Annotated in this window: 214 protein-coding genes and 1 riboswitch (2 of these 215 cut by a window edge); of the genes, 130 read left to right on the top strand and 84 right to left on the bottom strand. The window is 71.8% G+C overall.

Annotation, left to right across the window (positions count from 1 at the left end; genetic code table 11):
- From C7S10_RS06720 to C7S10_RS06740, 5 genes are all read left to right on the top strand, one after another.
- On the top strand, window positions 1-668 hold the 3' portion of the coding sequence (locus tag C7S10_RS06720; RefSeq protein ID WP_108343636.1) for a GNAT family N-acetyltransferase. The gene continues 223 nt to the left of window position 1, outside the view; only the last 668 of its 891 coding nucleotides appear in the window; the start codon falls outside the window, past its left edge; the stop codon is at window positions 666-668.
- Between the two features lie 21 nt (window positions 669-689).
- Window positions 690-2,192, top strand: a complete 1,503-nt coding sequence (gene guaB / locus C7S10_RS06725) for an IMP dehydrogenase (RefSeq protein ID WP_108343637.1) — start codon at window positions 690-692, stop codon at window positions 2,190-2,192.
- Between the two features lie 142 nt (window positions 2,193-2,334).
- A complete protein-coding gene (locus C7S10_RS06730; RefSeq protein WP_133176452.1) occupies window positions 2,335-4,314 on the top strand; it encodes a pre-peptidase C-terminal domain-containing protein in 1,980 nt (659 codons plus the stop codon).
- 45 nt (window positions 4,315-4,359) lie between these two features.
- Window positions 4,360-5,466, top strand: a complete 1,107-nt coding sequence (locus C7S10_RS06735; protein ID WP_108343639.1) for a GuaB3 family IMP dehydrogenase-related protein — start codon at window positions 4,360-4,362, stop codon at window positions 5,464-5,466.
- Window positions 5,467-5,660: 194 nt separating this feature from the next.
- Window positions 5,661-6,077, top strand: coding sequence for a GNAT family N-acetyltransferase (locus C7S10_RS06740; RefSeq protein WP_207769262.1), 417 nt, complete (start codon window positions 5,661-5,663; stop codon window positions 6,075-6,077).
- Window positions 6,078-6,080: 3 nt separating this feature from the next.
- On the opposite strand, the gene C7S10_RS06745 is transcribed toward C7S10_RS06740, so the two are convergent.
- Complete coding sequence (locus C7S10_RS06745) at window positions 6,081-6,905, bottom strand: pseudouridine synthase (protein ID WP_423802708.1); 825 nt, start codon at window positions 6,903-6,905, stop codon at window positions 6,081-6,083.
- Between the two features lie 234 nt (window positions 6,906-7,139).
- On the opposite strand from C7S10_RS06745, the gene C7S10_RS06750 reads away from it, so the two are divergent.
- The 3 genes from C7S10_RS06750 to guaA all read left to right on the top strand — a co-directional run bounded on the left by C7S10_RS06750 (window position 7,140) and on the right by guaA (window position 12,367).
- Window positions 7,140-8,756, top strand: a complete 1,617-nt coding sequence (locus C7S10_RS06750; protein ID WP_108343642.1) for a succinic semialdehyde dehydrogenase — start codon at window positions 7,140-7,142, stop codon at window positions 8,754-8,756.
- A complete protein-coding gene (locus C7S10_RS06755) occupies window positions 8,753-10,531 on the top strand; it encodes a GMC oxidoreductase (RefSeq protein ID WP_108343643.1) in 1,779 nt (592 codons plus the stop codon). Before C7S10_RS06750 ends, C7S10_RS06755 begins: the two co-directional genes overlap by 4 nt.
- 252 nt (window positions 10,532-10,783) lie before the next feature.
- Window positions 10,784-12,367, top strand: coding sequence for a glutamine-hydrolyzing GMP synthase (gene guaA, locus C7S10_RS06760; protein ID WP_108343644.1), 1,584 nt, complete (start codon window positions 10,784-10,786; stop codon window positions 12,365-12,367).
- Between the two features lie 84 nt (window positions 12,368-12,451).
- Here the strand turns inward: guaA and C7S10_RS06765 are convergent, their stop codons facing one another.
- Genes C7S10_RS06765 through C7S10_RS06775 form a run of 3 tightly spaced genes read right to left on the bottom strand, consistent with a single transcriptional unit; the run spans window position 12,452 to window position 14,391 of the window.
- The gene (locus C7S10_RS06765) at window positions 12,452-13,093 is read right to left on the bottom strand and encodes a fasciclin domain-containing protein (protein ID WP_108343645.1); all 642 of its coding nucleotides are present in this window, start codon (window positions 13,091-13,093) and stop codon (window positions 12,452-12,454) included.
- 27 nt (window positions 13,094-13,120) lie between these two features.
- Window positions 13,121-13,858: an anti-sigma factor gene (locus tag C7S10_RS06770; RefSeq protein WP_108343646.1), complete on the bottom strand. Its 738-nt coding sequence runs from the start codon at window positions 13,856-13,858 to the stop codon at window positions 13,121-13,123.
- On the bottom strand, window positions 13,855-14,391 hold the full coding sequence (locus C7S10_RS06775) for an RNA polymerase sigma factor (RefSeq protein ID WP_207769263.1): 537 nt from the start codon (window positions 14,389-14,391) through the stop codon (window positions 13,855-13,857). The genes C7S10_RS06770 and C7S10_RS06775 overlap by 4 nt, the downstream gene beginning before the upstream one ends.
- 139 nt (window positions 14,392-14,530) lie before the next feature.
- On the opposite strand from C7S10_RS06775, the gene C7S10_RS06780 reads away from it, so the two are divergent.
- From C7S10_RS06780 to C7S10_RS06855, 16 genes are all read left to right on the top strand, one after another.
- On the top strand, window positions 14,531-16,246 hold the full coding sequence (locus tag C7S10_RS06780) for a sodium:solute symporter family protein (protein WP_108343648.1): 1,716 nt from the start codon (window positions 14,531-14,533) through the stop codon (window positions 16,244-16,246).
- A gap of 11 nt (window positions 16,247-16,257) precedes the next feature.
- Entirely contained in the window at window positions 16,258-16,560 is a 303-nt protein-coding gene (locus C7S10_RS06785; protein ID WP_108343649.1) for a hypothetical protein, read from the top strand.
- 9 nt (window positions 16,561-16,569) lie between these two features.
- Window positions 16,570-17,844, top strand: a complete 1,275-nt coding sequence (locus C7S10_RS06790; protein ID WP_108343650.1) for a DUF6986 family protein — start codon at window positions 16,570-16,572, stop codon at window positions 17,842-17,844.
- 3 nt (window positions 17,845-17,847) lie between these two features.
- Complete coding sequence (gene pucL, locus C7S10_RS06795) at window positions 17,848-18,702, top strand: factor-independent urate hydroxylase (RefSeq protein ID WP_108343651.1); 855 nt, start codon at window positions 17,848-17,850, stop codon at window positions 18,700-18,702.
- Window positions 18,702-19,166, top strand: a complete 465-nt coding sequence (uraD, locus tag C7S10_RS06800; protein WP_108343652.1) for a 2-oxo-4-hydroxy-4-carboxy-5-ureidoimidazoline decarboxylase — start codon at window positions 18,702-18,704, stop codon at window positions 19,164-19,166. The genes pucL and uraD overlap by 1 nt, the downstream gene beginning before the upstream one ends.
- Window positions 19,166-19,468 carry a hydroxyisourate hydrolase gene (gene uraH, locus C7S10_RS06805; protein WP_108343653.1) on the top strand — a complete coding sequence of 101 codons (303 nt, stop codon included), beginning with the start codon at window positions 19,166-19,168 and terminating at the stop codon, window positions 19,466-19,468. The genes uraD and uraH overlap by 1 nt, the downstream gene beginning before the upstream one ends.
- Window positions 19,458-20,792: an allantoinase AllB gene (gene allB / locus C7S10_RS06810; RefSeq protein ID WP_108343654.1), complete on the top strand. Its 1,335-nt coding sequence runs from the start codon at window positions 19,458-19,460 to the stop codon at window positions 20,790-20,792. Before uraH ends, allB begins: the two co-directional genes overlap by 11 nt.
- Window positions 20,789-21,613 (top strand): bifunctional allantoicase/(S)-ureidoglycine aminohydrolase, encoded by an 825-nt coding sequence (locus C7S10_RS06815; RefSeq protein WP_108343655.1) that lies wholly within the window; start codon window positions 20,789-20,791, stop codon window positions 21,611-21,613. Before allB ends, C7S10_RS06815 begins: the two co-directional genes overlap by 4 nt.
- Before the next feature lie 110 nt (window positions 21,614-21,723).
- A complete protein-coding gene (locus tag C7S10_RS06820; protein WP_108343656.1) occupies window positions 21,724-23,082 on the top strand; it encodes a xanthine dehydrogenase small subunit in 1,359 nt (452 codons plus the stop codon).
- Window positions 23,079-25,424: a xanthine dehydrogenase molybdopterin binding subunit gene (locus tag C7S10_RS06825; protein WP_108343657.1), complete on the top strand. Its 2,346-nt coding sequence runs from the start codon at window positions 23,079-23,081 to the stop codon at window positions 25,422-25,424. The genes C7S10_RS06820 and C7S10_RS06825 overlap by 4 nt, the downstream gene beginning before the upstream one ends.
- A 1-nt stretch (window position 25,425) precedes the next feature.
- Window positions 25,426-26,223 carry a xanthine dehydrogenase accessory protein XdhC gene (xdhC, locus tag C7S10_RS06830; protein WP_108343658.1) on the top strand — a complete coding sequence of 266 codons (798 nt, stop codon included), beginning with the start codon at window positions 25,426-25,428 and terminating at the stop codon, window positions 26,221-26,223.
- On the top strand, window positions 26,220-27,563 hold the full coding sequence (locus C7S10_RS06835) for a guanine deaminase (RefSeq protein WP_108343659.1): 1,344 nt from the start codon (window positions 26,220-26,222) through the stop codon (window positions 27,561-27,563). The genes xdhC and C7S10_RS06835 overlap by 4 nt, the downstream gene beginning before the upstream one ends.
- Window positions 27,564-27,726: 163 nt before the next feature.
- Window positions 27,727-28,827 (top strand): sugar ABC transporter substrate-binding protein, encoded by a 1,101-nt coding sequence (locus tag C7S10_RS06840; protein ID WP_108343660.1) that lies wholly within the window; start codon window positions 27,727-27,729, stop codon window positions 28,825-28,827.
- A gap of 96 nt (window positions 28,828-28,923) precedes the next feature.
- Window positions 28,924-29,697 carry an ATP-binding cassette domain-containing protein gene (locus C7S10_RS06845; RefSeq protein ID WP_108343661.1) on the top strand — a complete coding sequence of 258 codons (774 nt, stop codon included), beginning with the start codon at window positions 28,924-28,926 and terminating at the stop codon, window positions 29,695-29,697.
- A gap of 19 nt (window positions 29,698-29,716) precedes the next feature.
- Window positions 29,717-30,997, top strand: a complete 1,281-nt coding sequence (locus C7S10_RS06850; protein WP_108343662.1) for a sugar ABC transporter permease — start codon at window positions 29,717-29,719, stop codon at window positions 30,995-30,997.
- A 9-nt stretch (window positions 30,998-31,006) separates the two neighbouring features.
- The gene (locus C7S10_RS06855) at window positions 31,007-32,236 is read left to right on the top strand and encodes an ROK family transcriptional regulator (RefSeq protein ID WP_108343663.1); all 1,230 of its coding nucleotides are present in this window, start codon (window positions 31,007-31,009) and stop codon (window positions 32,234-32,236) included.
- A 13-nt stretch (window positions 32,237-32,249) separates the two neighbouring features.
- On the opposite strand, the gene C7S10_RS06860 is transcribed toward C7S10_RS06855, so the two are convergent.
- From C7S10_RS06860 to xylB, 3 genes are read right to left on the bottom strand one after another with little or no spacing between them, the layout of a single operon-like run.
- A complete protein-coding gene (locus C7S10_RS06860) occupies window positions 32,250-33,428 on the bottom strand; it encodes an ROK family transcriptional regulator (protein WP_165807072.1) in 1,179 nt (392 codons plus the stop codon).
- A gap of 2 nt (window positions 33,429-33,430) precedes the next feature.
- Window positions 33,431-34,597: a xylose isomerase gene (xylA, locus tag C7S10_RS06865; protein WP_108343665.1), complete on the bottom strand. Its 1,167-nt coding sequence runs from the start codon at window positions 34,595-34,597 to the stop codon at window positions 33,431-33,433.
- Between the two features lie 18 nt (window positions 34,598-34,615).
- Entirely contained in the window at window positions 34,616-36,004 is a 1,389-nt protein-coding gene (gene xylB / locus C7S10_RS06870; RefSeq protein ID WP_108343666.1) for a xylulokinase, read from the bottom strand.
- Between the two features lie 85 nt (window positions 36,005-36,089).
- Here xylB and C7S10_RS06875 point away from each other — a divergent pair, with 85 nt between their 5' ends.
- On the top strand, window positions 36,090-36,800 hold the full coding sequence (locus tag C7S10_RS06875; protein ID WP_108343667.1) for a type 1 periplasmic-binding domain-containing protein: 711 nt from the start codon (window positions 36,090-36,092) through the stop codon (window positions 36,798-36,800).
- A gap of 42 nt (window positions 36,801-36,842) precedes the next feature.
- On the opposite strand, the gene C7S10_RS06880 is transcribed toward C7S10_RS06875, so the two are convergent.
- The 4 genes from C7S10_RS06880 to C7S10_RS06895 form a co-directional block, all read right to left on the bottom strand.
- A complete protein-coding gene (locus C7S10_RS06880; protein WP_108343668.1) occupies window positions 36,843-39,338 on the bottom strand; it encodes a bifunctional FO biosynthesis protein CofGH in 2,496 nt (831 codons plus the stop codon).
- Between the two features lie 74 nt (window positions 39,339-39,412).
- Window positions 39,413-41,560 (bottom strand): MMPL family transporter, encoded by a 2,148-nt coding sequence (locus C7S10_RS06885; protein WP_108343669.1) that lies wholly within the window; start codon window positions 41,558-41,560, stop codon window positions 39,413-39,415.
- A gap of 101 nt (window positions 41,561-41,661) precedes the next feature.
- The gene (locus C7S10_RS06890) at window positions 41,662-42,708 is read right to left on the bottom strand and encodes a hypothetical protein (protein WP_108343670.1); all 1,047 of its coding nucleotides are present in this window, start codon (window positions 42,706-42,708) and stop codon (window positions 41,662-41,664) included.
- A 37-nt stretch (window positions 42,709-42,745) separates the two neighbouring features.
- Window positions 42,746-44,053, bottom strand: a complete 1,308-nt coding sequence (locus C7S10_RS06895; RefSeq protein WP_108343671.1) for a glycoside hydrolase domain-containing protein — start codon at window positions 44,051-44,053, stop codon at window positions 42,746-42,748.
- 152 nt (window positions 44,054-44,205) lie between these two features.
- On the opposite strand from C7S10_RS06895, the gene C7S10_RS06900 reads away from it, so the two are divergent.
- Window positions 44,206-44,553 carry a YciI family protein gene (locus C7S10_RS06900; RefSeq protein WP_243395246.1) on the top strand — a complete coding sequence of 116 codons (348 nt, stop codon included), beginning with the start codon at window positions 44,206-44,208 and terminating at the stop codon, window positions 44,551-44,553.
- A gap of 23 nt (window positions 44,554-44,576) precedes the next feature.
- A complete protein-coding gene (locus tag C7S10_RS06905) occupies window positions 44,577-45,857 on the top strand; it encodes an RNA polymerase sigma factor (RefSeq protein WP_108343673.1) in 1,281 nt (426 codons plus the stop codon).
- 1 nt (window position 45,858) lies between these two features.
- On the opposite strand, the gene C7S10_RS06910 is transcribed toward C7S10_RS06905, so the two are convergent.
- The 3 genes from C7S10_RS06910 to C7S10_RS22130 form a co-directional block, all read right to left on the bottom strand.
- On the bottom strand, window positions 45,859-46,725 hold the full coding sequence (locus C7S10_RS06910) for a glycerophosphodiester phosphodiesterase family protein (protein WP_165807073.1): 867 nt from the start codon (window positions 46,723-46,725) through the stop codon (window positions 45,859-45,861).
- Window positions 46,722-48,566, bottom strand: a complete 1,845-nt coding sequence (locus C7S10_RS06915) for an AMP-dependent synthetase/ligase (protein WP_108344018.1) — start codon at window positions 48,564-48,566, stop codon at window positions 46,722-46,724. Before C7S10_RS06915 ends, C7S10_RS06910 begins: the two co-directional genes overlap by 4 nt.
- A gap of 99 nt (window positions 48,567-48,665) precedes the next feature.
- The gene (locus tag C7S10_RS22130) at window positions 48,666-48,818 is read right to left on the bottom strand and encodes a hypothetical protein (protein WP_165807074.1); all 153 of its coding nucleotides are present in this window, start codon (window positions 48,816-48,818) and stop codon (window positions 48,666-48,668) included.
- 63 nt (window positions 48,819-48,881) lie between these two features.
- Here C7S10_RS22130 and C7S10_RS06920 point away from each other — a divergent pair, with 63 nt between their 5' ends.
- Window positions 48,882-49,739, top strand: coding sequence for a helix-turn-helix transcriptional regulator (locus C7S10_RS06920; protein WP_243395247.1), 858 nt, complete (start codon window positions 48,882-48,884; stop codon window positions 49,737-49,739).
- Here C7S10_RS06920 and C7S10_RS06925 read toward each other — a convergent pair whose 3' ends face one another.
- On the bottom strand, window positions 49,740-50,633 hold the full coding sequence (locus C7S10_RS06925; RefSeq protein ID WP_108343675.1) for an aldo/keto reductase: 894 nt from the start codon (window positions 50,631-50,633) through the stop codon (window positions 49,740-49,742). It lies immediately after the preceding gene.
- A gap of 100 nt (window positions 50,634-50,733) precedes the next feature.
- Between C7S10_RS06925 and C7S10_RS06930 the strand changes: the two genes are divergently transcribed.
- The 10 genes from C7S10_RS06930 (at window position 50,734) to C7S10_RS22740 (ending at window position 58,035) form a co-directional block, all read left to right on the top strand.
- Window positions 50,734-51,051, top strand: coding sequence for a hypothetical protein (locus tag C7S10_RS06930; RefSeq protein ID WP_108344020.1), 318 nt, complete (start codon window positions 50,734-50,736; stop codon window positions 51,049-51,051).
- The gene (locus tag C7S10_RS06935; RefSeq protein ID WP_108343676.1) at window positions 51,048-51,389 is read left to right on the top strand and encodes a DUF2200 domain-containing protein; all 342 of its coding nucleotides are present in this window, start codon (window positions 51,048-51,050) and stop codon (window positions 51,387-51,389) included. Before C7S10_RS06930 ends, C7S10_RS06935 begins: the two co-directional genes overlap by 4 nt.
- Before the next feature lie 78 nt (window positions 51,390-51,467).
- Window positions 51,468-52,520 (top strand): M4 family metallopeptidase, encoded by a 1,053-nt coding sequence (locus tag C7S10_RS06940; protein WP_108343677.1) that lies wholly within the window; start codon window positions 51,468-51,470, stop codon window positions 52,518-52,520.
- A 22-nt stretch (window positions 52,521-52,542) separates the two neighbouring features.
- A complete protein-coding gene (locus C7S10_RS06945) occupies window positions 52,543-52,782 on the top strand; it encodes a DUF3099 domain-containing protein (RefSeq protein WP_108343678.1) in 240 nt (79 codons plus the stop codon).
- A gap of 52 nt (window positions 52,783-52,834) precedes the next feature.
- Entirely contained in the window at window positions 52,835-53,296 is a 462-nt protein-coding gene (locus C7S10_RS06950; RefSeq protein WP_108344021.1) for a hypothetical protein, read from the top strand.
- A gap of 26 nt (window positions 53,297-53,322) precedes the next feature.
- Window positions 53,323-54,279, top strand: a complete 957-nt coding sequence (locus C7S10_RS06955) for a proline iminopeptidase-family hydrolase (RefSeq protein WP_108343679.1) — start codon at window positions 53,323-53,325, stop codon at window positions 54,277-54,279.
- Window positions 54,280-54,320: 41 nt separating this feature from the next.
- Window positions 54,321-55,556 (top strand): NAD(P)/FAD-dependent oxidoreductase, encoded by a 1,236-nt coding sequence (locus tag C7S10_RS06960; protein ID WP_108343680.1) that lies wholly within the window; start codon window positions 54,321-54,323, stop codon window positions 55,554-55,556.
- Window positions 55,553-55,966, top strand: coding sequence for a hypothetical protein (locus tag C7S10_RS06965; RefSeq protein ID WP_108343681.1), 414 nt, complete (start codon window positions 55,553-55,555; stop codon window positions 55,964-55,966). The genes C7S10_RS06960 and C7S10_RS06965 overlap by 4 nt, the downstream gene beginning before the upstream one ends.
- A gap of 7 nt (window positions 55,967-55,973) precedes the next feature.
- The gene (locus tag C7S10_RS06970) at window positions 55,974-56,951 is read left to right on the top strand and encodes an NAD(P)/FAD-dependent oxidoreductase (RefSeq protein WP_243395248.1); all 978 of its coding nucleotides are present in this window, start codon (window positions 55,974-55,976) and stop codon (window positions 56,949-56,951) included.
- A gap of 256 nt (window positions 56,952-57,207) precedes the next feature.
- The gene (locus C7S10_RS22740; RefSeq protein WP_114327786.1) at window positions 57,208-58,035 is read left to right on the top strand and encodes a resuscitation-promoting factor; all 828 of its coding nucleotides are present in this window, start codon (window positions 57,208-57,210) and stop codon (window positions 58,033-58,035) included.
- A gap of 180 nt (window positions 58,036-58,215) precedes the next feature.
- Here C7S10_RS22740 and C7S10_RS06980 read toward each other — a convergent pair whose 3' ends face one another.
- Entirely contained in the window at window positions 58,216-59,097 is an 882-nt protein-coding gene (locus tag C7S10_RS06980) for a GNAT family N-acetyltransferase (RefSeq protein ID WP_108343683.1), read from the bottom strand.
- A 216-nt stretch (window positions 59,098-59,313) separates the two neighbouring features.
- On the opposite strand from C7S10_RS06980, the gene C7S10_RS06985 reads away from it, so the two are divergent.
- On the top strand, window positions 59,314-60,072 hold the full coding sequence (locus C7S10_RS06985) for an SDR family NAD(P)-dependent oxidoreductase (protein WP_108343684.1): 759 nt from the start codon (window positions 59,314-59,316) through the stop codon (window positions 60,070-60,072).
- Window positions 60,073-60,098: 26 nt separating this feature from the next.
- On the opposite strand, the gene C7S10_RS06990 is transcribed toward C7S10_RS06985, so the two are convergent.
- Both C7S10_RS06990 and C7S10_RS07000 read right to left on the bottom strand, forming a co-directional pair.
- Entirely contained in the window at window positions 60,099-60,380 is a 282-nt protein-coding gene (locus tag C7S10_RS06990; protein WP_108343685.1) for a DUF4287 domain-containing protein, read from the bottom strand.
- A gap of 525 nt (window positions 60,381-60,905) precedes the next feature.
- The gene (locus C7S10_RS07000; RefSeq protein WP_108343687.1) at window positions 60,906-61,172 is read right to left on the bottom strand and encodes a hypothetical protein; all 267 of its coding nucleotides are present in this window, start codon (window positions 61,170-61,172) and stop codon (window positions 60,906-60,908) included.
- Between the two features lie 185 nt (window positions 61,173-61,357).
- Here C7S10_RS07000 and C7S10_RS07005 point away from each other — a divergent pair, with 185 nt between their 5' ends.
- On the top strand, window positions 61,358-62,719 hold the full coding sequence (locus C7S10_RS07005; protein WP_108343688.1) for a DUF222 domain-containing protein: 1,362 nt from the start codon (window positions 61,358-61,360) through the stop codon (window positions 62,717-62,719).
- An 11-nt stretch (window positions 62,720-62,730) separates the two neighbouring features.
- On the opposite strand, the gene C7S10_RS07010 is transcribed toward C7S10_RS07005, so the two are convergent.
- Window positions 62,731-62,946 (bottom strand): amphi-Trp domain-containing protein, encoded by a 216-nt coding sequence (locus tag C7S10_RS07010; RefSeq protein ID WP_108343689.1) that lies wholly within the window; start codon window positions 62,944-62,946, stop codon window positions 62,731-62,733.
- A 39-nt stretch (window positions 62,947-62,985) separates the two neighbouring features.
- Between C7S10_RS07010 and C7S10_RS07015 the strand changes: the two genes are divergently transcribed.
- On the top strand, window positions 62,986-63,864 hold the full coding sequence (locus tag C7S10_RS07015; protein ID WP_108343690.1) for an alpha/beta fold hydrolase: 879 nt from the start codon (window positions 62,986-62,988) through the stop codon (window positions 63,862-63,864).
- A 2-nt stretch (window positions 63,865-63,866) separates the two neighbouring features.
- Here C7S10_RS07015 and C7S10_RS07020 read toward each other — a convergent pair whose 3' ends face one another.
- From C7S10_RS07020 to C7S10_RS07055, 8 genes are all read right to left on the bottom strand, one after another.
- Window positions 63,867-65,015, bottom strand: coding sequence for an acyl-CoA dehydrogenase family protein (locus C7S10_RS07020; protein WP_243395249.1), 1,149 nt, complete (start codon window positions 65,013-65,015; stop codon window positions 63,867-63,869).
- A complete protein-coding gene (locus tag C7S10_RS07025; protein ID WP_108343692.1) occupies window positions 65,008-65,928 on the bottom strand; it encodes an oxygenase MpaB family protein in 921 nt (306 codons plus the stop codon). Before C7S10_RS07025 ends, C7S10_RS07020 begins: the two co-directional genes overlap by 8 nt.
- Window positions 65,916-66,956 carry an LLM class F420-dependent oxidoreductase gene (locus tag C7S10_RS07030; protein ID WP_108343693.1) on the bottom strand — a complete coding sequence of 347 codons (1,041 nt, stop codon included), beginning with the start codon at window positions 66,954-66,956 and terminating at the stop codon, window positions 65,916-65,918. The genes C7S10_RS07025 and C7S10_RS07030 overlap by 13 nt, the downstream gene beginning before the upstream one ends.
- 25 nt (window positions 66,957-66,981) lie before the next feature.
- Entirely contained in the window at window positions 66,982-67,758 is a 777-nt protein-coding gene (locus C7S10_RS07035; protein ID WP_423802709.1) for a YqjF family protein, read from the bottom strand.
- Window positions 67,731-69,479, bottom strand: coding sequence for an ABC transporter ATP-binding protein (locus C7S10_RS07040; protein WP_243395251.1), 1,749 nt, complete (start codon window positions 69,477-69,479; stop codon window positions 67,731-67,733). Before C7S10_RS07040 ends, C7S10_RS07035 begins: the two co-directional genes overlap by 28 nt.
- Before the next feature lie 76 nt (window positions 69,480-69,555).
- Window positions 69,556-71,268, bottom strand: a complete 1,713-nt coding sequence (locus tag C7S10_RS07045) for an ABC transporter ATP-binding protein (RefSeq protein ID WP_207769265.1) — start codon at window positions 71,266-71,268, stop codon at window positions 69,556-69,558.
- Window positions 71,269-71,320: 52 nt separating this feature from the next.
- A complete protein-coding gene (locus tag C7S10_RS07050; RefSeq protein WP_108343694.1) occupies window positions 71,321-71,992 on the bottom strand; it encodes an alpha/beta hydrolase in 672 nt (223 codons plus the stop codon).
- Window positions 71,992-72,534: a YbaK/EbsC family protein gene (locus C7S10_RS07055; RefSeq protein ID WP_243395252.1), complete on the bottom strand. Its 543-nt coding sequence runs from the start codon at window positions 72,532-72,534 to the stop codon at window positions 71,992-71,994. Before C7S10_RS07055 ends, C7S10_RS07050 begins: the two co-directional genes overlap by 1 nt.
- Before the next feature lie 66 nt (window positions 72,535-72,600).
- On the opposite strand from C7S10_RS07055, the gene C7S10_RS07060 reads away from it, so the two are divergent.
- From C7S10_RS07060 to C7S10_RS07070, 3 genes are all read left to right on the top strand, one after another.
- A complete protein-coding gene (locus C7S10_RS07060; RefSeq protein ID WP_108343696.1) occupies window positions 72,601-73,617 on the top strand; it encodes a glycerophosphodiester phosphodiesterase family protein in 1,017 nt (338 codons plus the stop codon).
- A gap of 70 nt (window positions 73,618-73,687) precedes the next feature.
- A complete protein-coding gene (locus C7S10_RS07065) occupies window positions 73,688-74,422 on the top strand; it encodes a response regulator (RefSeq protein ID WP_108343697.1) in 735 nt (244 codons plus the stop codon).
- Window positions 74,419-75,720 (top strand): GAF domain-containing sensor histidine kinase, encoded by a 1,302-nt coding sequence (locus C7S10_RS07070; protein WP_207769266.1) that lies wholly within the window; start codon window positions 74,419-74,421, stop codon window positions 75,718-75,720. Before C7S10_RS07065 ends, C7S10_RS07070 begins: the two co-directional genes overlap by 4 nt.
- A 6-nt stretch (window positions 75,721-75,726) precedes the next feature.
- Here C7S10_RS07070 and C7S10_RS07075 read toward each other — a convergent pair whose 3' ends face one another.
- On the bottom strand, window positions 75,727-76,155 hold the full coding sequence (locus C7S10_RS07075) for a PNPOx family protein (protein WP_108343698.1): 429 nt from the start codon (window positions 76,153-76,155) through the stop codon (window positions 75,727-75,729).
- A gap of 102 nt (window positions 76,156-76,257) precedes the next feature.
- Here C7S10_RS07075 and C7S10_RS07080 point away from each other — a divergent pair, with 102 nt between their 5' ends.
- Window positions 76,258-77,799, top strand: coding sequence for an AMP-binding protein (locus C7S10_RS07080; protein WP_108343699.1), 1,542 nt, complete (start codon window positions 76,258-76,260; stop codon window positions 77,797-77,799).
- Between the two features lie 133 nt (window positions 77,800-77,932).
- On the top strand, window positions 77,933-78,919 hold the full coding sequence (locus C7S10_RS07085; RefSeq protein WP_108343700.1) for an LLM class flavin-dependent oxidoreductase: 987 nt from the start codon (window positions 77,933-77,935) through the stop codon (window positions 78,917-78,919).
- On the opposite strand, the gene C7S10_RS07090 is transcribed toward C7S10_RS07085, so the two are convergent.
- Window positions 78,916-79,287 carry a hypothetical protein gene (locus C7S10_RS07090; protein WP_108343701.1) on the bottom strand — a complete coding sequence of 124 codons (372 nt, stop codon included), beginning with the start codon at window positions 79,285-79,287 and terminating at the stop codon, window positions 78,916-78,918. The genes C7S10_RS07085 and C7S10_RS07090 overlap by 4 nt on opposite strands.
- Before the next feature lie 8 nt (window positions 79,288-79,295).
- Complete coding sequence (locus C7S10_RS07095) at window positions 79,296-80,603, bottom strand: PspC domain-containing protein (protein ID WP_108343702.1); 1,308 nt, start codon at window positions 80,601-80,603, stop codon at window positions 79,296-79,298.
- 144 nt (window positions 80,604-80,747) lie between these two features.
- On the opposite strand from C7S10_RS07095, the gene C7S10_RS07100 reads away from it, so the two are divergent.
- The 6 genes from C7S10_RS07100 to pcrA all read left to right on the top strand — a co-directional run bounded on the left by C7S10_RS07100 (window position 80,748) and on the right by pcrA (window position 87,604).
- Window positions 80,748-82,037 (top strand): ATP-binding protein, encoded by a 1,290-nt coding sequence (locus C7S10_RS07100; protein WP_108343703.1) that lies wholly within the window; start codon window positions 80,748-80,750, stop codon window positions 82,035-82,037.
- The gene (locus C7S10_RS07105; protein ID WP_108343704.1) at window positions 82,037-82,714 is read left to right on the top strand and encodes a LuxR C-terminal-related transcriptional regulator; all 678 of its coding nucleotides are present in this window, start codon (window positions 82,037-82,039) and stop codon (window positions 82,712-82,714) included. Before C7S10_RS07100 ends, C7S10_RS07105 begins: the two co-directional genes overlap by 1 nt.
- 78 nt (window positions 82,715-82,792) lie before the next feature.
- Window positions 82,793-84,265, top strand: a complete 1,473-nt coding sequence (locus C7S10_RS07110) for an APC family permease (RefSeq protein WP_108343705.1) — start codon at window positions 82,793-82,795, stop codon at window positions 84,263-84,265.
- Entirely contained in the window at window positions 84,262-84,720 is a 459-nt protein-coding gene (locus tag C7S10_RS07115; protein WP_207769267.1) for a universal stress protein, read from the top strand. The genes C7S10_RS07110 and C7S10_RS07115 overlap by 4 nt, the downstream gene beginning before the upstream one ends.
- 36 nt (window positions 84,721-84,756) lie before the next feature.
- Entirely contained in the window at window positions 84,757-85,116 is a 360-nt protein-coding gene (locus tag C7S10_RS07120) for a hypothetical protein (RefSeq protein ID WP_108343707.1), read from the top strand.
- A 55-nt stretch (window positions 85,117-85,171) separates the two neighbouring features.
- The gene (pcrA, locus tag C7S10_RS07125) at window positions 85,172-87,604 is read left to right on the top strand and encodes a DNA helicase PcrA (RefSeq protein ID WP_108343708.1); all 2,433 of its coding nucleotides are present in this window, start codon (window positions 85,172-85,174) and stop codon (window positions 87,602-87,604) included.
- Between the two features lie 103 nt (window positions 87,605-87,707).
- Here pcrA and C7S10_RS07130 read toward each other — a convergent pair whose 3' ends face one another.
- Both C7S10_RS07130 and C7S10_RS07135 read right to left on the bottom strand, forming a co-directional pair.
- On the bottom strand, window positions 87,708-88,541 hold the full coding sequence (locus C7S10_RS07130; protein ID WP_108343709.1) for a M23 family metallopeptidase: 834 nt from the start codon (window positions 88,539-88,541) through the stop codon (window positions 87,708-87,710).
- Window positions 88,542-88,690: 149 nt separating this feature from the next.
- Window positions 88,691-90,022 carry a cryptochrome/photolyase family protein gene (locus C7S10_RS07135; RefSeq protein ID WP_108344027.1) on the bottom strand — a complete coding sequence of 444 codons (1,332 nt, stop codon included), beginning with the start codon at window positions 90,020-90,022 and terminating at the stop codon, window positions 88,691-88,693.
- Window positions 90,023-90,148: 126 nt separating this feature from the next.
- Between C7S10_RS07135 and sucC the strand changes: the two genes are divergently transcribed.
- Together sucC and sucD are read left to right on the top strand one after the other, a co-directional pair.
- A complete protein-coding gene (gene sucC, locus C7S10_RS07140) occupies window positions 90,149-91,312 on the top strand; it encodes an ADP-forming succinate--CoA ligase subunit beta (protein WP_108343710.1) in 1,164 nt (387 codons plus the stop codon).
- Window positions 91,313-91,328: 16 nt separating this feature from the next.
- Window positions 91,329-92,210, top strand: coding sequence for a succinate--CoA ligase subunit alpha (gene sucD, locus C7S10_RS07145; protein WP_108343711.1), 882 nt, complete (start codon window positions 91,329-91,331; stop codon window positions 92,208-92,210).
- Between the two features lie 110 nt (window positions 92,211-92,320).
- Here the strand turns inward: sucD and C7S10_RS07150 are convergent, their stop codons facing one another.
- The 3 genes from C7S10_RS07150 to C7S10_RS21910 all read right to left on the bottom strand — a co-directional run bounded on the left by C7S10_RS07150 (window position 92,321) and on the right by C7S10_RS21910 (window position 95,582).
- Window positions 92,321-92,938 carry a hypothetical protein gene (locus C7S10_RS07150; RefSeq protein ID WP_133176454.1) on the bottom strand — a complete coding sequence of 206 codons (618 nt, stop codon included), beginning with the start codon at window positions 92,936-92,938 and terminating at the stop codon, window positions 92,321-92,323.
- 19 nt (window positions 92,939-92,957) lie between these two features.
- Complete coding sequence (locus tag C7S10_RS07155; RefSeq protein ID WP_108343713.1) at window positions 92,958-93,620, bottom strand: hypothetical protein; 663 nt, start codon at window positions 93,618-93,620, stop codon at window positions 92,958-92,960.
- Window positions 93,621-93,692: 72 nt separating this feature from the next.
- On the bottom strand, window positions 93,693-95,582 hold the full coding sequence (locus C7S10_RS21910; RefSeq protein WP_114327787.1) for a SigE family RNA polymerase sigma factor: 1,890 nt from the start codon (window positions 95,580-95,582) through the stop codon (window positions 93,693-93,695).
- A gap of 74 nt (window positions 95,583-95,656) precedes the next feature.
- On the opposite strand from C7S10_RS21910, the gene C7S10_RS07180 reads away from it, so the two are divergent.
- The 6 genes from C7S10_RS07180 to C7S10_RS07205 all read left to right on the top strand — a co-directional run bounded on the left by C7S10_RS07180 (window position 95,657) and on the right by C7S10_RS07205 (window position 101,760).
- Window positions 95,657-96,901, top strand: coding sequence for a cell division protein PerM (locus C7S10_RS07180; protein WP_108343717.1), 1,245 nt, complete (start codon window positions 95,657-95,659; stop codon window positions 96,899-96,901).
- A gap of 10 nt (window positions 96,902-96,911) precedes the next feature.
- On the top strand, window positions 96,912-97,511 hold the full coding sequence (gene purN / locus C7S10_RS07185; RefSeq protein ID WP_108343718.1) for a phosphoribosylglycinamide formyltransferase: 600 nt from the start codon (window positions 96,912-96,914) through the stop codon (window positions 97,509-97,511).
- A riboswitch (ZMP/ZTP riboswitch) is annotated at window positions 97,508-97,585 on the top strand. Its footprint overlaps the gene before it by 4 nt.
- A gap of 26 nt (window positions 97,586-97,611) precedes the next feature.
- Window positions 97,612-99,189: a bifunctional phosphoribosylaminoimidazolecarboxamide formyltransferase/IMP cyclohydrolase gene (gene purH / locus C7S10_RS07190; RefSeq protein WP_108343719.1), complete on the top strand. Its 1,578-nt coding sequence runs from the start codon at window positions 97,612-97,614 to the stop codon at window positions 99,187-99,189.
- Entirely contained in the window at window positions 99,189-100,463 is a 1,275-nt protein-coding gene (locus tag C7S10_RS07195) for an MFS transporter (RefSeq protein ID WP_207769268.1), read from the top strand. The genes purH and C7S10_RS07195 overlap by 1 nt, the downstream gene beginning before the upstream one ends.
- Window positions 100,460-101,308: a bifunctional methylenetetrahydrofolate dehydrogenase/methenyltetrahydrofolate cyclohydrolase gene (locus C7S10_RS07200; protein WP_108343720.1), complete on the top strand. Its 849-nt coding sequence runs from the start codon at window positions 100,460-100,462 to the stop codon at window positions 101,306-101,308. Before C7S10_RS07195 ends, C7S10_RS07200 begins: the two co-directional genes overlap by 4 nt.
- Window positions 101,309-101,319: 11 nt before the next feature.
- Entirely contained in the window at window positions 101,320-101,760 is a 441-nt protein-coding gene (locus tag C7S10_RS07205; RefSeq protein WP_114327788.1) for a DUF3017 domain-containing protein, read from the top strand.
- Between the two features lie 91 nt (window positions 101,761-101,851).
- On the opposite strand, the gene C7S10_RS07210 is transcribed toward C7S10_RS07205, so the two are convergent.
- Window positions 101,852-102,838: a malate dehydrogenase gene (locus C7S10_RS07210; protein WP_108343722.1), complete on the bottom strand. Its 987-nt coding sequence runs from the start codon at window positions 102,836-102,838 to the stop codon at window positions 101,852-101,854.
- A gap of 100 nt (window positions 102,839-102,938) precedes the next feature.
- Between C7S10_RS07210 and C7S10_RS07215 the strand changes: the two genes are divergently transcribed.
- Window positions 102,939-103,631, top strand: a complete 693-nt coding sequence (locus tag C7S10_RS07215; RefSeq protein WP_108343723.1) for a hypothetical protein — start codon at window positions 102,939-102,941, stop codon at window positions 103,629-103,631.
- Between the two features lie 3 nt (window positions 103,632-103,634).
- Here C7S10_RS07215 and C7S10_RS22495 read toward each other — a convergent pair whose 3' ends face one another.
- Entirely contained in the window at window positions 103,635-104,744 is a 1,110-nt protein-coding gene (locus C7S10_RS22495; protein ID WP_207769269.1) for an aquaporin, read from the bottom strand.
- Window positions 104,745-104,908: 164 nt separating this feature from the next.
- On the opposite strand from C7S10_RS22495, the gene C7S10_RS07225 reads away from it, so the two are divergent.
- The 5 genes from C7S10_RS07225 to C7S10_RS22135 all read left to right on the top strand — a co-directional run bounded on the left by C7S10_RS07225 (window position 104,909) and on the right by C7S10_RS22135 (window position 109,729).
- Window positions 104,909-107,119, top strand: a complete 2,211-nt coding sequence (locus C7S10_RS07225; RefSeq protein ID WP_108343724.1) for an NADP-dependent isocitrate dehydrogenase — start codon at window positions 104,909-104,911, stop codon at window positions 107,117-107,119.
- Window positions 107,116-107,511, top strand: a complete 396-nt coding sequence (locus C7S10_RS07230; protein ID WP_108343725.1) for a hypothetical protein — start codon at window positions 107,116-107,118, stop codon at window positions 107,509-107,511. The genes C7S10_RS07225 and C7S10_RS07230 overlap by 4 nt, the downstream gene beginning before the upstream one ends.
- Window positions 107,511-108,194, top strand: coding sequence for a hypothetical protein (locus C7S10_RS07235; RefSeq protein ID WP_108343726.1), 684 nt, complete (start codon window positions 107,511-107,513; stop codon window positions 108,192-108,194). The genes C7S10_RS07230 and C7S10_RS07235 overlap by 1 nt, the downstream gene beginning before the upstream one ends.
- A 62-nt stretch (window positions 108,195-108,256) precedes the next feature.
- Window positions 108,257-109,513, top strand: coding sequence for an MFS transporter (locus C7S10_RS07240; protein WP_108343727.1), 1,257 nt, complete (start codon window positions 108,257-108,259; stop codon window positions 109,511-109,513).
- Window positions 109,514-109,558: 45 nt separating this feature from the next.
- On the top strand, window positions 109,559-109,729 hold the full coding sequence (locus tag C7S10_RS22135) for a hypothetical protein (protein ID WP_165807075.1): 171 nt from the start codon (window positions 109,559-109,561) through the stop codon (window positions 109,727-109,729).
- A 27-nt stretch (window positions 109,730-109,756) separates the two neighbouring features.
- Here the strand turns inward: C7S10_RS22135 and C7S10_RS07245 are convergent, their stop codons facing one another.
- Entirely contained in the window at window positions 109,757-110,983 is a 1,227-nt protein-coding gene (locus tag C7S10_RS07245; RefSeq protein ID WP_108343728.1) for a lipase family protein, read from the bottom strand.
- 191 nt (window positions 110,984-111,174) lie between these two features.
- Between C7S10_RS07245 and trpS the strand changes: the two genes are divergently transcribed.
- The 5 genes from trpS to C7S10_RS07270 all read left to right on the top strand — a co-directional run bounded on the left by trpS (window position 111,175) and on the right by C7S10_RS07270 (window position 115,188).
- Entirely contained in the window at window positions 111,175-112,194 is a 1,020-nt protein-coding gene (gene trpS, locus C7S10_RS07250; protein WP_108343729.1) for a tryptophan--tRNA ligase, read from the top strand.
- A 9-nt stretch (window positions 112,195-112,203) separates the two neighbouring features.
- Window positions 112,204-112,725, top strand: coding sequence for a 2'-5' RNA ligase family protein (locus tag C7S10_RS07255; protein WP_108343730.1), 522 nt, complete (start codon window positions 112,204-112,206; stop codon window positions 112,723-112,725).
- 18 nt (window positions 112,726-112,743) lie between these two features.
- Window positions 112,744-113,814 (top strand): YihY/virulence factor BrkB family protein, encoded by a 1,071-nt coding sequence (locus C7S10_RS07260; RefSeq protein ID WP_108343731.1) that lies wholly within the window; start codon window positions 112,744-112,746, stop codon window positions 113,812-113,814.
- 1 nt (window position 113,815) lies between these two features.
- On the top strand, window positions 113,816-114,037 hold the full coding sequence (locus C7S10_RS07265; RefSeq protein ID WP_108343732.1) for an SCO4848 family membrane protein: 222 nt from the start codon (window positions 113,816-113,818) through the stop codon (window positions 114,035-114,037).
- A gap of 179 nt (window positions 114,038-114,216) precedes the next feature.
- Window positions 114,217-115,188, top strand: coding sequence for a hypothetical protein (locus C7S10_RS07270; protein ID WP_108343733.1), 972 nt, complete (start codon window positions 114,217-114,219; stop codon window positions 115,186-115,188).
- Between the two features lie 302 nt (window positions 115,189-115,490).
- Here C7S10_RS07270 and C7S10_RS07275 read toward each other — a convergent pair whose 3' ends face one another.
- From C7S10_RS07275 to C7S10_RS07285, 3 genes are read right to left on the bottom strand one after another with little or no spacing between them, the layout of a single operon-like run.
- The gene (locus C7S10_RS07275) at window positions 115,491-116,234 is read right to left on the bottom strand and encodes a succinate dehydrogenase/fumarate reductase iron-sulfur subunit (protein WP_108344029.1); all 744 of its coding nucleotides are present in this window, start codon (window positions 116,232-116,234) and stop codon (window positions 115,491-115,493) included.
- Between the two features lie 14 nt (window positions 116,235-116,248).
- Window positions 116,249-118,267 (bottom strand): fumarate reductase/succinate dehydrogenase flavoprotein subunit, encoded by a 2,019-nt coding sequence (locus C7S10_RS07280; protein ID WP_108343734.1) that lies wholly within the window; start codon window positions 118,265-118,267, stop codon window positions 116,249-116,251.
- A gap of 21 nt (window positions 118,268-118,288) precedes the next feature.
- The gene (locus tag C7S10_RS07285; protein WP_108344030.1) at window positions 118,289-118,990 is read right to left on the bottom strand and encodes a succinate dehydrogenase cytochrome b subunit; all 702 of its coding nucleotides are present in this window, start codon (window positions 118,988-118,990) and stop codon (window positions 118,289-118,291) included.
- A gap of 168 nt (window positions 118,991-119,158) precedes the next feature.
- Here C7S10_RS07285 and C7S10_RS07290 point away from each other — a divergent pair, with 168 nt between their 5' ends.
- From C7S10_RS07290 to C7S10_RS07300, 3 genes are read left to right on the top strand one after another with little or no spacing between them, the layout of a single operon-like run.
- Window positions 119,159-119,953, top strand: coding sequence for a hypothetical protein (locus C7S10_RS07290; RefSeq protein ID WP_207769270.1), 795 nt, complete (start codon window positions 119,159-119,161; stop codon window positions 119,951-119,953).
- On the top strand, window positions 119,953-121,797 hold the full coding sequence (locus C7S10_RS07295; protein WP_207769271.1) for a fumarate reductase/succinate dehydrogenase flavoprotein subunit: 1,845 nt from the start codon (window positions 119,953-119,955) through the stop codon (window positions 121,795-121,797). The genes C7S10_RS07290 and C7S10_RS07295 overlap by 1 nt, the downstream gene beginning before the upstream one ends.
- Window positions 121,794-122,573, top strand: a complete 780-nt coding sequence (locus C7S10_RS07300; protein WP_108343735.1) for a succinate dehydrogenase/fumarate reductase iron-sulfur subunit — start codon at window positions 121,794-121,796, stop codon at window positions 122,571-122,573. The genes C7S10_RS07295 and C7S10_RS07300 overlap by 4 nt, the downstream gene beginning before the upstream one ends.
- On the opposite strand, the gene C7S10_RS07305 is transcribed toward C7S10_RS07300, so the two are convergent.
- The gene (locus C7S10_RS07305; RefSeq protein ID WP_108343736.1) at window positions 122,549-122,734 is read right to left on the bottom strand and encodes a hypothetical protein; all 186 of its coding nucleotides are present in this window, start codon (window positions 122,732-122,734) and stop codon (window positions 122,549-122,551) included. The genes C7S10_RS07300 and C7S10_RS07305 overlap by 25 nt on opposite strands.
- 36 nt (window positions 122,735-122,770) lie before the next feature.
- Here C7S10_RS07305 and C7S10_RS07310 point away from each other — a divergent pair, with 36 nt between their 5' ends.
- The gene (locus C7S10_RS07310) at window positions 122,771-123,259 is read left to right on the top strand and encodes an AMIN-like domain-containing (lipo)protein (protein ID WP_108343737.1); all 489 of its coding nucleotides are present in this window, start codon (window positions 122,771-122,773) and stop codon (window positions 123,257-123,259) included.
- Here C7S10_RS07310 and C7S10_RS07315 read toward each other — a convergent pair.
- On the bottom strand, window positions 123,237-124,283 hold the full coding sequence (locus C7S10_RS07315; RefSeq protein ID WP_108343738.1) for a glycosyltransferase: 1,047 nt from the start codon (window positions 124,281-124,283) through the stop codon (window positions 123,237-123,239). The two genes, C7S10_RS07310 and C7S10_RS07315, sit on opposite strands and share 23 nt — an antisense overlap.
- Before the next feature lie 111 nt (window positions 124,284-124,394).
- On the opposite strand from C7S10_RS07315, the gene C7S10_RS07320 reads away from it, so the two are divergent.
- The 14 genes from C7S10_RS07320 (at window position 124,395) to C7S10_RS07385 (ending at window position 142,743) form a co-directional block, all read left to right on the top strand.
- Complete coding sequence (locus C7S10_RS07320; protein WP_108343739.1) at window positions 124,395-124,778, top strand: VOC family protein; 384 nt, start codon at window positions 124,395-124,397, stop codon at window positions 124,776-124,778.
- Between the two features lie 59 nt (window positions 124,779-124,837).
- Window positions 124,838-126,601: a methylmalonyl-CoA mutase family protein gene (locus C7S10_RS07325; protein ID WP_108344034.1), complete on the top strand. Its 1,764-nt coding sequence runs from the start codon at window positions 124,838-124,840 to the stop codon at window positions 126,599-126,601.
- Window positions 126,598-128,769, top strand: a complete 2,172-nt coding sequence (gene scpA, locus C7S10_RS07330; RefSeq protein WP_207769272.1) for a methylmalonyl-CoA mutase — start codon at window positions 126,598-126,600, stop codon at window positions 128,767-128,769. Before C7S10_RS07325 ends, scpA begins: the two co-directional genes overlap by 4 nt.
- Window positions 128,759-129,742, top strand: a complete 984-nt coding sequence (gene meaB / locus C7S10_RS07335) for a methylmalonyl Co-A mutase-associated GTPase MeaB (protein WP_108343740.1) — start codon at window positions 128,759-128,761, stop codon at window positions 129,740-129,742. Before scpA ends, meaB begins: the two co-directional genes overlap by 11 nt.
- A gap of 518 nt (window positions 129,743-130,260) precedes the next feature.
- Window positions 130,261-131,451 (top strand): amidohydrolase, encoded by a 1,191-nt coding sequence (locus C7S10_RS07340; RefSeq protein ID WP_108343741.1) that lies wholly within the window; start codon window positions 130,261-130,263, stop codon window positions 131,449-131,451.
- A 153-nt stretch (window positions 131,452-131,604) separates the two neighbouring features.
- Window positions 131,605-132,708, top strand: a complete 1,104-nt coding sequence (locus tag C7S10_RS07345) for a BMP family lipoprotein (RefSeq protein ID WP_243395253.1) — start codon at window positions 131,605-131,607, stop codon at window positions 132,706-132,708.
- A 135-nt stretch (window positions 132,709-132,843) separates the two neighbouring features.
- The gene (locus tag C7S10_RS07350) at window positions 132,844-134,427 is read left to right on the top strand and encodes an ABC transporter ATP-binding protein (protein WP_108343743.1); all 1,584 of its coding nucleotides are present in this window, start codon (window positions 132,844-132,846) and stop codon (window positions 134,425-134,427) included.
- A complete protein-coding gene (locus tag C7S10_RS07355) occupies window positions 134,424-135,527 on the top strand; it encodes an ABC transporter permease (protein ID WP_108343744.1) in 1,104 nt (367 codons plus the stop codon). The genes C7S10_RS07350 and C7S10_RS07355 overlap by 4 nt, the downstream gene beginning before the upstream one ends.
- Complete coding sequence (locus C7S10_RS22500) at window positions 135,524-136,804, top strand: ABC transporter permease (RefSeq protein WP_108343745.1); 1,281 nt, start codon at window positions 135,524-135,526, stop codon at window positions 136,802-136,804. Before C7S10_RS07355 ends, C7S10_RS22500 begins: the two co-directional genes overlap by 4 nt.
- Window positions 136,801-137,214, top strand: a complete 414-nt coding sequence (locus C7S10_RS07365) for a cytidine deaminase (protein WP_207769273.1) — start codon at window positions 136,801-136,803, stop codon at window positions 137,212-137,214. The genes C7S10_RS22500 and C7S10_RS07365 overlap by 4 nt, the downstream gene beginning before the upstream one ends.
- A complete protein-coding gene (locus C7S10_RS07370; RefSeq protein WP_108343747.1) occupies window positions 137,186-138,337 on the top strand; it encodes a cytochrome P450 in 1,152 nt (383 codons plus the stop codon). Before C7S10_RS07365 ends, C7S10_RS07370 begins: the two co-directional genes overlap by 29 nt.
- 3 nt (window positions 138,338-138,340) lie before the next feature.
- On the top strand, window positions 138,341-139,618 hold the full coding sequence (locus C7S10_RS07375) for a thymidine phosphorylase (RefSeq protein WP_108343748.1): 1,278 nt from the start codon (window positions 138,341-138,343) through the stop codon (window positions 139,616-139,618).
- On the top strand, window positions 139,618-141,024 hold the full coding sequence (locus C7S10_RS07380; RefSeq protein WP_243395254.1) for an acyl-CoA synthetase: 1,407 nt from the start codon (window positions 139,618-139,620) through the stop codon (window positions 141,022-141,024). The genes C7S10_RS07375 and C7S10_RS07380 overlap by 1 nt, the downstream gene beginning before the upstream one ends.
- Before the next feature lie 102 nt (window positions 141,025-141,126).
- Window positions 141,127-142,743, top strand: a complete 1,617-nt coding sequence (locus C7S10_RS07385) for a substrate-binding domain-containing protein (RefSeq protein WP_108343749.1) — start codon at window positions 141,127-141,129, stop codon at window positions 142,741-142,743.
- A gap of 6 nt (window positions 142,744-142,749) precedes the next feature.
- On the opposite strand, the gene C7S10_RS07390 is transcribed toward C7S10_RS07385, so the two are convergent.
- Window positions 142,750-143,205: a MaoC family dehydratase gene (locus tag C7S10_RS07390; RefSeq protein ID WP_108343750.1), complete on the bottom strand. Its 456-nt coding sequence runs from the start codon at window positions 143,203-143,205 to the stop codon at window positions 142,750-142,752.
- A gap of 18 nt (window positions 143,206-143,223) precedes the next feature.
- Between C7S10_RS07390 and C7S10_RS07395 the strand changes: the two genes are divergently transcribed.
- Window positions 143,224-144,306: an adenosine deaminase gene (locus C7S10_RS07395; RefSeq protein ID WP_108343751.1), complete on the top strand. Its 1,083-nt coding sequence runs from the start codon at window positions 143,224-143,226 to the stop codon at window positions 144,304-144,306.
- Here the strand turns inward: C7S10_RS07395 and C7S10_RS07400 are convergent.
- Both C7S10_RS07400 and C7S10_RS07405 read right to left on the bottom strand, forming a co-directional pair.
- Window positions 144,290-144,862 (bottom strand): hypothetical protein, encoded by a 573-nt coding sequence (locus C7S10_RS07400; RefSeq protein ID WP_108343752.1) that lies wholly within the window; start codon window positions 144,860-144,862, stop codon window positions 144,290-144,292. The genes C7S10_RS07395 and C7S10_RS07400 overlap by 17 nt on opposite strands.
- Entirely contained in the window at window positions 144,859-145,461 is a 603-nt protein-coding gene (locus C7S10_RS07405) for an ATP-binding protein (protein ID WP_108344036.1), read from the bottom strand. The genes C7S10_RS07400 and C7S10_RS07405 overlap by 4 nt, the downstream gene beginning before the upstream one ends.
- A gap of 191 nt (window positions 145,462-145,652) precedes the next feature.
- Here C7S10_RS07405 and C7S10_RS07410 point away from each other — a divergent pair, with 191 nt between their 5' ends.
- Window positions 145,653-147,344: a VWA domain-containing protein gene (locus C7S10_RS07410; protein WP_108343753.1), complete on the top strand. Its 1,692-nt coding sequence runs from the start codon at window positions 145,653-145,655 to the stop codon at window positions 147,342-147,344.
- A gap of 89 nt (window positions 147,345-147,433) precedes the next feature.
- On the opposite strand, the gene C7S10_RS07415 is transcribed toward C7S10_RS07410, so the two are convergent.
- Genes C7S10_RS07415 through deoC form a run of 3 tightly spaced genes read right to left on the bottom strand, consistent with a single transcriptional unit; the run spans window position 147,434 to window position 150,737 of the window.
- A complete protein-coding gene (locus C7S10_RS07415) occupies window positions 147,434-148,297 on the bottom strand; it encodes an aldehyde dehydrogenase family protein (RefSeq protein WP_108343754.1) in 864 nt (287 codons plus the stop codon).
- Window positions 148,297-149,760, bottom strand: coding sequence for an aldehyde dehydrogenase family protein (locus C7S10_RS07420; RefSeq protein ID WP_108343755.1), 1,464 nt, complete (start codon window positions 149,758-149,760; stop codon window positions 148,297-148,299). Before C7S10_RS07420 ends, C7S10_RS07415 begins: the two co-directional genes overlap by 1 nt.
- An 11-nt stretch (window positions 149,761-149,771) precedes the next feature.
- Window positions 149,772-150,737: a deoxyribose-phosphate aldolase gene (gene deoC, locus C7S10_RS07425; RefSeq protein ID WP_108343756.1), complete on the bottom strand. Its 966-nt coding sequence runs from the start codon at window positions 150,735-150,737 to the stop codon at window positions 149,772-149,774.
- Between the two features lie 50 nt (window positions 150,738-150,787).
- Here deoC and C7S10_RS07430 point away from each other — a divergent pair, with 50 nt between their 5' ends.
- The gene (locus tag C7S10_RS07430) at window positions 150,788-151,387 is read left to right on the top strand and encodes a hypothetical protein (RefSeq protein WP_108343757.1); all 600 of its coding nucleotides are present in this window, start codon (window positions 150,788-150,790) and stop codon (window positions 151,385-151,387) included.
- Window positions 151,388-151,393: 6 nt separating this feature from the next.
- On the opposite strand, the gene C7S10_RS07435 is transcribed toward C7S10_RS07430, so the two are convergent.
- Complete coding sequence (locus C7S10_RS07435) at window positions 151,394-153,076, bottom strand: phospho-sugar mutase (RefSeq protein ID WP_207769274.1); 1,683 nt, start codon at window positions 153,074-153,076, stop codon at window positions 151,394-151,396.
- A 41-nt stretch (window positions 153,077-153,117) separates the two neighbouring features.
- Here C7S10_RS07435 and C7S10_RS07440 point away from each other — a divergent pair, with 41 nt between their 5' ends.
- The gene (locus C7S10_RS07440) at window positions 153,118-154,437 is read left to right on the top strand and encodes a DUF2252 domain-containing protein (RefSeq protein ID WP_108343758.1); all 1,320 of its coding nucleotides are present in this window, start codon (window positions 153,118-153,120) and stop codon (window positions 154,435-154,437) included.
- Window positions 154,438-154,477: 40 nt separating this feature from the next.
- On the opposite strand, the gene C7S10_RS07445 is transcribed toward C7S10_RS07440, so the two are convergent.
- The 10 genes from C7S10_RS07445 to C7S10_RS07485 form a co-directional block, all read right to left on the bottom strand.
- Window positions 154,478-155,461 (bottom strand): aldo/keto reductase, encoded by a 984-nt coding sequence (locus C7S10_RS07445; protein ID WP_207769275.1) that lies wholly within the window; start codon window positions 155,459-155,461, stop codon window positions 154,478-154,480.
- A gap of 33 nt (window positions 155,462-155,494) precedes the next feature.
- Window positions 155,495-155,863 (bottom strand): MerR family transcriptional regulator, encoded by a 369-nt coding sequence (locus tag C7S10_RS22505; RefSeq protein WP_207769276.1) that lies wholly within the window; start codon window positions 155,861-155,863, stop codon window positions 155,495-155,497.
- 84 nt (window positions 155,864-155,947) lie between these two features.
- Window positions 155,948-157,321, bottom strand: coding sequence for an MFS transporter (locus C7S10_RS07450; protein ID WP_108343759.1), 1,374 nt, complete (start codon window positions 157,319-157,321; stop codon window positions 155,948-155,950).
- 44 nt (window positions 157,322-157,365) lie between these two features.
- Window positions 157,366-158,142: a 3-hydroxybutyrate dehydrogenase gene (locus tag C7S10_RS07455; RefSeq protein ID WP_108343760.1), complete on the bottom strand. Its 777-nt coding sequence runs from the start codon at window positions 158,140-158,142 to the stop codon at window positions 157,366-157,368.
- Between the two features lie 79 nt (window positions 158,143-158,221).
- Window positions 158,222-160,027, bottom strand: coding sequence for a helix-turn-helix domain-containing protein (locus C7S10_RS07460; protein WP_108343761.1), 1,806 nt, complete (start codon window positions 160,025-160,027; stop codon window positions 158,222-158,224).
- Between the two features lie 4 nt (window positions 160,028-160,031).
- Window positions 160,032-160,838 (bottom strand): carbohydrate ABC transporter permease, encoded by an 807-nt coding sequence (locus C7S10_RS07465; protein WP_108343762.1) that lies wholly within the window; start codon window positions 160,836-160,838, stop codon window positions 160,032-160,034.
- A complete protein-coding gene (locus C7S10_RS07470; protein WP_207769277.1) occupies window positions 160,838-161,773 on the bottom strand; it encodes a carbohydrate ABC transporter permease in 936 nt (311 codons plus the stop codon). Before C7S10_RS07470 ends, C7S10_RS07465 begins: the two co-directional genes overlap by 1 nt.
- Window positions 161,770-163,110, bottom strand: coding sequence for an ABC transporter substrate-binding protein (locus C7S10_RS07475; protein ID WP_108343763.1), 1,341 nt, complete (start codon window positions 163,108-163,110; stop codon window positions 161,770-161,772). Before C7S10_RS07475 ends, C7S10_RS07470 begins: the two co-directional genes overlap by 4 nt.
- 69 nt (window positions 163,111-163,179) lie before the next feature.
- Window positions 163,180-163,974, bottom strand: coding sequence for an NAD-dependent epimerase/dehydratase family protein (locus tag C7S10_RS07480; RefSeq protein ID WP_108343764.1), 795 nt, complete (start codon window positions 163,972-163,974; stop codon window positions 163,180-163,182).
- Between the two features lie 14 nt (window positions 163,975-163,988).
- Entirely contained in the window at window positions 163,989-164,819 is an 831-nt protein-coding gene (locus tag C7S10_RS07485) for a purine-nucleoside phosphorylase (protein ID WP_243395255.1), read from the bottom strand.
- Window positions 164,820-164,858: 39 nt separating this feature from the next.
- Here C7S10_RS07485 and C7S10_RS07490 point away from each other — a divergent pair, with 39 nt between their 5' ends.
- Complete coding sequence (locus C7S10_RS07490; RefSeq protein ID WP_108343766.1) at window positions 164,859-165,308, top strand: NUDIX hydrolase; 450 nt, start codon at window positions 164,859-164,861, stop codon at window positions 165,306-165,308.
- On the opposite strand, the gene C7S10_RS07495 is transcribed toward C7S10_RS07490, so the two are convergent.
- Window positions 165,305-165,757: a gamma-glutamylcyclotransferase gene (locus C7S10_RS07495; RefSeq protein ID WP_207769278.1), complete on the bottom strand. Its 453-nt coding sequence runs from the start codon at window positions 165,755-165,757 to the stop codon at window positions 165,305-165,307. The genes C7S10_RS07490 and C7S10_RS07495 overlap by 4 nt on opposite strands.
- Before the next feature lie 45 nt (window positions 165,758-165,802).
- Between C7S10_RS07495 and lpdA the strand changes: the two genes are divergently transcribed.
- Window positions 165,803-167,206: a dihydrolipoyl dehydrogenase gene (gene lpdA, locus C7S10_RS07500; RefSeq protein WP_108343768.1), complete on the top strand. Its 1,404-nt coding sequence runs from the start codon at window positions 165,803-165,805 to the stop codon at window positions 167,204-167,206.
- Window positions 167,207-167,215: 9 nt separating this feature from the next.
- On the opposite strand, the gene C7S10_RS07505 is transcribed toward lpdA, so the two are convergent.
- Genes C7S10_RS07505 through C7S10_RS22020 form a run of 3 tightly spaced genes read right to left on the bottom strand, consistent with a single transcriptional unit; the run spans window position 167,216 to window position 169,088 of the window.
- Window positions 167,216-167,479: a hypothetical protein gene (locus C7S10_RS07505; protein WP_133176456.1), complete on the bottom strand. Its 264-nt coding sequence runs from the start codon at window positions 167,477-167,479 to the stop codon at window positions 167,216-167,218.
- On the bottom strand, window positions 167,476-168,225 hold the full coding sequence (locus C7S10_RS07510) for a hypothetical protein (RefSeq protein WP_108343770.1): 750 nt from the start codon (window positions 168,223-168,225) through the stop codon (window positions 167,476-167,478). Before C7S10_RS07510 ends, C7S10_RS07505 begins: the two co-directional genes overlap by 4 nt.
- Window positions 168,222-169,088 carry a WXG100 family type VII secretion target gene (locus tag C7S10_RS22020; protein ID WP_165807076.1) on the bottom strand — a complete coding sequence of 289 codons (867 nt, stop codon included), beginning with the start codon at window positions 169,086-169,088 and terminating at the stop codon, window positions 168,222-168,224. The genes C7S10_RS07510 and C7S10_RS22020 overlap by 4 nt, the downstream gene beginning before the upstream one ends.
- Window positions 169,089-169,164: 76 nt before the next feature.
- On the opposite strand from C7S10_RS22020, the gene C7S10_RS07525 reads away from it, so the two are divergent.
- Window positions 169,165-170,541: an NAD(P)H-quinone dehydrogenase gene (locus C7S10_RS07525; protein ID WP_243395256.1), complete on the top strand. Its 1,377-nt coding sequence runs from the start codon at window positions 169,165-169,167 to the stop codon at window positions 170,539-170,541.
- Between the two features lie 4 nt (window positions 170,542-170,545).
- Here C7S10_RS07525 and C7S10_RS07530 read toward each other — a convergent pair whose 3' ends face one another.
- The 3 genes from C7S10_RS07530 to C7S10_RS07540 form a co-directional block, all read right to left on the bottom strand.
- Window positions 170,546-171,076 (bottom strand): P-loop nucleotide/nucleoside kinase family protein, encoded by a 531-nt coding sequence (locus C7S10_RS07530; protein WP_108343772.1) that lies wholly within the window; start codon window positions 171,074-171,076, stop codon window positions 170,546-170,548.
- A 44-nt stretch (window positions 171,077-171,120) separates the two neighbouring features.
- Window positions 171,121-172,374, bottom strand: coding sequence for an HNH endonuclease signature motif containing protein (locus C7S10_RS07535; protein ID WP_108343773.1), 1,254 nt, complete (start codon window positions 172,372-172,374; stop codon window positions 171,121-171,123).
- A 101-nt stretch (window positions 172,375-172,475) separates the two neighbouring features.
- The gene (locus tag C7S10_RS07540) at window positions 172,476-172,772 is read right to left on the bottom strand and encodes an antibiotic biosynthesis monooxygenase family protein (RefSeq protein WP_108343774.1); all 297 of its coding nucleotides are present in this window, start codon (window positions 172,770-172,772) and stop codon (window positions 172,476-172,478) included.
- A gap of 148 nt (window positions 172,773-172,920) precedes the next feature.
- Between C7S10_RS07540 and C7S10_RS07545 the strand changes: the two genes are divergently transcribed.
- The gene (locus C7S10_RS07545; RefSeq protein WP_165807077.1) at window positions 172,921-174,129 is read left to right on the top strand and encodes a SpoIID/LytB domain-containing protein; all 1,209 of its coding nucleotides are present in this window, start codon (window positions 172,921-172,923) and stop codon (window positions 174,127-174,129) included.
- The gene (locus C7S10_RS07550) at window positions 174,122-174,736 is read left to right on the top strand and encodes a GNAT family N-acetyltransferase (protein WP_108343776.1); all 615 of its coding nucleotides are present in this window, start codon (window positions 174,122-174,124) and stop codon (window positions 174,734-174,736) included. Before C7S10_RS07545 ends, C7S10_RS07550 begins: the two co-directional genes overlap by 8 nt.
- Here the strand turns inward: C7S10_RS07550 and C7S10_RS07555 are convergent.
- Window positions 174,721-175,437, bottom strand: a complete 717-nt coding sequence (locus C7S10_RS07555; protein ID WP_108343777.1) for a DinB family protein — start codon at window positions 175,435-175,437, stop codon at window positions 174,721-174,723. The genes C7S10_RS07550 and C7S10_RS07555 overlap by 16 nt on opposite strands.
- A 112-nt stretch (window positions 175,438-175,549) precedes the next feature.
- Here C7S10_RS07555 and C7S10_RS07560 point away from each other — a divergent pair, with 112 nt between their 5' ends.
- Window positions 175,550-175,930, top strand: coding sequence for a RidA family protein (locus C7S10_RS07560; protein ID WP_108343778.1), 381 nt, complete (start codon window positions 175,550-175,552; stop codon window positions 175,928-175,930).
- A 19-nt stretch (window positions 175,931-175,949) separates the two neighbouring features.
- On the opposite strand, the gene C7S10_RS07565 is transcribed toward C7S10_RS07560, so the two are convergent.
- Together C7S10_RS07565 and C7S10_RS07570 are read right to left on the bottom strand one after the other, a co-directional pair.
- The gene (locus C7S10_RS07565; protein ID WP_108343779.1) at window positions 175,950-178,271 is read right to left on the bottom strand and encodes a sulfatase-like hydrolase/transferase; all 2,322 of its coding nucleotides are present in this window, start codon (window positions 178,269-178,271) and stop codon (window positions 175,950-175,952) included.
- A gap of 49 nt (window positions 178,272-178,320) precedes the next feature.
- Entirely contained in the window at window positions 178,321-179,136 is an 816-nt protein-coding gene (locus C7S10_RS07570) for an IclR family transcriptional regulator (RefSeq protein WP_108343780.1), read from the bottom strand.
- Window positions 179,137-179,267: 131 nt separating this feature from the next.
- On the opposite strand from C7S10_RS07570, the gene C7S10_RS07575 reads away from it, so the two are divergent.
- From C7S10_RS07575 to C7S10_RS07610, 8 genes are read left to right on the top strand one after another with little or no spacing between them, the layout of a single operon-like run.
- Window positions 179,268-180,827: an ABC transporter substrate-binding protein gene (locus C7S10_RS07575; protein WP_207769279.1), complete on the top strand. Its 1,560-nt coding sequence runs from the start codon at window positions 179,268-179,270 to the stop codon at window positions 180,825-180,827.
- Window position 180,828: 1 nt separating this feature from the next.
- On the top strand, window positions 180,829-181,863 hold the full coding sequence (locus C7S10_RS07580) for an ABC transporter permease (protein ID WP_108343782.1): 1,035 nt from the start codon (window positions 180,829-180,831) through the stop codon (window positions 181,861-181,863).
- Entirely contained in the window at window positions 181,860-182,726 is an 867-nt protein-coding gene (locus C7S10_RS07585) for an ABC transporter permease (RefSeq protein WP_108343783.1), read from the top strand. Before C7S10_RS07580 ends, C7S10_RS07585 begins: the two co-directional genes overlap by 4 nt.
- Before the next feature lies 1 nt (window position 182,727).
- Entirely contained in the window at window positions 182,728-184,533 is a 1,806-nt protein-coding gene (locus C7S10_RS07590) for an ABC transporter ATP-binding protein (protein ID WP_108343784.1), read from the top strand.
- A gap of 6 nt (window positions 184,534-184,539) precedes the next feature.
- Complete coding sequence (locus tag C7S10_RS07595) at window positions 184,540-185,700, top strand: serine hydrolase domain-containing protein (RefSeq protein ID WP_108343785.1); 1,161 nt, start codon at window positions 184,540-184,542, stop codon at window positions 185,698-185,700.
- On the top strand, window positions 185,697-186,581 hold the full coding sequence (locus tag C7S10_RS07600; RefSeq protein WP_207769280.1) for a beta-keto acid cleavage family enzyme: 885 nt from the start codon (window positions 185,697-185,699) through the stop codon (window positions 186,579-186,581). Before C7S10_RS07595 ends, C7S10_RS07600 begins: the two co-directional genes overlap by 4 nt.
- The gene (locus C7S10_RS07605; protein ID WP_108343786.1) at window positions 186,578-187,522 is read left to right on the top strand and encodes a 3-hydroxyacyl-CoA dehydrogenase NAD-binding domain-containing protein; all 945 of its coding nucleotides are present in this window, start codon (window positions 186,578-186,580) and stop codon (window positions 187,520-187,522) included. The genes C7S10_RS07600 and C7S10_RS07605 overlap by 4 nt, the downstream gene beginning before the upstream one ends.
- The gene (locus tag C7S10_RS07610) at window positions 187,519-187,971 is read left to right on the top strand and encodes a thioesterase family protein (RefSeq protein WP_108343787.1); all 453 of its coding nucleotides are present in this window, start codon (window positions 187,519-187,521) and stop codon (window positions 187,969-187,971) included. Before C7S10_RS07605 ends, C7S10_RS07610 begins: the two co-directional genes overlap by 4 nt.
- Here the strand turns inward: C7S10_RS07610 and C7S10_RS07615 are convergent.
- Complete coding sequence (locus tag C7S10_RS07615; RefSeq protein ID WP_108343788.1) at window positions 187,968-191,345, bottom strand: pyruvate carboxylase; 3,378 nt, start codon at window positions 191,343-191,345, stop codon at window positions 187,968-187,970. The genes C7S10_RS07610 and C7S10_RS07615 overlap by 4 nt on opposite strands.
- A 120-nt stretch (window positions 191,346-191,465) precedes the next feature.
- On the opposite strand from C7S10_RS07615, the gene C7S10_RS07620 reads away from it, so the two are divergent.
- Window positions 191,466-191,909 (top strand): hypothetical protein, encoded by a 444-nt coding sequence (locus C7S10_RS07620; RefSeq protein WP_108343789.1) that lies wholly within the window; start codon window positions 191,466-191,468, stop codon window positions 191,907-191,909.
- 22 nt (window positions 191,910-191,931) lie between these two features.
- Here the strand turns inward: C7S10_RS07620 and C7S10_RS07625 are convergent, their stop codons facing one another.
- Both C7S10_RS07625 and C7S10_RS07630 read right to left on the bottom strand, forming a co-directional pair.
- Window positions 191,932-193,587, bottom strand: coding sequence for an FAD-binding dehydrogenase (locus C7S10_RS07625; protein WP_108343790.1), 1,656 nt, complete (start codon window positions 193,585-193,587; stop codon window positions 191,932-191,934).
- The gene (locus C7S10_RS07630; RefSeq protein WP_108343791.1) at window positions 193,584-194,207 is read right to left on the bottom strand and encodes a TetR/AcrR family transcriptional regulator; all 624 of its coding nucleotides are present in this window, start codon (window positions 194,205-194,207) and stop codon (window positions 193,584-193,586) included. The genes C7S10_RS07625 and C7S10_RS07630 overlap by 4 nt, the downstream gene beginning before the upstream one ends.
- Window positions 194,208-194,282: 75 nt before the next feature.
- Here C7S10_RS07630 and C7S10_RS07635 point away from each other — a divergent pair, with 75 nt between their 5' ends.
- The 5 genes from C7S10_RS07635 (at window position 194,283) to C7S10_RS07655 (ending at window position 198,572) form a co-directional block, all read left to right on the top strand.
- Window positions 194,283-195,206 carry an SGNH/GDSL hydrolase family protein gene (locus C7S10_RS07635; protein WP_108343792.1) on the top strand — a complete coding sequence of 308 codons (924 nt, stop codon included), beginning with the start codon at window positions 194,283-194,285 and terminating at the stop codon, window positions 195,204-195,206.
- 64 nt (window positions 195,207-195,270) lie between these two features.
- Window positions 195,271-195,744, top strand: a complete 474-nt coding sequence (locus C7S10_RS07640) for a DUF2231 domain-containing protein (protein WP_108343793.1) — start codon at window positions 195,271-195,273, stop codon at window positions 195,742-195,744.
- 16 nt (window positions 195,745-195,760) lie between these two features.
- Entirely contained in the window at window positions 195,761-196,420 is a 660-nt protein-coding gene (locus C7S10_RS07645) for a response regulator transcription factor (RefSeq protein WP_108343794.1), read from the top strand.
- A complete protein-coding gene (locus tag C7S10_RS07650) occupies window positions 196,410-197,723 on the top strand; it encodes a sensor histidine kinase (protein WP_165807078.1) in 1,314 nt (437 codons plus the stop codon). Before C7S10_RS07645 ends, C7S10_RS07650 begins: the two co-directional genes overlap by 11 nt.
- 54 nt (window positions 197,724-197,777) lie before the next feature.
- Window positions 197,778-198,572, top strand: coding sequence for a COG4705 family protein (locus tag C7S10_RS07655; protein WP_108343796.1), 795 nt, complete (start codon window positions 197,778-197,780; stop codon window positions 198,570-198,572).
- Here C7S10_RS07655 and C7S10_RS07660 read toward each other — a convergent pair.
- Window positions 198,569-199,507 (bottom strand): NAD-dependent epimerase/dehydratase family protein, encoded by a 939-nt coding sequence (locus tag C7S10_RS07660; RefSeq protein ID WP_108343797.1) that lies wholly within the window; start codon window positions 199,505-199,507, stop codon window positions 198,569-198,571. The two genes, C7S10_RS07655 and C7S10_RS07660, sit on opposite strands and share 4 nt — an antisense overlap.
- A 126-nt stretch (window positions 199,508-199,633) precedes the next feature.
- Between C7S10_RS07660 and C7S10_RS07665 the strand changes: the two genes are divergently transcribed.
- The gene (locus C7S10_RS07665; protein ID WP_108343798.1) at window positions 199,634-200,335 is read left to right on the top strand and encodes a TetR/AcrR family transcriptional regulator; all 702 of its coding nucleotides are present in this window, start codon (window positions 199,634-199,636) and stop codon (window positions 200,333-200,335) included.
- On the opposite strand, the gene C7S10_RS07670 is transcribed toward C7S10_RS07665, so the two are convergent.
- Entirely contained in the window at window positions 200,332-202,155 is a 1,824-nt protein-coding gene (locus C7S10_RS07670) for an acetyl/propionyl/methylcrotonyl-CoA carboxylase subunit alpha (protein WP_165807079.1), read from the bottom strand. The genes C7S10_RS07665 and C7S10_RS07670 overlap by 4 nt on opposite strands.
- Before the next feature lie 161 nt (window positions 202,156-202,316).
- Window positions 202,317-204,071 (bottom strand): alkaline phosphatase, encoded by a 1,755-nt coding sequence (locus tag C7S10_RS07675; protein WP_207769281.1) that lies wholly within the window; start codon window positions 204,069-204,071, stop codon window positions 202,317-202,319.
- 159 nt (window positions 204,072-204,230) lie between these two features.
- On the opposite strand from C7S10_RS07675, the gene C7S10_RS07680 reads away from it, so the two are divergent.
- The 6 genes from C7S10_RS07680 (at window position 204,231) to C7S10_RS07705 (ending at window position 209,434) form a co-directional block, all read left to right on the top strand.
- Window positions 204,231-205,439 (top strand): acyl-CoA dehydrogenase family protein, encoded by a 1,209-nt coding sequence (locus C7S10_RS07680; protein WP_108343799.1) that lies wholly within the window; start codon window positions 204,231-204,233, stop codon window positions 205,437-205,439.
- A gap of 81 nt (window positions 205,440-205,520) precedes the next feature.
- The gene (locus tag C7S10_RS07685; RefSeq protein ID WP_133176458.1) at window positions 205,521-205,988 is read left to right on the top strand and encodes a GtrA family protein; all 468 of its coding nucleotides are present in this window, start codon (window positions 205,521-205,523) and stop codon (window positions 205,986-205,988) included.
- 21 nt (window positions 205,989-206,009) lie between these two features.
- Complete coding sequence (locus C7S10_RS07690) at window positions 206,010-207,002, top strand: Bug family tripartite tricarboxylate transporter substrate binding protein (RefSeq protein ID WP_108343801.1); 993 nt, start codon at window positions 206,010-206,012, stop codon at window positions 207,000-207,002.
- Window positions 206,999-207,505, top strand: a complete 507-nt coding sequence (locus C7S10_RS07695; RefSeq protein WP_108343802.1) for a tripartite tricarboxylate transporter TctB family protein — start codon at window positions 206,999-207,001, stop codon at window positions 207,503-207,505. Before C7S10_RS07690 ends, C7S10_RS07695 begins: the two co-directional genes overlap by 4 nt.
- 7 nt (window positions 207,506-207,512) lie before the next feature.
- On the top strand, window positions 207,513-209,048 hold the full coding sequence (locus C7S10_RS07700) for a tripartite tricarboxylate transporter permease (protein WP_108343803.1): 1,536 nt from the start codon (window positions 207,513-207,515) through the stop codon (window positions 209,046-209,048).
- Complete coding sequence (locus C7S10_RS07705; protein ID WP_108343804.1) at window positions 209,048-209,434, top strand: universal stress protein; 387 nt, start codon at window positions 209,048-209,050, stop codon at window positions 209,432-209,434. The genes C7S10_RS07700 and C7S10_RS07705 overlap by 1 nt, the downstream gene beginning before the upstream one ends.
- On the opposite strand, the gene C7S10_RS07710 is transcribed toward C7S10_RS07705, so the two are convergent.
- The 3 genes from C7S10_RS07710 to C7S10_RS07720 form a co-directional block, all read right to left on the bottom strand.
- Window positions 209,424-210,029: a Maf family protein gene (locus C7S10_RS07710; RefSeq protein WP_108343805.1), complete on the bottom strand. Its 606-nt coding sequence runs from the start codon at window positions 210,027-210,029 to the stop codon at window positions 209,424-209,426. The genes C7S10_RS07705 and C7S10_RS07710 overlap by 11 nt on opposite strands.
- A 64-nt stretch (window positions 210,030-210,093) precedes the next feature.
- Window positions 210,094-211,089 (bottom strand): hypothetical protein, encoded by a 996-nt coding sequence (locus C7S10_RS07715; protein WP_108343806.1) that lies wholly within the window; start codon window positions 211,087-211,089, stop codon window positions 210,094-210,096.
- A gap of 112 nt (window positions 211,090-211,201) precedes the next feature.
- Window positions 211,202-212,881, bottom strand: a complete 1,680-nt coding sequence (locus C7S10_RS07720) for a DUF885 domain-containing protein (RefSeq protein WP_108344043.1) — start codon at window positions 212,879-212,881, stop codon at window positions 211,202-211,204.
- 38 nt (window positions 212,882-212,919) lie between these two features.
- Between C7S10_RS07720 and C7S10_RS07725 the strand changes: the two genes are divergently transcribed.
- Entirely contained in the window at window positions 212,920-213,543 is a 624-nt protein-coding gene (locus tag C7S10_RS07725) for a hypothetical protein (protein WP_133176459.1), read from the top strand.
- Here C7S10_RS07725 and C7S10_RS07730 read toward each other — a convergent pair.
- Window positions 213,540-213,773, bottom strand: coding sequence for an acyl-CoA carboxylase subunit epsilon (locus tag C7S10_RS07730; RefSeq protein ID WP_243395257.1), 234 nt, complete (start codon window positions 213,771-213,773; stop codon window positions 213,540-213,542). The genes C7S10_RS07725 and C7S10_RS07730 overlap by 4 nt on opposite strands.
- Window positions 213,773-215,395 carry an acyl-CoA carboxylase subunit beta gene (locus C7S10_RS07735; protein ID WP_108343808.1) on the bottom strand — a complete coding sequence of 541 codons (1,623 nt, stop codon included), beginning with the start codon at window positions 215,393-215,395 and terminating at the stop codon, window positions 213,773-213,775. The genes C7S10_RS07730 and C7S10_RS07735 overlap by 1 nt, the downstream gene beginning before the upstream one ends.
- Before the next feature lie 41 nt (window positions 215,396-215,436).
- Between C7S10_RS07735 and C7S10_RS07740 the strand changes: the two genes are divergently transcribed.
- The 7 genes from C7S10_RS07740 to C7S10_RS07770 all read left to right on the top strand — a co-directional run bounded on the left by C7S10_RS07740 (window position 215,437) and on the right by C7S10_RS07770 (window position 220,891).
- Window positions 215,437-216,234 (top strand): biotin--[acetyl-CoA-carboxylase] ligase, encoded by a 798-nt coding sequence (locus tag C7S10_RS07740; protein ID WP_108343809.1) that lies wholly within the window; start codon window positions 215,437-215,439, stop codon window positions 216,232-216,234.
- 12 nt (window positions 216,235-216,246) lie between these two features.
- On the top strand, window positions 216,247-216,750 hold the full coding sequence (locus C7S10_RS07745; protein WP_108343810.1) for a PH domain-containing protein: 504 nt from the start codon (window positions 216,247-216,249) through the stop codon (window positions 216,748-216,750).
- A complete protein-coding gene (locus C7S10_RS07750) occupies window positions 216,740-217,765 on the top strand; it encodes an adenylate/guanylate cyclase domain-containing protein (protein ID WP_108343811.1) in 1,026 nt (341 codons plus the stop codon). The genes C7S10_RS07745 and C7S10_RS07750 overlap by 11 nt, the downstream gene beginning before the upstream one ends.
- Before the next feature lie 124 nt (window positions 217,766-217,889).
- Entirely contained in the window at window positions 217,890-218,213 is a 324-nt protein-coding gene (locus C7S10_RS07755) for a winged helix-turn-helix domain-containing protein (protein WP_108343812.1), read from the top strand.
- Window positions 218,214-218,249: 36 nt separating this feature from the next.
- Window positions 218,250-219,407 (top strand): 5-(carboxyamino)imidazole ribonucleotide synthase, encoded by a 1,158-nt coding sequence (locus C7S10_RS07760; RefSeq protein ID WP_108344045.1) that lies wholly within the window; start codon window positions 218,250-218,252, stop codon window positions 219,405-219,407.
- Window positions 219,400-219,921 (top strand): 5-(carboxyamino)imidazole ribonucleotide mutase, encoded by a 522-nt coding sequence (purE, locus tag C7S10_RS07765; RefSeq protein WP_279303160.1) that lies wholly within the window; start codon window positions 219,400-219,402, stop codon window positions 219,919-219,921. The genes C7S10_RS07760 and purE overlap by 8 nt, the downstream gene beginning before the upstream one ends.
- Window positions 219,922-219,934: 13 nt before the next feature.
- Complete coding sequence (locus tag C7S10_RS07770; protein WP_108343814.1) at window positions 219,935-220,891, top strand: Gfo/Idh/MocA family protein; 957 nt, start codon at window positions 219,935-219,937, stop codon at window positions 220,889-220,891.
- Here the strand turns inward: C7S10_RS07770 and arfB are convergent.
- Window positions 220,881-221,315: an alternative ribosome rescue aminoacyl-tRNA hydrolase ArfB gene (gene arfB, locus C7S10_RS07775; RefSeq protein WP_243395258.1), complete on the bottom strand. Its 435-nt coding sequence runs from the start codon at window positions 221,313-221,315 to the stop codon at window positions 220,881-220,883. The genes C7S10_RS07770 and arfB overlap by 11 nt on opposite strands.
- On the bottom strand, window positions 221,312-221,728 hold the full coding sequence (locus tag C7S10_RS07780; protein WP_108343816.1) for a CoA-binding protein: 417 nt from the start codon (window positions 221,726-221,728) through the stop codon (window positions 221,312-221,314). Before C7S10_RS07780 ends, arfB begins: the two co-directional genes overlap by 4 nt.
- A 93-nt stretch (window positions 221,729-221,821) precedes the next feature.
- Here C7S10_RS07780 and C7S10_RS07785 point away from each other — a divergent pair, with 93 nt between their 5' ends.
- Window positions 221,822-222,685 (top strand): Ig-like domain repeat protein, encoded by an 864-nt coding sequence (locus C7S10_RS07785; RefSeq protein ID WP_108343817.1) that lies wholly within the window; start codon window positions 221,822-221,824, stop codon window positions 222,683-222,685.
- An 89-nt stretch (window positions 222,686-222,774) separates the two neighbouring features.
- On the opposite strand, the gene C7S10_RS07790 is transcribed toward C7S10_RS07785, so the two are convergent.
- Entirely contained in the window at window positions 222,775-223,383 is a 609-nt protein-coding gene (locus C7S10_RS07790) for a flavodoxin family protein (protein ID WP_108343818.1), read from the bottom strand.
- Window positions 223,384-223,472: 89 nt separating this feature from the next.
- Between C7S10_RS07790 and C7S10_RS07795 the strand changes: the two genes are divergently transcribed.
- Window positions 223,473-223,902: the 5' portion of a hypothetical protein gene (locus tag C7S10_RS07795; RefSeq protein ID WP_108343819.1), read on the top strand. It continues 74 nt past the right edge of the window; only the first 430 of its 504 coding nucleotides appear in the window; it begins with the start codon at window positions 223,473-223,475; its stop codon lies beyond the right edge, outside the window.

Here is a 223,902-nt window from a genome sequence, read left to right on the forward strand (position 1 = left end):
CGTGCACGCCCGACGCCCTCGTCGACCAGCCGCTGCGCTACGTGCAGGCGGCGCGCTCGATCCTGGCGCAGCCCGCCCGCTTCCCCGAGGTGGTGGCGGCGCTCTTCGACGCCGACCCCGAGCCGGCCGACGACAGCGTCGCGCAGGACGCCATGGAGATGACGGTCGGCGACGTCGCCGTGCAGATCCACCGGGCGGCGCCCTTCACCGCGACCGAGCACGCCCGCGGCGCGAGCATGGCGGCCCTGGTCAGCGACGTGCTCCAGCGCGGCCGCGAGGCGATGGCCTCCCCGACGCCCGGACGACGGCTGGGGACCGGGCGCACTCCCGAGTTCGTCACCTCGACGCACGAGGTGGTCGCGGAGGTGGAGGGCACGCCGGTGGGCCGGGCCCTCCTCGCCGAGCAGGTCTCTCCCGGCAGCCGCCGCCTGGCCCTCGAGGTGGACCCGGCGTGGCGGCGCCAGGGCATCGGCTCCCGACTGCTGCTGGAGGGGGCGCGGGCCGCGGCACGACTCGGCGACGACGAGCTGGTGCTGGTCACCGGGGCCGACAACCAAGCCGTGCTGCCGATGGTGCTCGGCTCGGGGCTGCGCGGGCGGATCCGGATGTCGGGCGAGGTGTTGAGCGTGCGGGTCCCGCTGCGCGACCTGGAGGCCACGCGGCTGTGAGCGAGCGTTAGACTCCGGGGGGTGGAGATCCCCGAGAAGTTTGCCGCGCTGGGCCTCACCTACGACGACGTCCTGCTGCTGCCGGGTGAGTCCGACCTCGCGCCCCAGGACATCGACACGACATCGCGGCTGACACGCGAGATCTCGCTCAAGGTGCCGCTCATCAGCGCAGCGATGGACACCGTCACCGAGTCGCGGATGGCGATCGCCATGGCCCGCGAGGGCGGCATCGGCGTGCTCCACCGCAACCTCTCCATCGAGGACCAGGCCTATCAGGTCGACCTCGTGAAGCGGACCCAGACGGGCATCATCTCCAACCCGGTCACCATCGGTCCCGACGCGACGCTCGAGGAGCTCGACCGGATCTGTGGGGAGTACCGCGTGTCCGGGCTCCCGGTCGTCGACCTCGACAACCGGCTGCTGGGCATCATCACCAACCGCGACCTCCGCTTCACGCCCGTCGCGGAGTGGGCCACCACCAAGGTCAACGAGGTGATGACGGCCGAGGGCCTGATCACCGGCCCGGTCGGGGTCTCCCGCGACGAGGCGACGGCACTGCTCCGCGCGCACAAGCGCGAGCGCCTGCCCCTGATCGACGCCGACGGCCGCCTCGGCGGCCTCATCACCGTCAAGGACTTCGTGAAGTCCGAGCAGTTCCCGCACGCGTCCAACGACGCCGACGGCCGCCTGCTCGTCGGTGCCGCGATCGGCTACTTCGGTGACGCCTGGGAGCGGGCCACGACCCTCGTCGAGGCGGGCGTCGACGTGCTCGTCGCCGACACCGCACACGGCCACGTCCACCTCCTGCTCGACATGGTCCGACGCCTCAAGAGCGACCCCGCGACCAGGCACGTGCAGGTGATCGGCGGCAACGTCGCCACCCGAGAGGGCGCGCAGTCGTTCGTCGACGCGGGTGCCGACGCGGTGAAGGTGGGCGTGGGACCCGGCTCGATCTGCACGACCCGGGTCGTCACCGGCGTGGGCGTCCCGCAGGTCACCGCGATCTACGAGGCGTCGCTGGCGTGCAAGCCCGCCGGCGTCCCGGTCATCGCCGACGGCGGCATGAAGCACTCCGGCGAGATCGCCAAGGCGCTGGTCGCCGGCGCCGACTCGGTGATGCTCGGCTCGCTGCTCGCCGGCTGCGAGGAGTCCCCGGGCGACCTCGTGTTCGTCAACGGCAAGCAGTTCAAGTCCTACCGCGGGATGGGCTCGCTCGGCGCGATGAGCAGCCGTGGCAAGAAGTCCTACTCCAAGGACCGCTACTTCCAGGCCGAGGTCACCAGTGACGACAAGATCGTCCCCGAGGGCATCGAGGGCCAGGTCGCCTACCGCGGGCCGCTCGGTGCCGTCGCCCACCAGCTCATCGGCGGCCTCAACCAGTCGATGTTCTACACCGGGGCTCGCACGGTGCCCGAGCTCCAGGAGCGCGGTCGGTTTGTCCGGATCACGTCCGCCTCGCTCAAGGAGAGCCACCCCCACGGCGTACAGATGACGGTCGAGGCGCCCAACTACTCCGGCAGCTGATCGGATCACTTCGATCTCGCTCTGGCGCGCCGCCCACTCCTGCACCTAGGTTGCAGGAGTCAGGGAACGGGGCCCTGGGACCACGCACCACAGATCGGCCGCATCGGCTTCGTTCCGGGTTTCTCTCGGGAGGAGCGCACCTGTGCGCAGATCAATCATGGCCGCGACCGGCATTGCCGGCGTCCTCGGCCTGACCATGCCGGCGATGGCGGTGGGGGCAGCGGAGGGCGACGCCCTCACCCCGACGCAGCAGTCGGCCCTCGACCTGGGCCTCCAGGTCGCACCCAAGGGTGGTGGGGGAGCGGCGAGCCTGTCGCCCGCCGTCAACCCCAACCCCTACCTCGCCAACCTGCCGGACATCTCCAGCGCCGACTACTGGTCGTGGAACAAGAAGATGGACGCCGCCGCGGCCAAGCGTGCCGACTCGGCCAAGCTCGCCGCCAACCGGCAGGCCGCGCTCGCGGCGCCGAGCGTGCCGCCGTTCGTCTACGACGAGCAGGAGCCCGCCGGTGTGGTGGGCACCAACGACTCGCACCCCGACGCCGAGCCGATCGACGGCTTCGGTACGGCGGCCACGCGCAACCAGCGCGTGCGGATCCTCGGTGAGCTGGCCGCCACCGCGGCCCCGGCCACACGCGCGATCACGACGACGGAGGACCAGGGCTCCATCCCGCTGGCCACCGACGCCGCGATCCCGGCCACGGGTGGCCGCGTGACCACCACGTCCGTGCTCGGCGACGGTCCGCACGGCAGCGCCGGCACGGGCAGCAACGACTTCGACTTCTACGAGGTGGAGCTCGGAGCCGGCCGCACCCTGACCGCGTCCACCATCGGCAGCCCGTCGACGACCGACACGATCCTCGTCGTCTTCGACGCCGCCGGCGAGCCGGTCGCGGCCAACGACGACGCGTCCTTCGGCGTGCTGGCCAGCCAGCTGTCCTACAAGCCGCCGGCGCCGGGCACCTTCTACGTGATGGTCGGCGGCTACTCCTCCGACCCGCTCCCGGCCGACCCCAACGACTCCGGCAGCGGGTCCGGTGGCGCCGACGAGGGCAACTACAACCTCGCCGTCGCGTCGCAGCAGCTCGACGCCGACTTCTACTCCGTGCGCCTGCGGCCCGGCGACACCATCGGCGCGACCAGCGGCGGCGGGGCGACCGGGCTGACCGTGCGCACGCCGGCCGGCGAGCAGCGCGTGGGCGGCATCGAGACGGACGCCTCGTCGCTCTACCCGCCGACCTCGCCGCTGCCGGGTGGTGGCAACACGACCATCGCGTACGTCGCGGAGGAGGCCGGGTGGTACTCCGTCGAGGTCAGCGGCCTCGTCGGCGACTACGAGGTGACGGTCGAGGGCTACCGCCCCGGCACGCAGGGTGACCGCGGCCGGACGCAGACGGTGCTCCTCGACTTCGCGCCGGGCCGGGTCAACACCGGCACGTGGGGCGGTCCGGGCGTGCGCAGCGTCTCGCCGTTCGCGTCGTTCGTCCCGCTCTGGGGCATCCCGCGCGCGTCGGCCCGCCAGGTCGAGAACAAGGTCCTGGCCGGGGTGAAGGCCAACCTCGACGCCGAGCTCGAGGCCGGCGGCCTCAACCCCAACGTCAACGTGGAGGTGCTCAACGCCCGGACCAACCCCGAGCTGATCGGGCAGGAGAACGTGTCCCACATCTACGTCGCGGGCACGATCGCCGAGTCGGGCATCAGCACGATCGGGATCGCGCAGTACATCGATCCGGGCAACTACGGCCACCAGGACGAGGCCATCGTGCTGCTCGACGTCCTCAGCGCCCCGGCCGGGCCGGCGTCCTCGCTCAACACGTTCATGACCGCGGCGAGCGACCGGGTGAAGTTCGTGTCGGCAGCCGTGTCCAACGTGGTGGCCCACGAGGTCGGTCACACGATCGGCAACTACCACACCGACAACGCCGACGAGGTCGGGAACATGATGGACAGCGGTGGCGCCAACTTCGCCACCAACCTCTACGGCGTGGGCCCCGACGGCATCGGCGGCACCGCCGACGACGCCAACGTCGCCTTCGTCACCGACACCTATGCGCCGGTGGAGGGCTTCACCGGCCTGGAGAACACGTTGAACGTCAGCGCCTGGGCCTACTCCGGACGCTGACCTGCTCGGCACGCGGGGCAGTCCTGCACCGATAGGCTGCCCCGCGTGACTGAGATCGAGATCGGCCGAGCCAAGCGCGCCCGCCGCGCCTACTCCTTCGACGACATCGCGATCGTGCCCTCGCGGCGCACCCGCGACCCCGAGGAGGTCAGCACCGCCTGGCAGATCGACGCCTACCGCTTCGAGCTCCCCGTCCTGGCCGCGCCGATGGACTCGGTGATGTCACCCGAGACGGCCATCGCCTTCGGCAAGCTCGGTGGGCTCGGCGTCCTCAACCTCGAGGGCCTCTGGACGCGGTACGACGACCCGTCGGGACTCCTCGAGGAGGTGGCCGGCCTCCGCGGCAGCGACGCCACCCGCCGCATGCAGGAGATCTACACCGAGCCGATCAAGGCCGAGCTGATCACCGCCCGCCTCCAGCAGATGCGCCAGGCCGGGGTCACCGTGGCGGGCTCGCTCTCACCGCAGCGCACCAAGGAGTTCGCCAAGGCCGTCGTCGACGCCGGCGTCGACATGTTCGTCATCCGCGGCACCACCGTCAGCGCCGAGCACGTGTCCTCGCAGGCCGAGCCGCTGAACCTCAAGGAGTTCATCTACGAGCTCGACGTGCCGGTCATCGTCGGCGGGTGCGCGACCTACCAGGCCTCGCTGCACCTCATGCGCACCGGCGCGGCCGGGGTGCTCGTCGGGTTCGGCGGGGGAGCGGCCCACACGACGAGGACGGTGCTCGGCGTCGCCGTACCCATGGCCTCGGCGGTCGCCGACGTCGCCGCCGCCCGGCGCGACTACCTCGACGAGTCCGGCGGTCGCTACGTCCACGTCATCGCCGACGGCTCCATCGGCCGCTCGGGCGACGTCGCCAAGGCCATCGCCTGCGGCGCCGACGCGGTGATGGTCGGTTCGCCCCTCGCCCGCGCGACCGACGCTCCGGGCCACGGCTTCCACTGGGGCGGCGAGGCCCACCACCCCGACCTGCCGCGCGGCGAGCGCGTCGAGTTCGGTCGGGTCGGCACGATGGAGGAGATCCTCTTCGGGCCCTCCCGCGTCGCCGACGGCACCATGAACCTGATCGGCGCGCTGCGCCGCTCGATGGCCACCACGGGCTACCTCGAGCTCAAGGAGTTCCAGCGCGTCGAGGTCGTCATCGGCTGATGACCACGGCCGTTCCCAGCACCGTCGAGGCGGTGTCGACCCCTCCTTGGTTCCACCAAGGCCTCGTCGAACGGCTCGGGCAGCGCGTCCGCGCATGAGGACCCAGCGCTACCGGACGGTCGGGTGGTCGTGGCGCGCCCCGGGCAGCCGTACGGTCCGGTAGCGCCGAGGCGAGACGTGCCACCATGCGGATCGTGACCCCACGGATCGTGACCAGTGCCGCCGACCCGGCCCTCGACCAGCGGCTCTCCCACGAGCTCGACCGCTTCAACGCGGCGGCTGTGCCCGGCCCGTCCGCGGTCGAGCTGACGGTGCAGGCGCTCGACGGTGACGAGCTGCTCGGCGGGGTCAGCGGCTGGACCTGGCAGGAGGCGGCCGGGATCGGCATGACCTGGGTCCGTGAGGACCAGCGCGGGACCGGGGTCGGAGCGCGGCTGCTCACGGCCTTCGAGGACGAGGCGCGCACCCGTGGCGCGCGCCGGGTCTTCGTCACGTCCTTCACGTTCCAGGCGCCGGGCTTCTACGAGAAGCACGGCTACCGCGAGATCTTCCGCTGGGACGGGATGCCGGTCGACGGCCAGGCCGACGTGCACTTCCGCAAGGACCTCTGAGGGCTAGGGCGGCGCCAGCGGCAGGACCCGCGAGCTGACGAAGCGGCGCGGCGAGCCGTCGACCGGGTCGGTGAAGGCCAGCTCGGCGGCGAGCAGCTGGAGCGGGGTCGAGAAGTCGTCGACCTCGGTCTCGCGCACGACGGGGTAGAGCGGGTCGCCGACGATCGGGATGCCCAAGCCGGCCAGGTGCAGGCGGAGCTGGTGCGTCCGCCCCGTCCGTGGGGTGAGGCGGTAGACCGCGAGGTCGTCCCCGATCCGCGACTCGAGCTCGACGAGGGTCTCGGCGTTGACCGGCTCGTCCGGCACCACCTCCGCCTGCCAGGAGCCGCGGACCTTGCGGATGTGGTCGCGGACGGTCGTGGGGAGCTCGAGGTCGGGACGGTAGGGCGCGACGGCGCGGTAGGTCTTGCGGACCGTCCCGTGCTCGAACATCACCTGATAGGGCCCACGCCACTCGCGCGAGACCGCGAGCAGCAGCAGCCCCGACGTGATGCGGTCGAGGCGGTGCAGGGTCGAGAGCTCCGGCAGCCCGAGCTCGTGGCGCAGCCGCACCACCACGCTCTGCAGGACGTGCTGGCCGCGCGGGATGGTCGAGAGGAACGGCGGCTTGTCGACCACGAGGATCCGCTCGTCGCGGTGGACCACCTCGAGCAGGCCCGGCACCTCGACCTCGTCGCGCAGGTCGCGGTGGAACCAGACGAAGGTGTGCGGGCGGTAGGGGTCGCTCGCGGCGACCGGCCCTCCGTCGTCGTACACGAACCGGTCGGTCGCGAGGAACCCGTCGACGTCGACGTGCGACGGCAGCTTGTGCCGCAGCCAGTCCGCCATCGTCTCCCACCGGTCGGCTGGTGCGAGGTGCCGGTCGGGCGTGCGCACCCAGGCCGCGCTCAGCCCGTGGCGGGCGGGCAGCGGTGAACGAGGGGGCACGCCACCACCCTGACAGGGCGCGGGTCGGGCCCACCAACCGAGACGGTCGTTTGACAAATGGGTGGCAGGTGTCAAATGGCGGGACGGGGTGACTGGCGGGTAGCAACGGTGCGGCCCGCGGCCTACGCTCGCTGCATGAGCGAGCAGACCCCCGCCTCCGGCCACCTCGTCGACGGTCCCTCGGACCCCGAGCACGACCCGGCGGCGTCCTACGCCCTCGAGCCCGACTACGTCGCCAACCTGACCCGGCGCGTGGTCAGCACGTCCGGGCAGACCGCGCCGGTCCACTCGCCGCTCAACGGGCAGCCGATCGCCCACATCCCCCAGTCGAGCACCGACGACGTGGCCGAGGCCTACGCCCGGGCCCGGCGCGCGCAGGCCGCGTGGGCGCGCACCCCGATCGACGACCGCGCCGCGATGCTGCTGCGCCTGCACGACCTGGTGCTCGACCGCCAGGACGAGATCATCGACCTGATCGTGCTCGAGTCGGGCAAGGCCCGCAAGCACGCCTTCGACGAGCCGATGCACGTCGCGCTCACCGCTCGCTACTACGGGCGTACGGCGCACGCCCACCTCGACACTCAGCGCAAGCTCGGCGTCGTGCCGGGCCTGACGCGGGTCGAGGTCAACAGCGTGCCCAAGGGCGTCGTCGGCATCATCTCGCCGTGGAACTACCCCTTCACCATGGCGCTGTGCGACGGCCTGCCCGCCCTGCTCGCCGGCAACGCCGTGGTCGCCAAGCCCGACGCGCAGACCATGCTCTCGGCGCTGCTCGGCGCCCAGCTCCTCGAGGAGGCCGGCTTCCCCGAGGGCGTGTGGAACGTCGTCGCCGGCGTGGGGCGCGAGATCGGCACGCCGATGATCGAGCGCTCCGACTACATCTGCTTCACCGGCTCCACCGCCACCGGCAGGCTGATCGCGACGCAGTGCGCCGAGCGCCTGATCGGGTCCTCGCTCGAGCTCGGCGGCAAGAACCCGATCCTGGTGCTGCGCGACGCGCACATCGAGAAGGCGGCCGAGGGCGCCGTACGCGCGTCCTTCTCCAACGCCGGCCAGCTCTGCGTCTCGACCGAGCGGATGTTCGTCGCCGACCAGGTCTACGACCGCTTCGTCGAGCGGTTCGTCGCCCGCACCGAGGCGATGTCGCTGGGCGCCTCCATGGACTGGGGCGTCGACATGGGCACGCTCATCTCGCAGGCGCAGCTCGAGACCGTGCAGGCGCACGTCGACGACGCCGTCGCCAAGGGTGCGCGGGTGCTCGCCGGCGGCAAGGCGCGTCCCGACCTCGGGCCGTTCTTCTTCGAGCCGACCATCCTCGAGGGCGTCACCCCCGACATGACCTGCTTCGGCCAGGAGACCTTCGGCCCAGTCGTCTCGGTCTACCGCTTCCACGACGAGTCCGACGCCGTCGCCCGCGCCAACGCGGGGGAGTACGGCCTGAACGCCTCGATCTACACCCAGGACGGTGACCGGGGCCGCGCGATCGCCCGCGAGATCAGGTGCGGCACGGTCAACATCAACGAGGCCTTCGGTGCCACGTTCGCCAGCATCGACTCGCCGATGGGCGGCATGCGCGAGTCGGGGATGGGCCGCCGCCAGGGCGCGGAGGGCATCCACCGCTACACCGAGTCGCAGGCCGTCGCGACCCAACGCGGCCTGCGCTTCGCGCCGATGTTCGGGATGTCCGACGAGGCCTACGCCAAGGTGATGACCGCCAACCTGCGGGTGATGAAGAAGCTGGGCCGGGCATGAGATCCCCACGGCGTTCTTCGCCTCCCCCGCTTCGCTCCTCCGCCGAACAACGCCGCGAGGACCCCGGGCGGACCCACTACGACGTCCTGGTCATCGGGTCCGGCTTCGGCGGCTCGGTCACCGCGCTGCGACTGACCGAGAAGGGCTACACCGTCGGCGTGCTCGAGGCCGGCGCCCGCTTCGAGGACGATGACTTCCCGGAGAACGGCGGCGACGCGAAGAAGTTCATCTTCCGCCCCGAGCTCGGGATGTACGGCATCCAGCGCATCGACATCGTCAACGACTGCTTCATCCTCGCCGGCGCCGGGGTGGGTGGCGGGTCGCTGGTCTACGCCAACACGCTCTACGAGCCCCTCGAGAAGTTCTACCAGGACCCGCAGTGGGCCCACATCACCGACTGGAAGGGCGAGCTCGCGCCCTACTACGACCAGGCCAAGCGGATGCTCGGCGTCGCGGAGTACGCCCGCACCACCCCGGCCGACGTCGCCATGAAGAAGGTCGCCGACGAGATGGGCGTGGGCGACACGTTCCACCCGACGCCGGTCGGCGTCTTCCTCGGCGAGCCGGGCCAGCAGGAGGGCGAGCGGGTCGCCGACCCCTACTTCGGGGGCGTCGGGCCCGACCGCAACACCTGCACCAACTGCGGCTCCTGCATGACCGGCTGTCGCCACAACGCCAAGAACACGCTGGTCAAGAACTACCTCCACCTCGCCGAGCAGGCGGGTGCGGTCGTCCACCCCCTCACCACGGTCACCGACGTGCGCCCGCGGCCCGACGGCGGCTACGAGGTCACGGCCCGCTGGACCAAGGCGAAGCTGTCGCGCAAGGACGCCGTGAAGACCTTCACGGCCGACCAGGTCGTCTTCTCCGCGGCGGCGCTCGGCACCCAGAAGCTGCTGCACCGGCTCAAGGCCCAGGGCTCGCTGCCGGCCGTCTCCGACCGTCTCGGCGTGCTGACCCGCACCAACTCCGAGGCCATCTTGTGGGCGACCGCCAACGACGACGAGGTCGACTGGAGCGACGGGGTGGCGATCACGTCGTCGTTCCACCCCGACGAGCACACCCACGTCGAGCCGGTCCGCTACGGCCCCGGCCGCAACATCATGCCGCTGATGGCGACCGTCCTCGTCGACGAGATGGAAGGCGAGCCGCGCTGGCGCACCTGGGCCAAGGAGATGTGGCGCCAGCGCAACGGGCTCAGGGACCTCTACTCCCTGAACACCTGGTCGCGCCGCACGGTGGTCGCCCTGGTCATGCAGACCCTCGACAACTCCATCACCACGGTGTGGCGCCAGCGCGGCCGCGTCGGCTACATGTCGTCGGTGCAGGGCCACGGCGCGCCCAACCCGACCTACATACCCGCCGCCTACGAGGCCGTACGCCGCCTGGCGCGCGTGATGAGGGCCAGGCAGGCGTACGGCGCGGTCGGTGAGCCGCTCGGCATGCCGCTGACGGCCCACTTCATCGGTGGCTGCGCGATCGGCGACTCGCCCGAGACCGGCGTCGTCGACCCCTACCAGCGGATGTACGGCCATCCCGGCCTGCACGTCGTCGACGGGTCGGCGATCTCGGCCAACCTCGGGGTCAACCCGTCGCTGACCATCACCGCGCAGGCCGAGCGGGCCATGGCCTACTGGCCCAACAAGGACGAGCGCGACACGAGGCCCGAGCTCGGTGCGGCGTACCAGCAGCTCGTGCCGGTCGAGCCGAAGAACCCGGTGGTCCCGGTGGACGCACCGGCCGCCCTGCGCCTGCCCATCGTCGGCGTCAGCTGAGCTCCTCGGAAGTCGTTCCCATCCGAGCCGGCGTCGGTTCCGAACTTTGTCCGTCCGTGCCGTAACCCCCTCCACGAGGGGTCGTTGGCACGGGTGAGAGACCCGGCGGAATCGCTCCCTCCCAGTGGTCGGGACTCTCTGCCCCAGCTCTGTCTTCAGCAGCTCGGGACTTCCAGGGCCCGACTTCCTCCCTCCCCGTCGGGCCCTGGTGCCATTTGAGCCGCGACGCGCTGCGCTCGGTACCCTTCGGGGGTGACCGCGACCCCTGACCACGACCTCGTCCTCGTCGTCGACTTCGGTGCCCAGTACGCCCAGCTGATCGCCCGCCGGGTCCGCGAGGCGCGGGTCTACTCCGAGATCGTGCCGCACACGCTCCCGGTCGCCGAGATGCTGGCGCGCAACCCCAAGGCGATCATCCTCAGCGGCGGCCCCTCGTCGGTGTACGCCGACGGCGCCCCCGGCATCGACACCGCGATCTTCACCTCGGGCACCCCGGTCTTCGGCATGTGCTACGGCTTCCAGCTGATGGCCTCCGGGCTCGGCGGCGAGGTCGCCCACACCGGTGCTCGGGAGTACGGCCGCACGCCCGTCGCCGTCACCACCCCCGGCACGCTGCTCGCCGGCATCCCCGAGGCGCACAACGTGTGGATGTCCCACGGCGACTCGGTGGCAAGCGCGCCGGCCGGCTTCACCGTGCTCGCCTCGACCGACGTCACGCCGGTCGCGGCGTTCGAGGACGTCGATCGCGGCCTCGCCGGCGTGCAGTGGCACCCGGAGGTGCTGCACTCCGAGCACGGTCAGCAGGTGCTCGAGCACTTCCTGCACGAGATCGCCGGCTGCCGCCAGACCTGGACCATGGTCAACATCGTCGAGGAGCAGGTCGAGCGCATCCGCTCCCAGATCGGCGAGACCGGGCGCGCCATCTGCGCGCTGTCCGGCGGCGTCGACTCCGCCGTCGCGGCCGCGATCGTGCAGCGCGCCATCGGCGACCGGCTGACCTGCGTCTACGTCGACCACGGGATGATGCGCAAGGGAGAGACCGAGCAGGTCAGGCGCGACTTCGAGGAGGTCTTCGCCGCCCTCGACGTGGTCGACGCCTCCGACCAGTTCCTCGACGCCCTCGCGGGGGTCCACGACCCCGAGGAGAAGCGCAAGATCATCGGCCGCGAGTTCATCCGCACCTTCGAGGCGGCCGAGGTCCGCGTCTTCGGCGGCCTGGCCGCGGGCTCTGCCGACGACCGGGCCACCGCCTGGCTGGTCCAGGGCACCCTCTACCCCGACGTCGTCGAGTCCGGCGGCGGCGCCGGCACCTCGACCATCAAGTCCCACCACAACGTGGGCGGGCTGCCCGACGACCTGCAGTTCGAGCTCGTCGAGCCGCTGCGGACGCTGTTCAAGGACGAGGTCCGCGCCGTCGGCGAGCAGCTCGGCCTGCCCTCGACCATGGTGTGGCGCCAGCCCTTCCCGGGTCCCGGCCTGGGCATCCGCATCATCGGCGAGGTGACCCGCGAGCGGCTCGACCTGCTCCGCGACGCCGACGCCATCGCCCGCGAGGAGCTGACGCGGGCGGGGCTCGACCGCGACATCTGGCAGATGCCGGTCGTGCTGCTGGCGGACGTCCGCTCGGTCGGCGTACAAGGCGACGGCCGCACCTACGGCCACCCGGTCGTCCTGCGCCCCGTGACCTCGGAGGACGCGATGACCGCCGACTGGGCCCGGCTGCCCTACGACGTGATGGAGCGGATCTCGACCCGCATCACCAACGAGGTCGCCGACATCAACCGCGTCACCGTCGACATCACCTCGAAGCCGCCCGGCACCATCGAGTGGGAGTGAGTCGCCCGACCTGAGGGCCCCGGCACAGCGCCAGGCCCCCGGGTGGGGCGTCCCGGGGGCCTGGCTGAGGGTGCTGCGGTGAACTCAGAGGTCCAGCGGACGCAGCACGCGGTCGATGCCGTGCGCGATCTGGCGGTTGCCCTTGTTGATGTCCAGCGCGATGACCTTCGGGTCCTTGGAGTCGGGGTCCTGGTCGACCAGCGTCACCGACGTGTTCTTGCCGGAGCCGGACACCTTGACGGTCACGGTGCCACCCTGCGCGGTCTTGATCGCGGCGCCGTCGGCGGCCACGACCTTGGAGGAGTCGAGCGTCTTGCCCGCCACCACGTGGTAGAGCAGCACGGTCTCGATGGTGTCGATGCCGGCGTTCTTGGCCAGCCAGGTGGTGACCTTCTTCTCGCTGCTGAACTTCTTCCCGCTCAGGTCCTGCGCGAGGAGCTTGAACGCCTTGTCCGTGGGCGCGAAGGCGGTGAGCTTCGTCTTCCCGTCGGCGAGCACGGCCACCGGCGACTTCTTGTCGTTGGCCAGCACCGCGGTCACGGCGGCCTCGAGGATGTCGAAGTCCTTCCAGTTCTTGTCGAACTTGCTCCCGTCGGAGGCGAGCACCTCGGCGAGGCTGGTCGTCCCGGCTCGCTCGGCCTGCTGGGAGGCCTGTGCGGGCGCCGCGGCCAGGGTCGTCGCCGACACGGCCAGGGCGGCCACGGAGCTGATGAGTGCCTTCTTCATGGGTGTTCCTTTCCTAGGGGGTGGGTTTCATGCGTAGACAGCGCGGAGGACGGAGCGGGGCGAGTGGCCCGGGTCGCCGTCGTCGGACTCGAGGCTCACGTCGACGGCCGAGTAGGCCGCGAGCAGGGCGGGAGTGACCTCGAAGGAGGCGGTGCCGCCGGGACCGACCTGGCCGAGCGGCAGCATCTTGTTGGTCTCGGGGTCGAGCAGCCAGGCGTAGTAGAACTCGCCGCGGCGGGCCGGGCGCAGGTGGTCGGTCTCGATCGTCATCTCGGCCGTGTCGCCGTGCTCGGTCATGCGCACAGTGCCCCCCGCAGTGCCCTCCACCGGCGTCAGGACCGCCGAGACGGTGGTCCCGGTCGGCGTCGGCGCGGGGGTGTCGCTGGTCGGGGGGACGGCGACCGGCGGCCGCTCGCCCGGACGGTCGGCCACGACGTAGCCGCCCGTCCAGGCGGCGGCCACGACCGCTGCCGCAGCCAGTCCGGCAGCGATCCGGTTCCGCGTGCGCGCCATCGGCGGCATCTCGCGCAGCGGGGGCAGTGCCGGCAGGGCGCGATCCTGCTCGACCGGCACGGGCCTGGGGGACTCGGGGGCGAGCGTGCGCGCGCTGCTGGTGATGAGCGCGTGCCCGGTGATGGTCGGGGTCAGCTCGCGGCGACACTCCTCGCACTCGTCGAGGTGGTCGGACGCCTCGAGGATCTCGCGGTTGGTGAGCTCGCCGCGCAGCAGCGCGAGCAGGTCCGGGTGGTCGGTCGGCGCCGTCATCGGACACCTCCTGTCTCTCGCATGGCACCCGCCAGGTGCTTGGTGCCGCGCGCGGCGCGGGCCTTGACCGTCCCGATCGGGACGGCCAGACGCTCGGCGATCTCGCGCTGGGTCAGTCCGTCGTAGTAGGCGAGCAGGAGGACCTCGCGCTCGTGCTCAGGCAGCTCGCGCAGGGCCGCCTGGACGTCCGCGGCGTCGGCCAGCTGCGAGACCGTGTCACGACCGTCCTCCCCGACGAGGTCGCGCAGCGACGCGACGTCGACGACCGGGTGGCGACGCGCCCGCAGCGTGTCCACGGCCCGCCGGTGGGCAATGGTGAAGAGCCAGGTGGAGAAGCGCTGCGTGCTGTCATAGCGGGCCGCGTGGCGCCACACGTCGAAGAAGGTCCGTTGCAGGACGTCCTCCGCCTCGTCGGGGCCGACGTGGCGCTGGAGGAAGGACAGCACGCTCGGGCCGTAGAGGGCGTAGACGTCCTCCAGAGCTGCCTCGTCGTGCTGGGCCAGTCGTGCGCCCAGTGCCTCTCCGTGGTCCACATCAGTAATTCGTACAGAGGGCCGCCAGCGGTTGCACGAACTTTCAACTTTTCCCGGATCGTCCGACGGGGGGTGCCGGAGGTGAGGAGGCAGGTCTAGGTTGGCCGGTGGCCCAACCCCAGTCTCGGAAGGCAGACACATGTCGTCGGACACCCTCATCGACGCCTCTTGGCTCGACTACCTGCTCGTCGCCATCTACTTCGGCTTCGTGCTCGGCATCGGGGTCATGGCCCGACGGTCGGTGTCGGACTCGATCGACTTCTTCCTCTCGGGCCGCTCGCTGCCGGCTTGGGTGACGGGCCTGGCGTTCATCTCGGCCAACCTCGGCGCGGTCGAGATCATGGGGATGTCGGCCAACGGGGCGGAGATCGGGCTGCCGACCGTGCACTACTTCTGGGTCGGCGCGGTGCCGGCGATGCTGTTCCTCGGTGTCGTGATGATGCCGTTCTACTACGGCTCGAAGGTGCGCTCCGTGCCGGAGTTCATGTTCCGCCGCTTCGGCACCGGTGCCCACCTGGTCAACGCCATCAGCTTCGCCGTCGCCCAGCTGCTGATCGCGGGCGTCAACCTCGCGCTGCTGGCCGGCATCGTGCACGCGCTGCTCGGCTGGCCGATCTGGGTCGCGCTGATCGTGGCCGGCGCGATCGTGCTCTCCTACATCACCCTCGGCGGGCTCAGCGCGGCGATCTACAACGAGGTCCTGCAGTTCTTCGTGATCGTGGCGTCGCTGCTCCCGCTCACCCTGATCGGCCTGCACCGGGTCGGTGGTTGGGGCGGGCTGACCGACAAGATCACCGCCGCCGCCGAGCAGGCGCCGGCCGACGGGGGCGTGGCACCCGCCGCCCAGCAGCTCAACTCGTGGCCCGGGCAGGCGCTGGCCGGCTTCGACTCCTCGTTGCTGTCGGTCATCGGCATCGTCTTCGGGCTCGGCTTCGTGCTGTCCTTCGGCTACTGGACGACCAACTTCGTCGAGGTGCAGCGCGCGATGGCCTCCGACTCGATCTCGGCGGCGCGCAAGACGCCGATCATCGGCGCGTTCCCGAAGATGTTCATCCCCTTCATCGTGATCGTGCCCGGCATGATCTCGGCCGTCCTCGTCACCGAGATGGTGGACCTGAAGAACGGCGGCTCGCCGGCCGGCGGTGCGTCGGGCGACGGGGTCGCCTACAACGACGCGCTGCTCCTGCTGATGCGCGACGTGCTGCCCAACGGGTTGCTGGGGCTGGCGATCGCCGGCCTCCTCGCCGCCTTCATGGCCGGCATGGCGGCCAACATCTCGGCCTTCAACACGGTCTTCTCCTACGACCTGTGGCAGCGCTACATCCGCAAGGACCACACCGACGACTACTACCTGCGGATCGGCCGCCTCGCGACCGTCGCCGCGACCGTCATCGCGATCTTCACCGCCCAGATCGCCATGGGCTACGACAACGTCATGAACTACCTCCAGACGTTGTTCGGGTTCTTCAACGCGCCCCTGTTCGCGACGTTCATCCTCGGCATGTTCTGGAAGCGGATGACGCCGACCGCAGGCTGGGTCGGCCTGGTGGCCGGCACGCTGTCCGCGATCGCCGTCGACCGGCTCGCCGCCGCCGGGGTGATCGACCTGCCCGGGCAGGGCGCGGCGTTCCTGGCCGCGTCGACGGCCTTCGTCGTCGACATCGTGCTCAGCGTGGCGGTCTCCCTGGTCACGAAGCCCAAGCCGGCCTCCGAGCTCAAGGGTCTCGTCTACTCCGAGACACCCCGTGAGGACCGCACCGATCCCGACGAGGCCTCGCTGCCGTGGTGGCGCAGGACGGTGCCGCTCGCCGGCATCGCCCTCGCGATGGTCATCGTCCTCAACTTCGCCTTCTGAGAGGAGCCACCATGTCATCGACCAGCTCCGACAAGCACGCCGCCGGTGTCTTCGACATCCGCAACATCATCGGTGCCCTGATGGGGGTGTACGGCGTCATCCTGGCGCTCGCCGGCCTGTTCGGCGAGCACGAGCCGGAGAAGACGGGCGGGGTGAACGCCAACCTGTGGACCGGGCTGGCGCTGATCGTCGTCGCCGTCGTCTTCATCGGGTGGGCGCGCCTCAAGCCGATCGTCGTCCCCGAGCACGTCGAGGCGCCCGACGACGACCCGACGCGTCCCGGGCCGCAGCGGAAGCGACCGCCGGCGCACTAGTGTCCTGACATGGACAGCCCCGAGCGCCTCGACGACCTGGTCGGCGAGGTGGCTGCGGAGCTCGACCGACGGCTGGTCGAGGTCGACGCCGCGCTCGCCGCGCACTACCCGGGCGAGCGGCCCGGACGTCAGCCCGTACACACGGTCTACGTCCCCGCCGACCGCTTCCACGCCGGCCTGGTCCGCGAGCACGGTGCCGCTGCGCTCCAGTCCGTCACGGACCACGAGGACGTCCTGCTCGACCTGCTCGACGGCGACCGGGCGCTGCTGGACCGGGTGCGCGACAAGCTCGCCCGCGAGCCCGTCGAGGACCTCCGGATCGACTTCGAGGACGGCTACGGCCACCGCGGCGACGACGAGGAGGACCGCGACGCGCGACAGGCGGCGGCCCAGCTGCGGGCCGCGGTCGGCGACGGCGTCCACCCGCCCGGCTCAGGGATCAGGTTCAAGGGCTTCGAGGCACCGACCCGGGCCCGCGGGCTCCGCACGCTGGCGCTGTTCCTGGCCGCGCTCGTCGAGGACGGGCCGCTGCCGACCGGGTTCGTCGTCACGCTGCCCAAGGTGACGGCGGTCGAGCAGGTCGAGGCGCTCGTGCACGCGGCCGACCGGCTCGAGCAGGGCCTGGGCCTCGAGGGCGGTGCGCTGCGCTTCGAGATCCAGGTCGAGACGCCGCAGTCGATCCTCGGTCCCGACGGCACCGCGCTGGTCGCGCGAATGGTGCACGCGTCCGCCGGTCGCTGCACCGGTCTGCACTACGGCACCTACGACTACTCCGCCTTCTGCGGCATCGCCGCCTCCGAGCAGAGCCTCGAGCACCCGGTGGCCGACCACGCGAAGGCGATCATGCAGGCCGCGGCCGCCGGCACCGGCGTGCGGCTCTCGGACGGCTCCACCAACGTGCTGCCCGTCGGCTCGGCGGACGAGGTACGGGCCGCGTGGGCCAACCACCTCCGCCTCGTGCGCCGCTCGCTCGCCCGCGGCTACTACCAGGGCTGGGACCTGCACCCGGCACAGCTGCCGACCCGCTTCGCGGCGACGTTCGGGTTCTACCGCGACGGACTTCCCGCCGCCGCGGCCCGCCTGCGGACCTACGTCGAGCGGCGGGAGTCGGGCGTCCTCGACGAGCCGGCGACCGCTCGGGCACTGGCCGACCACCTGCTGCGCGGCCTCGACTGCGGCGCCTTGTCGCCCGCGGAGGTCGTCGAGGGCACCGGACTCGACGTGGCGCGCCTCGCCGGGCTGGCGCACCGCGGCGCCGACATCGTCACGAGAGAGGGAGGCTGAGGCATGGGCATCGTGCTGGGACCCAACCGCTACGGCAAGGCCGAGTCGAGGGTGGTGCGGATCGTGCGCGACTCGCCGCGCCACGAGATCCGCGACCTCAACGTGTCGTCCGCGCTGCGCGGGGACTTCGCCGCTGCGCACACCGACGGCGACCAGTCGCAGGTGCTGCCGACCGACACCCAGAAGAACACCGCCTTCGCCTTCGCCAAGCGACACGGGGTGTCGTCGCCCGAGGACTACGCCCTCGCGCTGGGACGCCGCCTCCTCGAGGCGACCCCCGCCGCCACCGGAGCGGCGGTCACCGTCGAGGAGTTCGCCTGGGACCGCATCCCGGTCGACGGCGCCGGGCACGACCACGCGTTCGTACGCCGCGGTGGCGAGGTCCGCACCACCAGCGTCGACGTCACCCCGCAGGGCGCGGTCGTCGAGTCCGGCCTCCACGACCTGGTCGTGCTGAAGTCCACCGGCTCGGAGTTCAAGGGCTTCCTCCGCGACGACTACACGACCCTGCCCGACGCCGACGACCGCATCCTGGCGACGGCGCTGCGCGCGGGGTGGCGCTACGCGAGCACGGACGGGATCGACTGGAACGCGACGTACGACGCGGTGCGGTCGCTGCTGCTGGCGACGTTCGCGACGACGTACAGCCGCGCGCTCCAGGAGACGCTCTACGCGATGGGCCGGGCCGTCCTCGAGGCGCACGCCGAGGTCGCGGAGATCTCGTTCGCCGCCCCCAACAAGCACCACTTCCTCGTCGACCTCGCACCCTTCGGGCTGGACAACCCCGGTGAGGTGTTCATCGCGGCCGACCGCCCCTACGGCCTGATCGAGGCGACCGTGACGCGCGAGGACGACTGATGGACCCGACCCGTGAGCAGCTGCTGGTCGCCCTGGACGTGCCGCGCTGGGCCGACGAGGTGGCGGCGGGCGGACCGTACGCCGACCTCGGCGCCATGGAGGCGGCGATGGTCGCCGCCTCCGCGTCGATCACCGACGACGAGCTCGAGCGGGCGCTGGCCCGGCACCCGCGGATCGGCGAGCGGGCCGACGCCGCCCAGCACGACGCGGCGCACTCCAGCCGGGAGCAGGCGGGCGTGGACGCCGCCGACGCCGACCTGGCCCGCCTGCTGGCGGAGGGCAATCGCGCCTACGAGGAGCGCTTCGGGCGCGTGTTCATCGTCCGGGCCGCCGGTCGCAGCGGCGAGGACGTCCTCGAGCACCTCGCGCGCCGGCTGGAGAACACCGACGAGCAGGAGCGGGCCGCGACCGTCGACCAGCTGACCCAGATCGCCGTCCTGCGCATGAGGGAGGCGCTGTCCTGATGGCCACGCTGAGCACCCACGTCCTCGACACCGCCGCCGGCCGCCCGGCCGCCGGCGTCGACGTCGTCCTCGAGTCCGCCGACGGCGCGGTCCTCGCCTCCGGCACCACCGACGCCGACGGACGCGTCGGTGCCCTCGGGGAGGACCTGGCGCCCGGCGTGCACCGGCTCCGATTCACGACCGCGGCGCACTCGCCGTTCTACCCCGAGGTGGTCGTGGCCTTCGTCGTCGGCGACGACGACCACTACCACGTGCCGCTGCTGCTCAGCCCCTTCGGCTACTCCACCTACCGTGGCAGCTGAGGTCCTGCTCCGTGCCGGTCGCGCGGTCGTGGCGGGGGTGGAGCGTCCGGCGTCCGTCCGGGTCCGCGACGGGGTGGTCGTCGAGATCGGCCCGGTCGACGCGCAGGCCGACGGCGCCGCCGAGGTGGTGCTGGCCGACGACGAGGTGCTGCTCCCCGGCCTGGTGGACACCCACGTCCACGTCAACGAGCCGGGTCGCACCGAGTGGGAGGGGTTCGCGAGCGCGACGCGCGCGGCGGCCGCCGGCGGCGTGACCACGATCGTCGACATGCCGCTCAACAGCATCCCGCCGACCACCACGGTCGCCGCGCTGGAGGAGAAGCGGACCGTGGCGCGGGACCAGGCGTGGGTCGACGTCGGCTTCTGGGGTGGCGCGGTCCCGGGCAACACCTCCGACCTCGCCGGCCTGCACGACGCCGGCGTGTTCGGGTTCAAGTGCTTCCTGCTCGACTCGGGCGTCGAGGAGTTCCCCCACCTGACCGCCCCCGACTTCGCGACCGCCATGGCCGAGACCGCGCGGCTGGATGCGCTGATGATCGTCCACGCCGAGGACGGCGCCGAGATCGCGGAGTGCGTGCACGGTGCGGCGTACGACGGTTTCCTCGCCAGCCGTCCGGACGTCGCGGAGCAGCGCGCCATCGACCTGGTCCTCGACACGGCCCGCGCGACGGGCGGCCGCGCCCACGTCGTCCACCTCAGCGCCGCCGCCGCCGTGCCCGCGCTGCGCGCCGCCCGCCGCGACGGCGTCGACGTGTCGGTCGAGACCTGCCCGCACTACCTGACCTTCGAGGCGGACGGGATCCCGGACGGTGCCACCGAGCTGAAGTGCTGCCCGCCGATCCGGGGCGGCGCCAACCGCGACGCGCTGTGGCGCGCGCTGACCGACGGCGACATCGACCTCGTGGTCACCGACCACTCCCCGTGCACGGCCGACCTCAAGCGCGCCGACACCGGTGACTTCGCCGACGCGTGGGGCGGGATCGCCTCGCTCCAGCTCGGGCTGCCCGCCGTGTGGACGGGCGCGCGCGAGCGCGGGATCCCGCTGACCGACGTCGTGCGGTGGATGGCCGAGGCCCCGGCGCGCCGCGTCGGTGCGGTCGGCAAGGGCCGGATCGAGGTCGGGGCGGCCGCCGACCTGTGCGTGTTCGCGCCCGACGAGACCTGGGTCGTCGACCCGGCCCGGCTGCACCACAAGAACCCGGTCTCGGCCTACGCCGGGCGTACGCTCACCGGCACCGTGCGGTCCACGTGGCTGCGCGGACGACCGGTCGACCTGTCGGCCGAGCCGCGCGGACGACTGCTGCGAAGGGGAGACATCTCGTGACGTACTGGGTCCCTCCCGGCGGGCTGCCGCCGCAGACCGACCTGACCACCGGGCAGTCCGGGCGCGCGGTCTTCACCGAGGCCTACGCCGTGCTGCCCCGCGGCACCATGAGCGACATCGTCACCAGTCGGCTGCCGCACTGGACCGACACCCGGCTGTGGGTGATCGCCCGGCCGCTGTCCGGCTTCGCCGAGACCTTCTCGTGGTACGTCGCGGAGGTCGCGCCCGGAGGAGGGTCGCAGCGACCCGACGACGACCCGGACGCCGAGGCCGTGCTCCTGGTCGTGGGCGGTGCCGCGACGCTGGCCGTCGACGGCACCGAGCGCGCACTCCGGCCCGGGAGCTATGCCTTCGTCCCGCCCGGGACGCCGTGGACGCTGCGCAACGACGGCGACGAGGCGGCGACCTTCCACTGGATCCGCAAGGCCTACGAGCGGGTCGACGGCGTCGAGGTCCCCGCCGCCTTCGTCGTCCACGAGGACGACGTGGCGATCGAGCCGATGCCCGACACCGACGGTGCCTGGGGGACGCAGCGCTTCGTCGACCCCCTCGACGTCCGCCACGACATGCACGTCAACATCGTCACGTTCGAGCCGGGCGGGGCGATCCCGTTCCCGGAGACGCACGTGATGGAGCACGGGCTCTACGTCCTCGAGGGGAAGGCGGTCTACCTGCTCAACCAGGACTGGGTCGAGGTGCAGGAGGGCGACTTCATGTGGCTGCGCGCCTTCTGCCCGCAGGCCTGCTACGCCGGCGGGCCGGGCCGCTTCCGCTACCTGCTCTACAAGGACGTCAACCGTCATCCGCGCCTGACGATGTGAGCCCCGTCACGTAGGATGGGCGACGGCAGGTCGTCGTTCGGCATGGACAACCGGCGACCCGTGACTCCCACAACCATGCGATCACGACCGTGCGATCGAGGGGGAGGACCGTGCCCGAGCACCAGATCACCGTCAACGGGCAGCCGCGTGCGCTGTCCGGGGTGCCCGCCCACACCAATGCGCTCGACTTCCTGCGCGGGATCGAGCTGACCGGCGCGAAAGAGGGCTGCGCCGAGGGGGAGTGCGGCGCCTGCGCCGTCCTGGTCTGCCGCCCCGCCGGCGACGGCAGCCGCTGGACCGCCGTCAACTCCTGCCTGGTCCCGGCCGAGGCGCTGGCGGGCCAGGAGGTGGTGACGTCCGAGGGACTCGGCACCCCCGACCACCTGCACCCCGTGCAGGCCGAGATGGCCCGGGCCGGCGGGTCGCAGTGCGGCTACTGCACCCCCGGCTTCGTGTGCTCGATGGCCGCGGAGTTCTACCGCCCCGACCGGCCCGACCGGCCCGACGGGTTCGACGTGGAGGCCGTGAGCGGCAACCTGTGCCGCTGCACCGGCTACCGACCGATCCGCGACGCGGCGCTCGCCCTCGGCTCGCCCGCCGCCGGTGACGCGCTGGCCGAGCGGCAGCAGCGTTCCGCACCGTCCGCGGTCGGTCGCCCGGCCGACCTCGCGGAGGCGCTCACGCTGCTGCGCGAGCATCCCGACGCCACGGTCGTCGCCGGGTCCACCGACCTCGGCGTCGAGGTCAACCTGCGCGGGCGGCGATCGCCGTACGCCGTGTACGTCGATCGCGTGCCCGAGCTCCGCACGCTGAGCACCGGCGAGGTGATCGAGATCGGCGCGGGACTGGCGCTGAGCGAGGTCGAGGAGGGACTCGGCGGGGCCGTCCCGCTGCTCGACCTCGTGTGGCCGCTCTTCGCGTCGCCGCTGATCCGCAACGGCGCCACCATCGGCGGCAACCTCGGCACCGCATCGCCCATCGGCGACCTGCCGCCGGCCCTGCTCGCCCTGGAGGCCAGCGTCGTCGCCGCGTCCCCGGACGGCGAGCGCGAGGTGGCGCTGGCGGACTGGTTCAGCGGCTACCGCGAGACCGAGCTGCGTCCCGGCGAGCTGATCCGGGCGGTGCGGATCCCGCGCCCGCTCGCGGGCCTGACTGCCTTCCACAAGATCGCCAAGCGCCGCGCCGACGACATCTCGAGCGTCGCGATCGGCTTCGCCCTCGACGTCGAGGACGGGGTGGTGACCCGGGCGCGCATCGGGCTCGGCGGGGTGGCCGCGACGCCGATCCGCGCGCTCGCCACGGAGGCGGCGCTGGAGGGTCGCCCCTGGACCTCGGAGACGATCGAGGCCGCAGCGCTCGTGATGCGCGACGAGGGCAGCCCGCTCGACGACCACCGGGCGAGCGCGGCCTACCGGTCGGCGATGCTGGGCAACGCGCTGCGCCGGCTCTGGGCGGAGATGGGCGCATGAGCGTCGGCGAGGCACTGCCCCACGAGAGCGCAGCCCTGCACGTCACCGGGCAGGCGCTCTACACCGACGACCTCGTGCACCGCACCCGCCGCGTGCTGCACGCCCACCCCGTCTGCTCGCCGCACGCGCACGCCCGGGTGCTGCGGCTCGACCCCGCGGCCGCGCTCGAGGTGCCCGGCGTGGTGCGGGTGCTCACCGCGGACGACGTCCCCGGCACCAACGACGCCGGGGTCAAGCACGACGAGCCGCTGTTCCCCGAGATCGTCATGTTCGTCGGGCACGCGGTGTGCTGGGTGCTCGGCGAGACCCTCGAGGCCGCCCGGCTCGGCGCTGCCGCCGTGGAGGTCGACTACGAGCCGTTGCCCTCGATCGTCGCGCTGACCGAGGCGATCGAGGCCGAGAGCTTCCAGGGTGGACAGCCCGTGGTCACGCGCGGCGATGTCGAGCTGGGCCTCGCGGGAGCGACCCACGTCTTCAGCGGCACGACCGAGATGGCCGGTCAGGAGCACTTCTACCTCGAGACCCACGCGTCGCTCGCGCTGGTCGACGAGGGCGGCCAGGTGTTCGTGCACAGCAGCACCCAACACCCCACCGAGACGCAGGAGATCGTGGCGCACGTGCTCGGGCGGCAGTCCCACGAGGTCACCGTGCAGTGCCTGCGGATGGGCGGCGGCTTCGGCGGCAAGGAGATGCAGCCGCACGGCTTCGCCGCGGTCGCCGCCCTGGGCGCCACGCTGACCGGTCGCCCCGTGCGGCTGCGGCTCGACCGCACCCACGACATGACGATGACCGGCAAACGCCACGGATTCCACGCCCAGTGGCGCGTCGGCTTCGACGACGACGGCAAGCTCACCGCGCTCGAAGCGACGCTCACCTCCGACGGCGGCTGGAGCCTCGACCTCAGCGAGCCGGTGCTGGCCCGCGCGCTGTGCCACGTCGACAACGCCTACTGGATCCCGCACGTCCGCGTCGCCGGACGGGTCGCACACACGCACAAGACCTCGCAGACCGCGTTCCGTGGGTTCGGTGGGCCACAAGGGATGCTGGTGATCGAGGACGTCCTCGGCCGCTGCGCCCCGCTCCTCGGCCTCGACCCGGTCGAGCTGCGTCGCCGCAACTTCTACGTCGACGGGCAGGCGACTCCGTACGGCCAGGTCGTCCGCCATCCCGAGCGCGTGGTCGCCGCGTGGGAGCAGGTGCTCGAGACCGGTGACGTCGCGCGCCGTCGTCGCGAGGTGGCGGACTTCAACGCCGCCCACGAGCACGCGAAGCGCGCACTTGCGGTGACGCCGCTGAAGTTCGGGATCTCGTTCAACTTCACCGCGTTCAACCAGGCCGGTGCGCTGGTGCACGTCTACAAGGACGGCTCCGTGCTGATCAACCACGGCGGCACCGAGATGGGCCAGGGGTTGCACACGAAGATGCTCCAGGTGGCGGCGACCGGCCTCGGCGTCCCGATGGAGCGAGTGCGCCTCGCGCCGACCCGGACGGACAAGGTGCCCAACACGTCCGCGACGGCAGCCAGCTCGAGCGCCGACCTCAACGGTGGTGCGGTCAAGGACGCGTGCGACCAGATCCTGGCGCGGCTGCGCGAGGTCGACGCCGGGCGCGGCCTTCCGTGGGACGAGCTCGTGCGCGAGGCGTACTTCGGCCGGGTGCAGCTGTGGGCGGCCGGCTTCTACCGCACGGAGGGCATCCACTGGGACTCGGCGATGATGCAGGGCCACCCGTTCAAGTACTTCGCCTACGGCGTCGCCGCCGCGGAGGTCGAGGTCGACGGGTTCACCGGCACCTACACCACCCGCCGGGTCGACATCGTGCAGGACGCCGGAGACAGCCTGTCGCCGTTGGTCGACCTCGGGCAGGTCGAGGGCGGGTTCGTGCAGGGCATGGGGTGGCTGACGCTGGAGGACCTGCGCTGGGACGAGTCCGACGGGAAGGGCCGCGGACGGCTGACGACCCAGTCCGCCAGCACCTACAAGCTGCCCAGCCTCAGCGAGCTGCCGGACGAGCTCAACGTCGCGCTGCTCGAGCACGCCCACGAGGACGGGGTGGTCCACGGCTCCAAGGCCGTCGGCGAACCGCCCCTGATGCTGGCCTTCTCGGTGCGTGAAGCTCTCCGCGAGGCAGCCGCGGCCTTCGGTCCTCCGGGCATCAGCGTCGACCTGCCCTCGCCCGCCACCCCTGAGGCCGTGTTCTGGGCCGTGGAGCGGGCGCGCACCTCCGGCGAGCACCACCTCGCGGTCGGCCTGCCGGGTGTCGTGCCCGACCGCAAGGACCCCGACGCACCGTCCCTGCACCCGGCGTCCGAGCAGCCGGCCACCGCCCCCACGGGAGCCTGACGTGCACTGGATCTCTGCCGTGGAGCGGCTCCGGCGCGACAGGGTCGCCGGCGTCCTGGTCACCGTCGTCGAGGTCCGTGGCCACGCGCCGCGCGACGCGGGCGCCAAGATGGTCGTCTCGGCGACCGACGTGTGGGGGAGCGTCGGCGGCGGCAACCTCGAGGAGACGGCGATCGACCGGGCCCGTGGCCTGTTGGCGTCGGCCGCCTCGGGGCCGAAGCAGCTGACGCTCGGACTCACCGACAAGGCCCGCACCGAGCACGGCCGCCAGTGCTGCGGCGGCGAGGTGACCGTGCTGCTCGAGCCGCTGCCCGTCGTGCCCGCCGTGGCGATCTTCGGGGTCGGCCACGTCGGGCTCGAGCTGGCCCGCATCCTGGCCCGCCACGACCTCGACCTGCACCTCGTCGACTCGCGGTCGTCCCAGCTCACGGCCGAGCGGCTGGCGTGCCTCGACGACGCGCTCGGCGGCGTACGCGTGCACCGGTCGCCGGTGCCCGAGCTGGCCCTGGGCGCCGTCCCGCGCGGGACGCACGTGCTGGTGATGACGCACGACCACGCCGAGGACTTCGCGATCTGCGACGCCGCGCTGCGCTGCCACCACCTCGGCAGCATCGGCCTGATCGGCTCCGCGGCCAAGTGGGCGCGGTTCCGCACCGGGCTGCGGGTCGAGGGCCACGACGAGGAGGCGATCGGCCGGATCCGCAGCCCCATCGGCGACCTGGCCGTCGTGGGCAAGGAGCCCGCGGTGATCGCGCTGTCGGTGGCTGCCGACCTGCTCCGCACCCGCGTGACCGCATGAGCACCTCCCTGCTCTACCGCGCCCGCGCCTACGACACCCCCCACGATCCGTTCACCGAGGCGGCGACCGAGCCCGGCTTCCGCTACGACGACGACCTCGGCCTGGTCGTCTCCGACGACGGCGTGATCACCGCACGCGGCCCGTTCTCCGCCGTGGCGCCGGCTCACCCCGACGCGGCGGTGATCGACCTGCGGGCCGGCATCCTGCTGCCCGGGCTGGTCGACACGCACGTCCACTTCCCGCAGGTGCGGGTGATCGGCGCGCTGGGCATGCCGCTGCTGGAATGGCTGGAGAAGTGCGCCCTGCCCGAGGAGCAGCACCTCGCCTCGCGCGCCTACGCCGAGACGATCGCGAACGAGTTCGTGGCCGGCCTGATCGCCGCGGGTACGACGACGTCGCTGGTCTTCGGCTCCCACTACGCCTCGGCCGTCGACGCACTCTTCGCCGAGGCCGCGCGCTTCGGTCTGCGGGTGACCAGCGGTCTGGTCGTCAGCGACCGGATGCTGCCCGAGCCGCTCCTGACCACGCCCGAGCGAGCGCACGCGGAGGCGATGGAGCTGGCGTCGCGCTGGCACGGCACCGGCCGCGCGCGCTACGCCGTGACGCCCCGCTTCTCGCTCTCGGCGTCCGACCCGGTGCTGGCCGCCTGCGCCGCCGTGATGGCCGACCTCGACGGCGCGTTCTTCACCTCGCACGTCAACGAGAACCCCGCCGAGGTCACCACCGTCGCCGGGCAGTTCCCCGACCGCTCCGACTACTGCGACACCTACGACCACCACGGCCTCCTCGACGCCCGGGCCGTGCTGGCGCACAACGTCCACCCGACGGGCGCCGAGCTGGAGGTGCTCGCTGCGCGGCGTACGGCGATCGCGCACTGCCCCAGCAGCAACTCGGCGCTCGGCTCCGGGCTCTTCCCGCTCCGGGAGCACGTGGCGGCCGGGGTGCCCGTGGCGCTGGGGTGCGACGTCGGGGCCGGGACCGGCTTCTCGCTGTTCAAGGAGGGGCTCCAGGCCTACTTCGTGCAGCGGCTCCTGGGGCCGGTCGGGCTCCCGCTCGCGCCGGCGCACCTGCTCCACCTGAGCACGTCGGCCGGAGCCGCAGCCCTCGGGCTCTCGGACGTGATCGGCGACTTCGAGGTGGGCAAGGACTTCGACGCGATCTGCCTGCGGCCGCCCGCCGGCACCGCCCTCGACATCGGGCTCCGGCACGCGGGCTCGCCCGACGAGGCGCTGGGCAAGGTCTTCGCCCTGGCCGGCGACGCAGACGTCGCCGACGTGTGGGTCGGCGGCGTGCAGATCGCCTCGGGCGGGTTCGTCCGCGCCCTGCGTCCCGGTCGCTGACCGGTCCGGACCGGTTCCCCGATCTGGTAACGAACCGGCAACATTGGCGAGGCGCGTCTGGACGTGACGGGTGTCACTCCATATGTTGTCTCGAACAACATATGCGCGCTGACCCGACGTCCAGACGAGCGGTGCGTGATGAGATCGCTAGGAGGCGGTTCGCGTGAAGCGGAAGCACAGTTTGGTCCTGTTCCCCCTGCTCGGCCTGTCCATGGCACTCACCGCGTGCGGGAGTGACGACGGTGGGTCGGACGACTCGAGCAGCGGCAGCGACAGCGGGAGCAGCGAGGCTGCCGGCAAGATCGGCGTCATCCTGCCCGACACCGAGTCCTCGGTGCGCTGGGAGAGCGCGGACCGCCCGGCCCTCGAGGCGGCCTTCAAGGAGGCCGGTGTCGAGTACGACATCCAGAACGCCGAGGGCGACGCGGAGAAGATGACGCAGATCGCCGACACGATGATCGGCAACGGCGTCACCGTCCTCGCGATCGTCAACCTCGACTCCGAGTCGGGTGCCGCGATCCAGGAGAAGGCCAAGTCGCAGGGCGTGGCCACCATCGACTACGACCGCCTCACCCTCGGTGGCTCGGCGGAGTACTACGTGTCCTTCGACAACACCGTCGTCGGCGAGCTGCAGGGCCAGGGCCTCGCGGACTGCCTCGGCGACAAGGACGCCAACATCGTCTACCTCAATGGCTCGCCCACCGACAACAACGCCACGCTCTTCGCCGAGGGGGCGCACAGCGTCCTCGACGAGATGAGCAACTACAAGGTCGTCGGCGAGCAGGCCGTCCCGGACTGGGACAACGAGGAGGCCGCCACGATCTTCCAGCAGCTCTACACCGCTGCTGACGGCAAGGTCGACGGCGTGCTCGCGGCCAACGACGGTCTCGGCGGCGCGGCCATCAGCATCCTCGAGGGTGCGGGCCAGGACGGGAAGGTCCCGGTCACCGGTCAGGACGCCACCGTCGAGGGCCTGCAGAACGTCCTCGCGGGCACGCAGTGCATGACGGTCTACAAGTCCGCCACGCAGGAGGCCGGCGCGCTGGCCGACACCGCCATCGCGCTCGTCAACGGCGAGGACGCCGAGACCACCGGCACCACGGTCGACTCCTCGGACGACAGCGAGGTCCCCTCGATCCTGCTCGAGCCGCAGGCCATCACCAAGGACAACGTCGGTGACGTGATCGACGACGGTGGCCAGAAGGCCGCCGACGTGTGCGTCGACAAGTTCGCCGACCTGTGCGCCGAGGCCGGCATCTCCTGATCGATCGCACCATCGTGGACGACGCCCGGGCTGCACCTCGGCCCGGGCGTCGTTCCGTCCTATCGCACAACAAATTCTGCTGATCGGAGTAGACCCATGGAACCGCTGCTCGAGCTGCGCGGCGTCAACAAGAGCTTCGGTGTCGTCCACGTCCTGCACGACGTCGACTTCGCCGTCTATCCCGGACAGGTCACCGCCCTCGTCGGCGACAACGGTGCCGGGAAGTCCACGCTGGTGAAGATCATCGCCGGCATCTACGGCCGCGACAGCGGCGACTACTACTTCGACGGGCAGCAGGTCGAGGTCCACGGCCCGCGCGACGTCGCCGGTCTCGGCGTCGAGGTCGTCTACCAGGACCTCGCGCTGTGCGACAACCTCGACATCGTCGAGAACATGTTCCTCGGTCGCGAGGAGACCTCCCGCTTCGGCCTCGACGAGGTCACCATGGAGACGCGCGCCCGCGAGACCCTGTCCTCGCTCTCGGTGCGCACCGTGAAGTCCGTGCGCCAGAGCGTGGCCAGCCTGTCCGGCGGCCAGCGCCAGACCGTGGCGATCGCCAAGGCCGTCCTGTGGAACTCCAAGGTCGTGCTGCTCGACGAGCCCACCGCCGCGCTCGGTGTGGCGCAGACCCGGCAGGTGCTCGACCTCGTCCGGCGGCTCGCCGACCGCGGCCTCGGCGTCGTGCTGATCTCCCACAACATGGGCGACGTCTTCGAGGTCGCCGACCGGATCACCGCCCTCTACCTCGGCCGGGTGGCCGCCGACGTCCCCACCAAGGAAGTCACGCACGGCCAGGTCGTCGAGCTCATCACCGCCGGACGCTCCGGGAACCTCGGCATCGCCGAGAACCCCGCGACCGCGACCGTCTGAGAAGGACCGGAGACACCTCATGAGCACTGACTCAGCCACCCAGCCCTCGGCGGCCCCCGCCTCGAGCGGCTTCGACAACGACAACCAGCAGGCCGCCACCATCGGCGACTCTGCCCGCGACTACCTCAACCGGCTGCGGGGCGGGGACATGGGCTCGCTGCCCGCCATCCTCGGCCTCGTCTTCCTGGTCGTGGTCTTCGCCTCGCTCAACGACCGCTTCCTGACGACCTACAACATGGCCAACCTGGTCGTCCAGGCCGGCTCGATCATCGTCCTGGCCATGGGCATCGTCTTCGTCCTGCTGCTCGGCGAGATCGACCTGTCGGCGGGCGTCGCGGGCGGTGCCTCGGCCACGATCATCGCGCTGATGCTGATCGACTACGACTGGAACTGGGTGCTGGCGACGCTCGCCGGCATCGCCACCGGTGCGGTGATCGGGCTCGCGATAGGCGCCCTGGTGTCGTTCCTGGGCATCCCGTCGTTCGTCGTGACCCTGGCGTTCTTCCTGGCCCTGCAGGCGGTCCCGCTCAAGCTGATCGGCTCCGGCGGGTCGCTGCGCTTCAACGACCCGGTGCTGCGCGGGCTCTCGATCAAGAACGTCCCGATCAGCGTCGGCTGGATCGCCGCGATCCTCATCGTGGTCGGCTTCGCCGGGCTCTCGCTGTGGCGCTACCGCTCGCTGTCGTCGCGCGGCCTGGTCCACCAGCCCATCGGGCTGGTCGTGATCCGCATCGGCGTGCTCGCCGTGATCGTCCTCGGCCTGACCTTCCTGCTCAGCGCCAACCGTGCACCCAACCCCAACCTGTTCAACATCAGCGGCATCCCGTGGGTGCTGCCGGTCGTGGTCGCCCTGTTGTTCTTCTGGACCTTCGTGCTCACCAAGACCCGCTTCGGACGCCACCTCTACGCCGTCGGCGGCAACGCCGAGGCGGCTCGTCGTGCCGGCATCAACGTGCGCCGCATCCGCATCATGGCCTTCGTGATCTGCTCGTCGATGGCCGCGATCAGCGGGCTGCTGGCCGCGTCGTACACGGGCAAGGTGTCGCCGGGCTCCGGTGGCGGCAACGAGCTGCTCTACGCCGTGGGAGCCGCGGTCATCGGCGGCACCAGCCTCTTCGGTGGCCGGGGCCGGGCGATCGACGCCGTCATCGGCGGCGCGGTGATCGCCACGATCCCCAATGGCCTCGGCCTTCTCAACCAGGCGAGCTACATCAACCTGCTCGTCACCGGTGGAGTGCTGCTCCTCGCCGCCAGCGTCGACGCGATCTCGCGCCGTCGTCGCTCGTCGGCCGGTGTCTAGGTCGACCGCATGAGCCCTCAACGGCGCTCGGGCCTGGGCACCAACCAGGAAGCCATCCGGCGCCACAACCTCGGGACCCTGCTGCGGCACGTCCACGGCGCCGGGCAGATCTCCCGCGCCGAGCTCACCACCTTGATGGGACTCAACCGGAGCACGATCGCCGGTCTCGTCGGAGAGCTCGAGTCGCTGGGGATCTCCGAGCGGGCCACCGCGCCCGAGGGCGCCCGGCAGGGAGCCGGGCGCCCCTCGGCCGGGGTCCGGATCGCGCAGGACGGCCCCTACGTCATCGCCGTCGACCTGGGCGTGGACCGCGCGGTCGTCGCCCGGGTCGGCCTCGGCGGGCAGGTGCTGCAGCGGGCGCAGGCGCCCGTGAGCAGCGACGGCGAGGCCTGGCAGGTCGGGGCCGCGGTCGCCGCATTGATCCGGGCCGTCGTCGAGGACGTGCCCGGGTCGTCGTCGCTGGTCGGGATCGGCATCAGCGTCCCCGGCCTGGTGCGCCGCAGCGACGGCCTGGTGCGGCTCGCGCCCAACCTCGAGTGGCACGACGTGTCGTTCGGCGGCATCGTGCTGGCCGCGCTCGGCCTCGACATCCCGGTCTCGATCGCCAACGACGCCGACCTCGGCGCCCTGGCCGAGCACACCCGCGGGGCCGGGGTGGGCGTCGACGACCTGATCTACGTCTCCGGCAACGTCGGCGTCGGTGCCGGCGTCATCGCCGGGGGACACCGGCTCGAGGGAGCCGGGGGGTACGCCGGCGAGGTGGGCCACCTCCGGTTCAACCCGGACGGCCGACCCTGCCACTGCGGCAACCAGGGCTGCTGGGAGACCGAGGTGGGCGCCCACGCCATCGCCGAGGCCATCCAATGCCCGGCAGCGAAGGTCGCCCAGCTCGACGAGGTGCTCGACGGCTTCGACCAGGCCTCCCCGGAGCTGCGCGCGACGGGCACCGCCCTCGGGCAGGGGCTCGCCAGCATCGTCAACTCCTTCAACCCGCAGCTGGTGGTGCTCGGCGGCTACTTCCGCTCGCTCTACCGGCTCGTGTCGACCGAGGTGAACGCCGGCCTCGCCGACCGCGCGCTGCCGGCCCCGCTGGAGTCGGTGACGCTCGCCCTCCCGGGCCTCGGTGCCGACTCGGCCCTGCTCGGGGCCGCGGAGATCGCCCTCGAGCCGCTGTTCGTGGACCCGGTGGCCGCGCTCGGCACCGCCCTCGACGACGTGCAGGCACGGTTGGCCGGCTGAGGGGGGTCGAGGCTCACGCTGTCAGGTCGGTGCTGCCGGAGAAGACCGGGTCGAAGCACTGCTCGGCCGCGCCGAGCGCCGCCGCCTCGATGCCGAGGGTGCTGGGCCGGAGCGCGGGGCGGACCTGCACCTGCGATGCCAACCGCTCGTCGAGCGTGCGGCGCGCGGGCTCCAGCACGAGCTCGCCCAGCGGCGCGAAGTAGCCACCCAGCACGATCACCGTCGGGTCCAGGACGCTGCTGAGCATCGCGATGCCGAGCCCGAGGTCGTGCCCGACCCGCTCCAGTCCTGCGCGCACGCCCCCGTCGGAGGCGGCCCGGTCAGCCACCGCCTCCGCCGTGACGAGCGGGGTGTCGAGCTCGGGCATGCCGACCGCGGCCAGCATCGCCTTCAGCCCGACGGAGGCCTCCCAGCAGCCGCGGCGCCCGCAGCCGCACACGGCGGCCGAATCGCCGACCGGCATGTGCCCGACCTCGCCGGCGAACCCCGCGCCACCACGCACGAGCTCGCCGTCCTGCAGGATCCCGGCTCCGATGCCGACGGTGCCCGTGAGGTAGAGCGCGTGCCTGACGCCCCGGGCGGCGCCGTGGTGCGCCTCGGCGTACGCCGCACAGTTGGCGTCGTTCGTCACCCGCACGTCACCGGCGGGCACGACCTGGGACACCCGGGCGGCGATGTCGTCCCCGTGCGCCTCGAGGTTCGGTGCCCAGGCGACCGTGCGGTTGTCGGCGCGCACGAGGGCCGGCAGCGCGACCGTCGCCCCGACCAGCGCGCGGTCCGGTCCGGAGCAGCCGTCCCACACGGACCGGGCGAGGTCGAGCAGGTCGTCGACCGAGCTCGCCGGACGGGTCTCGCGGACGTGCACCCGCCCCGCGAGGTCCAGGACCACCGCGGCGACGTAGTCCACGTTGAGCTCGAGACCGAGGCCGAGGAAGCGCTCGCCCCGGAGCGCGACCGGGCGACCCGGCCGACCGCGGGCGCCGGGTCGGGAGCCCTGCTCCGCCACGGCACCGGCGGCCTCCAGCGCGGAGACGATGACGCCGACCGTCGCCTTCGCCAGACCGGTGTCCTTGGCCAGCTCGGCCCGCGTGGCGGGACCGAGCCGGCGCAGGGCGCGCAGCACCGACGCGGTGTTCTCCCGGCGCAGGCCCTCGGTACCGGCCGTGGGCCGGTGGGCGGGAGCCGACGGCACGGTCAGCGGACGCCGTACAGGTGCTCGAGAGCCAGCTGGTCGAGGTGCTCGGTGGCCGCGCCGATCGTGGCGAGGGCCTCGGGGTCGGGCAGCTGCCACTCGAGCAGCTGCTTCCAGTCCTCGCCCTCGCCGAGGGTGGGCTGGGCGAGCTCGGGGAGGCGGGCCGCCGCCAGCGCCTCCTGCACCTCGGGGTCGGCGCGGAACGCCTTCACCTTCTCGCGCAGGATGAGGTAGTTGCGCATGTTCGCCGCGGCACTGACCCACACGCCGTCCTCGTCCTCGATGCGCGAGGGCTTGTAGTCGAAGTGCACCGGGCCGTCGTAGCCGCCGGCGAGCAGCACGTCGACGATCCAGAACGCGCCGCGCACGTTGCCGGCGCCGAAGCGCAGGTCCTGGTCGTACTTCGGGCCGTTCTGGCCGTTGAGGTCGATGTGGTAGAGCTTGCCGGCCCACAGCGCCTGGGCGTAGCCCGCGGCGGCGTTCATGCCGGCCATCTCCTCGTGCCCGATCTCCGGGTTGACGCCCACCAGCTCGGGACGCTCGAGCTCGTTGATGAAGGCCAGCGCGTGCCCGATCGTCGGCAGCAGGATGTCGCCGCGCGGCTCGTTGGGCTTGGGCTCGATGGCGAAGCGGAGGTCGTAGCCCTGCTCGGTCACGTAGTCGCCGAGGAGGTCGAAGGCCTCCTTCATGCGGTCCAGCGCGACGGCCGTGTCCTGCGAGGCGCCGTACTCGGCTCCCTCGCGCCCACCCCACGCGACGTAGACCTTCGCGCCGAGCTCGGCGGCGAGGTCGATGTTGCGCATCACCTTGCGCAGCGCGAAGCGACGGATGTCGCGGTTGTTGTTGGTGAACCCGCCGGCCTTGAACACCGGGTGGCTGAAGAGGTTGGTGGTGGCGGTGGTGACCACCAGGCCGGTGTCCTCCAGGCCCTGCTTGAAGCGCGCGATGATCTGGTCGCGTGTGGTGTCGTCGCTGCCGAAGGGGATGACGTCGTCGTCGTGGAAGTTGACGCCGTACGCCCCCAGCTCAGCCAGCTTCTCCAGCGCGTGGACGGTGTCCATCGGCGGGCGGGTCGCGCCGCCGAACGGGTCGACGCCCTGCCAGCCGACGGTCCACAGGCCGAAGGAGAACTTGTCCTCGGGGGACGGGGTGGGAATCTCGATGCTCATGCGGGTGCCTTCCGTGCTTCAGCTGGACCAGGTGGTGGTGCGCTCGCGCAGGTCGGCGTAGACCTCGCGGACGTGGGGGGTGGGGTCGGCCTCGAGGACCGTGGTGTCGGCGGCGGGCCAGGTCGGCGGCTCGGCCGTCCCGGCCAGCGCCCACGCGGCCTGGCGGGCGGCACCGAGTGCGACGTACTCCCCGGCCGGCGGCAGCACCACGGGACAGCCGAGGACGGCCGGCGCCAGGGCGCGCAGCGCGGCGCTCTTCGTGGCGCCGCCGACCATCAGCACGCGGCGCGGCTGGACGCCGGTCGCCGCGACGAGGCGGTCGACGGCGTCGGCGAGCGAGCAGAGCAGGGCCTCGTACGCCGCTCGTGCGAGGTCGGCGCGGGTGGTGTCGGGGGTGAGCCCGGTCCACGTGCCGACGGCGTCGGGGCGGTTGGGGGTGCGTTCGCCGCCGTAGTAGGGGAGCAGCGCCACACCGCCGGACCCCGGCGCCGCCTCGAGGGCCAGCGTGGCGAGGGCGTCGTGGTCGACCCCGAGCCAGCGGGCCTGCAGGTCGAGGATCCCGGCAGCGTTCATCGTGGTGACCATGGGCAGGAAGCCGCCGCTGGCGTCGGCGAAGCCCGTCACGACCCCGGTCCCGTCGGCGACCGGCGTGGTGCTGATCACCGACGCGACGCCCGACGTGCCGACGGACACGAGCACGTCACCGGGCTGGAGCGCCATCCCCAGGGCCGCGCCCATGTTGTCGCCGGTGCCGCCGGCGACGGGGACTCCGGCGGCGGTGGTCCCCCCGGTCTCGCCGGGCGCCACGAGCCGCGGTGTGGCGGCCGGGCGGCCGAGCGCGAGCTCCAGGAGGTCGGGGCGCCACTCGCCCTCGGCGGTGGCGAAGTAGCCCGTGCCGGAGGCGTCGCCGCGGTCGGTGAAGGGCTCGGTGCCGGGAGCGGCGAGGTGCAACGAGACGTAGTCGTGGGGGAGCAGCACGCGGTGCACGCGCGCGGCGTGGTCGGGCTCGTGGTCGCGGAGCCAGCGCAGCTTCGAGGACGTGAACGAGGCGACCAGCACGCTCCCGATGGCGTCGGCGCAGGCCTGCGGGCCGCCCATCTCGTCGATGAGGTCGCGGGCCGCGCCGGCCGAGCGGGTGTCGTTCCACAGGAGGGCGTCACGCACGGGTGCCCCGGTCTCGTCGAGCGCCACCATGCCGTGCTGCTGGCCGCCCACCGACACGGCCGAGGCCCGGTCGAGCAGGCCCTCCACCGCGGTGTCCACCGCCGTCAGCCAGGCGCGGGGGTCGACCTCGGTGCCGGGCGGGTGGGGCGCGGTGCGGGTCTCCACGACCCGGCCGTCGTCGGCGTCCACCAGCACGGCCTTGGTCGACTGGGTGGAGGAGTCGATGCCGACGACGAGAGCCACGTCACTATTAAGTACGAGACTCGAATTAAAGTCAACCCGTCGCCCGGGACGACGCGCGCGCAGTGGTCTGACACCATGCCCCCTGATGCGACGAGTCCTGGCCACCCGGTTCCTGGCCCCCGGCGCGCTGCTGCTCGCGGCTGCGCTGTCGGGCTGCGCGACCGACTCGACGGTGATCGCCGTGCTGGCCGCCGACGACTCGGCGAGCGGCCGGCCGGTCCTCGACGTGGACCGCCTGCGCGAACGTGTCGACGCGATCTGCACCGGCTGCGAGGTCGAGGTGCTCGACGCGGCCGGCGACGCGGGGGAGCAGTCCGACCAGCTCGACCGGGCGCTCGCCGCCGGTGCCGACTTCGTGGTCCTCGACCCGGTCGACGTCGAGCAGGCCGAGGCGCTGGCCCAGCGGGCCGGCGACGTTCCGGTCCTGGCCTACGGCACCCTCGTGCCAGGAGCGGACTGGTTCGTCGGGCTGAGCCAGCAGCCGCCCGCCCCCGACAGCGCCGGCAGCGACCTCGAGGCGGCGCGCGCCGTGATCTCGCGCGACCGGAAGAGCTTCACCCACGTCCCGGCCGCGGCGATGAGCGCGAAGGCCGCGGACGTCGTGGTCGGCGAGCTCGCCGACGAGCCGGTGGGCGAGGCTCAGGACGCGGAGGGCGTGCCGTCGTGGCTCTTCGAGCCCGTCGAGGTGACCGTCAACGACCTCACCACCGTCCTGGTGGCGTCGGGTGCGATCACCCTGGCGGACCTGTGCGAGGGCGACACCGCGAAGCGCTGCACCAGGCTCGGGCTCGTCTGATCCGTTCACCGCGAGGTCTGGGTCGACCTCCGCTACTGACCGTCAGGGCCGGCGGTGGTGCGGACGGCCGTACGTCGTCGTGCGCTCCACCACCGGACGGTCGATGCCCGCCCCGATCTCGACGAGCTCGGCCACCGTCTTGGCCGAGCCGTGCTTGCTGCCGGCCATCCGCGAGATCGTCTCCTCCATCAGCGTGCCCCCGACGTCGTTCGCGCCGGCCCGCAGCATCGCGCGGGTGCCCTCGACCCCGAGCTTGACCCAGCTGGTCTGGATGTGGGGGATGGAGCCGTGGAGCATGATCCGGCCCATCGCGTGCACGGCGAGGTTGTCGCGCAACGTGGGCCCGGGGCGGGCGACCCCGGCGAGGTAGATCGGCGAGCTGGTGTGCACGAAGGGCAGCGGCACGAACTCCGTGAACCCGCCCGTCTCGTCCTGGATCCCGCGCAGCACCCGCAGGTGCTGCACCCAGTGGCGCGGGTTGTCGACGTGGCCGTACATCATGGTCGAGCTCGACCGCAGGCCCACCTGGTGCGCGGTGGTGACGACCTCGATCCACGTCCTGGCGGGGAGCTTGCCCTTGGTCAGCACCCACCGGACCTCGTCGTCGAGGATCTCCGCCGCGGTGCCGGGGATGGTGTCGAGGCCGGCCTCGCGGGCCTTGATCAGGAAGTCCTTGACCGACAGCCCCGTGCGGGCGGCGCCGCTGACGATCTCCATCGGGCTGAAGGCGTGCACGTGCATGTCCGGCACGCGGCGCTTCACCGCGGAGACGAGGTCGAAGTAGGCGCTGGCCGGCAGCTCGGGGTCGATGCCGCCCTGCATGCACACCTCGGTGGCGCCGAGCTCCCACGCCTCCTGCGCGCGGTCGGCCACCTGCTCGAGCGAGAGCGAGAACGCGTCGGCGTCGGACTTGCGCTGCGCGAAGGCGCAGAACCGGCAGCCGACGTAGCAGATGTTGGTGAAGTTGATGTTGCGGTTGACGACGTAGGTGACGTCGTCGCCGACGGTGTCGTGGCGCAGGTCGTCGGCGAGCCGGCAGACCTGCTCCAGCAGGTCACCCTCCGCCGTCATCAGGGCCAGCGCCTGGTCGTCGGTCAGGCCCGCCGGATCGCGCTCGGCTGCGCGCAGGGCGGCGAAGCCCTCGCCGGTCGCGCCGGTCCCGACGGACAGGCCCGCCGCGGTCTCGGCGACGGCCTGCCAGTCGCCGTACACGCTGTCGAAGTCCTCGCGCCGGTCGGCGCTGCGGCCGGTGGTGTCGATGGTGGCGTGCAGGTCGGTGCGACCCGCGCCGTCGAGGGCGGCGTCGGGCTCCTGCCACGGCAGCCCGACGGGGCGTACGCCGCTGCGCGCGAGTCCGTCGGGTCGCGCGAGCGCGTCGATGTGGCCGTCGAGTCGCGGATCGAGCCACGGCGCGCGCTGCCGGACGTAGTGGGGGTGCACCGTCAGGCGCGGCTCGAGCGCGAACCCGGCGTCGGCGGTGACGGCCCGGAGCCGCTCGAGGGAGGGCCACGGCCGCTCGGGGTTGACGTGGTCGGGCGTCAACGGGGACACGCCGCCCCAGTCGTCCACGCCGGCCTCGAGCAACGCCCGGCACTCGGAGGAGTCGACGAGATTGGGCGGGGCCTGGATCCGCATCGCCGGCCCGAGCACGATCCGGGACACGGCGATGGCGGCGCGGTAGTCGGCCAGCGCGAGGTCGTCGGCGTGCCGCATCGCGGTGTCGGGCTTGGCGCGGAAGTTCTGGACGATCACCTCCTGGATCGACCCGTAGAGCCGCGCGACCCTCCGCAGCTCGAAGATCGTCTCCGCGCGCTCGGTGAGCGTCTCGCCGATGCCGACGAGCAGCCCGGTGGTGAAGGGGATCGAGAGGCGGCCCGCGTCCTCGAGCACCCGCGAGCGGATCGCGGGGTCCTTGTCGGGGGACCCGAAGTGGGCCTCGCCCCGCGTCTCGAAGAGCCGCCGCGACGTCGTCTCCAGCATCATGCCCATCGACGGCGAGACCGGCTTGAGCCGGGTCATCTCCTCCCAGCTCATGACGCCGGGGTTGAGGTGCGGCAGCAGTCCGGTCTCCTCGAGCACCCGCACCGCCATGGCACGGACGTAGTCGAGGGTGGAGTCGTAGCCCTGCTCGTCGAGCCACGTCCGGGCCTCGGGCCAGCGGTCCTCGGGCCGGTCGCCGAGCGTGAACAGCGCCTCGAGGCACCCGAGCGCGGCGCCCTCGCGTGCGATGTCGAGGATCTCGTCGGGGGAGAGGTACGGCGAGGCCAGCTTGCCCGGCACCGTCACGAAGGTGCAGTAGTGGCAGCGGTCGCGGCACAGGCGGGTGATCGGGATGAACACCTTGGGCGAGTAGGTCACGACCCCCGGCCGGCCGGCGCGGACGAGTCCCGCGTCGCGGACCCGCGCGGCGACCGCGCAGAGCCTGTCGAGCTCGCCGTCGCGGGCCGCCAGCAGGGCAGTGGACTCCTCGACGTCCAGCGTCGCTCCACGCTCGGCACGTGCCAGGGCCCGGCGGATCTGGGCGGGATTCGGCTCCATGGCCTCATCCTTCCAGCCCGCCGGGCACGCTGCGGTCAACGTCCGATCAACACCGGGCCTGAGACCGACCCGGCTCAGTGCACGGTCTCGATCGGCTCCTGGATCTCGGCGGTCGTCAGGTGGTGGTCGTCGCTGTCGAGCTTGCTCGGCCACCAGATCTTCCCGCCGAGGTCCATGTTGATCGCCGTCACCAGCACCGACCGCACGATCATCGTGTCGAGGATGACCCCGAGCGCGACCGCGACGCCGAGCTGGGCGAGGAAGACGACCGGGATCGTCCCGAGCACCAGGAAAGTCGCGGCGAGCACGAGACCGGCGCTGGTGATCACCCCACCGGTGGAGGTCAGCGCCACCAGCGATCCCTTGCGGGTGCCGAGGTGCATGGTCTCCTCGCGGACCCGGGTCATCAGGAAGATGTTGTAGTCGATCCCGAGCGCCACCAGGAAGACGAAGGCGAAGAGCGGGAACCCGGGGTCGGAGCCGGCGAAGCCGAAGACGTACTCGAACAGCAGCGAGCTGATGCCCAGCGCCGCGCCGAAGGAGAGCACCACGGTCGCCATCAGGATCAGCGGCGCCAGCACCGAGCGCAGCAGCGCCATCAGGATCAGGAACACCATCACCAGGATGATCGGGATGATCAGCCGGTTGTCGGCGTTCGCCGCCTCCTTGGTGTCGAGGTAGAAGGCGGAGCCGCCGCCCACGAGGGCGTCGGCGCCGTCCACCGCGTGCACCGCGTCCCGGACGCCCTCCACCGCGGAGAAGGCCGCGGGCGACGACGGGTCGGAGTCGATGGCCGCCTCGATGAACGCGACGTCGCCCTTCACCACGGGAGGCTTCGGGTCCTCCACGCCCTCGACGTCCGTCATCGCGGTCGCGACCGCCTCGCCGGCGTCGGCGTTGGCGACGACCGCCACGGTGTTGGACTGGTCGACCAGGCCGTGGTCGACGAGCACCTTCTGGCCGGTGATGGACTCGAACTCCTTGGTGTAGGAGTCCTCGGTGGCCAGCCCGTTGGTGTCGAGCGTGAACAGGCCCAGGCAGCAGACCGCGAGGATCACGCTGGTCGCGACCCACACGCGACGGGGGTTGGGGACGATCCGTCGTCCGACCTTGGCCCAGAACCCGGTCTGCGTGGGCTCGGCGGAGCCGAAGGCGGGCCGGCGCGGCCAGAAGATCCAGCGGCCGGTGATGACCAGCAGGGCGGGCAGCAGGGTGATCTGCACCAGCAGGGTCACCGCGATGCCGATGGCGGCCACCGGGCCGAGGCCCGCCGTGGAGTTCATCTCGGCGAAGAGCAGGCACAGCATGCCGATGATCACGGTCGCCGCGCTGGCGATCAGCGCCGGAGCGGCACGGTGCAGCGCGAAGGCCATCGCCTCGTGCCGGTCCCCGTGGCGACGGAGCTCTTCTCGGTAGCGCGCCACGAGCAGCAGCGCGTAGTCGGTGCCGGCTCCGATCACCAGGATCGTCAGGATCGCCTGCGACTGGCCGTTGACCGTCAGGTCGGCGTACTTGGCGAGGAAGTAGATCAGGGCCTGGGCGGTGAACAGGGCGATGCCGGCACACAGGATCGGCAGGATCCACAGCACCGGGCTGCGGTAGGTGAAGAGCAGGATCAGGATCACGACCCCGAGGGTCGCGAACAGCAGCGTCGTGTCGATGCCGCCGAAGGCCTCGGCCGCGTCGGCCGCTTGCCCGCCCATGCCGGCGATGTAGACGTCGACGCCGTCGATGTCGGCGATGCCGCGCAGGTCGTCGGCCGCGTCCGGCAAGGCGTTCCACCCGTCCGCGCCGAAGTTGAAGGTGACCTGGGTCTGCGCGACGTCACCGTCCTCGGAGACGGCCGGGAACCCGATCTGCTGGGCCGTGGCGGGGCTGATGACCGGCGGCGGCCGGTCGGCCGTGGGCTGGTCGACGCCGTTGAGGGAGGCGAACTCGGTCGCCTGGTCCTCGATGGCGGCCAGGTCGTCCTGCGTCAGGCCGCCGTCGCGCTGGTAGACGACGAGGGTCGGGATCGCGTTGACGTCCTGGAAGGCTCCGAGCTTCTCCAGCGCCTGCGTGGACTCGGCGCTCTCGGGCAACCACGAGGAGGCCTCGTTGTTCTGGACGTCGATCAGCTTGGAGGCGAACATGGAGGAGCCGGCCGCGATGGCCAGCCAGGCGATGAGGACCACCCACTTGGTGGCACGGCCGGTGAGCGAGCCGGCGATCTGTCGGTGCATGGGGCTCAGTGTGGACGAGTCCACCGACATCGTGCATCCGGATAGTCCCCCGCCCCTGCTCAGGGACCTCTCAGGGATCTCTCAGGGTGCGAAGCGTCCGCTCAGCGGGTCTGGAGGTGGAACGGGGACTCCATGTCGCCATCGGTGTCGGCCACCGGCTCCACGGCGTACTCCATCGATCCGTCGGTGACGTCGAGGCGTACGACGGCGAAGGCCTCGTCGTGGTAGGTCACGACCAGGACGTGGGTGGCGTCCTCCCAGACCTGGTCGAAGTAGGTGGTGGTGACCTTGCGGCTGCTCCTCCAGGTGGTCATCACCCGCCCCGTGCGCAGGTCGAGGACGTCGAGCGTCGTCGGCCCGAACCCGTCGGCGAAGGCCGGTGTGCCGAGCACCCGGCGCTGGTCGGGAGAGATGTCGCTGAGCTGGTTGTCGCAGGTCCGCCAGCGGTTCTTCAGGTTCCGCCTCATCACGCTGCACGTCCCGGTGTCGGTGGCCTGCACGATGCCGCCGGCCCACCGGCCGCGCGCCGTGCCGACCGCCTTGAAGCCGGTGATGTCGACGATCCCGTGGGACGAGACGACCCAGCTCTCGAGGCGACGGGTGGAGTTGACCAGGATCGCGCACCCGTTGCTGGTCTCGTCCTCCTTGCAGTCGCCGCTGGAGACGTAGACCGGGGTGGCGAGTTCCTTGCTCGGGACCGACGGCATCCGGAGCACGCGGTCGCCGTCCTCGTCGATCGCCCGCACGCCGCCACGGCGCGTCGTGAAGGCCACCGCCTCCCCGTCGGGCGACGTCGCGAGGCCGAAGCCCGATCGCCAGCTCGACCGCCCGGGGCTGCCGTCCGCTCCGACCCATCGCGTGGTGGTCCGGCCGCCCTTGACCGTCTGGACGACGAAGCCCGAGCCCATCGGGGCGAGGGCGGCGACGTCGCCCTGGACGGTGGTGTCACCGGCGGGGCCGTGGACGGTGCTGGTGGTGCCGTCGGTCGTCTCGGACCACACCAGCTTCGGCGGTGCCCCGGTCGACAGGTCGGAGACGTCGAACGTCTTCGTCACCGGTGCCTGCGGCGCGGCGTGCGCCGGGTTGCCGAGGAGGGCGAGCGCGAGCGCGAGGGGCATCACGGCGAAGGAGGTGAGGAGACGCTTCATGGCAGTGGGACGCTCCGATCGCGGTGATTGGTTGCGCTCAGTCGTTGCGCAGGGCACCCCACACATCGTCGGTGACCACACCGGTCGCGGCAAGGCCCTGCTTGCGCTGGTAGGCCGCGACCGCCTTCGCGGTCTGCTTCGACACCACGCCGTCGATGCGGGTGGGCCGGCCGAGCGCCGCCGTCAGGGCGCGCTGCAGCCGCAGCACCGGCGCGCCGGTGTCCCCGACCTTGAGCAGCGGCTGGCTGCCGTGGGTGAGCAGGGCCGCCCAGGTGGCGCGATCCGTCCGTCCGGTCTCCCGCAGGTCCAGCCGGCGCTGCACCTTGCGGACCGCGGCGGTCGTGCGGGCGTCGTACCTCCCTGTGATCGGAGCGCGGGTCGCCTTGTTGACGCGGAGCAGGCACTGGGCGGCGCGGACCGCGTCGCCGCTGCGTCCGGTGCGCAGCGCGGGGTAGCGCTTGAGGTCGACGTCGACGTCCTTGCACAGCGGCCTGCTGCGCGGCGCGACGGAGCCGCGTCCCATGTCCACCCAGTTGGCGTCGACGGGCAGGGCATAGCCGCCGAAGGTCTGCGTGACGTCGAGGGCGTACTGGTGGACGCGGCTGTGGTCGTCCCACCGGTCGCCCTGCACCCGCTGGTCGGTGCGCACGTCCGAGCGGCCGTTGCCCCACGCGAACCAGATGTCGTCGGGCATCGCGTAGGAGCCCGGGGAGACCCGGTCGGCGTAGTCGAGCGAGGTGATGGCCGCCGCGATGTTGGAGTAGACGCCCGAGCGGTAGCCGGCGGAGTGGAGTGCCTTGGTCCAGCCGGACACGAAGGACAGGGCGGCCTGGCGGCAGTCGTCGGGCGCGAGGTCGTAGTCCTCGAGGTCGTAGAAGAGGGTGCTTCCCCGGCCGATCCCGAGCGCGCGGGCGGTGCTCGCGGCCGCGGAGGCCTCGGCGCGACCCTGCTGCTGAGCGGTGGCGAGGTCGGCGGACATCACGTCGGGGTAGCCCGAGCAGCTGGCCTGCGGTCCGACCCACAGCGGGAGCAGGTGCCAGCCCTGCCGCTGCTGCGTGCGGACCCAGTCGGCGTCGAGCTCGGGCTGCGGGCACAGCATGTTGCTGCCGCCGAGGTAGATCCCGACACCGGCGTACGGCGACTCGAGCCGCCACGCGTCCATCACCTCCTGCGCCGGGGCGGAGCAGGTGTCGAACGCGTAGCCCGTCAGCGAGCCCGGCTCTCCCCTACCCTTCCCGCCCGCGGCCTGCGCGGCCTGGGCCGAGGCCGGCGCGACGAGCGCGAGGCCGGTCGCCAGGAGGGCGAGCGTCGTGAGGGTACGGCGAAGGCGGCCCGAGATGTGCATGGCGCCGAGGGTAGAGGGTGGTTGGTGGCGTGGTGAAAAACTCCGGGAGTCGATGTCGAGGACCCGGCGGGCCGTTCGACGTACGTGCGAGAAGCAACCACCACCGAGCAACAGGAGTGATCGCAATGCCGCGTTTCATGGGATTCGTCCGGATGGAAGAGAACATCGGCACCCCGCCGAAGTCGCTGTTCGAGGCGATGGACGCCTACATCGGCGAGCGGGCCGCGAAGGGGATCTTCCTCGACGGCGGCGGGCTGTACGGCACGGAGGACGCCGTGAACTTCGTCGTCCGCGACGGTCAGTCCACCCGCGTCGACGGCCCTTACGCCGAGGGCAAGGAGGTCGTCGGCGGCTGGTCGATCATGGAGTACCCCAGCCTCGCGGAAGCCGTCGCCGACCAGGAGGAGTTCGCCGAGCTGCACGCGAAGCACTGGCCCGAGGTCACGGTGATCTCGACCCTGCGCCAGATCTCGACCGGCCCGGAGGAGCCCGAGGCCTGAGCCTGGCTCACTACGCTGGCCCCGTGCCGGCACACACCATCACGGACGACCCGGAGCGGGCCGTCGTCGCCGCGTGGCGGGCCGAGTCGGCCCGCCTCGTCGGCGCCCTCACCAGGATGACCCGCGACGTGGACCTGGCCGAGGACCTCGCGCAGGACGCGCTCGTGTCCGCGCTGGAGCAGTGGCCCACCCACGGCATCCCGGACAACCCGGGCGCCTGGCTGATGACGACGGCGAAACGCCGCGGCATCGACCACTTCCGGCGCGCCGACAACCTGCGGCGCAAGGTCGCCGAGCTCGAGCGCACGGGAGAGGAGGAGCAGGTGCCCGACCTCGACAGCCAGGTCGACCACATCGAGGACGACGTCCTGCGCCTCGTCTTCCTGTCCTGCCACCCCTCGCTGACGCCCGAGTCGAGGGCGGCGCTCACGCTGCGTCTCGTCGGCGGCCTCACCACCGCCGAGATCGCGCGCGGCTTCCTCGCCACCGAGGCCACGATGGCGCAGCGCATCTCGCGCGCGAAGAAGACCTTGTCGTCGTCGCAGGCGGAGTTCGAGCTGCCGACCGGCGCCGAGCGCACGCAGCGCCTCGACGACGTGATGGCCGTGATCTACCTGATCTTCAACGAGGGCTACTCCGCCACCGCCGGCGAGGACTGGATGCGGCCCGACCTCGCCGCCGAGGCAACCAGGCTGGCGCGGATGCTCGCGTCGCTGGCGCCCGACGAGCCCGAGGTCCTCGGCCTGCAGGCGCTGCTGGAGATCCAGGGCTCGCGGATCGCCGCCCGGCTCTCCGCCGACGGGCTGCCGGTCCTGCTGGAGGACCAGGACCGCACCCGCTGGGACCAGCTGATGATCCGGCGTGGGCTGGCGGCGCTCGACCGAGCCGAAGCGCTCGCCGCCCGCGGCACGCCGGTCGGGACCTACTTCCTGCAGGCCTCGATCGCCGCACAGCACGCGGTGGCCGCCCGTCCCGAGGACACCGACTGGCGGCGGATCGCCGGGTTGTACGACGTCCTGGCGCAGGCCGCACCCGGCCCGGTCGTCGAGGTCAACCGCGCCGTCGCGCACGGCCGCGCGTCCGGCCCGGACGCGGGGCTGGCCGTGCTGGCCGACGTGGACGAGGGCGCCCTGGGCGACTCCCCACTGGTGCCGAGCGTCCGCGGCGACCTGCTCGAACGTGCCGGCCAGCACGCCACCGCTCGCGACGCGTTCACGGAGGCCGCCGGCCGCACCCGGAACGAGGGCGAGCGCGCGGTGCTCCTGCGTCGCGCGGACGACAACGGGCGGCTCGCCGTCGACTGACTCAGCCCGCCGGGAACGGCTCGGGGAGAGGCTGGCCGAGCGACGCCAGCACGGTGCGGAGTCGGTCGGGGTAGTTGGTGATCAGCCCGTCCACGCCGAGCCGGACCAGGTGCGCCATCGTCGGCGGGTCGTCGACGACGTACGGGATGACGTCCAGCCCGACCTCGTGGGCGCGATCGATCAGCTCGCCGCTGGCGAAGGGGACGTACGCCGCGTCGTCGACGCCGGAGAGGAACGGGCTGCCGTGGATGGGCGAGATGGCGTCGAAGCCCTGCTCGGCGGCGGTGTCGACGAACTGGGTCGCGAAGGTGGTCGCGACGTCGAGCCCGTCGAACCAGTGCGACGGACCGTCGGGTGCGGGCTCGAGGTACTTCGGGGACACGAGGAGGTTGCGGCGCACCCCCGGCGCCTCGTCGCCGACCAGGCGCAGCACCCCCCAGTCGAAGCACTGGATGCTGGTGCGCAGGAGGAGCCCGTCGATGCGGATCGCGTCGAGGGCGATCGCCACGAAGTGGGCCCGCGAGGTCAGCTCGGCGGCGGCCATCGCGTCGTACTTGATCTCGAGGTTGACCCGCACCGGGTCGGCACCGCGCTCCTCCAGCAGCGCCGCGACGTCGCGCAGCAGCGGCATCGTCGGCGGCAGGTCGGCGCGACCGAGCTGCCGGATCAGCCGCGCGTCGGCGAGCGCGGGGTCGTGGCTGACCACCACGTCGTCGTCGCGGGTGAGGTGGACGTCGAGCTCGAGCGTGGACACGCCGAGGGCCAGCGCCTCCCCGAACGCCTGCAGCGTGTTCTCGGGGTTGAGCCCGGCGCCGCCCCGGTGGGCCTCGACGTCGAAGACGTGCGTGGGCACAGGGTCGAGGCTCACGCGTAGAGAGAGCTCACCACGTCGGCGTACTTCTCGTTCACGACCCGGCGCTTGAGCTTGAGGGTCGGGGTGAGCTCGTCGGACTCGGCCGTCCACTCGTGCGGCAGCAGCTCCCACGCCTTGACCTGCTCGGGGCGCGAGAGCCGCTCGTTGGCCGCGTCGACGGCCGCCTGGACGGCCCCGCGGATCTTCGGGTGCTGCGAGAGCTCGGCGAGGTCGGTGGTCTCGATCCCGAGCTGCTGCGCCACCAGCGGGGCGATCTCGCCGTCGAGGGTGAGGATGGCGACGACGTAGGCCTGGTTGTCGCCGATCGCCATCGCGTGCCCGACGAGCGGCGACTCCTTGAGGTAGTTCTCGATGTTGGACGGCGCGATGTTCTTGCCGGCGCTGGTGATGATCAGCTCCTTCTTGCGGTCGACGATCGCGAAGAATCCGTCCTCGTCGAGGGTGCCGATGTCGCCGGTGTGGACCCAGCCGTCGGCGTCGATGAGGTTGCGGGTCGCCTGCTCCTGGCGGTGGTAGCCCGGCGTGATGACCGGACCGCGGACGAGCACCTCGTCGTCCTCGCCGAGCGCGACCTCCATCCCGGGCGTCGCGCGACCGACGGTGCCGAGCCGGAAGTCGGCCGGCCCGTTGGCGGTGACGGCGCCGCAGGTCTCGGTCATGCCGTAGACGTCGTAGACCTTGAGCCCGAGCCCGGCCATGAACTTGGCGACCTCGATCGGCATCGGGGCCGCCGCCGAGCCGGCCCAGGTCACCTGGTCGAGGCCCAGGAGCAGCTTCAGGAACCCGAGGATCGCCTCGTCGGCCTGCTGGTACGCCGCCTCGATCTCGGGCGTCATCGTGCCCCCGACCTCCTGCGCCTGCACCCACGCCAGGCCGGCGGCCATCGAGTCCTGGACGAGCTTGACGTTGTCGGGGTTGGGGTCGGCCGCGAGCTTGGCGGAGATGCCGGTCTTGATCTTCTCCCACACGCGCGGCACCCCGAAGAACGCCGTCGGGTGCACCTCGCCGAGGGTCGCGAGCAGCTCGGCCGGGTCCCCGATGCAGTAGGAGTGGCTGCCGACGACCTGCGGGCCGTAGAGGCTCAGCACTCGCTCGGCGATGTGCGCGAGGGGGAGGTACGACACCTGGCGCTGGCCCGGCGCGAGGCCGGCGGCCTCCAGCGTGCTCAACGCCTCGTAGACCACGTTGTGGTGCGTGAGCACCACGCCCTTGGGGTTGCCGGTGGTGCCGGAGGTGTAGAGGATCGTCGCCGGGGCGTCCTGGTCGAGCGCGGCGTGGCGCTCCTCGATCACGTCGGGGTGCTCGGCGCGGTGGGCGCGACCGCTCTCGACGAACGTGCTCCAGTCGACGTACACCTCACCCTCGGGCCGGACGGCCGGGTCGAGGACGACGACCTTCGCGACGCCGTCCAGCGCCTGCGCCCAACGGTCGAGGTGGTCCTGGGTCTCGACGACGACCACCTTCGGCCGCGCCTCGCCGGCGATGAAGGCGACCTGTGCGGGGGACAGGGTGTTGTAGATCGACATCGGCGTCGCCGCGGCGTGCACGCCACCCATGTCGGCGACCATGTGCTCGATGCGGTTGGTGGCCATGATCGCCACGGTGTCGCCGGGCTCCACGCCGCTCGCGATCAGCGCGCCCGCGACGTCGAGGGCGAGCTCCCGGGTCTGCGCCCAGGTGAGGGTGCGCCAGGTCTCGCCGTCGGGCACGTCGTGCCGGTCGCTGTACGCCGCGTCGTCGGCGAACTTCGCCGCCGTGTCGGCGAGGGCGTCGATGAGCGTGCGACCCCCGACCAGCTCCTCGATGCGTGCACGGTCGGTCTGGACGTCGGTCATCTGCTGCTCCCTGTCGGTGGCCCGAGCGGTGTGATCGGCGTCACGCATCCTCGTGCACGCGCGGCCCGCTGGCTAGGGCCGACTCGCCCCTCGACAGGCTCACGCCACTAGCGCGACGCCGCCCGGCATCGGCGCGGGTGCGCAGTCGCAGGTGTCGCCGCAGGCCAGGTAGGTGTGCGCGCCGTGCCCGCAGCGCGGGCACGGGATGTCGTGCGACAGGTGGTGGGTGGTGCTCTGGACGGTGTCCCACATGACGTGCCTCATTTCTTCGTGTCCTCTGTGAGGACCACGAAGGGCACCTCCCGGATACGACACGTGGTGAGATGGAGAGGTGACGACAACGAGCTCGGCACGCAGCTGCGCGGGTGGCGCGACCGCATCTCGCCCGCCAGCGCCGGCCTGCCGAGCCACCCTCGGCGCCGCGCGCCGGGCCTGCGGCGCGAGGAGGTCGCCCAGCTCGCGGGGCTCTCGGGCGACTACCTGGTGCGGCTCGAGCAGGGCCGGTCCCGCCATCCGTCGGTGCAGGTCGTGCAGGCGCTGGCCCGCGCGCTCCGGCTCGACGACGAGGACCGTGACCGTCTCTACCGCCTGGCCGGCCACCTGCCGCCGACGAGTGGGCGGATGGACCGCCACGTCACGCCCAGCATCCTGCGCCTCGTCGACCGGCTCGGCGACACCCCGGTCTCGGTGATCGACGCGGCCTGGGAGACGGTGATGCAGAACCGTGCCAGCGAGGCCGTGTTCGGCGACCTGTCGGGCGAGACGGGGCGCGGCCGCAACCGAGCCTGGCGCACCTTCATGGACGTGCCGGGCATGGGACGGATGGAGCCGCAGACCCGGACGATGGTCGAGCGCGACGTGGTCGCCGACCTGCACGCCGCCATGCTCCGGCTGCCCGACGACCCCGACATCGCGTCGATCGTGGCCGACCTGCGCCGGGACAGCCCGCGGTTCGCCGAGCTGTGGGAGACGACGCCGGCGCGGGTCCGGGGCGCCCAGCGCAAGACGCTGGAGCACCCCGAGGTGGGCTGGATGACGCTCGACTGCGACGTGCTCACCGTGCACGGCAGCGACCTGCAGATCGTGGTGTTCACCGCCGAGCCCGGCACGCCCGACGCCGACGCGCTCGCGATGGCGGTCGTCGTCGGGCTGCAGGAGCTCACCCCCGGCTGATCAGTGCCCGACCGGCCGCGGCTCGACCTTGTCGAGGGCGACGAGGTCGTCGTCGTCGAGGTGGATGTCGGCGACGGCCAGGTTCTCCTCGAGGTGCGCGACCGAGCTCGTGCCGGGGATGAGGAGCAGCCGGTCGTACTGCGCGAGCAGCCACCCGAGGGCGACCTGGCTGGGCGAGACGCCGTGCTTCGTCGCCACGGCGGCGACCTGCGGATCGGCGGCCAGCGCGGCCGGCCCGCCGGTGAAGGCCGAGCCGAGCGGGAAGTACGGCACGTAGGAGACTTGGTGCTCGCGGCAGAGGTCCAGCACCTCGGCGTCGCTGCGGTCGAGGATGCTGAACGGGTTCTGCACCTCGCCGATGCCGACCGTCTCGATCGCGGTGCGCACGGTCGCGGCGTGGACGCTGGAGACGCCGATCATGTCGATCTTGCCCTCGTCGCGCAGGTCGGCCAGCGCGCCGAGCTGGTCCTCGAGGGCGGGCTCGACCCGGTCGGGGTCGTCGCGCTCGAACCGTCGCAGGTTGACGAGGTCTATCCGCTCGACGGACAGCGAGCGCAGGTTCTGCTCCACCTGGTGCTTGAGGTCCGCGGGCTCGGCGCCCGGCAGCCAGGCGCCGGTGTCGTCGCGGGTCGCCCCGACCTTGGTGACGAGCCGCAGGCCCTCGGGGTAGGGGTGCAGCGTCTCGCGGATCAGGTCGTTGACGACGTCGGGTCCGTAGAACTGGGCGGTGTCGATGTGGTCCACGCCGAGCTCGACGGCGCGTCGCAGCACGGCGCGGGCGGCGTCGGGGTCGGCCGGCGGGCCGAACACCCCGGGGCCGGCGAGCTGCATGGCGCCGAAGCCGATGCGGCGTACGGGCAGGTGGCCGAGGAAGGACGTGCTCTGGTCTGTCATGCCTCCACCGTGCGTCGGCGCACGGGCCGGAGCCAGAGGACCACTTGTCATGGGACTGCCGGTCCCACCCTCGCGCTCGTCCACCCGTAGGCTCGCGACCATGGTGGCGAGCAGGTCGGCGCGCGAGCGCAAGGCGTCGGTGGAGGCCGGGCCGCTCGCGACGGCACGGATCGACGTCGACGCCGACCAGCAGTTCGTCTACAAGGTCGCGTGCACGCAGTGCCGCAACACGGCCTCGGGCGGCACCCGCCCGCGCGCCTGGTCGACCTACCGTCCGGGCGACGACAACGGCTACATGGCCGCGATGGACCGCTGGACCTTCCACCTGGTCGAGAAGCACCCGGAGGCCGAGGCGCCCTGCCTGGCCTACCTCGAGGCAGCTCGGCAGCGGCTGCACGAACGGAGGACACGCCAGTGAGCCGCATCTTCACCGTCAGTGTCGCCTCCGTGTACCCCCACTACGTCGCGAAGGCGGAGAAGAAGGGGCGCACCCGGGCCGAGGTCGACGAGGTCATCGAGTGGCTCACCGGCTTCGACCAGCAGACCCTGGAGAAGCACCTGGCCGACGGGACGACCTTCGAGGACTTCTTCGCCGCGGCCGACCTCAACCCGAACGCGTCGCTGATCACGGGCTCCATCTGCGGTTACAAGGTGCAGGAGATCGAGGACCCGCTGATGCAGCAGATCCGCTACCTCGACAAGCTCGTCGACGAGCTGGCCAAGGGCAAGGCGATGGAGAAGGTCCTGCGCGGCTGAGGGCGTATCCCGCGCCGGTGCTCGCGGGTCCTCATCTTCATGAGGCGCCCGCCGGGCGCTCGTCCGGGGGAGGGACCCATGCACGCATCCACACGCACCACCTGCCACTTCGTGCCGCCGTACGTCGAGGCGGCACTCGCCGACAACGTCGCCGTCACCACGGTCGACGACCCGCAGCTCGACCTCTCGGAGGAGCTGCGCGAGCGCCGTACCAAGGCCATCGAGCGCGACACGCCCGCGGCGGCGCCGTCGCTCGCACCGCCCGCGACCGGCACCAGCCGCCGCGAGGTCTACGACAGCGGCAACACCACCAACCAGCGGGTCAGCCTCGTCCGGTCGGAAGGCTCGCCGGAGACCAAGGACGCCGAGGTCATCAACGCCTACGACAGCGCCGGCACCGTGCGGTCGTTCTTCCGGACCGTGCTCAACCGCGACTCCATCGACAACCGCTCGCTCGACCTCGTGCTCAACGTGCACTACGGCACCGCCTACAACAACGCCTTCTGGGACGGCGACGAGATGACCTTCGGGGACGGCGACGGCATCATCTTCTCGGGCTTCGCGCGCTCGCTCGACGTGGTCGCGCACGAGCTCGCGCACGGCGTCACCCAGTTCGCGTCGGGGCTGGTCTACCAGGGCGAGTCGGGTGCGCTCAACGAGCACTTCAGCGACGTCTTCGGCACCGCGATCACGCAGTGGGCCGCGGACGAGACGCCCGACGACGCCGACTGGCTGATCGGCGACGAGATCATGGCGCCCGACCTGTACGGCGAGGCGCTGAGGTCGATGCGCAACCCGGGCACGGCCTACGACAACCCGATCCTCGGCAAGGACCCGCAGCCGGCGCACTACGCCGACCGCTACACCGGCTCGGCCGACAACGGAGGCGTCCACATCAACTCCGGCATCCCCAACCGCGTCTTCTACCTCGTGGCCACCGAGCTCGGCGACACGGCCGAGGCGGCACGCATCTGGTACCACGCGCTGCACTTCCTGCAGCCGACCAGCACGTTCGCCCAGGCCGCAGCGCAGATCGCGGACTCGGCGCGGATCCTGGTCAAGGCGGGCGTCGTGCACAAGGGCGCCGCCCAGGTCGTCCGGGGTGCGTGGCACGAGGTCGGGGTGGGCTGACCCCGCGGCGTACGTTGGACGCATGCCCCGCGACCGCCGCGTCGAGTCCGCCACGCAGGTGCCGTGGCCGAGCAGCGAGCAGCTGCGGCGGCGACAGCGCCGCTACCTGTTGCTGATGGGCATCTGCCTGACCCTGATCGTGCTGGCGTGGACCTGGGTGCGCCTGTGGTCGACGCCGCTGGCGGTGGGGATGTCTGCGGTGGCCGCGGTGCTCCCGCCGATCGCGGCCTTCGTCGGCAACAACGGGGTGAGGGGCGGCTGACCCGTTCGACGGGGTGTGGTGCGCCGTCCCGGCCGCTGTGATGCTCGGGAGCATGACCGACCAACCAGCTCCCGAGCACGTCCGTCCCGACGGTGTCTCCGACGCGACCGTCGAGGCCCTCGGCAAGTTCTCCGCCGCCCTCGACCACGTCGAGCACGCACGCGGCCACCTCTACGCCTTCCACCGCCTGTGTGGCAGCGCCGAGACGACGATGGAGGAGGCGACCGAGCTGGTCCGCGAGGCCGGCCACGACGACATCGCCGACGAGATGGAGCGGGTGATCCTGGGACGCAACCCGCTGCCGGGGATGTGGTCCTTCCAGATGGTCGAGGCCTACGACGACGGCTTCTACGCCGAGACGAAGGCGGTGCACCAGCGTGCCCTCGACGAGCTCGTCGAGGGCAAGCGGCACGTCTACGAGGCCGAGACCAAGGAACGGCTGCGCACGCGCGGTCGGGAGGGCCACGAGGCCACTCCCGACGACGCGTACGGCGATCCGGACCGGCCGGCCTGAACGGCGCGCGGGGATAGGTTGCGACGATGGAGCACCCACCGGCCTCGTACTTCGACACCTCGACCTGGGATCCGCGCGACGTGCGGTCCGGTGGTTCCCGGATGGTGCCGATCACCACACCGGCCGGCGAGTTCCGGGTGTGGACGAAGCGCGTCGGGACCAACGCGGACCTCAAGGTCCTGCTGCTGCACGGCGGACCGGGTGCCACCGACGAGCTGTACGAGTGCTTCGACACCTGGTTCCCCGGCGCGGGCATCGAGTTCTACTACTACGACCAGCTCGGGTCGTTCCGCAGCGACCAGCCGGACGACCCGTCGCTGTGGGACCTCGCTCGGTTCGTCGACGAGGTGGAGCAGGTCCGCGTCGCGCTAGGCCTCGACAGCAGCAACTTCGTGCTGCTCGGTCAGTCGTGGGGCGGGCTGCTGGCGATGGAGTACGCCGTGCACCACCAGGCGCACCTCAAGGGCCTGGTCATCTCCAACATGATGTCGAGCTCGCGGCTCTACAACGCCTACGCGCACGACGTCCTGATGCCCGCCATGGACCAGGACGTGCTGGCCGAGATCCAGCGGCTCGAGGCGGACGGGGCCACCGACGACCCGCGCTACGAGCAGCTGCTGATGGAGCACCACTACGCCCTGCACGTGTGCCGGCTCCCGGTCGGGGAGTGGCCCGACCCGGTCAACCGCTCGCTGGCCCACATCAACCCGGCGATCTACGTGCCGATGCAGGGGCCGAGCGAGCTCGGGATGAGCGGCACCCTCGAGGACTGGGACCGGTCCGGCGACCTGGTCGACATCGACGTACCGACCCTGGTCATCGGGGCCACCCACGACACCATGGACCCCGCGCACATGCGGTGGATGGCCGAGCAGCTGCCGCAGGGGCGCTACCTTCACTGCCCGGACGGCAGCCACCTCGCCCAGTTCGACGACCCGGAGCACTACTTCCCCGGACTGATCGACTTCCTGCGCTCGCTGTGACGCGCGGGGCGACCTCGCGCCCGGCGCACTAGGGTCGCGGCGTGGACGCGGACGTGCTGGTCGTCGGGGCAGGACTCGCCGGGCTGCGGTGCGCCCAGACGCTGCAGGACGCCGGTCTCGCGGTGCTCGTGCTGGAGGCCGCCGACGCCGTGGGCGGCCGCATCCGCACCGACCGGGTCGACGGGTTCCTCGTCGACCGGGGCTTCCAGCTCCTCAACCCGGCCTATCCCGCCGTCCGTCGCTGGATCGACGTCGACGCGCTCGGCCTCCAGGGCTTCGGGGCCGGGGTCGCCGCCGTCACGGACGAGGGCAGGGTCGCGCTCGGCCACCCGCTGCGCGCTCCGCGACTGGCGCCGTCGACGGTGCGTACGGCGCTGGGCCGGCCCGCCGAGGTGGCCGCCGTGCTCCGCTGGGCCGCGCCGCTCGCCCGGCCGCGGCGTCACACGTCGCTCTCGCGAGTGCTGAGCGAGCGCGACGACGTCACCCGAGGAGAGGCGCTGGACCGGGCCGGCGTCGACGGTGTGCTGCGCCGGGTGGTCGATCGCTTCTTCGCGGGCGTGCTGCTCGAGGACGACGGTTCCACGGCCGACCGGTTCGCCCTCCTGCTGACGTGGATGTTCGCGCGCGGCGTGCCGTCGCTGCCGGCGGCCGGGATGCAGGCCCTGCCCGAGCAGGTCGCAGCAACGCTGGGCGATCGGGTCCTGCTGGGCCGCCGCGTCGAGCGCGTCGGGGCGACCTCGGTGACCGCGACCGACCGCACCTGGTCCGCACGGCGGGTGGTCGTGGCCACCGGTGGCCCGGAGGCCCGGCACCTGGCCGGCGTCGAGGCGCCGGCGACCAAGGGCGTCGTCACCGCCTGGTGGTCGGCTCCCGAGGCTCCGGCGACCGATCTCCTGCACGTCGACGCGCGTCGCGAGGTGCACGGGCCCCTCGTCAACACCGCCGTCGTGTCCCGCGCTGCCCCGACCTACGCGCCCCCCGGGCGCCACCTGGTGCAGGGCTCCGCGCTGCTCGGGCCGGGCCGCGGGGTCGACGAGCCCGCGATGCGCCGCCACGCCGGCGACCTGCTGGGTGTCGACCCGGGCGGGTGGGAGGTCGTGGCGGTGCACGAGGTGCCGGATGCGCTGCCGGCCCAGCCAGCGCCGTACTCCGCGCGACGTCCCGTGCTCGTCGGTGATCTCGTCGTCTGTGGCGACCACCGCGACACCGGCTCGATCCAGGGCGCCCTGGTCAGCGGGCAGCGGGCCGCCGTGGCCGTGCTCGACACCCTGCGATGAGCGCGGTCGTCGGGTTCGCCCTCGCGTCGGCCCTGCACGCCGGTTTCCAGCTCACCGTCACGGTGCTGGTCTACCCGGCGCTGGCGAACCGGAGCGCGGCCCAGTGGGGCGTGGCCCATGACCGTCACTCGCAGTCCATCACGCCCCTGGTGGGCGTCGTCTACCTGGCGCTCGTCGTGACGGGCGGACTCCTCGTCGTCGCCGGCCCCGACCTCGCCGGGTGGCTCGCCCTGGGCGGCACGGCCGGCGCGCTCGTCCTCACGGCGACGGTGGCAGCGCCGATCCACGGGCGTCTGGGCGAGCGCGACGACCGGCTCGTCTCCCGGCTGCTGGTGGCCGATCGCGCGCGGTGCGCGTGCGCCGTCGGTGGTGCAGCGCTGGCGGTCGTCGCCGTGGCCGTCGGGGGATGATGGCGACGTGACCGAGAAGGGTGCCGACCCGCGGGGTCGCGTGGTGGTGGTGGGAGCCGGGATCGCCGGTGTGGCGTGTGCCCGCGAGCTGGCGGCGGCGGGTGTCCCCGTCCGCGTGGTGGACCGGGGCCACCGACCCGGCGGTCGCATGGCCTCGCGCCGGCTCTCCGAGCGACCGGTGGACCTGGGGGCGTCCTACCTGACGGTCTCCGGCCCGGACTTCGCAGCCGTGGTGGCGGAGTGGCAGGCGCGCGGGCTGGCCGAGCCGTGGACCGACACGTTCTGTGCGCTCGGCACGGGCGAGCCCGCCACGAAGAGCGGCCCGATGCGGTGGGGAGCCCCGCGCGGGCTGCGCTCGCTGGTCGAGGACCTCGCCTCCGGGCTGGACGTCGAGCGCCTCGACGTGGCCGAGGTGGCCGAGCTGGCGGACCCGTCGTGCGCGGCCGTGGTGCTCGCGATGCCGGACCCGCAGGCGCGGCGCCTGCTCGCGCCCGGCCACCCGCTCGCCTCTCGGCTCGACCGCGAGTTCGAGCCGGTGCTCGCGCTGGCCGCGAGCTGGAGCGGGCGCGCGTGGGACGACGTCGCTCCGAGCGGGCGCTTCGACGGGGCCTTCGTCGACGACGACCCGGTCCTCGCGTGGGTCGCCGACGACGGCCGGCGGCGCGGGGACGACGCGCCCGTCCTCGTCGCGCACTCCACGCCCGGGTTCGCCCGTCGCCACCTCGAGGACCCCGGCGCGGCGGGACCGGAGCTGGTCCACTCGCTGCGCACCCTGATGGACCTCCCCGAGCCGTCGCGGACCCACGTCCACCGCTGGACCTTCGCCCGGCCCGTCGGCGAGCGCGTCGAGCCCTACGCCCTCGTCGAGGGCCCGGACGGACTCGTGGGGGCCTGCGGGGACGGGTGGGGACCGGCGCCGAAGGTCGAGACCGCCTGGAGCTCGGGGCGAGCCCTCGGGGTCGAGCTCGCGCGGCGCCTGGGTTGACGCGGCCGCCCGGCGAGGCGTGAACCTCGTCACGCACCACTCGCCGTACGAGCGCCGAGATCGCCCGGATCGGGGCGTCGCGGATTCGACGTGGCGCCGCGAACATGTTGTGGTGGTGGGGTCGCCGGCTGCGTCCTCCCCCTGTGAGGCGCCTCCCCATCGTGAGGTGTTGCGCGCCGCGGCCTCGACGCCCGCTCCGACGGTGTCGCGTCCGAGCGCCCCCGATGGCGCACCAACACCCCCGTGAGGTCTTCACGTGCGTTCCACCATCCACCCCCGTCGTACCCGATCCCGAGGTCTCGCCGCCGCGGCCGTCTCCGCCGCCGTGGCGCTGAGCCTGGCCCCCGGCATCGCCTCCGCCCCCGTGCAGGCCTCCGCCGACTCCTCCGGCGCCGAGCGCCAGGTCGCGGTACGCCTCAAGGTCGCCGACCAGCCCGCCGTCGAGGTGCCCGTCACCGCCCGCGCCTGGCCGACCGAGCTGATCGAGGCCCACGGCATCCCCGTCGACGGCAACGACCTGGTGAAGGTCGTCCGCGACGGCCGCGAGGTCCGCGGCACCGCCAAGCGCATCCGGCAGGGCGACACCGTGAAGCTCGTGCAGGTCGAGAAGGTCCGCAAGGCCAAGACCACGACCGTCCGCGCCGGCGTCGTCGAGGTCCCCACCACGAAGCTCGCCCCGGGCCGCCGCAAGGTCGTGCGCGAGGGCCAGCCCGGCGTCCGCCGCGTGGTCGCGGTGAAGACCCTCCACAACGGCGACCCGGTCACGTACCGCGTCGTGAAGCGCAAGACCGTCGAGAAGCCGACTCCGCGCCGCGTCCTCGTCGGCCGCGAGCCCTACTCGGTGCCCGGCGCCGACGGCCTCAACTGGGCCGCCCTGGCGGGCTGTGAGTCCGGCGGCAACCCGAAGGCGGTCAACGCCGCGGGCTACTACGGTCTTTACCAGTTCGACATCGGCACCTGGCACAGCGTCGGCGGCTCGGGCGTGCCCACGCAGGCGTCCGCCGCCGAGCAGACCTACCGCGCCAAGCTGCTCTACCAGCAGCGCGGCCGGTCCCCGTGGCCGACGTGCGGTCGGCTCCTCTGATCGGGGAATGATCGCGACGCACGTCGCGCTCTCTTCCTCAGCTGGTCCGAGATCATGCCCCCGGGCCTCACCCTTCGCCGCTACGAGCGGCCATTCGCCGAGAGGCGGCTGACGGGCCAGCGAGCAGCATCACGCAGCCACCCGCCGGGTAAGCCCCGGTCAGGGTGGCTGCGTGCTGTGTCAGCCAGTGACCACGGCCGCACTGCTGTCGGCAGGCCTGCGCAGGTCGTGCACCTGGGTCTTCTCCTCGAAGCCCGCTGCGCGGTAGGTCGCGATCGCTCCCAGATTGGTGCTCGGGGTGCTCACGAACGCGTGGGAGGCTCCCATCTCCTGCAGGGCTGTGGAGGCGGCCAGACAGATCGCCCGGCCGTGACCTCGCCCTTGGTGGTTGCGGTGCACACCCATCGGCTCGAGCTCGCCGGGGTGCGACCCGGCGGCCCACACGGTGACCATGGCGACGGCACAGTCGTCGACGTCGTACCCGACCAGTGAACGTGCCTGCCGGTATCCCGGGCCCTCGGTCATGGCCTGCCACCGCTGCTGGGTGAAGGTAGTGCGGTCGAAGGCCGAGTGATGCACCGCCAGCCGGTCGGGCAGGTGGTGCGCGTCCACCTCCACCACACGGAGGTGGTGCTCGGGGACCGGGTCCGTCAGGTCGCGGACCAGCGGCGTCCACGCCTCGTCGTCCTGCCATCCGCGCGCCAGCAGCAGGTCGCGCAACGGACCCTCGAAGCGTGCCTCGACCGCTACCTCCCCGACCGGCAGCACGCGTGAGTCCGCGGCGTCCAGGTCGTCGGCGAGGCGGCGCACGAAGTCCTCGTCGTGACGTGCTCGCGGCGCGACAGCGAGACGCAGCAGGTCGGGCTCGTCGAGGAGGCCGACCGCGGCGAGCCGGTCGTCCTCGACCCACACTCGCAGCGAACCTGCCAACCACTCCGCCCCGAACTGGTGGTTCCACCCCAGGTCCCCGACGTGGAGCGACGCCCGGTCGGGGTCGTAGGGCCAGGAGGCGAGCTCCTCGATGATGAATCTCAAGGACTCGACGCCCGGTGTGGTCACCATGTGTCCATCTCATGGTGCGACCGACGATCCTGCAACCCGATTCGGCGAGCTGCGCCGGATCCGGCGAGGTGAGGTGAGGTCGATCTCCACCCCGTGGGCGGGCTCGGTCCGCGGATGGATGAGCGCGGGACTGCATGACCGCTTGCGAGCTCAGGTGGACGGGCGAGTCCGTTGCTGCGTGCTGTGCGGTGACATGGCGACACGCATAGTGGACCCATGACCACGTACGACGAGCAACGCACGGGCCCTGCCGTCGGACGGCTCGACGGGCAGGTGGCGCTGGTGACGGGCGGCAGCCGCGGGATCGGGCTCGCGGCCGCTCGTGGGCTCGGCGAGCTGGGGGCGACCGTGGTGCTGGTCGGCCGGAGCGACGCGTCGGCCGAGGCAGCGGCCGAGGCGCTGGTGGCGGACGGCATCGATGCGGTGGGAGTGGGCTGCGACGTCGGCAGCGCCGAGGACGTGGCCGTCCTGCCCGCGCGTCTGGGTCCGCTGGCCGCCGTGGACGTCCTGGTCTGCGCGGCCGCGGTGATGAGCGAGCGCACCGCCAAGACACTGCGCACCAGCGAGGAGGAGTGGCGTCGTGTCATGGCGGTCGACCTCGACGGGGTCTGGCGGACGATGACCGCATTCGTCCCCGGCATGGTCGAGCGGCGCCACGGACGGGTGATCGCGGTGAGTGCCTGCCTCGGGCGGATGAGCGGTCCGGGCAACGCCGGCGGACTGGCGCCGTACCGCGTGGCGAAGGCCGGAGTCAACGCGCTGGTGCGCAACCTCGCCCACGAGCAGGGCCTGGGTCGACGGGGTGTGCTCGTGGACGCCACCTGCCCCGGCCACTGCCGGACCGACATGGGTGGGCCGGACGCGCCCCGGTCGGCCGAGCAGGGAGCCGACACCGCCGTGTGGCTGGCGGGCCGGGACGCCGACGGCGCGCAGACCGGCGTGCTGTGGGAGGACCGCCGGGTCGTCCCCTGGTAGGTGCTGCGCCCGGCCGGCGACGCCCGTCAGCGGCGGGCGATGCCGTCCAGACGCAATTCGGTGGAGGCATCGGAGTGGGCGGTGCCGCTGTTGAGGTGCTTGTCGCTGATCGTGGCCCCGTTCTTGAGCACGCCGAACAGTGCCATCGCATGACCCCGACCGACGTCGTGGTCGTCCGTGAGCCAGGCGACGAAGTCGGCCGCCTTGCTCTGCGGGGTGAACCCGCGCGCAGCAGCCTCCCGCAGCAGCTCCTCGGGCGTCTTGCCGGTCTTCTTCTCGATCGCGTCGAGATAGGCCTGATAGCTCATCGTGGTCCCTTCGGTCGTGTGCCACCGACGCTAGTCACGCCGACGCGGCACCGCTTCTCCGAAACCGCTGTGCCTGTCACGACGTCTCGGCTCGCCGGTCGCGGCGGTACGAAGCTCGACGCGGCAGATCCGGACACGTCCTCGTCAATCTTTGAGTAGCGTGATGGCCGTGGACGACACTGCACTTCCTCACCCCGAGACGTCGGACAAGTACGGCGACTGGAGGGCCTCGTTCAGCGGCAGCTCGACCACGGGTCTCGTCTGTCGCATGTGCCACGCTCTGGTGGCCCACACAGGAAGCCACCCGCAGCAGCACCTCGCCTGGCACGAGCGGCTTGAGGCGCGGCCGGAGGAGGCGTCTCGCTGATACGGCAGCTATCCACACTCCCTGAGATGCCGGCTCCACTGCTTACTCACGAGGCGCTCTCATGGTGGCGGCGGAGCACTGACAGAGACGCTTTGGACGCGAGCAACTCCGGGCGAGCGGCGCTCAACGCGGCATGAGCGGACGTTTCGGGGCGGTTGTCAGGTGGCCGGTTCGAACGCACCCGGTGGCCGCTGGAAACCGCACGTGACGGCCTCGCCCGCTCCGGTCGTGACGACTACTTCGTATGGGTCGCCGTCGTTGATCCAGACGGACGTACCGCCCTCATACCAGGAAACCATTGGTCTCTCGTCGGGAGCCGAGAAGGTCAGCGTCTGGTCGGGCGCAATCCAGAAGTCCTCACCGAGCGGCTCAGTGAGCACGCAAAGCATCGCCTTCCCGTTGTTCACGATGGAGACGCTCGCCATCCCTCGACCCTAGTGCGACGTCCGCTCATCGGCATGTGTGGATGGCGCGGCAACGCCGATGTGCGGCCCGTGATGGCACGAGCAGGCCAGCCCTCGAATGACCTCGGTGCAGATCTCATCAGCGTTGTCCACAGCCCACTCGCGGACGGCCGTTCGTTGTCGGTGGTCCCTGCTTGAGTGGTCCCATGTACCTGACCGCGACCCTCGACGAGATGACCGAGGCACAGCTCCTCGATCACGCCGACGAGGTGTCGCGCACGCAGCGGAAGTGCGAGGCGCAGGTGCTGCGGATCGCCGCTCAGACAGCCGTGCTCAACAGCCCTGAGACCATCGACCCCGACGTCGCCAGGTTGCCGGGCCGCGAGCGCGTCGTGCGGTTCGGCGGCGTGGGCACCCCGGACGTGGCTGAGTTCGCGGCCGCCGCCCTGGGCGCCCGGCTCGAGATCTCGTCCGGATCGGCCCGCTCGCTGATGGCCGACGCGCTCGACCTGATGATCCGGCTGCCCCAGCTCTGGCGGCGCGTCGAGGCCCTGGAGGTCAAGGCGTCCTACGCGCGCTTCGTCGCCCGGCGCACCCGCAACCTGACGCCGGATCAGGCGTCGTACGTCGACGAGCGCGTCGCTGAGCCGGCGGACGGGCGCATCCCGTGGTCCCGCTTCGAGGACCTCGTGGCCGGCCTCGTCGTGGCCAGCGATCCGGAGGCTGCGGCCGAGGCGGAGCAGGCCAGTGCGCAGCAGCAGGTGGCGAGGCCCACCCGCTCGACGGAGGACGGGATGCGCGGGTTCTTCATCCGTGCGCCGGTCCCCGTCGTCGCCCTGCTCGACGGGCGGGTGCAGTGGATCGCCGACGTCCTCCGGTCCCTCGGTGACACCGACGGGGTGGAAGAACGGCGGGTCAAAGCGGTCGCCGTGCTGGCCGACCCCCACCGAGCCGTCGCCCTCATCGAGGAGTTCGCGCAGTGGCGCGACGGGTCGGGCGAACGTCCCGATGTGGACTGGTCGTCGGTGATGCCGGCGATCACGCTCCACGTGCACACCTACGCCGGGCCCGAGCCCACCGACACTGTTCGCGTCGAGGGCCATGGACCGGTGACCGGGGAATGGGTCCGCCGCCACCTCGGTCCGCACGCACGGTTCACCATCAGGCCGGTCCTCGACATCGCCGGTCAGGCACCGGTCGACGCCTACGAGATCCCCGAGCGACATCGGCAGGCCGTGCACCTGATGACGCCGGCCGACACCTTCCCCTGGGGAGTGAGCACCACCCGCCATCACCAGATCGACCACACGGTGCCCTACCGGCGCGATGGAACCACGGGTCAGTCGAGGGTGGGCAACTACGGTCCGATGTCGGCCTTCCACCATCGGCTCAAGACCCACGGTAAGTGGCAGGTGCATCAGCCCGTCCCGGGGATCTACTTCTGGCGCGACCCGTACGGAGCGACGTACGTCGTCGACCACAGCGGCACCCGGCGCCTGCCGGCGCCTGAACCGCCGAGCCCGGCCGAGCGGGCCGTCGCTCGCGCGCTGTTCGGCCTCGCCGCCTGAGGATCAGGCGGTCACCAGGTGAGCTCGATCTCCACCTCGTTGGAGTCGCCGAGCTCCACCTCGACCTTGAGGTTCACCTCGTCGGGCACGGCGACGGTGATCCGACCACCGTCGCGCGCGAACTCCACGGAGTTGTGCTTCGCGAGCGAGTCGGCCAGGGCGCGCAGACGTGCGGCAGCCTCCTCGCGGGTCATCGTGCGGGTCTCGTCCATCTCGAAGAGGTCCATGGCCAGAACCTAGCCAGCCGGTGGGAATAGCCTGACCGGGTGACCGACCCCAGCCGCCACACCCTCGACGTCCCCGGTGCCACCCTCAGCTACCTCGTCCACGGCGACCTCGGTGCGACGACGCCGGAGTCGCCGCCGCTGGTGCTCGGTGGGTCGCCGATGGACGCGACCGGCTTCGCCAGCCTCGCCGCCCGGATCCGCCATCGCGTGCTGGTGCTGGTCGACCCCCGCAACGTCGGGCAGAGCACGCGTGAGGACGACACAGCCGCCGTGACGCCGGAGCAGCACGCCGAGGACCTGCACGCGGTCGTCGCCGAGCTCGGCGGACCGGTCGACATGTTCACGTCCTCGGGCGCCTCGGTGAACGCGCTGTTCCTCGTCGCCGCCCACCCCGACGACGTACGCCTCCTCGTGGCGCACGAGCCGCCGATGGCCGCGTTGCTCCCCGACGGGGACGCGATCGGCCGCGCGTGCGACGACCTGGTCGAGGCCTACGACCGCGAGGGGATCGGACCCGCGATGGCGAGGTTCATCGCCCTCGTCATGCACCGCGGCGAGTGGACGGGCGACGAGCCCGCACCCGACCCGGCGATGTTCGGGCTCCCCACGACCGACGACGGCTCACGCAACGACGGACTGATGGCCAACATGCGCGGTGAGGGCTGCACCCGCGTCCCCGACCTCGAGGCGGTGCGCAACGCGTCCACCCGCGTCGTGATGGGCGTCGGCCAGGAGTCGGGCGGAGCCGAGGACGGCGAGATCGCGGGTCGAGCGGCCCGCGCCGTCGCGGCCCGGCTCGGCGTCGAGCCGGTGGTGTTCCCCGGTGGGCACAACGGGTTCCTCGGCGGGGAGTACGGCCAGATGGGCCAGCCCGACGAGTTCGCCGCGAAGCTGCGCGAGGTCCTGGCGGAGGCCTGAGGTCACAGGCCGAGCATGCGGCCGATGATCTCCTTCTGGATCTCGGTCGTCCCGCCGTAGATGGTCTGGATCCGCGAGTCGGTGTAGGCCTTCGAGATCGGGTACTCGTTCATGTAGCCGTAGCCGCCGTGCAGCTGCACTCCGGCGTCCACGCAGCGCTTCTGGAGCTCGGTGGTCCACCACTTCGCCATCGAGGCCAGCGCGGTGTCGACCGTCCCGGCGTTGAGCTGGAGCACGCAGTCGTTGATGAAGACGCGGGCGATGTGCGCCTCGGTCGCCATCTCGGCCAGCAGGAAGCGGTTGTGCTGGAACTTCCCGATCGGCTTGCCGAAGGCCTCGCGCTCCTTGGCGTAGGACAGGCACAGGTCCAGCACGTGCTCGATGGCGGCGACCGCGATGACGCCGATCGAGATCCGCTCCTGCGGCAGGTTCTGCATCAGCGAGACGAAGCCCGAGCCGAGCTCGCCGAGGACGTTCTCCTTCGGCACCCGCACGTCGGTGAACGACAGCTCGGCGGTGTCCTGCGCGTGCAGCCCCATCTTGTCCAGGTTGCGGCCGCGCTCGAAGCCCTCCATGCCGCGCTCCACCACCAGCAGCGAGATGCCCTGGTGCCCGGCGTCCGGGTCGGTGCGGGCCACCACGATCACCAGGTCGGACAGGATGCCGTTGCTGATGAAGGTCTTGGAGCCGTTGAGCACGAAGTGGTCGCCGGCGTCGACGGCACTCGTCCGGATGCCCTGCAGGTCGGAGCCGGCGCCCGGCTCGGTCATCGCGATCGCCGAGATCAGCTCGCCGGAGACCAGCCCGGGCAGCCAGCGGGCCTTCTGCGACGGCGTCCCGAGCGAGGAGATGTAGGGGACGATGATGTCGGTGTGCACGGCGAAGCCCGGCCCCGACGCACCCGCCCGGGCGGCCTCCTCGGCCAGCACCATGTTGTAGCGGAAGTCCTTGATCCCCGCGCCGCCGTACTCCTCCTCGACGTCGAAGCACAGCAGCCCGGCCTTGCCGGCCTCCAGCCACACGTCACGGTCGACCACGCCGTCCTTCTCCCACTGGTCGTGGAAGGGGACGACGGAGCGCTCGAAGAAGGCGCGGGCGGTGGCGCGGAAGTCCTCGTGCTCCTGCTCGAGGATGCTGGGGCGGTCAGGCACGGGCTTGCCTTTCGTCGGCGCGGTCATGGGCGTTGAGGGCGTCGAGCATCGACAGCGGACCGAGGTCGCGCAGCCGGTGGCCGTCGGGATAGGTGGCAGCGCGGTGGAAGTAGGGCTCCCGGCGCGGTGGCGCGAAGCGCAGGGCGCGGCCTCGCAGTCGCAGCCCGCGGCGTACGAGCGAGACGAACCAGCGCGGCTGCTCCGGCAGCCCGAGCGCCTCGCGCAGCGGCTCGTCCATCAGTGCGATCGTCACCCGCCTCAGCAGCGGGCGCACCGGCAGCGGAGCGACCGCACGGGCGATCTCGATCGAGGCCTCGGCCAACGCGGTGTTGGCGGGGTCGGGGGCGAAGTGCGTGCGCTCGAAGTCGAGCAGCAGCTGGAGATAGCCGTCGTACGTCGAGGGCAGCCCCTTGATCCCCATCAGCTCGCCGAAGCGGGTGGTCACGCGTTCGATCGCGACCAGCTCGTGCGGGTCGAGCGGGCGCCAGCCGTAGGCCGAGATCCAGCGCACCGGGCCGACGATCGTGGTGGCCAGGACGTAGGCGAGCTCGTCGTCGGGGATGTCGTAGTGGCCGTGGATCTGGTTGAGGCGGCGTACGGCGGCATGACCCCGCTCGGAGTCGATGCCGTCGACCGTCGCCTCCTGCCCGATCAGGATCGTGTCGTCGTAGCGCTTCATCCCGTGCTGCTCGAACTCCGCCGTGCGGTGGAGCAGCCGAGAGATCGACGGCACGCCGTAGTCGCGCATGAAGGCGATCCCGGTGCCCTGGACGTAGTCCCACGGGAACTCGTGGCGCGCGGTCAGTCGGAGGATCTCGTCGTGGTCGGTGCGGGGGTCGAGCGCGCGGATGCGGCGCAGGTTGTCGTAGCGACGCCCACGCTCCTTCAGCCTCCGCGTGATCAGGAGAGCCATTCCTTCACCTGGGCGATGGTGCCCGCCGGGTCGTCGGTGACGGGGGTCAGGGACAGGTTGGTGACGCCGGCCGCGCGGAAGGCCTCGATCCGCTCCCGGACGTAGGACGCCGGGCCGACGAAGTTGCCGGCCTCGAGCCAGTCGGTCGGCACCAGCGCCTCGGCCTCCTTCTTCTTGCCCGAGAGGTAGAGGTCCTGGATCTCGGTCGCTTCCTTCTCGTAGCCGTAGGCGCAGGCGACGTCGTTGTAGAAGTTCTTGCCCTTGGCGCCCATGCCGCCGACGTACAGCGCGAAGAGCGGGCGGGCGAGGTCCAGCAGCGCCTTCGTCTCGGCACCCTCGCCGATCGCCACCATCCCGCCGGTGTTGATCTCCAGCGGGCCGAGGTCGGCGGAGCGCTTCGCCTTCCCGGCCGCGAGCGCGTCGCCCCAGACAAGCCCGGCCTTCTCGGGGTGGAAGAGCATCGGGATCCAGCCGTCGGCGATCGCCGCGGTCTGCTCGACGGACTTCAGGCCGAGGGAGGCGATGTAGATCGGGATCACGTCGCGCTCGGGGTGGGTGAGGATCTTCAGCGGCTTGCCGAGACCGGTGACCGCGCCGTCCTCCTTGGTCAGCGGCAGCTTGATCAGGCCGTCGTTCTCGAGCTTCTCGCGCTTGAGCCCGCGGCGCACGATGTCGATCACCTCGGCGGTGCGGGCGAGCGGCTTGGCGTACGGCACGCCGTGGAAGCCCTCGATGACCTGCGGCCCGCTCGTCCCGAGGCCCAGGATCGCGCGTCCGCCCGACACGTTGTCGAGGCCGGCCGCGGTCTGCAGCAGCGCTCCCGGGGTGCGGGAGTAGACGTTCATGATCCCCGAGCCGATCTCGATGGTCTCGGTCCTGGCCGCGAGGTAGCCCATCAGCGTCGGGGCGTCGAAGCCGTAGGCCTCCGGCACCCAGATGGTGTCGAGCCCGGCCTGCTCGAGGCGGCTCACCTGGTCGGCGGCCTCGCGCGGGTTGCCGGAGTACATGAGCGTCGTCGAGAGCTTCATGGCGCCAACTGTGACACCACTACTGTCACGGTTGCAAGGCGGGGTTCCGCGGGCCGAACACGACGTCGACCCCCGGCGAGAACATCGCGTGGTCGGGCGCCCGGGCGGCCAGGTCGGCGAAGCCGGCGACGGCGAGCAGCTCGTCGTCGACCTCGTCCACGGTCGCGTCGTGCAGCGGCCAGGCGGGGTGCTCGTTGGGCCAGTAGCGCGTGCGGCCGCCCCGGTCGGGCAGGTGCAGTCCCCAGCGCGCGGTGAGGAAGTGCTCCAGCGGACCGGCCTCGATCGGCGGGCCGACGCGCACCGAGATCCGCGACCGCGCGCCCCGCGGGCCCGGCCACCGGCGCGAGCAGGTGTAGGTGACGCGCTCACCCGAGCGCCGACGGTCCATCCGTGACCAGAGGTAGGGCAGCCCCGGCCCCCATCGGGCGGCCAGCACCGGCGCGAGCCGGGACGCGTCAAGGCTGACGAACACCACGCCGCGACGTCCCTGCTCGTCGACGGAGTAGAGCCGGACGTTGGTCTCGTGGAACGACCCGACGTAGGGAAGCCCGGGACCGCGGCCCAGGCCGATGCCCTGCATCCAGAACGGGATCAGGCCGACGTAGGTGCGGCCCTCGAAGGTGTCGGGGCGGGTGCCGGGCGGGAGGTGCGGCGCCACCTGCTCCGGCCGCACCGCCCAGTGCAGGAACGTGAGCTCCTCCCAGCGCTGGGTGAAGACCGTGCGACCGGCGTCCCGTGGGGAGGTCGGGGTGATCGGCTCGGCCTCGATCTCGCTCAGCCCTTCCCGTGCCAGGAGTCCCAGAGCGCGGCGTACGAACCACCGGCCTCGACCAGCTCGTCGTGCGAGCCGAACTCGCTGATCACCCCGTCCTCGACCACCGCGACGCGGTCGGCGTCGTGGGCGGAGAAGAGGCGGTGGGCGATGGCGATCACCGTACGCCCGTGGAGCACGGCGGCGAGCGAGCGCTCGAGGTGGCGGGCCGCGCGGGGGTCGATCAGCGAGGTTGCCTCGTCGAGGACCAGCGTGTGCGGGTCGGCGAGCACCAGCCGCGCGAGCGCGATCTGCTGGGCGTGGGCGGCCGTCACGGCGCGCCCGCCCGAGCCGATCACCGTGTCGAGCCCGTCCGGCAGCGCGGAGACCCACTCCTGGGCGTCGACCGCGGCGATCGCGGCGTGCACGTCCGCGTCGGTGGCCGACGGCCGCGCGAGGATCAGGTTCTCGCGCAGGGTGCCGACGAAGACGTGGTGCTCCTGCGTCACGAGCGCGACGTGCCCGCGCAGGTCACCGAGCGGCAGCTCGACCAGGCCGACGTCGCCGACGGTGACCGAGCCGGAGCGGGGCGGGTGGATCCCGGCCAGCAGCCGGCCGAGGGTCGACTTCCCGGCCCCGGACGGGCCGACCATCGCGATCCGCTCGCCGACCCCGACGTCGAGGTCGACGCCGTGGAGGACGTCGCGCCCCTCGACGTACGCGAACCGCACGTCCTCGGCGTCGAGCTTCTCCGACGACGGCACCCGACCGCTGACCTCGCGGTCGTCGGGCACCTGCGCGACCCCGAGCAGGCGCGACAGCGCCGCCGCGCCGAGCTGGAGCTCGTCGAGGATCGAGACGATGCGGTCGACCGGGTCGATCAGCATCTGCACGTAGAGCGTCGCGGTCGTGACCTCGGCCAGCGAGACCGAGCCCTGCGTGTAGAGGTAGCCGCCGAAGAGCAGGGTGCCGACGACCGGCAGGAGGTAGCTCAGCTCCATGCTCGGGAAGAAGACGGTGCGCAGGTGCAGCGTGTAGCGCTCGGCCTTGAACGACCGGGTGCAGTCGTCGTCGCCCATCTCGATCCGCTTGGTCCCCAGCCCGAGCGCCTCGACGGTGCGCGAGCCCTCGACCGTCTCGGACAGCGTCGTGGTGATCTGGGAGTAGGACGCGGTCTCGGCGAGGTAGCCGTCCTTGGCGCGGGCGAGATACCACCGCAGCCCGATGACCAGCGGCGGCAGGGCGAGCAGGCAGGGCAGCGCGACCCACCAGCCGACGCTGAGCGCGGCGCCGAACGTCAGCACCGCCGAGACGACCGCGATGGTCCACTCGGGCAGCGCCCAGCGCACGGACCAGCCGAGCCGGTCGATGTCGGAGCCGGTGCGGGTCAGCAGGTCGCCGGAGCCCGCGGCCTCGACGGTGCCGACCGGCAGCGCCAGCGTGTTGGCCACGAAGTCCTCGCGCAGCTCGGCGAGCACGAGCTCGCCCATCACCTGCGAGCGGTAGCGCGCATAGCGCGTCAGCACCGACTGCGCGACCAGGAAGACGGCGAGCAGGACCACGATGCGGTCGACGTGGGCGCGGGTGGTGCCCTCCTCGACAGCCTGCACGAGGTCGCCGAGGAGGCGCGGCGCCGCCAGCGCGGTGAGCGCCGCGAGCACGTGCAGCCCGAGCGCGGTGTAGAGCAGGCGCGGGTGGCGGCGAGCCACCTGCCCGACGTAGCGGCGCACGGCGCGGCCGTCGGCGATGGGCAGCCTGGTGGTCACGCTCATGCGCGTACTCGCTTCGCTCCGTGCGCGCACGAGGCACACAACGCACTGTGCTGGATGACTCGCTCGCTTCGCGCGCTCATGCGGGGACCTCCACGTCGCGCACCACGACGGTGCGGTACGCCGCACTGTCGACCAGCAGGTCGGCGTGGCTGCCCACCGCGGCGATCCGGCCGTCGACCAGGAACGCCACCTCGTCGACCGCGTCGAGCAGGAGCGGGCTGACGGTCGTCACCACCGTGGTGCGGCCGTCGCGGTGGGCGCGCAGCCGGGCCGCGATGCGGGCCTCGGTGTGGGCGTCGACGGCACTGGTGGGCTCGACCAGCACCAGGATCTCCGGGTCCGCGGCGAGCGCCCGCGCGAGCACCAGCCGCTGGCGCTGGCCGCCGGAGAAGGAGCGGCCCTTCTCGGTGACGACGGTGTCGAGCCCGTCGGGCAGCGCCTCGAGGATGTCCTCCGCCGACGCGGTGACCAGGGCCTTCTCGACGTCGCCGGTGCCGCGCTCGTCGAGGCGGTCGGCGAGCCGGCCCGCGAACAGGGCGGCGCCGGTGTCGGAGACCATGATCCGCTCGCGGACCACGGCGTGGGGGAGAGCGGTGAGCGGCACCCCGCCGAGAGTGACCTCGTCGTCCTGCTCGGCCGCGCACAGGCCCAGCCGGTCGGCCAGCAGAGCGGAGTCGTCAGGCTGCTCGGAGACGATCGCCGTGACGATCCCGGGGCGGACGTGGAGGCCCGACCGGGCGTCGACGAGCGCCGATCCGGGCGCCGGCGTGGCGGCGGGGGAGGTCGGCTCGACCACGTCCGGCGTCAGGGCGAGCACCCGGCACACCCGGCCGGCCGCGACGCGGGCGCGGATCAGCTTGTTGGCGAACTCGGTCGCCGTACGCAGCGGGAGCATCAGGAAGGCGGAGTAGCCGTAGAAGGCGACCAGCTCGCCCGCCGTGATGTCGCCGGAGACCGCGGACCGGGCTCCGAGCCAGACCACCAGGACGACGAAGATGCCGGGCAGGAACACCTGGAGCGCGTCGAGCACCGACTGGAGCTTGGCGACGTTGACGGCCGCGGTGCGGGTGGCCTGGGACTCGCGGCGGTAGCGGTCGAGGAACACCCCCTCGCCCCCGATCCCGCGCAGCACCCGCAGCCCGCCGACGATGTCGGTGCCGGTGTTGGACAGGTCGGAGCGCATCTGGCGTTCGGTGGCGCTGCGGGCCTGGAGCGGCTTGAGGATCGGGCCCATCACCAGCAGCAGCAGCGGGACCCCGAGCAGCACCAGCAGGCCCAGCTCCACCGAGGTGCTGAGCAGGATCGCGGAGACGAGGAGGAAGGACACGATCGCGCCGGCGAAGCGGGCGGTCACGTCCATCGAGTTGCCGATGTGGTCGAGGTCGGTGGTGCCGATCGCGATGACCTCGCCGGTGCTGACCTTCCGGGGCAGCGAGCCACCGAGGCGCACGGACTGCCGGGTGGTGAGCTGCACGACGCGGTAGGAGGCGGTGAGCCAGTTGGTCACCGCGAACCGGTGGCGCATGATCCCGGTGACCGCCTGCAGGAGCCCGATCGCGAGCATCACGCCGGCCCACAGCACCAGCTGCTGCTGGTCCTTGGCCGCGACGCCGCGGTCGATCGCGCGGCCGAGCACGGCGGGCATCACGGCTTGGCAGGACATCCACACGATGCCGAACGCCATGCCGCCGGCCAGGGTCTGCCACTGCCCGCGCGCCAGCCACCAGAGGAAACGTCCCGCGCTGCGATGGTCGGCGGTGCCGGGGTCGGGGACGGGGAGCTGACGCACTCGTCCAAGGGTACGGACGCGCGGCCCGCGCGAGCGAATCCTTTTCGTCGGGTCAGGCCGTCACGAAGGATTCTCCGGCGAGGACGTCGCGCACCGGTGAGGACGACGCGTCGACACCCAGCAGTGTCGCCGCCACGAACTCGGCGGCGTAGCGCTCGAAGCGCGCCCCGTGGCGCAGCATCGCGTGCTTGCCGCCTGGCACGGAGACGTAGCCGACGCGGGCGGTTCGCGCGAGGCGGCGGGCCACCGTCGCAGCGTTCTGCGGCGAGGCGATCCGGTCGTCGGTGCCGTGCACGAACAGCACGGAGCGGCCCTGCAGGTCGGCGTCGTCGGTGGGGTAGAGCCACGCGTTGAGCGCGACCGCGCAGGTGACGCGGGGTCGATCGGCCGCGAGCAGCGCCGCGCGGCCGCCCAAGGAGTGGCCGACGAGGGCGACCGGCAGGTCGCCGAACCGCTCCGCGAGCTGCTCGAGGGCCCACGCGACGTCCATCACCGGTGTCGTCGACGAGTCCCACCCGCGGTGCGAGTTGAGGAGGCGGAACACGGCCAGGCGTCCGCGGCCCGCGCGGGCGATCCGACGGGCGACCGGGACCATCCGCAGGACCGACAGCTGCGCCGGGCTCACCATGGCCGACTCGCCTCGGCTCGCGCCTCCGTGGAGGACCAGCACGACACCCTCGGGGTCGCGGGGGACGCGGGTGGCGACGAGCCGGGCGCGCGACATCAGCGCCCCAGGTCCGCGACGACCTCGGCACCCGGCAGGTCCGCCAGGACGGGGCCGGGCACCAGCAGCTTGGAGCGACGCACGCCCGAGCCGAGGATCACCACGGGCTCGGCCAGCAGCCGCTCGTCGACCAGCAGGCGCCACCCGCCGGGCAGCCCGACCGGCGTGATCCCGCCGTACTCCATCCCGGACTCCTCGACCGCGCGCTCCATGGACAGGAAGGTCGCCTTGCGGACGTCGATCAGCTTGCGCACGAGGCTGTTGACGTCGGCGCGGGTGTCGGCGCGCACGACGCAGGCCGCGATCCGCTCCTCGCCGGCGCGCGCCCCGACGACCACGACGCAGTTGCCGGAGGCGGCGAGCGGCAGGTCGTACTCCGCCGTCATCGCCGCGGTGTCCGCGAGCTCCGGGTCGATCTCGACCACCGCCACCTGGTCGGCCTGCGGCCATGCGGCGAGGAGTCCGGCGACCGGAGGGGCCACGAGGTCGAGGTGGTCGAGCACCGGCAGGGACTCGAGGGCAGGGAAGCTCGGCAGCGTCACGCGACCATCATGTGCCATTCACCAAGGGGTCGCCGTCTCGTCGTGGATGCCCGCCACCGTGGGCGCATGACGGTGACCTGGCAGGTCCCACTCCGCGACCGGACCCCGAGCCTGGTCGTCACCCCGGCGATCGTCGGGCACCGCGGGGCCAGCGGCCACCGCCCCGAGCACACCCTCGACGCCTACCGTACGGCGATCCGCATGGGCGTCGACGACATCGAGGTCGACCTCGTCTCCTCCCGGGACGGGGTGCTCGTCGCGCGGCACGAGTCGGAGCTCAGCGGCACCACCGACGTCACCGAGCACCTCGAGTTCGCCGACCGGCGCAGCACCCGCTGCATCGACGGGCACAAGGTCACCGGCTGGTTCACCGAGGACTTCACCCTGGCCGAGCTGAAGACCCTCACCGCGCGGGAGCGCCTGCCCGCGACGCGACCGGGCAACACGGCCTACAACGGTCGCGAGGGGATCGCCACCCTGACCGAGGTCCTCGCGATGGCGCACGCCGAGTCGATGCGCCGCGGCCGCACCGTCGGCGTCATGATCGAGCTCAAGCACGCGGCCTACTTCGACTCCCTCGGCCTGCCGCTCGACGTTCCCCTGCTCGCCGCCCTCCACCGCCACGGCCTCGACCGCCCGTGGGCACGCATCAGCCTGATGTCCTTCGAGGCGCCGATCCTGCAGCGGCTGGCGATGCGCACGAGGCTGCCGATCATCCAGCTGCTCGAGGCGGGCGACTCGCACGCCGAGATGTGCACCCGCGAGGGGCTGGCCAGGATCGACGAGTACGCCGACGGCATCGGTCCGCACAAGGGTCTGGTGCTGCCCCGGGACGGCGTGGGCGCGATCGGCGAGCCGTCGAGCCTGGTCCGCGACGCCCACCGCCTCTGGCTGACCGTGCACGTCTGGACGGTGCGGGCCGAGAACCGCTTCCTGCCGACCAACCTGCGGCGGGGGGACGCGCCCGACGCCCCCGGCGACATGGCCGGCGAGGTGCGGGCACTGCTCGACGTGGGGGTGGACGGGGTCATCACCGACCACCCCGAGCGGGCGCTCGCGACGGCTCGCGAGCTCGACCTGTGACGGCACGTCGCCGACCGGACCACCCAGCGAGGCGATGACCGGGGGCCGCGACGTGTGGTAGCCATCACGCATGAGCCAGGCTCCGGCGGTGACACCCGTGGACGCGCGGGCGCCGCTCGTCCTCGTGGTCGACGACGACGCGGCCATCCGCACGGTCGTGCGCTGGCAGCTCGACCACGCGGGCTACCGCGTCGTCGAGGCCGAGGACGGCACCTACGCGCTGCGCAGCATCCGCGACGACCACCCCTCGCTGGTGGTGCTCGACCTCTCGCTGCCGCGGCTCGGCGGCCTCGACGTCATCCGCTCCGTGCGGGGCGGACGGGTCGGCCGGTCCGACACCCCGATCATCGTGCTGTCAGGGCGCAGCGGTGAGGACGACCGGATCGTCGGGCTCGACCTCGGCGCCGACGACTACCTGGTCAAGCCGTTCTCGCCCGGCGAGCTCGCGGCTCGCGTCCGGTCGGTGCTGCGCCGCAGCTCGCCGGAGCTGGCCGGCGAGGCGATCGAGGTGGGCCCGCTCCGCATCGAGCCGGCGAGCAGGCGGGTGCGGCGCGACGGCACCGAGGTGGAGCTCACGCCCAAGGAGTTCGACCTCCTGGCCTTCCTCGCCACGCACCCGCGGGTCGTCTTCAGTCGCAGCCAGCTCGTCGACCGGGTCTGGAACTCGTCCTCGGAGTGGCTGGGCGAGGCCACCGTCACCGAGCACGTGCACCGGCTGAGGCTCAAGCTGGAGGAGGACCCGTCACGCCCGCGGATCCTGCGGACCGTGCGCGGGGTCGGCTACCACCTCGTGGACGAGCCGTGAGCACCGCGACCGGCCTGCCCGACTCGCAGACCGACGCCCGTGAGCTGCTCGACGGGCAGACCGAGGTGCTCGAGCTGATCGCGAACGCGGCGCCCCTGCCCGACGTGCTGGCCGGCATCATCGGCTCGCTGGAGCACCTCATGCCGGGCGCCCGCTGCTCGGTGCTCCTGCTCGACCGCGAGCGCCGCACGCTGCACCACGGCGCCGCGCCGAGCCTGCCCGGCGACTACGTCGCGGCCATCGACGGGATGCCCATCGGGGAGGCGGCCGGCTCGTGCGGTACGGCGGCGACCCTCAACGTCGCCGTCGTCGCCCGCGACGTCCTCACCGACGTCAGGTGGACCGACTACCGGGCGCTGGCCACGGCCGCCGGTCTCCGCAGCTGCTGGTCGACCCCGATCGAGGGCCGCGACGGGCAGCCGGTCGGCACGTTCGCGGTCTACCACGCGCGACCCCACCGCCCGGACCGGCGCGAACAGCTGCTCGTCGACCGGTTCAGCCACCTCGCCTCGGTCGCCATCGGCCACGCCCACCTGCTCGAGGAGCGCCAGGCGCGGCAGGAGGCCGAGACCGCCCGGCGGACGGCCGAGGAGCTGTCCCACGCGAAGTCGGAGCTGCTCGCGACGGTCGGCCACGAGGCACGCACGCCCATCCAGGCGATCGTCGGCTTCGCCGAGCTGTTGGCGACCATCGACCTCGACGAGGCCCGGCGCCGCGAGGCGCTCGACCACATCAGCGCGGCGGCCGGCCACGTGATGGACCTGCTCGCCGACGTCCTCGACCTCAGTCGCATCGAGGCCAACGCCCTGCCGCTGGCGCTGGAGCCGGTCCGGCTCCGGGAGGTCGTCGCCGAGGTGTTCGGCCTCCTCTCGGCGCGTGCGCAGCAGCGGTCCGTCACCCTCGTGCACCACGTCGAGGACGAGGTGGTGCTGAGCGACCCGCGCCGACTGCGCCAGGTGCTGCTCAACCTGGTCGCCAACTCGCTGCGCCACGGTCGCTCCGGTGGTCGCGTCGAGGTGAGCTGCCGCCTGGCGCAGCCAGGCACCGTGCTCGTCCTGATCGAGGACGACGGGCCCGGCATCCCCGCCGACCTGCTCCCGAGGATCTTCACGCCCTACGCCCGCGCGGCCTCGACCGGGGACGGCGCCGGCGCGACCGAGGAGAGCATCGGCCTCGGCCTCGCGCTGGCCCGGGGACTGGCCCAGGCGATGGGCGGCGACCTGTCCGTGGGCGGCACCGGCCCCGGGGGCACGGCGATGCACCTGGGCCTGCGCGACGCGGGTCTCGTCCCGCGCTGACCGCGCTCAGTCCTCGCTGGCCGCCCAGCCGGTGACCTTGACGATGCGGCACACCAGCACCCGGTGGAAGGGCTTGTCGGCATACTGCGGCACGGTCCGGGCGAGCCGGTCCGCGAGCTCCTCCGCCAGCGCGTCGGACGGGTCGGGGACGTGGCGGCACTCGGCCCGCACCCACCACAGCCGTGTCCAGTCCTCGGCGTCCCAGTGCTCGACGAGCAGCGAGCCGCGCGGGTCGGCGGCGAGGTTGTCCTCGCGCTGGAGCCGGGACGAGGCCTTCGGCTTGACCGTGTCGATCGGCACCCCGACGTGGCCGTCGTCGCTGACGGCGTAGACCACCGGCGTGGGGTCCGGCCCGCGCTCGGGGTGCAGGGTGGCGAACACGCCGTGGACGTGCTCGGCGAGCCGGGACCGCGATGTTGCCTCGTCGAGCCGCATGTCTCCCACCCTCCCCGACGAACCGCCCGGGGACAATCACGTGTTCCTCAACGCTGGTCGGAGCGACTTGACCCCCGGGTCGCGGCCGGTCAGGTTGGCCGGATGAACCTCGCCAGCTGGGTCGAGCGTCACGGGCGGAGGCTGCGCGACCGGCCGGCGCTGGCGTCGGGCCGCGACGTGCACGCGACCTGGTCGGAGCTCGCGGCGCGGGTCGCCGCGGTCGCCGGCGGGCTGCGCGCGGACTGCGGGCTCGAGCCGGGCGACCGGGTGGCGATCGTGATGGACAACCGGGCGGAGTACCTCGAGGCGCAGTACGCCGCATGGCACGCCGGCCTCGTCGCCGTCCCCGTCAACGCGCGGCTCCACCGCGACGAGGTCGCCTTCGTCCTCGAGCACAGCGGAGCCCGGGTCGTGGTCACCGACGCGGCGCACGCGCCGGACGTGAGTGCCCTCGAGGAGCGGTTGGAGACGGTGGAGCGGGTCGTCGTGGTGCCGGGCCCCGACTGGGACGGGCTGCTCTCGGCGGCGCCCGTCGCCCTGACCGACCGGGGTGCCGACGACGCGGCCTGGCTCTTCTACACCAGCGGGACCACCGGCCGCCCGAAGGGCGCGACGCTCACCCACGGCAACCTGCTGATGGCCTCGCTGAGCTACTACGCCGACATCGACCCGGTCGCCGCGACCGACAGCGTCCTGCACGCCGCCCCGCTCTCGCACGGCTCCGGCCTGTACGGGCTGCCGCACGTCGCCCGCGGGGCGGTGAGCGTCTTCCCGCCGCCCGGGCCGCTGGGCGGTGCGACGCTGCTGTCGCTGCTCGCGCGCTGGCCCGGGATGTCGTTCTTCGCCGCGCCGATCATGGTCAAGCGCCTCACGGCCGACGCCGCGCTCGCCGGCGCCGACCTGACCGGGCTCAGGACGATCATCTACGGCGGCGCGCCGATGTACCTCGCCGACCTCGAGCAGGCGCTGGCCACCTTCGGGCCCCGCCTCGCCCAGATCTACGGGCAGGGGGAGACGCCGATGACGATCACCGGCCTGTCGAAGACCGACCACGCCGACACCGACCACCCCCGGTGGCGCCAGCGCATGCAGGGCGTCGGCTTCCCCCGCACCGACGTGGAGGTGCGGGTCGTCGACGACGCCGACCGTGCCCTGCCGCCGGGGGAGCCCGGTGAGGTCGTCGTCCGCGGCGGCGTGGTGATGGCGGGCTACTGGGGGCAGCCCGAGGAGACGGCGGAGACCCTGCGCGGCGGCTGGCTGCACACCGGCGACGTCGGCAGCCTCGACGAGGACGGGTTCCTCACGCTCCACGACCGGTCGAAGGACCTCGTCATCAGCGGGGGCATGAACATCTATCCGCGCGAGGTCGAGGAGGCGCTGCTGACCCACCCCCACGTCGAGGCGGTCGCCGTCGTCGGCCGGCCCGACCCCGAGTGGGGAGAGGCGGTGGTCGCCTTCGTCGTCACCGACGGCACCGAGCCGCCCACCGCCGAGCTCGACCGCGCCTGCCTCGACCGCATCGCCCGCTTCAAGCGGCCGAAGGACTACCACTTCGTCGAGTCCCTGCCGACCAACAACTACGGCAAGGTGCTCAAGCGCGAGCTGCGTGACCGGCTCGGCGGACGGCCGCCCGAGCAGCGTTGAGGAAACCATGAGCACGGGCTCCCTTGCGGGTCGCGCCGCGGCGGCGGTCAGATACCCACCAAGGGCCTGAGCTGCCGACGACCCCGTCCGCCGGCCGACGCGGGCCACGGTCGCTCACGAGGAGAAGTCGCCGATGAAGCTCGCTCTGTACCTGCCCACCTTCCGCAACCACGTGAGCGTCCAGGAGCTCGCCGACCTGACGGACCTCGCCGAGGAGCTCGACTTCGACTCCGTCTGGACGCTCGACCGGGTGATCGTGCCGGAGGCCTCCGACCGCAACGAGATGGAGTACTCCTTCGGGATGATGAAGGAGTTCCCCAAGCAGCTGCCGGTCGCGTCGAACGGCCAGTGGTTCCAGGGCTGGCCGCTGCTGCCGTGGCTGGCGGCCCGCACCGAGAAGGTCCGCATCGGCATGAGCATCACCGACACGCCGTACCGCTCCCCGGGCGTCTTCGCCGCCGAGTGCGCGACCATCGACCACCTCTCGGGCGGCCGCCTCAACGTCGGGGTCGGCGCCGGCTGGATGCCCGAGGAGTTCGCCGCGGCGAGCGCCACCCACCTCTTCCCCCGGCGGCACGCACACGTGCGCGAGACGATCGAGATCTGCCAGGGCATCTGGACCAACGAGACCTTCGAGTACCACGGCGAGTTCGCCGACTTCGAGCCGTCGGGCTTCGGCCACAAGCCGCTGCAGGACCCGCACCCGCCGATCTACTTCAGCGGGCTGCGCGACCCGAAGCGCTCGGCCAACCGGGTCGCGAAGTACGGCCTCGCCGGCTGGATCGGCATCCAGGACACCCCGCGCGAGCTGACCGAGTGGCGCACCGCGATCGCGGGCGAGCTCGAGCAGCTCGGCAAGTCGATCGACGACCTCGACATGTGCAGCATGATCTGGTTCACCATCACCGACGTGGACGTCGACCAGACCGACAACGGCAAGGGCTCCAACATCCTGGTCGGCAGCGAGCGGCAGATCGTCGACAAGCTCAAGGAGTACGAGGAGGCCGGACTGACCATGCCGCTGTTGTGGCCGCCCTTCGCCGACGTCCCGGTGTCGAAGACCATCGACGACCTGAAGCGGCTGAAGAACGACATCATGCCGAAGGTCGAGGCCGCCTAGGACTCGTCGCGGTCCCGCTCGGCCGACTCGATGTCGGCGTCGAGCTGGGCGTCACGGTCACGGGTGTAGGAGTCGGGCTGCGCCCACATCGGGTCGGCGGCGTACGTCACCTCCGGCTCGGGTCGCGAACGGCGCCCGGTCAGGGCGACCGCCAGCAGGCCGGCGAGGCCGGCGGCGAGCCACGGCAGCGGCAGGAACCAGCGCAGGTCGCTGCTGTCGATCGCGTCGGACTCGAACAGCGCCCAGATCGTGGCCAGGCCGAGGAACGCGACGCCCATCACGAGGTGCCCGACGTTCACGGGGTGGCGACCGCTCTGGTCGTCGGTGCCGACGGGGCTGTCGACGGGGGTGCTGGAGTAGGTGCTCATGGCTGTCCTCACTTCTCGCGGACGGTGACCTGGCCGACGCCGAGGTCGATGATGATGTTCATGTCGGGGACCTGGTCGCCGCCGTCGACGGAGCCCTGCTGGCTGACGTCCAGCCCGTCGCTGCTCCGGCCGAACACGGCCACGTCGCCCACCCCGGTCGAGGCGTCGACCGTGACGTCCATGCCCTCGGGCACGACCACCTCGACGTCGCCGATGCCGGCGTCGATGGTGATCTCGCGGTCGTCGAGGCCCTCGACGTCGGTGACGCCGGAGAGGTCGACGGTGAACTCACCGGCACCGAAGTCGTAGGCGTCGCGGACCTGCGACGAGCTGGTCGGGGTGTGCAGGACGCGCTCGCTCTCGAAGTTGTCGCTCGCCGTGCCGACCAGCGTCGCCAGGACGGTGAGGAGGCCGATGAAGATCAGCCCGCCCGCCCGGCCCCAGAAGGCGCCGAGGAGGAGCATCGCGCCAGTGAGCGCCATCGCCAGCGCGGGATAGGCCGCGGCGGGCACCGCGGTGCCGGAGACGTCGATCAGGCCGAGCGTGCCGATGCCGGTCGCGATCAGCGCGAGGGTGAACCAGAACAGGATCGGGCCACGGCGGCGCGGGTTGCGCGGCTTGACGTAGGTCTGCGCCTGCGGCGGCTGCCACCCCTGGTAGGTCTGCTCGTAGGTCTGGGTGGACCCGTAGCCCTGGTAGGGCTGGTACGGCGCCTGGTGGCCCCCGGAGGGACTCTCACCGGTCGCCGGCTCCTCGGCCGTGGTGCCGGCCTCGGTGCGGACCGCCTGGCTCTGCGCGAACGCCTGGCTCTGCCACGGCGGGGTCGGGGACGAATAGCTCGTCGGCCGCTGCGACCGCTCCTGCTTGCGGTTGAGGAACCACACGACCAGCAGCCCGACGATCACCAGCGGCCAGGGGAACCAGAAGGCGCCGGCGAAGTCACCGACGGCGGCGATCGCCGCCAGCACGCCGGCCCCGAGGAGCGCGATGTTGCGGTTGCGGTCGTCCAGCCCGAGCGGCTGGGCGGGGGAACCCTCCTCCGGTGCGAGCAGCCACACGGCGCCGTACAGCAGGAGTCCGGCACCGCCGAAGAACACCAGCACCACCAGCGCGACCCGCACGATGATGGGGTCGATGTCGAGGTGGCGGGCGAGGCCGCCGCCGACGCCGGCGATGTGCCGGTCGTCGACCGCGCGGCGCAGCCGGCCCAGCTCGAGGACCTCGTTGCGCGAGGTGCGCGGGCCCTGCTGGCCCGCGGGCTCCTGGGCGTCGGTGGGCCCCGGCTCGTACGGCGGGGGCGGGGAGGTGTTCGTCATGGCCCCAACTCAACGCCACCCACGCGGTCCGCACCATCGGGGACGACCCTGATCCTGCGGCGCCATCGTCCGCGCGCCCTCAGGGTCTGGTCGGGGTCAGTCCTCATGGTGAGGCACCCGCCGGCCTGCGACGATGGAGCCACGATGAGCAGCTTCACGTCCCCGACCCCCGCCAGCGGCACGGCCCCCCGGCCCTACCGGCGGGCCGCCCGCGACACGGAGTCACCGATCGCCGGTGGCGTGGCCGGTGGCCTGGCCCGGCACCTCGGCGTGCCCGTCCTCTGGGTGCGCGTCGCGTTCGTCGCGCTCACCTTCCTCAACGGTGTCGGCATCATGTTCTACGCCGGACTGTGGATCTTCCTGCCCAGCGACTCCCACTTCGAGCGGGCGGCTCCCGGCCTCGAGAGCGCCACCCGCACGGGCAAGCGCCAGCGGCGCGGCTCGCGGCTGCGCGACGCCGGGCCGGTGATCGCCATCGGAGCCCTGCTGCTCGGCGCCGTCCTCGGGTTCCAGGCCGCCTTCGGCCAGGGCGCCCTCTTCTGGCCGGTCGTCATCGCCATCGCCGGGATCGCGCTGCTGTGGCGCCAGGCCGACGAGGCGCAGCGCGAGCGCTGGCTCGACACGACCGGGCGGATCGACCCGCTGCGCGCCGTGTTCGGCGACGGCGGCTGGGCGGCGTACTTCCGCGTCTTCGCCGGCCTCTCGCTGGTCGTGACGGCCCTGGTCCTGTTCGCCGTGTGGTCGGGCTCCTTCCGGTTCGCCGGTCCGGTGATCGTCGCCGGCCTGCTCGGCGTGGCCGGGCTGGCGATCGTGGTCGGCCCGTGGGCCGTGCGCCTGGTGCACGACCTGGGGGCCGAGCGCGCGGAGCGCGTGCGCACGCAGGAGCGGGCCGACATGGCGGCCCACCTCCACGACTCGGTGCTCCAGACCCTCGCCCTGATCCAGAAGAACTCCGGCGACGCCGCCATGGTCGCCCGGCTGGCCCGCTCGCAGGAGCGCGAGCTGCGCGGCTGGCTGTTCGAGTCCGTCGGCACCGACGCCACCGTCGCCGGCGAGCTCCGTGCCCACGCGGCGGTCGTCGAGGACACCTACGGCCTCGTCGTCGACGTGGTGGCCGTCGGCGACCTGGACATGACCGAGGCGCTCAAGCCGATCACCGACGCCACCCGTGAGGCGCTGACCAACGCCGCCAAGCACGCGGGCGTCGCGCGCATCGACGTCTACGCCGAGGTGACGCCCGGCGCCGTCGACGTCTTCGTCCGCGACCGCGGTGCCGGCTTCGACCCGGACGGTGTCGCGGAGGACCGCCAGGGCGTCCGTGGCAGCATCATCGACCGGATGGCCCGCCACGGTGGGAGCAGCGAGATCCGCTCCGCGCCGGGCGAGGGCACCGAGGTGCGGCTCCACCTGCCGCTCAAGAACGAGGAGAAGTGATGACGGACTCACCCGCCACCCCGCCCGCCCCCCGCCCCGTCCGGGTCGTCATCGTCGACGACCACGCGATGTTCCGTGCCGGGGTGCGCGCCGAGCTCACCAGCGCCGGCGCCGGGATCGTCGACATCGTCGCCGAGGCCGCCGACGTCGACTCCGCGGTCGCGATCGTGCGTGAGCAGCAGCCGCACGTCGTGCTCCTCGACGTCCATCTGCCCGGCGGTGGCGGCGCCGAGGTCATGCGTCGCACCCCTCACCCCGATGCCCGCTACCTCGCGCTCTCGGTCAGCGACGCCGCCGAGGACGTGATCGGCACCATCCGCGGTGGCGCCCGCGGCTACGTCACCAAGACCATCACCGGCCCCGAGCTGGTCGACGCGATCGCCCGCGTCGCCGACGGGGACGCCGTGTTCTCGCCGCGCCTGGCGGGCTTCGTGCTGGACGCCTTCGCGGGCTCGATCGACGTGGCGGCCGTCGACGAGGACCTCGACCGCCTGACCGAGCGCGAGCGCGAGGTGATGCGCCTGATCGCCCGCGGCTACGCCTACAAGGAGGTCGCCAAGGAGCTGTTCATCTCGGTCAAGACCGTCGAGACCCACATGTCCTCGACCCTGCGCAAGCTCCAGCTCTCGAGCCGGCACGAGCTGACGCGGTGGGCCTCGGACCGGCGCCTGCTCTGACGGATCGCCACCACCGGACCCGGACCACTGGGGTGGGTCGCGGTTGACATCGACCGCCCGACCGGGTGGGGTCGGGGAATGTCTGACACCGCCACTGCCCAGGATCGCGCCGAGGACGACGGTGGCCTCAAGCGGTCCATCACCGGTCGCCTGCTCTTCTTCTACGTGCTGGGGGACGTGCTCGGTTCGGGCATCTACGTCCTCATCGGCTCGGTCGCCGGCGAGGTGGGCGGGGCCTTCTGGGCCGCCTTCGCGGTCGGCGTGACCGTTGCCGGGTTCACCGGCCTCGCCTACGCCGAGCTCGCCACGAAGTACCCCCAGGCGGCCGGCGCCTCGCTCTACGTCAACAAGGCCTTCGGCAAGAAGCCCCTGACGTTCCTGACCACGGTGCTCTACCTCTCGGCCACCTTCGCCGCCGCCGGGTCGCTGGCCGCCGGCTTCTCGCAGTATGTCGCAGAGGTCTGGGACGCGCCGCCGGCGCTGCTGGTGATGATCGCGTTCATCATCCTGCTGGCCGTGCTCAACTTCATCGGCATCACCGAGTCGGTGGTCGCCAACATGGTGATGACCTTCGTGGAGGTCACCGGCCTGGTGATCGTGATGATCATCGGCATCATCTACGTCGGGCAGGGCAAGGCCGACTTCTCGGTGCTCACCGACTTCTCCACCGACGACAACATCATCTTCGCCATCGTGGCCGGTGTCGCGCTGTCGTTCTTCGCCATGACCGGCTTCGAGAACGTCGCGAACGTCGCCGAGGAGACCGTCGACCCCCACAAGAACTTCCCGATCGCGCTGATCGGCGGCATGGCCACGGCCGGCGTCATCTACGTCCTGGTGTCCATGGCGGCGGCCCTGACGGTCCCCGTCGGCACGCTCGCCGACTCCGACGCCGCGCTCCTCGAGGTCGTCAAGGCCGGCATCCTGCCGCTCTCGGTGAGCGTGATGACGCTTGTCTTCGCGATCATCGCGATGGTCGCCATCACCAACACCACGCTCGTGCAGGTCGTCACGCAGTCGCGCATCCTCTACGGCATGGCCCGCGAGGACGTCGTCCCCGGTGCCTTCGCCAAGATCCACAGCTCGCGCCGCAGCCCCTACGTCGCGCTCGTCTTCAGCGCGGTCGTCGTCATCGGCCTGGTCGTCGTGGGCGACGTGCTCGGCCGGCTCGGGCTCAACATCGACATCGTGAGCCGGCTCGCCTCGGTGACCGTCGCGCTGCTGCTCGTGGTCTACGCCGGCGTGATCGTCTCCTGCTTCAAGCTGCGCGGGAGCGACGAGTCGGACCAGACGTTCCGGGCGCCGAGCGCACTGCTGGTGGTCGGCCTCATCGGCAACATCGTCCTGCTGGGCTACGTCATCGCCACCGACCCGACCTCGCTCATCTGGTGCGCCGGCCTCGTCGGGCTCGGCGGCCTGCTGTACGTCGCCGAGAAGCTCTTCGGCAGCGAGGGCACCGGCGCGCAGGCACCCGATCTCGACGACCCCGGCACCGACCCCGGCACCGACACCGGCACCGACACAGGCGCCGAAACCGACAAGGGAGCATGACCATGCACGTCATCGTCGCCACGGACGGCTCCAGGCAGTCGCTGGCCGCCGCCAAGCAGCTCAAGGCCTTCGCCGACCCCGCCAAGATCACCGAGATCTCGGTCGTCGCCGTCGTCCGTCCGCTCGCCTCGGTCGCCTTCGCCGACGACCTGTCGGAGAAGCAGGGCTCGTGGGCCACCGGGTCGTTCCGGGAGGCCGCCCAGAGCGCCCTCGACACGATCGCCGCCGTGTACGACGGCTGGGGACCCAAGGTCAACAAGCGCATCCGGAGCGGCTCGGCCGCCAACGAGATCATCAAGGCCGCCGAGCAGTACGACGCCGGCCTGGTGGTCGTGGCGGCCGGCGGGCGTGGGATCGGCGGCAGCGTCCTCGTGGGGAGCACCGCGCAGCGCGTGCAGCACTACGCGCCCTGCCCGGTGCTGGTGGTGCGGCCCAAGCCCAAGCCGAAGCGGTGACCGGGTCGCCCGAGGGGCGCCGCTAGTCTTCGCCGCATGGAGATCCTGCGGCTGGTCCTGCTCTTCGTCCACGTGCTCGGCTTCGCGGCCCTCTTCGGTGGTCTCGTCGTGCAGGCTCAGGCGCCGGAGAAGAAGGTCAACGCAGCGATGCGCGACGGCGTCGGCACCGCCTTCCTCGCCGGGCTGCTCCTCGTCGGCGTCCTGGAGGCCGGCGACGACCCGGTCGACCACGCCAAGATCGGGGTGAAGTTCGCGATCGGGCTGGTGCTGCTGGTGCTGGTGATGGCCAACACCCGCAAGCCGTCGATCCCGCAGGGGCTGTGGCTCGGCCTGCTCCTGCTCAGCGTCGCCAACATCGCGGTGGCCATCTTCTGGTCGCCCGCGCACACCGTCTGACCGGACCCCCACGGACGTCCCGGCTGTCGGCGCCTGCCCGTAGGCTGGGCAGGACATGAGCAGCCCCCACCCGATCCCCGGCCTCGAGCACGTCACGCCCCTCGAGGAGCCTCGCACGACCCGCGGCGGGCCGACCCGCGACGAGCTGCTGGAGGGCCTCAACGAGCCCCAGCGCGCGGCGGTCGTGCACGCGGGTGCACCTCTGCTGGTCGTCGCCGGTGCGGGCTCCGGCAAGACCCGGGTGCTGACCCGGCGCATCGCCTGGCTGATCACCGAGCGCAAGGCCCACCCCGGCTCGATCCTCGCCATCACCTTCACCAACAAGGCCGCGGCCGAGATGAAGGAGCGCGTCGAGGAGCTGGTCGGCAAGCGCGCGCGGATCATGTGGGTCTCGACGTTCCACTCCGCGTGCGTGCGGATCCTGCGCAAGGAGATCACCGCCCTCGACTTCGACGGCACGTCGTTCAAGTCCAACTTCTCGATCTACGACGCGGCCGACTCCAAGCGGCTGATGACGCTGGTCCTCAAGGACCTCGACCTCGACCCGAAGAAGTACCAGCCCGGCGCGGTGCTCCACTGGGTGAGCAACCACAAGAACGAGCTGCGCGACCCCGAGGAGGCGGCCAAGGACGCGCGCAACTCCTTCGAGGAGGCCTACGCAGCGGCGTACACCAACTACCAGCGGCGCCTGCGCGAGGCCAACGCGCTCGACTTCGACGACCTGATCATGCTGACCGTCCACCTGTTCCAGACGCTGCCCGACGTGCGGGAGAACTACCGCCGGCGCTTCCGGCACGTGCTGGTCGACGAATACCAGGACACCAACCACGCGCAGTACGCCCTGATCCACCAGCTCTGCGGGCAGGACCTCGAGGAGGGGCGCCCGGTCGAGGACACCCCGAGCGAGCTGATGGTCGTGGGCGACGCGGACCAGTCGATCTACGCGTTCCGCGGCGCCAACATCCGCAACATCATGGACTTCGAGCAGGACTTCCCGGACGCGACGTCGATCCTGCTCGAGCAGAACTACCGCTCGACCCAGACGATCCTCACCGCCGCCAACTCGGTGATCAGGAACAACGCGAGCCGCAAGGACAAGCGGCTGTGGTCCGACGCCGGCGACGGCGAGCGGATCGTGGGGTACGTCGCCGACGACGAGCACGACGAGGCGCGGTTCGTCTCCGAGGAGATCGACAAGCTCGTCGACACCGGCGACGTGAAGGCCGCCGACGTGGCCGTGTTCTACCGCACCAACGCGCAGTCGCGGGTGTTCGAGGAGATCTTCATCCGCACCGGCCAGCCCTACAAGGTCGTCGGCGGGGTGCGCTTCTACGAGCGCCGCGAGGTGCGCGACGCCCTGGCCTACCTCCGGATGCTGGTCAACACCGCCGACGAGATCTCGCTGCGCCGCGTGCTGAACACCCCGAAGCGGGGGATCGGCGACCGGGCCGAGGCGTGCGTGCAGGCCCTGGCCGAGCGGGAGCGGATGTCGTTCTGGGAGGCGCTGGTGCTGGCCGACCAGGCGCCCGGGCTGGCGACGCGGTCGCTGAAGAACATCCAGGGCTTCGTCGCGATGATCCAGGAGCTCCAGTCGATGGTCGCCGCGGACGAGCGGGCCGACGTCATCCTGGAGTCCGTGCTCGAGCGGTCGGGCTACCTCGCCGAGCTCGAGGCGAGCGACGACCCGCAGGACGAGACCCGCGTGGAGAACCTCGCCGAGCTGGTCGCCGTCGCCCGCGAGTTCTCCGACGACCCTCAGCCCGGCCCGTCCGCCGACCCGACCGAGGTGGAGGCCGGCACCGTCGCGGTCACCCTGGGCGACTTCCTCGAGCGGGTCGCGCTGGTCGCCGACTCCGACCAGATCCCCGACGCGCCCGACGGCGAGGACGCCGGCGTCGTCACCCTGATGACGCTCCACACGGCCAAGGGCCTCGAGTTCCCGGTCGTGTTCCTCACCGGCCTCGAGGACGGGGTCTTCCCGCACCAGCGCTCGCTCGGCGACCAGCCCGAGCTGGAGGAGGAGCGGCGACTCGCCTACGTCGGCGTCACCCGCGCCCGCGAACGCCTCTACGTCTCCCGCGCCATGGTGCGCTCCGCCTGGGGTGCGCCCTCGCACAACCCGGCCTCGCGGTTCATCGACGAGTTCCCGGTCGACCTCGTCGACTGGCGGCGCACCGCCCAGGCCATGACGCGCTGGGGACGACCTGACCTCGCCGCCAGCTCACCGGCGCGGCTGGGTGCGCCCACCGACGCCGGTCGCCGCAACTTCTCCGCCGCGGCCGCCCGCGCCGACGTGATGGCGAAGTCCAAGCCGGCGCGCGAGATCCCCTCGCTGGAGCCGGGCGACCGGGTGCTGCACGACTCGTTCGGGATGGGCACCGTCGTCGCGCTCGAGGGGGCCGGCGACAAGTCGGTCGCCTCGATCGACTTCGGGTCCGAGGGCGTGAAGCGGCTGCTGCTGCGCTACGCGCCGGTCGAGAAGCTCTGATCCGAGCCGCGCCGGCGGTGCGTGAGCCACGGTTCGGGGCTCAGGAACGTGGCTGGCTCACCGCTGCCGGGCGGGTCGTGCGGCTCGGTGAGGCAGCCGCAGGCTACGGCGTGACGCCGTGCTCGAGGAGAGCGGTGAAGGGGTCGACCGGGTCGCCGGCGCCGGGGCGGACCTCGAGGTGGAGGTGCGGGCCGGTGACGTTGCCGGTGGCGCCGACGAGGCCGATGGTCTCGCCGCCGCGCACGGTGTCACCGACGCTGACGAGGAACGACGTCTGGTGGCAGTACCACAGCTCGGTGCCGTCCTCGAGCGTGACGACGGTCTTGTTGCCGTAGGACCCGTCGTAGCCGACCTCGGTCACGGTGCCGTTGGCGATCGCGTGGATCGGGGTGCCGGTGGGGGCGGAGAAGTCGAGCCCGGTGTGGACGCTGGACCACAGGTAGCTCGAGAGGCCGAAGGTGGCGGTGATGCGGTAGCTGTCCAGCGGGAGCACCCACTGGTTCTCCTTGATCTTCGCCGACTGCCGCTCGGCGGCCTTCGCGAACTGCTGGAGGGCCGCGTGCTGCTGCTCGGCCTGGGCCTCGGCCTCGGCGACGAGCTTCTCGTTGGCGGCGTCGGTGGCCGCGTCGCGACGCGAGTCGCGGGAGACGATCGCGTCGCGGTGACCCACCGGCGCGACGTTGGCGAGGCTGGTGCTGCCGGCCGCGGCCGGGGCGCCGGTGCTGGAGGTGACCTGGCCGACCAGGTCGGCGTCGGACGCGCTGACCGCGCCGCCGGCCGAGACCGCCAGGGCCGCCACGCCCACGATGATCGGGGCGGACGGCAGGGCACGCAGGAGGGGGTGGCGAGCAGGCTGCTTGACGGCCTTGCGTCGACCCGCGACGGGTGCTGCCGAGGTTTCGCGGCGGGGGCCGCGTTGCGCTCGGTGGTTGCCCATAGATGGTCCTTTGTGCGGGGGATTCGCCGGTCAGGCGACGACAGACTGTAACGGAAAGGTCACGGCCTCCGAAATCCTCGGTGACCCGATTGTGGACGACCCGTCCGTCGCTTCGCAGCGGTTCACCGTACTTGCCGGTGGGAGCACGCTCACCCCCGGGCGGCCTGATAGCGGTCCAGCGCCTCGCGCCGCTCGTCCGCGTGGTCGACGATCCGCCGGGGGTAGTCGTGCTCGTAGCCGACGTCGGAGGTCCACGGCTCGTGCGCCGTCCTGCCCGGTAGGTGGGCGAGCTCGGGCACCCAGCGGCGTACGTAGTCACCCGTCGGGTCGAACTTCTTGCCCTGCGTCACCGGGTTGAAGACGCGGAAGTACGGCGATGCGTCGGTGCCCGTCCCGGCCACCCACTGCCAGCCGTGGTTGTTGGACGCGACGTCGCCGTCGAGGAGCAGCGAGAGGAAGTGGCGCGCGCCCACCGGCCACCACACGTGCAGGTCCTTGGTCAGGAAGGACGCGGTGATCATCCGCACCCGGTTGTGCATCCAGCCGGTGTCGCGGAGCTGGCGCATCCCGGCGTCGACGATGGGATAGCCGGTTGTGCCGGTGCGCCACGCCTCGACGGCGTCCTCGTGGTCGTCGTAGCGCATGCCCTCCAGGGCCGGCTTCAGGTCGGACCACGCCGACTCGGGCGTGTGCCACAGCACGTCGGCGTAGAACTCGCGCCAGGCGATCTCGTTGGCGAAGGTCGAGCGTGTGTCGATCTCCGCGAGCAGGGAGCGTGGGTGCACGACGCCGAGGTGGAGGTACGGCGAGAGGCGGGACGTGCCGTCGTGGTCGGGCCGGTCGCGCTCGTCCTTGTACGTCGCGAGGCCGTCGTCGCGGAACGAGCGCCACCGCCGCCAGGCCGCGTCCTCGCCGGCGCCCGGCAGGTCGAACGGCGCGTCGGCCACGGCCTTCTCGAGCATGGTCACGGCCTTCTGGTGCGAGTCCGCGTCGACGAGGTCGGGGGAGCGCGGCGTGTGCGCCGGCTCCGGCCAGCCGCGCTCGCGCCAGGCCTTCGAGAAGGCGGTGAAGACCTGGTACGGCGATCCGCTGCCGTTCAGCACCAGCCCCGGCCCGACGGCGTAGGGCGACCCGGTGGCGACCAGCTCGACCTTCTCGCCCACGGCAGCGTCGCGGCGCACACCGAACGGGGTGGTCTCGGCGGAGACGTGGAGCCGCTCCGCCCCGACCTTGTCGGCGAAGGCCGGGACGACGTCCAGCGGGTCGCCGTACCGGATGGACAGGGGGATGCGCTCGGCGAGCGCGAGGACGTTGGCGGCCAGCCAGGCGCGGCGCGCGTCACCGGCGCCGGACCACAGGACCGGGTCGACCACGAAGAGCGCCGCGGCCGGGCCGTCGTCGAGCGCGGCGAGGAGCGCGGGGTTGTCCCGCACCCGCAGGTCGCGGCGGAACCACATCACCGAGGGCCGTGCACTGGTCATGGCGATCACCGTAGCGACGAGGTGATCAGGGCCACCGCCCCCGACCTCGATGTGACCCGGCCAACAGGTCTAGGGTGCCGAGAGGAATTCCCGGACGCAATAGCACACAAAAGGACTGGGTACGTCGTGGACTTGATGGAGTACCAGGCGAAGGAGCTCTTCGCCAAGCACGGAGTGGCAACCACTCTCGGAAAGGTCGTCGAGACCGCCGAGGCCGCGAGGGCGGCCGCGGAGGAGCTGGGCGGCGTGACCGTCGTCAAGGCTCAGGTCAAGGCCGGTGGACGAGGCAAGGCCGGCGGCGTGAAGCTCGCCAAGACCGCGGACGAGGCGTTCCAGTACGCCTCCGACATCCTGGGCATGGAGATCAAGGGACTGACGGTCAACCGCGTCCTGGTCACCCCGGCCACCCCGCCGGTGGAGGAGTACTACTTCTCCTTCCTGCTCGACCGCGCCAACCGCTCGCACCTGTGCATCGCCTCGGTCGAGGGCGGCGTCGAGATCGAGGAGGTCGCCAAGACCAACCCCGAGGCCGTGCGCCAGATCCGGATCGACGCGATCGAGGGCGTCACGCCCGAGAAGGCCGCCGCGATCGTCGACGAGGCGAAGTTCCCCGCCGAGCTGCGCGACCAGGCCATCGACATGGTGCAGCAGCTGTGGAAGGTGTACGTCGAGGAGGACGCGACGCTCGTCGAGGTCAACCCGCTGGCGCGCCTGGAGGGCGACAAGCTCGAGGCGCTCGACGGCAAGGTCTCGCTCGACGAGAACGCCGAGTTCCGCCACGAGGACCACGCCGCCTTCGAGATCCGCGAGGAGGCCGACCCGCTCGAGGCGAAGGCCAAGGACAAGGGCCTCAACTACGTCAAGCTCGACGGTGCCGTGGGCATCATCGGCAACGGCGCCGGCCTCGTCATGTCCACGCTCGACGTGGTCGCCTACGCTGGCGAGAAGCACGGCGGCGTCAAGCCCGCCAACTTCCTCGACATCGGTGGCGGCGCCAACGCCGAGGTGATGGCCAACGGCCTCGACGTGATCCTCAACGACGACCAGGTCAAGAGCGTGTTCGTCAACGTGTTCGGTGGCATCACCGCGTGCGACGAGGTCGCCAACGGCATCAAGGGTGCCCTGGAGATCCTCGGCGACGCGGCCACCAAGCCGCTCGTCGTCCGCCTCGACGGCAACAACGTCGAGGAGGGCCGCCGGATCCTCGACGAGCTGGACCACCCGCTGGTGACCCAGGTCGACACGATGGACGGTGCGGCCGACAAGGCCGCCGAGCTGGCGAACGCCTGAGGACGGAGAGAATCCCATGAGCATCTTCTTGAACAAGGACTCCAAGATCATCGTCCAGGGCATGACCGGCGGGATGGGTGCCAAGCACACCACCCTGATGGTCGAGTCGGGCGCCAACATCGTGGGCGGCGTCAACGCCCGCAAGGCCGGCACCACCGTCGAGCTCGGCGGCAAGGAGCTGCCCGTCTTCGGCTCGGTCGCCGAGGCGATGAAGGAGACCGGCGCCGACGTGTCCGTCGCCTTCGTGCCGCCGGCGTTCACCAAGGACGCAGCGATCGAGGCCATCGACGCCGAGATCCCGCTCCTCGTGGTGATCACCGAGGGCGTGCCCGTGCAGGACACGGCCGAGGTCGTGGCCTACCAGGAGGGCAAGTCCACCCGGATGATCGGCCCCAACTGCCCCGGCATCATCACGCCGGAGGAGTCGCTGGCCGGCATCACGCCGCACACCATCGCGGGCAAGGGCCCGGTCGGCCTCGTGTCCAAGTCGGGCACGCTGACCTACCAGATGATGTACGAGCTGCGTGACTTCGGCTTCACGACCGCCATCGGCATCGGTGGCGACCCGATCGTGGGCACCACGCACATCGACGCCCTCGAGGCGTTCGAGAACGACCCCGACACCAAGGCGATCGTGATGATCGGCGAGATCGGCGGCGACGCCGAGGAGCGTGCGGCGGCGTACATCAAGGACAACGTCACCAAGCCCGTCGTCGGGTACGTCGCCGGCTTCACCGCTCCCGAGGGCAAGACCATGGGCCACGCCGGCGCCATCGTGTCCGGCTCCTCGGGCACGGCGCAGGCCAAGAAGGAAGCCCTCGAGGCCGTGGGCGTCAAGGTCGGCAAGACGCCGTCCGAGACCGCCGCGCTGATGCGGGAGATCCTGCAGGGCCTCTGACCCCCCGGGTCTCACCGTCGCAGGTAACGCCACACACCACGCACTCCCGCCACCGCTGATGGTGGCGGGAGTGCTGCGTTCGTGGCGTTACCCGAGCCTCGGGCCCGGCATCAGCAGCCGGCGCGCGCGAACTCGCACATCGAGGCGGCGAGGTGACGGCCCACCCGGGTCTGCTTGCGGATCGTCGGTCGGAGGCTGCCCAGCGTGCCCTCGCCGCTCGCCTCGGTGACCAGCACGCCGGAGCCCACCCGCACGACCTGGATCGCGCTCGCGCCCAGGCTTGTGGAGTAGGTGAGGCTGAACGTGAACGAGTCGTAGCCGGTCTGCGCCGCCCGGCCCGTCCACTCCGTCCACTGGCGACCCGCGTCGGGCCGGTCCACGCAGGCGCGGATCGTGCGTCGGACCGCGGCCACCAGGCGCACCGCCGCGCGGGCGTTGCGCAGGACGACGAGCTCGCGCGCGTCGGCGTACTCCGGACCGGTCGCCCGCACCGCGAGCCGCTCGCTCACCGCGCCGGTGCGCAGCGGCCAGGCCGCCCTGTCGCACGCCCGCAGCTCCATCACGCCGTCGCCGTCGGCCGAGGCGGTGGGCTGCTCGCCCGACTCGTTCTCGGCGATGCGCCACGTCAGGGGGAAGTCGTCGGGGATCGGGGTGGGCGCCAGTGCCGAGGCGGGTACGGCGAGGAGCGTGAGCAGCAGTCCGAGGAGGGTCGCGAGCAGTCTGGTCATGTCCAGCACCCTCCCACGCTCAGCCGTCGGCGAAGATCGACATCGCCGCCACGATGGTCTCCAGCTGCTCGGCCTGCTCGCTGATGCCGTCGTCGAGGCTGGTCCTCGGGTCCCACTCGGCGTACGCCGACGTCACCAGGAGCGCCCGGCCCACCCGCACCACGTCGATGATCTCGGCGCCGATCCCGATCGCGCCGTCCTGCTCGTAGGTGTGCAGCACTGTCGCGGCGTCGGGCCCGAGGGTCGAGTCGCGGACCTCGGTCAGCAGCCGCGAGCCGGGGCCGGTCTCCTGCGCCGGGCAGGCGGCCGCCGCCGCGCGGATGTCGTCGAGGACGGCCGCGGGCGGGTCCGCGTCGTCGAAGAGCATGAGGTCACGGGTGGAGGCCGACTCCTCGCCGCTGGCCTCGGCCGCGAGCCGGTCCGCAGGCTTCAGGCCGCGCAGCGGCTTGCGCCCGCAGAAGTCGAGCGCCCGCATCCCGATGGTGCGCGGGGACACGTCGACGCGGTCGTACATCGCCATGCCGTCCGCGAGCGGGAACGACTCGGGGATCGTCGTGGCCGACGCGCTCGGGCTGGCCGAGGTGGACGCGGACGGCGCACCGGGGGTCGAGGCGGGGGGAGCCTCCTGGCTGCAGCCGGAGACCGTCAGGGCGAGCGCGCACGCCAGGACGAGGCGCCTCATCTCCCACTCCTCTCCGTCCGGGGCCGTCTCGGGGGAAGACGTCGCGGGGGAGGTGTTTTGTTGTGGGCGGGCTCAGCGCGCGCTGGGCAGGTCGCTGAGCCGCTCGAGCGCCCGCTCGGCGACGCGTGAGAAGTCGTCGCGGGTCATGGTCATCCCCTCGGCCGGGGTGAAGCCGACCTGGGAGACCGCGTTGCCGTCGCGCATGATCGCCATCCAGAACTGGATGGTGCGGTTGTCGGAGATCTCGATCCCGAGGTCCCACACCGTCAGCTCGACGTCCTTGCCCTGCCGGTTGATCAGGGTGCCGACCGAGGTGCCGAGGTTGGCCTCGCCGCACTGGCGGATCCGGTTGCGCACGTCGCCGACGAACGACCGCGCCTTGCGGAGCTGCATGGTGGCGACGGTCTGGGTGAGGCCGAACGTGTCGACCTTCTTCTTGGCGGGGAACAGGAACGTGCGCGTCAGCGTGTGCTTGAGGCCCTTGCCCGTGAACTGGGTGTTGTCGCAGCGGGTCGCGGCGAAGTTGGTGCGCGCCCGCTCGGGGTCCGTCCCGACCCACGGCCCGACGGCCCCGGTCACGGGCGGCAGGTCGACGGCAGCGAGCAGGCCGGCGGGGCGGCCGACGGGGTAGGGCTGGGCCGTGCGCACCTTGGGCGGCCCGGCGCACGAGCCGGCGCCGGGAGAGCCGCAGGTCGCGTTGACGGCGGCGGCGAGGCCGGCGGCGGCGGTGCGGGCGCTGACCGGGGCGCCCGTCGAGCGCACCAGGGTCGTCACCGTCAGCCGGCCGGTGCGTGCCACGCCGACCGCGATCCGCTCGGGGGTCTTGGTCCACGTGCGCAGGGTCAGCACGGTCGCCTCGTCGCCCACGCGCGACACCGCGTCGGTGGACAGCAGCTGTGCGCGGGAGTCGGCGCACGCGGCGTACCAACCGCGGGCGGTCTCGAACGCCGCCTGCGCCCGCCTGGCGTCGGCGGACATCTCGACGAACTCGACGGCGGTCGCCCGCTCCTCGGTCACCCTCGTCCTGGTCGTGCGCGCCTTCTTGCCCTTGCCGGAGCGCGACTTCTTCACCACCTCGGCGGTCCCGGTGAACGAGCGCACCATGGCCCCGGCGCCCTTCGGGTCGGCGAAGCGGGTCTGCTGGCAGGGCATGACCAGTCCGTCGCCCTCGAGGTTGTCGGAGGTCTCGTCCTCGCTCCACGCCAGGCCGCGGCCGTAGCGCGCGAGCTGGTCCTCGCCGAGCAGGCTGTCGGGGTCGATGGCGACGGCCGCGGCGGCGGACCCCTCGCGCAGCGTGATGCCGGGCAGCGCCGTCTCCTGGTCCAGCGAGCTCGGCTCGGCCCCACCCGAGGACACCACCGAGCCGGCCACGAGCATCGCCGCGATCGCGGCGACGGAGCCGACCAGCGCGTGCGTACGCCGCCGGGCGGTCCCGGTCCGGCGCACGATCGTGCTCCGCGGCCAGCGTGTGCCGACCAGCGGCTCCCGCAGCGCGTCGAGCACCAGCCGGACGTCGGTGCTGGGCACGGACCGGGCCATCGCGAAGCGTGAAGTGGCCCGCTGCAGCGCCTGCTCGGTGTCGCCGCGGGGGAGGCCGACCTCGCGGGCGATCTCGGAGAGCGACAGGGGGGAGAGGCTCGAGAGGACGAGCGTCTTGCGCTCCGGGCCGGTGAGCTTGGAGAGCGCGTCCAAGGTGGCCCGGACGTCGTCGTCGACGCTCCTGTCGCGGTGCCAGGGCCGGGCGGCGTGCCGGTGCAGGGCCCGGCTGTGGGCGTGCGTGCGCACCCACGCCTCGGGGGCGCCGAGGCGGACGACCTTCGGCCAGTGGTGCCACGCGACCGAGAAGGCGTCGCGCACGGCGGTGCGGGACGCGGGGATGTCGCCGGTCAGCGCATACGTCTCGAGCAGGAGGCGATCACGCGTCTCGGCGTAGAACGCGTCGAACGCTTCGGGGCTCCTCATGACCCCTCCAACGGTACGGGGTCGCGGCGTGGCAGCGCGAACGCCCTGACCCGTCGGGTGATGATGGCGGAGCCATGACCTCCCTCCTCCTCGACCGCCGTGACCGACGAGACCGTGCCGGGAGCCCGCGGGCCCAGCGCCCGCTGGTGCTGATCGCGACGCTCGGAGGGGCCGCCGCCGCGCTGGCGCCGCTGCTGGTGTGCGCCGCGGTGGGGATCATCGGATGGTTCGCCGCCGACGCCGGGGCCCACGGTGCTCCGCGCGACGGCATGCGGATGGGGGCGCTGGCGTGGCTGATGGCCCACGGCTCCGGCATCACGGTCAACGGGGTGCCGGTCGACGTCGTCCCGCTCGGGCTCACGGCGGTCTGCGCCTGGTCCATGTGGCGCATCGGCCACCGCGTCGGCGACGCGCTCTCCAGCCACGGCCCCGACGCCGACCGCATCTCCGACGGCGAGCGCGACCTGACCGTGCCGACGGCGGTGGCGATGTTCTTCGTCGGCTACGCCGTCGTCGCCGTCGTGGTCGCCACCCTGAGCGCCACCGCCGAGACCGCGCCGAGCGTGCCGGGAGTGCTGACGTGGAGCCTGGCCATGACGCTGCTGGTCGCCGGGCCGGCGATCAGCATCGGCACCGGGCGGGCCGCGATCTGGGCGACCTTCGTGCCGGCGGTCCTGCGCCAGGGCCTCGCGACCGGCCTCGTGGTGCTCACGGCGTTCCTCGTGGTGTCCACGCTCGCCGTCCTCGTCTCGCTCGCCCTGGGGGTCGGCGAGGCAGCGACCATGATGAGCCAGCTCCACCTCGGGGTGGGCGAGGGCGTGGTCTACGCGGTCGCCAACGCCGCGTTCCTGCCCAACGCCACCATGTTCTCCGGCTCCTTCCTGCTCGGGCCCGGCTTCGCCGTCGGGGCCAACACGCTCGTCTCGCCGGGCGCCGTGGTCCTCGGACCGCTCCCGCTGTTCGCGCTGCTCGCCGCGCTCCCGGGCGCGGGCGCCACCGGCCCGCTGGTGTCCTCCCTCGTCTGGGTGCCGCCCCTCGTGGCCGCGCTCGCCACGATGTGGTGGCACCGGCGCCACCCCGCGCCGACCTGGCTGGAGGCCGCGCTGCGCGGCTGCGGAGGCGGGATCGTGGCGGGGGTCGCCCTCGCCGTGCTCGCGTCGGTCGCCGGCGGTGCCGCCGGCCCCGGTCGGATGCGCCACGTCGGGCCGTTCGTCCCCGACGTGCTGGTCGCCGCCATCACGGCGTTCGGCCTCGGTGGCCTCGTCGGCGCCGTGGTCACCCTCTGGTGGCAGCGCAGGCGAGCCGCCGAAGCGCCCTAGGATCCGGCGGGTGACCACTCGCCTCGTCGTCCTCGTCTCCGGTGCCGGGACCAACCTCCAGGCCCTGATCGACGCGTGCGCCGATCCGGCGTACGGCGCCCGCGTCGTCGCCGTCGGCGCCGACCGTGACGACATCGAGGGCCTGGCCCGCGCCGAGCGCGCCGGGATCCCGACCTTCGTCCGCGAGCTCGGCCAGTTCTCCTCGCGCGACGACTGGGACCGCGCGCTCGCCGACACCGTCGCCGGCTTCGAGCCCGACCTCGTCGTGCTCGCCGGCTTCATGAAGCTGGTCTCCGAGGACTTCCTGGGCCGCGTCACCACGGTCAACACCCACCCCGCGCTGTGCCCGTCGTTCCCCGGCATGCACGGACCGGCCGACGCCCTGGCGTACGGCGTGAAGGTCACCGGCGCCACGTTGTTCATCGTCGACGGGGGAGTCGACACCGGCCCGATCATCGCCCAGACCGTGGTCCCGGTGCTCGACGACGACAGCGTCGAGACCCTGCACGAGCGGATCAAGGGCGCCGAGCGGCTGATGCTCGTCGACACGGTCGGCCTGATGGCTCGCGACGGCTGGGAGCTGGACGGTCGGCGCGTACGGCTAGGGTGAGACCACACGACTGGCGCAGGTGGGTGACCACCAGGGAGTGAAGCCAGGGAGCATCGAACGCCTGGGTGCTCCCCTCCGCATCGACTGTGGGAGCAGCCCCGTGTCCGAACGTCTTCACGACCAGATCCCGATCAAGCGCGCGCTGGTCTCCGTCTACGACAAGACCGGGCTCGACGAGCTCGTCCGCGGTCTCCACGACGCCGGTGTCGAGCTCGTCTCCACCGGCGGGTCGGCCGCCCTGATCGAGTCGCTCGGCCTGCCCGTGACCAAGGTCGAGGACCTCACCGGCTTCCCCGAGTGCCTCGACGGCCGCGTCAAGACGCTGCACCCCCGCGTGCACGCGGGCATCCTGGCCGACCGCCGCCTCGACTCCCACGTCCAGCAGCTCGCCGACCTCGGTGTCGAGCCGTTCGACCTGGTCGTCTCCAACCTCTACCCGTTCACCCGGACCGTCGCCTCCGGTGCCTCGCCCGACGAATGCGTCGAGCAGATCGACATCGGCGGACCCTCGATGGTCCGCGCGGCGGCCAAGAACCACCCGAGCGTCGCCATCGTCACGTCTCCCGAGCGGTACGCCGACGTCCTGGCCGCCGTCGCCGCCGGGGGCTTCACGCTGGCGGCCCGGAAGGCGCTGGCTGCCGAGGCGTTCGTGCACACCGCGACGTACGACGTGCACGTGGCGTCGTGGATGGGCAACGTGCTCACCGACACCTCCGAGGGCACCGGGTTCCCGGCGTGGATGGGCGCGACGTGGGACAGGTCCGCGGTCCTGCGCTACGGCGAGAACCCGCACCAGAGCGCCGCCCTCTTCTCCAACGGCTTCCTCCCCGGCGGTCCCGGGCTCGCGCAGGCGACCCAGCACCACGGCAAGGAGATGTCCTACAACAACTACGTCGACGCCGACGCGGCCCGCCGTGCGGCGTACGACTTCGACGAGCCGGCCGTGGCGATCATCAAGCACGCCAACCCGTGCGGCATCGCGATCGGCGCGGACGTCGCCGACGCCCACCGCAAGGCGCACGCCTGCGACCCGGTCTCGGCCTTCGGGGGCGTGATCGCCACCAACGTGCCCGTCTCCGTCGCGATGGCCGAGCAGGTCGCCGAGATCTTCACCGAGGTCGTCGTGGCACCGGGCTACGAGGACGGCGCGATCGAGGTGCTCGCGGCCAAGAAGAACATCCGGATCCTGGAGTGCGCGCCGCTCGCTCGCGGGGGCGGCGACATGCGCGCCATCTCGGGCGGCCTGCTGCTGCAGGGGCGAGACGTCATCGACGCGGACGGGGACGACCCGTCCACCTGGACCCTGGCGACCGGCACCGCCGCCTCCGACGAGGTCCTCGCCGACCTCGCCTTCGCGTGGCGAGCGTGCCGCTCGGTCAAGTCCAACGCGATCCTGCTCGCCGCCGACGGCGCGTCGGTCGGCGTGGGGATGGGGCAGGTCAACCGGGTCGACTCCTGCCGCCTCGCGGTCGAGCGGGCCGGGGACCGGGCTGCCGGCTCGGTCGCCGCCTCCGACGCGTTCTTCCCCTTCGCCGACGGCGCCCAGGTGCTGATCGACGGCGGCGTGACCGCGATCGTGCAGCCCGGCGGGTCGGTGCGCGACAGCGAGGTGGTCGAGGCGGCGGAGAAGGCGGGCGTCACGATGTACTTCACCGGCACGAGGCACTTCTTCCACTGATGCTGCGGTTCCTGCGGGGGATCGTCCCGCCGACGAAGCTCGAGCGCGACCTGGCGCTCCAGTCGGTGCTGTCCGCCTTCGCGACCGGGTCGTTCCTCACCGGGACGGCCGTCTTCTTCACCCAGATCGTCGGGCTGACCGGGTCGCAGATCGGCCTCGGCATGTCGGCGGCGGCCTTCGTCACCCTCGCGCTGTCGATCCCGCTCGGACGGCTCACCGACCGGGTCGGGGCCAAGCGGCTGTGGATGATCAGCGCGTTCGTCGAGGCGCTGCTCTACCTCGCCTGGCCGCTCGCCGCCGGCTTCGTCTCCTTCGTCCTCCTGCTGGCCGTGCTGGCCTGCGTGGAGACCGCGGGGCGCTCGGCGCGCAACGTCTACCGGATCGAGGTCTTCCCGCGCGACAAGCGGGTCGCGGCGATGGCCTACCAGCGGGCTGCCCGCAACGTCGGCTACACGCTCGGAGCAGGTACGGCGGGGGTGGCCCTCGGCATCGGGACACGGGAGGCGATCATCGCCGTACCCCTGGTCACCGCCGCCCTGCTCCTCGTCAACGCGGTGATGATCTCGTTCCTGCCGCCGATCCGGCGCACGGTCGAGGTCGCTGCCGGCCCCGACGTGCACGTCTCCCCGGCCGCCCTGCGCAACAGGGGCTTCCTGGCCCTGTCGGTCTGCAACGGCGTGCTGTCCTCCAACCAGGTGCTGCTCAACGTCGTCGTGCCGCTGTGGCTCGTCGAGCGCACCGACGCCCCGCAGACCCTGCTGGCGTGGCTGTTCGGCACCAACACGGTGCTGGCCGTGCTGCTCCAGGTGCGGGCCTCGCGAGGCGCCGACTCGGTCGACGGCTCGCTGCGCGCGGTGCGGTGGTCGGGGTGGGCGTTCGTGGCGTCGTGCCTGGTCCTCAGCGTCACCCACGAGACGGTCGGCTGGGTCTCGATCGTGCTGATCTGGGTCGGACACATCACCATCACCGGCGCCGAGCTGTGGCAGTCGGCGTCCGACTGGGGATTCACCTCCGAGCTCTCCGACCCGAGCAGGATGGGGGACTACCAGGGCGTCTGGGGCCTCGGCTACCAGATCGAGCCCATCGTCTTCCCCGCCCTCTACACCTTCCTCGCCCTCACCTGGGGCGCTCCCGGCTGGGCGGTGATCGCTGCCATCGGCGTGGCCGCCGCGGTCGCGTCGCACCCGGCCGCTCGCGCGGCCGAGAGGTACCTTGCCCGACACGGCGGGCCCGTTCCCGTGACCACCCCGACAAGCTCCCTGGAGACCACGTGACCGCACAGACCCTCGACGGCGCCGCCACCCTGCGCACCATCAAGGCCGAGCTCGCCGAACGCGTCGCCGCGCTCACGGCCCGCGGGGTCACGCCCGGGCTCGGCACGGTGCTGGTCGGCGACGACCCCGGCTCGCACTGGTACGTCGGGGCCAAGCACAAGGACTGCGCCGAGCTGGGCATCGCCTCGATCCGCCGCGACCTGCCGGCCACCGCGACCCAGGCCGAGGTCGAGGCCGTCATCGACGAGCTCAATGCCGACCCCGACTGCACCGGCTTCATCGTCCAGCAGCCGACCGGGCTCGACGAGTTCGCGCTGCTGTCCCGCGTCGACCCCGACAAGGACGTCGACGGGCTGCACCCGACCAACCTCGGCAAGCTGGTGCTCGGCGAGGCCGGGCCGCTGCCCTGCACCCCGGTCGGCTCCATCGAGCTGCTGCGCCGCCACGGCGTGCAGATCGCCGGGGCCGAGGTGGTCGTGGTGGGACGTGGTCTCACCGTCGGCCGTCCGCTCGGGCTGCTGCTGACGCGCCGCTCGGAGAACGCCACGGTCACCCTGTGCCACACCGGCACAATCGACCTCGCGGCCCACGTGCGGCACGCCGACATCGTCGTCGCCGCGGCCGGGGTGCCCGGGATCATCACCGGCGACATGGTCAAGCCCGGTGCGGCCGTGCTCGACGTGGGCGTCTCGCGGGTGGACGGCAAGGTCACCGGCGACGTCGCGCCCGACGTGTGGGACGTGGCGGGCTGGGTCTCGCCCAACCCCAAGGGTGTCGGTCCGATGACCCGCGCCATGCTGCTGAGCAATATCGTGGAGATCGCCGAACAGACCCACCCCGCTTGATGAGGGAGCCCGTGACCGACCCGCTCGAGCCGCCGCTCGACGACCGCGAGGGCCGCGACGTCCCCGAGGACGTCGAACCCGGCGAGCGCGAGATCGTCCCGCCTGAGAGCGTTCCGCCGATCTCGGCCGAGGACCTGGTCGACGGCGACCACCCCGAGGGCGAGCTCGAGGAGCGGCGCTATCCCTCCACGATCGGCGGTGCGTTCTACCTCAGCGTCCTGCTGATCACGGCCATCGGGCTGGCGGTCGCGAGCCTGAGCGACTGGCGCGTCGGCATCCGCATCGTCGGCGGCGGGCTGCTCTTCGCCTCCGCCGTGCGCATGGTGCTCTCGCCCCGCGACGCCGGCATGCTCGCCGTACGCCACAAGGTGCTCGACGTCGCCCTGCTCGCCGGCCTCGGCGCGGCCCTGCTCGTGCTGGCCAGCTCGATCCCGGACCAGCCCGGGCTCTAGCCCTCCGTCAGCGCACGACCGGCAGCACATCCCGCAACGCAACGGGCCCACGAGCAGCTGCTCGTGGGCCCGTTGCGGTGAGGCGTTCGGATCAGATGAGACCCAGCTCGGTGACCGCGTCGCGCTCGTCGGCCAGCTCGGCCGTCGAGGCGTCGATGCGACCGCGGGAGAACTCGTCGATCTCGAGGCCCTGGACGATCTCCCAGTCGCCGTCCTTGGTGGTGACGGGGAAGGAGGAGATGAGGCCCTCGGGGACGCCGTAGGAGCCGTCGGAGACGACCGCCATCGAGACCCAGTCGTCGGCGGGGGAGCCGAGCAGCCAGTCGCGGGCGGCGTCGACGGTGGCCGACGCGGCCGAGGCGGCGCTGGACGATCCGCGGGCGTCGATGATCGCGGCGCCACGCTTGGCGACGGTCGGGATGAAGGTGTTCTCCAGCCAGTCCTGGTCGCCGACGGCCTCGGCGGCGTTCTGGCCGTTGACCTCGGCGTGGAAGAGGTCGGGGTACTGCGTGGCCGAGTGGTTGCCCCAGATCGTCATCTTCGTGATGTCGGTGACCTTCGCGCCGGTCTTGGCCGCGAGCTGCGAGATGGCGCGGTTGTGGTCGAGGCGGGTCAGCGCGGAGAAGCGCTCGGCCGGGATGTCGGGGGCGTTCTTCGAGGCGATGAGCGCGTTGGTGTTGGCCGGGTTGCCGGTGACACCGATGCGGACGTCGTCGGCGGCGACGGCGTTGAGGGCCTTGCCCTGCGCGGTGAAGATCGCGCCGTTGGCCGAGAGCAGGTCGCCGCGCTCCATGCCGGGACCGCGCGGGCGCGCGCCGACGAGGAGGGCGAGGTTGACGCCGTCGAAGATCTTCTCCGGCTCGTGGCCGATCTCGATGCCCGCGAGGTGCGGAAACGCGCAGTCGTCGAGCTCCATGACGACGCCCTCGAGCGTCTTCAGCGCGGGCTCGATCTCCAGCAGCCGCAGCTCGATCGGGCGGTCGCCGAGCAGCGAGCCGCTGGCGAGGCGGAAGAGCAGGCTGTAGCCGATCTGACCGGCCGCGCCGGTGACGGCGACCTTCAAGGGAGTGGTGCTCACGAAGACTCCTGTAGGCGAAGTGGGTGGAGGTGGATCTGCCCGCGACGCTAGCAGCGGCGCTGCCGGTCGGACCCACGAGGGTGACTGGCATTCTGCTCCCATGCCACACCCCGCCCCGACGCCTCGGCGTCTCGTCCAGATCGCGGTCATCGGGCTCGTGGCGGCGACGGCGGGGTGCGGGGTGGGGGAGCCACGCTCGATCGATCCGGCCGGTGTCGATGGTCTCGAGATCCCGACGCCGACCCCCGAGCCGGCCGACTTCGTGCGCCGCGTCGACAACCCCTGGTTCCCTCTCCCCGCCGACGGGGAGTGGGTCTACGAGGCCGAGGACGGCCCCTCCGTCACGGTCCGGGTGACGGGCAGCGACCTGATCGCCGGCGTGAGCACGACCGAGGTCTCGACCACGGTGCAGCGCGCCCGGCGCGCGGTGACGAGCGTCGACTACTACGCCCAGGACCGTCGCGGCAACGTCTGGTCGTTCGGGTCGGACGACTGGCGTGCGGGCGTCGACGGCGCCCAGGCCGGGCTGGTGATGCCGGCGACGCCGCGGGTGGGGGACGGCTTCGTCGAGGAGTACGCCGCCGGCCTCGCCGAGGACCGCAGCGAGGTCCTCGACGTGGCGGCCACGGCGTCCGGACCGGCCGGCTCGTGGACCGACCTCGTCGAGATCGCGGGGACGAGCGCGCTCGACCCCGCGGCCAGCGACCTCCGCTACTACGCGCCCGGCATCGGCCTGGTGCGCACCGAGTCGGCCACCGGCGTCAGCTCGCTGGCGTCCTCGACCCTGGGTTGAGCCTCAGTCGGGGCGACGCACCTGGGTGCGGCCGTCCTCGCCGTCGTCCTCGATGGGCTGGCCCCACTGCTGGGCGGGCGGCTGCTGCTGGGCGGGCGGGGCGTAGGGGTCGGCCGCGGGCTGGCCCCACTGCTGCGGCGGCGCCTGCTGGGGTGCCTGCTGCGGCGCGGGCTGCGCGGGCGGCTGGGCCTGCGGCTGTCCCCACTGCTGGGCGGGCGGCTGCTGCTGGGCGGGCGGGGCGTAGGGGTCGGCGGCCGGCTGGCCCCACCCCTGCTGCGGGGCGGGCGCCTGCCACTGCTGCTGGCCCTGGTTCCACTGCTGCTCGTAGTTGGCCGGGGCGGCGTAGCTGCGCTGCTGGCGGCCGCCGCCGAAGCTGAGGCCGGAGCCGGCGACCGGCTCGGCGCCGTGGCCGAAGACGAGCGGGTAGGTGAGACCGGCGATCGCGGCCCCCACCAGCGGGGCGACGATGAACAGCCACAGCTGGATGATCGCGTCCGTCCCGCCGAAGACGCCGACGCCGATCGAGCGAGCGGGGTTGACCGAGGTGCCGGTGGCGCCCATCGAGGCGAAGTGGATCATCGCGAGCGCCAGGCCGATCGCGAGCGGGCCCATGACGGCCTGGAACTCGTTGCGCTGGTCGGTGACCGCGAGGATCACGAACAGGAAGACCATCGTCATCAGGGCCTCGAGCACGAAGGCCGCCCACATCGCGTAGCCCGAGCCCTCGGAGCCGAAGGCGTTGGCGCCGATGCCGCCCTCGGCGGTGTAGCCGTCGAAGCCGTGCATCAGGCCGAAGAGGGCGGCGCCGGCGACGAGCCCGCCGAGGAGCTGCGCGCCGATGTAGACGGGCGCCGAGCTCCACGGGAGGCGGCCGCCGAGGATGGCGCCGAGGGTGACGGCCGGGTTGAAGTGACCTCCGGAGATGCGCCCGACGGCGTACGCCATGACGACCACGGTGAGTCCGAACGAGAGGCCGGTGGCGATGTAGTTGCCACCGCTCATCAGGGCGGCCCCGACGCCGAAGAACACCAGCACGAAGGTGCCGAGCACCTCGGCCGCGAACTTCTGCCCGGTCGTGGACGTCTCGTCGGTGCTGCTGGTTGCCTCTGTCATCAAGCGCTGCCTTCCTGGTGTCGAGCGCCCACCCCCGTGGACCACGGGCACTCTAGCGAGGCGGGGAGCACGGGTGCGAGGCTAGACGCGCACCTCGTCAGGTATCTTGACATCAAGTTAGTTTTCTCGTGTCGAACACATCGTCCTAGGAGCGCGTCGTATCCATGGCCAAGATCATCTACACCCACACCGATGAAGCGCCGATGCTGGCGACGTACTCCTTCCTGCCGATCGTCGCGGCCTACGCCAAGACCGCGGGGGTGGAGGTCGAGACGCGCGACATCTCGCTGGCCGGCCGCATCATCAGCCAGTTCCCCGAGCGCCTGACCGAGGAGCAGCGCCTCGACGACGCGCTCGCCGAGCTGGGCGAGCTGGCGACGAAGCCCGAGGCCAACATCATCAAGCTGCCCAACATCTCCGCCTCGATCCCGCAGCTCAAGGCCGCGATCAAGGAGCTCCAGGACAAGGGCTACGACCTCCCGGCCTACCCCGAGAACCCGCAGTCCGACGAGGAGAAGGCGACCCGCGCGAAGTACGACAAGGTCAAGGGCTCGGCGGTCAACCCGGTCCTGCGCGAGGGCAACTCCGACCGGCGCGCGCCCGGAGCGGTCAAGAACTACGCGAAGTCGCACCCCCACTCGATGGGTGCGTGGAGCGCCGACTCGCGCACCAACGTCGCCACGATGGACGCCGACGACTTCCGGCACAACGAGAAGTCGGTCGTCGTCGCCGCCGACGACACCCTGCGCATCGAGCACACCGCCGCCGACGGCACGGTGACCGTGCTCAAGGACGAGCTCAAGGTGCTGGCCGGCGAGGTCCTCGACGCCACCGTGATGCGCGTCGGCGCCCTCAACGAGTTCCTCACCGCGCAGGTCGCGCGGGCCAAGGCCGACGACGTGCTGTTCTCGGTGCACCTCAAGGCCACGATGATGAAGGTCTCCGACCCGATCATCTTCGGCCACGTCGTCCGCGCCTTCTTCCCGAAGACGTTCGCGGCGTACGGCGACGCGCTCGCCGCCGCCGGCCTCAGCCCCAACGACGGGCTCGGCGGGATCATGGGCGGGATCGGTTCCCTGGCCGACGCCGACGCGATCAAGGCCTCGTTCGAGGCCGAGCTCGCCGACGGCCCCGCGCTGGCCATGGTCGACTCCGACAAGGGCATCACCAACCTGCACGTGCCCTCCGACGTCATCGTCGACGCCAGCATGCCGGCGATGATCCGCACCAGCGGCCACATGTGGGGCCCCGACGGCAACGAGGCCGACACCCTCGCCGTCATCCCCGACTCGTCCTACGCCGGCATCTACCAGGCCGTCATCGACGACTGCCGCGCCCACGGCGCCTTCGACCCCTCGACCATGGGCTCCGTGCCCAACGTCGGCCTGATGGCCAAGGCGGCCGAGGAGTACGGCTCGCACGACAAGACGTTCGAGGCCACGGCCGACGGCACGATCGCGATCGTGGCCTCCAACGGCGACGAGCTGCTCAGCCACACCGTGCAGACCGGCGACATCTGGCGCGCCTGCCAGACCAAGGACGCCTCGATCCAGGACTGGGTCAAGCTCGCCGTCACCCGGGCCCGCGCCACCGGCACCCCGGCGATCTTCTGGCTCGACGAGACCCGCGCCCACGACGCCAACCTGATCCAGAAGGTGCAGGCCTACCTCCCGCAGCACGACACCGCGGGGCTGGACATCACCATCGCCGCCCCGGCGGACGCGTGCGCGACCTCGATCGAGCGGATCCGCCGCGGCGAGGACACCATCTCGGTGACGGGCAACGTGCTGCGTGACTACAACACCGACCTGTTCCCGATCCTCGAGCTCGGCACCAGCGCCAAGATGCTCTCGATCGTCCCGCTGATGAACGGCGGCGGCCTGTTCGAGACCGGCGCCGGTGGGTCGGCGCCCAAGCACGTCCAGCAGCTCGTCAAGGAGAACTACCTGCGCTGGGACAGCCTGGGCGAGTTCTTCGCGCTCGCGGCCTCACTCGAGCACCTCGCGGGCTACGACGACAACGCGCGCGCCCGGATCCTCGGCGACACCCTCGACCGCGCGACCGAGACCTTCCTCAACGAGGACCGGTCGCCGGGTCGCCGGCTGGGCACGATCGACAACCGCGGCTCGCACTTCTACCTCGGGCTCTACTGGGCCGAGGAGCTCGCCAAGCAGACGGAGGACGCCGACCTGGCCGCCGCCTTCGCCGCGCTCGCCGGCACGCTGCGCGAGAACGAGTCGACGATCGTCGAGGAGCTCAACGCCGTCCAGGGCTCGCCCGCCGACATCGGCGGCTACTACGAGCCCGACGATGCCTTGGCCGAGAAGGTCATGCGCCCGAGCGCGACCCTCAACGAGGCCATCGCCTCTCTGTGAGCCGACTGCGTGCCGCGGGCCCGTCCGCGGCACGCACCCGCGCCCGCTGGGCGTTCTGGATCATGATCGCGGTCAACGCCGTCATGCTGTGGTTCTACCTCGGCATGGCGGCGTCGGTCGGTTGGGGTGCCCGCGCCCTCGACCACGACACGCTGCAGGCCTGTGCCTCGCGCGCGTTCGAGGGTGACGCCGTCTTCGTCGGTCGCGACGACGTCGGCGAGGTCCGCTACGTCGGCGACGCGACGATCCGGTTCACCGCGACCTTCGAGGTGTACGGCGACGAGGGGCGCTCGGTCACCTCGAGCGAGATCCAGTGCACCGTGGAGGCGGCCGGCGACGACAGCGACATCGGCGACCAGCTGGCGGTCGTCCGCGCGACGGTGGTGGGCTGATGCTGCCACCGCAGTCACGCTGGGTCGGGCTCGTCGGCATCGCGATCGGCAACGCGCTGCCGCTCCACCTCGTGTGGACCGGGCAGCTGCAGATCCCCGACCTCGTGCTCGTCTACTTCCTCGAGCTCGTGCTGTCCTACGCCGTGATGTTCGCCTCGCGGCCGGACCGTCGCTGGCCCGTCCAGGAGACCGGCGACCAGTGGAGGACCGTCGCCGCCATGCTGCTCGGTGCGCTGGTCCTCGGGCCCGTGCTGGCCATCCACACGTTCGGCCCGGTGACCTGGGACACCACGACCCTGTGGGTCGTCGGCGTCGCGCTGGCGAGCTCGGTCGTCGGCTACGCCGCGTCGATCTGGCGCAAGGGCGAGCGATGGCGCGAGGGCGCGTTCGGTTCCTTCGCGTGGCGCTTCGTGCTGATGGTCGTCGCCCTGATGGCCTCGAGCGCCGGGAGGTCGTACGACCGCCTGCTCGACGCCGGCTGGGAGCCGCACCACCTCGGCAACGGGTGGGCACTGCCGGCCGGCGAGCTGCTCACCCGGCTCGCGCTGGCCCTCGAGCTCTCGCCGGTGGTCGTCGCGGCCGGGATCCTGTGCTCCTACCGCCTCGTCAGCGAGGTGCTGCACGAGGTCGCCGACATCTTCGGGGACGAGGCGGTCGCCGTCGGCACGCACGTCCGGGAGTGACCCTGGGACGCGTGCCTCGGGGAATTGGACGAGGTCCGCGCGCCTTGGACAATGAAATGCCTATGACGACGACCTCCTCCGCGACCGGCTCGGCCCCTGACCTCGACCAGGCGCCGGCCGTGCGGGCCCACCACTTCGGCCTCGCCGTGCTCGCGCTCGCCATGGGTGGGTTCGCGATCGGGACCGCCGAGTTCGTGACGATGGGTCTGCTCCCGCAGATCTCGGACGGGGTCGGCGTCTCGATCCCCACCGGCGGGCACGTGATCTCGGCCTACGCCCTCGGCGTGGTGGTCGGCGCTCCGGTGCTGGCCTTCCTCGGCGCGCGCCTCCCGCGGCGGGCCCTGCTGATGGGGCTGATGGGCGCGTTCGCCGTCGGCAACGCGGCCAGTGCGCTCGCGACGTCGTACGGCGCACTCATGCTCGCGCGCTTCGCGGCCGGCCTGCCCCACGGCGCCTACTTCGGTGTCGCGTCCCTGCTGGCGGCCAGCATGGCCTCGCCCGCCCGCAAGGGTCGCGCTGTCGCGGCGGTGATGCTCGGGCTGAGCGTGGCCAACGTCGTCGGCGTGCCCGCCGCCACCTGGCTCGGACAGAACCTCGGCTGGCGCACTGCCTTCTGGGGCGTCACGGTCCTGGGCATGGTGACGCTGGCGCTGGTCCTCGCGTACGTTCCCAGCTGCCCCGGCGACGACGAGGCGAGCGGCCGCCGCGAGCTCGGTGCGTTCCGCCTGCCGCAGGTGTGGCTGACCCTGCTGGCCGGCGCCGTCGGCTTCGGCGGCATGTTCGCCGTCTACTCCTACATCGCCCCGACCGTCACCGACGTCGGCGGCCTGGGGGAGTCCGCGGTGCCCGTGTTCCTGCTGTCCTTCGGCCTCGGCATGGTCGCCGGCACCTACCTCGCCGGCGTGATGGCCGACTGGTCGATCTTCCGCTCGCTGCTGATCGGCTCGGCCGGGATGGGCGCGACCCTGCTGCTCTTCTGGCTGGCCGCGCCCGGCGGCTGGCTGTCCCTGCCGGTGGTCTTCCTCATCACGGTCCTGGGCTCGGTGCTGGTGGTCAACCTCCAGCTGCGGCTGATGGACGTCGCCGGGGACGCCCAGACGCTGGGCGCCGCGCTCAACCACGCGTCGCTCAACGTCGCCAACGCCCTGGGTGCCTGGCTCGGTGGCCTCGTGATCGCCGCCGGCTGGGGCTACCGTGCACCGGCGCTGGTGGGCGTCGGGCTCAGCATCGCGGGCTTCGGAGTGATCGTGCTGTCGGCGCTCGTGCACCGGCGTAACGAACTCTCAACCGACGACGCGGATGCCGCAATCAGCGCGTAACGCACGGTCAACCGTTCGTTAGCACGAGCGGGAAATCATCGGGTCATGGACGAGAACCTGATCCCGCAACCCGACGAGGCAGAGCTCGAGCGCCGACGGGCGTTCCGCGATCGCCGTACGCACGACCTGATGGAGCTGATGGCACGCCGTCAGGAGCTCATCGGGGTGAACCCGTGGGCCGACCACGTCAAGGAGAGCGTGGCCTGGACCGCCTGAGCGGTCCGGCCACGCCCCTCGCGAGCCTCAGACCGCCCAGCAGTTGCTGATCTGCGGCAGTCCGGCGAAGCGGCCCTCGAAGAACAGGGCCGCCTCGGCGCCGAACGGGATGTAGCCGCCGACGTGCGTCGGGATGACATTGGTCGACAGCCGCACGTTGGCTCCCTTGCCGCACCACGACTTCGCCATCGACCGGCCGACGGAGTAGGGGATGACGTCGTCGAGGGCCGAGTGGCTGACCAGGACCGGCATGCTCGGCGTGGTGGTGCCGATGCGCTGCTCGGCGATCATCGTGGCGAACTGCGGTAGGGCGATCAGGTCCGACATCGGCTTGCCGTTGTAGCTCAGGGTCGAGGACTTCACGAAGGAGTGGCCGAAGAGGTCGAAGACGCAGTCCTGCTCGACCTGCGTCATCGTCTGGACGCCCTTGGCGTTGAGGTACGGCGTCAGGTCGACGCCGTAGCTCGAGGAGATGCCGCGCAGGGCGAAGAAGGCGAACGCCGAATACAGCCCGCCGTCGAGGTTGGTGGCGACCGCCTTGAGATCGGCCGGGACCGCGCCCACTGCGGCACCCTTGACCTTGAGCTCGGGCGCGTAGGTCGACGCGAGCTCGGCGGCCGACGCCGCGGCGCCACCTCCCTGCGAGTAGCCCTGGATGCCGACCGGGCTGTTCACCGAGAGGCCCGTGCCGGGAAGCTGCTGCGCGGCGCGGATGACGTCGAGCACGGCGTGTCCCTGCGAGACGCGGTCCATGTAGGTGTGGATCCCGGCGGTGCCGAGCCCCTCGTAGTCGGTGACCGCCACGGCGTACCCGCGGTTGAGCAGGCCCTGGATGGCGATGCCCTCGTACTCGAAGCCCTCGCTGTACTGCCGCGACGGGGCGCACCGGTCGCCCATGCCCTGGGTGCCGGCGGCGAAGCCGATCACCGGGCGGCTGCCGACGCCGATCCACGCGCCCTTCGGCACCATCACGACCCCCGAGACGGCGATGGGGCGCCCGGCGCGGTTGGTGGACTTGTAGAGCACGCGCTTGGCGAAGGTGTGCAGGCTGGACGCGTTGGCCGGGTCCAGCAGGAACGTCTGGGCCTCCGAGCGGATCAGCGCGCCGTTGGCGGCGGGCAGGGTGGCCGGGGCCTCGTAGAACGCCGGTCGTGGTGGTTCGTCCACGGCGGCGTGCGCCGGGGTCGCGACCACGACGACGGCGGACGCCGCGATCGTGGCCAGTGATGTGAGCAGGGTGCGAACGCGTGCCATCGGTCTGTGCCCTCCCAAGCAGAACCTCGTGACCGGGGGACCCCGGGTGTGACGGAGGTTACTGACGAGTCACATCACGGCGACAGTGGTTGCGCAGGCGAATGGGGTCGTTCGCGTGTGACGTCCATCACATGCGTACGGCGCTCGGGACCCCGTCCAAAGGCTTCGCGGGCCGGTGAGAGACTGGCCGCATGTCCTCGACGCCCACCTCGCGCCCGCGGGTCCTCTCCGGCATCCAGCCGACGGCGGACTCGTTCCACCTCGGGAACTACCTCGGAGCGCTGCGACAGTGGGTGGCCCTCCAGGAGGACTTCGAGACCTTCTACTTCATCGCCGACCTGCACTCGATCACGGTCGAGCAGGACCCGAAGGTGCTGCGCGAGCGGACGCTCGTCTCGGTCGCCCAGCTGGTGGCCGCCGGCGTCGACCCGTCGCGCTCGACGGTCTTCGTGCAGAGCCAGGTCCCCGCCCACACCCAGGCCGGCTGGGTGCTCCAGTGCCTCACCGGGTTCGGCGAGGCGCGTCGGATGACCCAGTTCAAGGACAAGTCGGCCAAGGGCGGCGAGGGCGCCTCGAGCGTCGGCCTCTTCACCTACCCGATCCTGCAGGCTGCCGACATCCTGCTCTACCGGCCGCAGTACGTCCCCGTCGGCGAGGACCAGCGCCAGCACCTCGAGCTCACCCGCGACCTCGCCCAGCGGTTCAACCACCGCTACAAGAAGACGTTCCGGGTGCCGGAGCCCTACATCCTCGAGTCGACCGCGAAGATCTACGACCTCCAGATCCCCGAGAAGCAGATGTCGAAGAGCATCGGCGGGCAGGGGTGCGTCTGGGTGCTGGACGAGCCGGACGTGCTGCGCAAGAAGTTCCGCTCCGCGGTCACCGACTCCGACACCGCGATCCGCTTCGACCGGGAGACCAAGCCGGGCGTCAGCAACCTGCTCTCCATCCACTCCGCGCTGTCGGGGGAGAAGGTCGAGGCGCTCGAGGGCGCCTTCGAGGGCCGCGGCTACGGCGACCTGAAGTCCGAGGTCGCCGACGTGGTCGTCGAGGCCCTGACCCACCTGCGCGAAGGGGTGCGCGAGCTGCTGGGTGATCGCACCGAGCTCGAGCGGATCCTGCGCGAGGGTTCCGAACGGGCCGGATCGGTGGCCGAGGCGACGGTGCGCGACGTCTACGACCGCGTCGGCTTCCTGCCCGCGACTCGCTAGGGTCGAGCAGTGCCGACCATCGGAGTTGCCGTCGCGATTCCCGAACCCTGGGCCACCGAGCTCCAGGACTACCGGACCTCCGTCGGCGATCTGACCGCGACGCAGATCCCGACGCACATCACGCTGATCCCGCCGCTGGTGATCGGCGCGGACGACCTGACCGCGATCGAGCAGCACCTCGCCGCGGTCGCCGCCGACGTCGACGCCTTCCGCATACACCTGCGCGGCACGGGTACCTTCCGCCCCGTGTCGCCGGTCGTGTTCGTCTCCCTCGTCGAAGGGATCTCCGAGTGCGAGCTGCTGGCTCACGGCGTACGCCGCGGGCCACTGGCCGTCGACCTCGACTTCCCCTACCACCCGCACGTGACCATCGCCCACCACCTCGGCGACGCCCAGCTCGACCGGGCGTTCACCGAGCTCGCCGACTTCGAGTGCGAGTTCGACGCCGACCACTTCGCGCTCTACGTCCACGACGAGAGCGCCGGCTGGCAGCCCACCCGCGAGTTCGCGCTCCGGCCCGCCCACGCCTGACCCTCGGGAGTCACCCCCATGTCGATCATCGACACCGCCAAGCAGCGCCTCGCCGACGTGCGCAAGCGCCGCCCGTTCATCGACCACGTCGTCCGGATGTTCGAGCACTACGGGAGTGTGGGCGGCAGCGCGCTCGCGGCCGCCGTCACCTACTTCGCCTTCCTGTCGTTCTTCCCGATCCTCGCGCTCGCCTTCGCCGTCATCGGGTTCGTGTCCCGCGCCTATCCCAACGCGGACGAGGACCTGATCACCGCGATCGGCGACGTGTTGCCGGGGATCGTCGGCGGGGAGGACGGCCTCCAGCTCTCGACCTTCCAGGACAACGCACCCGGCATCTTCAGCATCGGGCTCCTGCTCGCGCTCTACTCGGGCCTCGGCTGGCTCTCCGGCCTGCGCACCGCCCTGATCGCGGTCTTCGAGGAGCCGGAGAAGGAGAAGCCCAACTTCGTGCTGGGCAAGGTCCGCGACGTCCTCGCCCTCCTCGCCCTCGGCTCGGTGCTGATCGGGAGCGTCGCCGTGTCCGGGGTGGCGACCAAGCTCGCCACGCCGATCCTCGACGCCCTCGGGCTGAGCGAGGGCGTCGCCCCGGTGGTCTGGGTCCTCGGACTGGTCCTGGGACTCGGTGCCAACACGGTGCTGTTCTTCGCGTTCTTCCGCCTGCTCGCGGCGCCCCGCTCGCCGACACGGTCGCTGTGGTCGGGCGCGCTCTTCGGCGCCGTCGGCTTCGAGGTGCTCAAGCAGCTCTCGACCTTCCTGCTGGCCGGCACCAAGGACCAGCCCGCCGCGCAGGCGTTCGGGATCGCGCTGATCCTGCTCGTGTGGATGAACTACTTCTCCCGCCTGGTCGTGCTCGCCGCCGCGTGGGCCCACACGTCCGCCGCCGCGCGCGCCGCGCGCGCGCGCGAGCAGTGGCGCGACGACGCCACGGTGCAGGGTCCGCAGCTCGACCTCGCTGCGGCCGTCGAGTCCGCTCCGGTCGGTCCCGCAGCCACCGCCTCCGCAGCCACCGCCTCCACCAGGGGCGCCTTTGCCGCGGGGGCGGGCGTGATGCTCGCCCTCGTCGCCGTACTCCGCAGAAGGAAGCACTGACATGCAGATGACCCGCAAGCACGGACTCTTCCTGGTCGGCCTGGCCGTCTGGAACTTCATCACGTGGGGCATGTTCACCAAGAACCTGTACGCCGCCCACACCTCCGGCGAGGACCGCCCCACCGGCTACTGGGTCGCCCACACCGTGCTGATCGTCGTCAACCTCGTCCTCGGCGGGGTCCTCGCTGCCTGGGGTGCGAAGGTGCTGCGCTCGCGCTCCTGAGCCTGTGTACCCGCCCCGGCGGCGGTGAGTGAGCCACCTTTCGATCCCGCGGAACGTGGCTGGGCCACCGCTCGCGTGCGGTCCCGGAGGCGTTCACAGGAGTACGTCGCTCGGCGCCGTCCACAGGACGGGAGCCGTCGGGCGGCGAGACGTCGGTGGACCGTGGCGCAATCGGGGCCATGTTCGCCGTACCCGCAGACTTCCGCACCCGTCCCTTCGCTCGCGCCGAGGCGCTCCAGGCCGGCGTCCCGGCCAGGGTGCTCGAGGGGGCGCAGTTCCGCCGTCTGTACGAGGCCGTCTACTGCCATCGCGACCACGAGCTGACCCTGGCCGACCGCGTGACGGCCGCGCGGCTCGCACTGCCCGGGTCGGCACGCACGACCGGGATCACCCGGATCCAGGAGCTCGGCCTCGTGACCGGCCCGACGGACGTCCTGCACTTCGTCGTCGTCGGCGACCTCCACCTGGCGATGCCGGGAGTCTTCCTGCACCGAACGGTCTCGATGCCCCGCGCGGACGAGGACGGCGTCAGCGGTGCGGCGGCCTTCGTCGCCTACTGTGCCGAGGCGAGGACCCTCGACGCGATCACGGTGGGCAGCCTGTTGCTCCACCTCGAGCTGATGGACCTGCACGAGCTCGAGACGATGCTGGTCGAGCAGCCGTGGCGACGGGGCTGTCGGGAGGCGGCCTGGGTGGTCGAGCACCTGGAGCCGCGGTGTCGCTCGCTGCCCGAGGCCGAGCTGCTGACGCTCGTGCGGTTCAGCGGGCTGCCGGAACCCGAGGTGAACGTGGCCATGAGGGACCCCGACGGGATGACGATCATCCCCGACCTGTGGTTCGGGTGCTGGCGGCAGGCCGTCGAGTACGAGGGTGCCCACCACCAGGAGGACCGCGGGCAGTACGTCGCCGACATCGACCGCTACCTCGCGTTCCGTCGGATGGGCATCGCGTACGTCCAGGTCACCAAGGAACGGATGAGGCATCCGCGGCTGGTGGTGCAGCAGGTCCACCGCGCCCTGACGGAGGCCGGCTACGACGGCCCCGAGCCCGAGCTCGGGGAGCTGTGGGCGGCCTTGTTCCGGTCGCTCCACGACGTCGTACGCCGCGGCGCCCGCGTCTCAGCGGTGCGACAGCCACCTTCCGCGGCTTGAGAACGTGGCTGAGCCACCGGCAGGGCGCGCGCCACGAACGACACGCGCCCCGGCGGTGAGTGAGCCACCTTCCGCGGCTTGAGAACGTGGCTGGGCCACCGCTCGCGCGACTGTCGTGCTGGACCCGCCTGGAAGCGGTGAGTGAGCCACATTCTGCGGGCCGAGAACGTGGCTGAGCCACCGGCAGGGCGCGCGCCACGAACGACACGCGCCCCGGCGGTGCGCCAGCCACCTTCCGCGCCGGCGGAATGTGGCTCACGCACCGCGCGGGGCGGCGGGTGGAGCGGTGGGTGACGCGAGGATCAGTGACCGTGCTTGAGCGCGGTACGCAGGTCCTTGTTGAGCTGCGAGATCACGTCGAGCGGGATCTCCTTGGGGCACGCGGCGGTGCACTGGCCGATGTTGGTGCAGCCGCCGAAGCCCTCGTGGTCGTGCTGGGCGACCATGTCGACCACGCGGGAGTCGCGCTCGGGCTGGCCCTGGGGGAGCTCGCCGAGGTGGGTGATCTTGGCACCCATGAACAGCGATGCCGAGCCGTTGGGGCAGGCGGCCACGCAGGCGCCGCAGCCGATGCAGGTCGCGACGTTGAAGGCACGCATGGCGTCGTCACGCGGGACCGGCACGGAGTGGGCCTCGGGGGCCGAGCCGGTGTTGACGGAGATGTAGCCGCCCTGCTGGATGATCCGGTCGAACGCGCTGCGGTCGACGACGAGGTCCTTGATCACCGGGAAGGCCGTGGCGCGCCACGGCTCGATGGTGATCGTCTCGCCGTCGCTGAAGGAGCGCATGTGCAGCTGGCAGGTCGTGGTGACCTCGGGACCGTGGGCGTCGCCGTTGATCATCAGCCCGCACATGCCGCAGATGCCCTCGCGGCAGTCGGAGTCGAACGCGACCGGGTCCTCGCCCTTGGCATTGAGCTGCTCGTTGAGCACGTCGAGCATCTCCAGGAACGACATGTCGGGGGAGACGTCGTCGAGCTGGTAGGTGTGCATGGCACCGGCCGTGACCGAGTCGGGCTGACGCCAGATCTTCAGCGTCAGGCTCATGTGGTTGTTGTCGCTCACTTGTAGCTCCGCTGCTTCATCTCGATGGCTGTGTAGACGAGGTCTTCCTTGTGCAGGACCGGCGGTTCGCCGTCACCTGCGAACTCCCACGCCGCGACGTACGCGAAGAGGTCGTCGTGGCGCAGCGCCTCGCCGTCCTCGGTCTGCGACTCGCCACGGAAGTGGCCGCCGCACGACTCGCGGCGGTTGAGGGCGTCGATGCACATGAGCTCGCCGAGCTCGATGAAGTCGGCGACGCGGCCGGCCTTCTCGAGCGACTGGTTGAGCGACTCGTTGGTGCCGAGCACCTTCACGTTGCGCCAGAAGTCGTCCTTGAGGGTGCGGATGAGGTCGATCGCCTTCTTCAGGCCGTCCTCGGTCCGCTCCATGCCGCAGTACTCCCACATGATGTTGCCGAGCTCGCGGTGGTAGGAGTCGACGCTGCGCGTGCCGTTGACGGACAGGAAGTGGTCGATGCGCTCCTTGACGGACGTGTGCGCCTCGACGACGGCGGGGTGGTCCTCGGTGATCTTCTCGAACGGCCCGTCCGCGAGGTAGTCGCGGATGGTGTGCGGGAGCACGAAGTAGCCGTCGGCCAGGCCCTGCATCAGCGCCGAGGCGCCGAGGCGGTTGGCACCGTGGTCGGAGAAGTTGGCCTCACCGGTGACGAACAGCCCCGGGATCGTGGACTGCAGGTCGTAGTCGACCCAGACGCCGCCCATGACGTAGTGCACGGCGGGGTAGATGCGCATCGGCACCTCGTACGGGTCCTCGCCCGTGATCCGCTCGTACATGTCGAGGAGGTTGTCGTACTTCTCGGTGATGCCGTCACGACCGAGGCGCTCGATGGCGGCGGCGAAGTCGAGGTAGACACCGCGGCGGACACCGTCGACCTTGGGGCCGACGCCGCGGCCCTCGTCGCAGACGTTCTTGGCCGCGCGCGAGGCGATGTCGCGGGGGACCAGGTTGCCGAACGAGGGGTAGATGCGCTCCAGGTAGTAGTCGCGATCGGCCTCGGGGATGTCGCGCGGGTCCTTGTCGCAGTCGGCCTCGTTCTTCGGCACCCAGATGCGACCGTCGTTGCGCAGCGACTCGCTCATCAGGGTCAGCTTCGACTGGTGCGAGCCGGACACAGGGATGCAGGTCGGGTGGATCTGCGTGTAGCAGGGGTTGGCCATGTAGGCGCCCTTGCGGTGCGCGCGCCACGCGGCGGTGACGTTGCAGCCCATCGCGTTGGTCGAGAGGTAGAAGACGTTGCCATAGCCGCCGCTGGCGAGCACGACGACGTCGGCGAGGTGGGTGTCGATCGCGCCCGTGACCATGTCGCGCGAGACGATGCCGCGCGCCTTGCCGTCGACGACGATGAGCTCGAGCATCTCGTGGCGGGTGAAGGTCTGCACCGTGCCGGCCGCGACCTGCCGCTCGAGGGCCTGGTAGGCGCCGATGAGCAGCTGCTGGCCCGTCTGGCCGCGGGCGTAGAACGTCCGCGACACCTGGACGCCACCGAACGAGCGGTTGTCCAGCAGTCCGCCGTACTCCCGGGCGAACGGGACGCCCTGGGCGACGCACTGGTCGATGATGTTGGTGCTGACCTCGGCCAGGCGGTAGACGTTCGACTCGCGCGAGCGGTAGTCGCCGCCCTTGACCGTGTCGTAGAAGAGGCGGTGGACGGAGTCGCCGTCCTCCTTGTAGTTCTTGGCGGCGTTGATGCCGCCCTGCGCGGCGATCGAGTGCGCCCGTCGCGGGGAGTCCTGGTAGCAGAAGGACTTCACGTTGTAGCCGGCCTCGCCGAGCGTGGCGGCGGCCGAGGCACCGGCCAGGCCGGTGCCGACGATGATCACGTCGAGCTTGCGGCGGTTGGACGGGTTGACGAGGCGGGCCTCGAACTTGCGGTCCGACCAGCGGTCGGCGATCGGGCCCGTCGGCGCCTTGGCGTCGACCAGCGGCTCGCCGGGCGTGTAGTAGCCCGCGGCGTCGTCGGTCATCTCCGCAGGGGTGTCCTGCGAGGCCTCAGCGGCCGTGACGGTGTCCGGCATTTCGTAGTTCATGGTGTCCCTTTACTTCTCGATGACGCCGGCGAGGACGAAGATCGGCACCAGCGAGAAGCCGACCGAGATGACCAGCGCGAGCGCGAAGGCGATCTTCTTCCACGTGGCGCGGGCCGCGGCGGTGCCGGTCAGGCCCAGGGTCTGCGCGGCGCTCCACACGCCGTGGTGCAGGTGCGCGCCCAGCGCGAGCATGGCGACGAGGTAGATCAGCGTCAGCCACCAGGTGTCGAAGGTGTCGACCATCAGGTTGTACGGGTCGTTGGTCGGCCCGCCCTGCACGTTGACCTTGCCCACGGTGAAGTTGAGCAGGTGCCAGATGATGAACAGCAGCAGCGTCACGCCGCCCCAGCGCATCAGCCGGCTCGCGAAGATCGCGCCGGTGCTCTTCTTCATCACGTACGGCACTGTGCGGGCGGCCTTCGCACGGCGCCACAGCGTCACGGCGGCGTACACGTGGACGACCAGGGCGAGCAGCAGCACGACGCGGCTGATCCACAGGAAGCCCGAGTAGGGCAGCAGCGGCTCCCCCAGGACGCGCAGGTGGTGGGCGTACTCGTTGAAGGCGTCGTGGCCGGAGAAGGCCTTGAGGTTCCCGTACATGTGCGCCAGCACGAAGCCGACGAAGATGAGGCCGGAAACAGCCATCAGGAGCTTGAGCGCGATGGTCGAGCGCGACGCACGCGCCCCCTTGACCAGAGACGTGGTTGACACGTCCAGCACCGTACCCCGCGGAAGGCCTCCCATACGGCGCGGGTCCTGTGACATATGTCCGGTTACCGGTGGGTCGTTCTGGCGCGTCCCCTTCCCCTGACGTGTGACAGCGGTCATAGTCGGAGACCGCAGAGCCCAGACCTGTCCCAGCACGGAGGAGCGGCACCTGTGGCATCGACCGACACCGGAGTGACAGGACCGACCAGGGCGGCCATCGAGGCCCGCACGCTGCGCACGGATCGGTGGTGGGTCTCCCCGCTGCTGACGTTCGTGGTGTTCTCCGCGTTCGTCGTCTACGCGACGATCCGCGCGTTCATGGGCCGCGACTACTACGCCTCGCCCTACCTCTCGCCCTTCTACTCGCCGTGCCTCGGCGACTGCGTCGAGGGGGCCTCCGACTTCGGCCAACCCTTCCGCGCGTTCCCGCTGTCCGCGGCGCTGCTCATCCTGATCTTCCCGCTCGGCTTCCGGATGACCTGCTACTACTACCGCAAGGCCTACTACCGGGCGTTCTGGCTCTCGCCGCCCGCCTGCGCCGTCGCCGAGCCGCACCAGGCCTACTCCGGCGAGACGCGGCTGCCGCTGATCCTGCAGAACGTTCACCGCTACTTCTGGTACGCCGCCGTGCTGGTCGGCCTCGTCCTGACCTTCGACACCGTGCTGGCCTTCCGCAACGCCGAGCACGAGTGGGGCCACATGGGGCTCGGCACCCTGCTGATGCTGGTCAACATCACCTTCATCTGGCTCTACACGCTCTCGTGCCACTCGTGCCGCCACACCGTCGGCGGCCGGCTGCGCCACTTCTCCAAGCACCCCGTGCGCTACAGGCTGTGGACCTGGGTCTCGCGGCTCAACGTCAACCACGGCCGGTACGCGTGGTACTCCCTGTTCTCCGTCGCGCTGGTCGACCTCTACGTCTGGCTCCTGGCGACGGGCACCATCACCGACGTGAGGTTCTTCTGATGAGCGACCGGCACCCCATGACCGGCAACCTGATGTCCGGCGAGGCGCAGGGCGGGATGGAGCGCCACGCGTACGACGTCGTGGTGATCGGGGCCGGCGGCGCCGGCCTGCGGGCGGCGATCGCGGCGCACGACGCCGGGGCGCGTACGGCGATCGTGTGCAAGTCGCTGCTCGGCAAGGCGCACACCGTGATGGCCGAGGGCGGCATCGCCGCCGCCATGGGCAACCGGTGGCCCGAGGACAACTGGGAGGTCCACTTCCGCGACACCATGCGCGGCGGGAAGATGCTGAACAACTGGCGGATGGCCCAGCTGCATGCGCAGGAGGCGCCCGAGCGGGTGCAGGAGCTCGAGGACTGGGGCGCGCTCTTCGACCGCACCGACGACGGGCTGATCAGCCAGCGCGACTTCGGCGGCCACAAGTACGCCCGCCTGGCCCACGTCGGCGACCGGACCGGCCTGGAGATGATCCGCACCCTCCAGCAGCGGGCGGTGGCGCTGGGCATCGACGTCTTCATGGAGTGCACGGTCACCGACGTCTTCAAGGACGGGGACGCGGTGTCCGGGGCCTTCGCCTACTGGCGCGAGTCGGGGCGCTTCATCGTGTTCGAGGCCCCGAGCGTCATCCTCGCCACCGGCGGGATCGGCAAGTCGTTCAAGGTCACGTCCAACTCGTGGGAGTACACCGGCGACGGCCACGCGCTCGCGATGCGGGCGGGCGCGAGCCTGATCAACATGGAGTTCGTGCAGTTCCACCCGACGGGCATGGTGTGGCCGCCCTCGGTGAAGGGGCTGCTGGTGACGGAGTCGGTGCGCGGCGACGGCGGCATCCTGAAGAACTCGCAAGGTGAGCGGTTCATGTTCGACTACATCCCCGAGTTCTTCAAGGCGGAGACGGCGGACACGGTCGAGGAGGCCGACGCCTGGTATGACGACAAGAAGAACAACCGCCGGCCACCTGAGCTGCTCCCGCGCGACGAGGTCGCGAGGGCCATCAACTCGGAGATCAAGGCCGGTCGCGGCACCCCGCACGGCGGCATCTACCTCGACATCGCCAGTCGCCGTACGCCCGAGTTCATCCGCAAGCGGCTGCCGTCGATGTACCACCAGTTCAAGGAGCTGGCCGACGTCGACATCACCGCCGAGCCGATGGAGATCGGCCCGACCTGCCACTACGTCATGGGTGGGGTGGAGGTCGACGCGGACACGCAGGAGAGCGCGGTGACGGGCCTGTACGCCGTCGGCGAGTGCTCGGGCGGCATGCACGGCTCCAACCGGCTGGGCGGCAACTCGCTCGGCGACCTGCTGGTCTTCGGCAAGCGGGCGGGGGAATCAGCCACGTCGTACGCCTCCTCGCTCGGCGGCACCCGACCGCAGGTCGACGAGGCGGACGTGAAGGCGGCGCAGGCCAGCGCGCTGGCTCCCTTCGAGGTGGAGGGTGGCGAGAACCCGTACACGATCCAGTCGGACCTCCAGCAGTCGATGAACGACCTGGTCGGGATCATCCGCACCCGGGCGGAGCTCGAGGAGTCGCTGCGCGAGATCGAGGCGTTCAAGGAGCGGGCGCGGACGATGGTCGTGGAGGGGCACCGGCAGTACAACCCGGGCTGGCACCTCGCGCTCGACCTGCGCAACATGCTGATCGTCAGCGAGTGCATCGCAAAGGCCGCGCTGGCGCGCGAGGAGTCGCGCGGCGGCCACACCCGCGACGACTTCCCCGGGCCGAGCGACGAGTGGGGCACCAAGAACCTGGTGGTCAACCTCGACGCCGCGGGCACCGGCGTCGACCTGCACGAGAAGCCGTTGCCCGAGATGCCCGACGAGCTGAAGGGGTACTTCGCATGAGTGGCTATCTGTTGAAGCTGCGGATCTGGCGCGGCGACAAGGACGGCGGGGAGATCAAGGACTATCCCGTCGAGGTCTCCGAGGGCGAGGTCGTGCTCGACGCGATCCACCGCGTGCAGGGGACGCAGGCCGGCGACCTGGCCGTGCGCTGGAACTGCAAGGCAGGCAAGTGCGGCTCGTGCAGCGCCGAGGTCAACGGCCGACCTCGTCTGATGTGCATGTGCCGGCTCTCGGACTTCGAGGAGGACGAGGTCATCACGGTCACCCCGATGCGCAGCTTCCCGGTGATCCGCGACCTGGTCACGGACGTGTCCTTCAACTACGAGAAGGCCAAGGAGCTGCCCGCGTTCGCGCCGCCCGAGCGCGACGCCGACGGGAAGCGCCGGATGGCGCAGATCGACGTCGAGCGCGGCCAGGAGTTCCGCAAGTGCATCGAGTGCTTCCTGTGCCAGAACACCTGCCACGTCGTGCGCGACCACGAGGACAACAAGCCGGCCTTCGCCGGCCCGCGGTTCTTCCTGCGCTACGCCGAGCTCGACATGCACCCGCTCGACACCCACGACCGCCGCGAGCTCGCCCAGGGCGCAGCCGGGCTGGGGATGTGCAACATCACCAAGTGCTGCACCGAGGTGTGTCCCGAGGGCATCAAGATCACCGACAACGCGATCATCCCGCTCAAGGAGCGGGTCGTGGACCGCAAGTACGACCCGCTGGTGTGGCTCGGCAACAAGATCGGGCTGCGCAACAAGGACTACGACGGACGCACCGACAGCTGAGCGGGTGACCGGAGGGCCTCACAGCTGCCATCGTGGGTCGTGATGAGCTCGACCAGGCTGCGCAGTGCGCCGGCCGCCTCCCCGCGGTCCTCGACGGCGATGCGCTGGCCGAGGAGGTCGTACGCCGCGAGCCGTTGGGCGCGGTGACCGCTCGGCATCATGGTGGATCAGTGCCCGGGAGGCGTATCGTCGCCGGCATGCGCATGCGCATCCTGGCCATCGTCGTCGCGGTCCTCGCCGCGCTGCTCACGGCGCCGGCAGGCGGCAACGCGGCCGTCGCGCCATCGGCCGCCCCTCGTGCCGTCGACGTGGTCGACCTGCGCTTCGCCACCCACCCGGGCTTCGACCGGGTGGTGATCGACCTGAGGGGTGGCGCGACCCCCGAGTTCCGCGACGGCCGGTCGCGACGGTTCTTCTTCGAGGGCAGCGGCAAGCCTGTGCCCATCCGCGGTGCAGCCGGCGTCTGGCTCAGCATCACGGGCAACGGGCACGACGCAGCGGGCAACAACATCTTCCGCGGTCCGCGGCTGGCCCGGCCCGGGTTCCCCACCCTGAAGGCGCTCGCCCTCACCGGCGACTTCGAGGGGCAGGTGACGTTCGTGTTCGCGCTACGCCACCGTGCCGACTACACGGTCCGGCACCTGAGCGGCCCGAGCCGGCTGGTCATCGACTTCCAGCACCGGTGAGCGCTGCGGCCAGCAGGTCGCCGTAGTGCTCGCCCACCAGCTCTCCGCACGCGTCGCTCCACGAGCGGGTGCTCAGCTCGCGCCCACGTGCGCCCAGGAGGCCCCGGTGGCGGTCGCCGACGACCGACTCGACGGCCCGCCGCAGGCCGGTGGGGGAGGCGGGGTCGTAGAGCAGGCCCGTCTCCAGAGGTCGTACGACGCCGGGCGCACCGCCCGATCGCGGCGCGACGACCGGCAGGCCGGTCGCGGCCGCCTCGCGCAGCGCGTGGCAGCACGACTCCTCCTCGCCCGGGTGGACCAGCACGTCGAGGGAGGCCAGGGCGGCGGCGAGGTCGCCCGTGGTCAGCGCCCCCGTGAACTTCGCCCGAGGCAGGTGGCGCTCGAGCCACCCTCGCTGCGGGCCGTCCCCGATCACGACGAGGCGGACGCCGGCGAGGTCGGCGAGCTCCGCCAGGCGGCGTACGCCGTGGCGCTCGTGCAGGCTCCCGGCGTAGCCGACCACGACCTGCCGTCCCTCGGGCGAGCGGGCGCGCGACCACTTGTCGTGCAGCCACTGGTCGCGGAGGTCGGGGTTGAAGGCCCGCACGTCGACACCCGGCTCCCACACCGCGGCGTCGACGTCGAGACCACGAAGATGGTCGGCCAGGAAGGCGGAGGTCGCGACCACGCGGTCGGCGCGTGGGGCGACGAGGGGGACCGAGTGCTGCACGACGAGGGTGGGCACGCCGAGGCGACGTGCGTGCTTCAGCGCCTTGCGACCCAGCGTGGCCGGCGAGGTGACGTGCACGAGGTCGGGCCCGAACCGTTCGAGGGCCTCACGGACCTGCCGTCCCGGCTTGTCGAGCGGCCGGATCCGCGCCACGTGGCTGCGGCGGTAGGTGCCCAGCCCCGGGCCGGGCGCGACGACGAGCACCTCGTGCCCGGCGTCGATGAGGTGGTCGGCGACCTGCTTGAGGGTCGTCGTCGTGCCGTCGACGGCGGGATAGAACGTCTCGGTGACCAGGGCGATCCGTCGCGTCTCCATGGCGGCAGCGTGGGTGACGGTCGTGGCGTCCGTCCGACGAGGCGGCCAACGGCGGGTGAAAGCCTCGCGCAGCGGACAGGACCTGTCCGCGGGTCGCCCTAGCGTGGGGTCATGGAGATGAAGCTGGAGCTGATCATGGTGCCCGTGACCGACGTCGACGTGGCCAAGGCGTTCTACGAGAAGGTCGGCTTCGTCGTCGACCACGACCAGACGGTGAGCGACGAGGTCCGCTTCGTGCAGCTCACGCCGCCCGGCTCGGCCTGCTCGATCGCGATCGGGCGCGGCCTGACCGAGATGGCGCCCGGGTCGCTCGACAACCTGCAGATGGTGATCGCCGACGCCGACGCGACGCACGCCGACCTGACCGGTCGCGGGGTCGAGGTGAGCGACGTGCAGGACCTGGCCTGGAGTCGCTTCGTCGGGTTCGACGACCCCGACGGCAACCGGTGGGCGCTCCAGCAGCTGCCCGACTGGTCGGCCGGCGCCGGCGCGTGAGACGTACGCCATAGTCCACGCCGGGCGGGGGTCGGGCGGACGGGCCTAACCTGTCGGGCATGACCGACGTCCCCGACAGTCCCGAGGGCGGCCTGGCCGAGCCGGCCGAGCTCGAGCCGGAGCAGGGCTCGCTGCGCCTGGCCTCGCCCGACGACGCCCACGACGCGCAGGCGTGGGAGGCGGCCACGGCCGCGGTCCTGCGCAAGGCACGCCGGCTGGGCGACGACGACCCCGACGACGCGGTCTGGGCGAAGCTCACCCGCACCACCCTCGACGGGATCGACGTGGCGCCGATCGGAACCCCGTCCGACCTCGCCGACGTGGCCACCGAGGGTCGCCCGACGAGGACCGGCGACTGGGACATCCGCGCGCACGTCAGCGGACCGGACGCGGCAGCCGCCAACGAGGCCGTGCTCGTGGACCTCGACAACGGCGCGACCTCGTTGTGGGTCGAGATCGGCGCCGACCTGGCCGTCGAGGACCTGCCGCGCGCGCTCCGTGGCGTGCTGCTCGACCTCGCGCCCGTCGTCCTCACCGGAGCGGGACTCGCCGGTGCGCGGGCGCTGCTCGAGCTGGCCGACGACGCGGGGGTCGACCCGCACCCCGGCACCAACCTCGGGGCCGACGCGCTGTCCGACGACGTGGTCGAGATCGCCACCCTGGCACGTGAGCACGGCATCCTGGGCGTGGTCGCCTCCGGCCTGGGCGTGCACGAGCAGGGCGCCGGCGACGCGCAGGAGCTCGGCGTGGCCATCGCCGCCGGCGTCGCCGCGCTGCGCACCCTCACCGAGGCCGGCTTCAGCGTCGACGAGGCCGCCGCCGTGATCGAGTTCCGGCTGGCTGTCACGGACGAGCAGTTCCCGTCCATCGCCAAGCTCCGCGCCGCACGCCGGCTCTGGGCGCGCGTGCTCGAGGCGTCCGGCGCGACCGGGCGCGAGATGCGGCAGCACGCCGTCACCTCGCGACCGCAGATGAGCAAGTACGACCCCTGGGTCAACATGCTGCGCGGCACGGTCGCGGCCTTCGCTGCCGGTGTCGGCGGGGCGGAGTCGGTCACCGTGGTCCCCTTCGACGAGCCGCTCGGCCAGCCGGACGCGCTCGGCCGGCGGATCGCCCGCAACACCTCCTCGCTGCTGATCTCCGAGTCGCACCTCGCCCGCGTCGCCGACCCCGCTGGTGGTTCCTACGCCGTCGAGAAGCTCACCGACGACCTGGCCGTCGCCGGGTGGGCCGAGCTCCAGCGGATCGAGGCCGCCGGCGGACTCGCCGCCGACACCGGACTCGCCGACCGGGTGGCCGCCGTCGCCGCCGCCCGCGACGCGCAGGTGGCCACCCGCCGCCGACCGATCACCGGCGTCAGCGAGTTCCCCCACCTCGGCGAGGCCCTTCCCGAGCGGGCGAGCTCGACCGTCGGCGCCGACGTCCGCCGCTACGGCCACGCCTTCGAGGCGCTGCGCGACGAACCAGCCTCCTCGCCGGTCTTCCTCGCGACGATGGGGACCGTCGCCGCCCACACCGCGCGCGCGACCTTCGCCACCAACCTGTTCGCCGCTGGGGGAGTGGCCGTCACCCCGGCCGGCGCCACCGACGGCATCGAGTCGATGCTCGCGGCCCACAACGGGGAGCGGGTCGTGTGCCTGGCCGGGACCGATGCGGCGTACGCCGAGTGGGGCACCGCCCTCGTCACCGCGTTGCGCGAGGCCGGGGCCACGCACGTGATCATCGCCGGCAAGTCGGACGCGGTCGTGGGCGCCGACGACTCCTGTGCCCTGGGTGTCGATGCGCTGGCCTTCCTGGACCGTACGAGAGGAGCGCTCGCGTGAGCATCCCGAACTTCGCCGACATCTCGCTGGGTCTCGAGGCTCGCTCCGCTCGCGCCTCAACCACCGAGCCCGGGGTCGGGAGCGAGGCCTGGGCGTCGCCGGAGGGCATCGACATCCTCCCGGTCTACGGCCCGGAGCACCTCGAGGGCCTCGACGCCCTCGACACCTGGCCCGGCCTCGCGCCGTTCCTGCGCGGGCCCTACCCGACCATGTACACGACGCAGCCGTGGACGATCCGGCAGTACGCCGGCTTCTCCACCGCCGAGGAGTCCAACGCGTTCTACCGGCGCAACCTCGCGGCCGGCCAGAAGGGCCTGAGCGTCGCCTTCGACCTCGCCACCCACCGTGGCTACGACTCCGACCACCCGCGGGTGCGCGGCGACGTCGGCATGGCCGGTGTCGCGATCGACTCGATCTACGACACCCGCACCCTCTTCGACGGCATCCCGCTCGGCGAGATGTCGGTGTCGATGACGATGAACGGCGCCGTGCTGCCCGTGCTCGCGCTCTACATCGCGGCGGCCGAGGAGCAGGGGGTGAAGCCGGAGCAGCTCGCGGGGACCATCCAGAACGACATCCTCAAGGAGTTCATGGTCCGCAACACCTACATCTACCCGCCGGCCCCGAGCATGCGGATCATCAGCGACATCTTCGCGTTCACCTCGCAGAAGATGCCGCGCTTCAACTCGATCTCCATCTCCGGCTACCACATCCAGGAGGCCGGGGCGACGGCCGACCTCGAGCTGGCCTACACGCTGGCCGACGGCGTGGAGTACATCCGCGCCGGGCTCGAGACCGGCATGACGATCGACCAGTTCGCGCCGCGGCTGTCCTTCTTCTGGGCCATCGGCATGAACTTCTACATGGAGGTCGCCAAGATGCGCGCGGCCCGCGCCCTGTGGGCCCGACTGGTGCGCGACTTCGACCCGCAGAACCCCAAGTCGCTGTCCCTGCGCACGCACTCACAGACCAGCGGCTGGTCGCTGACCGCGCAGGACGTGTTCAACAACGTCGGACGCACCTGCATCGAGGCGATGGCCGCGACCCAGGGCCACACCCAGTCGCTGCACACCAACGCCCTCGACGAGGCGATCGCGCTGCCGACCGACTTCTCCGCGCGCATCGCCCGCAACACCCAGCTGTTGCTCCAGCAGGAGTCGCGCACCACCGAGATCATCGACCCGTGGGCCGGCTCCTACTACGTCGAGCGCCTCACCCACGACCTCGCCGAGCGGGCGTGGGCGCACATCCTCGAGGCCGAGCAGGCCGGGGGCATGGCGAAGGCGATCGAGCAGGGCATCCCGAAGATGCGCATCGAGGAGGCGGCCGCCCGCACCCAGGCGCGCATCGATGCCGGCGCGCAGAAGGTCATCGGCGTCAACACCTTCCGGCTCGCCGCCGAGGACAAGCTCGACGTCCTCAAGGTCGACAACGACGACGTCTACGCCCAGCAGGTCGCGAAGCTCGAGCGGCTGCGGGCCGAGCGCAACGACGACGACGTACGCCGCAGCCTGGACGCGCTGACGAGGTCGGCCGAGGACGGGGCGGTCGGAGGCGGGTCGCTGGAGGGCAACCTGCTCGCGCTCGCGGTCGACGCGGCCCGGGCGAAGGCCACCGTCGGGGAGATCTCCGACGCGCTCGAGAAGGTCTACGGCCGGCACCAGGCCGTGATCCGTACGATCAGCGGCGTGTACCGCGACGAGGCAGGCGCCCCCGAGGGGAGTGCCGTGGCGGCGGTGCTGGCCGCGACCGAGGAGTTCGAGGCCGAGGAGGGCCGGCGCCCTCGCATCCTGGTCGCCAAGATGGGCCAGGACGGCCACGACCGCGGCCAGAAGGTCGTCGTCACCGCCTTCGCCGACCTCGGCTTCGACGTCGACGTCGGCCCGCTCTTCTCCACGCCCGAGGAGGTCGCCCAGCAGGCGATCGACGCCGACGTGCACATCGTCGGGGTCTCCTCGCTGGCGGCCGGCCACCTCACCCTGCTGCCGGCCCTCAAGCAGGCGCTCGCCGCGCAGGGCCGCGACGACATCATGATCGTCATCGGCGGGGTCATCCCGCCCGACGACGTGCAGACGCTCAAGGACATGGGTGCCGCCGCGGTGTTCCTGCCGGGCACGGTGATCGCCGAGTCGGCGCTCGACCTGCTGGCGCGGCTCCGTGACTCCTGACGTCCCCTCGCTCGTCGAGGGCGTCCGGGCGGGGCAGCGCGCGGCGGTGTCGCGCGCGATCACGCTCGTCGAGTCGTCCAAGCCCGCGCACCGCGCGCTGGCGCGCGAGCTCCTGGTGGAGCTCGCGGGCGGCCCGACCTCGATCCGGGTCGGCATCTCCGGCGTCCCGGGCGTCGGCAAGTCCACCTTCATCGAGGCGCTCGGCTCGCGGCTGACCGCGGACGGACACCGCGTGGGCGTGCTCGCCGTCGACCCGTCGTCCGTGCGCACCGGCGGATCGGTGCTCGGCGACAAGACCCGGATGGCGCGGCTGTCCGTCGACCCCGACGCGTTCATCCGCCCCTCCCCGTCGGCCGGCACGCTGGGCGGTGTCGCCCGGGCGACGACGCAGGCGATGCTGGTGCTCGAGGCAGCGGCGTACGACATCGTGCTGGTCGAGACCGTCGGCGTCGGCCAGTCCGAGGTCACCGTGGCCGGGATGGTCGACACCTTCCTCTTCCTCACCCTCGCCCGCACCGGCGACCAGCTGCAAGGGATCAAGAAGGGCATCCTCGAGATCGCCGACGTGATCGCGGTCAACAAGGCCGACGGCGACCGCGAGCAGGAGGCTCGCGGTGCGGCGCGCGAGCTCGCCGGCGCGCTGCGGCTGGTGCGCGGCCACGGCGAGTGGGCGCCCCCGGTGGTCACCTGCTCCGCCCTGACCGACGTCGGGGTCGACGAGGTCTGGGAGCGCGTGCTGTCCCACCGCGAGCACCTCGGCGAGGCCGGCCTCGCGGCGAAGCGCGCCGACCAGCAGCTCGACTTCACCTGGGCGCTGGTGCGCGACGAGCTGGCCGAGCGGCTGCGACGCTCGCCCGGCGTCGCGGCGATCCGCGACGACGTACGCCGGGCCGTGCTCTCCGGCGAGCTCGCCGCCCCGATGGCCGCGGACCGGATCCTCGCGGCGTACGACGCGCCCACCGGCGGTGCGTGAGCCACAGTCGGGTCTCCGGGAATGTAGTTGGGCCACCGCCACGGGCGTGTCCACGTGCGACACGCGCCGCGGGGGTGGGCGACCCACATTCCGCGGCCCGGGAATGTGGCTGGGCCACCGCCGTGGCCTTCGTTGACGTGAGGGTGGCGGCAGACGACATCAGTGAGGGGATCTGCGTTGCGATGTGCCGCCACCTTCGGCGCCGCGGCGTACGACACCCCCCGCTGGCGGTGAGTGAGCAACAGTCCGCAGCCCGAAAAGGTGGCTGTGTCACCGCCACGGGCGTGTCCACGTCCGACACGCGCCCCGGGGGTGCGTGAGCCACCCTCGGCAGCCCGGGAATGTGGCTGGGCCACCGCCACGGGCGTGTCCACGTGCGACACGCGCCCCGGGGGTGGGTGACCCACATTCCGCGACCCGGGAATGTGGCTGGACCACCGCCGCGGGTGCGCGGGCAGGCGTACGACTCCTGAACATCTCCGGAACCGTGAGCCCGTCTCAACTAGGCTGGAACGATCATGTCCTCCTCAGCTGACCCGACCACCACGCTCATCGCCGACGTGATCGAGAAGTACGCCGACGAGCTGATCGACCTCCGCCGTGACCTCCACGCCCATCCCGAGCTCGCGTGGACCGAGTCGCGCACCAGCACCAAGGTGCTCGAGGCGCTGGTCGACACCGACTGGAAACTGACGCCGGTCGAGGGTGGCGGCATCATCGGCGAGCTGGGGACCGGGGAGCGCCGGATCGCCCTGCGCGCCGACCTCGACGCGCTCCCGGTGGAGGACCTGACCCTCGACCCGTGGTCGAGCACCGTCGCCGGCGTCGCGCACGCGTGCGGCCACGACGTCCACACGGCCGGGCTCGTCGGCGCCGCGCTGGCCCTCGACCAGGTGCACGCGAGCGGACAGCTGCCGGGTCGCGTGCGGCTGCTCTTCCAGCCGGCCGAGGAGATCATGCCCGGGGGAGCGCTGCACCTGATCCAGGCCGGCGCCCTCGACGACGTGCACCAGGTCTTCGGCCTCCACTGCGACCCGAGCCTCGACGTCGGCCAGATCGGCCTGCGCGAGGGCCCGCTGACCGGCGCCGCCGACTCCCTGTTCGTCCGGCTCGGCGGCAAGGGCGGCCACACCAGCCGTCCCCACCTCACCGAGGACCTCACCTTCGCCCTCGGCAAGCTGATCACCGAGCTGCCGGCGATCCTCAGCCGCCGCCTCGACCCGCGCGCCGGCGTCAGCCTGGTGTGGGGGATGGTGCAGGCCGGTGCCGCGGCCAACGTGATCCCCGGGCGCGGCCAGCTCGCCGGCACCGTCCGGATGCTCGACGCGGTCGCGTGGGCCGATGCCGAGCACATCGTGCGCACCCTCGTGGGGCAGATCGTCGCGCCGTACGGCGTCTCGGCCGAGGTCACCTACCAGCGCGGCGTCCCGCCGGTGGTCAACGACCCCGACGCCACCGCCGTCCTCGGCGGCGCCGTCGAGCGCGTCCTCGGGGACCACGGTCACGTCGCCACCGCCCAGAGCCTCGGCGGCGAGGACTTCGGCTGGTACCTCGACCGGATCCCCGGCTCGATGGCCCGCCTCGGCACCCGCACCCCGGGCGGGGCGACCTACGACCTGCACCAGGGCAACCTGCGCGTGGACGAGCGCGCCACCGCCATCGGCGCCCGCGTCCTGGCCGGAGCAGCGGTCGCCGCCCTCAGCGCCTGACATCTTCTCGACGAGGCGCGTTGTCGCCAGACATCTTCTCGGTCACCGCCCGATAACGGTTTACGTGTCCTGCGGCGATTGGCCTCACAGGGCACTACGCTGTCGGCCGATGTGGGCCGCCCCATGGCCCGCCACTTGATTCGAGGAGGCGTCTTGCGTCGTCTGACCAAGATTGCAGCAACCAGCGCGGTGCTCGCGCTCGCGTTCGCAGGTTGCTCCAAGCAGGATGATTCGTCGGAGGGCACGGACGCCTCCGCCAGCGAGTCCACGAGCGAGACCGCCGACAGCGGCGCCTCGGTCTGTGAGTCCGCCGATGGTGACGGACCCAAGGTCGGTCTCGCCTACGACGTGGGTGGCCGCGGCGACCAGTCGTTCAACGACTCGGCCTACGCCGGTCTCGAGAAGGCCGTCGACGAGTTCGACGCGACCTGCTTCGAGGGCGAGGCGGCCGACGGCGAGCCCGAGTCGGCTCGCGAGGAGCGCCTGCGCGGCATGGCCGACCAGGGCTACAACCCGATCGTCGGTGTCGGCTTCGCCTACTCCGAGGCCGTCAACGCCGTCGCCCCCGACTACCCGGACATCAACTTCGGCGTGATCGACGGCTTCGACCCCGACGACGAGGCCAACGACAACGTCGCCTACCTCGGCTTCGCCGAGAACGAGGGCTCCTACCTCGTGGGTGCCGCCGCGGCCCTCAAGACGCAGACCGACCACATCGGCTTCGTCGGTGGTGTCAACAGCGACCTGATCAAGAAGTTCGAGGCGGGCTACGTCGCGGGCGCCAAGGCCGTCAACAAGGACATCAAGGTCGACATCACCTACATCGAGGAGTCCGACCTGGCCGGCTTCGCCGACCCGGCGGGTGGCAAGGCCGCCGCCTCCGCGATGTACGACAAGGGCGCCGACATCGTCTACCACGCCTCCGGTGGTTCGGGTGCGGGCGTCTTCGAGGCCGCGACCGAGGCCGGCGACGGCATGTGGGCGATCGGTGTCGACTCCGACCAGTACCTCACCGCTCCGGCCGAGCAGCAGCCGCACATCCTCACCTCGATGCTCAAGCGCGTCGACGTGGCGACGTACGACATGATCAAGTCGATCGTCGACGGCAAGCCGGTCGTCAGCTACGTCACCTACGACCTGGCCTCCGACGGTGTCGGCTACGCCACCTCGGGTGGTTTCGTGGACGACATCAGCGGCGACCTCGACGGCTACGCCGACGAGATCAAGGGCGGCCTGGAGGTCCCGGTCGCCCCCTGAGGTGAGCCGGGCCTGACGGCCTGAACAGCACGACCAGCAGGACGAGACGGACCCGTGGTCACGCGATAACGTGTGGCCACGGGTCCGCACTATGTGGACCCATTTCAGCACCGGAGGAGGGTGGAGTTGACCGCGATGGCAACGGCGCCACAGGGAAGCACCGCAGACGGCGGCAACTCGGTGTCCGTCCAGGGCATCACCAAGAGGTTCCCCGGCGTGGTGGCCAACCACGACGTCGACATCACGATCCGCGGCGGCACCGTCCACGCGCTCATCGGTGAGAACGGCGCGGGCAAGTCCACCCTGATGAAGATCCTGTACGGCGTGCAGAAGCCCGACGAGGGCACCATCACGGTCGCCGGGCAGCAGGTCAGCTTCTCCTCGCCCACCGACGCGATCAAGGTCGGCATCGGGATGGTCTTCCAGCACTTCATGCTGGCCGACAACCTCACCGTCCTCGAGAACGTCGTCCTCGGCGCCGAGAAGCTGCACGGCATCGGCGACAAGGCCCGCGCCGAGATCGTGCGCATCTCCGACGCCTACGGCTTCGACCTCGACCCCGACGACCTCGTCGAGCGCCTCGGGGTCGGCCAGCGCCAGCGCGTCGAGATCCTCAAGGTGCTCTTCCGCGGCGCGAAGATCATCATCCTCGACGAGCCCACCGCCGTCCTGGTGCCGCAGGAGGTGGACGCGCTCTTCGCCAACCTCAGGGAGCTGCGCGCCTCCGGCCACACCATCCTCTTCATCTCGCACAAGCTCGACGAGGTGCTCGCGATCGCCGACGACATCACCGTCATGCGCCGCGGCACCACGGTCGGCGAGGCCGACCCGAAGACCGCGACCAAGCTCGAGCTGGCCGAGCTGATGGTCGGCTCCGAGCTGCCGTCGCCGGAGACCGAGGAGTCGACCGTCACCGACGTCGTGCTCCTCGAGCTCAGCGACGTCAGCCTGCTCGACGACCGCGGTCGCCACCTGCTGCGCGACATCGACCTGACGATCCACAAGGGCGAGGTGCTCGGCATCGCCGGCGTCGAGGGCAACGGCCAGGCCGAGCTCGTCGAGACGATCATGGCGATGCGCAAGGGCACCGGCACGGTCCGCCTCGCGGGCAACGACATCGCGAAGGCCAACACCCGCGAGCGGCGCGAGCTCGGCATCGGCTTCGTCCCCGAGGACCGGCACCGCCACGGCCTGCTGCTGGACGCACCGCTGTGGGAGAACCGCGTCCTGGGCCACCAGACCCGCGAGCCCAACATCACCGGGCCGCTGATCAACCGGCGCGACGCCCGCAAGGACACCCAGCGCATCATCGACGCCTACGACGTGCGCACCCCCTCCATGGACACCCACGCGCGGGCGCTGTCGGGCGGCAACCAGCAGAAGCTGATCGTCGGGCGCGAGATGAGCGGCGACCCGGTGCTGCTGATCGCGGCCCACCCGACGCGCGGCGTCGACGTCGGCGCCCAGGCCGCCATCTGGGACCACATCAAGCGCGCCCGGCGCGAGGGGCTGGCCGTGCTGCTGATCTCGGCCGACCTCGACGAGCTGATCGGCCTCTCCGACCGCATCGAGGTGATCCTCCGCGGCCGGCTGGTCGGCGAGTTCGACCCCCGCACCGTGACCCCGCAGGACCTCGGCTCGGCCATGACCGGCGGCCAGGACGCGGAGACGAAGGACGAGACGACCTCCACGAGCAACGGCGAAGGAGCCGCCTCATGATGCCCAAGCTCGTCTCCGGGGTGCTCGCGCCCGTGATGGCGCTGCTGGCCGCGATCGTGATCACCAGCGGCGTGGTGGTCTTCGTCGGCGCCTCCCCGGTCGACTTCTGGGAGGTCATGTTGTCGTGGCCGAGCAACCGCAACGTGCTGACGGTGCTCAACCAGGCCTCGATGATCTTCCTGTCCGGCACCGCCGCGGCCATCGGCTTCCGGATGAACCTCTTCAACATCGGGGTCGAGGGGCAGTACCGCGTGGCGTCCTACGTCGCGGCCGTCTTCGCCGGCGGCGCCTTCCTGCCCGGCGCCCTCAACATCGTCGCGAGCATCGTGCTGGCGATGCTCGCGGGTGCCGCGTGGGCGGCGATCCCGGCCGTCCTCAAGGTCACGCGAGGCGTCTCCGAGGTCATCTCCACGATCATGCTCAACGCGATCGCGGTGTTCCTCACCGGCTACCTCCTGAGCAACTACGGCGAGAAGGCGGCCGACACGCGCCGTACGACGCCGCTCGAGGACAGCACCATGCTCGGCGGCTTCAAGCTGTTCGAGGACAAGGACGGCGCCGTGTGGACGCTGAGCCTGCTCGCCGTGGTGGTCGGCTTCCTCTTCTGGTTCATCATCAACCGCACGCGCTTCGGCTTCGACCTGCGCGCCACCGGCATGAACGAGTCGGCCGCGGTCGCCTCGGGCGTCTCGGTGAAGCGGATGGTCGTGACCGCGATGATGCTCTCGGGCGCGGTGGCGGGCCTGATCTGGCTGCCCAACCTCTTCGCCGAGACCGCGTCGGGCAACTACTTCTCCAGCTCGGTCTTCCAGTCCGGCCTCGGGTTCACCGGCATCGCGGTCGCGCTGCTCGGTCGCAACAACCCGGTCGGGATCGCGCTCGGCTCGCTGCTCTTCGCCTTCCTCGGCGTGCAGTCCACCCAGCTCGAGTTCGCCGGGGTGGACGTGTCCAACGACGTCGTCCTGGTCACGCAGGGCGTCATCGTCCTCACGATCGTGATCGCCTACGAGGTCGTCGGGCGCTGGCGCGCCGCCGCCGACCAGCGTGCCGTCCGCGCGGCCCTCGATGCCAACGCCAACAAGCAGGAGGTGGCCGCATGAGCGCGCTGCTGTCCGAACCCACTCCCGCCGTCCCCGCCCCGCGCGGCGACCAGGAGCGCGGTCGCCGCTTCGCCTCGGTGTGGCTGCTGGTCACCCTCGGCGCGCTCGCCGCGGTCTCCCTGGTCCGCGTCCTCACCGGCGCCGACGAGATCGACTCGCGCGGCTCGGTCGCCGCAGCGATCACCGCCACCTGCCCGATCCTGCTGGCGGCCCTCGGCGGCCTGTGGAGCGAGCGCGCGGGCGTGGTCAACATCGGACTCGAGGGCCAGATGATCCTCGGCACGTGGGGTGCGGCCTACTTCACCTACTGGTACGGCCCCTGGACCGGGATCATGGGCGCGATCCTCCTCGGCGCGATCGGCGGCCTGATCCACGCCATCGCGACGGTGACCTTCGGCGTCGACCACATCGTCTCCGGTGTCGCGATCAACCTGATCGGGCTGGGCCTGGCCGCGTTCCTGGCGGAGGCGTTCTTCTCCGACCTCAACTCCTCGCGCGGCACCGGTGGGCAGAACAAGCTCACCGGACTCGACAACCCCGGATCGCTGACGATCCCCGGGGTCTCCGATGCCCTGACGTCGCTCGGCGAGAAGCACTGGTTCCTGATCTCCGACGTCGCCTCGATCCTGGCCGCGCTCACCACCCGCATCTCGCTGGTGACGCTGCTCGTCTTCGCCCTCGTGGCGCTGACGGCGTTCGTGCTGTGGCGCACCACCTTCGGCCTGCGCCTGCGCTCGTGCGGTGAGAACCCGCAGGCCGCGGAGAGCCTCGGCGTCAACGTGCTGCTTCACAAGTACGCCGCCGTCATCATCTCGGGCGGCTTCGCCGGCCTCGGCGGTGGCTACCTCGCCCTCGTCTCGGCCAGCGGCTTCTCGACCGGCCAGACCAACGGTCGCGGCTACATCGGCCTCGCCGCCATGATCTTCGGCAACTGGCGACCGGGCGGCATCCTGCTCGGCTCGGGCATGTTCGGCTACACCGACAGCCTGCGCCTGCGCGACGCCAGCACGATCCACGCCCTCCTGCTGCTCGTGGCGATCGGCCTGGCCGTCTTCGCGGTCCTGGCCCTGCGCGGCGGCAAGCGGACCCGGGCCATCGTGCTCGGCGTCGGTGCCGTGCTGTTCCTGCTGTGGTTCCTGCTCACCGACGAGGTGCCGCGCGAGTTCACCTCGATGACGCCGTACGTCGCCACGCTGCTCGTCCTCGCCTTCGCGGCCCAACGGCTGCGGATGCCCAAGGCCGACGGCCAGATCTACCGCAAGGGATCGGCCGGGTGAGCGAGCAGGGTCAGGTCACCCACGACGACTTCGACTGGGAGGCGCTGCGTCTCGAGGCGGTGGCCGCGCGCGGGCACGCCTACGCGCCGTACTCCTCCTACCCCGTCGGGGCCGCCGCGCTGGCCGAGGACGGCCGGGTGCTCACGGGCTGCAACGTCGAGAACGCCGCCTACGGGGTCGCGCTGTGCGCGGAGTGCGGGCTGGTCTCGCAGCTCCACATCACCGGCGGCGGTCGCCTGACGCACTTCATCTGCGTCGACAAGGCCGGCGACGTGCTGATGCCCTGCGGACGGTGCCGCCAGCTGCTCTTCGAGAACGGCGGGCCCGACCTGCTGCTGATGACGGTGTCGGGGGTCCGACGGATGGATGAGGTGCTGCCGGATGCGTTCGGGCCCGACAACCTCGCTTGACCTGGACGCCCCCGACCTCGTCGCCGACCCCTACCCGTTCTTCGCCCGCGAGCGGGCCGCGCACGAGGTCGCGTGGCACGAGCCCTCGCAGGCGTGGCTGGCCTTCTCCCACCGCGCGGTGTCGGCCGTCCAGCGCGACCGCCGCCTCGCCCGGCTGTGGCGCGACCGTGAGCCGACCGACTACCTCGAGCCGTTCAACGTGCTGCACCGCAACCAGATGATGGAGAACGAGCCGCCGGCCCACACCCGGCTGCGGCGTCCGGTGGCGCAGGCCTTCGCCCGCGGCCACGTCGAGCGCCTGCGCCCGCGCGTGCGCGAGCTCGCGACGTCGCTCCTCGACGGGGTGGGCCCGTCCTTCGACCTGGTCCACGACTACGCCGAGCCGCTGCCGGTGCTGGTGATCGCCGAGCTGCTCGGGGTCCCGGCTTCTCACGCCGACGACCTGCGCGCGTGGTCGCAGGCGATCGTGCGGATGTACGAGCGCCAGCCCTCCGACGAGGTCGTCGCCGCCGCGGTGGCCGCCGGCTCCGACTTCGCGTCGTTGGCCCGCGAGCTGATGGCGGCGCGGCGGGCCGCCCCCGCCGACGACCTGATCACCGACCTCGTCGCGACCGAGCTCACGGACGACGAGATCGTGGCGTCGGTCGTGCTGCTGCTCAACGCCGGGCACGAGGCGTCGGTCAACGTCTTCGGCAACGGCGCCATGGCCATGCTCGAGCGCGGTCTGCGTCCCGCCGACGACGTGCCGGCCACGGTCGAGGAGATGCTGCGCTTCGACTCGGCGCTCCAGCTCTTCGAGCGCACGGCGACCGAGGACGTCGAGGTTGGCGGGGTGACCGTCGCCGCGGGGGAGAGGATCGCGGTGCTCCTCGGCTCGGCCAACCGTGACCCAGCGGTGTTCGAGTCCCCGGACGAGCTCCTCGTCGACCGGGCCACCAACCCGCACGTCGCCTTCGGCGTCGGCGTGCACTTCTGCCTGGGCGCACCGCTGGCCCGGATGGAGCTGGCCGAGTCGGTCGCCGCCCTGTGGCGGCGCTTCCCCGACCTGCGACTGGCGGGCCGGCCCACGAGCCGGGGAACGTTTGTCTTGCGAGGGCACGCCCACGTGCCAGTGGAGGGATGAGAGATGAGTGCACACGACGCGGTCGAGGTCATCAGCGTCAAGCGTGACCGCGGCGAGCTGAGCGACAGCCAGATCGACTGGGTGATCGACGCCTACACCCGCGGCGAGGTCGCCGACGAGCAGATGTCGGCGCTGGCGATGGCGATCCTCCTCAACGGGATGGTGCCGCGCGAGATCGCCCGCTGGACCGCCGCGATGATCGCCTCCGGCGAGCGGATGGACTTCTCCTCGCTGTCGCGGCCCACCGCCGACAAGCACTCGACCGGCGGGGTCGGCGACAAGATCACCCTGCCCCTGGCGCCCCTGGTGGCGGCGTGCGGCGTCGCCGTGCCCCAGCTCTCGGGTCGCGGGCTCGGCCACACCGGCGGCACCCTCGACAAGCTGGAGTCGATCCCCGGGTGGCGCGCGGCGCTGTCCAACGAGGAGATGTTCGCGCAGCTGGAGTCGGTCGGCGCGGTCATCTGCGCGGCCGGTGACGGGCTCGCGCCCGCCGACAAGAAGCTCTACGCCCTGCGCGACGTGACCGGCACCGTCGAGGCGATCCCGCTGATCGCCTCGTCGATCATGTCCAAGAAGATCGCCGAGGGCACGGGCGCGCTGGTGCTCGACGTCAAGGTCGGCACCGGCGCCTTCATGAAGGACGTCGACCGCGCGCGCGAGCTGGCCGAGACGATGGTCGGACTCGGCAAGGACGCCGGTGTGCACACGGTGGCGCTGCTGACCGACATGAGCACCCCGCTCGGCCTGACCGCCGGCAACGCGATCGAGGTCGCCGAGTCGGTCGAGGTGCTGGCCGGCGGCGGCCCTGCCGACGTCGTCGAGCTGACGCTGGCGCTGGCTCGCGAGATGCTCGCCGGCGCGGGTATGACCGACGTCGACCCCGCCGACAAGCTCGCCGACGGATCGGCGATGGACGCCTGGAAGGACATGGTCCGGGCGCAGGGCGGTGACCCGGAGGCCGAGCTGCCGGTCGCGAAGGAGACTCACGTCGTCAACGCCCCGGACAGCGGCACCCTGACCCGCCTCGACGCGATGGCCGTCGGGCTGGCCGCCTGGCGCCTCGGGGCCGGGCGGGCCCGCAAGGAGGACCCGGTGCAGGCCGGCGCCGGCGTCGTGTGGCACGCGCGCCCCGGCGACACCGTCACCGAGGGGCAGCCACTCTTCACGCTGCTCACCGACGAGCCGGAGCGCTTCGACCGTGCCCTCGCCTCGCTCGAGGGCGGCTTCGACATCGGCGGGGAGCACACCCCGCAGGACCTGGTCATCGACCGCATCAGCTAGTGCGTGAGCCGCTGCTGACCGGCCTGGGTGTGGGCGCCGACCTCGACCGGGCGGTCACGGTCGACGGCGGCTCGATGTCGTCGTCGCAGCTGCGGGACGCCGCGCTGGCGTTCGCGGGCCGCCTCCCCGACAGCGGACCGGTCGCCGTCCTCGCGACGCCCCGGATCGAGACCGTCGTCGCGGTGGTGGGCTGCCTGCTCGCCGGCGTGCCGGCCGTGCCGGTGCCTCCCGACGCCGGCCCGGCGGAGGTCCGGCACGTGCTCGACGACTCCGCGGCCACGGCGTGGGTCGGGGAGCGACCTGACGGCGTGGACCTCGCGACCCTGCCGGTGGACCTGGCGGCGCGGGCCGGCGCAGCGACGTACGCCGTGGAGCCGAGCGACCCGGCGCTCGTGCTCTACACCTCCGGCACCACCGGGGCGCCGAAGGGCGTCACGCTCAGCCACCGGGCGATCGCCGCGGGGCTCGACGCGCTGGTGGACGCGTGGGGCTGGACGCCGGACGACACCCTCGTGCACGGGTTGCCGCTGTTCCACACGCACGGGCTCGTCCTCGGCGTGCTCGGGCCGCTGCGGGTCGGCGGGCGGGTGCAGCACACCGGACGACCGACCCCCGAGCGCTACGCCGCGACGGAGGGGACGATGTTCTTCGGGGTGCCGACGGTGTGGTCGCGGATCGCCGCCGACCACGACGCGGCCCGTGCGCTCGCCTCCGCGCGCCTGCTGGTCTCCGGCAGCGCCCCGCTGCCGGTCCCGGTGTTCGAGGCCGTCGAGCGCCTCGCGGGCCGGGCGCCCGTCGAGCGCTACGGGATGACGGAGACCATGATCACCCTCAGCGCCCGGGCCGACGGCGAGCGTCGCGCCGGCTGGGTCGGCTCGCCCGTGCTCGGTGCGCAGACGCGGTTGCGGGCCGAGGACGGCGGCCCGGTCCCCGACGACGGCGAGACGATCGGCCGCCTCGAGGTGCGCGGCCCGATGCTGTTCGACGGCTACCTCGGGCAGCCCACGGCCACCGCCGAGTCGTGGACCGACGACGGCTGGTTCGTGACCGGTGACCTCGCGGCGCGCGACGACGGCGGCTTCCACCGCATCGTCGGACGCGAGTCCGTCGACCTGATCAAGTCGGGCGGCTACCGCATCGGTGCCGGCGAGATCGAGACCTCGCTGCTGGCGCGGCCCGAGGTCGCCGAGGTGGCGGTGGTCGGGGTGCCCGACGACGACCTGGGTCAGCGCATCGTGGCGTGGGTCGTGCCGTCCGGCGCCGCGACGCCGGCGCTCGGCCGGGCCCTCGTCGACCACGTCGCCCGCGACCTGGCGTGGCACAAGCGGCCGCGCGAGGTGCGCTTCACCCAGGCGCTGCCGCGCAACGCGATGGGCAAGGTCCAGAAGGGTCGTCTCGAGGCCTGACCGGACGTCCCCAACTCTGGCGATTCTTTGCCTGTTCTTTACCTTCACGATCGACGCGGGCCTAGCGTCCCAGTCATCTCTGGGGGGAGAGGAGTGCTGGGTATGGACAGCCGTGCCGACTCGAAACTGGTTCGAGCCCGCGGACCGCTGCTGCTGGTCGTGCTGCTGCTGGTCGGCGTCGCGCTCGGGGGCGGGGCCGCCTTCCTGCTGATGCGCACCGGCGCCGACGGGCCGTCGAGCACGCGCAGCGACTGCGCCCGGCAGCGCAGCGTCGAGGTCGTCGTCCCGGCGTCGATGCTGCGTGTGGTCACCCACGCGGTCGACGAGATCACGCCGTCCTGCACCCGGGTCACCGTCGCGAGCCGGAGCGCGAGCGAGGTGGCCCTGCGGATCTCCAGCGGAGGCGCTCCACCCGACGTGTGGATCTCCGACTCGCGCTTCTGGATGACCCCCACCTACCTCGGGGGCACGTCCCCCCTGCGGATCGTCACCCCGAGCGTGGCGAGCACGCCGATCCTGCTCGTGGGTGGCCCGCAGTCGCCCCGCTTCGCCTCCTGGGGCGAGGCGGAGGTGTCCGGCCTGGTGTCGGTGCCCGACCCGCTCGGCTCGACGGCCGGGTCGCTGGCCGTCGTGGCGCCGCAGGCGGAGGCACGGCAGGTCGGCCGGACGCTCGGCGAGGCCCGCCAGATGCTCGTGCCGTTCGCGCAGACGTACGGCGACCGCGTGTCGCGAGGTCTCGACGCCGACGTGGGGATGGCGTGGAACGGGCGCGAGTCCCGTCGGCTCGTCGTGACGACCGAGCAGGACCTCGTCGAGGCGCGGGCCAACGCGCCGTACCTCGAGGACCGGACGCCGGAGGTCGGCGCCCCGATGCTGGACTTCCCGCTCGCACTGCGCGAGGGAGCGGCCGACGGGTCGGCCGAGGTCGCGCGTGCGCTGGTCGACCACCTCGCGAGCGAGGCCGGGCTGGCCGCCCTGCGCGACGCCGGGCTCCGCGGCCCGAGGTCGAGCCCCGGGGAGAGCCTGGCCGCCGACACGACGCGCGTCCTGGCGTCCCCGCGCCCGAGGACGATCGCGACGACCGTGCAGTCGTGGCGCTCGCTCAGCGTGCCCTCCTCGATCCTGGCGGTCGTGGACGCCTCGGGATCGATGGACATCGGCACGGCCGGGGGCAGCCGGATGGAGCTGCTCGCCGACGCCGCGTCCATCGGGCTGGGGTTCCTGCCCGACCACGCGCGCGTAGGGCTGTGGATCTTCTCGATCGACAAGGGCGGCCCCGGCCAGGACTGGCGCGTCCTCGAGCCGATGCGCCGCCTCGACGACCTCCGCTTCGGTCGCACCCAGCGCTACGCCCTGCGCGAGTGGACGACGGAGCTGCCGTCCCTCACCGACGGCGGCACCGGCCTGTACGACACCGCGCTGGCGGCGTACCAGCAGGCGCTGCGCGACTACCGGCCGCACTACTCCAACGCCGTCGTGCTCCTGACGGACGGGGAGAACGAGGACACGGGCTCGATCGCCATGACCGACCTGGTCTCGCGCCTGCGCGAGCTCCGGGACCCGCAGCGCCCGGTGCGCATCATCGGGATCGCGATCAGCGAGGACGCCGACCTGGGGGCGCTGCAGCGGATGGCCGAGGTGACCGGCGGAGCGGCCTACCTCGCCGCCCAGCCGCAGGACGTGCTCGGGGTGTTCGCCAAGGCCGTCCTGTCCCGCTGAGGGCTCTCAGGCCTCGAGCAGCAGCACGACGAGCTCGGCCACACAGGCCGGCTTGTCGATGCCCTCGATCTCGAGGGTGTGCCGGATCACCAGCTGCTTGCCGGTCGGCAGGTCGGTGACGTCGCCGAACGAGACGTGGGACCGCAGCCGGGAGCCGACCGGAACCGGGTGCGGGAACCGCACCTTGTTGAGGCCGTAGTTGAGGCGGGCGCCCGGGGTGTCGAGGGCGAACGACTCGACGTTGAACAGCGGCAGCAGGCTGACGGTGAGGAAACCGTGGGCGATGGTGGTCCCGAACGGCCCGGCCTTGGCGCGGTCCTCGTCGACGTGGATCCACTGGTGGTCGCCCGTGGCGTCGGCGAAGAGATTGATCCGCTCCTGGTCGATGAGCAGCCAGTCGGTGGTGCCGATCTCGGAATTGGCCGACGCGGCGACCTCGTCGAGCGTGGTGAAGATGCGCATGGCTGGAAGGATAGGCACATGAACACGTTGACCCGTGACGATGTCCGTCGCGCACCCAAGGTCCTCCTCCACGACCACCTCGACGGCGGCCTGCGGCCGCAGACGATCGTCGAGCTCGCCGCCGAGATCGGCCACGAGCTCCCGGCGGCGGACGCGGAGTCGCTGGGACGCTGGTTCGTCGAGTCGGCCGACTCCGGGTCGCTGGTGCGCTACCTCGAGACCTTCGACCACACCGTGGCCGTGATGCAGACCGCGCCGGCGCTGACCCGCGTGGCGCGCGAGTGCGTCGAGGACATGGTGGCCGACGGCGTCGTCTACGCCGAGGTCCGCTACGCGCCCGAGCAGCACGTCGAGGAGGGGCTCTCGCTCGACGAGGTGGTCGCCGCCGTGCAGGAGGGCTTCGACCAGGGCGTCGCGGCGTCCGGTGGTCGCGTCGTCGTCCGCCAGCTGCTGACCGCGATGCGTCACCAGGCCCGCTCCATGGAGATCGCGGAGCTGGCCATCGCCTGGCGCGATCGCGGCGTCGCGGGCTTCGACATCGCCGGCGCCGAGGACGGCTTCCCGCCCACCCGCCACCTCGACGCGTTCGAGTACCTCCAGCGCGAGAACTCGCACTTCACGATCCACGCGGGGGAGGCCTTCGGACTGCCGTCGATCTGGCAGGCGATCCAGTGGTGTGGCGCCGACCGGCTCGGACACGGCGTGCGGATCGTCGACGACATCACCGTCGCCGACGACGGCTCGGTCGAGCTGGGCCGGCTGGCGGCGTACGTCCGGGACAGCCGGATCCCGCTCGAGATGTGCCCCCGGTCCAACGTGCAGACCGGCGCCGCCGCCTCGATCGCCGAGCACCCCATCGGGCTCCTCACGCGCCTGCGCTTCCGGGTGACCGTCAACACCGACAACCGGCTGATGAGCCAGACCTCGATGACCGAGGAGATGACCGGCCTGGTCGAGGCGTTCGGCTACGGCCTCGAGGACCTGCGGTGGTTCACCATCAACGCGATGAAGTCGGCCTTCCTGCCCTTCGACGAGCGCCTGGCGATCATCGACGATGTGATCAAGCCGGGCTACGCGGAGCTGATCAGCGCCGCGGGCTGACGACGAGCCACGGGTCGCGCCAGCCGCCGAGCAGGAGCCGGCCCTCCAGCCACTCCTCGCGGGTCACCCGCACGACCCGGCCCGTCCCGGGCTCGTAGAACCGCACGGCGTCGTCCATCAGCTCGATCGCCAGCACGACGTGCCGCGGCAGCCACCGGCTGCCGACGTAGGCCGGGACCAGCGCGCCGTCGGCCAGCGCCGACGTCATCGCCGCCCACGCCCGGCCCGGGCGCAGCCGGGCCACCAGCACCCGCCGCGAGCGGACACGGTGCGAGCGGCGGTCGAGCTGGCGGGACAGGGCCCACGGTGGGGTCCCGACCGCGCGCAGCCACGGCGCCTGGATCGCGCCGGCCGCGTCGACCGGGCCGGTGATCCGGCGGTGCATGGCCATCGTCTCGCGCTCGAACTCGGTGTCCCCGCCCGCGAGGAGCCGTCGCGCGTAGGAGTCGTTGACCAGCGCCTCGGCCATCACGGCCACGGCGGCTCCGCAGCTGCGCCGGTCGGGCTGCTGGAACTGCCGGCCCAGCACGAGGCGGCCGGTCTCGGAGGCGATCACGGGGTGCCTGCCCAGGACATGATGCACGTGTGCGCCTCGTCGGCAGTCGCGACCTCGCAGCCGAGCTCGGTCGCGTGCGCGACCACGCGGCGCTGGTCGCGCATCAGCGCCAGTCCGCGCCGCAGCAGCACCAGCGGGGGCTTGCGGTGCTCGCGCAGGTCTCGGGTCAGTCGTCGCCAGAAGGTGACCAGGGGGCGCTGGGTGATGCAGTAGGCCCCCGCGAGCACACCGGCCTCGCGGCACGCCGGCACCACCTCGGGGGCGAAGATGCCCTCGGCGACGAAGAGCGGGGCGTCGCCGAGGTCGAGGGTGGCCGACCCGCACCGGCCGTTCTGGGCGATCTCGTAGACGGGCACCTCGCTCACCCCGTCGCGACACAGCGTCAGGAGCGTGGCCAGCGCGTCGCCGTACAACCAAGAGTCGGGGTGGTCCCAGTCGACCAGGCCGGAATTGGCGCCGGCGGTGATGGTCGGCAGGGACGGGTCGTCGCCGTCCTTGTAGAAGTCGTCGAGCCGCAGCACCGGCAGCCCGAGGCGTTCGGCCAGTCGGGACTTGCCGGCTCCACTGGGTCCGGCGAGGACGACGACGCGGGCTGACACGTCGCACATTGTGCCGTGGCCTCGGCCGACCGCCGAGCGGCGGGGCATCGCGGGTCTCGGCCTGCGGGCGTGCGCTTGACAACAGATGCGCATCGAGTTTCGCCATTCCGCCAACCGCAGCGCGCGTCAGCACCTATCGTCGGCAACCGAATCCCCCCGGATCCTCACCTGACCGCCTGAGAGGCACGTGCATGTTCGGCTCCCACGCCACCGCTCCCGTCGAGCCCGAAGAGACTCCTGCCGAGACCGGCCCCGACGTCCGCCGCATCGCCGTCATCGGCGTCGTGCTCGCGCTCGTCGCTGCGGGCGGCGCCGTCGCCATCTCCCTCGTCGGCGGCGACGACACCGCTGCTGCGGCCTGCACCTCGGCGTCCACCACGACCGTCACGATGTCCGTGGCCCCGGCCATGGCCGACGTCGTCGACGAGGCGGTGGACGCGCTCAAGGACAACGGCCAGTGCATCGAGCTCGACGTCACCACGGCCAACGTGGCCGAGGTCGCCGCTGCCCAGGCCGAGGTGGGCGAGGGCGAGGACGACGTCCTTCCCGACCTGTGGGTCCCCGACTCCCCGGCCTGGCAGAGCGTGCTGACCAAGGCCGACATGACGGGCCGCGTGCTCGCCCCGGCCCTGGCCACCAGCCCGGTCGGCCTGGCCAGCGGCTCGACGGCCAAGCCGCGTGCCACCTGGCTCGACGCGCTGGCGTCGCCGCAGCTCGTCAAGACCGACCCTCTGGCCAGCGGCGCCTTCGGTCAAGCGCTCGTCGCCCCGCTGTCGGAGGCCCTCGAGGGCGAGGCCGCCGCCGCGCAGAACGCGATCGTGCCGATCGCCCAGCGCTACGGCGCCAAGGCCGCGTCCGGTCGCACCAACCCGGTCACCATCGACACCATCCCAGCCGGCAGCAAGCGGATCATCCCCGTCACCGAGCAGGACTACCTCACCGCCCGCCGCGGCAACGAGACCCTGACCTGGTCGCTGCCGAAGACCGGTGCCGCGGTCCTCGACTTCCCGCTCGTGCAGCCCGGCGCCGGCTCGGGTGGCATCGCGGTCGGCTCGGGTGCGCTCGACGTCGCCGGTCGCACCGGCGACAAGCTCGCCGCGTGGTTCGCCTCCGAGGACGGCATCGCCGCCCTCGCCGCCGAGAACCTGCGCGGCGCCGACTCGGCCCCGCTGCCCGACGAGCAGACCGTCGAGGCCGACCCGATCCTCCCGGACCCCGACAAGGGCCAGGTCGACGCCACCATGAAGAGCTGGGCCGTGCTGACCGTGCCCTCCAGCGTCCTGGCCGTCATCGACGCCTCGTCCTCCATGGGCACCGCCGCGGGATCCTCCACCCGGATGGGCCTCGCCGTGGGCGCTGCCCTGACCGCGCTCGACGCGTTCCCCGACCACGCCCGCATCGGCCTGTGGGGCTACTCCATCGGCCTCGGTGGTGGCAGCCAGGACTGGCGCGAGCTGGCGCCCCTGCGTCGCCTCGACGCGCCGACCGGCAACGGCAAGACCCAGACCGACCTCCTGCGCGAGCAGGCGAACGTGATGCCGACCCTGATCGGTGGCGGTGCCGGCACCTACGACACGGTGCTGGACGCCTACAAGGCGGCGACGCGGGAGTTCAACCCGGCCTACTACAACAGCCTGGTGATCATGACCGACGGTGGCAACGAGGACCCGGGCTCGATCAGCCTCGACGAGCTGCTCGAGGAGCTCGGCAAGCTGCACGACCCCGACCGCCCCGTGCGGATCATCCCGGTCGGCATCAGCACCCAGGCTGACATGTCCGCCCTCGACCAGATCGCCGCGGCCACCGACAGCCAGGCCTACGAGGCGGCCGACCCGCAGGACATCCTGACCGTGCTCGCGCAGGGCCTGCTGACGCGCGACTGACCGTCCAGCGACACGACGAGGGGCCGCACCCGGTTCGGGTGCGGCCCCTCGTGCGTTGCGCAGTGGAGCGGGTCCGGTCGAGCGCCTGCTCAGATGCCGATCGGGTGCCAGACGGTCTTGGTCTCCAGCCAGTCGGTCAGGCGGTCGGTGCCGGGTGTCTGGAGCCAGTCGACCTCCCCGTCGGGCGCCCGGCGGACGCGCTTGAGGTTGTCGGCCGCCGCGACCTCGAGCGAGGTCGCCAGCTCGGGGTCGGTGACACCGGTGAGGTCGATGCCGTTGACGTCCATGTGCGAGGCCAGCCACGGCGCGATCTCGGCCACCGAGCCGGTGAGGACGTTGACGACGCCACCCGGCAGGTCAGAGGTCGCCATCACCTCGCCGAGGGTGATCGAGGTCAGCGGGTGGGCCTCGCTGGCGATCACCACGCAGGTGTTGCCGGTGGTGATGATCGGCGCGACGACGCTGACCAGGCCGAGCAGCGGACCGGTCGGGGCCACCACGGCCACCACGCCGGTGGGCTCCGGGGTGGAGATGTTGAAGTAGGGCCCGGCGACCGGGTTGGCACTGCTGACGACCTGGGTGATCTTGTCGGCCCATCCGGCGTACCAGACGAGGCGGTCGATCGCGGCGTCGACGGCCGCGTTGGCCCGGGCCGAGGTGACGCCCTCGCTGGTCCGGAGCTCGGCGACGAACTGGTCGCGCCGGCCCTCGAGCACCTCGGCGATGCGGTAGACGACCTGGCTGCGGTTGTAGGCCGTCCTCGACGACCAGCCGCCGAACGCCGCGCGGGCCGCGGTCACGGCGTCGCGGGCGTCCTTGCGGCTCGCCTGCGCGGCGTTGGCCATCAGGTTGCCCTTGGCGTCGTTGACGACGTACGAGCGGCCCGACTCCGAGCGGGGGAACTGGCCGCCGATGTAGAGCTTGTACGTCTTCTTCACATCGATGCGCGCCATCAGCGGTCTCCCTCGAGGTAGGCGGCGAGGCCGGGCAGGCCACCCTCGCGGCCGAAGCCCGACTCCTTGTAGCCACCGAACGGCGACGTCGGGTCGAACTTGTTGAACGTGTTGGCCCACACCACGCCGGCCCGCAGCTGGTTGGCCATCCACAGGATGCGCGAGCCCTTGTCGGTCCACACCCCGGCCGAGAGGCCGTACGGCGTGTTGTTGGCCTTCTCGACGGCCTCCTTCGGCGTCCGGAAGGTCAGCGTCGACAGCACGGGACCGAAGATCTCCTCCCGCGCGATCCGGTGGGCCTGCGTGACGCCGGTGAACAGGGTCGGCGGGAACCAGAACCCGTTGCTGGGCAGCTCGCACGGCGGGGACCAGCGCTCGCCGCCCTCGGACTCGCCGATCTCGGAGAGCTCGCGGATCTTGGCGAGCTGCTCGGCCGAGTTGATCGCGCCGATGTCGGTGTTCTTGTCGAGCGGGTCGCCCACGCGCAGCGTCGACATCCGTCGCTTGAGCTTCTCGAGCACCTCGTCGGCGACCGACTCCTGCACGAGCAGGCGCGAGCCGGCGCAGCAGACGTGGCCCTGGTTGAAGAAGATGCCGTTGACGATGCCCTCGACGGCCTGATCGACAGGCGCGTCGTCGAAGACGATGTTGGCGGCCTTGCCGCCGAGCTCGAGGGTGACCTTCTTCTTCGTGCCGGCGACGGCCCGGGCGATGGCCTTGCCGACGTCGGTCGAGCCGGTGAAGGCGACCTTGTCGACGTCCGGGTGGGCCACGATGGCCTGGCCGGTCGCGCCGGCCCCGGTGACGATGTTGACGACCCCGGGCGGCAGGTCGGCCTGCTGGCAGATCTCGGCGAACAGCAGGGCCGTCAGCGGGGTGGTCTCCGCGGGCTTGAGGACGACGGTGTTGCCGGCGGCGAGCGCGGGCGCGATCTTCCACGCCAGCATCAGCAGCGGGAAGTTCCAGGGGATGACCTGGCCGGCGACGCCGAGCGCCTTCGGGTCGGGCCCGAGCCCGGCGTAGGAGAGCTTGTCGGCCCAGCCAGCGTAGTAGAAGAAGTGCGCGGCCACGACCGGGACGTCGACGTCGCGCGACTCCTTGATGGGCTTGCCGTTGTCGATCGACTCGAGCACGGCGAGCTCGCGGCCGCGCTCCTGGATGATCCGGGCGATGCGGTAGAGGTACTTCGCGCGCTCGCTGCCGGGCATCCGGCCCCAGGTGCGGGAGTAGGCGCGGCGCGCGGCCTTCACCGCGAGGTCGACGTCGGACTCGTCCGCCTCGGCGACCTCGGCCAGGACCTCCTCCGACGAGGGGCTGATCGTCTTGAAGCTCTTGCCGTGGCCGTCGACGAACTCGCCGTCGATGAACAGGCCGTACGACGCCTTGATGTCGACGATCGAGCGCGACTCGGGGGCGGGGGCGTACTCGAAGAAGGGGGTGGCCCTCTCGGGAACCTTGACCATGTGTGTGTTCCTCAGTCCAGGGTGAAGTAGTCGGGGCCGGAGTAGCGGCCAGTCGCCATCTTGGTGCGCTGCATGAGCAGGTCGTTGAGCAGCGTGGAGGCGCCGAAGCGGAACCAGTCGGGGTCGAGCCAGTCGGGACCGGCGACCTCGTTGACCATCACGAGGTACTTGATCGCGTCCTTGGTGGTCTTGATGCCGCCGGCGGGCTTCACGCCGACCATCTGGCCGGTCTGCTCGCGGAAGTCGCGGACCGCCTCGAGCATGATCATCGTGACCGGCGGGGTGGCCGCGGGCTGCACCTTGCCGGTGGAGGTCTTGATGAAGTGACCGCCGGCGAGCATCCCGAGCCAGCTCGCGCGTCGGACGTTGTCGTAGGTCTGGAGCTCGCCGGTCTCGAAGATGATCTTGAGGTGGGCGTCCCCGCAGGCCTCCTTGACCGCGACGATCTCCTCGTAGACCTCGAGGTAGCGACCGGACAGGAAGGCGCCGCGGTCGATCACCATGTCGATCTCGTCGGCACCGGCCTCGACGGCGTCGCGGGTGTCGGCGAGCTTGATGTCGAGGGCGGCCCGGCCGCTGGGGAACGCGGTCGCCACGGCGGCGACCTTGACGCCCGAGCTGCCGAGGGTCTGCTTGGCGGTCGCGACCATGTCGGGATAGACGCAGACGGCGGCCGTCATCGGGCAGGTCGGGTCGGCGGGGTCGGGGTGCATGGCCTTCGACGCCAGTGCGCGCACCTTGCCGTGGGTGTCCTGGCCCTCCAAGGTGGTCAGGTCGACCATCCGGATCGCGAGGTCGATGGCGAAGGCCTTCGCGGTGGTCTTGATCGACCGGGTGCCCAGGCTCGCGGCCCGTGCCTCCGCGCCGACCTGGTCGACACCGGGGAGACCGTGCAGGAACCGGCGCAGGGATGAATCCGACGCGGTGATGTCGTCGAAGACTCCCGCTCCCGACGTGGAGGCAGAAGTTGTCGTCACCGACCCAGCATAGGGTTGGCGAGGGTCACGCGGCCAACCAGAGGAGAGCGATGCCGGAGCAGGACGACGAGGTGGTCAGGTTCCGCCCGACGGGCGGTCGGGTCATGGGTTCGCTGGCCGTGGTTGCTGCCCTCGCGGTGGTGCTGGTCGCGGTGTCGGACCGGGGTGTCGTGCCCCTCCCGGTGGTCGCCGGAGCCGTGCTGGTGGGGGTGCTGGGCTGGGCCTCGATGCTCTGGCCCGGGCTGAGCGTCACCCGGGACGAGCTCGTGCTGCGCACGATGTTCGAGCACGTCCGGCTGCCCCTGGCGGCCATCGAGTCCATCGCCGTGCGGCAGGTGCTGGCCGTGCGGGTCGGGGAGAAGCGCTACGTCTCCACCGCCATCGGCAAGAACTGGCGCCGGGCGATGGTCGGGGACAAGAACCGCACCCGCAAGGACAGCGACCGACCCGTCACCGAGGTCGACTACGCGGAGTACGTCGAGCAGGAGATCTACCGCCGGATGGAGCACGCGCGAGCGGTCACCGGGGTCGGGATGCTCTCCGACGAGCAGCTGGCGCTGGCCGCGGGCGTGCGCCGTACCCCCGCCTGGCTCCCCATCGGCCTCGTCGCAGCGGCACTCATCGGCCTGGTGGTCTCCGTCGTGGCGTGACCGGCCTCAGAGCCCGGCCGCGACCCGGAGGTCGCCCTTGATCGCGTCGAGCCGGCCGGCCGCCGCGATCCGCGCCGCACCGACGCCGTCCTCGGGGTCGACCGGGATGACGACCTCGAGGTAGCACTTCACCTTGGGCTCGGTGCCGCTCGGTCGCACGATGACCCGGGCGCCGTCGGCCAGCGCGAAACGCAGCCCGTCGGTCGGCGGCAGCGTGTCGCTGCCCAGCGACAGGTCGTCGATCCGCTCGACGGCCAGGCCGCCGAGACTGGCCGGGGGATCGTCGCGCAGGCGCTGTATCGTGGCCGGGATCTCGGCGAGGTCGTCGAACCGCACCGAGAGCTGGTCGGTGGCGTGCAGGCCGTGCTCGGCGGCGATCTCGTCGAGGAGGTCGTCGAGGCTGCGTCCCTCGGCCTTGGCGGCGGCCGCCATCTCACACACGAGGAGCAGGGCGGAGACGCCGTCCTTGTCCTTGACGTGCTCGGGGTCGACGCAGTAGCCGAGCGCCTCCTCGTAGCCGAAGGCTAGGCCCGGCGCCCGGCTGATCCACTTGAAGCCGGTCAGGGTCTCCTCGTGCGGCTGGCCGGCGGCCTGCGCCATCTTGGCCAGCAGGCTGGAGGACACGATCGAGTTGGCGTAGGTGCCCCGGCGACCGAGGGAGAGCAGGTGGTGCCCGAGGAGGGCGCCGACCTCGTCGCCGCGCAGCATGCGCCAGCCGTGGGCGCCCGGCACCGCGACGGCACACCGGTCGGCGTCGGGGTCGTTGGCGACCACGATGTCCGCGTCGCGCTCGGCGGCCAGCGCCATCGCGAGGTCCATGGCGCCCGGTTCCTCCGGGTTGGGGAACGCGACGGTGGGGAACTCGGGGTCGGGCTGCTCCTGCTGCGCCACCACGTGCGGTTCGCTGAAGCCGGCGGTCTCCAGCACCTGGACGACCGACGTGCCGCCCACGCCGTGCAGCGGCGTGTAGACGATCGTCAGGTCGCGCGGTCCGTCGCCGGCCAGCTCGGCGACCGTGTCGAGGTAGCGGTCGATGATCTCCTCGTCCACGGTCGTCCCGGCGTCGCCCCGCGGCACGTCGGCCATCGCCCCGACGGCCTCGATGCGAGCGGCGATCTCGCTGTCGGCGGGCGGGACGATCTGGCTGCCGTCGCCGAGGTAGACCTTGTAGCCGTTGTCCTGGGGCGGGTTGTGGCTGGCGGTCACCATCACGCCGGCGGCGCAGCCGAGCTCCCGGATCGCGAACGCGAGCAGCGGCGTGGGCAGGGGTCGCGGCATCACCAGCGCCTTCAGGCCCGCCCCGGTCATCACCTCGGCGGTGTCGCGGGCGAAGACGTCGCTGTTGTGGCGTGCGTCGAAGCCGATGACGACGCTGCCGCCGCGGTGGCCGGTGTCGAGGAGGTACGCCGCGAGGCCGGCCGCCGCCCGCGTCACCACGACGCGGTTCATCCGGTTGGGACCGGCACCGAGGGCGCCGCGCAGCCCCGCCGTACCGAACTCGAGGGTGCCCGCGAACCGGTCGCCGAGGTCGGCCCGGGCGGCCTCGTCGCCGCCGGTCTCCACCGCGGCGACGGCCTGCTCCAGCTCGGCGCGGGTCTGCGGGTCGGGGTCGTCCGCGGCCCAGGCTCGGGCGCGGGCGAGCAGGTCGTCGAGCACGTCGGCAGGAGCGGGATCGAGGCTGTCGGGCATGGGCTGACGCTATCGCCTGCCCGACGTGGCAGGGTCGACCCATGGCGAAGGCACGCACCTCCACCCGCACGGACACGATCATCGAGGTGGTGCGGGAGGCGTTCGCACCGCTCATGCGCACCGACCCGGCCGCGTTCCGGGCGAAGTACCGCAAGATGGCGAGGGACCCGCACGCCTTCTACCGCGGCACCGCGTGCCTGTTCTTCCACGACGTGACGTCCGAGACCGACGACTGGTCGCGCCACGGTGCTGAGCGGATCTGGATCCACGGCGACCTGCACGTGGAGAACTTCGGGACCTACCTCAACTCCGACGGTCGCCTCGTGTTCGACGTCAACGACTTCGACGAGGCCTACCTCGGGCGCTTCACCTGGGACCTCCAGCGCTTCGCGGCCAGCCTGGCGCTGGTCGCGTGGCAGAAGGCGCTGCCGGAGGAGGCGGTCCGCAAGCTGATCGCCCACTACGCGCGCTCCTACCTCTCCCAGGTCAACCACTACGTCGACTCCGACACCGACGACGACTTCGAGATCACCCTCGACACCGCCACCGGTCCGGTGCTCGTCGCGCTCGAGGAGGCGCGGGCGATGCGCCGTGCCGAGCTGCTCGACGGCATGACGCTGATGACGAAGGGTGTGCGCCGCTTCTCCGAGGACGACTCGGTGCGCCGGCTCGGTCGCGAGGAGCGGGCCTCGGTCGTCGCTGCGTTCCGCGACTACCTCGAGACGATCCCGTCGTCCAAGCGGTTCGACCGCGCGCTGTTCTACGAGCTGCGCGACGTCGTCGGCAAGTCGGGCTTCGGCATCGGCAGCGCCGGCCTACCGGCCTACAACGTGCTCGTCGAGGGCTACAGCCAGGCCCTCGACAACGACGTGGTGCTGTCGATGAAGCAGGCCAACGTGCCGGCCGTGTCGCGTTTCGTCGACACCTCCGAGGTCGACGCCTACTTCGAGCACGAGGGGCACCGCACCGTGGTCAGCCAGCGTGCGCTGCAGGTGCACACCGACCCCCTGCTCGGCCACACCCGCGTCGGTGACATCGGGTTCGTCGTCGCCGAGGTCTCGCCCTACGAGGTCGACCTCGACTGGGACGAGATCAACGAGCCGGCCGACATGCGCGCGGTGGTCGAGCTGCTCGGCCGGGCGACCGCGAAGATCCACTGCGCCTCCGACGAGGACAGCCAGCAGGACCTCGTCGACTTCCAGGTCGAGCAGGCCATCGCGGCGTCCCTGCAGGGTCGTCGCAAGGACTACGTGAGCTGGCTGTGCGACTGGGGGATCGCCTACGCCGTGCGGGTGCGCGAGGACCACGCACTGTTCGTCGACGCCTTCCGCGAGGGCCGGGTCGGGATCGCCGCCACCTGAGCGCGGCTGCCCGACCCGGCGGCTCGACCGGCGGTGCGGGTCAGGAGTCGATGCTCGACATGTCGCCGTACCGCGCCCCGACGACGGCGTCGCGGGGGACGGCCGCGTCGAGCGCGGCCAGGTCGTCGGCGGTGAGCTCGACGTCGGCGGCGCCGACGTTCTCCTCGAGGTAGGTCACGCGCTTGGTGCCCGGGATCGGGACGACGTCGTCGCCCTGCGCGAGCACCCACGCGAGGGCGACCTGGCCGGGCGTGGCGCCCTTGTCCTCGGCGAATCGCCGGACCTTGTCGACGAGCACCAGGTTGGCGTCGAGCGCCTCGCCGTTGAGACGGGGGAAGTAGGCGCTGTTGCGCGAGTCGTCCTCCTCGAGGGTGCCCTGCGCGATCGCGCCGGTGAGGATGCCGCGACCGAGCGGGGAGTAGGGCACCAGGCCGATCCCGAGCTCGCGGATCAGGGGCAGGATCTCGTCCTCGAGGTCGCGGGTGAAGAGGGAGTACTCCGTCTGCAGGGCCGTGATCGGGTGCGTGGCGTGCGCCTTGCGGATGTTGGCGGGGGAGGCCTCGGAGAGCCCGAGGTGGCGGACCTTGCCGGCCGCGACGAGCTCGCCCATGGCGCCGACGGTCTCCTCGATCGGCACGGTCTGGTCGACGCGGTGCTGGTAGTAGAGGTCGATGTGGTCGACGCCGAGCCGCTGCAGCGAGGCGTCGCACGCGGAGCGGACGTAGTCGGGCGAGCCGTTGATGCCGACGCGGGTGCCGTCGGGCAGCCGCTCGTTGCCGAACTTGGTGGCGAGCTGCACCTCGTCGCGACGCCCGGCGATCGCCCGGCCGACGAGCTGCTCGTTGGTGAAGGGGCCGTACATGTCGGCGGTGTCGAGGAAGGTGACCCCGAGGTCGAGGGCCCGGTGGATGGTGTCGATGCCCTGCTGCTCGTCCGCCGAGCCGTAGTACTCGCTCATCCCCATGCAGCCGAGGCCGAGGGTCGAGACGGTCAGGTCACCGAGGTTGCGCTGTTGGATCGTCATGCCCCGAGTCAACGCCTTGGAGTGCGCTCGAAGTCAAGCGGGCAGGACGGCGCGTTCGTAGAGGTCGATCTTGGTGTCGATGGCGCCGAGGTGGGAGCGGACCTCGTCGAGCTGGCGCAGCACCCGTTCGCGGTGTGCGCGGAGCAGCGCCAGCCGCTCGGCCTCGTTGCCCTCGCCCGCGCGGACCAGTGCGGCGTACGCCTTGACGTCGCGGATCGGCATGCCGGTGGCGCGCAGCTTGGCGATGAGCGAGATCCAGGTCAGGTCGGACTCGTCGTAGGCCCGGTGTCCCGAGGGCGACCGGCGCACCGCCGTACGCATCAGGCCGTCCCGCTCGTAGTAGCGCAGGGTGTGGGCGGTCAGGCCGGTCTGCTCGGCGGCCTCGGCGATGGTCAGGCTCATGGGGCCAGTCTCCGCCCTCGAGCGTGCTCGACGTCAAGCAGGCCGGCCCGTACGGCGACGGGCCGGCCTGCGAGGGGATGGTGCTCAGTGGGCGTCGGGCAGCACCCGGTCGTGGCGCAGCGACGAGCCCGCGGTCTCCTTGGCGAACCAGACCGCGACCAGGGTGATCACCGACGCGATCGTCATGTAGATCGCGACGAGGTGCACGTTGCTGTCGCCCTTCGTCGCTGCGCCCAGCAGGGCGACGGCGATGATCGGGGCCAGCGCGCCGGCGAAGATCGAGGCCAGCTGGTAGCCGACCGAGGCGCCGGTGTAGCGCACCGAGGTGCCGAAGAGCTCGGAGAAGAAGGCGGCCTGCGGGGAGTACATCAGCGCGTGCAGGACCAGGCCCACGACGACGGCGAGGATGATCTTCGACTCGTCCTTGCTGGTGATCAGGTCGAAGAAGATCCAGGACCAGGCGGCCACGCCGACGGCACCGGCGAGGTAGAGCGGGCGGCGACCGATCCGGTCGGACAGTGCGCCGACGAGCGGGATCGTGACGAAGTGGACGACCGCGCCGATCAGCAACGCCTTGAGGATCATCGACTTGTCGTCGGCGGTGCCGACGTAGGTCGTCAGGAAGGTGATCGAGATGACCGTGAAGAGGTAGTAGGAGATGTTCTCCGCCATCCGCATGCCCATCGCGACGAAGACCTCGCGGGGGTAGAGCCTGATGACCTCGAGGATCGGCAGGTGCTTGGTCTCCTTGGTCTCCATCTCGGCGTGAGCCTCCTTGAAGACCGGCGACTCCTCGATCGAGAGGCGCACCCACAGGCCGATGATGACGAGCACGGCGCTGAGGAGGAACGGGATGCGCCAGCCCCAGGCGTTGAAGGCGTCGTCGGTCTGCACGGCGGCCAGCACCCACAGCACGCCGGTGGCGAACAGGTTGCCCAGCGCCACGCCGGCCTGCGGCCACGACGACCAGAAGCCGCGCTGGCTGTCCTCGCCGTGCTCGGCGGCCATCAGCACCGCTCCGCCCCACTCGCCGCCGACGGCGAAGCCCTGCACGAGCCGGCAGGCGAGCAGCAGCAGCGGGGCGCCGATGCCGATCGAGGCGTACGTCGGAAGCAGCCCGATCGCGAAGGTCGCGACGCCCATCATGAGGAGCGAGGCGACCAGCATCTTCTTGCGTCCGACCCGGTCGCCGAAGTGGCCGAAGACCACGCCGCCGAGCGGGCGGGCCACGAACCCGAGCGCGTAGGTGCCGAAGGCGAGCAGCGTCCCGGTCGCCTTCTCGCTCTCCGGGAAGAACAGCGTGCCGAACACGAGCGCGGCCGCCGAGCCGTAGAGGAAGAAGTCGTACCACTCGACGGCGGTGCCGATGAGCGAGGCGAAGACGACCTTGACGATGTTGGTCTTCTCCGGCTCGGCGGCGTGCGCCGCGCTGCCTGCGGGTTGGGTGGACGTGCTCATGGGTGAGGCCTTTCTCGGGGGTCGTTCCGGGGGGATCGGGTGGGTCAGGCGGCGGTCCATCCGCCGTCCATCAGGTAGGAGGTGCCGGTGACCGAGCGGGCCGAGTCGGTGCACAGGAAGTGCACGACGTCGGCCACCTCGCCGGGCTCGACGAGCCGCTTGAGGGCGGAGCGCTCGAGCAGGACCTTCTCGACGACGTCGTCCTCGGGGATGTCGTGGGTGCGGGCCTGGTCGGCGATCTGGCCCTCGACCAGCGGGGTGCGCACGTAGCCCGGGCAGACGGTGTTGCTGGTGACGCCGTGCTCGGCGCCCTCGAGCGCGATCACCTTCGAGAGTCCCTCGAGACCGTGCTTCGCGCTGACGTAGGCGCTCTTGTAGGCGGACGCGCGGTGGCCGTGGACCGAGGAGACGTGCACCATCCGGCCCCAGCCGCGGGCGTACATGCCGGGCAGCAGCGCCTTCGCGAGGCGGAAGGGCGCCTCGAGCATGATCGCGTGGATGGTGCGGAAGGTCTGCGGGTCGAAGTCCTCGATCGGGGCGACGTGCTGGATGCCGGCGTTGTTGACGAGGATGTCGGCGTCCATCCCGGCCATGGCCGCGGTGACAGCGTCGCCGTCGCTGAGGTCCAGCACGAGGGCCTTGCCGCGGACGAGGTCGGCGACCCGCTCGGCCCCGTCGGCGTCGCGGTCGACGACGACGAGGCTCGCGCCCGCCTCGGCGAGGCGCGTCGCCACGGCGGCACCGATGCCGCTGGCGGCGCCGGTGACCACCGCGGTGCGCCCGTGGAGCTGGGCGGGATCTGTGACGTGGCTCTCAGGCATGGGCTCCACGCTAGGGCCGCGCTGTCACCGGTAGCCATGTGTCGGACCCACATGGTTGTGCTCGGTCAGTGTGGTTCGGTCACAGTTTCTGCAGGCGGAGGAGGCGCAGGGCCACCTGGACCTCGAGCGCCCGGGCCGGATCGCGCCAGGAGGTCCCGAGCAGCTCGGCGACCCGTCCGAGCCGCTGGCTGACCGTGTTGGGGTGCACGTGCAGCGCCTCGGCGGTGCCCGCGACGGCCCCGCCGTGCTCGAACCACGCGTCGAGGGTGGGCAGCAGCGTGGTGCCCCGCCGCTCGTCGTGCGCCAGGACGGGCCCGAGCGTCTGGTCGATGTAGTGCTCCACCGCGTCGGGCGAGGCGTCGCCGAGCAGCAGGCTGGCGAGCCCGAGGGAGGCGTGGTCGGCGACGTCGCCGCTCCGCCCGAGAGCACGCAGGGCGACAGCGGCGCGGTGGGAGGAGTCGTACGCCGCCGGCACCTCGCCCACCGACGTGCTCGCCACCCCCACGGTGGCGCCCTCGCCGAGGGCGTCACGCACGGCGCGGCCGAACGCCATCGCGTCCCCGGCGGGCGCCAGCACCAGGACGTCGCCGTGGTGCTCGGCGGAGAGCCCGCGGTGCTGGACGGCGACGCGGGCGGCGGCGCGGGCGGCGGTGCCCCGGTCGCCGTCGACGAGGACGGTGGCGAGCACCAGTTCGGTGTCGGGGTCGAAGGTGTGGCGGCGCGCCCGCTCGCGCAGCCGGTCGGCATCGAGCTCGCGACCCTCGACGAGGTCGACGAGCAGCTGGGTGCCGAGGCGCTCGCTGGCCTCGGCGACGCTGCGCGCGAAGACCAGCACGAGGGCGGTGACGAGCGCCCCCCGCTCGATCGTGCGCTGCTCGACCGCGACCAGGTCGGCCGGCGAGCGCCGGAGGGCGACGGTCGCGACGTGCTCGCCGGCCGCGACGGCCGCCGACACCCAGGTGTCGCCGGCGCGGATGGCGTGGCCCGAGCGCGCCGACTCCTCGGCAGCGGCCATGATCGCCGGTCCGTCGCCGAGGTCGGTGCCGGCCAGCAGCTGCCCCCGCGGGTCCCAGGCGGCGGACTCGCCGCCGAGCACCTCCCCGAGCACGTCGACCACCTCCGCGACCCCGCCTCCGGCGAGCAGCAGGTCGGTCATCCGCTCGTGCGCCAGCGCGGCCGCCTCCACCGAGGAGGCGTGCGCCGAGATCGTCCGGTTGGCCTCGTCGAGCCGGGCGAAGAGCCGCGCGTTCTCCAGCGCCACCGAGGCGTGGGCGGCGAAGGAGGTCAGCAGCGACACCTCGTCGGCCGGGAAGCGACGTACGGTGCGGTGGACGGCCAGCAGGGCGCCGATCACCCGCCCCTCGACCAGCAGGGGCACGCCGAGGATGGCGCGGATCCGCTCCCCGCCGACCGCGTCGTCGATGTAGTGGCGGTGCACGAACCGTTCGTCGGACTGGTAGTCCTCGGTGAAGTAGGGCGCGCCGGTCTGGGCGACGAGGCCGAGCAGCCCGGTGCCGAGGGGGAGACGCAGCGTCTGGAACTCGCGGGTCAGGGCGCCGTCGGTGACCTTCATGTACGACGCGCCCTCGACCTCGTCGTTCAGCGAGAGGTAGGTCATGTCGGCGCCCAGCAGGCTACGAGCCCGGCGCACGATCGCCGTCAGGATCTCGTCGAGGTCGCGGATCGCCGTGAGGTCGCGGGCCGTCTCGTAGAGCGCCGACAGCTCGCCCTCGCGGGAGCGGTGGCGGGCGATCAGGTCGCGCAGCCGCAGCGCGACGTCGTGCTCGCCGGCGCGCTCGGGGTACTCCTCGACCAGCCGGTCGAAGTCGGCGCGCGGGGCGCCGGTGTAGAGGAGGTCCAGGAAGCTGCCCTGGTCGTCGGGCATCTCCTCACTTGATCCCGGACCGGGTCAACCCCGCGACGAACTGCCGTTGCAGCAGGACGAAGAGGACGAGCAGGGGGACGCACGACAGCAGGGCTCCGGCCATGACGCCACCGTAGTCGGCGTCGTACTGGTTCTGCAGGAAGCGCAGGGCGATCGGCAGCGTGTAGAGGTCGGGGTCGCGCAGCGTGATCAGCGGCCACAGGAAGTCGTTCCACTGGGTCATGAAGGCGATCAGCACCATCACGGCGATGAGCGGGCGCGCGTTGCGCAGCACGACGCGGAAGAACGCCCCCGCGGTGGAGCAGCCGTCCACGCGGGCCGCCTCGAGCAGCTCGTCGGGGAAGGAGACGAAGAACTGACGGGCCAGGAAGACGCCGAGCGCCGTGGCTGCGGAGGGCAGGATCACCGCCCAGAAGAGTCCGATGAGGTCGAGCCCGGCCACCAGCTCGAACTGCGGGATCATGATCGCCTGACCGGGCACGACCAACGTGGCCAGCACGACGCCCAGCACCAGTGAGCGCCCGCGGAAGCGGAGCTTGGCCAGTGCGAAGCCCGCCAGCAGGTTGACGCACACGGACAGCACGGTGGTGATCACGGCGACCAGCAGTGCGTTGCGGAACCACCGCCCGACCGGGAAGCGGTCGAAGAGGCCGGTGTAGTTGGCGGTCGTCCAGTCGCTCGACCAGAGCGACGCGCCGTCCTCGAACAGCATCTCCCGCGGGGTGAAGGACACCACGAGCATGGCAACGAGGGGCAGCGCGAAGATCGCGGCCACCACCAGGCACACGAGGAACCGCACGGGCCGTGACATCAGCCGTCCTGCTTCCGGCTGGAGCGCACCTGCAGCGCGGTGATGAGGAGGGTCAGGACGAAGAGCACGACCCCGACGGTGGAGCCGTAGCCGAAGTTGCGCGCAGGCCCGAAGCCCTCGTCGTAGGCGTAGGTCACGAGCATCGTGGTGGAGTAGCCCGGACCGCCGTTGGTCATGACGTAGACGATGTCGAAGATCTGGAACGACCAGACCATGTTGACCACGAGCAGGAACATCGTGGTCGGTCGCAACGAGGGCACCACGATCAGGCGCACCCGTGCCCACTTCCCCGCGCCGTCGACCGACGCCGCCTCCAGCACCTCCTGGTCCAGGTCCTGCAGGGCGGCGATGTAGACGACCATGGCGAAGCCGATGCGGGTCCACAGCACCATCACGATCACCGAGACCATCGCCAACGACCCCTCGCTCTGCCACGACACCGCTCCCAGGCCGAGGTCGGCCAGGACGCCGTTGACGATGCCGATCGACTCGTCGAAGAGCAGCAGGCCGATGAGCGAGGTGACCAGCGTGCTGACCACGATGGGCAGGTAGACGATCGTGCGGAACACCCCGCGTCCCGGAAGCGCCTTGTCGAGCAGCAGGGCGAGCGCGAGACCGGCCACCACGGTGACGGGCACGGTGATCGCGGTGAACACGGCCGTGTTGAGCAGTGCTCGCCAGAAGACGTCGTCCCGCAGGAGCCGCGTGTAGTTGTCCAGCCCTGCCCACGTCCCGCCACCGAAGGAGCGCTTGGCCTGGAAGGACAGCACGAACGCCCAGACGAGGGGGACGAGGAGGAAGAGCCCGAGCAGCAGCAGGTTGGGGGCCAGCATCACCCACGCGGTGACGGAGGACCCCCGGTGCTGTCGCGGGTCCCGGCGGGGGCCCTGGCGCTGGCCATGGCGCTGACGCGGGCGGGCCTCGACGGTGCTCATGCGGTGCTCGCCCGGTTGAGTGAGGCGCCCGCCGTGACCTGCTCCGAGAGCCGCCGCAGCGTGTCGTCCACCGGCCGGCCGCCGAGGAACGTCTCCTCGAGCTCGTTGGCCAGGTCGACGTTCACCTCCGCGAAGGTGGGGGTGGTGACATCGGCGACGTCGCGGTCCTCGATGGTCCGGATCTGGTCGGCGTAGACCGGCATCAGGTCTCGGCCCAGGGCGAAGTCGAGGCCGCGCTCGACCAGCGACGCCCGGGTGGGCAGCAGCACGGACGCCGAGCAGAAGTCGCCCATCGCCTCCGGCGAGGCGAGGAAGACCAGGAACTCGGCGGCCAGGTCGGCGTTGACCGCCTGCCGGCTCGCGACGATGGCGTTGCCCCCGAGCTCGCTCGCCTGCCGCTGGTCCTGGGGGAGGTACGTCGCGGCGTACTCGAACCGCTTGCCGATCGTGTCCGCGAAGGCCGGCAGCAGGAAGTTGCCGGCGAAGAGCATCGCGAGCTTGCCCGAGGTGAACAGCGCGTCGGGATAGGTGGCGCTCTTCGTGGACGTCGAGTCGGGCACCCAGCCGCGCTCGAAGAACGAGGCGGTGAAGTCGAGGGCGCGCCGACCGGCGTCGTCGTCGACCACCGCGCGCGAGAGGTCGGTGTCGTAGAGGTGGCCGCCCGCCTGGAAGAGGAAGTTGAGCCACCGGAACGCGCCGGCGGCCTGCCAGTTGACGCCGAACGGCGTCGTGCCGTCCGGGGCTGCCTGCGACAGCCGATCGGCGACGTCCGCGAACTCCTCCCACGACCAGGCGTCCTCGAGCCGGTCGGGGACCGAGGTGATGCCGGCGTCGCGCAGGAGATCGGGGCGGACGACCACCGCACTCGTGTCGACGTGCTGGGGGATGCCGAAGCTCCGGTCCCCGTGGGCGACCGCGGCCATCAGGGCCGCCGGCACGTCGTCGGCGAGGTCGCCCAGGGCCTCGGTGACGTCGAGGAGCTGGCCGGTGCTGGAGTAGAGACCCATCGTCGGGTAGTCGACACGGAAGACGTCGGGCGCGGTGCCGGAGATGAGGCCCGCGTCGATCCCGGTCGCGAAGTCGGCGAACGGCACCACCGTGAGGTCGACGGTGACGCCCTGCTCCTGCGCGAAGCGGTCGGCCAGCTGCTGGTAGATCCCGGTCTCGGTGTCGGTGCCGTAGACCTGCACGGTCAGCCGATCGCGAGCACCGCGGGAGGTGCTGGAGACCCGCTCGGTCAGGCCCGCGCAGCCGGTCAGTGCTCCCAGTCCCACGACCGCCCCACCCGTCAGGACGGTCCTCCGGCGCAAGGTCGTCCCGTGCTCCGAGGTAGGCATGCGGGCAACCTACGTGCCGTTGAACGCGTTCAACAGACCCTCCCGCCCCTACGGGTGGGACGCGATCCGTCAGCCGTCGAGCGCCGGGCGCTCGAAGTCGACGCCGGCGTAGGGGCCACCGACGAACGACGCCTCGAGCTCGTCCTCGTCGCGGGGCTCGATGCTGTCGCGGTACGCCGCTGCGTCGTCCTGCGGCTCGTAGCCCAGCCGACGCCCCGGCTCGAGGTCCCACCAGGCGTCGGTGTTGTCACTGATGCCGTAGAGCACGGCGTAGCCCGGGGCGGCAGCGGTCAGCGCGGCCTCGACCATGCGGACCGCGTCGTCGGGCGACAGCCAGGTCGCCAGGTTGCGTGTGGTGGTCGGCTCGGGGAGGAAGCTCCCGATGCGACAGCTGACGGCGTCGATCGAGTAGCGGTCGGCGTACAGCTGGAGCAGCGCCTCGGCGGCGACCTTGGCGACGCCGTAGAAGGAGTCGGCGCGGGGGAGGGCGTCCTCGGAGAGGAGGTCGCGTCGTGGGGTGCGGCCCACGGCGTGGTTGGAGCCCGCGTAGACGATGCGGGTGATGCGGTGCTCGACCATGGCGTCGAGCAGGGCCGCCGTCGTGATGACGTGCGAGGTCAGCTCGGCCGGCAGGTCGACCTCGTCGGTGCGGCCGGCGAAGTGCACGACCGCGTCCAGCCGCTCCTCCGCGAACACGGCTCGGACGGCCGCGGCGTCGCTGCAGTCGACGGTGTGCCAGCGACCGGTGAAGCCCTCGGGCTCGGGCACCAGGTCGAGGCCGACGACCTCGTGGCCGAGGTCGCACAGGCCGAGGGTGAGGACGCGACCGAGCGAGCCGGCCGCGCCGGTGAGGAGGATGCGCATGGGCGCAGCGTAGGTCAGATCCGCGGCACGACCTGGCCGAGCAGGTCGCCCATCCGGCCCGCAGCGGCCTTGCCCGCCTCGAGGACCTCCTCGTGGTTGAGGGGCTCGCCGCTGATGCCGGCCGCGAGGTTGGTGACCAGGCTGATCCCGAGGACCTCCAGGCCGGCCTCGCGGGCGGCGATCGCCTCGAGCGTGGTGCTCATGCCGACCAGGTGGCCGCCGATCGCGCGGACCATGCCGATCTCGGCCGGGGTCTCGTAGTGCGGGCCGGGGAACTGGACGTAGACGCCCTCGTCGAGGGTCGGGTCGATCTCCTTGCACAACCCGCGCAGGCGGGGGGAGTAGAGGTCGGTCAGGTCGACGAAGTTGGCGCCCTCGATCGGGCTGGTGGCCGTCAGGTTGATGTGGTCGGAGATCAGCACCGGCTGGCCGGGGCGGAACGACTCCTTGAGGCCGCCGCAGCCGTTGGTGAGCACGATCGCCCGGCAGCCGGCGGCGGCGGCGGTGCGGACGGGGTGGACGACGGCCGCGACGCCCTTGCCCTCGTAGAAGTGGGTGCGGCTGAGGAAGACCAGCACGTTGGTGTCGCCGACCGCGATGCTGCGGATCCTGCCCGAGTGGCCGACGACGCCGGCGGCGTGGAAGCCGGGCAGGTCGGTGGTGGCGATCTCCGCCGTCGCCGCGCCGAGGGCGTCGACGGCGGGCAGCCAGCCCGAGCCGAGGACGAGGGCGACGTCGTGGCTCTCGACGCCGGTGAGCTCGGCGAGCTTCGCTGCGGCGTCCCGGGCGAGGGCCTGATGGTCGGCCTGATGGTCGGTGCCGTGGTCGGTGCTGTGGTCGTTCACGCGGGTGATCCTAGTGGGGCCCCCGGGCATGATGGCGCCATGGAGTTCTACGACTACGACACCCGCGTGGCGGCGTACGCCGTGATCGTCGACGGCGACCGGATCCTGCTGTCGTGGTGGAACGGCGAGGGCGTCGGCACTCCCGCCTGGTCGCTCCCCGGCGGTGGCATCGAGCTCGAGGAGACGGCCGAGCAGGGTGCGATCCGCGAGGTCCGGGAGGAGACGGGCTTCGTCGTCGAGCTGACCGGTCTGCTGGTCGTCGACTCGCACGTCGTGGCGCCGGGCGACCGGACCATCGAGACGGACCGCTGGGCGCGGCACCTGCGGATCGTCTTCACCGCGCGGGTCGTCGGCGGCGAGCTCGGGACGCTCGAGGTCGACGGCTCGACCGACCGGGCCGACTGGGTGCCGATCGCCGCGGTGCCGGACGAGCCGCACGTCGGGCTCGTCGAGGTCGCGCTCGGGGCCTGGCTCGACCGGCGGGCCTAGAGACCGGTCGAGCGGCAGGCGCGGGCCCGGATGCCCGCCGCGTAGTCGGCAGGTGCGTCGGCCGCCTCGGCGGCGTCGGCGAGCACGCCGAGGTAGGACGCGGACGGCAGGCCGCCCTCGTAGGCGTCGAGCACGTAGGCCCACACGACGAGCTCGCCACTCATCGTCACCACCCGCACCCGGGTCTTGCGGTAGAGCCCGGTGTCGGCCGACTCCCAGCGGTCGAGCTCGGACTCGTCCTCGGGCGTGACGTCGTAGACCGCGACGAAGACCTGCTCGATCGGGTCCTCGACGATCGTCGCGAGAGAGCCGTCCCAGCCGTGCTCCTCGCCGCCGAACGTGAGCCGCCAGCCCCGCAGCCAGCCCGTGCTGTGCAGCGGCGAGTGGGGGCAGCGTTCGCTCATTCGTCCCGGGTCCAGGTTGGTCCCGTAGGCGGCGTAGAGCGTCACGGGGCAAGGGTAGCGAGGTGCGACCCGACGGCTAGGGTGTGACCCGTGACCGACACGCATTTCGACACCCTCGTCCTCGGCGCCGGCCCCGGTGGCTACGTCGCCGCGATCCGCGCCTCCCAGCTCGGCCAGAAGGTGGCCGTGGTGGAGGAGAAGTACTGGGGAGGGGTGTGCCTCAACGTCGGCTGCATCCCGTCCAAGGCCCTGCTGAAGAACGCCGAGCTGGCCCACACGCTGCAGCACGAGAAGGCGAAGTTCGGCATCGAGGGTGACGTCACGATGGCGTTCGGCGCGACCCACAAGCGCTCGCGCGACGTGAGCGCCGGGATCGTCAAGGGCGTCCACTTCCTGATGAAGAAGAACAAGATCACCGAGGTCGACGGCTGGGGCACGATCACCAGCCCGACGTCGGTCGACGTGAAGACGAAGGACGGCTCCACCACGCCCTACACCTTCGACAACCTGATCATCGCCGCCGGCGCGACCGTGCGCCTGGTGCCCGGCGTGACGCTGTCGGACAACGTGGTGACCTACGAGGAGCAGATCCTCACCGACCAGCTCCCCGAGTCGATCATCATCGGCGGCTCCGGCGCGATCGGCGTCGAGTTCGCCTACGTCATGGCCAACTTCGGTGTCGACGTCACCATCGTGGAGTTCCTCGACCGGATGGTCCCCACCGAGGACCCCGACATCTCCAAGGAGCTCGCCAAGCACTACAAGAAGCTCGGCGTGAAGGTGCTGACCAGCACCGCGGTGAAGAACGTCGAGGACACGGGCTCGGGAGTGAAGGTCACGGTCGCCCCCGCCGCCGGCGGCGACGAGCAGGTGCTCGAGGCCGGCAAGTTCCTGGCCGCCTTCGGGTTCGCGCCGCGGGTGGAGGGCTACGGCCTCGAGAACATCGGCGTGGCGGTCTCCGACCGCGGCGCGATCGAGATCGACGACTTCGGCCGCACCAACGTCGCGAACGTCTACGCCATCGGCGACTGCACCGGCAAGCTGATGCTCGCCCACGTCGCCGAGGCGATGGGCATCGTGGCCGCCGAGACGATCAACGGCGCGGAGACCATGCCGGTGGAGTACGACTTCGTGCCGCGCGCGACCTACTGCATGCCCCAGATCGCCTCCTTCGGCTACAGCGAGCCGCAGGCCGAGGAGCGGGGCTACGACGTGAAGACCGCGACGTTCCCGTTCACCGCCAACGGCAAGGCCATGGGCCTCGGCGAGGCGGTCGGCTTCGTCAAGGTCGTCGCCGACGCCGAGCACAACGAGATCATCGGCGCGCACCTGATCGGTCCCGACGTGACCGAGCTGCTGCCGGTGCTCACCCTGGCGCAGAAGTGGGACCTCACAGCCGACGAGGTCGCCCGCAACGTCTTCGCCCACCCCACACTGGGCGAGGCCGTCAAGGAAGCCGTGCACGGCATCGCCGGCCACATGATCAACCTCTGAGGGCACGCCTCACCCGCTGGCGGCCGTCTGGTCGCGGACGTGCCCGTCCGCGATCAGCGCCGCCGTGGCGAGCGCCGCATCGGCCTGCTCCAGCGCCGGTCGCAGCCGCGACTCCCAGCACTCCAGGAAGCGCGTCGCGTCCTGACCGGTCCAGTCCGTGCCGACCAGCCCGGCATCGAGCCGGGCGGCGAGCTCCTGCACCCGCGCACCGGCGTCGCGCAGGTCGGCGCCCAGCGCCTGCACCGCCTCGGTGTCCATGCCCCGCCAGGTCATGACGTTCCCACCGCCTGCGCGGCCAGGCCGTGCAGGGTCGTCCGGATCCCCTCGACCGTCTCCGGTCGCGCGGTCGCACCCTCGCCCGGGGTCGAGGTCACCGACCACGAGCCGTCCGGTCCGGAGTGCAGCCCGACCAGCTCGGGTCGCGGCCCGCGGTGGCCGGCCCTCAGCACCACGACGTCCGCCCGGACGTGCGCCCGCCCGAGCCTCTCGAGCAGCTGCGCCGGGGCCTGCGCCTCGGGGAGGGCCGCGATCCTCACCGCGTCGCCCAGGCCGTCGGTGGCGTCCGGGTGGAGCGCCGCACCGACCAGCAGGGCCGGCAGGTCGCGGGTGAAGGCGAGCGCGAAGCGGTGCAGCCCGTCCTCGCTCACCTCCTCCACCACGAGCAGGTCCTCGACGACGTGGGCGTACCAGAAGTCCTGACCGTCCGTCGTCGTGCGCGCCACCGCGACCAGCGTGACCGCCGTCTCGCGCAGGGTCATCAGCGTCATCACGTCCTCGCGCAGCAGCAGCCGGACGGGCCCCTCCTGCGGCCGGCCGCCGATGTCGACGATCCCGCGCGCGACGAGGCTGCGGTACGCCGAGCGCTGGGCCTGCTCCACGTCGCGGGCCGCCAGCGTGGAGAAGTAGGGCGTGACCACCGCGCCGGGACCGGAGACCAGCAGGGAGAGCTCCTCGTCGGTGAGGACCTCGACGGCGCGGACGTGCGGCCCGGCCGCCGTGTCGGCCATCGCCGCGGTCATCGCCCGCCTCCTGCCGGGGTCGCGAGCATGCTGCGGCCGCGATCGGCATACGACGACATGGCGTCGCGCCACCGGTCGGCGACCCAGCCGGTGGACACCTGGTAGGCGCGCTCGACGGAGTCCCAGTGGTCGTAGGCGTAGTTGCCGGCGCTCCACAGCGCGTAGGCCGTCACGCCGACGGCGGCCACGGTCGCGGTGATGGGTGCCGTGGCGACGGCGCCGATCCCGCCCGCGATCAGGACCACCGCGCCGGCGCCACCGCCGAGGGCGAATCCGCGGGTGGCCCACGCGCGCCAGCCCTGGTAACCGCCCCCGGAGCGGATGTCGCCGATGGCCGAGACGACGGTCAGTGGCAGCGCCACCCGGGACGCGAGCTTGAGGACCGGGTTGGTGCTGGTGCCGAGCAGGAAGGCGCGCCCGGCCTCGATCAGCCGCTCGGTGCGGGTGAGCGCGGCGAAGCCGGTCGCGGGGAGGACCAGGGCGCGGAAGAAGGCCGCCAGCCCGCCGAGCCGCTTGAACGCCGAGAACGCGCGGCGGCCCGCGTCGCCGGTGACGGCGAAGTCGTAGAGCCGTCCGAGGATGCCGAAGAGATGGGTGTCGCCGCTGGCGATGTCCTGCGCCCACGCGTTGACCCGCAGGTGGCGCCCGGCCGCGGCCAACTCGTCGGCGACCTGCCGCATCTGGGTCTGCGCGAGCCCGGTCCACTGGTCCTTGCACCGGTCGGCGCTCGGGCCCTGCCACGCCTGCGTGCGGTCGATCGACCGGGCCAGGCGTCGCGCGAGGTCGTCGAGCTCGACGGCCGCGTCGCCGAACTGGCCCGCGAGGTCGGCCAGCTCCGCCGTGTCGGCACCCACCATGGTCATGGCGGCAACGCTAGGTCCGGAGGCCGGTCGTAGGCACCCGGAAAGTTCCTGCTCGGTCGCTGCAACAATGAGCCGCATGAATCGTGTGGTGATCATCGGCGGCGGTCCCGGCGGCTACGAGGCGGCGCACGTGGCCGCGCAGCTCGGGGCCGAGGTGACGATCGTCGACACCGACGGCATCGGCGGCTCCGCGGTCCTCACCGACTGCGTGCCGAGCAAGACCCTGATCGCCACCGCCGAGCTGATGACCGAGGTGGCCGACTCGGCCGAGCTCGGCATCGACTTCGCCGACCACGAGGGCGACGCCGCGACCACCGTCCGCGTCGACCTGGGCAAGGTCAACGCCCGGGTGATGCGGCTGGCCGCCGACCAGTCCACCGACATCGCGGCCCGGCTCGACCGCGACGGTGTGCGGGTGATCAAGGGCCGGGGCCGGCTCGGGCCCGACCTCAGCGTCACGGTCGGCGACGAGACCGTGCAGGCCGACTCGATCCTGGTCGCGACCGGTGCCGCGCCGCGCACCCTGCCCACCGCGCAGCCCGACGGCGAGCGCATCCTCACGTGGGAGCAGGTCTACGACCTGACCGAGGTCCCCGAGAAGCTGATCGTCGTGGGCTCGGGCGTCACGGGGCTGGAGTTCGCCAGCGCCTACCTCGCGCTCGGGATCCCGGTCACCCTGGTCAGCTCACGCGACCGCGTGCTGCCGGGGGAGGACGCCGACGCGAGCGCCGTACTGGAGGAGGTGTCGGTCCGGCGCGGGATGGAGGTGCTCGGTCGCTCGCGGATGGAGTCGGTGACGCGCTCGGGCGACGAGGTCACCGTGCGGCTCACCGACGGCCGCGAGGTCACCGGCTCGCACTGCATCCTGGCGCTCGGGTCGATCCCCAACACCGCCGACCTCGGCCTCGAGGAGGCCGGGGTCGCGACCGACGACGGCGGGTTCATCACCGTCGACCGTGTCTCCCGCACCTCGGCTCGCGGGGTGTACGCCGCAGGCGACTGCACCGGCGTCCTGATGCTCGCCTCGGTGGCCGCCATGCAGGGCCGGATCGCCATGTGGCACTTCCTCGGTGACGCCGTCGCGCCCCTGGACCTGAAGAAGGTCTCGTCCAACGTCTTCACCTCACCCGAGATCGCCACCGTGGGCTGGTCGCAGCAGGCCGTCGACGCCGGCGACATCGTCGCCGAGGTCGTGATGCTCCCGCTGGCCGGCAACGCCCGCGCCAAGATGCAGGGCGTCCGCGACGGCTTCGTGAAGCTCTTCATCCGCCCCGGCACCGGGATCATCGTCGGGGGAGTGGTCGTCGGGCCGCGCGCCTCCGAGCTGATCCACCCGGTCTCGCTCGCGGTCGCGGAGTCACTGACGGCCGACAAGCTCGCACAGGCGTTCACGGTCTACCCGTCGATGAGCGGGTCGATCGCCGAGGCCGCCCGGAGGCTGCACCGGGTCTGAGGGTTCAGGCGGTCGCCGCGGCCATGACCTGCTCGGCCAGGGCGTCGGCGTCGATGGCCGCGTGGGTGTCGACCCGGATCAGCTCGCCGATGCCGAGCGGGCCGCGGTAGCTGCTCCGCACGGCCTTGACTGCCGCCGCGATCTCAGCGGGCGACCGGTCAGCGTCATGGTGGCCGGGATGGCGAGTGCGGGCCGCGAACCGTCCTACGGCCACGTCGGCCGGGCAGTCGCAGAACACCTCGATGACGGATCCGGCGGCATTGACCAGCCTGGTGCGCGCGGTGTCGTGGTGCCACCAGTTGACGAGGATCGCTTCGTGCGAGTTCTCCGCGAGCCGGTAGAGCACCTCGTCGCTCGCCCGGCTGAGTCGGGTGCGCACCTCTTGATCCGGCGACCCAAGAGTGTCGAACAGGCTCTCCAGGATCGCGTCCTTGTCGATCATCGCCATCGACAGGCGCTCGCTCAGCAGAGCGCCGACGGTGGTCTTGCCGCTCGCCGGGAGTCCCGACACCACGACCACGAGGCGAGCCGTCACGGTCGTATCTTGTCAGGACCCGGGGCTTCACCTGCCTTGTCGTCCTACGTGCGTCTGGTGAAGCGGTGGTCGCCGTTGGCCATCAGGTGGGTGAGGTAGCGGGTGTCGTGGGCGCGATGGTGGTGGTGCGTGCACAGGAGGGCGGCGTTGTCGAGGTCGGTCGCCCCTCCGTGGCTCCACGGGTGTGGGTGGTGGGTCTCGCACCACGCGACGGGGACGGTGCAGCCCTCCGCCTGGCACTGGTTGTGCTGGCTGCGCAGCGCCTTGCGCTGGGCGGGCGTGTGGAGCCGGCGAGTGCGTCCGAGGTCGAGGACCTGGGACTTGCCGCCGAGGACGACGGGCACGATCTTGGCCTGACAGGCGAGCCGTCGGGCCTGGCCGGCCGTGATGGCGTCGCCAGTCTCAAGCGTCGCGATGCCGGCGCGTTCCAGCTTGTCCCGCAGCTGGTCGAGGCGCAGGTGCACGGTCACCGTGGTCGCGGTGCCGCCGTGCGCGGGCAGGACATCCGCCGGCAGGGACTCGAGGAGGTCGGTCAGGGCCAGTGCCAGCAGCCGTGGCGCCGGGACGCGTTGCCCGTCGGCCTCCGATGCCGTACGGCGGGGAGAGGCGAACGCCTCGAGGTAGGTCCGCAACCGGGCGGCCGTGGCGTCGGGAATTCGGCCGGTCAGGCGGGTGGTGCCGTCGCCCAGCGGGGTCAGGGACAGGCGGGCGCGTTCGGCGGCGCGCTGCTCCTCGCGTTCCAGCGCTCGACGCTCGGCATCGTCACCGATCTCGGGGGCGACCACCTCGAGCACCTTGCGCGCGAGACGCCTCAACGGTGTGGGCGCCCAGTCATCGGCCAGCCCGATCAGGTGGAGCTCGGCGCGCTCTCGGACCTCGGGGCTCACGCCGTCCGCGGGCAGCTCGTCGAGCGCCTGCGCGACGACCTGCGCCTGCTCGAGGTTGACCCGCCCGTCGAGCACCGCGGCACCCAGGTGCACGTAGTCGGTCTCGACGGAGCGGGCGAGCCGGGCCAGTCCGATCGAGGGTCGGTGGTCGTGCCTGGTCGACGCGGCGTACCACTCCCCGACCGACCGGGCACCGACCTCGTCGGCCACGTCGCCGGAGGCGGCGAGCACCGACAGCAGCAGTCCCTGACTGCGGGTCACGAGGGTCGAGAGCTCGCGCAGCGCGGTCGCCTTCTCAGTGGTCGACATGAAGGTCGGGTTGACCGAGCCCGCCTTGTCGATCCGGTCGGACATGGCCGCGACGAGGCCCAGCAGCGGGTGCTGGTCGCGCGTCTCGCGGGTGCCCTCCATGACGCAATTCTACACCTGAATCGAACACGTGTTCGAGTTCTCCACAGGCGGGGCGAGGTGCTCTTCCCCGCGTCGTCGGACGCTCGATCTCGACTGCTGCGTCAGGCGGTCGCGACCGTCTCGTAGTGCTCGACGACCGGGAACGGGTCGTAGAAGTGGTGGAGCAGCGCGCGCCAGTCCTGGTAGTCGGGTGAGCCGCGGAAGCCCACGGTGTGGTCCTCCAGCCGCTCCCACTGCACGAGGAGCAGGTACGTCGCCGGGCGCTCGACGCAGCGCGACAGCGTCAGCCCGCCGAAGCCCGGCATCGCCGCGATGATCGCCTTGGCGCGGGCGAAGGCCTCCTCGAACTCGGCCTCGCGACCGGGGACGACGGGCAGGACGGCCTGTTCGAGGATCACGCGAGCGATCGTGCCACGAACTACAGACGTGTAGTTGTCGCTGACCGGTTGTCGCGCCCCGGTCGCCGTGTTCTGATCAATCGTCACGCCAGTCACATCCGTCCCACGCACCACCCGACACCACGGAGCCCGACGCCCGATGCGCCGCTTGACCTCGTCCCTCGCCACCCTGCTGGCGGTCGCGCTCGGCACCGTCGTGCTGGCCGCCCCCGCGCACGCGGGACGCCGGGCGGAGGTCTTCCCGGTCACGGGCAACTCGACCATCACGCTGACCGGCCACGGATACGGGCACGGCCGCGGTCTCTCGCAGTACGGCGCCGAGGGGGCCGCCCGTCAGGGGCTCACCTGGCAGCAGATCACCGAGTTCTACTACCCGGGAACCTCATGGGGGGATCTTCGGGGCTCGATCAAGGTGCTCATCACCGCCGACACCTCGAGCGACGTGCACGTGCTCGCCCAACCGGGGCTGAAGGTCACCCGCCTCAACCCGCGCACCACGTGGGACCTCCCCACGAACGGTGCCAGGAGGTGGCGGCTCCAGCCCCGGGGGGCGAGCACGCTCGTCCAGTTCAAGGTGGCGATCGGCTGGCAGACCTGGCGCGCCTTCGGGGGTGAGGGGGAGTTCTCGGCGGCCTCGAAGAAGATCGCGCTGGTCAAGGGCGGCACCACCTCGACGTACCGCGGACGGCTCCGCTCGGCCATGCCCACCCCCGGCTCGGCGACGCGCGACACGGTCAACATCCTCAGCATGGAGCAGTACCTGCGCGGCGTCGTGCCGCTCGAGATCCCGGCGACCTGGAGCCCGGACGCGGTGAGCGCGCAGGCGGTCGCCGCGCGGACGTACGCCGCCGCGGAACGCTCGCACCCCAACGCCGCGCACTACGAGATCTGCGACACCACCGCCTGCCAGGTCTACGGCGGCTACGACGTGGAGCACCCCGCTGCGACCGCGGCGATCAAGGCGACCGCGCGCCAGGGCCTCTTCTACGACGGACGGCCGGCGTTCACCCAGTTCTCGGCGAGCAGCGGCGGCTGGGTGTCGGCCGGCTCGGCGCCGTACCTCGTCGCGAAGGAGGACCCCTACGACGGCTGGGACGGCAACAAGTTCCACGCGTGGACCCTCGAGATCGACGACGCGCTCATCGAGCAGCACTACCCGACGATCGGGGACCTCACCTCGATCGAGGTCGCGACCCGCGACGACAACGGCGAGTGGGGCGGCCGGGTGAGGGCGATGACCCTGTTCGGCAACGCCGGCCGCGTCGACCTCAGCGGCGACTCCCTGCGCACCGAGCTCGGCCTGAAGTCGTCGTGGTTCACCTTCACCGTCACGCCGACCTCGGCGCGCCGTGGCTGAGTTCACCTGGCTCCCGGCCAACCGCGCGACCGACGAGGACGTCGCCGCGGTGTTCGAGACGAGTGGTGCGCACAAGTGCCGGTGCCAGGGGCTGAAGGTGCCCGGCTGGATCTGGCGCGACACCACGCAGGCCGAGCGCGACGCCGCGCAGCTGGAGCAGACCGCGTGCGGCACCGACGGCCCGACGTCCGGCCTGATCGGCTACGTCGACGGCGAGCCGGCGGGCTGGGTCGCCGTCGAGCCGCGCGAGAACTACCCGCGCCTGTGGGCCCGCAAGCAGCCGTGGATGCGGATGGACCCCGAGCTCGAGGGCGTCTGGTCCGTCACCTGCTTCGTCGTGCGCAAGGGCTTCCGCAAGGCCGGCCTGACCTACGAGCTGGCCACGGCCACGGTGGAGTACGGCGAGCAGGTCGGCGCTCGTCTCCTCGAGGGCTATCCGATCGACCCGCCGGAGGGCAAGACGGTCATCTGGGACGAGGCATCGGTCGGCCTGCTGCAGGTCTTCCTCGAGGCGGGCTACGAGGTGGCCGCCTCGCCCACCCTGCGGCGCCGCGTGGTCCGGCGGCACCTGGCCCCGAAGGTCGACGCCACCTACACGCGCGTCTGATCGATCAGGTCGAGGTCGCGCACGCAGAACCCGTGGTGCTCGAGCTCCTCGCCGAGCACGGTGCCCAGGCACTGACGCAGGGTGCGGCCGGTGGCGTACGGCGGCCACCGACCGTCGTCCGGCACCGGCGCCGGCTCCCGGAGCTGCCCGGGCGTGACGCCTGCCAGCCAGCCCTCCAGCTCGGCGGCCTGCTCGGCCCGGACCGTGAGCACTTCGTCGAGCGTCGGGTCGGCCGTCGGGTCGAGGCCCTGCTCCTCGCGGTCGGGCACGGACTCGATCCCCAGGCCGATCGAGGTGAACGGCTCCGTCGACCCCAGGCAGCACCGGCGGAACCACGAGTCGTGGACGAAGACCAGGTGTCGCAGCGTCTGCACGGCCGACCACTCGTCGTTCACGCTCGCGTGCTCGAGTCCGGGCGACTGTCGCAGGCGGTCCGCGGTCGCCGCCCACGCGGCGCGCAGCTCGCTCCACCCCCGGCGCAGGTCGGCGGGGTCGTCGGAGCGGAGGAGGAGGCGCACCGGCTGGCGGCGGTCGAGCTCGGCCTCGACGTACGCCATGACCTCCACCCCGTTGACGGTCAGGTTGGTGACCAGCCCGTCGATCACGGCGTCCTGCATGACCACCCCGACCAGGCGTGCGTTGCTCAGGTCGCACTCGCGGAACTCCGCGCCCGACAGGTCCTCGTCGACATACCTCGTCATGCACCGCACGCTATGCCCGGCCGCCGACACCAGGTCTGGCGACAACAGGTCTGGCCCGGCGTCGGTCGGGCGAGCACAATCGAGCCCACCGCCACCCGCAGGAGGTCACGAGATGGCTCGTCAGATCATCAGCGTGCCGGACGCCCCGCAGTCACCGCTGTTCGCCCAAGGGGTGAGGTCGGGATCGCACGTGTGGATCTCCGGGATGACGGGCATGGATGCGGCGTCGGGTCGGATGGCCGGCCCCACCGTGCAGGACCAGGTCGAGCAGGCCCTCACGAACTGCGAGCGGGTCCTCGCCGCGGCGGGTGGCTCCCGGGACGACATCGTCGAGGTGGGGGTGCTGCTGGTCGACCCCGACGACTTCGCCGGGCTCAACGAGGCCTACGCCGCGCACTTCCCGCACGACCCGCCGGCGCGCTACGTCGCGCGCCTCGGTCCGGAGCCACCCGGCGTGCTGGTCTCGATCCGGATGACCGCCGTGCTGTCCTAGCGTCGCCGGCGGCGGCCCCTCACTGGTGGACCATCACCGCCTGCTCGCGCCCCTGCGGAGTGCCGGGGTCCGCGACCTCGTCGAGGTCGAAGCGCACCCGGTGGATCAGCCCCTCGAAGGCGTTGCGGACGGGCAGGTAGTCGTCGACCACCGGCGTGCCGCGGTCCACGCCGACGTTGAAGGTCTCGTCGAAGGAGAAGTAGTAGGCGGTGGTGACGGGGATCCGGCCGCTGCCGACCGCGACGCCGTCGATCTCCAGGGTCACGTTCGCGCCGCTGCCCACCGGGCCGCCGTCGTAGTCGAACCGCACGACCAGGTCGTGTCGTCCGGGGGTCATCGGCTTGCCGCCACGCACCACGGCGAGGTCGCGGCCCACGAAGTTGTAGGCGTAGTGCGGGACGCCGTTGACGAGGTAGAGCGACCAGCCACCGAAGCGCCCGCCCTGGGCGACCACCACGCCGCTGGCGCCGGTGATGACCTCCAGGTCGGCGGTGACGACGTGGGAGCGGTTCTTCACGTTGGGTGCCGCCTCCTCGGTGAGGCGCCCCACCCGCGGGCCGAACGACAGCGAGGACCGGCCCAGGTGCAGGTCGAGCCGTCCCGCCACCTCGGGGTTCTCGCGCTCGGTGACGCGGTCGTCGAGCGGGAGCACGTGGAAGCGGGCGGCCTCCTGGAGGAAGAGCTCCTGCAGCTCCCGCAGCTTCTCGGGGTGCTGCTCGGCGACGTCGTGGGCCTGGCTCCAGTCGCCGCTGGTGTGGTCGTAGAGCTCCCACACGTCCTCCTCGAAGGGGCGCTTCGAGGTGTCGACCATCTCCCAGGGCGTGCCGTGGCGCGTCACCGCGGTCCATCCCTCGTGGAAGATCCCGCGGTTGCCGATCATCTCGAAGTACTGCGTGCTGCGGCGGTCGGGCGCCTCCGCGTCGTCGAAGGAGTAGGCGAGACTGGTGCCCTCGATCGGCTGCTGCTCGACCCCGCCGACGGTGCGCGGCTCCGGCACCCCGGCGGCCTCGAGGATGGTCGGCAGCACGTCGATCACGTGGTGCCACTGGTGGCGGACCTCGCCGCGCGCCTCGATGCCGTTGCCCCAGCGCACGATCATGCCGTCACGGGTGCCGCCGAGGTGGGCGAGCTGCTTGGTCCAGGGGTAGGGCGTGTTCATCGCCAGCGCCCAGCCGACGGGATAGATGCCGTACGTCGTGGGGTCGCCGAGCGTCTCGATGCGGGCGAGCATGTCGGCGGTCTCGTCCTGGATGCCGTGGCCCACGAGGTGCTCGCGGAACGTGCCCCGGGGACCGCCCTCGCCCGAGGCGCCGTTGTCGCCGAGCAGGTAGAAGATCAGGGTGTCCTCGAGCACGCCCATCTCGTCGAGGGCGTCGACGAGACGCCCCACCTGGGCGTCGGTGTGCTCGGCGAAGCCGGCGTAGGTCTCCATGAACTTGGCCGCCACGCGCTTGTCGTCCTCGTCGAGCTCGTCCCACCGCGGCACGCCCTCGGCCCACGGCGCCAGGTCGGTCGACTCCGGCACGATCCCGAGCTCCTTCTGGCGGGCGAGCGTCTGCTCCCGCTGTGCCTCCCAGCCCTCGTCGAACCGCCCGGCGTACTTGTCGCGCCACTCCGGCGCCACGTGGAACGGCGCGTGCGTCGCTCCGAAGGCGACGTAGGTGAAGAACGGCCGGTCGGGGGTGATCGCCTGCTGGTTCTCGATCCAGGAGATCGTCTTCTCGACCAGGTCCTCGGAGAGGTGGTAGCCGTCCTCGGGCAGCCGGTCCGGCTCGACGGCGTAGCGGCCCTGGTAGAGCTGCGGGTACCAGTGGTTCATCTCGCAGGCCATGAAGCCGTAGAAGTAGTCGAACCCCTCGCCCATCGGCCACCGGTGGAACGGTCCCGACGGGCTGACCTCGACCGGCGGCGTCTGGTGCCACTTGCCGATGGCGGCGGTGCAGTAGCCGTTGCCGCTGAGGATCTGCGCGATCGTGGCGGCGCTCGACGGGCGGTAGCCGTGGTAGCCGGGCTCGGGCGTCGACATCTCGCTCGTCACGCCCATCCCCACCGAGTGGTGGTTGCGCCCGGTCATCAGCGCCTGCCGGGTCGGCGAGCACAGGGGAGTGACGTGGAACCGGCTGTAGCGCAGGCCGTCCCCGGCGAGGCGCTCGGCCGTCGGCATCTCGCACGGACCGCCGTACGCCGAGGACGCACCGAACCCCATGTCGTCGATCAGCACGACCACCACGTTCGGCGACCCCGGCACCGCCTCGACCGGACGGATCGGCCGCGTCGTCGTGTCGACGTCGAGGGGCAGACGGGTGCGGTCGGGTCCAGGGCGCGGGTTGTCGTCACTCACCGGTGGGGCTTCCTTCTGTCGGTTGATCTGATGGTCGGGTGCTCAGGAGTCATGGGTGAGGGGTCGTCGTCGCGTCCTGTGCCGCCGTACGGCGCCCGGCGATCTCTCCCGCGGCCGCGACGGCGAGGTGTCCGAGGTCCTCGAAGCGGTCCTCGGTGAGCCGCTCGCTCGGTCCCCAGATGCTGACGACGGCCACGGCCCGGCCGGTCGCGTCGAGCACCGGGGCCGACACGCCCCACGCGGAGCTCTCGAACTCGCCGCGACACACGGCGTAGCCCCGCTCCCGGGTGCGGGCGAGCTCCTCGTCGAGCTCGGCCCGGGACGTGATCGTCGCGGGGGTGTGCCGGGTCAGGCGTCCGTCAGCGCGCTGGCGCAGGCTCCCGTCGAGGTCCTCGGGCTCGGTGAACGCGAGGAGCACCTTGCCCGTCGAGGTCGCGTGCAGCGACACCGCGCGGTCGCGCCATCCGGCGGCCACCACGGCGTTCGCGGTGGCCTCCGCGACGTAGGTCAACGCACCGTCGCGTACGACGGCGAGGGCGGCGGTCTCGCCGGAACGCGCGGCGAGGTGGTCCAGCACGGCGCCCGCCGTCCGGGCCAGGTTGGCGCCCCCGGCCTGGCCGGCGAGGTCGATCAGGCCGAAGCCCAGGGAGTAGATGCCGCTGCGGTCGTCCCGTGTCACCAGGCGCTGGTCCTCGAGGGTGGTGAGGATGCGCCAGGTCGTCGTGCGGTTGAGCCCGACGGACTCGGCCAGCGCGGCCGCCGTGCCGTCCTGGCCGGTGGCGAGCGCAACGGCTCGCAGCAGGGCCGCAGCCCGCTCGACCGACTGCACGCGGGTCGCCCCGGGACGGTGCGGAGAAGGTGCCATCCGGGTTCGTTTCCCTCCTGTTCATTGACCAACGGGGACCGGCCACCTATGTTGCGGATACCACAACCGCCGTTCGCATTGCGCAACAGGGGGCTCACGAAGTGAACCAGAACTCGCCCAGCAGTTGGAAGATGTCACGCCGGCAAGTGCTCAGGTACTCCGGAATCAGCGCGGTCGCGATCGGCGGCAGCAGCTTCCTCGCCGCGTGTGGAGGAGACGACGGCGGAGGCGGTGGCGGAGGCGGTGGAGGCCAGCAGAGCTCCGGCGGTCAGCTCATCCACGGCGCGACCGGCGGCGGGGCCAAGGACACCCTCGACCCCCACCAGCCGGTGACGGCGGCCGACATCGCGCGCTGCCTCAACCTCTACGAGCCGCTGCTGATCTGGGACAACAACTACGCGCTCCAGCCGGCCCTGGCCGAGTCCGTGGAGGCCTCCAAGGACGCCATCACCTGGACGGTCAAGATGCGCGCAGGCGCGACCTTCCACAACGGGGCCCCCGTCACGGCCGAGGACGCCTGGCTCAGCATCCGCCGGGTCGCCGACCCCAAGGCGCCCCTGTCCGCCGGCGGCCAGCTCTCGCAGATCATTGACTTCGAGTCCTCGAAGGTCGTCGACGACACGACGCTGCAGATCGTGCTCAACACGCCCTACGCGATCCTCGACTCGCTCCTGGCCGAGTACACCCTCGGGATCATCCCGGGCGGCAAGTTCGACCCGTCCGCCCCCGTGGGCACCGCTGCGTTCGCTTACAAGTCGTTCGAGGCGGGCAAGACCAGCACCTTCACCAAGTACGCCGACTACTGGGGCGACGCGGCCTTCCTCGACGAGCTGGTCATCCAGGACTTCGCGGACGACAACGCCAAGGTCAACGCCCTGCAGGCCCAGCAGATCCAGACGCTCGACAACCTCCCCTACAACCTGGTCGACACGATCAAGGGCGCGGGCGGCGGCGTGCTCACGGCCGAGGGTGGCCAGTGGGTGCCGTTCACGATGCGGGTCGACCAGGCGCCCTTCAACGACGTCAAGGTCCGCCAGGCGATGCGCCTCCTCGTCGACCGGCAGGCGATGATCGACCAGACGCTCAGCGGCTACGGATCGCTCGGCAACGACATGTACGCCCCCCTCGACGTGGCCTACGCCAGCGACCTGCCGCAGCGCGAGCAGGACATCGACCAGGCCAAGTCGCTGCTCGCCTCGGCGGGTGTCGACGGCCTCCAGGTCGAGCTGTTCACCGGCGACGACATCGGCTCGGTCGCCGTCCCCGCCGCCAACCTCTTCGCCGAGCAGGCGAAGGCGGCGGGCGTCGACATCAAGGTCACCAAGAAGACGCCGTTCTACGACGACGACTACCTGTCCTACACGTTCGCGCAGGACTTCTGGAACACCCGCAACTACATTCCGCAGGCCGTGGTGGGGACGTTCCCACCGGCCCAGGGCGGCACCTACAACGAGACCCACTGGGACAACGCCGACCACCGCGACCTGGTCAACGCCGCGGCCAAGGAGGTCGACGAGACCAAGCGGGCCACGCTCCTCCACGACGCGCAGGAGATCGAGTACAACGAGGGCGGCCTGATCATCTGGGGCTTCCGCCAGCAGGTCGACGGCTACGCCGCCAACGTGCAGGGCCTCGAACCGAGCAAGTACCTCCCGCTCGGCAACTACAAGTTCAGCAAGGTGTCCCTCTGACATGACACAGGAAGCGACTCTCCCTGATCCGCTCACGGAGGTCGCCCCTCCTCGTGGACGCTCCGGCGGGGCGGCGTGGGCGATCTGGCTCGCCCGCCGCCTCGGCCTGGCGCTCGTCACCCTGTGGCTGGTCTCGATCGTGGTGTTCCTCGCCACGGCCGCCCTCGGCGACCCGGTGCGCGCCATCCTCGGTCGCGACTACGGCACCAACATCGCCCGCCGCGAGCAGCTCGAGGCCCAGCTCGGCGTCGGCGACTCGATCGTCAGCCGCTACGTCGACTGGCTCGGCGGACTCGTCACGGGCGACTTCGGCACCTCGCTGGCCAACCAGCTGCCGGTGTGGGGCCAGATCTCCAGCAGCGTCACCAACTCGATCGTGCTGGTGCTGCTGGCCGCCGTGGTGATGATCCCGCTCGCCTTCGGCATCGCGATGATCTCCTCCCACTTCCGCAGGCGCCGCCCCGACACCGTCATCCAGACGATCCTGCTCGCGCTGGCGGGCGTGCCGGAGTTCGTCACCGGCATCCTCCTGGTCGCCCTCCTGTCGACCACGGTCTTCAAGATCTTCCCGGCCGTCACCCTGGTGGCCCCCGGCGGCGCCCCGTGGGACGAGCCCAAGAGCATGGTGCTGCCGGTCCTGACCCTGGTGATCGCCGTGACGCCCTACGTGTCGCGCATCGTGCGGGCCACGCTGCTCGAGGTCCTCGACAGCGACTACGTCGAGCTGGCCCGGCTCAAGGGCATCCCCGAGCCGGTGGTGATGCGCAAGCACGCCCTGCTCAACGCGATCGTGCCCGGCATCCAGGTCGTCTCGCTGCAGCTGGCCTGGCTGGCCGGCGGCGTGGTGCTCGTCGAGACGCTCTTCCAGTACCCCGGCGTCGGTCGCCAGCTCGTCGACTCGGTCCGCAACCACGACGTCGCGATGGTGCAGGCGCTGAGCATGATCATCGCCGGCGTCTACATCGTGGTGAACCTCGTCGCCGACGTCCTCTCCATCCTGCTGACCCCCCGAGCGAGGACGGCGATCTCCTCATGAGCCACCCATCGACCGGCGCCCCCGCCGCCGCGGAGACCGCGTCCGCCCCCGAGTCGTTCTTCCGGCGGGCCCTGCGCCAGAAGCGGTTCGTCTTCGGGTTGACCGGCACGGTCCTCGTGGTGCTGTTCGCCATCGTCGCCCCGTTCCTGTCGCCGTACGGCGAGAAGGAGACCGCCGGTCCGCCCTACGCGAAGGACGGGCTGTTCGGCACCGACTACATCGGCCAGGACGTGCTCAGCCGCGTGATGCACGGAGGTCAGGAGGTCCTGGTCATCTCGGTGCTCGCCACGCTGGTCGGGATGGTGGTCGGCATCCTCATCGGGGTCGTCGCGGCCTACGCCGGCGGCTGGTGGGACGAGATCATCATGCGGCTCAACGACGTGCTGCTGGCCTTCCCGCAGATCCTGCTGTCCCTCGTCGTGCTCACGGCGCTGCGCAACCCGTCGGACTGGGTGATCATCCTCCTGGTCGCCGCCGGCCACGCCCCGCGCGTGGCCCGCGTCGCGCGGGGTGTCGCGCTGGGCATCGTCTCGCGCGACTTCGTGGTCGCGGCCGAGGCGCTCGGCGAGAAGCGCTCGCGGGTGATCGTGGCCGAGGTGCTGCCCAACATGACCGGCCCCCTGCTGGCCGAGGCGGGCCTGCGCCTGACCTACTCCATCGGCATCGTCGCCGCGCTGGGGTTCCTCGGCTTCGCCGCCGACCCGGGCGCGGCCAACTGGGGCCAGATGATGAACGAGAACCGGCTCGGACTCCAGACGCAGCCGTGGGCGGTCCTCGCCCCGGTGCTGGTCATCGCGATCTTCACGATCGCCACCAACCTGATGGCTGACGGCCTGGCGCAGGCCAGCCAGAAGGGCGACTGACATGACCACCACGACATCCGGCACCGGCCACGAGGTGCGCAAGACCGGCGGGCTCGTGATCGAGGACCTCGGCGTCAGCCTCACCGGCACGGGCGTCGACGTCGTCGACGACATCGACCTGGTGCTCAGGCCGGGCGAGGTCGTCGGCCTGGTCGGCGAGTCCGGCTCCGGCAAGACCACGGTCGGCACCTCACTGCTCAACTACTCCCGGGCGGGCGCCCACATCTCGTCGGGCAAGGTGTTGCTCGAGGATCGCGACGTCCTCGAGCTGCCGTGGAAGGAGGTCCGCAAGCTCCGCGGCGAGGAGATCGCCTACGTCCCCCAGGACCCGGCCTCGGCGCTCAACCCGAGCATCCGCATCGGCAAGCAGCTCGTCGAGCTGCACCAGCTGCGCGGTATCGGGACGGCGCAGTCCCGGATGCAGGCGGCCCGCGACGGCCTGGCCGAGGTCGGCCTGCCCACCGACGACGAGTTCCTCGGGCGCTACGCCCACCAGCTCTCTGGTGGCCAGGTGCAGCGGGTCGCGCTCGCGATGGCGTTCCTGCCCAAGCCCAAGGTGCTCGTGCTCGACGAGCCGACGACCGGCCTCGACGTCACCACCCAGAAGATGGTGCTCGACACGATGGCCGAGCTCTGCCGCGCCCACGGCGTCAGCGCGCTCTACGTCACCCACGACCTCGCCGTCGTCGCCAACATCGCCGACCGGGTCGCGGTGATGTACGCCGGCCAGATCGCGGAGCTGGGCCCGCGGGACGCGATCTTCGCCAACCCCTCGCACCCCTACACCCGCGCGCTCCTCGACTCCATCCCCCACCTGAGCCAGGCGCGTGCCCTCAAGGGAATCCCGGGACGTACGCCCTCACCCGGCCGCCGGCCCGAGGGCTGCCGGTTCAACGACCGCTGCGCCTTCGCCGTCGACCGCTGCCGCGAGGAGGTGCCGGCGCTCCGCACGATCGCGCCGGAGCATGAGGTCCGCTGCCACCGGGCGGGCGAGATCGGCACCTGGGACATCAACATCGGCACCGTCCCCGACGCCGACCCCGACCGCCCGCGCGACGTGATCCTCTCGGTCGAGGGGCTCGACGTCTTCTACGGTCGCAAGCACGTCGTCCACGACGTGTCCTTCGACCTCGCCAAGGGCGAGGTGGTGGCGCTGGTCGGCGAGTCCGGCTCCGGCAAGACCACGATCTCGCGGTCGATCGGCGGACTCCACAAGGACTGGACCGGCACCCTCACCTTCGAGGGCCGCCAGCTCGCCACGAGCGCTCGCAAGCGCAGCGCCGAGGACCGCCGGCGGATGCAGTACATCTTCCAGAATCCCTACCTCTCGCTGAACCCGCGACTGACCATCGCCCAGATCATCCGGCGACCGATGGAGCTGTTCGGCCTGGCCAAGGGCAAGGACGCGAACGACCGGGTCGTCGACCTGATGGGCCAGGTCGCCCTCGGCCCGCAGATGCTGCACTACCAGGCCAGCCGGCTCTCGGGCGGCGAGCGTCAACGCGTCGCCATCGCCCGGGCCCTCGCTGCCGAGCCCGACGTGATGATCTGCGACGAGATCACCTCGGCCCTCGACGTCTCGGTGCAAGGGTCGATTGTCGAGCTGTTGGAGGGGCTGCGGATCGAGCGCGGCATCAGCATGCTCTTCGTCACCCACAACCTCGCCCTCGTGCGCTCGATCGCGGCGCGGGTGCAGATCCTGCAGGCAGGCAGGGTCGTCGAGGCCGGATCGGTCGTGACCGTGATGGACACCCCGCAGGAGGACTACACCCGCAAGCTGCTCGGCAACAGCCCGAGGATCGACTAGACCCCGATGTCGACCACCTCCTCCACGGGGTCGGTCGCGAGGTCCTCGCTCTCGACCCTGAGGTTCACCGACCCCCAGCACGAACCGGGGTGGCGTCACGTCGTCGTGCCGGCCAGCGGCGCGCGGGCGCTGCCGGTCGCACCGCGCCCGGTCTCGGTGTCCGTCGCCGGTGCCGGACGGTGGCACACGTTCGAGGAGTGGCTCGCGGCGACCTGGACGACCTCGCTGGTCGTGGTCGAGCGGGGCCGCGTCGTCCACGAGTCCTACGCCGACCCGGCGGGACCCGGCACGCTGTTCCTCGGCGCCTCGATGACCAAGTCGGTCCTTGCGCATCTCGTCGGGCGTGCCGCGGGCGCCGGAGTCCTGGACCTCGACGACCCGGTGGAGCGGCACGTCGACGAGCTGGTCGGCTCCGGCTACGAGGGGGTGCGGGTGCGCTCGCTCCTGACCATGACCAGCGGGGTGGACTGGGTCGAGGACCACCGCGACCCGGCGAGCCCCGCCCCACGGCTCCTCGGCGCGTTCGGTGCCGGCGGCGACTCGCGTGCGCTGCTGCGGCTCGTCGGACGCGGCAGTGCCCCGGACGACCAGTGGTCCTACAACACCGCCGACTCGCAGGTGCTCGACTGGGTGCGCGAGCGCGCGACCGGCCGGGCGTACGCCGACGACCTGGCCCTGCTCTGGCGCGACCTCGGCTGCACCGACGACGCAGCCGTCGCCTGCGACGGCCATGGCGTGGCGCTCGCGGGAGGGGGACTCGCCGCCACCACGCGCGACTGGGCGAGGGTGGCCATGCTCGCTGTCGACGGCACGAACGACCTCGGCACCCGGCTGCTCGACGTCGCCTGGGTGGAGGCGGCCGCGCGTGCGCCGTACCCCTTCCTCGCCCCCGGTCGCCTGCCCAGCACCATCACCACCCACGCGGGGTTCGGCCTCCACTGGTGGCCGCTCGACGAGGAGGGCCGCAGGGTCGTCGCCGACGGCAGCCGCGGGCAGCTCGCCGCGGTCGACCGGCGCACCGGCGTCGTGGCGGTGAAGACCTCGCTGTGGCCCTACGACGACGCCCTCGTCGACCGGCAGGCGCGCGACCTCAGCTATCTCGGCCTCCATGCGCTGCTCGACGCAGCCGCTCCACCACCCGCAACGACCAAGGAGCAACGACAGTGAACCGCAACGTCATGATCACCTGTGCGCTCACGGGAGCCGGCGACACCGTCAGTCGATCGGAGCACGTGCCGGTGACTCCCGAGCAGATCGCGGAGTCGGGCATCGCGGCGGCCAGGGCCGGCGCCACCATCGTGCACATCCACGTCCGCGACCCGGAGACGGGCGTGGGGTCGCGGGACGTGGCGCTCTATCGCGAGGTGGTCGAGCGCATCCGGGCCTCCGACGTCGACGTCATCGTCAACACCACGGCCGGCATGGGCGGCGACCTGGTCCTCGATCCGCACGACCCGACGACGTTCCTGGACGGGACCGACCTCGTCAGCGGCGTCGACCGGCTCCCGCACGTGGAGGAGCTCCGGCCCGACATCTGCACGCTCGACTGCGGCAGCCTCAACTTCGGCGAGGGCAGCCTGGTCTACGTCAGCACGCCCGACATGCTCCGGGAGGGCGCGAAGCGGATCCAGGAGCTCGGCGTCCGCGTGGAGATGGAGATCTTCGACACCGGGCACCTGTGGTTCGCCAACACCCTCGTGGAGGAGGGACTCATCGACGCGCCGGCGATGTACCAGCTCTGCATGGGCATCCCGTACGGCGCTCCCGCCGATCCCCAGACCCTGATGGCGATGGTCAACCAGCTGCCCGAGGGTGCGGTGTGGGCGTCCTTCGCGCTGGGGCCGATGCAGATGCCGTGGGTGGCCCAGTCGGTGCTCCTCGGCGGCCACGTGCGCGTGGGCCTCGAGGACAACCTCTACCTCCGCAAGGGGGTCAAGGCCACCAACGCGCAGCTGGTCGAGCAGGCACGGACCATCGTCGAGGCGATGGGCGCGAAGGTCGCCACGCCGGACGAGGGTCGCGAGATCCTCCAGCTGGCGAAGCGATGAGCGCGCGTCCCGCACCGGGCGACGTCCGCACCGTCGTCTGCATCGGCGCCGGGGTCATCGGCGGCGGCTGGGTCGCCTACTTCCTGGCCCGGGGCTACCGCGTCGTGGCCTGGGACCCCGCACCCGACGGCGAGCAGCGGCTGCGGCACCTGGTGACGGCGGCCTGGCCGGCGCTCACCGACCTCGGGCTCGCCGAGGGCGCGAGCATCGACAACCTCACGTTCGAACCCGACCTGGCGGCGGCCTGCGCGCAGGCCGACTTCGTCCAGGAGAGCGCGCCGGAGGACCTCGAGCTCAAGCGGACGCTGCTGGCCGACATCGACGCCGCCACCCCGGAGGGCGTGGTGATCTCCTCCTCGACCTCCGGCTACGGCATGAGCGAGATGCAGGGGAAGTGCGCCCACCCCGAGCGCACCGTCGTCGGCCATCCGTTCAACCCGCCCTACCTGATCCCCCTCGTGGAGGTCGTGGGCGGCACGAGCACCTCGATCGACGTCGTCGAGTGGACCTCGGAGTTCTTCCGGCTGGCCGGCAAGTCGGTGATCACGATGGAGCACGAGGTCCCCGGGTTCATCGCCAACCGGCTGCAGGAGGCGCTGTGGCGCGAGGCGCTGCACATGGTGGCCGCCGGGGAGGCGACCGTCGAGCAGATCGACCTGTCGATCACCGACGGGCCGGGCCTGCGATGGCCGGTCTTCGGGCCGATGCTCACCTTCCACCTCGCCGGTGGGCAGGGCGGGATGGCCCACATGCTCGACCACTTCGGCCCGTCGCTGCTCTCTCCCTGGACGCGCCTGGAGGCGGCCGAGCTGACGCCCGAGCTGCGCGACGCGGTGGTCGACGGCTGCGACCGGGAGGCCGGGGGGCGCTCCATCGACGACCTCGTCGCCGAGCGTGACCGCGGGGTCGTGGCGATCCTCCGGGCGCTGGGCCGCGCATGAGCCTCCTGTGGAACGAGCCCGTCCAGGACGCGTGGATCGACTACAACGGGCACCTGTCCGAGGCCTACTACGTGCTGGTCTTCGGCCACGCCACCGACAACGTCATGGACGCGGTCGGGATCGACGCGACCTACCGCGAGGCGCACGACGCGTCGCTCTACACGCTCGAGGCCCACGTCCGCTACCTCGCCGAGGTCCCGGCCGGCGCCGACCTCGAGGTCAGGTCGTCGGTGATCGGGGTGAGCGGCAAGCTGCTGTGGATCTGGCACGAGCTGTGGGTGGACGACCGGTTGCGGGCGACCGAGGAGGTCCTCGGCGTGCACGTGCGCGGCGGGGCCTCGGCCCCGATGCCCGACGACATCGCCGCAGCTGCCGGGGCGGCCCGCGTGGCCCCGCCCGACGAGGCGAGCGGACGGATCCGACCGCTGGCCGACCCCGCGACCGGCTAGCCGAGCACCAGCACCAGGTCGCCGCCCTCGACCGCCTGCGTCCCGGGTACGGCGACGCGCGAGACCGTCCCCGCGCGGGGCGCGGTGATCGAGGCCTCCATCTTCATCGCCTCGATGGTCGCCACCGTCTGGCCGGCCTCCACGGAGTCACCCTCCTTCACGCCGACCGTGACGACACCGTCGAACGGGGCGGCGACGTGACCGGGGTTGCCGGTGTCGGCGCGCTCGGCGGCGGCGACCTCGGAGGCGACGCTGCGGTCGCGCACACCCACCGGGCGGAGCTGGCCGTTGATCGTGCACATGACCGTGCGGATGCCGCGCTCGTCGGGCTCACCGATCGCCTCGAGGCCGATCAGCAGGGTCCGGCCCTCACCGATGGAGACGGTGTGCTCCTCGCCGGCGCGCAGGCCGTAGAGGTAGTCGAGGGTGCGCAGCACCGACAGGTCGCCGTACGTCTCCCGCGACTCCCGGAAGTCCTTGGTCGGGCCGGGGAAGAGCAGCTCGTTGAGCGTCCCGCGGCGGTCGCCGGCCAGTCCGGACGACTGGTCGGGCGTGAGCGAGACGGCCGGCTTCTTCCAGGTGCGGCCGGCGAGGGCCTTGGTGCGGAACGGCTCGGGCCAGCCGCCGGGCGGGTCACCGAGCTCGCCGTTGAGGAAGCCGATGACCGAGTCGGGGATGTCGAAGGAACCGGGGTCCTCCTCGAACGCGCGCGGGTCGGCACCGACCGCCACCAGGTGCAGCGCGAGGTCGCCGACCACCTTCGACGACGGCGTCACCTTCACGACGTTGCCGAGGATGTCGTTGGCCGCGGCGTACATGTCCTCGACCTGCTCGAACTTCTCGCCGAGCCCCAGCGCGATCGCCTGCTGGCGCAGGTTGGACAGCTGGCCGCCCGGGATCTCGTGGCGGTAGACCCGCCCCGTCGGCGCGGGCAGGCCCGACTCGAAGGGCGCGTAGACCCGGCGGATCGCCTCCCAGTAGGGCTCGAGCGCGTTGACGCTGGCCAGCGACAGGCCCGTCTCGCGCGGGCCGTGGTCGGTCGCCGAGACCAGCGCCGAGAGCGCCGGCTGCGACGTGGTGCCGGCCATCGACGCGCACGCGGCGTCGACCGCGTCGACGCCCGACTCGATGGCGGCGAGCAGCGTCGCGAGCTGGCCGCCCGGGGTGTCGTGGGTGTGCAGGTGCACCGGCAGGTCGAACTCGCTGCGCAGCGCGGTCACCAGCGTCCGCGCGGCAGGCACGCGAAGCAGGCCGGCCATGTCCTTGATGGCGATGACGTGCGCGCCGGCCTCGACGATCCGCTCGGCCAGCTGGAGGTAGTAGTCCAGGGTGTAGAGCTTCTCGTCGGGGTTCGAGAGGTCGCCGGTGTAGCACAGTGCGACCTCGGCGACGGCGATCCCGGTCGAGCGCACCGCCTCGATCGCGGGCCGCATCTGCTCGACGTCGTTGAGCGCGTCGAAGATCCGGAAGACGTCGATGCCGGTCGTCGCGGCCTCCTGCACGAAGGCCTCGGTGACCTCGGTGGGGTACGGCGTGTAGCCGACCGTGTTGCGGCCGCGCAGCAGCATCTGCAGGCAGATGTTCGGGACCGACCGGCGCAGCTGGGCCAGCCGCTCCCACGGGTCCTCGGCGAGGAAGCGCAGCGCCACGTCGTACGTCGCACCGCCCCACGCCTCGAGGGACCACAGCTGCGGCGTCGTGCGGGCCACGTGGCCGGCGACCGCGACGAGGTCGCGCGTCCGGACCCGGGTCGCCAGCAGAGACTGGTGGGCGTCGCGGAAGGTGGTGTCGGTGACGGCGACGGAGTCCTGGGCGCGCAGCCGGCGGGCGAACTCCTCGGGCCCGACCTGGAGGAGCAGCTGTCGCGTGCCGTCGGGAGCGGGCACGCCGAGCTCGATGGCGGGCAGCTTGGTGGCGGGGTCGATGCGCACCGGTGCCGGTCCGTGGGGCTGGTTGACGGTCACGTCGGCGAGGTAGGTGAGCAGCTTGCTGCTCAGGTCGCCCGAGGCCCGGGCGGACAGGAGCTGCGGGTGGTCCTCGATGAAGGACGTGGTGACGCGACCCGCCGCGAAGTCCGGGTCGTCGAGCACGGCCTGGAGGAAGGCGATGTTGGTGGAGACGCCGCGGATGCGGAACTCCGCGACGGCGCGGCGCGCCTTCTCGACGGCCTTCTCGAACGTGCGGCCGCGGCAGGTGAGCTTGGCCAGCATCGAGTCGAAGTGGGCGCTCACCTCGGCGCCGGTGTAGGTCGTGCCGCCGTCGAGGCGCACGCCACCACCGCCGGGGGAGCGGTAGGTCGTGATCTTGCCGGTGTCGGGACGGAAGCCGTTGGCGGGGTCCTCGGTGGTGATGCGGCACTGCAGGGCCGCGCCGCGCACGCTCACGGTCTCCTGCGAGAGGCCGAGGTCGGCGAGGGTCGCGCCGGCGGCGATCAACAGCTGCGACTGCACGAGGTCGACGTCGGTGACCTCCTCGGTCACGGTGTGCTCGACCTGGATGCGCGGGTTCATCTCGATGAAGACGTAGTTGCCGTCCCGGTCGAGGAGGAACTCCACGGTGCCGGCGTTGCGGTAGCCGATCTCGGTGGCGAAGCGCACGGCGTCGGCGCACATGCGGTCGCGGATCTCGGGGTCGAGGTTGGGGGCGGGGGCGATCTCCACGACCTTCTGGTGGCGCCGCTGCACCGAGCAGTCGCGCTCGAAGAGGTGCATCACGTTGCCCTCGGCGTCGGCGAGGATCTGCACCTCGATGTGGCGCGGGTCGACGACGGCCTGCTCGATGAACACGGTCGGGTCGCCGAAGGCGCCCTCGCCCTCGCGCATGCAGGTCTCGATGGCCTCGCGCAGCTGGGACCGGTCGTCGACGCGACGCATGCCCCGCCCGCCGCCACCGGCGACCGCCTTGACGAACAACGGCGCCGGGATCGCCTCCGCGGCGGCCACCAGCGCGTCGACGTCCGTGCCCGGGTCGACGCTCTGCAGCGTCGGCACGCCCGCCGCCTTGGCGGCTGCGATCGCGCGGGCCTTGTTGCCCGTCAGCGTGAGCACGTCGGCGGTGGGGCCGACGAAGGTGATGCCGGCGTTCGCGCACGCCTCGGCCAGTGCCGGGTTCTCCGAGAGGAAGCCGTAACCCGGATAGACCGCGTCGGCCCCGGCACGCAGGGCGACCGCGACGATCGCGTCGGGGTCGAGGTAGGCCCGCACCGGGTGGCCGCGCTCGCCGATCTCGTAGGCCTCGTCGGCCTTCAACCGGTGCTCGGAGCCCCGGTCCTCGTAGGGAAAGACCGCGACCGTGCGGGCCCCGACCTCGTAGGCGGCACGGAACGCTCGGATCGCAATCTCGCCACGGTTGGCGACGAGCACCTTGGAGAACATGGTGAGAACGCTAGCGACGTCGCGTGGGCTGGATCACACGCGTCCGCAGGTCGGTCGTCGACCCCGGCTCGTGTCCCGCTGAACGACCGCGCGCGTCCGCTCGGCGTGTCAGCATGGGGCATGAGTCGATGCGTCGCGCCCGTGCTCGTCGCGCTGTGCCTCGGCCTCCTCGGTTGCGGCGGGGACGACGTCGTCGTGCCAACCGACCTCGCCGAGTGCAACCACGGTCCCGACTCACGCGGCGACGACCTCCAGTTCCCCAGCGCGATGCACTGGCTCGAGGACGACCACGCCTACGACGAGGCGGCCGATCTCTACGTGTGCATCGACCCGGAGGTCGGCGGCACGGTCTCGGTGACCGCCCCTGACGGGGTCGAGGTGGCGCCGGGCGAGCAGGAGGTCGCCACCGACGGCGACGGCATCCTGCGCTTCGAGGTGCGGGTCGAGCCCGACGCCTCGGGCCAGATCCTGGCCAGGACGGAGTCGGACGGCCTGGGCTCCGGGCTGTTCGGACCGGTCGTGGAGACCGACGAGGACCACTGGTCCTTCGCGGAGGGCGACTGAGCGCCGTGGCTCAGCCCGTGGCTCAGCCCGCCGCGACCGCGCGGCCGGCGGCCCGCCCCGAGAAGATGCAGCCGCCGAGGAACGTGCCCTCCAGCGCGTTGTAGCCGTGGACCCCGCCGCCGCCGAAGCCGGCGACCTCGCCCGCGGCGTACAGGCCCGGGATCGTCGTGCCCGAGGTGTCGAGCACGCGCGAGTCGAGGTCGGTCTGCAGGCCGCCGAGCGTCTTGCGGGTCAGGATGTTGAGGCGTACGGCGATGAGCGGGCCGTTGTCGGGGTCGAGGAACGCGTGCGGCTTGGCGACCCGCACCAGCTTGTCGGTGCGCGAGCGCCGGGCGTTGGCGATCGCCATCAGCTGGAGGTCCTTGGAGAACTCGTTGCCGAGCTCGCGGTCGCGGGCCTCGACCAGGCGGCGGACCTGCTCGACGTCGAGCTCGGGTCCGCGGGCGATCTTGTTCATCCCCGCGACGAGGTCCTCGATGGTGTCGGCGACGACGAAGTCCTCGCCGTGCTCCTTGAACGCCTCGACGGGGCCGGGCGCGCCCTTGGCGAGCCGGCTGCGGAGCAGGAACTTCACGTCCTTGCCGGTGATGTCGGGGTTCTGCTCGGAGCCGGAGAGGGCGAACTCCTTCTCGATCACCTTCTGGGTCAGCACGAACCACGAGTAGTCGTGGCCGCCGGCCAGGATGGCCTTCATCGTGCCCATCGTGTCGAAGCCGGGGAAGCAGGGAGCGGGCAGCCGGTGGCCGGTGGCGTCCAGCCACAGCGACGACGGGCCGGGCAGGATCCGGATGCCGTGGTCGGGCCAGATCGGGTCCCAGTTGTGGATGCCCTCGGTGTAGGCCCAGAGCCGGTCGCGGTTGACGATCGCCGCGCCGGCGTCCTCGCTGATCTGCAGCATCCGACCGTCGACGTGGGCCGGCACGCCGGCGATCAGGTGCTCGGGGGCCGGGCCGAGGCGGTCGGTGGGCCAGTGCTTGCGGATCAGGTCGTAGTTGTGGCCGATGCCGCCGCTGGTGACGATCACCGCGGGCGCACGCAGCTCGAAGGTGTCGACCTCCTCGCGCGACGACTTCTCGCCGCGCGGCAGGTCGTCGTCGGGGGCGAGGATCGCGCCGCGTACGCCGACGACGGCCCCGTCCTCGACGACGAGCTCGTCGACACGGTGCCGCAGGCCGAGCTCGACGAGGCCCTTCTGCTCGCCCTCGAGCACCGGCTCTGCGAAGACGCGGACGACCTCGGGCCCGGTGCCCCAGGTGAGGTGGAAGCGGGGCACGGAGTTGCCGTGGCCCTCGGCGGTGCCGCCGCGCTCGGCCCAGCCGACGAGCGGCAGCAGGCGCAGGCCCAGCGCGTGGAGGTAGTCGCGCTTCTCGGTGGCCGCCCACTCGACGTACGCCTTGGCCCAGCGCTCGCCCCAGACGTCCTCGTCCTCGAGCCGGTCGAAGCCGGCCGACCCGAGCCAGTCCTGGAGCGCGAGCTCGGGGGAGTCCTTGATGCCCATGCGGCGCTGCTCGGGGGAGTCGACGAGGAACAGCCCACCGAGGGACCAGAACGCCTGCCCACCGAGGTTGTTGCGGTTCTCCTGGTCGAGCAGGAGGACCGACTTGCCGGCCAGCACGAGCTCGTGGGTGGCGACGAGGCCGGCGATGCCGGCTCCGACGACGATGGCGTCAGGCGTCACGACGTCTCCTTGAAGAGGGGTTGGGCGAGGTCGGCGAGCAGGCGCAGGGTGGCGTCGTCGCGTCGGGGGTCGGGCTGGACCTGGGCGACGGCGTTCTCGCCGTCGAGGTAGCTGATGACGACGCGGAGCACGGCCTGGACGTCCTCGCTCCACAGGTCGCCGGCGAAGGTGCTGGCCGCCAGCGCCGTGCGCCGGTGGTAGTCGCGCAGGGCGGGCTCGAGGTCGGCGCGGAGCTCGGCGTCGGTGCGTGCGGCGCGGACGAGCTCGTGCCAGACCTGGTTGGAGCGCGAGCGGACGAGCCGGCGCAGGGCGAGCAGCGCGTCGTGCACCGTCTCGGCGCTCAGCGTCACGCCCGCGAACTGCGCGGCGAACTCGTCGGTCTGACGCTCCGCGACCCGCTCGGCGGTCGCGACCAGCAGGGCACGACGGTGGGGGAAGTGCCGGAACAGTGCGCCCTGGCTGAGCCCCGCCTCCTCGCACACGGCCGCCACCGTGGTGTGGGCGTAGCCCGCCGCGTCGACCACGACCTCGACGGCGTCGAGGAGGCGGCTGATCGTCTCCTCGCGGCGCTCCGCCTGGCTGCGGCGGCCGGTGCTCGCAGTCACGGTCGTGGTGGTCATGAGCGGGAGACTAGCACTTAGATAGTGAATGCTCTCTAAGTTGGCGGATGAGGAACCGGGTGACAGAATCGCCGGATGCGCTACCCCTCCCGCGGCCGGCTGGCCGCCGCCCTCGCGGTGCTCGTCCTCCCGCTCGCGGCGTGCTCTGACAGCAGCAACGCCGAGATGCTGGAGCCGCGCACCTTCGGCGACCTTCCGGCGGGCATCGACTACGTCGCGATGGGTGACTCCTACAGCGCCGGCCCGCTGGTCACCACGATCCGCTCCGACCCCTCGGGCTGCGTCCGCTCCACCGACAACTACCCGGCGTTCGTGGCCGGCTGGCTCTCGGTCGACACCTACACCGACGTCACCTGCTCGGGCGCCGACACCCGCGACCTGACCCGGCGCCAGACGACGGCTGACGGCAAGCGGGTCGCGCCGCAGCTCGATGCGCTCTCGGCCGAGACCGACCTGGTGACGCTGGGCATCGGCGGCAACGACTTCAGCATCTTCTCCACGCTGCTCTCCTGCATCGACGGCTGCTCGCCCCGGCTCGAGCAGCGGCTCGCGCGCGACGCCGGCCGGGTGGAGCAGCGGGTGGCGGGCGCCGTGCAAGCCGTCGCGGAGCGTGCCCCCGAGGCCGAGGTCTACGTCGTCGGCTATCCCCACGTCCTGCCCACCGACACGACCTGCCCGGCCGTCCCGCTGCCGCCCGACCAGCTCGCCGCGGCGGCCGGCATCGCCGCCGACCTCAACGCCTCGCTGAAGGCGGGGGCGGAGGCTGCCGGGGCGTCGTACGTCGATGTCGACTCGATCTCGGAGGGGCACGACGTCTGCGCGGGAGACGACGCCTGGATCAACGGCCCCGAGCTGAAGCTCGGCATCGCGGCGCCGTTCCACCCGATGCTGGCCGGGATGCGTGGCGTGGCCGCCGAGGTCTTCAAGGCCGTGTCGGGCGACGACGCGCCCGCGAGCGAGCGCGCGACGCCGCCGCGGGACGCGATCGTGCGCAACTGACGGTCAGGTTGTCGGCAGGTTCACCGGACGAGGCTGGTCGCACACCGACCTCAGGAGGCCTCAGGTGTTCGACCTGATCGACGGAATCCCGCTCCACCCGCTCGTCGTCCACGCGGTGGTGGTGCTGCTGCCGCTCGCGACCCTCGGCACGATCGCCATCGTCGCCCGGCCGGCCTGGCGTCTGCGCTTCGGACCGCTCGTCGTCGCCGCCGCAGCGTTGTCCACTGCGCTCATCCCCGTTGCGACGTCCAGCGGCGAGGCGCTCGAGCGTCGCGTCGGCGACCCGGGGCGGCACGCCGAGCTCGGTGACCAGCTGATCTGGTTCGCGGTGCCGCTGCTCCTGCTCAGTGCCGCCCTGGTGTGGCTGGAGTGGCGGCGAGGTCGCCCCGGCGCACCGGTGGGCTCGCGTACCCTCCTGAACGTGGTGGCGGCACTCGTCGTGGTCGCGGCACTCGCCTCGGCCGTGCAGGTCTACCGGGTCGGCGACTCCGGGGCGCGGGCCGCCTGGTCGGACGCCGGCACGACCGCCGGGAAGTGAGGGAGTCGGTGATCACGTGCTGACGGTCGGAGTCTGCGAGGACGACCCCGCCATCCGGCGGGTGATCACCCAGAGCCTGCGCTACGCCGGGCACGAGTCGGTCGTCGCGCACACCGGCGCGGAGGCGCTGCGGCTGTTCGGCGCCGACGCGGCCCTGGACGTCGTCATCATGGACATCGGACTTCCCGACGCGGACGGCCGCGACGTCTGCCAGGCGCTCAAGTCGGCGGGGCAGCACGCGCCCGTCCTCTTCCTTTCGGCCCTGGGTGACATGCACGACAAGCTGTCGGGCTTCCACGCCGGCGGCGACGACTACGTGTCGAAGCCCTTCGACGTCAAGGAGCTCCTGGCCCGACTGGACGTGCTCGGGCGTCGCGCGCCGGTGAGCGTCGGGACGACCGGGCTGCTGCTCGACCCGGTCACGCACAGCGTTCGCTCGCCGGCCGGCGAGGTCCGCCTCACGCCCACCGAGTTCCGCATGCTGGCGGCGATCACCTCACGTCCCGGCGAGGTCGTGCGCCGGCGCAGCGTGGTGGCGGCCGCCTGGCCCGACGGCGCGTCCGTCAGCGAGAACACGATCGACTCGTTCATCCGACGCCTGCGCAGCAAGCTCGAGTCCGTCTCCTCGCCGGTCGGGATCGAGACGGTGCGCGGTGTGGGGTTCCGTGTCGTCTGAGGCCTCCGGAGGCGCCGGGTCCCTGCGTCGCCAGCTGGTCGGGCTGAGCGCGGCGGTGACCGCGGTCGCCGCCGTCCTGCTCACCCTGCTCGTCCAGCTGCTGCTGGGCCAGACGTCCACCGACTCGGTCAACCAGGTGCTCCGCGATCGTTGCGACAACGTTGCGACGGCGGTCCGCGGGGCCTCGACGGGCTCGACGATCGTGGTCCCCGCCTCGGCCCTCCAGGCGGGTGTCGCGGTGTACGACGACGCTGGTGCCCTGGTGGGCGGTGCCGTCCCCAGCGCGTTCGCCGACGTCTACGACGAGCTCAGCCGGACCACCGAGCCGACCGTGACCCGCGAGATCGACGACAGCGACCGCGTCCGTGCCCAGCCCTTCACCCTCGCGTCGGGCGTGCGTGGTGTCGTGGTGGTGACCGAGCGGCTGGCGCCGTACGAGGAGGCCGAGCGCTACGCCCTGGCCGTCAGCATCGGCACCGGGCTGCTGGCCGTCCTCGCCTCCGCACTGCTGGCCGCGTGGGTGAGTCGACGGGCGCTGCGTCCGGTCGGGCGGATGGCCGCGACCGCCTCGCAGTGGAGCGAGCGCGACCTCGGCCGACGCTTCGACCTCGGTGCCCCGACCAACGAGATCACCGCGCTCGGCGGCACCCTCGACGGGCTGCTGGACAAGGTGTCGGCCGCGATCCGGTCCGAGCAGCGGCTGACCTCGGAGCTGGCCCACGAGCTGCGGACCCCGCTCACGGCCGTCCAGGGGACGGCGGGGCTGATGCTGATGCGACCGGACCTCGACGACGACCTGCGTGACGACGTCGAGGAGATCCTGGTCGGCACGCGCCGGATGGGTGAGACGATCACGGGCCTGCTCGAGCTGGCACGCTCGACCTCGAGCATGGCCGCCGTATCGGTCTCGCACCTGCGCTCCGCCGTCGAGCACGTGACCGAGCGGCACGCCGACGTCGCGATCGGCGACGTCGACGCCACGATCGGCATGCCCGAGAGCCTGGTCGTCCGGGCCATCGGGCCGGTGGTGGACAACGCCGTCCGGATCGCCGACCACGTCACGATCACCGTCGGTCACGCCCGCCCCGGCTACGTCGCGGTCCTCGTCGACGACGACGGCCCCGGAGTGGGACCGGACGACGTCGAGCGGATCTTCGAGGCCGGTCACACGAGCGGGGGTCACGCGGGGTCCGGCCTGGGCCTGCCGCTCGCCCGGCGGATCGCCCGCAGCGCGGGCGGCGACGTCCGGCTCGAGCGCCGTGACGTCGGCAGCCGCTTCGTCATCGAGCTCCCGCGGGCCTGAGGGGCGACGACCGCAGTCAGGTGACAGTCAGGTTGCGCGCCCGATCCTGAGCCCATGACGACCTCCAGCCACCGCATCCGTGTCGCGCCGCTGCTGAACAGGGTGCCCGAGGTCACCGTGTTCTTCTGGGTGATCAAGATCCTCTGCACGACCGTCGGTGAGAGCTTCGCCGACTACGTCAACGAGACACTCGGCTTCGGGCTGACCAACACGACGCTCGCCTTCGGGCTGGCGCTGGTCGTCGCGCTGGGCCTCCAGTTCCGGGCCCGCCGCTACGTTCCCGGCCCCTACTGGCTCGTGGTGGTCCTGGTCAGCGTGGTCGGCACCCTGCTCACCGACAACCTCACCGACGCCCGCGGCGTGCCCCTGTGGCTGAGCTCGACGGTGTTCGCGTTGCTGCTGGGGGGCGTCTTCGCCGCGTGGTACGCCCGTGAGGGGACGCTGTCGATCCACTCCATCAACACCGCCGCCCGCGAGGGCTGGTACTGGGTGGTCGTGCTGGTGACCTTCGCGCTCGGCACGGCCCTCGGCGACTGGACCCTCGACCTCACCGGCTGGTCGCCGGGCGCGGCGATCCTCCTGCCTGCCGGCCTGATCCTCGCCGTGCTGGTCGCCTGGCGCGCCGGCCTCGGCCCGGTCCTCTCCTTCTGGCTCGCCTACGTCCTGACCCGCCCGCTCGGGGCCAACATCGGCGACTTCCTCGCAACGGGCCGCTCCGACGGCGGTCTCGGGCTCGGCACGCTGGTCACCAGCATCGTCTTCCTGGCCACGATCCTGGCCACGGTCGTCTACCTCACCGTGTCCTCGGTCGACCGTGTCGAGGCCGAGGCCCGCGCGGCCGGCTCCTAGTCCGCGGCGATCCTGTCCCGCCACCAGGCGACGGTCTCCTTGAGGCCGATGTCCATCGGCGTGGGGGAGAGACCGAGCCGCGCCTCGCTGGCACTCGAGTCGAGGACGAACGGCTTGTCGAACTGGTAGGCCGTTTCCGACATCTCCTTCATGCTGCGCGCCGCGACCCCCATCGCCTTCATCGCCCAGGTCGGGATGGCCGACATCTTCGGCACGGCGACCCCAGCCGCGTCGGCCACCCGCTCGACGAGCTGGCGCTGGGTGACGGCGGGCGCGGTCGGCGCGTGCAGGAACGAGTTGTGCAGCCTCGGGGTGGCCGCCGCCAGGATCATCGCGGTGGCGAGGTCGGGGACGTAGGTGAACGAGTGCGGCTGGTCGAGGCTGCCGACCACGCGCATCGTCTTCCCGGCCAGCACGGTCGGGATCATCCGGTCGCCGGCGTGCGCCATCAGCACCCGCGGGCCGTAGAAGTCGGACGCCGCCACGTTGACGGTCGCGGTGGGGGAGGCGTCCCGCTGGGCCAGCAGCTCGGTCCGGACCCCCAGCTTGCCGGTCGAGGCCGCGCGGGGGAGGTCCTCGGTGATCGGGCCGTCGACGAGACCGTAGGAGTAGAGGCTCTCGGGGAAGACCACGACCGCGCCGACGCGGCCGGCGGCCTCGAGCACCGCCTTCTCGGCCGCGGGCAGCTCCGCGCGCCACACCCGGGCGTCGTACGCCGACCCGTGGATGCAGTGGTGCACGACCGATGCCCCGGCGAACGCGGCCTCGAGCTGGTCGAGGCGGGAGACGTCCACCCGACGGCGCTCGATCTGCGGGTGCTCGGGTCCGCTGCCCGAGCGGGTCAGGAGTCGCACCTGCTGGCCGGCCTCAGCCAGCTGCAGGGCGACTGTCGAGCCGACGGGGCCGGCTCCGGTGACGACGTGGACGGTGCTCATGGTGACTCCTCGCGGGTTGGGAGAGCAGTGCTCTCGTTTCGCTCAGCATGAACTGTCGCAACGCGAAAAGCAAGAGCAGTGCTCTCTTCAGTGACTGGCGCACTCATCTGTGTCAGGATCGGGTGCATGAGCAACCCCACGACGCCCCGCGCGCGAGCCCGCGAGCAGACGATGCGCGACATCGTGCGCGTCGGCCGCACACACCTGGCGACCGATGGCGCGGCCGCGCTCTCGCTGCGCGCGATCGCCCGCGACATCGGGTTGGTGTCGTCAGCGGTGTATCGCTACGTCGAGAGCCGTGACGAGCTGCTGACGCTCCTGGTCATCGACGGCTACGACGAGCTGGGCGACGCGGTGGATGCCGCGGTCGCCGTGGTCCCCGAGGGCGACCACGCCGGCCGTCTCCGGGCCGTCGGACGGGCGGTGCGTGCCTGGGCGCTGGCCGAGCCGGCGACGTACGCCCTGCTCTTCGGCAGCCCGGTGCCCGGCTACCACGCACCGTCGGAGCGCACGACCGGTCCGGGGACGCGGGTGATCGGCGCGCTGATCGCGATCTGGGAGGCCGCGTGGCTCGACGGCAGCCTGCGGGTCGACGAGGGCGCGATCGCGCCACGACGGCTGAGCCGCGACCTCGCGCGCATCCGCCGGGAGGCCGGCATCACGGCCCCCGACGCGCTGGTCGCGCGCGGGATGCTGATGTGGGCCGCGGTGTTCGGCTGCATCAGCTTCGAGGTGTTCGGGCAGTACGGCGCCGACACCCTCACCCAGCCGGGTGACCTCTTCGAGCACCACCTGCGGGTGCTCGAGGAGGTCGTCGGCCTGGGTTAGTCCTTCAGCTCGCAGATCACCGCGCCGTTGGTGACCGTCGCGCCGACCTCGGCCTGCAGGCCGGTGACGGTGCCGGCCTTGTGGGCCTTGAGCGGCTGCTCCATCTTCATCGCCTCGAGGACGACGACGACGTCGCCCTCGGCGACGCTCTGGCCCTCCTCCACGGCGACCTTGACGATGGTGCCCTGCATGGGCGAGGTGACGGAGTCTCCGGACGCCGCGGCGCCGGCCTTCTTGGCTGCCCGCTTGGGCTTCTTGGCCCCGCCGGCAGCGCCGCCGCCGGCGGAGATCCCGCCCAGCCCGGCCGGCAGCACGACCTCGAGGCGACGACCCCCGACCTCGACGGTGACGGTCTGGCGCTCGCCCGCCTCCTCGGCCTCGGCCGAGTCGCCGGCGTAGGGCTCGAGCTGGTTGTCGAACTCGGTCTCGATCCACTGGGTGTAGACGGTGAACTCGCCCTCGCCGGACGGGGTGGAGGGGCCGACGTAGGCCGGGTCGGAGACGACCGCGCGGTGGAACGGGATGACGGTGGGCATCCCGTCGACGACGAACTCGTCGAGGGCGCGGCGCGAGCGCTCGAGCGCCTGGGTGCGCGTGGTGCCGGTGACGATGAGCTTGGCGATCAGGGAGTCGAACGAGCCGGGGATGGTCTCGCCGTTCACGTATCCGCCGTCGAGGCGCACGCCGGGTCCGCTCGGCGGGGCCCACGCGGAGAGGGTGCCGGGCGCGGGCATGAAGTTGCGGCCGCCGTCCTCGGCGTTGATGCGGTACTCGATGGAGTGGCCGCGGATCTCGGGGTCGTCGTAGCCGAGCTCCTCGCCAGCGGCGATGCGGAACATCTCGCGCACGAGGTCGATGCCGGTGACCTCCTCGGAGACGCAGTGCTCCACCTGGAGGCGGGTGTTGACCTCGAGGAACGAGATGGTGCCGTCCTGGGCGACGAGGAACTCGCAGGTGCCGGCGCCGTAGTAGCCGGCCTCCTTGAGGATCCGCTTGGACGACTCGTAGAGCTCGCTCAGCTGCTCGTCGGTCAGGAACGGCGCGGGAGCCTCCTCGACGAGCTTCTGGTTGCGGCGCTGGAGCGAGCAGTCGCGGGTGGAGACGACCACGACGTTGCCGTGCTGGTCGGCCAGGCACTGGGTCTCGACGTGTCGCGGCTTGTCGAGGAACTTCTCGACCAGGCACTCCCCGCGGCCGAACGCGGTGACGGCCTCGCGGACCGCGGACTCGTAGGCGTCCGGGATCTCCTCGAGCGTGCGGGCCACCTTGAGGCCGCGGCCACCGCCGCCGAAGACGGCCTTGATCGCGACCGGGAGGCCGTTGGCCTTGGCGAACTCGACGACCTCGTCCGCGTCGGCGACCGGGTCCTTGGTGCCGGGCGCGAGCGGGGCGTTGGCGCGGTCGGCGATGTGCTTGGCCTTGGCCTTGTCGCCCAGCGCCTCGATCGCGGCGGGCGGCGGGCCGATCCAGATCAGCCCGGCGTCGATGACGGCCTGGGCGAAGTCGGCGTTCTCGGCGAGGAAGCCGTAGCCCGGGTGGATGCTGTCGGCGCCGGACTTCTCGGCGATCGCGATGATCTTGGCGATGTCGAGGTAGGTCTCGGCGGGGGTGGCGCCGCCGAGCGCGTGCGCCTCGTCGGCCAGCCGGACGAACTGGGCGTCGCGGTCGGGGTCGGCATAGACCGCGACGCTGCCGATGCCGGCGTCCTTGCAGGCGCGGATGACGCGCACGGCGATCTCGCCGCGGTTGGCGATGAGGACCTTCTGCAGTCCCTGCTGAACGGACGGCTGGTCGGACTGGTGGTCGGCCACGTTTTTCACTCCCGGCTTCCTCGACTGCTTCCGTGCGGAGACTATCGCTCCCCTCGCGCGGGGCCGACCGAGGTGTCGGGCGCGGACGGGGCGCCCACGACGACGGCCCCCGGGGTCTCAACCGGGGTCTCAACCGGGGTCTCAACCGGGGGCCGTCGTGGGTGGGTGGGTCAGCGCACCTGCAGCGTGCGGTTGGCCCGGGTCGTGCCGTCGTCGTTCTTCGCGACGACGGTGACCTTGACCGCGCCCTTGGCCAGGGCGGGCAGCGTCACGGCGCCGCCCCCGGCCGAGAGCTTCTCCGCGAGGAGCTTCTTCCTGCCCTGCCGGACGACGACCTTGACCGAGTCGGCGTCGATCGCCGCGACCGCGACGGAGGCGCCGGCCGCGCGGCCGACCTTCTTGGCCGAGGCGATCTTGACGACGGGGCGACTCTTCCCGGGGACGGGGTTGGCGGTCACGGTCGTCGTCGGACCGCTGGTCGGGCTCGCGGTCACCGTCGTGGTCGGTACGGCGGTGGGGCTGGCCGTGACGGTCGTGGTGGGACCGCTGGGCAGTGTGCTGGGCGTCCGGCCCAGCATCGTGGCGAACAGGTCGGTCTGGTCGATCACGCCGGTCACGTTCGCGGCCTGCGGGCCGATCGCCGCGACGCGGATCTGGGCGCCGGTGTGCGTGGCCTGCTGCGGCGGCGTGCCGGCGTACGACGAGGAGTAGGCCACCGTCATCGGGTCGCCGTCGAAGGCCGTGACGGTCGCTGTCATGCTGCCGCCGAAGTCGTCCGGGACGATCTGCGTGGAGTGCGCGTGGTCGCCGGTGACGATGACGAGCGTGTCGGGGTGCGTCTTCTGGTAGGCCAGCGCGCTCTTGACCGCGAGATCGAGCTCCTCGAGCTCGCCGATCGCGCCGCAGATGTCGCGCTCGTGCTCGGCCTTGTCGACGCTGGCGCCCTCGACCTGGAGGAAGAACCCGTTGGGGTTGTCCAGCAGCGTGATGGCCTTCTCGGTCATCGCCTGGAGCGTGGGCTGCGTGCCCCGGTCCTGCGCGGCGCACGTGCCGTCGGGCGTGGTGGCGCCGCCCGCCTTGGCCTCGAGCTTGGCGTACTTGCGGGTCATGTTGGCGCTCGAGAACAGGCCCAGCACCGGCTTGGTCGCCACCGAGGTCACCGCGTCCAGCTCGGCGGCGGTCGTCGCGACGGCGTAGTTGCGGGTGCTCTTCGCGTAGTCGAGCACCGTCGGGCCGGCGTCGGTGGCCTGGGCGAAGCGGGCGGCACCGCCGCCGAGGAGGACGTCGACGCCGGAGTCGACGAGCTGCTCGGCGACCGAGCCCTTGCCGCCGTTGGACTTCTTCGCGGCGGTGCAGTCGGCCATGTTGGCCGGTCCCTGGCAGGCGCGGGCGTTGATGTGCGACGCGGCCGCGGCGGGGGTGGCGTCGGTGATCTCGGCGGTCGAGACGTCCCCGGTGAGCTTGCCGGCCTTCTCGAACTTCTCCAGGACGGTCTCGTAGTCCTCGCCGGGGACGGTGGCCGCGGTCGAGGGGCCCTGCGAGAGGCGGCCGTCGACGGTCTTCTTGCCGGTCGACCATCCGCTGGCGGTCGGGGCCGAGTCGGAGACGTAGGCGATCGGGTAGTCCGGCCCCGCGCCGACCTTGAGGCCGTAGGTCGTCATCGCGCCCGAGAAGGGGAGCTCGTCGAGCGCGAGGCGTCCCGCAGCGCCGACCGAGTAGTTGCGGGCGGCGGTGATCATCGAGTCGTCCATGCCGTCACCGATGAGCAGGATGACGCTCGTGGGCTTGGCCGGGTCGATCGCCCCGGCGAGGTCGGCGGAGCGGTCCTGGGTGAATCCCATGGGTACGGCGGTGGCCGCGGCGACGCCGAGGGCCAGCACGGCGGCCGTGCCGCCGGCCGCGGCGGCGAGCGAGATGCGCTTCACGATCGTGGTTCCTTTCGTCGGATGGTCCGCCTCGCAGGGTGGGTCCGACGTCCGGCGCCGACGTGTCCGCGAGGCGTCGAGCGGATGACGATCAGGCAGAGCGGAGGGGGCGGGCGCCGGAGGTTAGCGATCGCTAACCTGTGGCGCTAGTCTCCTCGCATGAGCTTCGACCTGTCTCCCGAGCACGAGCAGTTCCGCCGCAGCGTCCGCGACTTCGCGCAGGCCGAGATCGCGCCGCACGCGGCGCAGTGGGACCGCGACCACCACTTCCCGACCGACGTCGTGCAGAAGATGGGCGCGCTCGGCCTCATGGGCCTCACCGCTCCCGAGGAGTACGGCGGGTCGGGGCTGGCCGGCGAGGACGGCGGCTTCACCAGCCTGTGCCTCGCGATCGAGGAGATCGGCCGCGTCGACCAGTCGATGGGCATCACCCTCGAGGCGGCCGTCGGGCTCGGCATCAACCCGATCCTGACCTACGGCACGGACGAGCAGAAGCAGGAGCACCTGCCCGCGCTGGTGGCCGGCGAGCGGCTCGCCGGCTTCGGCCTCACCGAGCCCGGCGCCGGCTCGGACGCGGGCGCGACGAGGACGAAGGCGGAGCTGAGCGACGGCGAGTGGGTCGTCAACGGCGCCAAGCAGTTCATCACCAACTCGGGCTCCGACATCACCTCGCTGGTGACCGTGACCGCGCGCACCGGCGAGCGCGAGGCCTCCGACGGGACCACGCGTCCGGAGATCTCGACGATCATCGTCCCGAGCGGGACGCCCGGGTTCACCGCCGAGAAGCCCTACGACAAGCTCGGCTGGCACGCCTCCGACACGCACCCGCTGTCCTTCGAGGACGTGCGCGTCCCCGAGGCCAACCTGCTGGGTGAGCGCGGTCGCGGCTATGCCCAGTTCCTCGCGACCCTCGACGACGGCCGGGTCGCGATCGCCGCCCTGGCCGTCGGCTGCATCCAGGCCTGCCTGGACATGTCGGTGGAGTACTCCCTGGACCGCCAGACGTTCGGCGGCCCGATCGGTCGCAAGCAGGGTGTCGCCTTCCAGGTCGCCGACCTGCAGGTGATGCTCGACGCGTCGCGCCTGCTGACCTACAAGGCGGCCGCCATGAAGGACGCGATGGACGCCGGCGCGAACGTCTCGATGAAGGACTTCAAGCAGGCGGCGGCGGTCGCGAAGCTCTACTCCACGGAGTCGGCGGTCACCGCCACCCGGATCGCGACCCAGGTCTTCGGCGGCTACGGCTTCATGGAGGAATACCCCGTCACCCGCTTCTACCGCGACGCCAAGGTGCTCGAGATCGGCGAGGGCACCTCGGAGATCCAGCGCATGCTGATCGCTCGCGGACTCGGCCTGCCGGTGGAGTGAGCAGCATTCCGCGTCGTACCGCGCCGTGCCGGGTCGCGACGGATACGCGATCGGCGGGCCGATAGCCGTAGCCTTGCAGGCGTGACGTCGAGAGGACGCCGGTTGGCGGGCGAGATCTGGCGCTACATGGCCGTCGGCCTCGGCGCCACGATCGTCGCGTTCATCCTCTTCAACGGCCTCGTCCACGGCTTCAGCACCGCCTATCGCGCGCCCCTCAACGGGCACCCGCTGACCGGCTACGTCCTGGCCAACCTCGTCGGTACGGCGGTGAGCTACCGCGGCACCCGCTCGTGGGCCTTCCGCCATCGCGGCACCACCCACTCCGACGGCGGCCGCACGGCGTTCGTCACGATCAGCGTGGCGACGATGGCGATCCCGCTGGCCTGCCTGTGGATCAGCCGCAACCTGATGGGCCTCGACGACCCCTTCTCCGACAACATCTCCGCCAACGTGATCGGCCTCGCGCTCGGCAACCTCGCCCGGTTCGTGCTGACCCGGCAGTTCGTGTTCCACGTCCGCAACGACGTGGATGCCCTCGACACCGTGTGAGCCACCGGGCACGATGAGGCGATGCGATCCCGGCGCAGGACCCTGACGGCAGCGTTCGCGAGTCTGGTGGTGGTGGGGTCGCTCGCCGGCTGCGGTGTCACCCGCGGCGACGACAGCCGGGACATCCTGATGATCATCCCCAACAGCCCCGGGGGCGGCTACGACCTCACCGGTCGCGACGCCGTGCAGGTGCTCGAGGACGACGACATCACCGGCGGCTCCATCACGGTCGACAACATCGTCGGCGCCGGTGGTGCGGTCGCCATGACCGAGCTGGTCGGGAAGGTCGGCGACGAGCACACGCTGATGACCGTCGGCCTCGGCGTGGTCGGCTCGACCTACTCGTTCGGCAGCCAGTTCGGCCTGAGCGACGCCACCCCGATCGCCCAGCTGATGAGCGAGCCCGAGGGGATCCTGGTGCCCGGCGACTCGCCGTACAAGACGCTCGACGACTTCCTCGAGGCGTGGAAGGCAGACCCTGGCTCGCTGGCCGTGGGCGGCGGGTCCTCGCCCGGTGGCCCCGACCACCTGTTCCCGATGCAGCTCGCGCAGACCGTCGGGATCGACCCCAACGACGTCAACTTCGTGACGTACGACGGCGGCGGCCCCCTCACCAGCGCGCTGCTCGGCCAGAAGATCGACGCCGGCTTCTCCGGGCTGCCCGAGTTCCAGGGCTCCATCGACTCCGGCGAGCTGCGGGTGCTGGCCGTGTCGGGGGAGGAGCGCTACCCCGACGACAGCCCGTTCGCCGACGCCCCGACGCTCACCGAGTCGGACGTCGACCTGGTCTTCCTCAACTGGCGCGGCGTGCTCGCGCCGCCCGACCTCAGCGACGAGCGCACCGACCAGCTGATCGGCTACTTCGAGACGATGCACGACACCCCGGAGTGGCAGAAGGTGGTCGCCGACAACGGCTGGACCGACGACTTCAAGACCGGCGCTGACTTCGGCACCTTCATCGACGAGCAGGACGAACGGGTGTCCTCCACCCTCGAGGAGCTGGGGTTGCTGTGAGCGAGAAGAACGTCGTCGCCGACCAGCGGGTCGACCGGGCGCAGTTCGCGCTCGCCGCCGTCCTGGCCGTGGTCGGGATCTACACGATCATCGACGCCCGTGGGCTCAACGTCGGCTTCGGCGACCCGATAGGGCCGCGGGTCTTCCCCTACGTCATCGGCACCGCGATGGTCGTGCTGGCGGTGCTGCTCGCCGTGGCGACGGCGCGCGGCGACGTGCCCGAGGCGGAGGAGGGGGAGGACGTCGACCTGACGTCACCGCCCGACTGGCTCACGGTCGCCAAGCTCGTCGGGATCCTGGTCCTCAACATCCTGCTGGTGAACCTCGTCGGCTGGGCGATCACCGGCGGCCTGCTGTTCGCCGGCTGCGCGTGGGCCCTCGGGTCGCGGACGCTGGTGCGCGACCTGCTTGTCGGCTTCGTGCTGTCGGTGGCCAGCTGGTACTTCTTCTACGTGGGGCTCGGGGTGCCGCTCTCGCCGGGCATCCTCGACGGGATCCTGTGAGGCCGGCATGGACACCCTGAACCTCCTCCTCGACGGCTTCGCCAGCGCCTTCACGCTGGAGAACCTGCTCTACGCCGCGATCGGCGTGCTCCTCGGCACCTTCGTCGGCGTGCTCCCGGGCATCGGCCCGGCCATGGCGCTCGCGCTGCTGCTGCCGGTGACCTACGGCCTCGACGCGACCCAGGCATTGATCATGTTCGCCGGCATCTACTACGGCGGCATGTACGGCGGGTCCACCACCTCGATCCTCCTGAACACCCCCGGCGAGTCCGCGTCGGTGATGACGGCCATCGAGGGCAACAAGATGGCCAAGAAGGGCCGGGCGGCCCAGGCCCTCGCGACGGCGGCGATCGGCTCCTTCATCGCCGGCACCATCGGGACGCTGCTGGTCGCGTTCTTCACCCCGTCGATCGCGAGCTGGGCGGTGGAGATCGGCGCACCGTCGTACTTCGCGATCATGCTGCTCTCGATGGTGCTGGTCAGCAGCGTGCTCGGCGCCTCCAAGCTGCGAGGCTTCATCGCGCTGGCGATCGGGCTGACCATCGGGCTCGTCGGGCTGGACGCGTCGACCGCCCAGGCCCGGCTGACGGGCGGCTACCTCGAGCTCGCCGACGGCATCGACATCGTGGTCGTCGCCGTGGGCGTCTTCGCGATCGGCGAGGCGCTGTGGACGGCGGCGCACCTGCGGCGCCGCCCGATCGACGTGATCCCCGTCGGGCGGCCGTTCATGGGGCGTGACGACTGGCGCCGGTCGTGGGCGCCGTGGCTGCGCGGCACGGCGTTCGGCTTCCCCTTCGGCGCGCTGCCGGCCGGCGGTGCGGAGACGCCGACCTTCCTGTCCTACATCACCGAGCGCAAGCTGGCCGCGCGCCGCGGCAGCGCCGACGAGTTCGGCGAGGGCGCCATCGAGGGCGTGGCCGGGCCGGAGGCCGCCAACAACGCCAGCGCGGCCGGCATGTTCGTCCCGCTGCTCGCGCTCGGCCTGCCCGTCACCGCGACCGCCTCGATCCTGCTCGCGGCGATGCAGAAGTACGGCATCGTGCCCGGCCCGACCCTGATGACCGACCAGCCCGACCTGATCTGGACCCTGCTGGCCAGCCTCCTGATCGGCAACACGCTGCTGCTCGTCATCAACCTGCCGCTCGCCCCGCTGTGGGCGCGGCTGCTCCGGATCCCGCGACCGCAGCTCTACGCAGGCATCCTGTTCTTCGCCTGCCTCGGCGCCTACAGCGTGGGCCAGAGCTCGTTCGACCTGCTCCTGCTGCTGCTCTTCGGCGGCCTCGGCTTCGCGACCCGGCGCTTCGGCATCCCGGTGCTCCCCCTGATCCTCGGCGTGATCCTCGGCCCGCTGATGGAGGTCAAGATGCGCGAGGCGCTCGACCTGTCCAACGGCGACGTCAGCGGGCTGTTCAACGAGCCGCTCGCGATCTTCGTCTACGTCCTCGTCGTCCTGGCGATCGTGGTGCCGCTGCTGCTCGCCCGGTTCCGACCCTCACCCCTGCTCGACCAGCACGTCCAACGCGAGGACCAGGAGGTCTCCTGATGGCTGTCGTGATCGGGTTCATCCCCGACGAGTACGGCGAGGCGGCGCTCACCGCCGGCCTCGAGGAAGCGCGACGGCGCCAGACCGGCGTCGTGGTCGTCAACAGCACCAAGGGCGACGCCCTGATCGACAAGCGATATGTCGGCGCGGAGGGGATGTCGACCCTCGAGCAGCGCCTCGAGGAGAGCGGCGTCGAGCACGAGCTGCGCCAGACGATGGGCCGCGACATCGCCGACGAGATCCTGTCGGTGGCCTCGCAGGTCGACGCCGACGCCATCGTGATCGGCATCCGGCACCGCACGCCGGTCGGCAAGCTGATCATGGGCAGCGTCGCGCAGAAGGTGATCATCGACGCGACCTGCCCCGTGGTGGCCGTCAAGCCGTAGTCGGGCTCCACAGCTCGGTCCACTCGTGCCCGAGCTCGGCCACGAGGTCGCGCAGGAGCGGGAGGCTGACCCCGACCACGTTGTGGTGGTCGCCCTCGATGTGGGTCACGAAGGCGCCGCCGAGGCCGTCGACGGTGAAGGCGCCGGCCACGTCCAGCGGCTCACCGGTCGCGACGTACGCCGCGATCTCGGCGTCGCTGACGTCGGCGAAGTGCACCGTCGTGCTCGCCGTCGCCGCGGCGACCCGGCCGGTGGCCGTGTCGCGGAGGCTGTGACCGGTGCGAAGCACGCCGGCGCGGCCTCGCATCGCCTGCCAGCGGCGTACGGCGACCTCCGCCGACCCCGGCTTGCCCAGTGCCTCGCCGTCGAGCTCGAGCACCGAGTCGCAGCCGAGCACCAGCGCACCCTCGGGCACGTCGTCGCGTGCCGCGACGGCCGCGCACTTGAGCTCGGCCAGCTGGAGCGCCAGCTCGGCCGGCGGCAGTCCGTCGAGCCGCGACTCGTCGACCCCGCTCACGATCACCGTCGGGTCGATGCCCGCGCTGCGTAGCGTGGCGAGGCGGGCGGGGGACGCGGAGGCCAGGACGAGGTGCATGGGCCCGACCCTAGGCGGGTCCTCCTACCGCCGACCGTGTGGCCTGGCTGTCAGCGGGTGACACCTACGCCACATCGTCGGCGACCTCGCAGCCGGGTCCGCACGGGGTCGGACGCTGGGTCAGACCGCGTGCGGTCAGGATGTGAGCCAAGGCTGCGGCAACCCGACACGGCGCGAGGACTTGCGCCCACCCGAGACGCACCGTGATCGAGTCCGCCATCGCCGCCGCGAGGTCGCGGTCGAGGTCGGCCCACCTGTCCTCGGCGTCGCGATGCCCGAACTGGCCGTCGAGCTCGACCAGCGTCGCCTGGGGTGCGTACTTCACGTCGCGCCTGACTCGCTTCGCACCCGCCTGCTCCACGACCTGGCGCGTGCCTCGTGGAAGCCCGTGTGCCCTCTCGACGTCGCGGAGGTAGCGCCGCTCGAGGACCGAGTGTGCGCCGCTCGCTGCGTCCTCAAGGATCTCGAGCAGGGCCGAGCGCTGCGGCAGCCTGTTGAGCCGGGTCAAGGTCGCCGCGAGCTGCTCCGGGTCGGTCCTCTTCTGGGCGCAGGCGTCGGCCAGGACGGCGATCGCGCCCTCAAGGTCGCGAGAGCTGGCGACCTTCAGGAGCGCGAACTCCAGCTTCACCCGCGGCGGAAAGCGGTACGGCGAGAGCCACGTGCGCCACTCGCGCACTCGCTCCACCTCGACGCCGGTCATCGGCGTGAAGGTTCGCGACGCGTCCACCAGCACCTGGACAGCCGCCTCCGGTGCGCGCCTGGACCGGTCGTGTCGCACGCCGTACAACGTCAGGGCAGATTCCCGGTGCAGCGCAGCCGGCCAGTAGTAGAGCACCGCCGCCCACTCGCGCTGCTCCCGCGTCAGAGGGCCGGTGTGGTCGACGTAGACCCCGGGATGGATCACTGCCCATTCGCGCCGGCGGACCCGGCGTCGGATGTCGTCGTGTCGGCCGCCGGCCCAGAGCACCTGCCGACGGCTGACGACGCCGCATTGTCGCGCCATCAGCCGGGCCAAGGTGACCTCGTCGAGCGTGCTCTCGGTGCGGGGCGGTCGCGGCATGTGCAGAGGATGCTCGCCTCGACCGCTGCCCAATCGCGTGGCGGGCGGCCTGTGGACAGCGGGACAGTGTGGCCCGGGTGTCAGCTGGTGACGTCCAGACCACACGGTCGGCTCAGAGCCGGGCCAGCGCCGCCTTGAGCGGGTCGAGGCCGAGCGAGCCGAGGTCGAGGGCGGCGCGGTGGAAGGCCTTCAGGTCGAAGTCGTCGCCCTGGCGCTCCTGCACCTCGGCGCGCGACTCGAGCCAGATGCGTTCGCCGACCTTGTACGACGGCGCCTGGCCCGGCAGGCCGAGGTAGCGCTTCACCTCGAACTGCAGCACCTCGTCGTCCATCCGGCAGTGCAGCCGCATGAACTCCAGGCCCAGCTCGGGCGTCCACGTCTCGCCGGGGTGGAACGCGCTGCCGCCCGCACCGAGGGTGTTGTCGGCGGGGATCTCGAGCTCGAGGTGCATGCCGATGTCGACGATGACGCGCGCGGCACGCAGCGACTGCCCGTCGAGCATGCCCAGCTTGTCGGCCGGGTCGTCGAGGTGCCCGAGCTCCTCCATCAGCCGCTCGGCGTACAGCGCCCAGCCCTCGCCGTGCCCGCTGCACCAGCACATCAGGCGCTGCCAGCGGTTGAGGCTCTCCTGGCGGTAGGCCGTCTGGGCGACCTGGAGGTGGTGGCCCGGCACGCCCTCGTGGAAGACGGTCGTGACCTCGCGCCACGGGTGGAAGTCCTCGATGCCGTCGGGCACCGACCACCACATGCGTCCGGGGCGGCTGAAGTCCTCGGACGGGCCGGTGTAGTAGATGCCGCCGTCGTTGGTCGGGGCGAGCATGCACTCGATCCGGCGGATCGGCTCCGGGATGTCGAAGTGGACGTCGGCGAGCTCGGCGACGGTGCGGTCGGCGAGGTCCTGCATCCAGTCGCGGAACGCCTCGCGGCCCTTCACCACGCGGGAGGCGTCGGCCTCGAGGTGGGCGACGGCCTCGTCGACGCCCGCGCCGGGCAGGATCGCGTCGGCGGTCTCGGCCATCAGGTCGGCCAGGCGCTGCAGCTCGGTCCAGCCCCAGGCGTAGGTCTCGTCGAGGTCGACCTCGGCGCCGAGGAAGTAGCGGCTCTCGAGGGCGTAGCGCTCGCGTCCGACGCCTTCCTTGTCGCGTCCCTGGGGCTCCAGCTCGTCGGAGAGGAAGAGTCCGAAGGCGGCGAACGCCCGACTCGCGGCGGCAGCGGCCCCGGAGAGCTCGGGGGCGTCCAGACGAGCCACGAGCCCGGCGAAGAAGTCGCCGCCGTCGCCGACCTGACCGGTCCATCGACGCACCTGCTCGGCGACCTCGGCGTACTGACGCGAGGCCGCGACGTGGCCCTTGCGCGCCTCGTCGGACAGCGTCACCCGCAAGCCCTCGAGGGCCTCGGGGATGGCGGCCATCCGGGCGCTGATGTCGGCGATCGCCTCCGGCCCGTCGGTCGGCATCAGGTCGAAGACCTCGCGGATCTCGTGCAGCCCGCTCCACAGCACCGACATCCGCGATCGCGCGAGGCCGGCAGCCTCCAGCTCCAGCTCGAGCCGGTTGCGCTCGAGGAAGGAGTCGCGGGCCGCAGCCTCGCGGTCGTCGACCGGGGTGGCGGCCTCGACGGCGTCGACCGCTGCCTGCACGAGGGCGATGCGGGCGTCGTACCCCGCGGGTGACAGGTCGGTCAGCCGGTCGTCGTGGCCGGCGACGCCGATGGCGGTGGCGGTCACGGGGTCGAGGGCCGCGTAGTCCGCGACGAACTGGTCACACAGGGCATCGATGGTTCGGTTGCTCACGACCGTCACCCTGCCACGGCGTGTGTCAGGATCGCGCCATGATTTCCCGGGGGAGGACTGGGGTCGTCGTCGGCGCCCTCGCACTGGTGCTGAGTGGCTGCAGCGGGGACAACCCGGAACCCGAGCGCAGCACCGGGGTGGACCCCGAGTGGTACGACGCCCTCGACGCTGCCGTCGAGGACGCCGGCGAGGTCGGCGACATCCCGACACTGCGCTCCGACGACTGCCCGCTCGACACCCCGGCCGTCGCCGGGGAGGAGCTCGACGGCGACACCGACGTCGGCGTCAGCACGCTCGGCGACTCCGGGCACCGGCTCGTGTGCCGGTGGTCGCCACCCGCGACCGACCTGGTCCTCACGCGCTTCGACGACCCGGCCGAGCTGGAGCTCGCCCGCGACGAGGTGGGCGAGCCCGGCGAGCAGGACAACGGTGACAACGTCGAGACCACGGAGACGATCACCGTGGGGGACCGGGACCTGGTCGTGCGACGCACCGTCTATCCCACCAACGACAGCCACATCGACTACGCCGCGTGGTACTTCGACGACGAGTCCGCCGGCCTCGTCCTGCTCGACGTGGAGACGACCGAGACCCGCGGCCTGATCGAGAGCTACGACGCCCAGCAGGCGGCCGAGGACCTCGCCGCCCTGCTCGACGGCTAGCGGGGCAGGCCGCTCGCCCGCCAGCCGGACGGCCCGTGGGCCACGGGGCGGCGGACGAGGCGGGCGGGGGCGGACCATGCAGGGGTACGGCGCCGCGGAGCCGGCTCCGACGACGACCCGAGCGCCGAGAAGACCGCCACGAGCGCGGCGATCTCCTCCGGCGTCGCGTCGGCGTTGACGACCCGCAGGATCGGGGACTCGCCTGGGCTGGTCATCGCGGGGTCGGCCATCAGAGCGGGATGTTCCCGTGCTTCTTGGCCGGCAGGGTGGCGCGCTTGGAGCGCAGCAGCCGCAGGGAGCGCACGATCTCGGAGCGGGTCTCGTGGGGCGCGATCACCGCGTCGATGTAGCCGCGCTCGGCCGCGATGTAGGGGTTGGCCAGCGTGTCGTCGTACTCCTGGACCAGCTCGGCCCGCCGCTCGGCCTCGGTGCCGTCCTCGACCGCCTGCTTGATCTCGTTGCGGTAGAGGATGTTCACCGCGCCCTGCGCGCCCATCACCGCGATCTGGCCGGTGGGCCAGGAGACGTTGATGTCGGCGCCGAGGTGCTTGGAGCCCATGACGTCGTAGGCGCCGCCGTAGGCCTTGCGGGTGATGACGGTGACGAGGGGGACGGTGGCCTCGGCGTAGGCGTAGATCAGCTTGGCGCCGCGCCGGATGATGCCGGTGTACTCCTGGTCGGTGCCGGGCAGGAAGCCGGGCACGTCGACGAAGGTCAGCACCGGGATGTTGAACGCGTCGCAGGTGCGCACGAAGCGCGCGGCCTTCTCGCTGGCGTCGATGTCGAGGCAGCCGGCGAACTGCATCGGCTGGTTGGCCACGATGCCGACGGGACGCCCCTCGACGCGGCCGTAGCCGACGATGATGTTGGGCGCGAACATCGCGTGGACCTCGAGGAACTCCTGGTCGTCGAGGACGGCCTCGATCACCGTGTGCATGTCGTAGGGCTGGTTGGCGCCGTCGGGGATGAGGGTGTCGAGCGAGGTGTCGAGGTCGCTGACCTCGAGGTCGGCGACCTCGTCGAACGCGAACGCCTCGTCGAGGTTGTTCTGCGGGAGGTAGGACAGCAGCGCCTTGGTGTACTCGATGGCGTCCTCCTCGTCGGAGGCCATGTAGTGCGAGTTGCCCGACTTGGTGTTGTGCGTGCGGGCGCCGCCGAGCTCCTCCATCGTGACGTCCTCGCCGGTGACGGTCTTGATGACGTCGGGTCCCGTGATGAACATCGCGGAGGTCTGGTCGACCATGATCGTGAAGTCGGTGACGGCGGGGGAGTAGACGTGGCCACCCGCGCAGTTGCCCATGATCAGGCTGATCTGGGGGATGACGCCGGAGGCGTGCACGTTGCGCTTGAAGATCTCGCCGTAGAGCCCGAGCGAGACCACGCCCTCCTGGATGCGCGCGCCGGCGCCCTCGTTGATCCCGATGATCGGGCAGCCGGTCTTGATGGCGAGGTCCATGACCTTGGTGATCTTCTCGCCGTACACCTCGCCCAGCGAGCCGCCGAAGACGGTGAAGTCCTGGGAGAAGACGCAGACCTGGCGGCCGTCGACGGTGCCGTAGCCGGTGACCACGCCGTCGCCGTACGGACGTCGCTCCTGGAGCCCGAAGGCGGTGGAGCGGTGTCGCGCCAGCTCGTCGAGCTCGACGAACGAGCCCTCGTCGAAGAGCATCTCGATGCGCTCGCGGGCGGTCTTGCGGCCCTTCGCGTGCTGCTTCTCGATCGCCTTCGCCGACCCGGCGTGCACGGCCTCGTCGAGGCGGCGCTCGAGGTCGGCGAGCTTGCCCGCAGTCGTGTGGATGTCGATGTCGTCCGGGACGTCCGTGCCCTCGCCGGGCTGAACCTGTGCGCTCACTCCAGTGGCCTCCTGTTGTCTGCTACGTCAATCTAGTGCCCATGACCTCCGCCCCCGCACCTCGCCCAGCACTCGACCCGGACCGCCTCGCCGCGCCCCGCGGCTGGTGGGTCGAGATCACGGAGTCGTCGCCGTCCACCAACGCGGTCGTCGCCGACCGGGCCCGGTCCGGCGAGGACGAGGGGCTGGTCGTCGTCACCGAGCACCAGACCGCGGGGCGTGGCCGGCTCGACCGCGTCTGGCAGACCCCCGCCCGCAGCTCGCTCACCTTCTCGGTGCTCCTGCGCCCCTCGGTGCCGACGCAGGACTGGCCGTGGCTGCCGCTGCTCACTGGCTACGCCGTGCAGGCCGCGCTCGCCGACCGGCTGCCGGAGATCGCGCTCAAGTGGCCCAACGACGTGCTGGTCGAGGAGCGCAAGGTCGCCGGCATCCTGGTGGAGCGGGTCGACACACCCGCGGGACCGGCCGCCGTCGTCGGCATCGGGATCAACGTGTCCCAGACCCTCGACGAGCTGCCCGTCGCGCTCGCCACCTCCGTCGAGCTCGAGACCGGCGAGGCCGTCGACCGCACCGGCCTGCTCGGCCAGGTGCTCGGCTCGCTGCACGGCCTCCAGGGGCTGCTCGACGATCCGGAGTCGCTGCGCACGGCGTACGTCGACGTGTGCTCGACCCTCGGACGCGTGGTCGACGTCCACCTGCCCGGAGGCGCGGACGGCCAGCAGGTCCGCCGTGGCGAGGCGCTGGACATCGACGCCCGCGGTGCCCTGGTGGTCAGCTCGGATGACGGGACGCTCACCGTCGGAGCCGGCGATGTCGTTCACGTGCGAGCCCAGCAGTGACATGATCGGCGCGTGGCCTTCCCGACCAAGCTCCTGAACGACGGTGAGCACGTCGTCGTCTCGACTCGCACGCACCCCAAGGCGCTGATCGGCCCCGCGGCCATCCTGGTCGTCGTCGTGGCCGCCGTGATCACCGCCGCGACCCTCACCGACTCCACCGTGCTCGGCGTGGTCGTCGGCATCGTGGCCGCCGTGGTGGTCGTGTGGTGGGTGCTGCGGCCGTTCATCGACTGGCTGACCACGACCTACACCTTCACCAACCGGCGCTTCATCAAGCGGTCGGGGCTGATCGCGAAGGAGGGGCGGACCATCCCGCTCAACCGGATCAGCGGCGTCGACTTCGAGATCGGCGTGATCGACCGGATCTTCGGCTGCGGCACCCTGATCGTGTCCGACGCGAGCACCAACGGTCGCGTGCTGCTCGACGACATCCCGCAGGTGGAGCAGGTGCAGCTCAAGGTCGCCGAGGAGCTGCACACGCTCTCGGGCCGCGACCGGGCCGACGATGGCACGTGAGCCCCGCGGCTCCCACGAGAAGCGCGCGCCCGGCGACGGGGACGAGCTCTCGGTCCCCGAGCGCCTCGACCTGGCGGTCATGGGCCAGCGCCCGACGCTGAACGCCGCCGAGGTCGCGGCCGAGACCGGCATCACCATCGACCAGGCCCGCCGGCTCTGGCGCGCGCTCGGCTTCCCCGAGATGGGCAGCGAGCGGGCCTTCACCGAGGCCGACGTGCAGGCCGTGTCGGCCGTGATGTCGATCGTCGACTCCGGCACGCTCGACTTCGACATGGCGGTCAACCTGACCCGCGGCGCCGGACAGACCCTCGCCCGGCTCGCCGACTGGGAGGTCTCGACGCTGGCCCTGCGCGTCGAGGAGATCGAGTCCGGCGACGAGGCGACGGGCTCGCGCGTCAGCTCGGCCCTGCGCCTCATCGAGGAGCTCACCGAGCCGTTCGAGCTGACCCTGGTCTACGCCTGGCGGCGCCACCTCGCCGCCGCGGTCGCCCGGATGGAGGCGATGGGCGCCGTGCACGACGACCTGCACACCGTCGACGTCACCGTCGGGTTCGCCGACCTCGTCTCCTTCACCGCGCTGTCCAACCAGCTCGACCGCCAGCAGATCGGCGACCTGGTCGAGAAGTTCGAGACCCGCTGCCAGGACGTGGTCTCGGTGCACCACGGCCGGATCATCAAGAGCCTCGGCGACTCGGTGCTCTTCGTCCTCAACGACGCCGTCCAGGGCATCGAGGTGGCCGAGGGGATCATCCAGGTCATCGGCCGTGACCCGCGGATGCCCGACGTGCGCGTCGGGCTGGCGTCCGGCCCGGTGGTGCCGAGGCTCGGCGACATCTTCGGTCCGCCGGTCAACCTGGCGGCCCGGCTGACCGCCGTGGCGCGTCGCAACCGGCTGATCATCGACCAGGCGACGGCCGACCTGCTGCCCGAGGACGAGTTCGAGTCGCGCCGGCTGCCCGCCCGTCCGGTGCGCGGTTTCGGCCTGGTCGAGCCCGTCGCCGTACGCCGCCGCTGACCCGCCGCGGACCCGCCGCCGACCCGACGCCGACGCGTCCGCTGAGCGTGTGGCGGTCTGGACCACGGGTCCGACTTTCGGCGAACCACCGCCAGGTGGCCCCCGGAATTCCTATCTTGGCCGCGTGCTGTCCATTCAGGATGTCCTGCTGGACCCGCACGCGCGCAGGGTGTGGCGGGGGGATCGGGAGATCAGGCTCTCGCGCAAGGAGTTCGACCTCCTCCATCTGCTCATGCGGCGTGTGGGCGACGTGGTGACCCGCTCCGAGCTGATGCGCGACGTCTGGAACACCACGTTCTGGTCGTCCTCCAAGACCATCGACGTCCACCTGGGGTGGCTGCGGCGCAAGCTGGGCGACGACCCGCGCGAGCCCACGTTGATCACCACCGTGCGCGGGGTCGGCCTGCGCTTCGAGCACGGCGGGGCCGCCCTGGAGTCCACCAGCTAGGTCGCCGCACGCAGGCCCTGCCATAGGGTGCTCTGCGTGTCCGAGCGTGCCCCCACCCTTGCCGTGATCGGTGGCGGCCAGCTCGCCCGGATGATGGCGCAGCCCGCGATCGCCCTCGGCCTGCCGCTGCGGCTGCTCGCCGAGGCGCCCGGTGTCTCCGCGGCGCAGGTCATCGTCGACCAGGTCGTCGGCGACTACACCGACCTCGAGACGCTGCGCGCCGTGACGGCCGGCTGCCCCGTCGTCACGTTCGACCACGAGCACGTCCCGACCGAGCACCTGCACGCGCTGGAGGCCGACGGGATCGCCGTACGCCCCGGGCCGGACGCGCTCGTGCACGCCCAGGACAAGGCGGTGATGCGGGCCCGGCTCGCCGAGCTCGGCGTCCCGTGCCCCCGCAACGCCGTCGTCGCCACCACCGCCGACGTCGAGGCGTTCGGGCTGCCGTGCGTCCTCAAGACCACCCGTGGCGGCTACGACGGCAAGGGCGTCTGGGTCGTGCGCGACCTCGCCGAGGCGACGCCGGCCTTCGAGGCGGCCGCGGCGACCGGCGTGCAGATCCTGGCCGAGGAGCTCGTCGACTTCCGCCGCGAGCTGTCGGCGCTCGTCGCGCGCTCCCCGAGCGGCCAGGCCGCGGCGTACCCCGTCGTCGCCTCCACCCAGCTCGACGGGATCTGCCACGAGGTGATCGCCCCGGCGCCGGACCTGTCGCCCGCGCTGGCCGGCGAGGCGCAGCAGGTCGCGCTGCGCGTGGCCGGTGCGCTCGACGTCACGGGCATCCTCGCCGTCGAGCTCTTCGAGACCGCCGACGGCCGGATCCTGGTCAACGAGCTGGCGATGCGCCCCCACAACACCGGCCACTGGTCCCAGGACGGCGCCGTGACGTCCCAGTTCGAGAATCATCTGCGCGCCGTCATGGACCTCCCGCTGGGTTCGCCCGCCCCGCGTGCTCGCTGGACGGTGATGGTCAACATCCTGGGCGGACCCACCGACACCGGCCGGCTCTACGACGGGTTCCCGCACGCGATGGCGCGCGACCCGCACCTGCGCGTGCACCTCTACGGCAAGGACCTGCGTCCGGGTCGCAAGGTGGGACACGTCAACGCGTACGGCGACGACCTCGACGACTGCCTCGAGCGCGCGCGGCACGCCGCCGCGTGGTTCCGCGGAGACCTAGGAGAGACCAGTGAGTGAAGCACCCCGCGTCGGCATCGTGATGGGCTCCGACTCCGACTGGCCGGTGATGCAGGCCGCCTCCGACGTGCTCGACGAGTTCGGCGTCGCCTGGGAGGCCGACGTGCAGTCCGCGCACCGGATGCCGCAGGAGATGCTCGACTACGGCAAGCAGGCCCACGGTCGCGGGCTCAAGGTGCTCATCGCCGGTGCGGGCGGCGCGGCCGCACTGCCCGGCATGCTCGCCTCGGTCACCCCGCTGCCGGTCATCGGCGTGCCCGTGCCGCTGAAGTACCTCGACGGCCTCGACTCGCTCATGTCGATCGTGCAGATGCCCGCCGGCATCCCGGTCGCGACCGTGGCGATCGGCAACGCGCGCAACGCGGGCATCCTCGCCGCCCGGATCCTGGCGACGTCCGACGACGCGCTCCAGCAGCGGCTCGTCGAGTTCGAGGCCTCGCTGGTGGAGACCGCGCGGTCCAAGGGCCAGGTCGTCCGCGACGCCTCGCGCAGGACGGGCCGCACCGGCTTCTGACAGGCTTGCTCCCATGACGACCAAGTGGGCAGTGGCAGGCACCGGATCGATCGCGGAGACCTTCGCGGAGGACTTCGTCCACGTCGAGGACGCCGAGATCGTCGCCATCGGCTCGCGCTCGACCGAGCGGGCCGGCGAGTTCGGCGCGCGCTTCGGCGGCGCGCAGGGCTACACCTACGACGACCTGATGGGCGCCCCCGTCGACGTCGTCTACATCGCGACCCCGCACCCGCAGCACCACGCCCTGGCCAGGGCCGCGATCGAGGCCGGCAAGGCGGTGCTGGTCGAGAAGTCCTTCACCGCCTCCCTCGCCGACACGCGCGACGTGGTCGACCTGGCCCGCGAGCGGGGCGTGTTCTGCATGGAGGCGATGTGGACCCGCTTCCAACCCGCGGTGGTCGAGGCCAAGCGGATCGTGGACTCAGGCGAGCTCGGTGACCTCGTCGCGGTCCAGGCCGACCTCGGGGCCTTCCGCACCTACGACCCCGCTTCGCGGCTGTTCGCGCCCGAGCTCGGCGGCGGCGCCGTGCTCGACCTCGGGGTCTACGTCGTCTCGATCGCCCAGCAGTTCCTCGGCACCCCGGACGCGGTGACGGCGACCGGCACCCGCTACCCCAACGGTGTCGACGCCAGCGCGATGATCCACCTGGCGTACGACGACGGGCGGGCCGCCTCGCTCGCCTGCGCGCTCACCACCGAGACCCCGGGCCGGGCGGTCATCTGGGGGACGAAGGGCTCCATCGAGCTGGGCCCGCGCTTCCACCACCCGCACCACCTCGTCGTACGCCGCAACGGAGCCGGCGAGGAGACGATCGAGCTCCCTCCGGGCTGCCACGGCCTGGCCCTCGAGGCGGCCGAGGTCAACCGGTGCCTCGCGGCCGGTCTCACGGAGTCGCCCACCATGCCGCTCGCCGACACCGTCGACGTGCAGCGGGTGATGGAGGAGACGCTCGCGCAGATCAGTCGGTGACGCGCCCGCGCATCGCCTTGAGGTGACCGCGCTCCTTCTTCGCCTTGAGGCGACGCTCGCGTGAGCCCCGGCTCGGCTTCGTCGGCCGGCGCGGCGGGGGCGGTGGGGCGAGCGCCGTACGCAACAGGTCGGCGAGGCGTTCGCGCGCGGCCGCCCGGTTGCGGAGCTGGGATCGGTGCTCGGAGGCCGCCACCGCGATCACGCCGCCCGGCCACCGGCGCAGGACGCGACGGCGCTGCTCCTCGGTCAGCGCGCGGGTCGTGCGCAGGTCGAGCTCGAGCTCGACGCGGGAGTCGCTGGTGTTGACCGACTGACCACCCGGACCGGGGGAGCGGGAGAAGCGCTCGACCAGGTCGGCGTCGGCCACGACGAGCCCCTCCGGGATGCCGGGACCGGGCGGGACCCGCAACGGGGCGGGGCTCACCGGCCCTGCTTGCGCCACTCGATCGCGGGGCAGGTGTCCATCACCATCGGCACGCCGGCGGCGACGGTCCGCTCGAACGCGGCCTCGTCGACCACCCCGAGCTGGAACCACACCGCCTTCGCCCCCACGGCCACGGCCTGGTCGGCGAACTCGCCGGCGTCCTCCGAGCGACGGAAGACGTCGACCACGTCGATCGGGAAGGGCACGTCCGCGAGGGATGCGTAGCCCTGCTCGCCGTGCACGACCTCCGCGCTCGGGTGGATCGGCACGATCCGCTTGCCCCGTGACTGGAGCAGCTGGGCGATCGACCAGGCCGTGCGGGACGGGTTGTCCGACAGGCCCACGACCGCCCACGTCTCGAGCTCGTCGAGCATCAGGGCGACGGCCTCCGGGTCCTGCCAGCTGGTCGACATGGCCTCACGGTAGCCGGGGCCGAGGCGCGGTGTTGCAGTTGGGACTCGTGTGCTTGAGTGTGACGGTCCGCACGATCACCAGGAGGAACACAGATGCTCCACACCTCGTCCCGTCGGCTCGGTGCCGCGGTAGCCGCCACCGCGCTCAGCGCCGGCGCCCTCGTCACCCTCGCCACTCCGGCCGCGAACGCCGGCGTCGCAACGAATGCGTACAACTGTGTCAACGCCCTGGCCGGCACGGTCCCGGTCGGTGTCGCCACCGACGTCACCCTGCCGCCCACGGCGCCCGCAGGCTTCGACGTCCCGGCCGACCTGCTGGACGTGAAGAACAAGGTCACGATCCCCAACCAGGCCAAGGCGCTCTTCACCCAGTTCGGCGTGACGAACCTGGACATGACCGACTACAAGCTCACCCTCGGCGACGGCAGGGTCGGCGCCGGGTCCCTGGTGGTCGCCCCGACGGCCTTCGTCGACAACGGCAACGGCACGTCGACCGCCGACATCAACGGCAAGAACGCTGCCTTCACGACCCCCGCTGCGGACACCTATGTCGTGAGCGCCCCCGTGGACTTCAAGCTGATCGCGACCCTGGCCAACGGAAGCACGGCCGAGTTCGTGTGCACCAACGCGGCAGCGCCCACCTCGGTGGGATCCGTGACGGTCCAGGCCAACCCCGCGACCGTGACCGCCAAGACCAAGGCGACGATCAAGTCCGGCAAGGACGCCAAGGTCAAGGTCAAGGTCACGGCCGACAACGAGGACCCGACCGGCAAGGTCGTGGCGATGATCGGCAAGAAGAAGGTCGGCAAGGGCACGCTGGCCGACAACGGCAAGGTCACCATCACCGTGAAGGCCAAGAAGCTGAAGGCCGGCAAGAACAAGATCAAGCTCGCCTACGCCGGTGACGGCTTCACCGCCGCAGGCAAGGCCAAGGTCGTCGTGAAGGTCACCAAGTGACCCGATCGCGCTGACCTCGCGTCACGCACCACCGCACCGGCCGGCACCCCGCACAGGGGCGCCGGCCGGTCGCCGTTCCGGGTCGCGCGTCAGGACGCGGGGTACGGCGCCGTGCGCAACGCCGCCGCGAGGTGCGCCGCGTTCGCGGCCGCCGTCGCGATCGTCTCGCGGGTCTTCTCGGGAGCCTCGTCGAGGTCCTGGTAGTCGGTCGAGCCCATCGCCTCGCCCACCCAGTAGGCGCTCGCGCTGGCGGCGACGGTGAACCCGACGTCGTTGAGGGCCTGGAAGCACTCGGCCGCGACGTGGTGAGCCCCGTCCTCGTTGCCGACGACGCCGACCAGCGCGACCTTGTCGCTCATCGAGGGCCGACCTGTCTCGTCGGTCTCCGACAGCTCGGCGTCGAGCCGCTCGAGCACCATCTTGGTCACCGACGGCGGCTGTCCCATCCAGATCGGGGTCGCCAGCACGACGATGTCGGCCGCGACGATCCGCTCGCGGATCGCGGGCCACCCGTCGCCGTCGCCCTCGTCGGTCGACACCCCGAACCGCACGTCGTGGTCGACCACGCGCACCACCTCGCCGCTGATGTCGTGGTCGCCGAGCGCGTCGAGCAGCTGGTGCCCGATCAGCTCGGAGCTCGAACGGGCGGGGGACTTCTTCAGCGTGCAGACCAGGACGACTGCGGTGAGCCCTGCCATGGTGGTTCCTCTCGTCGACGACATGTCCTCGTCGCCGTACCCCCGACGTCCGGGCGCATGTGCCGCGAACGACGGGGTACGGCGCAGCCATGACCCACTCCATGGCTCCCCTCGAGGGCGTTCCGACGGTCAGCACGGGGGAGGAGCTCAGCGAGCTGCTCCGCACCCAGCACGTCGAGCTCCGCAAGATGCTGTGCCGCCTGCCGCTGCTCCACCACGCGGCCCGGGAGGACGTGTTCCTCGTGACCCGCCGGCTGCTGGCCGTGCACCTCCAGCTCGAGTCCGTCCTGCTGCTCCCGCGGCTCGGCACGATGCCGGAGCACTTCCGCTTCGACCGCGAGGTGGAGGCCGCCGAGGCGCAGGGCATGGAGTCGATCGACTTCGACGCCGCCCAGGCACGCGTGGGGGTCGCCTTCCTGCGCCACGTCGGCCTCGAGGAGGCGCTGCCCCTGACGGGTCCGCTGACGGAGCGTGAACGGGACGTGGTCGCCGAGGCCCTGCGTCTGTGGGACGGCAGCG

Origin of the sequence: Nocardioides currus (genome assembly GCF_003057875.1) — a bacterium.
Lineage (GTDB): Bacteria > Actinomycetota > Actinomycetes > Propionibacteriales > Nocardioidaceae > Nocardioides > Nocardioides currus.

Excerpts from the sequence above, each read along its gene's own strand:
- C7S10_RS06945 (WP_108343678.1), top strand. The coding sequence starts at position 52,543 with ATGCCCCGCGACCGCCGCGTCGAGTCCGCCACGCAGGTGCCGTGGCCG.
- C7S10_RS07100 (WP_108343703.1), top strand. The coding sequence starts at position 80,748 with ATGAGCAGCTTCACGTCCCCGACCCCCGCCAGCGGCACGGCCCCCCGG.
- C7S10_RS07470 (WP_207769277.1), bottom strand. The coding sequence starts at position 161,773 with ATGAGCACCGTCGAGGCCCGCCCGCGTCAGCGCCATGGCCAGCGCCAG.
- C7S10_RS06785 (WP_108343649.1), top strand. The coding sequence starts at position 16,258 with ATGTCATCGACCAGCTCCGACAAGCACGCCGCCGGTGTCTTCGACATC.
- C7S10_RS07180 (WP_108343717.1), top strand. The coding sequence starts at position 95,657 with ATGACCTCCCTCCTCCTCGACCGCCGTGACCGACGAGACCGTGCCGGG.
- C7S10_RS06900 (WP_243395246.1), top strand. The coding sequence starts at position 44,206 with ATGGAAGAGAACATCGGCACCCCGCCGAAGTCGCTGTTCGAGGCGATG.
- pcrA (WP_108343708.1), top strand. The coding sequence starts at position 85,172 with ATGAGCAGCCCCCACCCGATCCCCGGCCTCGAGCACGTCACGCCCCTC.
- C7S10_RS22135 (WP_165807075.1), top strand. The coding sequence starts at position 109,559 with ATGGACGAGAACCTGATCCCGCAACCCGACGAGGCAGAGCTCGAGCGC.
- C7S10_RS06825 (WP_108343657.1), top strand. The coding sequence starts at position 23,079 with ATGAGCGTCGGCGAGGCACTGCCCCACGAGAGCGCAGCCCTGCACGTC.
- C7S10_RS07480 (WP_108343764.1), bottom strand. The coding sequence starts at position 163,974 with ATGCGCATCCTCCTCACCGGCGCGGCCGGCTCGCTCGGTCGCGTCCTC.
- C7S10_RS07705 (WP_108343804.1), top strand. The coding sequence starts at position 209,048 with ATGGCTGTCGTGATCGGGTTCATCCCCGACGAGTACGGCGAGGCGGCG.
- C7S10_RS07740 (WP_108343809.1), top strand. The coding sequence starts at position 215,437 with ATGACCTCCGCCCCCGCACCTCGCCCAGCACTCGACCCGGACCGCCTC.
- C7S10_RS07525 (WP_243395256.1), top strand. The coding sequence starts at position 169,165 with ATGAATCGTGTGGTGATCATCGGCGGCGGTCCCGGCGGCTACGAGGCG.
- C7S10_RS07560 (WP_108343778.1), top strand. The coding sequence starts at position 175,550 with ATGGCTCGTCAGATCATCAGCGTGCCGGACGCCCCGCAGTCACCGCTG.
- C7S10_RS06915 (WP_108344018.1), bottom strand. The coding sequence starts at position 48,566 with ATGACCGACGTCCAGACCGACCGTGCACGCATCGAGGAGCTGGTCGGG.
- C7S10_RS07790 (WP_108343818.1), bottom strand. The coding sequence starts at position 223,383 with ATGGCAGGGCTCACCGCAGTCGTCCTGGTCTGCACGCTGAAGAAGTCC.
- C7S10_RS07585 (WP_108343783.1), top strand. The coding sequence starts at position 181,860 with ATGAGCCACCCATCGACCGGCGCCCCCGCCGCCGCGGAGACCGCGTCC.
- C7S10_RS06940 (WP_108343677.1), top strand. The coding sequence starts at position 51,468 with ATGCACGCATCCACACGCACCACCTGCCACTTCGTGCCGCCGTACGTC.
- C7S10_RS07420 (WP_108343755.1), bottom strand. The coding sequence starts at position 149,760 with ATGGTCAAGGTTCCCGAGAGGGCCACCCCCTTCTTCGAGTACGCCCCC.
- C7S10_RS07665 (WP_108343798.1), top strand. The coding sequence starts at position 199,634 with ATGAGCAACCCCACGACGCCCCGCGCGCGAGCCCGCGAGCAGACGATG.
- C7S10_RS07655 (WP_108343796.1), top strand. The coding sequence starts at position 197,778 with ATGACGACCTCCAGCCACCGCATCCGTGTCGCGCCGCTGCTGAACAGG.
- C7S10_RS07265 (WP_108343732.1), top strand. The coding sequence starts at position 113,816 with ATGCAGATGACCCGCAAGCACGGACTCTTCCTGGTCGGCCTGGCCGTC.
- C7S10_RS07150 (WP_133176454.1), bottom strand. The coding sequence starts at position 92,938 with ATGACCAGACTGCTCGCGACCCTCCTCGGACTGCTGCTCACGCTCCTC.
- C7S10_RS07555 (WP_108343777.1), bottom strand. The coding sequence starts at position 175,437 with ATGACGAGGTATGTCGACGAGGACCTGTCGGGCGCGGAGTTCCGCGAG.
- C7S10_RS22500 (WP_108343745.1), top strand. The coding sequence starts at position 135,524 with ATGAGCGCGCTGCTGTCCGAACCCACTCCCGCCGTCCCCGCCCCGCGC.
- C7S10_RS07395 (WP_108343751.1), top strand. The coding sequence starts at position 143,224 with ATGAACACGTTGACCCGTGACGATGTCCGTCGCGCACCCAAGGTCCTC.
- C7S10_RS07615 (WP_108343788.1), bottom strand. The coding sequence starts at position 191,345 with ATGTTCTCCAAGGTGCTCGTCGCCAACCGTGGCGAGATTGCGATCCGA.
- C7S10_RS07270 (WP_108343733.1), top strand. The coding sequence starts at position 114,217 with ATGTTCGCCGTACCCGCAGACTTCCGCACCCGTCCCTTCGCTCGCGCC.
- C7S10_RS22495 (WP_207769269.1), bottom strand. The coding sequence starts at position 104,744 with ATGACAGAGGCAACCAGCAGCACCGACGAGACGTCCACGACCGGGCAG.
- C7S10_RS06875 (WP_108343667.1), top strand. The coding sequence starts at position 36,090 with ATGCGACGAGTCCTGGCCACCCGGTTCCTGGCCCCCGGCGCGCTGCTG.
- C7S10_RS06985 (WP_108343684.1), top strand. The coding sequence starts at position 59,314 with ATGACCACGTACGACGAGCAACGCACGGGCCCTGCCGTCGGACGGCTC.
- C7S10_RS06890 (WP_108343670.1), bottom strand. The coding sequence starts at position 42,708 with ATGAAGCGTCTCCTCACCTCCTTCGCCGTGATGCCCCTCGCGCTCGCG.
- C7S10_RS22020 (WP_165807076.1), bottom strand. The coding sequence starts at position 169,088 with ATGACCATGGTGGGTGCCGACACGGCGGAGCTGGCCGACCTCGCGGGC.
- C7S10_RS06765 (WP_108343645.1), bottom strand. The coding sequence starts at position 13,093 with ATGAAGAAGGCACTCATCAGCTCCGTGGCCGCCCTGGCCGTGTCGGCG.
- C7S10_RS06980 (WP_108343683.1), bottom strand. The coding sequence starts at position 59,097 with ATGGTGACCACACCGGGCGTCGAGTCCTTGAGATTCATCATCGAGGAG.
- C7S10_RS07075 (WP_108343698.1), bottom strand. The coding sequence starts at position 76,155 with ATGCGGCTCGACGAGGCAACATCGCGGTCCCGGCTCGCCGAGCACGTC.
- C7S10_RS07010 (WP_108343689.1), bottom strand. The coding sequence starts at position 62,946 with ATGGACCTCTTCGAGATGGACGAGACCCGCACGATGACCCGCGAGGAG.
- C7S10_RS07440 (WP_108343758.1), top strand. The coding sequence starts at position 153,118 with ATGGCGAAGGCACGCACCTCCACCCGCACGGACACGATCATCGAGGTG.
- pucL (WP_108343651.1), top strand. The coding sequence starts at position 17,848 with ATGGGCATCGTGCTGGGACCCAACCGCTACGGCAAGGCCGAGTCGAGG.
- C7S10_RS07390 (WP_108343750.1), bottom strand. The coding sequence starts at position 143,205 with ATGCGCATCTTCACCACGCTCGACGAGGTCGCCGCGTCGGCCAATTCC.
- C7S10_RS07770 (WP_108343814.1), top strand. The coding sequence starts at position 219,935 with ATGACGACCAAGTGGGCAGTGGCAGGCACCGGATCGATCGCGGAGACC.
- C7S10_RS07635 (WP_108343792.1), top strand. The coding sequence starts at position 194,283 with ATGCGCTACCCCTCCCGCGGCCGGCTGGCCGCCGCCCTCGCGGTGCTC.
- C7S10_RS07005 (WP_108343688.1), top strand. The coding sequence starts at position 61,358 with ATGTACCTGACCGCGACCCTCGACGAGATGACCGAGGCACAGCTCCTC.
- C7S10_RS07080 (WP_108343699.1), top strand. The coding sequence starts at position 76,258 with ATGAACCTCGCCAGCTGGGTCGAGCGTCACGGGCGGAGGCTGCGCGAC.
- C7S10_RS07690 (WP_108343801.1), top strand. The coding sequence starts at position 206,010 with ATGCGATCCCGGCGCAGGACCCTGACGGCAGCGTTCGCGAGTCTGGTG.
- C7S10_RS07110 (WP_108343705.1), top strand. The coding sequence starts at position 82,793 with ATGTCTGACACCGCCACTGCCCAGGATCGCGCCGAGGACGACGGTGGC.
- C7S10_RS07350 (WP_108343743.1), top strand. The coding sequence starts at position 132,844 with ATGGCAACGGCGCCACAGGGAAGCACCGCAGACGGCGGCAACTCGGTG.
- C7S10_RS07375 (WP_108343748.1), top strand. The coding sequence starts at position 138,341 with ATGAGTGCACACGACGCGGTCGAGGTCATCAGCGTCAAGCGTGACCGC.
- C7S10_RS07065 (WP_108343697.1), top strand. The coding sequence starts at position 73,688 with ATGAGCCAGGCTCCGGCGGTGACACCCGTGGACGCGCGGGCGCCGCTC.
- C7S10_RS06835 (WP_108343659.1), top strand. The coding sequence starts at position 26,220 with ATGAGCACCTCCCTGCTCTACCGCGCCCGCGCCTACGACACCCCCCAC.
- C7S10_RS07120 (WP_108343707.1), top strand. The coding sequence starts at position 84,757 with ATGGAGATCCTGCGGCTGGTCCTGCTCTTCGTCCACGTGCTCGGCTTC.
- C7S10_RS07215 (WP_108343723.1), top strand. The coding sequence starts at position 102,939 with ATGCCACACCCCGCCCCGACGCCTCGGCGTCTCGTCCAGATCGCGGTC.
- C7S10_RS07455 (WP_108343760.1), bottom strand. The coding sequence starts at position 158,142 with ATGCCTGAGAGCCACGTCACAGATCCCGCCCAGCTCCACGGGCGCACC.
- C7S10_RS07725 (WP_133176459.1), top strand. The coding sequence starts at position 212,920 with ATGATTTCCCGGGGGAGGACTGGGGTCGTCGTCGGCGCCCTCGCACTG.
- C7S10_RS07300 (WP_108343735.1), top strand. The coding sequence starts at position 121,794 with ATGAGTGGCTATCTGTTGAAGCTGCGGATCTGGCGCGGCGACAAGGAC.
- C7S10_RS07415 (WP_108343754.1), bottom strand. The coding sequence starts at position 148,297 with ATGGCGCGCATCGATGTGAAGAAGACGTACAAGCTCTACATCGGCGGC.
- C7S10_RS07785 (WP_108343817.1), top strand. The coding sequence starts at position 221,822 with ATGCTCCACACCTCGTCCCGTCGGCTCGGTGCCGCGGTAGCCGCCACC.
- C7S10_RS07320 (WP_108343739.1), top strand. The coding sequence starts at position 124,395 with ATGGAGATGAAGCTGGAGCTGATCATGGTGCCCGTGACCGACGTCGAC.
- C7S10_RS07715 (WP_108343806.1), bottom strand. The coding sequence starts at position 211,089 with ATGCCGCGACCGCCCCGCACCGAGAGCACGCTCGACGAGGTCACCTTG.
- C7S10_RS07730 (WP_243395257.1), bottom strand. The coding sequence starts at position 213,773 with ATGGCCGACCCCGCGATGACCAGCCCAGGCGAGTCCCCGATCCTGCGG.
- C7S10_RS07280 (WP_108343734.1), bottom strand. The coding sequence starts at position 118,267 with ATGCCGGACACCGTCACGGCCGCTGAGGCCTCGCAGGACACCCCTGCG.
- C7S10_RS07275 (WP_108344029.1), bottom strand. The coding sequence starts at position 116,234 with ATGAGCCTGACGCTGAAGATCTGGCGTCAGCCCGACTCGGTCACGGCC.
- C7S10_RS07510 (WP_108343770.1), bottom strand. The coding sequence starts at position 168,225 with ATGACCGCGGCGATGGCCGACACGGCGGCCGGGCCGCACGTCCGCGCC.
- C7S10_RS07195 (WP_207769268.1), top strand. The coding sequence starts at position 99,189 with ATGCTGCGGTTCCTGCGGGGGATCGTCCCGCCGACGAAGCTCGAGCGC.
- C7S10_RS06930 (WP_108344020.1), top strand. The coding sequence starts at position 50,734 with ATGGTGGCGAGCAGGTCGGCGCGCGAGCGCAAGGCGTCGGTGGAGGCC.
- C7S10_RS06850 (WP_108343662.1), top strand. The coding sequence starts at position 29,717 with ATGAGCACTGACTCAGCCACCCAGCCCTCGGCGGCCCCCGCCTCGAGC.
- C7S10_RS07460 (WP_108343761.1), bottom strand. The coding sequence starts at position 160,027 with ATGCCCGACGACCAGGGCAGCTTCCTGGACCTCCTCTACACCGGCGCC.
- C7S10_RS07680 (WP_108343799.1), top strand. The coding sequence starts at position 204,231 with ATGAGCTTCGACCTGTCTCCCGAGCACGAGCAGTTCCGCCGCAGCGTC.
- C7S10_RS07445 (WP_207769275.1), bottom strand. The coding sequence starts at position 155,461 with ATGACGATCCAACAGCGCAACCTCGGTGACCTGACCGTCTCGACCCTC.
- C7S10_RS06955 (WP_108343679.1), top strand. The coding sequence starts at position 53,323 with ATGGAGCACCCACCGGCCTCGTACTTCGACACCTCGACCTGGGATCCG.
- C7S10_RS07385 (WP_108343749.1), top strand. The coding sequence starts at position 141,127 with ATGGACAGCCGTGCCGACTCGAAACTGGTTCGAGCCCGCGGACCGCTG.
- sucD (WP_108343711.1), top strand. The coding sequence starts at position 91,329 with ATGAGCATCTTCTTGAACAAGGACTCCAAGATCATCGTCCAGGGCATG.
- C7S10_RS07595 (WP_108343785.1), top strand. The coding sequence starts at position 184,540 with ATGTCGACCACCTCCTCCACGGGGTCGGTCGCGAGGTCCTCGCTCTCG.
- C7S10_RS07610 (WP_108343787.1), top strand. The coding sequence starts at position 187,519 with ATGAGCCTCCTGTGGAACGAGCCCGTCCAGGACGCGTGGATCGACTAC.
- C7S10_RS07580 (WP_108343782.1), top strand. The coding sequence starts at position 180,829 with ATGACACAGGAAGCGACTCTCCCTGATCCGCTCACGGAGGTCGCCCCT.
- C7S10_RS07710 (WP_108343805.1), bottom strand. The coding sequence starts at position 210,029 with ATGCACCTCGTCCTGGCCTCCGCGTCCCCCGCCCGCCTCGCCACGCTA.
- C7S10_RS07620 (WP_108343789.1), top strand. The coding sequence starts at position 191,466 with ATGAGTCGATGCGTCGCGCCCGTGCTCGTCGCGCTGTGCCTCGGCCTC.
- C7S10_RS06855 (WP_108343663.1), top strand. The coding sequence starts at position 31,007 with ATGAGCCCTCAACGGCGCTCGGGCCTGGGCACCAACCAGGAAGCCATC.
- C7S10_RS07245 (WP_108343728.1), bottom strand. The coding sequence starts at position 110,983 with ATGGCACGCGTTCGCACCCTGCTCACATCACTGGCCACGATCGCGGCG.
- C7S10_RS07750 (WP_108343811.1), top strand. The coding sequence starts at position 216,740 with ATGGCACGTGAGCCCCGCGGCTCCCACGAGAAGCGCGCGCCCGGCGAC.
- C7S10_RS06880 (WP_108343668.1), bottom strand. The coding sequence starts at position 39,338 with ATGGAGCCGAATCCCGCCCAGATCCGCCGGGCCCTGGCACGTGCCGAG.
- C7S10_RS07050 (WP_108343694.1), bottom strand. The coding sequence starts at position 71,992 with ATGTCGCGCGCCCGGCTCGTCGCCACCCGCGTCCCCCGCGACCCCGAG.
- C7S10_RS06925 (WP_108343675.1), bottom strand. The coding sequence starts at position 50,633 with ATGACAGACCAGAGCACGTCCTTCCTCGGCCACCTGCCCGTACGCCGC.
- C7S10_RS07355 (WP_108343744.1), top strand. The coding sequence starts at position 134,424 with ATGATGCCCAAGCTCGTCTCCGGGGTGCTCGCGCCCGTGATGGCGCTG.
- C7S10_RS07135 (WP_108344027.1), bottom strand. The coding sequence starts at position 90,022 with ATGACCAGTGCACGGCCCTCGGTGATGTGGTTCCGCCGCGACCTGCGG.
- C7S10_RS22130 (WP_165807074.1), bottom strand. The coding sequence starts at position 48,818 with ATGTGGGACACCGTCCAGAGCACCACCCACCACCTGTCGCACGACATC.
- C7S10_RS06750 (WP_108343642.1), top strand. The coding sequence starts at position 7,140 with ATGAGCGAGCAGACCCCCGCCTCCGGCCACCTCGTCGACGGTCCCTCG.
- C7S10_RS07605 (WP_108343786.1), top strand. The coding sequence starts at position 186,578 with ATGAGCGCGCGTCCCGCACCGGGCGACGTCCGCACCGTCGTCTGCATC.
- C7S10_RS06895 (WP_108343671.1), bottom strand. The coding sequence starts at position 44,053 with ATGCACATCTCGGGCCGCCTTCGCCGTACCCTCACGACGCTCGCCCTC.
- C7S10_RS07315 (WP_108343738.1), bottom strand. The coding sequence starts at position 124,283 with ATGGAGACGCGACGGATCGCCCTGGTCACCGAGACGTTCTATCCCGCC.
- C7S10_RS07105 (WP_108343704.1), top strand. The coding sequence starts at position 82,037 with ATGACGGACTCACCCGCCACCCCGCCCGCCCCCCGCCCCGTCCGGGTC.
- C7S10_RS07030 (WP_108343693.1), bottom strand. The coding sequence starts at position 66,956 with ATGAAGCTCTCGACGACGCTCATGTACTCCGGCAACCCGCGCGAGGCC.
- C7S10_RS07505 (WP_133176456.1), bottom strand. The coding sequence starts at position 167,479 with ATGACCTGGCGGGGCATGGACACCGAGGCGGTGCAGGCGCTGGGCGCC.
- C7S10_RS07630 (WP_108343791.1), bottom strand. The coding sequence starts at position 194,207 with ATGACCACCACGACCGTGACTGCGAGCACCGGCCGCCGCAGCCAGGCG.
- uraD (WP_108343652.1), top strand. The coding sequence starts at position 18,702 with ATGGACCCGACCCGTGAGCAGCTGCTGGTCGCCCTGGACGTGCCGCGC.
- C7S10_RS06770 (WP_108343646.1), bottom strand. The coding sequence starts at position 13,858 with ATGACGGCGCCGACCGACCACCCGGACCTGCTCGCGCTGCTGCGCGGC.
- C7S10_RS07040 (WP_243395251.1), bottom strand. The coding sequence starts at position 69,479 with ATGAGCGTGACCACCAGGCTGCCCATCGCCGACGGCCGCGCCGTGCGC.
- C7S10_RS07295 (WP_207769271.1), top strand. The coding sequence starts at position 119,953 with ATGAGCGACCGGCACCCCATGACCGGCAACCTGATGTCCGGCGAGGCG.
- uraH (WP_108343653.1), top strand. The coding sequence starts at position 19,166 with ATGGCCACGCTGAGCACCCACGTCCTCGACACCGCCGCCGGCCGCCCG.
- C7S10_RS07115 (WP_207769267.1), top strand. The coding sequence starts at position 84,262 with ATGACCATGCACGTCATCGTCGCCACGGACGGCTCCAGGCAGTCGCTG.
- C7S10_RS07590 (WP_108343784.1), top strand. The coding sequence starts at position 182,728 with ATGACCACCACGACATCCGGCACCGGCCACGAGGTGCGCAAGACCGGC.
- C7S10_RS06780 (WP_108343648.1), top strand. The coding sequence starts at position 14,531 with ATGTCGTCGGACACCCTCATCGACGCCTCTTGGCTCGACTACCTGCTC.
- C7S10_RS07575 (WP_207769279.1), top strand. The coding sequence starts at position 179,268 with ATGTCACGCCGGCAAGTGCTCAGGTACTCCGGAATCAGCGCGGTCGCG.
- C7S10_RS06965 (WP_108343681.1), top strand. The coding sequence starts at position 55,553 with ATGAGCGCGGTCGTCGGGTTCGCCCTCGCGTCGGCCCTGCACGCCGGT.
- xylA (WP_108343665.1), bottom strand. The coding sequence starts at position 34,597 with ATGAGCATCGAGATTCCCACCCCGTCCCCCGAGGACAAGTTCTCCTTC.
- C7S10_RS07235 (WP_108343726.1), top strand. The coding sequence starts at position 107,511 with ATGCTGCCACCGCAGTCACGCTGGGTCGGGCTCGTCGGCATCGCGATC.
- C7S10_RS07095 (WP_108343702.1), bottom strand. The coding sequence starts at position 80,603 with ATGACGAACACCTCCCCGCCCCCGCCGTACGAGCCGGGGCCCACCGAC.
- C7S10_RS07430 (WP_108343757.1), top strand. The coding sequence starts at position 150,788 with ATGCCGGAGCAGGACGACGAGGTGGTCAGGTTCCGCCCGACGGGCGGT.
- C7S10_RS06790 (WP_108343650.1), top strand. The coding sequence starts at position 16,570 with ATGGACAGCCCCGAGCGCCTCGACGACCTGGTCGGCGAGGTGGCTGCG.
- C7S10_RS07325 (WP_108344034.1), top strand. The coding sequence starts at position 124,838 with ATGACCGACGTCCCCGACAGTCCCGAGGGCGGCCTGGCCGAGCCGGCC.
- C7S10_RS07340 (WP_108343741.1), top strand. The coding sequence starts at position 130,261 with ATGTCCTCCTCAGCTGACCCGACCACCACGCTCATCGCCGACGTGATC.
- C7S10_RS07465 (WP_108343762.1), bottom strand. The coding sequence starts at position 160,838 with ATGTCACGGCCCGTGCGGTTCCTCGTGTGCCTGGTGGTGGCCGCGATC.
- C7S10_RS07780 (WP_108343816.1), bottom strand. The coding sequence starts at position 221,728 with ATGTCGACCAGCTGGCAGGACCCGGAGGCCGTCGCCCTGATGCTCGAC.
- C7S10_RS06950 (WP_108344021.1), top strand. The coding sequence starts at position 52,835 with ATGACCGACCAACCAGCTCCCGAGCACGTCCGTCCCGACGGTGTCTCC.
- C7S10_RS07475 (WP_108343763.1), bottom strand. The coding sequence starts at position 163,110 with ATGCCTACCTCGGAGCACGGGACGACCTTGCGCCGGAGGACCGTCCTG.
- C7S10_RS07090 (WP_108343701.1), bottom strand. The coding sequence starts at position 79,287 with ATGAGCACCTACTCCAGCACCCCCGTCGACAGCCCCGTCGGCACCGAC.
- C7S10_RS07085 (WP_108343700.1), top strand. The coding sequence starts at position 77,933 with ATGAAGCTCGCTCTGTACCTGCCCACCTTCCGCAACCACGTGAGCGTC.
- C7S10_RS07435 (WP_207769274.1), bottom strand. The coding sequence starts at position 153,076 with ATGCCCGACAGCCTCGATCCCGCTCCTGCCGACGTGCTCGACGACCTG.
- C7S10_RS07570 (WP_108343780.1), bottom strand. The coding sequence starts at position 179,136 with ATGGCACCTTCTCCGCACCGTCCCGGGGCGACCCGCGTGCAGTCGGTC.
- C7S10_RS07370 (WP_108343747.1), top strand. The coding sequence starts at position 137,186 with ATGCGTTCGGGCCCGACAACCTCGCTTGACCTGGACGCCCCCGACCTC.
- C7S10_RS06990 (WP_108343685.1), bottom strand. The coding sequence starts at position 60,380 with ATGAGCTATCAGGCCTATCTCGACGCGATCGAGAAGAAGACCGGCAAG.
- C7S10_RS07450 (WP_108343759.1), bottom strand. The coding sequence starts at position 157,321 with ATGAGCACGTCCACCCAACCCGCAGGCAGCGCGGCGCACGCCGCCGAG.
- C7S10_RS07660 (WP_108343797.1), bottom strand. The coding sequence starts at position 199,507 with ATGAGCACCGTCCACGTCGTCACCGGAGCCGGCCCCGTCGGCTCGACA.
- trpS (WP_108343729.1), top strand. The coding sequence starts at position 111,175 with ATGTCCTCGACGCCCACCTCGCGCCCGCGGGTCCTCTCCGGCATCCAG.
- C7S10_RS07130 (WP_108343709.1), bottom strand. The coding sequence starts at position 88,541 with ATGGGCAACCACCGAGCGCAACGCGGCCCCCGCCGCGAAACCTCGGCA.
- C7S10_RS07225 (WP_108343724.1), top strand. The coding sequence starts at position 104,909 with ATGGCCAAGATCATCTACACCCACACCGATGAAGCGCCGATGCTGGCG.
- C7S10_RS07535 (WP_108343773.1), bottom strand. The coding sequence starts at position 172,374 with ATGGAGGGCACCCGCGAGACGCGCGACCAGCACCCGCTGCTGGGCCTC.
- C7S10_RS21910 (WP_114327787.1), bottom strand. The coding sequence starts at position 95,582 with ATGAGGAGCCCCGAAGCGTTCGACGCGTTCTACGCCGAGACGCGTGAT.
- C7S10_RS07305 (WP_108343736.1), bottom strand. The coding sequence starts at position 122,734 with ATGATGCCGAGCGGTCACCGCGCCCAACGGCTCGCGGCGTACGACCTC.
- C7S10_RS06745 (WP_423802708.1), bottom strand. The coding sequence starts at position 6,905 with ATGGCGGACTGGCTGCGGCACAAGCTGCCGTCGCACGTCGACGTCGAC.
- C7S10_RS07490 (WP_108343766.1), top strand. The coding sequence starts at position 164,859 with ATGGAGTTCTACGACTACGACACCCGCGTGGCGGCGTACGCCGTGATC.
- C7S10_RS07410 (WP_108343753.1), top strand. The coding sequence starts at position 145,653 with ATGTTCGGCTCCCACGCCACCGCTCCCGTCGAGCCCGAAGAGACTCCT.
- C7S10_RS07310 (WP_108343737.1), top strand. The coding sequence starts at position 122,771 with ATGCGCATGCGCATCCTGGCCATCGTCGTCGCGGTCCTCGCCGCGCTG.
- C7S10_RS22505 (WP_207769276.1), bottom strand. The coding sequence starts at position 155,863 with ATGAGCCTGACCATCGCCGAGGCCGCCGAGCAGACCGGCCTGACCGCC.
- C7S10_RS07025 (WP_108343692.1), bottom strand. The coding sequence starts at position 65,928 with ATGGCTCTCCTGATCACGCGGAGGCTGAAGGAGCGTGGGCGTCGCTAC.
- C7S10_RS07700 (WP_108343803.1), top strand. The coding sequence starts at position 207,513 with ATGGACACCCTGAACCTCCTCCTCGACGGCTTCGCCAGCGCCTTCACG.
- C7S10_RS07260 (WP_108343731.1), top strand. The coding sequence starts at position 112,744 with ATGTCGATCATCGACACCGCCAAGCAGCGCCTCGCCGACGTGCGCAAG.
- C7S10_RS06885 (WP_108343669.1), bottom strand. The coding sequence starts at position 41,560 with ATGCACCGACAGATCGCCGGCTCGCTCACCGGCCGTGCCACCAAGTGG.
- C7S10_RS06755 (WP_108343643.1), top strand. The coding sequence starts at position 8,753 with ATGAGATCCCCACGGCGTTCTTCGCCTCCCCCGCTTCGCTCCTCCGCC.
- C7S10_RS07060 (WP_108343696.1), top strand. The coding sequence starts at position 72,601 with ATGACGGTGACCTGGCAGGTCCCACTCCGCGACCGGACCCCGAGCCTG.
- C7S10_RS07240 (WP_108343727.1), top strand. The coding sequence starts at position 108,257 with ATGACGACGACCTCCTCCGCGACCGGCTCGGCCCCTGACCTCGACCAG.
- C7S10_RS07155 (WP_108343713.1), bottom strand. The coding sequence starts at position 93,620 with ATGAGGCGCCTCGTCCTGGCGTGCGCGCTCGCCCTGACGGTCTCCGGC.
- C7S10_RS07000 (WP_108343687.1), bottom strand. The coding sequence starts at position 61,172 with ATGGCGAGCGTCTCCATCGTGAACAACGGGAAGGCGATGCTTTGCGTG.
- C7S10_RS06845 (WP_108343661.1), top strand. The coding sequence starts at position 28,924 with ATGGAACCGCTGCTCGAGCTGCGCGGCGTCAACAAGAGCTTCGGTGTC.